General features: G+C 65.2%; 215 protein-coding genes, 3 tRNA genes, 1 other RNA gene, 2 pseudogenes and 1 riboswitch (2 of these 222 cut by a window edge). Of the genes and pseudogenes, 93 read left to right on the top strand and 128 right to left on the bottom strand.

The genetic code is table 11. From position 1 onward, the window contains the following. From CTR55_RS14200 to CTR55_RS14135, 14 genes are all read left to right on the top strand, one after another. Nucleotides 1-1316, top strand: partial view of a polynucleotide adenylyltransferase PcnB gene (locus CTR55_RS14200; protein ID WP_296287087.1) — the 3' portion only. It extends 94 nt beyond the left edge of the window; only the last 1316 of its 1410 coding nucleotides appear in the window; the start codon falls outside the window, past its left edge; the stop codon is at nt 1314-1316. Continuing rightward, entirely contained in the window at nt 1313-1798 is a 486-nt protein-coding gene (gene folK / locus CTR55_RS14195; protein ID WP_296287086.1) for a 2-amino-4-hydroxy-6-hydroxymethyldihydropteridine diphosphokinase, read from the top strand. Before CTR55_RS14200 ends, folK begins: the two co-directional genes overlap by 4 nt. Before the next feature lie 141 nt (nt 1799-1939). After that, nucleotides 1940-2737, top strand: a complete 798-nt coding sequence (gene panB / locus CTR55_RS14190) for a 3-methyl-2-oxobutanoate hydroxymethyltransferase (protein ID WP_296287085.1) — start codon at nt 1940-1942, stop codon at nt 2735-2737. After that, entirely contained in the window at nt 2737-3588 is an 852-nt protein-coding gene (gene panC / locus CTR55_RS14185; RefSeq protein WP_296287084.1) for a pantoate--beta-alanine ligase, read from the top strand. The genes panB and panC overlap by 1 nt, the downstream gene beginning before the upstream one ends. Nucleotides 3589-3711: 123 nt before the next feature. Beyond that, nucleotides 3712-4092, top strand: a complete 381-nt coding sequence (gene panD, locus CTR55_RS14180; RefSeq protein ID WP_017518923.1) for an aspartate 1-decarboxylase — start codon at nt 3712-3714, stop codon at nt 4090-4092. 85 nt (nt 4093-4177) lie between these two features. After that, on the top strand, nt 4178-5842 hold the full coding sequence (pgi, locus tag CTR55_RS14175) for a glucose-6-phosphate isomerase (protein ID WP_296287081.1): 1665 nt from the start codon (nt 4178-4180) through the stop codon (nt 5840-5842). A 244-nt stretch (nt 5843-6086) separates the two neighbouring features. Continuing rightward, entirely contained in the window at nt 6087-8024 is a 1938-nt protein-coding gene (acs, locus tag CTR55_RS14170) for an acetate--CoA ligase (RefSeq protein WP_296287078.1), read from the top strand. Nucleotides 8025-8104: 80 nt separating this feature from the next. Then, nucleotides 8105-8983: an oxygenase MpaB family protein gene (locus CTR55_RS14165; RefSeq protein ID WP_296287077.1), complete on the top strand. Its 879-nt coding sequence runs from the start codon at nt 8105-8107 to the stop codon at nt 8981-8983. Between the two features lie 97 nt (nt 8984-9080). Then, nucleotides 9081-10259, top strand: a complete 1179-nt coding sequence (locus CTR55_RS14160; protein WP_296287075.1) for an acetyl-CoA C-acetyltransferase — start codon at nt 9081-9083, stop codon at nt 10257-10259. A 192-nt stretch (nt 10260-10451) separates the two neighbouring features. Then, on the top strand, nt 10452-11066 hold the full coding sequence (locus CTR55_RS14155) for a response regulator transcription factor (RefSeq protein WP_296287073.1): 615 nt from the start codon (nt 10452-10454) through the stop codon (nt 11064-11066). Between the two features lie 100 nt (nt 11067-11166). Then, nucleotides 11167-14283 carry a DUF748 domain-containing protein gene (locus CTR55_RS14150; RefSeq protein ID WP_296287071.1) on the top strand — a complete coding sequence of 1039 codons (3117 nt, stop codon included), beginning with the start codon at nt 11167-11169 and terminating at the stop codon, nt 14281-14283. An 11-nt stretch (nt 14284-14294) separates the two neighbouring features. Continuing rightward, nucleotides 14295-14585: a DUF2845 domain-containing protein gene (locus tag CTR55_RS14145; protein ID WP_139791700.1), complete on the top strand. Its 291-nt coding sequence runs from the start codon at nt 14295-14297 to the stop codon at nt 14583-14585. Between the two features lie 14 nt (nt 14586-14599). Continuing rightward, complete coding sequence (locus CTR55_RS14140) at nt 14600-14905, top strand: DUF2845 domain-containing protein (protein ID WP_296287137.1); 306 nt, start codon at nt 14600-14602, stop codon at nt 14903-14905. A 73-nt stretch (nt 14906-14978) separates the two neighbouring features. Further along, the gene (locus CTR55_RS14135; protein WP_296287069.1) at nt 14979-16433 is read left to right on the top strand and encodes a rhomboid family intramembrane serine protease; all 1455 of its coding nucleotides are present in this window, start codon (nt 14979-14981) and stop codon (nt 16431-16433) included. Between the two features lie 256 nt (nt 16434-16689). Here the strand turns inward: CTR55_RS14135 and CTR55_RS14130 are convergent, their stop codons facing one another. The 17 genes from CTR55_RS14130 to rlmE all read right to left on the bottom strand — a co-directional run bounded on the left by CTR55_RS14130 (nt 16690) and on the right by rlmE (nt 33907). After that, on the bottom strand, nt 16690-17037 hold the full coding sequence (locus tag CTR55_RS14130) for a BON domain-containing protein (RefSeq protein ID WP_296287067.1): 348 nt from the start codon (nt 17035-17037) through the stop codon (nt 16690-16692). A 192-nt stretch (nt 17038-17229) separates the two neighbouring features. Then, nucleotides 17230-18651, bottom strand: a complete 1422-nt coding sequence (locus tag CTR55_RS14125) for a DUF4013 domain-containing protein (protein ID WP_296287066.1) — start codon at nt 18649-18651, stop codon at nt 17230-17232. A gap of 94 nt (nt 18652-18745) precedes the next feature. Further along, entirely contained in the window at nt 18746-20851 is a 2106-nt protein-coding gene (pnp, locus tag CTR55_RS14120; protein WP_296287065.1) for a polyribonucleotide nucleotidyltransferase, read from the bottom strand. A gap of 167 nt (nt 20852-21018) precedes the next feature. Further along, the gene (rpsO, locus tag CTR55_RS14115; protein ID WP_017518939.1) at nt 21019-21288 is read right to left on the bottom strand and encodes a 30S ribosomal protein S15; all 270 of its coding nucleotides are present in this window, start codon (nt 21286-21288) and stop codon (nt 21019-21021) included. 98 nt (nt 21289-21386) lie between these two features. Beyond that, on the bottom strand, nt 21387-22301 hold the full coding sequence (gene truB / locus CTR55_RS14110) for a tRNA pseudouridine(55) synthase TruB (protein ID WP_296287063.1): 915 nt from the start codon (nt 22299-22301) through the stop codon (nt 21387-21389). 3 nt (nt 22302-22304) lie between these two features. After that, on the bottom strand, nt 22305-22694 hold the full coding sequence (rbfA, locus tag CTR55_RS14105) for a 30S ribosome-binding factor RbfA (protein WP_296287062.1): 390 nt from the start codon (nt 22692-22694) through the stop codon (nt 22305-22307). 106 nt (nt 22695-22800) lie between these two features. Then, on the bottom strand, nt 22801-25326 hold the full coding sequence (gene infB, locus CTR55_RS14100; protein WP_296287061.1) for a translation initiation factor IF-2: 2526 nt from the start codon (nt 25324-25326) through the stop codon (nt 22801-22803). A 27-nt stretch (nt 25327-25353) separates the two neighbouring features. Further along, a complete protein-coding gene (gene nusA / locus CTR55_RS14095; RefSeq protein ID WP_296287060.1) occupies nt 25354-26835 on the bottom strand; it encodes a transcription termination factor NusA in 1482 nt (493 codons plus the stop codon). A 45-nt stretch (nt 26836-26880) separates the two neighbouring features. Continuing rightward, on the bottom strand, nt 26881-27339 hold the full coding sequence (gene rimP / locus CTR55_RS14090; RefSeq protein ID WP_296287058.1) for a ribosome maturation factor RimP: 459 nt from the start codon (nt 27337-27339) through the stop codon (nt 26881-26883). 127 nt (nt 27340-27466) lie between these two features. Further along, a tRNA-Met gene (locus CTR55_RS14085) sits at nt 27467-27543 on the bottom strand. A 91-nt stretch (nt 27544-27634) separates the two neighbouring features. Beyond that, nucleotides 27635-27720, bottom strand: a tRNA-Leu gene (locus tag CTR55_RS14080). 16 nt (nt 27721-27736) lie between these two features. Then, the gene (gene secG / locus CTR55_RS14075) at nt 27737-28129 is read right to left on the bottom strand and encodes a preprotein translocase subunit SecG (protein ID WP_296287056.1); all 393 of its coding nucleotides are present in this window, start codon (nt 28127-28129) and stop codon (nt 27737-27739) included. Nucleotides 28130-28131: 2 nt separating this feature from the next. Further along, nucleotides 28132-28887: a triose-phosphate isomerase gene (gene tpiA / locus CTR55_RS14070; protein ID WP_296287054.1), complete on the bottom strand. Its 756-nt coding sequence runs from the start codon at nt 28885-28887 to the stop codon at nt 28132-28134. Between the two features lie 65 nt (nt 28888-28952). Continuing rightward, nucleotides 28953-30290: a phosphoglucosamine mutase gene (glmM, locus tag CTR55_RS14065; RefSeq protein WP_296287053.1), complete on the bottom strand. Its 1338-nt coding sequence runs from the start codon at nt 30288-30290 to the stop codon at nt 28953-28955. After that, the gene (gene folP / locus CTR55_RS14060) at nt 30287-31156 is read right to left on the bottom strand and encodes a dihydropteroate synthase (RefSeq protein ID WP_296287052.1); all 870 of its coding nucleotides are present in this window, start codon (nt 31154-31156) and stop codon (nt 30287-30289) included. Before folP ends, glmM begins: the two co-directional genes overlap by 4 nt. A gap of 9 nt (nt 31157-31165) precedes the next feature. Continuing rightward, on the bottom strand, nt 31166-33082 hold the full coding sequence (gene ftsH / locus CTR55_RS14055) for an ATP-dependent zinc metalloprotease FtsH (RefSeq protein WP_296287136.1): 1917 nt from the start codon (nt 33080-33082) through the stop codon (nt 31166-31168). Nucleotides 33083-33283: 201 nt separating this feature from the next. Further along, nucleotides 33284-33907, bottom strand: coding sequence for a 23S rRNA (uridine(2552)-2'-O)-methyltransferase RlmE (rlmE, locus tag CTR55_RS14050; protein WP_296287051.1), 624 nt, complete (start codon nt 33905-33907; stop codon nt 33284-33286). 78 nt (nt 33908-33985) lie between these two features. On the opposite strand from rlmE, the gene CTR55_RS14045 reads away from it, so the two are divergent. Further along, the gene (locus tag CTR55_RS14045; RefSeq protein WP_296287048.1) at nt 33986-34300 is read left to right on the top strand and encodes a YhbY family RNA-binding protein; all 315 of its coding nucleotides are present in this window, start codon (nt 33986-33988) and stop codon (nt 34298-34300) included. 42 nt (nt 34301-34342) lie between these two features. Here the strand turns inward: CTR55_RS14045 and CTR55_RS14040 are convergent, their stop codons facing one another. The 9 genes from CTR55_RS14040 to grpE all read right to left on the bottom strand — a co-directional run bounded on the left by CTR55_RS14040 (nt 34343) and on the right by grpE (nt 45190). Continuing rightward, nucleotides 34343-34747: a DUF4149 domain-containing protein gene (locus CTR55_RS14040; protein WP_296287135.1), complete on the bottom strand. Its 405-nt coding sequence runs from the start codon at nt 34745-34747 to the stop codon at nt 34343-34345. 10 nt (nt 34748-34757) lie between these two features. After that, on the bottom strand, nt 34758-35234 hold the full coding sequence (greA, locus tag CTR55_RS14035; RefSeq protein WP_296287047.1) for a transcription elongation factor GreA: 477 nt from the start codon (nt 35232-35234) through the stop codon (nt 34758-34760). Then, nucleotides 35231-38452: a carbamoyl-phosphate synthase large subunit gene (carB, locus tag CTR55_RS14030; RefSeq protein ID WP_296287046.1), complete on the bottom strand. Its 3222-nt coding sequence runs from the start codon at nt 38450-38452 to the stop codon at nt 35231-35233. The genes greA and carB overlap by 4 nt, the downstream gene beginning before the upstream one ends. A gap of 19 nt (nt 38453-38471) precedes the next feature. Next, entirely contained in the window at nt 38472-39125 is a 654-nt protein-coding gene (leuE, locus tag CTR55_RS14025; protein ID WP_296287045.1) for a leucine efflux protein LeuE, read from the bottom strand. 31 nt (nt 39126-39156) lie between these two features. Further along, entirely contained in the window at nt 39157-40293 is a 1137-nt protein-coding gene (gene carA, locus CTR55_RS14020) for a glutamine-hydrolyzing carbamoyl-phosphate synthase small subunit (protein ID WP_296287044.1), read from the bottom strand. Between the two features lie 187 nt (nt 40294-40480). Further along, the gene (gene dapB, locus CTR55_RS14015) at nt 40481-41287 is read right to left on the bottom strand and encodes a 4-hydroxy-tetrahydrodipicolinate reductase (RefSeq protein WP_296287043.1); all 807 of its coding nucleotides are present in this window, start codon (nt 41285-41287) and stop codon (nt 40481-40483) included. Between the two features lie 79 nt (nt 41288-41366). After that, complete coding sequence (gene dnaJ / locus CTR55_RS14010; protein WP_296287041.1) at nt 41367-42497, bottom strand: molecular chaperone DnaJ; 1131 nt, start codon at nt 42495-42497, stop codon at nt 41367-41369. Nucleotides 42498-42619: 122 nt separating this feature from the next. After that, entirely contained in the window at nt 42620-44536 is a 1917-nt protein-coding gene (gene dnaK / locus CTR55_RS14005) for a molecular chaperone DnaK (RefSeq protein ID WP_296287035.1), read from the bottom strand. Between the two features lie 90 nt (nt 44537-44626). Further along, entirely contained in the window at nt 44627-45190 is a 564-nt protein-coding gene (gene grpE / locus CTR55_RS14000; protein ID WP_296287034.1) for a nucleotide exchange factor GrpE, read from the bottom strand. Nucleotides 45191-45387: 197 nt separating this feature from the next. Here grpE and recN point away from each other — a divergent pair, with 197 nt between their 5' ends. Beyond that, nucleotides 45388-47064, top strand: a complete 1677-nt coding sequence (recN, locus tag CTR55_RS13995; RefSeq protein WP_296287033.1) for a DNA repair protein RecN — start codon at nt 45388-45390, stop codon at nt 47062-47064. Nucleotides 47065-47211: 147 nt separating this feature from the next. Here recN and fur read toward each other — a convergent pair whose 3' ends face one another. Then, nucleotides 47212-47616: a ferric iron uptake transcriptional regulator gene (gene fur / locus CTR55_RS13990; RefSeq protein ID WP_296287032.1), complete on the bottom strand. Its 405-nt coding sequence runs from the start codon at nt 47614-47616 to the stop codon at nt 47212-47214. Nucleotides 47617-47712: 96 nt separating this feature from the next. On the opposite strand from fur, the gene CTR55_RS13985 reads away from it, so the two are divergent. Continuing rightward, nucleotides 47713-48249, top strand: a complete 537-nt coding sequence (locus CTR55_RS13985; RefSeq protein ID WP_296287031.1) for an outer membrane protein assembly factor BamE — start codon at nt 47713-47715, stop codon at nt 48247-48249. Nucleotides 48250-48322: 73 nt separating this feature from the next. On the opposite strand, the gene CTR55_RS13980 is transcribed toward CTR55_RS13985, so the two are convergent. Beyond that, complete coding sequence (locus CTR55_RS13980; RefSeq protein WP_296287030.1) at nt 48323-48631, bottom strand: RnfH family protein; 309 nt, start codon at nt 48629-48631, stop codon at nt 48323-48325. Further along, nucleotides 48624-49058 carry a type II toxin-antitoxin system RatA family toxin gene (locus CTR55_RS13975; protein WP_296287029.1) on the bottom strand — a complete coding sequence of 145 codons (435 nt, stop codon included), beginning with the start codon at nt 49056-49058 and terminating at the stop codon, nt 48624-48626. Before CTR55_RS13975 ends, CTR55_RS13980 begins: the two co-directional genes overlap by 8 nt. Nucleotides 49059-49212: 154 nt before the next feature. Here CTR55_RS13975 and smpB point away from each other — a divergent pair, with 154 nt between their 5' ends. After that, nucleotides 49213-49692, top strand: coding sequence for an SsrA-binding protein SmpB (gene smpB / locus CTR55_RS13970; protein WP_017518965.1), 480 nt, complete (start codon nt 49213-49215; stop codon nt 49690-49692). A 39-nt stretch (nt 49693-49731) separates the two neighbouring features. Here smpB and CTR55_RS13965 read toward each other — a convergent pair whose 3' ends face one another. Next, entirely contained in the window at nt 49732-50508 is a 777-nt protein-coding gene (locus tag CTR55_RS13965) for an FCD domain-containing protein (protein ID WP_296287028.1), read from the bottom strand. A 342-nt stretch (nt 50509-50850) separates the two neighbouring features. Here CTR55_RS13965 and CTR55_RS13960 point away from each other — a divergent pair, with 342 nt between their 5' ends. The 10 genes from CTR55_RS13960 to ssrA all read left to right on the top strand — a co-directional run bounded on the left by CTR55_RS13960 (nt 50851) and on the right by ssrA (nt 65358). Next, on the top strand, nt 50851-52527 hold the full coding sequence (locus CTR55_RS13960) for a lactate permease LctP family transporter (protein WP_296287027.1): 1677 nt from the start codon (nt 50851-50853) through the stop codon (nt 52525-52527). A gap of 115 nt (nt 52528-52642) precedes the next feature. Beyond that, a complete protein-coding gene (gene lldD / locus CTR55_RS13955; RefSeq protein WP_296287026.1) occupies nt 52643-53788 on the top strand; it encodes an FMN-dependent L-lactate dehydrogenase LldD in 1146 nt (381 codons plus the stop codon). 168 nt (nt 53789-53956) lie between these two features. Continuing rightward, entirely contained in the window at nt 53957-56767 is a 2811-nt protein-coding gene (locus CTR55_RS13950; protein WP_296287024.1) for an FAD-binding and (Fe-S)-binding domain-containing protein, read from the top strand. Between the two features lie 255 nt (nt 56768-57022). Further along, nucleotides 57023-57700, top strand: a complete 678-nt coding sequence (locus CTR55_RS13945) for a response regulator (RefSeq protein ID WP_296287023.1) — start codon at nt 57023-57025, stop codon at nt 57698-57700. Between the two features lie 47 nt (nt 57701-57747). Beyond that, nucleotides 57748-59100, top strand: coding sequence for an ATP-binding protein (locus CTR55_RS13940; RefSeq protein ID WP_296287133.1), 1353 nt, complete (start codon nt 57748-57750; stop codon nt 59098-59100). Nucleotides 59101-59183: 83 nt separating this feature from the next. Continuing rightward, nucleotides 59184-59450, top strand: coding sequence for a hypothetical protein (locus CTR55_RS13935; protein WP_296287022.1), 267 nt, complete (start codon nt 59184-59186; stop codon nt 59448-59450). A 151-nt stretch (nt 59451-59601) separates the two neighbouring features. Further along, nucleotides 59602-62886, top strand: coding sequence for a carboxyl transferase domain-containing protein (locus CTR55_RS13930; protein WP_296287020.1), 3285 nt, complete (start codon nt 59602-59604; stop codon nt 62884-62886). Between the two features lie 37 nt (nt 62887-62923). Next, nucleotides 62924-63096, top strand: a riboswitch (yybP-ykoY riboswitch). Nucleotides 63097-63148: 52 nt separating this feature from the next. Then, nucleotides 63149-64162, top strand: coding sequence for a sodium:calcium antiporter (locus CTR55_RS13925; RefSeq protein WP_296287019.1), 1014 nt, complete (start codon nt 63149-63151; stop codon nt 64160-64162). Nucleotides 64163-64248: 86 nt separating this feature from the next. Continuing rightward, on the top strand, nt 64249-64926 hold the full coding sequence (locus tag CTR55_RS13920; protein WP_296287018.1) for a type 1 glutamine amidotransferase domain-containing protein: 678 nt from the start codon (nt 64249-64251) through the stop codon (nt 64924-64926). Between the two features lie 74 nt (nt 64927-65000). Next, nucleotides 65001-65358: a transfer-messenger RNA gene (gene ssrA, locus CTR55_RS13915) on the top strand. A gap of 39 nt (nt 65359-65397) precedes the next feature. On the opposite strand, the gene CTR55_RS13910 is transcribed toward ssrA, so the two are convergent. The 11 genes and pseudogenes from CTR55_RS13910 to CTR55_RS13860 form a co-directional block, all read right to left on the bottom strand. Further along, nucleotides 65398-66426, bottom strand: coding sequence for a tyrosine-type recombinase/integrase (locus CTR55_RS13910; protein ID WP_296287017.1), 1029 nt, complete (start codon nt 66424-66426; stop codon nt 65398-65400). Further along, the gene (locus CTR55_RS13905; RefSeq protein WP_296287015.1) at nt 66426-67721 is read right to left on the bottom strand and encodes a hypothetical protein; all 1296 of its coding nucleotides are present in this window, start codon (nt 67719-67721) and stop codon (nt 66426-66428) included. The genes CTR55_RS13910 and CTR55_RS13905 overlap by 1 nt, the downstream gene beginning before the upstream one ends. Before the next feature lie 138 nt (nt 67722-67859). After that, nucleotides 67860-69038, bottom strand: a complete 1179-nt coding sequence (locus CTR55_RS13900) for a zonular occludens toxin domain-containing protein (RefSeq protein ID WP_296287013.1) — start codon at nt 69036-69038, stop codon at nt 67860-67862. A 12-nt stretch (nt 69039-69050) separates the two neighbouring features. Beyond that, entirely contained in the window at nt 69051-69377 is a 327-nt protein-coding gene (locus CTR55_RS13895) for a DUF2523 domain-containing protein (RefSeq protein WP_296287012.1), read from the bottom strand. Next, a complete protein-coding gene (locus CTR55_RS13890) occupies nt 69377-70888 on the bottom strand; it encodes a virulence factor TspB C-terminal domain-related protein (protein ID WP_296287010.1) in 1512 nt (503 codons plus the stop codon). The genes CTR55_RS13895 and CTR55_RS13890 overlap by 1 nt, the downstream gene beginning before the upstream one ends. A gap of 144 nt (nt 70889-71032) precedes the next feature. Next, on the bottom strand, nt 71033-71263 hold the full coding sequence (locus tag CTR55_RS13885) for a major capsid protein (protein WP_296287008.1): 231 nt from the start codon (nt 71261-71263) through the stop codon (nt 71033-71035). Between the two features lie 13 nt (nt 71264-71276). After that, nucleotides 71277-71489, bottom strand: a complete 213-nt coding sequence (locus tag CTR55_RS13880; protein WP_280055010.1) for a hypothetical protein — start codon at nt 71487-71489, stop codon at nt 71277-71279. Between the two features lie 191 nt (nt 71490-71680). Beyond that, nucleotides 71681-71995 (bottom strand): annotated as a pseudogene (locus tag CTR55_RS13875) (DNA-binding protein); the annotation flags it as partial. A gap of 519 nt (nt 71996-72514) precedes the next feature. Further along, on the bottom strand, nt 72515-72730 hold the full coding sequence (locus CTR55_RS13870) for a hypothetical protein (RefSeq protein WP_280055012.1): 216 nt from the start codon (nt 72728-72730) through the stop codon (nt 72515-72517). Between the two features lie 148 nt (nt 72731-72878). After that, on the bottom strand, nt 72879-73214 hold the full coding sequence (locus tag CTR55_RS13865; RefSeq protein ID WP_296287003.1) for a DUF5447 family protein: 336 nt from the start codon (nt 73212-73214) through the stop codon (nt 72879-72881). Nucleotides 73215-73426: 212 nt separating this feature from the next. Then, on the bottom strand, nt 73427-73645 hold the full coding sequence (locus CTR55_RS13860; RefSeq protein WP_296287001.1) for a DNA-binding protein: 219 nt from the start codon (nt 73643-73645) through the stop codon (nt 73427-73429). 468 nt (nt 73646-74113) lie between these two features. On the opposite strand from CTR55_RS13860, the gene CTR55_RS13850 reads away from it, so the two are divergent. After that, complete coding sequence (locus tag CTR55_RS13850) at nt 74114-74380, top strand: hypothetical protein (RefSeq protein ID WP_296286997.1); 267 nt, start codon at nt 74114-74116, stop codon at nt 74378-74380. A gap of 211 nt (nt 74381-74591) precedes the next feature. Here CTR55_RS13850 and CTR55_RS13845 read toward each other — a convergent pair whose 3' ends face one another. From CTR55_RS13845 to CTR55_RS13830, 4 genes are all read right to left on the bottom strand, one after another. Beyond that, on the bottom strand, nt 74592-74894 hold the full coding sequence (locus CTR55_RS13845) for a hypothetical protein (RefSeq protein WP_296286996.1): 303 nt from the start codon (nt 74892-74894) through the stop codon (nt 74592-74594). Nucleotides 74895-75008: 114 nt separating this feature from the next. Next, nucleotides 75009-75680, bottom strand: a complete 672-nt coding sequence (locus CTR55_RS13840) for a DUF480 domain-containing protein (RefSeq protein WP_296286994.1) — start codon at nt 75678-75680, stop codon at nt 75009-75011. Nucleotides 75681-75741: 61 nt separating this feature from the next. Beyond that, the gene (locus CTR55_RS13835) at nt 75742-76497 is read right to left on the bottom strand and encodes a cache domain-containing protein (protein WP_296286991.1); all 756 of its coding nucleotides are present in this window, start codon (nt 76495-76497) and stop codon (nt 75742-75744) included. Between the two features lie 119 nt (nt 76498-76616). Next, nucleotides 76617-77363, bottom strand: a complete 747-nt coding sequence (locus CTR55_RS13830) for an FCD domain-containing protein (RefSeq protein ID WP_275608744.1) — start codon at nt 77361-77363, stop codon at nt 76617-76619. A 303-nt stretch (nt 77364-77666) separates the two neighbouring features. Here CTR55_RS13830 and CTR55_RS13825 point away from each other — a divergent pair, with 303 nt between their 5' ends. Together CTR55_RS13825 and CTR55_RS13820 are read left to right on the top strand one after the other, a co-directional pair. After that, nucleotides 77667-79160 (top strand): aldehyde dehydrogenase, encoded by a 1494-nt coding sequence (locus CTR55_RS13825; protein WP_296286984.1) that lies wholly within the window; start codon nt 77667-77669, stop codon nt 79158-79160. Between the two features lie 138 nt (nt 79161-79298). Continuing rightward, on the top strand, nt 79299-80783 hold the full coding sequence (locus tag CTR55_RS13820; RefSeq protein WP_296286983.1) for an amino acid permease: 1485 nt from the start codon (nt 79299-79301) through the stop codon (nt 80781-80783). A gap of 49 nt (nt 80784-80832) precedes the next feature. On the opposite strand, the gene yjiA is transcribed toward CTR55_RS13820, so the two are convergent. From yjiA to CTR55_RS13800, 4 genes are all read right to left on the bottom strand, one after another. Continuing rightward, entirely contained in the window at nt 80833-81831 is a 999-nt protein-coding gene (gene yjiA / locus CTR55_RS13815) for a GTPase (RefSeq protein WP_296286981.1), read from the bottom strand. Between the two features lie 93 nt (nt 81832-81924). Continuing rightward, entirely contained in the window at nt 81925-82128 is a 204-nt protein-coding gene (locus tag CTR55_RS13810) for a YbdD/YjiX family protein (RefSeq protein ID WP_015478970.1), read from the bottom strand. A gap of 12 nt (nt 82129-82140) precedes the next feature. After that, nucleotides 82141-84207: a carbon starvation CstA family protein gene (locus CTR55_RS13805; RefSeq protein WP_296286979.1), complete on the bottom strand. Its 2067-nt coding sequence runs from the start codon at nt 84205-84207 to the stop codon at nt 82141-82143. Nucleotides 84208-84393: 186 nt separating this feature from the next. Further along, nucleotides 84394-84900, bottom strand: a complete 507-nt coding sequence (locus CTR55_RS13800; RefSeq protein WP_296286977.1) for a DUF3015 domain-containing protein — start codon at nt 84898-84900, stop codon at nt 84394-84396. 179 nt (nt 84901-85079) lie between these two features. On the opposite strand from CTR55_RS13800, the gene CTR55_RS13795 reads away from it, so the two are divergent. Next, entirely contained in the window at nt 85080-85448 is a 369-nt protein-coding gene (locus CTR55_RS13795; RefSeq protein ID WP_296286976.1) for a PilZ domain-containing protein, read from the top strand. Nucleotides 85449-85562: 114 nt separating this feature from the next. Here the strand turns inward: CTR55_RS13795 and radA are convergent, their stop codons facing one another. The 3 genes from radA to CTR55_RS13780 all read right to left on the bottom strand — a co-directional run bounded on the left by radA (nt 85563) and on the right by CTR55_RS13780 (nt 87704). Next, nucleotides 85563-86942 (bottom strand): DNA repair protein RadA, encoded by a 1380-nt coding sequence (gene radA, locus CTR55_RS13790; protein ID WP_296286975.1) that lies wholly within the window; start codon nt 86940-86942, stop codon nt 85563-85565. Nucleotides 86943-87141: 199 nt separating this feature from the next. Then, entirely contained in the window at nt 87142-87384 is a 243-nt protein-coding gene (locus tag CTR55_RS13785; RefSeq protein ID WP_296286974.1) for a hypothetical protein, read from the bottom strand. 77 nt (nt 87385-87461) lie between these two features. Further along, entirely contained in the window at nt 87462-87704 is a 243-nt protein-coding gene (locus CTR55_RS13780) for a DUF465 domain-containing protein (RefSeq protein ID WP_296286973.1), read from the bottom strand. 185 nt (nt 87705-87889) lie between these two features. On the opposite strand from CTR55_RS13780, the gene mscL reads away from it, so the two are divergent. Then, on the top strand, nt 87890-88306 hold the full coding sequence (gene mscL / locus CTR55_RS13775) for a large-conductance mechanosensitive channel protein MscL (protein WP_296286971.1): 417 nt from the start codon (nt 87890-87892) through the stop codon (nt 88304-88306). A gap of 24 nt (nt 88307-88330) precedes the next feature. Here the strand turns inward: mscL and CTR55_RS13770 are convergent, their stop codons facing one another. From CTR55_RS13770 to CTR55_RS13760, 3 genes are all read right to left on the bottom strand, one after another. Then, a complete protein-coding gene (locus tag CTR55_RS13770) occupies nt 88331-89881 on the bottom strand; it encodes a TerC family protein (RefSeq protein ID WP_296286969.1) in 1551 nt (516 codons plus the stop codon). Nucleotides 89882-90110: 229 nt separating this feature from the next. Then, nucleotides 90111-90887 (bottom strand): ferredoxin--NADP reductase, encoded by a 777-nt coding sequence (locus CTR55_RS13765; RefSeq protein ID WP_081520067.1) that lies wholly within the window; start codon nt 90885-90887, stop codon nt 90111-90113. Nucleotides 90888-91016: 129 nt separating this feature from the next. After that, nucleotides 91017-92009 (bottom strand): TRAP transporter substrate-binding protein, encoded by a 993-nt coding sequence (locus CTR55_RS13760; RefSeq protein ID WP_296286968.1) that lies wholly within the window; start codon nt 92007-92009, stop codon nt 91017-91019. 337 nt (nt 92010-92346) lie between these two features. Here CTR55_RS13760 and CTR55_RS13755 point away from each other — a divergent pair, with 337 nt between their 5' ends. Then, the gene (locus tag CTR55_RS13755; protein WP_296286967.1) at nt 92347-93471 is read left to right on the top strand and encodes a class I SAM-dependent methyltransferase; all 1125 of its coding nucleotides are present in this window, start codon (nt 92347-92349) and stop codon (nt 93469-93471) included. A gap of 65 nt (nt 93472-93536) precedes the next feature. Continuing rightward, on the top strand, nt 93537-94400 hold the full coding sequence (locus CTR55_RS13750; RefSeq protein ID WP_296286966.1) for an alpha/beta fold hydrolase: 864 nt from the start codon (nt 93537-93539) through the stop codon (nt 94398-94400). A 190-nt stretch (nt 94401-94590) separates the two neighbouring features. Here CTR55_RS13750 and CTR55_RS13745 read toward each other — a convergent pair whose 3' ends face one another. The 5 genes from CTR55_RS13745 to CTR55_RS13725 are packed head-to-tail and all read right to left on the bottom strand — an operon-like array spanning nt 94591 to nt 100706. Then, nucleotides 94591-95157 (bottom strand): nucleotidyltransferase family protein, encoded by a 567-nt coding sequence (locus CTR55_RS13745; RefSeq protein ID WP_296286965.1) that lies wholly within the window; start codon nt 95155-95157, stop codon nt 94591-94593. Then, entirely contained in the window at nt 95154-96125 is a 972-nt protein-coding gene (locus tag CTR55_RS13740; protein WP_296286964.1) for an XdhC family protein, read from the bottom strand. The genes CTR55_RS13745 and CTR55_RS13740 overlap by 4 nt, the downstream gene beginning before the upstream one ends. A gap of 3 nt (nt 96126-96128) precedes the next feature. After that, a complete protein-coding gene (locus CTR55_RS13735) occupies nt 96129-97340 on the bottom strand; it encodes a cytochrome c (protein ID WP_296286962.1) in 1212 nt (403 codons plus the stop codon). A 2-nt stretch (nt 97341-97342) separates the two neighbouring features. Beyond that, nucleotides 97343-97882, bottom strand: a complete 540-nt coding sequence (locus tag CTR55_RS13730) for a (2Fe-2S)-binding protein (RefSeq protein ID WP_296286960.1) — start codon at nt 97880-97882, stop codon at nt 97343-97345. Next, a complete protein-coding gene (locus CTR55_RS13725; protein WP_296286959.1) occupies nt 97875-100706 on the bottom strand; it encodes a xanthine dehydrogenase family protein molybdopterin-binding subunit in 2832 nt (943 codons plus the stop codon). The genes CTR55_RS13730 and CTR55_RS13725 overlap by 8 nt, the downstream gene beginning before the upstream one ends. Before the next feature lie 321 nt (nt 100707-101027). Here CTR55_RS13725 and CTR55_RS13720 point away from each other — a divergent pair, with 321 nt between their 5' ends. After that, complete coding sequence (locus CTR55_RS13720; RefSeq protein WP_296286957.1) at nt 101028-102239, top strand: MFS transporter; 1212 nt, start codon at nt 101028-101030, stop codon at nt 102237-102239. 266 nt (nt 102240-102505) lie between these two features. On the opposite strand, the gene CTR55_RS13715 is transcribed toward CTR55_RS13720, so the two are convergent. Genes CTR55_RS13715 through CTR55_RS13705 form a run of 3 tightly spaced genes read right to left on the bottom strand, consistent with a single transcriptional unit; the run spans nt 102506 to nt 105114 of the window. Continuing rightward, on the bottom strand, nt 102506-102655 hold the full coding sequence (locus CTR55_RS13715) for a DUF2474 domain-containing protein (RefSeq protein WP_296286956.1): 150 nt from the start codon (nt 102653-102655) through the stop codon (nt 102506-102508). An 11-nt stretch (nt 102656-102666) separates the two neighbouring features. Beyond that, nucleotides 102667-103674, bottom strand: coding sequence for a cytochrome d ubiquinol oxidase subunit II (gene cydB, locus CTR55_RS13710; protein ID WP_296286955.1), 1008 nt, complete (start codon nt 103672-103674; stop codon nt 102667-102669). A 3-nt stretch (nt 103675-103677) separates the two neighbouring features. Continuing rightward, nucleotides 103678-105114: a cytochrome ubiquinol oxidase subunit I gene (locus tag CTR55_RS13705; RefSeq protein WP_296286954.1), complete on the bottom strand. Its 1437-nt coding sequence runs from the start codon at nt 105112-105114 to the stop codon at nt 103678-103680. Nucleotides 105115-105591: 477 nt separating this feature from the next. On the opposite strand from CTR55_RS13705, the gene CTR55_RS13700 reads away from it, so the two are divergent. The 3 genes from CTR55_RS13700 to CTR55_RS13690 all read left to right on the top strand — a co-directional run bounded on the left by CTR55_RS13700 (nt 105592) and on the right by CTR55_RS13690 (nt 108661). After that, a complete protein-coding gene (locus tag CTR55_RS13700; RefSeq protein WP_296286953.1) occupies nt 105592-106371 on the top strand; it encodes a MetQ/NlpA family ABC transporter substrate-binding protein in 780 nt (259 codons plus the stop codon). A 120-nt stretch (nt 106372-106491) separates the two neighbouring features. Further along, nucleotides 106492-107682 (top strand): PLP-dependent aspartate aminotransferase family protein, encoded by a 1191-nt coding sequence (locus tag CTR55_RS13695; protein WP_296286952.1) that lies wholly within the window; start codon nt 106492-106494, stop codon nt 107680-107682. 19 nt (nt 107683-107701) lie between these two features. Further along, nucleotides 107702-108661 (top strand): sigma-54-dependent transcriptional regulator, encoded by a 960-nt coding sequence (locus CTR55_RS13690; protein WP_296286950.1) that lies wholly within the window; start codon nt 107702-107704, stop codon nt 108659-108661. A gap of 70 nt (nt 108662-108731) precedes the next feature. On the opposite strand, the gene CTR55_RS13685 is transcribed toward CTR55_RS13690, so the two are convergent. Continuing rightward, entirely contained in the window at nt 108732-109067 is a 336-nt protein-coding gene (locus CTR55_RS13685; RefSeq protein WP_296286949.1) for a hypothetical protein, read from the bottom strand. Nucleotides 109068-109839: 772 nt separating this feature from the next. Between CTR55_RS13685 and betT the strand changes: the two genes are divergently transcribed. Beyond that, nucleotides 109840-111798, top strand: coding sequence for a choline BCCT transporter BetT (betT, locus tag CTR55_RS13680; protein ID WP_296286948.1), 1959 nt, complete (start codon nt 109840-109842; stop codon nt 111796-111798). Between the two features lie 126 nt (nt 111799-111924). Here betT and CTR55_RS13675 read toward each other — a convergent pair whose 3' ends face one another. The 9 genes from CTR55_RS13675 to yedA all read right to left on the bottom strand — a co-directional run bounded on the left by CTR55_RS13675 (nt 111925) and on the right by yedA (nt 120997). Beyond that, entirely contained in the window at nt 111925-112290 is a 366-nt protein-coding gene (locus CTR55_RS13675; protein WP_296286947.1) for a type II toxin-antitoxin system VapC family toxin, read from the bottom strand. Further along, nucleotides 112284-112499: a ribbon-helix-helix protein, CopG family gene (locus CTR55_RS13670; protein WP_296286946.1), complete on the bottom strand. Its 216-nt coding sequence runs from the start codon at nt 112497-112499 to the stop codon at nt 112284-112286. Before CTR55_RS13670 ends, CTR55_RS13675 begins: the two co-directional genes overlap by 7 nt. Nucleotides 112500-112631: 132 nt before the next feature. Next, nucleotides 112632-114671 (bottom strand): oligopeptide transporter, OPT family, encoded by a 2040-nt coding sequence (locus CTR55_RS13665; RefSeq protein ID WP_296286945.1) that lies wholly within the window; start codon nt 114669-114671, stop codon nt 112632-112634. A gap of 341 nt (nt 114672-115012) precedes the next feature. Next, a complete protein-coding gene (gene tauD / locus CTR55_RS13660; protein ID WP_296286944.1) occupies nt 115013-115849 on the bottom strand; it encodes a taurine dioxygenase in 837 nt (278 codons plus the stop codon). 230 nt (nt 115850-116079) lie between these two features. After that, nucleotides 116080-116898, bottom strand: a complete 819-nt coding sequence (locus tag CTR55_RS13655; RefSeq protein WP_296286942.1) for an ABC transporter permease subunit — start codon at nt 116896-116898, stop codon at nt 116080-116082. Continuing rightward, nucleotides 116888-117679: a taurine ABC transporter ATP-binding protein gene (locus CTR55_RS13650; RefSeq protein ID WP_296286941.1), complete on the bottom strand. Its 792-nt coding sequence runs from the start codon at nt 117677-117679 to the stop codon at nt 116888-116890. The genes CTR55_RS13655 and CTR55_RS13650 overlap by 11 nt, the downstream gene beginning before the upstream one ends. A gap of 128 nt (nt 117680-117807) precedes the next feature. Then, a complete protein-coding gene (gene tauA / locus CTR55_RS13645; protein ID WP_296286939.1) occupies nt 117808-118827 on the bottom strand; it encodes a taurine ABC transporter substrate-binding protein in 1020 nt (339 codons plus the stop codon). Nucleotides 118828-119045: 218 nt separating this feature from the next. Next, a complete protein-coding gene (locus tag CTR55_RS13640; protein WP_296286937.1) occupies nt 119046-119948 on the bottom strand; it encodes an acyl-CoA dehydrogenase family protein in 903 nt (300 codons plus the stop codon). Nucleotides 119949-120109: 161 nt separating this feature from the next. Next, nucleotides 120110-120997, bottom strand: coding sequence for a drug/metabolite exporter YedA (gene yedA, locus CTR55_RS13635; protein ID WP_296287132.1), 888 nt, complete (start codon nt 120995-120997; stop codon nt 120110-120112). A 165-nt stretch (nt 120998-121162) separates the two neighbouring features. On the opposite strand from yedA, the gene CTR55_RS13630 reads away from it, so the two are divergent. Continuing rightward, the gene (locus tag CTR55_RS13630) at nt 121163-121609 is read left to right on the top strand and encodes an Lrp/AsnC family transcriptional regulator (protein WP_296286935.1); all 447 of its coding nucleotides are present in this window, start codon (nt 121163-121165) and stop codon (nt 121607-121609) included. Nucleotides 121610-122093: 484 nt separating this feature from the next. On the opposite strand, the gene CTR55_RS13625 is transcribed toward CTR55_RS13630, so the two are convergent. Next, entirely contained in the window at nt 122094-123371 is a 1278-nt protein-coding gene (locus CTR55_RS13625; protein ID WP_296286934.1) for an acetyl-CoA C-acetyltransferase, read from the bottom strand. Nucleotides 123372-123536: 165 nt separating this feature from the next. Here CTR55_RS13625 and CTR55_RS13620 point away from each other — a divergent pair, with 165 nt between their 5' ends. Then, nucleotides 123537-124892: a 3-oxoacyl-ACP reductase gene (locus tag CTR55_RS13620; RefSeq protein ID WP_296286933.1), complete on the top strand. Its 1356-nt coding sequence runs from the start codon at nt 123537-123539 to the stop codon at nt 124890-124892. A gap of 422 nt (nt 124893-125314) precedes the next feature. On the opposite strand, the gene CTR55_RS13615 is transcribed toward CTR55_RS13620, so the two are convergent. Further along, on the bottom strand, nt 125315-125719 hold the full coding sequence (locus tag CTR55_RS13615; RefSeq protein WP_296286932.1) for an EF-hand domain-containing protein: 405 nt from the start codon (nt 125717-125719) through the stop codon (nt 125315-125317). Between the two features lie 64 nt (nt 125720-125783). Beyond that, nucleotides 125784-126791, bottom strand: a complete 1008-nt coding sequence (locus CTR55_RS13610) for an AraC family transcriptional regulator (RefSeq protein ID WP_296286930.1) — start codon at nt 126789-126791, stop codon at nt 125784-125786. 206 nt (nt 126792-126997) lie between these two features. Between CTR55_RS13610 and CTR55_RS13605 the strand changes: the two genes are divergently transcribed. The 9 genes from CTR55_RS13605 to CTR55_RS13565 all read left to right on the top strand — a co-directional run bounded on the left by CTR55_RS13605 (nt 126998) and on the right by CTR55_RS13565 (nt 132329). Next, complete coding sequence (locus tag CTR55_RS13605; RefSeq protein WP_296286929.1) at nt 126998-127855, top strand: MaoC/PaaZ C-terminal domain-containing protein; 858 nt, start codon at nt 126998-127000, stop codon at nt 127853-127855. Nucleotides 127856-127901: 46 nt separating this feature from the next. Further along, nucleotides 127902-128219 (top strand): nucleotide pyrophosphohydrolase, encoded by a 318-nt coding sequence (locus CTR55_RS13600; protein ID WP_296286927.1) that lies wholly within the window; start codon nt 127902-127904, stop codon nt 128217-128219. Further along, nucleotides 128216-128986 carry a methyltransferase domain-containing protein gene (locus CTR55_RS13595; RefSeq protein ID WP_296286925.1) on the top strand — a complete coding sequence of 257 codons (771 nt, stop codon included), beginning with the start codon at nt 128216-128218 and terminating at the stop codon, nt 128984-128986. Before CTR55_RS13600 ends, CTR55_RS13595 begins: the two co-directional genes overlap by 4 nt. Nucleotides 128987-129039: 53 nt before the next feature. Then, nucleotides 129040-129624 (top strand): DUF4136 domain-containing protein, encoded by a 585-nt coding sequence (locus CTR55_RS13590; RefSeq protein ID WP_296286924.1) that lies wholly within the window; start codon nt 129040-129042, stop codon nt 129622-129624. A gap of 122 nt (nt 129625-129746) precedes the next feature. Continuing rightward, complete coding sequence (locus CTR55_RS13585) at nt 129747-130307, top strand: DUF4136 domain-containing protein (protein WP_296286922.1); 561 nt, start codon at nt 129747-129749, stop codon at nt 130305-130307. 28 nt (nt 130308-130335) lie between these two features. After that, nucleotides 130336-130830, top strand: coding sequence for a GNAT family N-acetyltransferase (locus CTR55_RS13580; RefSeq protein ID WP_296286921.1), 495 nt, complete (start codon nt 130336-130338; stop codon nt 130828-130830). Then, nucleotides 130817-131191, top strand: a complete 375-nt coding sequence (locus CTR55_RS13575; RefSeq protein ID WP_296286919.1) for a DsrE family protein — start codon at nt 130817-130819, stop codon at nt 131189-131191. Before CTR55_RS13580 ends, CTR55_RS13575 begins: the two co-directional genes overlap by 14 nt. Further along, nucleotides 131188-131649, top strand: coding sequence for a glycine cleavage system protein H (locus CTR55_RS13570; protein WP_296286917.1), 462 nt, complete (start codon nt 131188-131190; stop codon nt 131647-131649). Before CTR55_RS13575 ends, CTR55_RS13570 begins: the two co-directional genes overlap by 4 nt. After that, a complete protein-coding gene (locus tag CTR55_RS13565) occupies nt 131646-132329 on the top strand; it encodes a M15 family metallopeptidase (RefSeq protein ID WP_296286915.1) in 684 nt (227 codons plus the stop codon). The genes CTR55_RS13570 and CTR55_RS13565 overlap by 4 nt, the downstream gene beginning before the upstream one ends. Before the next feature lie 32 nt (nt 132330-132361). On the opposite strand, the gene CTR55_RS13560 is transcribed toward CTR55_RS13565, so the two are convergent. After that, the gene (locus CTR55_RS13560) at nt 132362-132856 is read right to left on the bottom strand and encodes a hypothetical protein (RefSeq protein ID WP_296286914.1); all 495 of its coding nucleotides are present in this window, start codon (nt 132854-132856) and stop codon (nt 132362-132364) included. A 178-nt stretch (nt 132857-133034) separates the two neighbouring features. On the opposite strand from CTR55_RS13560, the gene CTR55_RS13555 reads away from it, so the two are divergent. The 5 genes from CTR55_RS13555 (at nt 133035) to CTR55_RS13535 (ending at nt 135371) form a co-directional block, all read left to right on the top strand. Further along, nucleotides 133035-133463 (top strand): anti-virulence regulator CigR family protein, encoded by a 429-nt coding sequence (locus CTR55_RS13555; RefSeq protein ID WP_296286913.1) that lies wholly within the window; start codon nt 133035-133037, stop codon nt 133461-133463. A 312-nt stretch (nt 133464-133775) separates the two neighbouring features. Beyond that, a complete protein-coding gene (locus CTR55_RS13550) occupies nt 133776-134408 on the top strand; it encodes a GrpB family protein (protein ID WP_296286910.1) in 633 nt (210 codons plus the stop codon). A 55-nt stretch (nt 134409-134463) separates the two neighbouring features. After that, a complete protein-coding gene (locus tag CTR55_RS13545; protein WP_296286908.1) occupies nt 134464-134667 on the top strand; it encodes a hypothetical protein in 204 nt (67 codons plus the stop codon). An 83-nt stretch (nt 134668-134750) separates the two neighbouring features. Continuing rightward, complete coding sequence (locus tag CTR55_RS13540) at nt 134751-134969, top strand: DUF6434 domain-containing protein (protein WP_296286907.1); 219 nt, start codon at nt 134751-134753, stop codon at nt 134967-134969. A 78-nt stretch (nt 134970-135047) separates the two neighbouring features. Continuing rightward, nucleotides 135048-135371 (top strand): excalibur calcium-binding domain-containing protein, encoded by a 324-nt coding sequence (locus CTR55_RS13535; RefSeq protein ID WP_296286906.1) that lies wholly within the window; start codon nt 135048-135050, stop codon nt 135369-135371. Nucleotides 135372-135383: 12 nt separating this feature from the next. Here CTR55_RS13535 and CTR55_RS13530 read toward each other — a convergent pair whose 3' ends face one another. The 3 genes from CTR55_RS13530 to CTR55_RS13520 all read right to left on the bottom strand — a co-directional run bounded on the left by CTR55_RS13530 (nt 135384) and on the right by CTR55_RS13520 (nt 136547). Further along, the gene (locus CTR55_RS13530; RefSeq protein ID WP_296286904.1) at nt 135384-135806 is read right to left on the bottom strand and encodes a hypothetical protein; all 423 of its coding nucleotides are present in this window, start codon (nt 135804-135806) and stop codon (nt 135384-135386) included. A gap of 62 nt (nt 135807-135868) precedes the next feature. After that, nucleotides 135869-136111 (bottom strand): DNA-binding protein, encoded by a 243-nt coding sequence (locus CTR55_RS13525; RefSeq protein WP_296286902.1) that lies wholly within the window; start codon nt 136109-136111, stop codon nt 135869-135871. A gap of 13 nt (nt 136112-136124) precedes the next feature. Then, on the bottom strand, nt 136125-136547 hold the full coding sequence (locus CTR55_RS13520) for an Arc family DNA-binding protein (RefSeq protein WP_296286900.1): 423 nt from the start codon (nt 136545-136547) through the stop codon (nt 136125-136127). Between the two features lie 103 nt (nt 136548-136650). On the opposite strand from CTR55_RS13520, the gene CTR55_RS13515 reads away from it, so the two are divergent. Together CTR55_RS13515 and CTR55_RS13510 are read left to right on the top strand one after the other, a co-directional pair. Beyond that, nucleotides 136651-136866 carry a DNA-binding protein gene (locus CTR55_RS13515; protein WP_296286898.1) on the top strand — a complete coding sequence of 72 codons (216 nt, stop codon included), beginning with the start codon at nt 136651-136653 and terminating at the stop codon, nt 136864-136866. Between the two features lie 54 nt (nt 136867-136920). Beyond that, nucleotides 136921-137217: a hypothetical protein gene (locus tag CTR55_RS13510; RefSeq protein WP_296286897.1), complete on the top strand. Its 297-nt coding sequence runs from the start codon at nt 136921-136923 to the stop codon at nt 137215-137217. 282 nt (nt 137218-137499) lie between these two features. Here CTR55_RS13510 and CTR55_RS13505 read toward each other — a convergent pair. After that, nucleotides 137500-137595: transfer RNA gene (locus CTR55_RS13505), tRNA-Sec, on the bottom strand. Between the two features lie 175 nt (nt 137596-137770). Here CTR55_RS13505 and CTR55_RS13500 point away from each other — a divergent pair. Both CTR55_RS13500 and CTR55_RS13495 read left to right on the top strand, forming a co-directional pair. Further along, entirely contained in the window at nt 137771-138097 is a 327-nt protein-coding gene (locus CTR55_RS13500; protein ID WP_296286895.1) for a hypothetical protein, read from the top strand. A gap of 70 nt (nt 138098-138167) precedes the next feature. After that, entirely contained in the window at nt 138168-139622 is a 1455-nt protein-coding gene (locus tag CTR55_RS13495) for an alpha/beta hydrolase (protein WP_296286892.1), read from the top strand. Nucleotides 139623-139748: 126 nt separating this feature from the next. Here the strand turns inward: CTR55_RS13495 and selB are convergent, their stop codons facing one another. The 7 genes from selB to CTR55_RS13460 all read right to left on the bottom strand — a co-directional run bounded on the left by selB (nt 139749) and on the right by CTR55_RS13460 (nt 149432). Further along, a complete protein-coding gene (gene selB, locus CTR55_RS13490) occupies nt 139749-141671 on the bottom strand; it encodes a selenocysteine-specific translation elongation factor (RefSeq protein ID WP_296286890.1) in 1923 nt (640 codons plus the stop codon). Then, nucleotides 141668-143074, bottom strand: a complete 1407-nt coding sequence (gene selA, locus CTR55_RS13485) for an L-seryl-tRNA(Sec) selenium transferase (protein ID WP_296286889.1) — start codon at nt 143072-143074, stop codon at nt 141668-141670. Before selA ends, selB begins: the two co-directional genes overlap by 4 nt. 246 nt (nt 143075-143320) lie before the next feature. Beyond that, nucleotides 143321-144253, bottom strand: coding sequence for a formate dehydrogenase accessory protein FdhE (gene fdhE / locus CTR55_RS13480; protein WP_296286887.1), 933 nt, complete (start codon nt 144251-144253; stop codon nt 143321-143323). Between the two features lie 134 nt (nt 144254-144387). Continuing rightward, complete coding sequence (locus tag CTR55_RS13475) at nt 144388-145014, bottom strand: formate dehydrogenase subunit gamma (RefSeq protein WP_169936308.1); 627 nt, start codon at nt 145012-145014, stop codon at nt 144388-144390. 57 nt (nt 145015-145071) lie between these two features. Continuing rightward, a complete protein-coding gene (gene fdxH, locus CTR55_RS13470) occupies nt 145072-146004 on the bottom strand; it encodes a formate dehydrogenase subunit beta (RefSeq protein WP_296286883.1) in 933 nt (310 codons plus the stop codon). 8 nt (nt 146005-146012) lie between these two features. Beyond that, nucleotides 146013-149090, bottom strand: coding sequence for a formate dehydrogenase-N subunit alpha (fdnG, locus tag CTR55_RS13465; RefSeq protein WP_296286882.1), 3078 nt, complete (start codon nt 149088-149090; stop codon nt 146013-146015). A gap of 153 nt (nt 149091-149243) precedes the next feature. After that, on the bottom strand, nt 149244-149432 hold the full coding sequence (locus CTR55_RS13460; RefSeq protein ID WP_296286881.1) for a hypothetical protein: 189 nt from the start codon (nt 149430-149432) through the stop codon (nt 149244-149246). Nucleotides 149433-149623: 191 nt separating this feature from the next. On the opposite strand from CTR55_RS13460, the gene CTR55_RS13455 reads away from it, so the two are divergent. Further along, nucleotides 149624-151648: an NADPH-dependent 2,4-dienoyl-CoA reductase gene (locus CTR55_RS13455; RefSeq protein WP_296286880.1), complete on the top strand. Its 2025-nt coding sequence runs from the start codon at nt 149624-149626 to the stop codon at nt 151646-151648. Between the two features lie 104 nt (nt 151649-151752). Here the strand turns inward: CTR55_RS13455 and CTR55_RS13450 are convergent, their stop codons facing one another. Continuing rightward, nucleotides 151753-152154 (bottom strand): SRPBCC family protein, encoded by a 402-nt coding sequence (locus tag CTR55_RS13450; protein WP_296286879.1) that lies wholly within the window; start codon nt 152152-152154, stop codon nt 151753-151755. A gap of 126 nt (nt 152155-152280) precedes the next feature. Between CTR55_RS13450 and CTR55_RS13445 the strand changes: the two genes are divergently transcribed. The 6 genes from CTR55_RS13445 (at nt 152281) to CTR55_RS13420 (ending at nt 156744) form a co-directional block, all read left to right on the top strand. After that, entirely contained in the window at nt 152281-152730 is a 450-nt protein-coding gene (locus CTR55_RS13445; RefSeq protein WP_296286876.1) for a DMT family transporter, read from the top strand. 47 nt (nt 152731-152777) lie between these two features. Then, nucleotides 152778-153317, top strand: a complete 540-nt coding sequence (gene idi / locus CTR55_RS13440; RefSeq protein WP_296286874.1) for an isopentenyl-diphosphate Delta-isomerase — start codon at nt 152778-152780, stop codon at nt 153315-153317. A gap of 133 nt (nt 153318-153450) precedes the next feature. Next, the gene (locus CTR55_RS13435) at nt 153451-153852 is read left to right on the top strand and encodes a YkgJ family cysteine cluster protein (RefSeq protein WP_296286872.1); all 402 of its coding nucleotides are present in this window, start codon (nt 153451-153453) and stop codon (nt 153850-153852) included. A 170-nt stretch (nt 153853-154022) separates the two neighbouring features. Then, nucleotides 154023-155372, top strand: a complete 1350-nt coding sequence (locus CTR55_RS13430; RefSeq protein WP_296286870.1) for an MATE family efflux transporter — start codon at nt 154023-154025, stop codon at nt 155370-155372. Between the two features lie 164 nt (nt 155373-155536). Continuing rightward, on the top strand, nt 155537-155992 hold the full coding sequence (locus tag CTR55_RS13425; protein WP_296286869.1) for a DUF2214 family protein: 456 nt from the start codon (nt 155537-155539) through the stop codon (nt 155990-155992). Nucleotides 155993-156114: 122 nt separating this feature from the next. Beyond that, a complete protein-coding gene (locus CTR55_RS13420; RefSeq protein ID WP_296286868.1) occupies nt 156115-156744 on the top strand; it encodes a hypothetical protein in 630 nt (209 codons plus the stop codon). Between the two features lie 2 nt (nt 156745-156746). Here CTR55_RS13420 and CTR55_RS13415 read toward each other — a convergent pair whose 3' ends face one another. The 3 genes from CTR55_RS13415 to CTR55_RS13405 are packed head-to-tail and all read right to left on the bottom strand — an operon-like array spanning nt 156747 to nt 158840. Beyond that, the gene (locus tag CTR55_RS13415; RefSeq protein ID WP_296286867.1) at nt 156747-157586 is read right to left on the bottom strand and encodes an arylamine N-acetyltransferase; all 840 of its coding nucleotides are present in this window, start codon (nt 157584-157586) and stop codon (nt 156747-156749) included. A gap of 22 nt (nt 157587-157608) precedes the next feature. Beyond that, on the bottom strand, nt 157609-158103 hold the full coding sequence (locus CTR55_RS13410) for a cupin domain-containing protein (RefSeq protein ID WP_296286865.1): 495 nt from the start codon (nt 158101-158103) through the stop codon (nt 157609-157611). After that, nucleotides 158100-158840 carry an NAD(P)-dependent oxidoreductase gene (locus tag CTR55_RS13405; RefSeq protein ID WP_296286862.1) on the bottom strand — a complete coding sequence of 247 codons (741 nt, stop codon included), beginning with the start codon at nt 158838-158840 and terminating at the stop codon, nt 158100-158102. Before CTR55_RS13405 ends, CTR55_RS13410 begins: the two co-directional genes overlap by 4 nt. Before the next feature lie 184 nt (nt 158841-159024). Here CTR55_RS13405 and CTR55_RS13400 point away from each other — a divergent pair, with 184 nt between their 5' ends. Further along, nucleotides 159025-159585, top strand: a complete 561-nt coding sequence (locus CTR55_RS13400) for an NAD(P)H-dependent oxidoreductase (RefSeq protein WP_296286861.1) — start codon at nt 159025-159027, stop codon at nt 159583-159585. A 159-nt stretch (nt 159586-159744) separates the two neighbouring features. After that, nucleotides 159745-160500 (top strand): hypothetical protein, encoded by a 756-nt coding sequence (locus CTR55_RS13395; RefSeq protein ID WP_296286860.1) that lies wholly within the window; start codon nt 159745-159747, stop codon nt 160498-160500. A 4-nt stretch (nt 160501-160504) separates the two neighbouring features. Here the strand turns inward: CTR55_RS13395 and CTR55_RS13390 are convergent, their stop codons facing one another. Beyond that, nucleotides 160505-160807: a chaperone modulator CbpM gene (locus tag CTR55_RS13390; RefSeq protein ID WP_296286859.1), complete on the bottom strand. Its 303-nt coding sequence runs from the start codon at nt 160805-160807 to the stop codon at nt 160505-160507. Then, nucleotides 160804-161772 carry a curved DNA-binding protein gene (gene cbpA / locus CTR55_RS13385; protein WP_296286858.1) on the bottom strand — a complete coding sequence of 323 codons (969 nt, stop codon included), beginning with the start codon at nt 161770-161772 and terminating at the stop codon, nt 160804-160806. Before cbpA ends, CTR55_RS13390 begins: the two co-directional genes overlap by 4 nt. A gap of 253 nt (nt 161773-162025) precedes the next feature. Here cbpA and CTR55_RS13380 point away from each other — a divergent pair, with 253 nt between their 5' ends. The 3 genes and pseudogenes from CTR55_RS13380 to CTR55_RS13370 all read left to right on the top strand — a co-directional run bounded on the left by CTR55_RS13380 (nt 162026) and on the right by CTR55_RS13370 (nt 166525). Beyond that, entirely contained in the window at nt 162026-163456 is a 1431-nt protein-coding gene (locus CTR55_RS13380) for a PLP-dependent aminotransferase family protein (RefSeq protein WP_296286856.1), read from the top strand. A 157-nt stretch (nt 163457-163613) separates the two neighbouring features. Beyond that, nucleotides 163614-165830, top strand: a pseudogene (locus CTR55_RS13375) (ribonucleoside triphosphate reductase). Further along, entirely contained in the window at nt 165827-166525 is a 699-nt protein-coding gene (locus tag CTR55_RS13370; RefSeq protein ID WP_296286854.1) for an anaerobic ribonucleoside-triphosphate reductase activating protein, read from the top strand. The pseudogene CTR55_RS13375 and the gene CTR55_RS13370 overlap by 4 nt, the downstream one beginning before the upstream one ends. Before the next feature lie 317 nt (nt 166526-166842). Here CTR55_RS13370 and speA read toward each other — a convergent pair whose 3' ends face one another. The 4 genes from speA to CTR55_RS13350 all read right to left on the bottom strand — a co-directional run bounded on the left by speA (nt 166843) and on the right by CTR55_RS13350 (nt 171345). After that, the gene (speA, locus tag CTR55_RS13365) at nt 166843-168756 is read right to left on the bottom strand and encodes an arginine decarboxylase (RefSeq protein ID WP_296286853.1); all 1914 of its coding nucleotides are present in this window, start codon (nt 168754-168756) and stop codon (nt 166843-166845) included. A gap of 289 nt (nt 168757-169045) precedes the next feature. Beyond that, entirely contained in the window at nt 169046-169417 is a 372-nt protein-coding gene (locus CTR55_RS13360) for a translation initiation factor Sui1 (RefSeq protein WP_024766966.1), read from the bottom strand. A gap of 320 nt (nt 169418-169737) precedes the next feature. Then, nucleotides 169738-170277, bottom strand: coding sequence for an NUDIX hydrolase (locus CTR55_RS13355; RefSeq protein WP_296286850.1), 540 nt, complete (start codon nt 170275-170277; stop codon nt 169738-169740). A 3-nt stretch (nt 170278-170280) separates the two neighbouring features. After that, the gene (locus CTR55_RS13350; protein WP_296286849.1) at nt 170281-171345 is read right to left on the bottom strand and encodes a DUF2333 family protein; all 1065 of its coding nucleotides are present in this window, start codon (nt 171343-171345) and stop codon (nt 170281-170283) included. Between the two features lie 289 nt (nt 171346-171634). Here CTR55_RS13350 and CTR55_RS13345 point away from each other — a divergent pair, with 289 nt between their 5' ends. Together CTR55_RS13345 and CTR55_RS13340 are read left to right on the top strand one after the other, a co-directional pair. Beyond that, nucleotides 171635-173245, top strand: coding sequence for a PleD family two-component system response regulator (locus CTR55_RS13345; protein ID WP_296286847.1), 1611 nt, complete (start codon nt 171635-171637; stop codon nt 173243-173245). A 133-nt stretch (nt 173246-173378) separates the two neighbouring features. Continuing rightward, nucleotides 173379-175346 (top strand): methyl-accepting chemotaxis protein, encoded by a 1968-nt coding sequence (locus tag CTR55_RS13340; protein ID WP_296286845.1) that lies wholly within the window; start codon nt 173379-173381, stop codon nt 175344-175346. A gap of 206 nt (nt 175347-175552) precedes the next feature. On the opposite strand, the gene CTR55_RS13335 is transcribed toward CTR55_RS13340, so the two are convergent. From CTR55_RS13335 to CTR55_RS13320, 4 genes are all read right to left on the bottom strand, one after another. Beyond that, nucleotides 175553-176371: a LuxR C-terminal-related transcriptional regulator gene (locus CTR55_RS13335; protein ID WP_296286843.1), complete on the bottom strand. Its 819-nt coding sequence runs from the start codon at nt 176369-176371 to the stop codon at nt 175553-175555. 169 nt (nt 176372-176540) lie between these two features. Then, entirely contained in the window at nt 176541-177953 is a 1413-nt protein-coding gene (locus tag CTR55_RS13330; RefSeq protein ID WP_296286842.1) for a DEAD/DEAH box helicase, read from the bottom strand. Nucleotides 177954-178003: 50 nt separating this feature from the next. Then, a complete protein-coding gene (locus CTR55_RS13325; protein ID WP_296286840.1) occupies nt 178004-178480 on the bottom strand; it encodes an NYN domain-containing protein in 477 nt (158 codons plus the stop codon). 93 nt (nt 178481-178573) lie between these two features. After that, a complete protein-coding gene (locus CTR55_RS13320; RefSeq protein ID WP_296286838.1) occupies nt 178574-179302 on the bottom strand; it encodes a DUF2076 domain-containing protein in 729 nt (242 codons plus the stop codon). A gap of 157 nt (nt 179303-179459) precedes the next feature. On the opposite strand from CTR55_RS13320, the gene CTR55_RS13315 reads away from it, so the two are divergent. Together CTR55_RS13315 and CTR55_RS13310 are read left to right on the top strand one after the other, a co-directional pair. Beyond that, the gene (locus CTR55_RS13315) at nt 179460-180107 is read left to right on the top strand and encodes a YciC family protein (RefSeq protein ID WP_296286836.1); all 648 of its coding nucleotides are present in this window, start codon (nt 179460-179462) and stop codon (nt 180105-180107) included. Nucleotides 180108-180209: 102 nt separating this feature from the next. Continuing rightward, complete coding sequence (locus CTR55_RS13310; RefSeq protein ID WP_296286835.1) at nt 180210-180641, top strand: VOC family protein; 432 nt, start codon at nt 180210-180212, stop codon at nt 180639-180641. 120 nt (nt 180642-180761) lie between these two features. On the opposite strand, the gene CTR55_RS13305 is transcribed toward CTR55_RS13310, so the two are convergent. Further along, the gene (locus CTR55_RS13305; protein WP_296286834.1) at nt 180762-181598 is read right to left on the bottom strand and encodes an SDR family oxidoreductase; all 837 of its coding nucleotides are present in this window, start codon (nt 181596-181598) and stop codon (nt 180762-180764) included. Between the two features lie 153 nt (nt 181599-181751). Between CTR55_RS13305 and CTR55_RS13300 the strand changes: the two genes are divergently transcribed. Both CTR55_RS13300 and CTR55_RS13295 read left to right on the top strand, forming a co-directional pair. After that, the gene (locus tag CTR55_RS13300; RefSeq protein ID WP_296286832.1) at nt 181752-182831 is read left to right on the top strand and encodes an endonuclease/exonuclease/phosphatase family protein; all 1080 of its coding nucleotides are present in this window, start codon (nt 181752-181754) and stop codon (nt 182829-182831) included. Between the two features lie 87 nt (nt 182832-182918). Then, nucleotides 182919-183683, top strand: a complete 765-nt coding sequence (locus CTR55_RS13295) for a transporter substrate-binding domain-containing protein (RefSeq protein ID WP_296286830.1) — start codon at nt 182919-182921, stop codon at nt 183681-183683. A gap of 120 nt (nt 183684-183803) precedes the next feature. On the opposite strand, the gene hrpB is transcribed toward CTR55_RS13295, so the two are convergent. Next, nucleotides 183804-186335 (bottom strand): ATP-dependent helicase HrpB, encoded by a 2532-nt coding sequence (gene hrpB, locus CTR55_RS13290; RefSeq protein ID WP_296286829.1) that lies wholly within the window; start codon nt 186333-186335, stop codon nt 183804-183806. Between the two features lie 194 nt (nt 186336-186529). On the opposite strand from hrpB, the gene CTR55_RS13285 reads away from it, so the two are divergent. The 3 genes from CTR55_RS13285 to CTR55_RS13275 are packed head-to-tail and all read left to right on the top strand — an operon-like array spanning nt 186530 to nt 188356. Further along, nucleotides 186530-186946 (top strand): polyribonucleotide nucleotidyltransferase, encoded by a 417-nt coding sequence (locus CTR55_RS13285; RefSeq protein ID WP_296286828.1) that lies wholly within the window; start codon nt 186530-186532, stop codon nt 186944-186946. Between the two features lies 1 nt (nt 186947). Then, nucleotides 186948-187460, top strand: a complete 513-nt coding sequence (locus CTR55_RS13280) for a DinB family protein (protein ID WP_296286826.1) — start codon at nt 186948-186950, stop codon at nt 187458-187460. Continuing rightward, a complete protein-coding gene (locus CTR55_RS13275) occupies nt 187460-188356 on the top strand; it encodes a cation diffusion facilitator family transporter (RefSeq protein WP_296286824.1) in 897 nt (298 codons plus the stop codon). Before CTR55_RS13280 ends, CTR55_RS13275 begins: the two co-directional genes overlap by 1 nt. A 6-nt stretch (nt 188357-188362) precedes the next feature. Here CTR55_RS13275 and CTR55_RS13270 read toward each other — a convergent pair whose 3' ends face one another. Next, entirely contained in the window at nt 188363-189475 is a 1113-nt protein-coding gene (locus CTR55_RS13270) for a DUF6515 family protein (protein WP_296286822.1), read from the bottom strand. A gap of 442 nt (nt 189476-189917) precedes the next feature. Between CTR55_RS13270 and CTR55_RS13265 the strand changes: the two genes are divergently transcribed. Next, nucleotides 189918-190397 carry an Lrp/AsnC family transcriptional regulator gene (locus tag CTR55_RS13265; RefSeq protein WP_024763946.1) on the top strand — a complete coding sequence of 160 codons (480 nt, stop codon included), beginning with the start codon at nt 189918-189920 and terminating at the stop codon, nt 190395-190397. A 572-nt stretch (nt 190398-190969) separates the two neighbouring features. Continuing rightward, nucleotides 190970-191173 (top strand): DUF2788 domain-containing protein, encoded by a 204-nt coding sequence (locus tag CTR55_RS13260; protein WP_296286819.1) that lies wholly within the window; start codon nt 190970-190972, stop codon nt 191171-191173. Nucleotides 191174-191197: 24 nt separating this feature from the next. On the opposite strand, the gene CTR55_RS13255 is transcribed toward CTR55_RS13260, so the two are convergent. From CTR55_RS13255 to CTR55_RS13240, 4 genes are all read right to left on the bottom strand, one after another. Further along, on the bottom strand, nt 191198-192439 hold the full coding sequence (locus tag CTR55_RS13255; RefSeq protein WP_296286818.1) for an amidohydrolase family protein: 1242 nt from the start codon (nt 192437-192439) through the stop codon (nt 191198-191200). An 11-nt stretch (nt 192440-192450) separates the two neighbouring features. Beyond that, entirely contained in the window at nt 192451-193764 is a 1314-nt protein-coding gene (locus CTR55_RS13250; protein WP_296286817.1) for an MFS transporter, read from the bottom strand. A 111-nt stretch (nt 193765-193875) separates the two neighbouring features. Then, nucleotides 193876-194784 (bottom strand): LysR substrate-binding domain-containing protein, encoded by a 909-nt coding sequence (locus tag CTR55_RS13245; RefSeq protein WP_296286816.1) that lies wholly within the window; start codon nt 194782-194784, stop codon nt 193876-193878. A gap of 174 nt (nt 194785-194958) precedes the next feature. Beyond that, nucleotides 194959-195525, bottom strand: a complete 567-nt coding sequence (locus CTR55_RS13240) for a pseudouridine synthase (protein WP_296287130.1) — start codon at nt 195523-195525, stop codon at nt 194959-194961. Between the two features lie 147 nt (nt 195526-195672). On the opposite strand from CTR55_RS13240, the gene CTR55_RS13235 reads away from it, so the two are divergent. Further along, complete coding sequence (locus tag CTR55_RS13235) at nt 195673-196719, top strand: MBL fold metallo-hydrolase (RefSeq protein WP_296286815.1); 1047 nt, start codon at nt 195673-195675, stop codon at nt 196717-196719. A 155-nt stretch (nt 196720-196874) separates the two neighbouring features. Here the strand turns inward: CTR55_RS13235 and CTR55_RS13230 are convergent, their stop codons facing one another. The 3 genes from CTR55_RS13230 to amn form a co-directional block, all read right to left on the bottom strand. Then, complete coding sequence (locus CTR55_RS13230) at nt 196875-197438, bottom strand: hypothetical protein (protein ID WP_296286814.1); 564 nt, start codon at nt 197436-197438, stop codon at nt 196875-196877. A 116-nt stretch (nt 197439-197554) separates the two neighbouring features. Next, on the bottom strand, nt 197555-198328 hold the full coding sequence (gene deoC, locus CTR55_RS13225) for a deoxyribose-phosphate aldolase (protein WP_296286813.1): 774 nt from the start codon (nt 198326-198328) through the stop codon (nt 197555-197557). A 136-nt stretch (nt 198329-198464) separates the two neighbouring features. Further along, nucleotides 198465-199940 (bottom strand): AMP nucleosidase, encoded by a 1476-nt coding sequence (gene amn / locus CTR55_RS13220; RefSeq protein ID WP_296286810.1) that lies wholly within the window; start codon nt 199938-199940, stop codon nt 198465-198467. 516 nt (nt 199941-200456) lie between these two features. On the opposite strand from amn, the gene CTR55_RS13215 reads away from it, so the two are divergent. The 3 genes from CTR55_RS13215 (at nt 200457) to CTR55_RS13205 (ending at nt 201750) form a co-directional block, all read left to right on the top strand. After that, nucleotides 200457-200966, top strand: coding sequence for a Bro-N domain-containing protein (locus tag CTR55_RS13215; RefSeq protein ID WP_296286808.1), 510 nt, complete (start codon nt 200457-200459; stop codon nt 200964-200966). Nucleotides 200967-201159: 193 nt separating this feature from the next. After that, nucleotides 201160-201438 (top strand): type II toxin-antitoxin system RelE/ParE family toxin, encoded by a 279-nt coding sequence (locus CTR55_RS13210; RefSeq protein ID WP_296286806.1) that lies wholly within the window; start codon nt 201160-201162, stop codon nt 201436-201438. A gap of 12 nt (nt 201439-201450) precedes the next feature. Then, nucleotides 201451-201750 (top strand): HigA family addiction module antitoxin, encoded by a 300-nt coding sequence (locus CTR55_RS13205; RefSeq protein WP_296286804.1) that lies wholly within the window; start codon nt 201451-201453, stop codon nt 201748-201750. A 25-nt stretch (nt 201751-201775) separates the two neighbouring features. On the opposite strand, the gene CTR55_RS13200 is transcribed toward CTR55_RS13205, so the two are convergent. From CTR55_RS13200 to CTR55_RS13135, 14 genes are all read right to left on the bottom strand, one after another. Then, nucleotides 201776-203425: an acyl-CoA dehydrogenase family protein gene (locus CTR55_RS13200; RefSeq protein WP_296286803.1), complete on the bottom strand. Its 1650-nt coding sequence runs from the start codon at nt 203423-203425 to the stop codon at nt 201776-201778. Further along, the gene (locus CTR55_RS13195) at nt 203422-204105 is read right to left on the bottom strand and encodes a TetR family transcriptional regulator (protein WP_296286802.1); all 684 of its coding nucleotides are present in this window, start codon (nt 204103-204105) and stop codon (nt 203422-203424) included. Before CTR55_RS13195 ends, CTR55_RS13200 begins: the two co-directional genes overlap by 4 nt. A gap of 121 nt (nt 204106-204226) precedes the next feature. After that, nucleotides 204227-205477, bottom strand: coding sequence for an OprD family porin (locus CTR55_RS13190; protein ID WP_296286801.1), 1251 nt, complete (start codon nt 205475-205477; stop codon nt 204227-204229). A gap of 49 nt (nt 205478-205526) precedes the next feature. Then, nucleotides 205527-206504, bottom strand: coding sequence for an NADH:ubiquinone reductase (locus tag CTR55_RS13185; RefSeq protein ID WP_296286800.1), 978 nt, complete (start codon nt 206502-206504; stop codon nt 205527-205529). A 19-nt stretch (nt 206505-206523) separates the two neighbouring features. Beyond that, complete coding sequence (locus tag CTR55_RS13180; RefSeq protein WP_015475457.1) at nt 206524-207441, bottom strand: SDR family NAD(P)-dependent oxidoreductase; 918 nt, start codon at nt 207439-207441, stop codon at nt 206524-206526. A 48-nt stretch (nt 207442-207489) separates the two neighbouring features. Next, nucleotides 207490-208635, bottom strand: a complete 1146-nt coding sequence (locus tag CTR55_RS13175) for an acyl-CoA dehydrogenase family protein (protein ID WP_296286799.1) — start codon at nt 208633-208635, stop codon at nt 207490-207492. A gap of 15 nt (nt 208636-208650) precedes the next feature. After that, nucleotides 208651-209406 (bottom strand): enoyl-CoA hydratase/isomerase family protein, encoded by a 756-nt coding sequence (locus CTR55_RS13170; protein ID WP_296287128.1) that lies wholly within the window; start codon nt 209404-209406, stop codon nt 208651-208653. Between the two features lie 8 nt (nt 209407-209414). Continuing rightward, nucleotides 209415-210473: an acyl-CoA dehydrogenase family protein gene (locus tag CTR55_RS13165; protein ID WP_296286797.1), complete on the bottom strand. Its 1059-nt coding sequence runs from the start codon at nt 210471-210473 to the stop codon at nt 209415-209417. Nucleotides 210474-210477: 4 nt separating this feature from the next. Next, entirely contained in the window at nt 210478-210882 is a 405-nt protein-coding gene (locus CTR55_RS13160; RefSeq protein ID WP_296287127.1) for a PaaI family thioesterase, read from the bottom strand. A 38-nt stretch (nt 210883-210920) separates the two neighbouring features. Next, entirely contained in the window at nt 210921-212282 is a 1362-nt protein-coding gene (locus CTR55_RS13155; protein ID WP_296286795.1) for an MFS transporter, read from the bottom strand. A 39-nt stretch (nt 212283-212321) separates the two neighbouring features. Next, the gene (locus CTR55_RS13150) at nt 212322-213203 is read right to left on the bottom strand and encodes a MaoC/PaaZ C-terminal domain-containing protein (RefSeq protein ID WP_296286793.1); all 882 of its coding nucleotides are present in this window, start codon (nt 213201-213203) and stop codon (nt 212322-212324) included. Next, nucleotides 213187-215322: an acetate--CoA ligase family protein gene (locus tag CTR55_RS13145; RefSeq protein ID WP_296286791.1), complete on the bottom strand. Its 2136-nt coding sequence runs from the start codon at nt 215320-215322 to the stop codon at nt 213187-213189. The genes CTR55_RS13150 and CTR55_RS13145 overlap by 17 nt, the downstream gene beginning before the upstream one ends. Before the next feature lie 142 nt (nt 215323-215464). Then, a complete protein-coding gene (locus CTR55_RS13140) occupies nt 215465-216616 on the bottom strand; it encodes a thiolase (RefSeq protein ID WP_296286789.1) in 1152 nt (383 codons plus the stop codon). Further along, entirely contained in the window at nt 216613-216999 is a 387-nt protein-coding gene (locus CTR55_RS13135; protein WP_296286786.1) for an OB-fold domain-containing protein, read from the bottom strand. The genes CTR55_RS13140 and CTR55_RS13135 overlap by 4 nt, the downstream gene beginning before the upstream one ends. 141 nt (nt 217000-217140) lie before the next feature. Between CTR55_RS13135 and CTR55_RS13130 the strand changes: the two genes are divergently transcribed. After that, nucleotides 217141-217953 (top strand): IclR family transcriptional regulator, encoded by an 813-nt coding sequence (locus tag CTR55_RS13130; RefSeq protein WP_296286784.1) that lies wholly within the window; start codon nt 217141-217143, stop codon nt 217951-217953. A gap of 375 nt (nt 217954-218328) precedes the next feature. After that, the gene (locus CTR55_RS13125) at nt 218329-219348 is read left to right on the top strand and encodes a branched-chain amino acid aminotransferase (protein ID WP_296286782.1); all 1020 of its coding nucleotides are present in this window, start codon (nt 218329-218331) and stop codon (nt 219346-219348) included. A 235-nt stretch (nt 219349-219583) separates the two neighbouring features. On the opposite strand, the gene CTR55_RS13120 is transcribed toward CTR55_RS13125, so the two are convergent. Further along, on the bottom strand, nt 219584-221974 hold the full coding sequence (locus CTR55_RS13120) for a hybrid sensor histidine kinase/response regulator (RefSeq protein ID WP_296286780.1): 2391 nt from the start codon (nt 221972-221974) through the stop codon (nt 219584-219586). A gap of 208 nt (nt 221975-222182) precedes the next feature. Here CTR55_RS13120 and CTR55_RS13115 point away from each other — a divergent pair, with 208 nt between their 5' ends. From CTR55_RS13115 to CTR55_RS13100, 4 genes are all read left to right on the top strand, one after another. Then, a complete protein-coding gene (locus tag CTR55_RS13115) occupies nt 222183-222980 on the top strand; it encodes a hydroxymethylpyrimidine/phosphomethylpyrimidine kinase (protein WP_296286778.1) in 798 nt (265 codons plus the stop codon). 16 nt (nt 222981-222996) lie between these two features. Continuing rightward, nucleotides 222997-223626: a thiamine phosphate synthase gene (thiE, locus tag CTR55_RS13110; RefSeq protein WP_296286776.1), complete on the top strand. Its 630-nt coding sequence runs from the start codon at nt 222997-222999 to the stop codon at nt 223624-223626. A 41-nt stretch (nt 223627-223667) separates the two neighbouring features. After that, nucleotides 223668-224954: a glutamate-1-semialdehyde 2,1-aminomutase gene (hemL, locus tag CTR55_RS13105; protein WP_296286774.1), complete on the top strand. Its 1287-nt coding sequence runs from the start codon at nt 223668-223670 to the stop codon at nt 224952-224954. A 229-nt stretch (nt 224955-225183) separates the two neighbouring features. After that, nucleotides 225184-225726 (top strand): tetratricopeptide repeat protein, encoded by a 543-nt coding sequence (locus CTR55_RS13100; RefSeq protein ID WP_296286771.1) that lies wholly within the window; start codon nt 225184-225186, stop codon nt 225724-225726. A gap of 110 nt (nt 225727-225836) precedes the next feature. Here the strand turns inward: CTR55_RS13100 and CTR55_RS13095 are convergent, their stop codons facing one another. After that, nucleotides 225837-225884, bottom strand: partial view of a DUF1820 family protein gene (locus CTR55_RS13095; RefSeq protein WP_081517167.1) — the end only. 282 nt of this gene lie beyond the right edge of the window; the window shows 48 of its 330 coding nt (coding positions 283-330); the start codon falls outside the window, past its right edge; it ends in the stop codon at nt 225837-225839.

The raw sequence follows: 225884 nt of genomic DNA, 5'->3' as shown, positions 1-225884 counted from the left end.
CGCTGCGGCGGGAACAGTTCAGCAGAAACGCGGTGAACGTCGTGGAGCGCCTGACCAAGGCCGGCTACCAGGCGTACATCGTCGGCGGTGGCGTTCGCGACCCGCTGCTGGGTATTCCGCCCAAGGACTTCGACGTGGCCACCAGCGCCACCCCCGAGCAAGTCCGCGCCGAGTTCCGCAATGCGCGGGTGATCGGCCGCCGCTTCAAGCTGGTCCACGTTCATTTCGGGCGCGAGATCATCGAGGTTGCCACCTTCCGCGCCAACCATCCGGTCACCGAAGACGACGACTCCGATAACGTCCACGCTTCCCGCAACGAAGCTGGCCGCATCCTGCGCGACAACGTCTACGGCACCCTGGAAGACGACGCCCAGCGCCGCGACTTCACCATCAACGCCCTGTATTTCGACGTTACCGGCGAGCGCATCCTCGACTACGCCCATGGCGTGCGCGACATCCGCAATCGCCTGATCCGCCTGATTGGCGACCCGGAGCAACGTTACCTTGAAGACCCGGTGCGCATGCTGCGTGCCGTGCGATTCGCCGCCAAGCTGGACTTCGAGATCGAGAAGCACAGCGCCGCGCCAATCCGCCGCCTGGCCCCGCTGCTCAACGAGATCCCGTCGGCGCGCCTGTTCGACGAAATCCTCAAGCTGTTCCTCAGCGGCAAGGCCGAGCGCACCTTCGAGCTGCTCAACGAGTACGACCTGTTCGCCCCGTTGTTCCCGGCGAGCGCCAAGGCACTGAAGGAAGACCCCGAATACGCCGGCAAGCTGATGCGCCAGGCCCTGGCCAATACCGACGAGCGCATCCGCCTGGGCAAGCCGGTCACCCCGGCCTTCCTGTTCGCCGCGCTGCTCTGGCCTGCCCTGCCCGCCCGTGTGCTGAAACTGCAGGATCGCGGTATGCCGCCGATCCCGGCAATGCAGGAAGCGGCTCACGAACTGATTCTGGAGCAGTGCCGTCGTACCGCCGTGCCCAAGCGCTTCACCATCCCGATCCGCGAAATCTGGGACATGCAGGAACGGCTGCCACGCCGCCAGGGCAAGAAGGCCGACCTGCTGCTGGAAAACCCGCGCTTCCGCGCCGGCTATGACTTCCTCTTGCTGCGCGAGAGCGCCGGCGAGGAAACCGGCGGCCTGGGCGACTGGTGGACCGACTACCAGGAGGCCAGCGACAGTGAGCGCCGCGGCATGATCCGCGACCTGGCCAACCAGCAGGAAGAAGGCGGCGCCGCAGCGCCGCGCAAGCGTCGTCGAGGCGGCAGCAACCGTCGCCGTCGCGGCCCGCGCACCGAAGGCGCCAGCAGCGAATGAGCGAGCGGGTGTACATCGGGCTCGGCAGCAATCTCGCCGAGCCGCGCCAGCAGCTGGAAGCCGCGCTGAAGGCGCTGTCGCAGGTTCCCGCCACCCAGGTGGCGGAGGTCTCCCCGCTCTACGCCAGCGACCCGTTGGGCCCGCCGGACCAGCCGCGCTACGTCAATGCCGTGGCGGCACTGGACACCGACCTGGAGCCCCTTGCTCTGCTGGACGCGCTGCAAACCATCGAGCTGGAGCAAGGCCGCGTACGCAAGGACGAGCGCTGGGGACCGCGCACGCTGGACCTCGACATCCTGTTGTTCGGCGATCGCCTGATCGACGAGCCGCGCCTTACTGTGCCGCACTACCACCTGCACGCCCGCGCTTTCGTGCTCTACCCGCTGGCGGACATCGCCCCGACGCTGCGTTTTCCCGACGGACGCAGCCTGCCCGAATTGCTCGCCGCCTGTCCGTTCAGCGGCCTCGAGCGCCTGTCCTGATGCATGCTGCGCCCCTGGCGTGGGGCGCACTGGCAGTAACGCCGTAACAGCCCGGTAACACCTGCAATTGACTTAGCCTTTTTCGATCCGGACTATAGGGCCCCGTTTGCCCCTGCCCGGCGCAGAACCGAGGACACTTTCATGCCTGATGTCACCCTGACCACCCTGCAAGGTCTCAAGCAAAGCGGCGAAAAGATTGCGATGCTGACCTCCTACGATGCCACTTTCGCCCACACCGCGAGTCTCGCCGGTGCCGAAATGCTGCTGATCGGTGACTCCCTGGGAATGGTCCTGCAAGGTCACGACAGCACCCTGCCGGTGACCGTGGAAGACATGGCCTACCACACCGCCGCCGTGAAACGCGGTAACAAGGGTGCGCTGATCGTCACCGATCTGCCGTTCGAGTCCGGTACTTCACTGGACCAGTTGCTGCGCGACTCGGTGAAGGTCATGCAGGCCGGCGCCCACATGGTCAAGCTCGAAGGCGGCGCCTGGCTCGCCGAACCGATCATCCGCCTGGCCCAGATGGGCATCCCGGTGTGCGCGCACCTGGGCCTCACCCCGCAGGCGGTCAACCTGTTCGGCGGCTTCAAGGTCCAGGGTCGCCAGGAAAACCAGGCGCGCCAGCTGCGCGCCGATGCCATTGCCCTGGAGCAGGCCGGCGCCGCTGTGCTGCTGCTGGAGTGCGTACCGTCCGCCCTGGCCCGCGAGATCACTGAAGCGGTGAAGATCCCGGTGATCGGCATCGGCGCTGGCGCCGGCACCGATGGCCAGGTCCTGGTGATGCACGACATGCTCGGCCTGTCGCTGTCCGGTCGTTCGCCGAAGTTCGTGAAGAACTTCCTCGAGGGCCAGCCCGACATCCAGTCCGCTTTCGCCGCCTACGTGAAGGCAGTGAAGGACGGCACCTTCCCCGGCCCGGAGCACGGTTTCGCCTGATGAACACAGTCAAGACAGTCCGCGAGCTGCGCGCCGCCGTGGCGCGCGCCCGTAGCGAAGGCAAGCGCATCGCGCTGGTGCCGACCATGGGCAACCTGCACGCCGGCCATGCTGCGCTGGTCACCAAGGCCAGCCAGCGCGCCGACTTCGTGGTGGCGAGCATCTTCGTCAACCCACTGCAATTCGGCCCCAGCGAAGACCTCGACAAGTACCCGCGCACCCTCGCCGCCGACCAGGAAAAACTGCTAAGCGCCGGCTGCCACCTGCTGTTCGCGCCCACGGTCGAGGAAATGTACCCCGACGGCATGGAAGGCCAGACCCGCCTGCACGTCACCGGCGTTTCCGAAGGTCTCTGCGGCGGCAGCCGTCCGGGGCATTTCGACGGAGTCGCCACCGTGGTCTGCAAGCTGTTCAACATGGTCCAGCCCGACATGGCCCTGTTCGGCGAGAAGGACTTCCAGCAGTTGGCGGTGATCCGCAAGCTGGTGCGCGACCTGAACCTGCCGATCCAGATCTTCGGCGAGCCTACCGTGCGCGCCGAGGACGGCCTGGCGCTGTCCTCGCGCAACGGGTACCTCACCGACGAACAACGCGCCAGCGCGCCGGTCCTGCAGCGCACCCTCAAGCAACTGGCCGAGCGTATCCGCCAGGGCGAGCGTGACTTCCCCGCACTGCTCGCCGAGGGCCGCCAGCAAGTCGAAGCCGCCGGCCTGCGCATCGACTACCTGGAAGCCCGCGAGTCAGCCGGCCTGCGCCCAGCGACGGCGGAAGATCATCAACTGGTGATTCTGGTAGCCGCTTTCCTGGGCACCACCCGGCTGATCGACAACCTCGCCTTCCACATCGACTGAATTCCCCGCCCGATACCCGAATTTTCGCCTCGAAGCCGCGCCAGTCGCGGCCTTGAGCGACTTCGGGTGCTCGGGCATACTCGCCCCGCTCTCCTCGACCAGAAGAAAAACAGGAGCCACGCCATGCAGAGCATCATGCTCAAAGCCAAACTGCACCGCGCCGAAGTCACCCACGCCGTGCTCGACTATGAGGGCTCCTGCGCCATCGACGGCGAATGGCTCGATCTGGCCGGTATCCGCGAGTACGAACAGATCCAGATCTACAACGTCGACAATGGCGAACGCTTCACCACCTATGCCATCCGTGGCGAGGAAGGTTCGCGGATGATTTCCGTTAACGGCGCCGCCGCCCACAAGGCCAAGGTGGGTGACCGGGTGATCATCTGCGCGTACGCTCAGTTCAGCGACGCCGAGCTGGAAGGCTACCAGCCACGCATGCTGTACATGGCGCCGGGCAACGAACTCAGCCACACCAGCAACGCCATCCCGGTGCAGCTCGCCTGATCCCTCCGGGAACGCCCGGAACCCCCGGGCGTTCCCGAGTTCCAAAGCCTCGTTCAAACACGCACGTCTTACCCGAAGGTACGTCATGGAACACCACCTCACCCCGCTGGATGCCACCAAACTGGCGAGCTGGCAGGCGTTGGCCGCCCACCGCCAGGAACTGCAGAACTTCACCATGCGCGAGGCGTTCGCCCAGGACCCCGAGCGCTTCAAGCGATTTTCCATGAGTGCCTGCGGCTTGTTCCTCGACTTCTCGAAGAACCTGATCCGCCAAGACACCCTGGACCTGCTGGTGAAGCTCGCGGAAGAGGCCAAGCTGGACGAGGCGATCCAGTCGATGTTCCGTGGCGAGCTGATCAACGCCTCCGAACGCCGCCCGGTGCTGCACACCGCGCTGCGCCGCCCCATCGGCGACAAGGTGCTGGTGGACGGTGTTGACGTAATGCCTGAAGTGCATCGCGTGCTGCACCAGATGACCGAACTGGTCGCCGCCGTACACAACGGCCTGTGGCGCGGCTACACCGAAAAGCCGATCACCGACGTCGTGAACATCGGCATCGGCGGTTCCTTCCTCGGCCCGCAGCTGGTCTCCGAAGCGCTGCTGCCCTTCGCCCAGAAAGGCGTACGCTGCCACTATCTGGCGAACATCGACGGCAGCGAATTCCGTGAGATGACCGCCAAGCTCAACGCCGAGACCACGCTGTTCATCGTCTCGTCGAAGTCTTTCGGCACCCTGGAAACCCTGAAGAACGCTCAGGCCGCCCGCGCCTGGTACCTGGCCCAGGGGGGCAGCGAAGCGGAGCTGTACCGCCACTTCATCGCGGTTTCCAGCAACAAGGAAGCCGCGGCGGCCTTCGGCATCCGCACCGAGAACGTCTTCCCCATGTGGGACTGGGTCGGCGGCCGTTATTCGCTGTGGTCTGCCATCGGCCTACCGATCGCCATGTCGGTCGGCATCAACAATTTCAAGGAGTTGCTGTCCGGCGCCTACAGCATGGACCAGCACTTCCTGACCTCGCCATTCGAGAAGAATATCCCGGTGCTGCTGGGTCTGCTGGGCGTCTGGTATGGCGACTTCTGGGGCTCGCGCAGCCACGCAATCCTGCCGTACGACTATTACCTGCGGAACATCACCGATCACCTGCAGCAGCTGGACATGGAGTCCAACGGCAAGAGCGTGCGCCAGGACGGCAGCCCGGTTTCCGCCGGCACCGGTCCGGTGATCTGGGGCGGCGTGGGCTGCAACGGTCAGCACGCCTACCACCAGTTGCTGCACCAGGGCACCCACCTGATCCCGGCGGACTTCATCGTCCCGGTCTCCAGCTACAACCCGGTCGCCGATCACCACCAGTGGCTGTACGCCAACTGCCTGTCGCAGAGCCAGGCCTTGATGGTCGGCAAGAGCCGCGCCGAGGCCGAGGCCGAGCTGCGCGCCAAGGGTGTGGACGAGGCCGAGGTGCAACGCCTGGCGCCGCACAAGGTGATTCCGGGTAACCGCCCGAGCAACACCTTGGTCATGGAGCGCATCAGCGCCCGTCGCCTGGGCGCGCTGATCGCCATGTACGAGCACAAGGTCTATGTGCAGAGCATCCTCTGGGGCATCAATGCCTTCGACCAGTGGGGCGTGGAGCTGGGCAAGGAATTGGGCAAGGCGGTCTATGGCCACCTGGTCGGCAGCGAAGAAGGCGCTGCCGAGGACGGTTCCACCCAGGGCCTGATCGACTTCTTCCGCGGTCGTCACCGCGGCTGATCGAGCCGAGCCGGAGGCGTACCCGCGCCTCCGGCCCTCCCCTGACTTCCACTCTTTCCCCGCCCCACCCGCCTTCCGCCGACACTCCGTCGCTCTACTCGCCTCTACCCGCCCCGCCCGGAACACCGGTCAGCGGAACGTTCCCGCCGTTCGGCGCGTCGAAACAGCATGGACAACCCTTGAACCCGCCAGGCCTTGGATGCACCCTTGGGGCATCTCGGCTCAACAACAACAAGGATTCCCCATGTACGAGATCAGCCTTCACCCCGTGCCGGAGGCCGTACGCCAGCGTGCCTACCTCGACAACGACGCGTACCAGCGCCTCTACCGGCAGTCAGTAGACGACCCGGAGGCCTTCTGGGGCGAGCAGGCCAAAGCCTTCCTCGACTGGTTCAAGCCCTGGCATTCGGTGCACCACGGTGACCTGACGAAGGGCCAGGCCAGCTGGTTCAAGGGCGGCCAGCTCAACGTCACCTACAACTGCATCGACCGCCACCTGGAACAGCGCGGTGAGCAGGTGGCGATCATCTGGGAAGGCGACAACCCGGCCGAATCCGCCAACATCACCTACCGCAAACTGCACAGCCATGTCTGCCGCCTGGCCAATGTGCTCAAGAGCCGCGGCGTGGAGAAGGGCGACCGGGTCTGCATCTACATGCCGATGATCCCCGAGGCGGCCTACGCCATGCTTGCCTGTGCGCGGATCGGCGCGATCCACTCGGTGGTGTTCGGTGGTTTCTCCCCGGACGCCCTGCGCGACCGCATCAACGATGCCGACTGCCGCACCGTGATCACCGCCGATGAAGGCGTGCGCGGCGGCAAGTACATCCCGCTGAAGAAGAACGTGGAAAAGGCCCTGGCGGACTGCCCGAACGTCTCTACCGTGGTGGTCGTCGAGCGCACCCAGGGCGAGATCCCCTGGGTCGAAGGTCGCGACCTCTGGTACCACGAGGCCCTGCGCGAGGCCAGCGAGGACTGCGCGCCAGAGCCGATGGACGCCGAAGACCCGCTGTTCATCCTCTACACCTCTGGCTCCACCGGCAAACCCAAGGGCGTGCTGCATACCACCGGCGGCTACCTGCTGGGCGCGGCAATGACCCACAAGTACGTGTTCGACTACCACGATGGCGACATCTACTGGTGCACCGCAGACGTCGGCTGGGTCACCGGCCATAGCTACATCGTCTATGGTCCGCTGACCAACGGCGCCACCACCCTGATGTTCGAGGGCGTGCCGAACTACCCGGACGCCTCGCGCTTCTGGAAGGTGATCGACAAGCACCAGGTGAACATCTTCTACACCGCCCCCACCGCGATCCGCGCACTGATGCGTGAAGGCGAGGCTCCAGTGCAGAAAACCGACCGCAGCAGCCTGCGCCTGCTCGGCTCGGTAGGCGAGCCGATCAACCCGGAAGCCTGGGAGTGGTACTACAACGTGGTAGGCGAGAAACGCTGCCCCATCGTCGATACCTGGTGGCAGACCGAGACCGGCAGCATCCTGATCACCCCCCTGCCCGGCGCTACCGACCTCAAGCCAGGCTCTGCCACGCTCCCCTTCTTCGGCGTGCAGCCGGTATTGCTGGACGAGCAGGGCAAGGAAATCCACGGCCCCGGCTCCGGCGTGCTGGCGGTCAAGGCCAGCTGGCCCAGCCAGATCCGCAGCATCTACGGCGATCACCAGCGAATGGTCGACACCTACTTCAAACCCTACCCCGGCTACTACTTCACGGGTGACGGCGCGCGCCGCGACGAGGATGGCTACTACTGGATCACCGGCCGCGTGGACGACGTGATCAACGTCTCCGGCCACCGCATCGGCACCGCCGAGGTGGAAAGCGCACTGGTGCTGCACGACTCGGTCGCCGAGGCCGCCGTGGTCGGCTACCCGCACGACCTCAAGGGCCAGGGTATCTATGCCTTCGTCACCCCCATGAATGGCATCGAGCCTGACGATGCGCTCAAGCAGGAGCTGCTGGCCCTGGTGAGCAAGGAAATCGGCAGCTTCGCCAAGCCGGAAATGCTGCAGTGGGCGCCGGGTCTACCCAAGACCCGCTCAGGCAAGATCATGCGACGCATCCTGCGCAAGATCGCCTGCAACGAGCTGGAGAACCTCGGCGACACCTCGACCCTGGCCGACCCCGGCGTGGTCCAGGGGCTGATCGACAACCGCCTCAACCGTTGACGCGCTACAGGCCACGGGCGCAAAGATGCTAGGTTTAGACAACAGACCTGTCGTCCTTGCCCCGAGGCCTGTCCGCCGCAATGGAAACTGTTCGCCGTCATATCGAAAGCCAGGTACTCAGCCTGACCGGCCTCGCCTTGGGCGGGGTCGACTTCGAATCGCCCAAGGGTGACCCCGGCCTGTTCGGGCCGGACTCTGTGTGTTGGAAAGTCCACGGTGACTTCAGCTCGATGCTCATTGGTGGCATCAGCGCCCTGCTCCTGCAGATGCTGCATCCAGCCGCCCTGGGGGGCGTCTGGGATCACTCCAACTTCCGCGCCGACATGCTCGGTCGCCTGCGCCGCACTGGGCAGTTCATCTCCGCCACCACCTATGGCTCGCGCGGCGACGCCGAGAAACTGATCGAGCGCGTACGACGTATTCACGACAACGTTCTGGGCACCCTGCCGGACGGTACGTCCTATGCGGCCAGCGACCCGGACCTGCTGACCTGGGTGCACGTCGCCGAAGTCAGTTGCTTCCTCGCCTCGCACCTGCGCTATCTGAATTCGGAGCTGTCCGGGGAAGAACAGGACCGTTACTACAACGAAATCGCCCTGATCGCCGAGCGTCTCGGCGCGCGCAACGTACCACGCTCCCGCGCAGAGGTAGCCGCCTACCTGCAACGCATGCGCCCCCAACTGCGCTGTGACGAGCGCACCCGCGAAGTGGTCAGCGTGCTGTTCAACGCGCCAGCCCCCAGCTTCCTCGCCAAACCCTTCGGCCTGCTGATGATGCGGGCCGGCATCGACCTGCTGCCGGACTGGGCCATGGACCAGCTCGGCTTGAACTTTGGCAGCCTGCAACGCCAGCTGATCCGCTCCAGCGTGAAACGCAGCGTGCCGTTGCTGCGCTGGGCGGTGCGCAACGGATCGCTGCACCGCGCGCGTCGTCGCATGGGCCTGCCCCCCCTGCGCTGAAGTGTGACTACCCGGTTCGGAGGGTGGTGAGGCAGTGAGGGGCTATGCAACCATGGACTTTCGCTGCGGCCCTGCCGCCCCCCAGAGGATTCGTGTCATGCAAGAAGTCGTCATCGTCGCTGCCACCCGTACCGCCATCGGCAGCTTTCAGGGTTCGCTCTCCGCGCTGCCGGCCCATGAATTGGGCGCTGCGGTAATTCGCGGCCTGCTGCAGCAGACCAACCTCGATCCGGCCCAGGTCGATGAAGTCATTCTTGGTCAAACCCTGACCGCCGGCGCCGGCCAGAACCCGGCCCGCCAGGCATCGGTCGCCGCCGGCCTGCCCAACAGCGTACCCGCGATGACGGTGAACAAGGTCTGCGGCTCTGGCCTCAAGGCACTGCACCTGGCCGCCCAGGCGATCCGCTGCGGCGACGCCGACATCATCATCGCCGGCGGCCAGGAAAGCATGAGTCTCGCCCCTTACGTCATGCCCGGCGCCCGCACCGGCCTGCGCATGGGCCATGCCAAGCTGATCGACAGCATGATCCAGGACGGCCTGTGGGACGCCTTCAACGATTACCACATGGGCATCACTGCCGAGAACCTGGTGGAGCAGTACGGCATCAGCCGCGAGGAGCAGGACGCCTTCGCCGCACAGTCGCAGCGCAAGGCTGTCGAGGCCATCGAGGCGGGCCGCTTCAAGGCCGAGATCACCGCCATTGAAATTCCCCAGCGCAAGGGTGATCCACTGCGCTTCGACACCGACGAACAACCCCGTGCCGGCACCACCGCCGAGTCGCTGGGCAAGCTCAAGCCGGCCTTCAAGAAGGACGGCAGTGTCACCGCTGGCAACGCCTCCACCCTCAATGATGGCGCCGCTGCCGTGCTGCTGATGAGCGCCGCCAAGGCGGCCGAACTGGGCCTGCCGGTACTGGCCCGGATCGCCGCCTACGCCAACGCTGGTGTCGATCCGGCCATCATGGGTATCGGCCCGGTTTCCGCGACTCGTCGCTGCCTGGAAAAGGCTGGCTGGCAGCTCGCTGAACTCGACCTGATCGAAGCGAACGAGGCATTCGCCGCCCAAGCCTTGTCGGTCGGCAGGGAGTTGGGCTGGGACGCTTCGAAGGTCAACGTCAACGGCGGCGCCATCGCCCTTGGCCACCCTATCGGTGCATCGGGCTGCCGCGTGCTGGTCACGCTGTTGCACGAGATGCTCCGCCGCGAGGCGAAAAAAGGGCTTGCGACGCTCTGCATCGGGGGTGGGCAAGGCGTGGCGCTGGCTCTTCAGCGCTGACGAGCACAGGCTTGCTGCGCAGAATTCACTCTGTGCAGCAAGTCTCCGCGCACGCTGGCACCCTCTCTCCCCTCCAGCTTGACTGCCCGCATGCTTTCGGTCCTACGTATAGGAATATTCCGTAGGTACTTGAACAACTGGTCTATCTTCAAGATCAATGCGCGCAAATCATTTGGACTCAGGGAGTTAACTATGAAAAAGCGTGTGGTGCTGATCGAGGATCACCCCGCGATGCGCCTGGCCATCCGCTCGTTGCTCGAGCAGGATCCGCAGTTCGAAGTGGCTCGCGAAGCGGCCGATGGCCATGGCGGCCTGGACTCGGTCCGCAAGGAGCGTCCGGACCTCGTGATACTGGACCTCAACCTGCCGGGCATGGACGGCCTGGATCTGCTGGCGCGTATCCACATCTTCGACGAAAACATCCGCCTGCTGGTCTTGAGCTCGCAGGATGAACGTCTCTACTCGAGCAAGGTCGAAGCCGCGGGTGCCCATGGTTTCGTCAGCAAGAACAAGGACACCAGCGCCATTCTCAATGCCGCGCGCATGCTGGTCTCCGGCTATCGCTGCTTCCCGGAAAAGGCGCTGAGCATCGACAAGAGCAGCGACCCTGTGGCCAGCCTGACACCGCGGGAACTGGTGGTGTTGCGAAGCCTGGTGCGCGGGATGAGCAACAAGGACATAGCCGAGGAACTCTTCCTCAGCCAGAAGACCGTCAGCACCTACAAGACCCGCATTCTTGAGAAACTGAACCTGGAAAGCCTTGTGGACCTGGTGGAATTCGCCCGCACCCATCGCCTGAACGACTGACAGAAATCACTGAAAACCGCGTCCGAAGGCGACTTTCGAATCGAAGAATCCCAGCCGTGCCATACTGGTTTGGCACGTCACGACGGAAACGACTCTCGCCATGCCCAAAGGATTGAAGCGCGCCATCGGCGCGGTTGTGCTACTGGTTCTCCTCTACTGCCTGCTGGGCTTCCTCATCCTCCCCGGCATCGGCCTGCGTATAGCCAACCAGCAACTGGCTCAATACTCGACCGTCCCGGCACGCCTGGAACGTATCGAATTCAACCCGTTCAGCCTGGAGCTCACCCTCTGGGGCTTGCACCTTGGCCAGGACGGACAGGAGCAGGTACGTTTCCGTCGGCTCTACGCCAACCTCGAACTTGACAGCCTGTGGAAACGCAGGCTGCACCTTGCCGATGTCGAACTGGACGCGCCCCATACCGAACTGCTGTTCGCCGAGAACGGCACGCTGAACCTAAGCCGACTGTTCAAGATCCCCCCCAGCGAACCGACACCGGTAGCGGAAGAACCCAGCCAGCCATTCCCGCTGCGCATCGACCGCATCCGCCTGGCCGAAGGCAGCCTGCACTTCCTCGACCGTCGCCCGAGCGAGCCGGTGGAGTTCGTCTTCGACCCGATGGGCTTCGAACTGCGCAACCTCAGCACCCTGCCGGACGACGGCGCCGAGATGACCCTGATCGCCACTGGCCCCCACGGCGGCAAGCTCGACTGGAAGGGCGACCTGAGTATCGTGCCCTTCACCTCCAAGGGCAGCTTCACCCTCGAAGGCGTGCCGCTGAAGGCCTGGTGGCCCTACGTACGGGACAACGCTCCGCTGAACCTGAACAACGGCATCCTCAGCCTGGCATCCGACTATCACCTGGACCTGTCGAAAGATACCCAGCTGATGCTGAACAAGGCCGCCATCACACTGCGCGACCTCGACCTGACCTCTCCGGACGGCAAGCCGCTGGCCAAGCTCGCCACGTTCGACGTCGCCGATACCACCCTGGACCTCGCCAAGCGCGAAGTGGTGGTCGGCCAGATCCGCAGCCAGGGCCTGGAAGCCTGGGCGGCGCGGGAGAAGGACGGCCAGCTGGACTGGCAGAAGCTCTTCGCCACCTTCAAACCCTACAAGCGCCCGGAGGAGCCCACGCCACAGGCGCAGACGGCTCCCGAGCCAACCCCCACCACAGCGACAGCTACGCAGCTCGCCAAGGAACAACAGGCCTCGACCGAGCAGCCGGAAGCCAAACCCAGCGCCCCCACCGGGACCGCCCGGACCGAGCCAGCCAAACCGGCATCCCCGTCCAAGCCCGAAGCCAAGCCCGCCGAGGCTGACAAGACGCCGCAAACGGCCGAGCAGACCAAACCAGCCGAGCCGCAGAAGCCATGGCACGTCGTCCTGCGCGACACCCAACTGCGCGGCTACAAGGCTCACTTGGCTGATCGTGCGCCAGGCAAGCCGGTCAACCTCGAAGTAGGCCCACTGGACCTGGACCTGCAGAACCTCGACAGCGGCCTTACTTCGCCACTGCAGCTCAAGCTCAAGACCGGTCTCGGCCCGCGCGGGCAGATCGAGGCCAGCGGCCAGGTCATTCCGAATCCGGTCAGCGCCCGACTGAAGGTCTCGACTCGCGACATCGACCTGCGCGTCGCCCAGTCCTACATCGACCCGTTCATTCGCCTGGAACTGCGCAGCGGACTGCTGTCCAGCGATCTGAACGTCGACCTAAAGGGCACTGACCCGCTGGCTTTCAGCGTCAACGGCAGCGCCCAGGTGACCCAGTTGCATACCCTGGACACCCTCAAGAACCGCGACTTCGTCAAATGGACCAAGCTGACCCTCGACGGCCTGGCCTATAAACACGGCGACAGCCTGGTCATCCAGACCGTGTCGCTGGAAGAGCCCTACGCGCGTTTCATCATCAACGAGGACCGCACGACCAACGTCAGCGAGCTGATCATTCCGCAGCCAGAGTCCGCATCATCTCCAGCGAACAAAGGCGGTAGTGCGGGCGGCGCGAGCAAACCGCTGGGCATCCGCATCGGCGGCGTGAAGATCAACAACGGCTCGGCCAACTTCGCCGACCTGACCTTGCGCCCGGACTTCGCCACCGCCATCCAACAGTTGGGCGGCGAGATTGGCACCATCGACAACCGCAATCCGGCGCCGGCATCGGTAGACGTGAAGGGCAAGGTCGACAAGTACGCGCCGGTCACCATCAAGGGCAGCCTCAACCCGTTCTCGCCGCTGGAGAAGCTGGACATCGCCACCAGCTTCAAACGCGTCGAACTGACCACTCTGACGCCCTACTCCGGTAAGTTCGCCGGCTACCGCATCCGCAAGGGCCGGCTGAACCTGGACCTGCACTACCAGATCACCCAAGGCAAGCTCAAGGCCGACAACAAGGTGCTGGTGGAACACCTGCAACTGGGCGAGAAGGTCGACAGCCCCGACGCCGTGGACCTGCCGGTGAAGCTGGCTATTGCCCTACTCAAGGACGCCAACGGCAACATCGATATCCAGTTGCCGGTGGAAGGCGACCTGAATAACCCACAGTTCAGCGTCATGCCCATCGTCTGGCAGACCCTGCGCAATCTGGTCGTACGCGCCGTCCAGGCGCCGTTCAACTTCATCGCCGGTCTGGCCGGTGGTTCCGGCGGCCCGGACCTGAGCAACGTGGTGTTCGCCCCCGGCTCCAGCGAACTGGACGCCAGCGCCCAAGGCAATCTCGACAAGCTGGCCGAAGCCCTCAAGCAACGTCCTGCACTGAAGCTGGAGGTCGAAGGCGTCGCCGCGGCCAGTAGCGACGGCCCGCTGCTGGCCGACAAACGCCTGAAGCAGGAATACCAGAAGAACTACTACAGCATGCTGCAGCGCCGGGGCGACAAAGTACCCAGCGATCCCAGCCAACTGGAGGTGCCGGATGACCTGCAACCGGTCCTGCTCGAAGGCGTCTACCGCGCACGCCTGAAGATACAACCGCCCGCGGAATGGCAGGAACTCAGCAAGGACGAGCGCTCGGCGAAGATGCGCCAGGCCGTGCTCGACTCCTGGAGCGACAACCAGTTACTGCTGCGTAAACTCGGTCAGGAGCGCGCCACCCAGATCAAGGACTACCTGGTCGCCAAGGGCGGCCTGGGCGACGACCGTATCTACCTCATCGACGTGAGCTTCGGCGAAGCGGAGAATGGTGGCAGTGTGGCCACCCAGCTTCACCTCGATAGCGAATAAGGAGTCGTTCGATGAAAGCCCTGACCTGGATGTCCTGCGCCCTGCTGCTTTGCGCGGCGGGCGCCCAGGCGGAAAGCATGCGTTGCGGCAGTGCCCTGATCAACGCCGGCGACCGCGCCTGGGAGGTCGAGCAGAAGTGTGGTGCTCCGGATCATCGCGACGAAGTCGGCTATACCCTCGGCGGCTACGACCGCCGCGAATACCGCGTCGAGGAGTGGGTCTACGGACCGCGCAACGGCACCAGCTACATCCTCACCTTCGAAGCCAACAAACTCAAAAGCATCGAGTTCAAACGCAATTGAAGACAACTCCCCTTCTGCGCATCGCTGCGCTGCTGTTGCCCCTCAGCTTTGCCGCCACCGCCACCCAGGCCGCCAGCCTGCGCTGCAGCAGCAAGCTGATCAGTACCGGCGATGTCACCAGTGACGTGCTCAGCCGCTGTGGCGAGCCGGTCAGCCGTTCCTTCCTTGGCTACAAACAGGTACCCGGAGAGCGCTACGGCGAAACCATGGAAGTGGCCGTGGAGGAATGGATCTACGGTCCCTGGAGCGGCATGCTGTACTTCGTCCGCTTCGAAGGTAACCGCCTGAGCGATATCCAGAGCAAGCGCAGCGGCAACTGACAGGCGTGCTGGCGAGATGCTAGTCTCGCCGCCACTCAAGCACTCACGCCATTTGGGCCAAGGATCGGTCGCCATGGTCATCGTCCCCGCCGAGCACCCGCTGGACTGGAAGAAGCCTCCGGTCATCACGCTGCTGCTGATCGTCATCAATGTACTGATCTACTTCGGCTACCAGGGTGGCGACAGCACCCGGCGCGAAGAGGCCGTGCGCGTCTATCTCGACCAGGAACTGCTCAGCCATGAGCGCCCACTGTTCAGCGCCTCGCTGGAGCGCCGCGACCGGCTGGAGGCCGACCAGCAGCGTGCGCTCGAAGCCCTGCCGCGTCAGCAACTGGCCTGGCTGGTGCTTTCGGACCTGGAGTTCGGCCATGAGCTGCGCGCCCTGCCCGCCTTCCAGCAGGACGCTGCATGGCAAGCTTCGCGCCTGAAGGCCGAAGCGGCCCGCGACCAGACCAGCAGCCTGCGTTTCGGCTTCGTCCCCGAGCGCTTCACCGTTCAGGGCCTGTTCGGCTCGATGTTCCTGCACGGCAGCTTCTGGCACCTGGCCGGCAACTTGGTATTCCTGTTCATCTTCGGCTTCGCCCTGGAGGCGGCGTTGGGGCGCGCTATGTACCTGGGCCTGTACCTGTTCAGTGGCTTGTGCTCCGGGCTGCTGTGGTGGGCGCTGGACCCTTCCTGGGTACCCGGCATCGGTGCCTCGGGCGCCATCTCCGGCCTGATGGGTATGTACATAGGCGTGTACGGCCTGCGCCGCATCCGCTTCTTCTACTGGCTCGGACCGCTGATCGGCTACCTCAAGGCGCCGGCGCTGTGGATCCTGCCGCTGTGGCTGGGCAAGGAGCTGTTCGGGCTGATCCGCGCCGCCGACCATGTGAACTACTACGCGCACATCGGCGGCCTGGTCTCCGGCTTCCTCGCCGTCTGGCTGCCACGCAAGCTGGGGCGGATGCCGGTCGACGAGGCTTACCTCGCGAAGGAAGACCCGGATGCGCCCTTCAAGCGCGCCCTGGCGTCCCTGGACGAGCAGATCGGCCGCTTCGCCCTCGACCAGGCCGCCGCACGCGGCTCAGAGCTGCTGCGGCAGTTTCCTGGGCAACCGGTGCTCGTCGAGCGCCTCTACGGAGTGGCCAAGGGGCGACAAGACCGCACGCTGATGAGCGAAACCCTCAAGCAGCTGTTCGCCCTGCCGCCCTCACCCGCAGCCGATGCTCTGCTGCGCCGACTCGCCGAAGAGAGCGTCGCCCGCGACGCGGGGCTGCTCGCCCATCCAACCATTCAACTGCACCTGCTGCGCAAGCTGCTGCAACGCAATGAGGCAGCCCTGGCGCTGCACAGCTGGCGCCGCCTGGCACGCTCTGGGCAGTTACCCGAACCACTGCCCGGCCTGACCCTGCAACTGGCCAAGCTGATCGGCCAGAAGGGCGACCTGCAGGCGGTGCGGGAACTCTCGCGCTTCCTCCGGCAGCACTACCCGGAAGCCGACCCAACCCGCCAGCTGACGATCTATCAACAGCATCTCGCCCCCTGATCTTGTCATGAAGAAGCCCATGAAAAAGCCCCACCGGTTTGCCGGCGGGGCTTTGGATCGATCCTGTTTCCGAACGCTGCAGTAGGCGACTGAAGCCTCGGGCTCCCTCCTCTGCTTTCTCGCGGCTCCAGCCGTAGCGCACTTGCAGTTTGTCTACCAGTTACTCGGCCTGTCCGTCCGCCGCCTGTAGATCATCGTCAGTATTCCCGGACGACCCTCCTGTTCGAGGTTGAATAGCGAGAGGAGCGCACACCCCTTACTCGACCGACTTCAGGCCATCGGCTGACACCGCGGTGACGCCCTTGATGCCCTGGGTGGTCTTCACGGCCAGCTCTCTCTCGGCGTCAGACTTAACGGTACCGGACAGGGAAACCACGCCCTTGTTGGTTTCGACCTTGATGTTGGTACCGCTGATGTCCTTGTTGGCGATCAGGCTGGATTTCACCTTGCTGGTGATCCAGGTATCGGAAACCGCCTCTTCGGTTTTCTGGACTGTCTCGTTGGCGGCCAGCGTCGTCGGCTGGGCGAACACCGAGTTGGCGAACGAGAAGCTCAGGGCGGTTGCGGTGGCGGCGGCAAGAGCCAGTTTGTTGAAACGTTTCATGGCAGTTTCTCCTGAATGATTGGAAAACTGCGACCCATACCTGGCAGCAGTTGCACAAGGAATGTCGCAAGCGCTATGCCAGTTTTGCCAATCAAATAAAAACCATATAAATCAGTATGTTATATTTAAAAACAGAAACGAAACGCTTGCAGCTTGCACAATTCACCGCTGACTTTCGTGCAGGTTGCACGATCAGGCTCCGGAATTTCTGCCCAGCTTGGCGAGCACAGCCTCAAGCTGCACCACCTCCCCCATCTGTTCGAACTCCGGGTAGCGCTGACGAATGAAAGCCAGCAGCTGCTGCGCTGGCTCGACCTGCCCCAGCTCTTCGGAGAATGCCCGTGCAGCCATCAGGTAGGCGCGGGGAATGCCGGGGTAATCCGGGAAACGCTTGTGCAGGTTGCGCAGCAGGCTCAGCCCCTCGCGGGCCTTGTGCCGCTCGATCAGGACTTCGGCGATGCGCTCGCAGACGCTCGGGTCCTCCGGCAGGTAATCCGCCTGCAGTTGCCGAGCATTGAGGAAGGCGCTGGCGGCAAGCTGAGGATTGAGCCGGCTGGCCAGGCCAAGATAGTGCGGCAGGTGGTTCAAGCACTCGGTGCGCTCGTTCAGGGCGAAGAGCAGCTGGTGATAACGTTCGTTCAGTTTCAGGTCCTGGCGACCTTCTCGCAGGGCGGCGACCAGGATCTCCAGGGCTGCGCCGGTCTGCCCCTCCTTGACCCGCACCTCCGCCTCGGCCATCGCCTTGCGACGGTGCCATTCCGGCGCGGCAAAGCCGGCTGGCGCATCGTCCCCGGCAGAAACGTAGCCCAGCTCCCCCTGATACTGGAACACCGCGTAACCCATCATGGCGCACATCACCACGCTGAAATACCCGGTCAGCCCAGCCACCACGGGCACCATCACCACCCTTGGCAAGCCGTGGGAAAGCAGCCAGCCGACGTAGCTGGGCGACTGCCAGAGAATGAACAGGAACACGCAGAGGATCAGGTAACGCCAGCCCATGGCCGCGATCACCTGCCCTACCTCACTGGGGCTGAGGGCCGCCCGCAGGCTCTTGTCCAGCGAGAGACGGATGATGCTCGCCGGCAACACCAGCATGATGGCAATGTTGACCGCCCAGTAGATCGCCTCGCTATGAAAGTCAGTCGCCAGCCAGAGCAGCACCAGGGCAATCAGGAACACTGCCAACTGCTGGAAGAATGTCTGCAGGCTGTCGACCCTGAACGCTTCCAGCAGCCCCGGGGCGTCCTGACCACCAAAGCTGGCCGCTTCGATCACGCTGTGCAGGTATTTGGTCGCCACGCTGAGTAGCGCGATCCACAGCAGCAAGCTCGCGGGCATGAATACGCAGGCCAGTGCCAGCAAGGCACAGAAAGCCAATGGCCCTGCCTGGAAGCCATAGGCGAAGAACTTCGACAGGCGCTCCCAGAAGGGTTGTGCGGTATTGGCCGCGCCCAGGAAGCGCAGGTGGCCACGGCACAGCGGGCAGGATGGCGTGTACTCCGGAGCGTCGGCGTTGAGCGGAATGCAGCAGTCGCCGTAAAGTCGCTCGCACGGCTGGCATTGCCAGGTCGCAGGCTGGGCACTGTGGTAGTGACAGTAACGCTTGTCCATCTCGGGGCATCCTTGGAACGAGATCGGCGAATAGCGCATTTTCAAGGCAAAAAAAGAGGGCCCGCAAGGGGCCCTCTTCTATTTCACCGATTGCTTATACGCCAGAGGCTTCAGCAGCGGCTACGTCCTTGATGGACAGCTTGATGCGGCCACGGTTGTCCACGTCGAGCACCAGGACTTTGACTTCCTGGCCTTCCTGCAGAACGTCGGTGACCTTGTCGATGCGCTTGTCGCTGATTTGCGAGATGTGCACCAGACCATCCTTGCCCGGCAGGATGTTGACGAAGGCGCCGAAGTCCACGATGCGCTCGACCTTGCCGACGTAGATCTTGCCGATCTCGGCTTCCGCGGTGATACCCAGGACGCGCTGTTTGGCGGCCTCGGCAGCTTCCTTGGTTTCACCGTAGATCTTCACGCTGCCATCGTCTTCGATGTCGATCGAGGCCTTGGTCTCTTCGCAGATGCTGCGAATGACTGCGCCGCCCTTGCCGATGACGTCACGGATCTTGTCCGTGTCGATCTTCATCTGGATCATGGTCGGAGCGTTTTCGGACAGCTCGGCACGCGGAGCGGCGATGACCTGGTTCATCTGGCCGAGGATGTTCAGGCGAGCTTCCAGGGCCTGGCCCAGGGCGATCTCCATGATCTCTTCGGTGATGCCGTTGATCTTGATGTCCATCTGCAGGGCGGTGACGCCCTTGTCGGTACCGGCGACCTTGAAGTCCATGTCGCCCAGGTGGTCTTCGTCACCCAGGATGTCGGTCAGGATGGCGAACTTGTCACCTTCCTTCACCAGACCCATGGCGATACCGGCAACCGGCGCCTTGACCGGAACACCGGCGTCCATCAGAGCCAGGGAAGCACCGCAAACGGAAGCCATGGAGCTGGAACCGTTGGATTCGGTGATTTCCGACACTACACGGATGGTGTAGGGGAACTCGTCCTGGGTCGGCAGCATGGCAGCAACGCTGCGGCGTGCCAGACGGCCGTGGCCGATTTCACGACGGCCCGCGCTGCCCATACGGCCACACTCGCCTACCGAGAACGGCGGGAAGTTGTAGTGCAGCATGAAGGGGTCTTTGCGCTCGCCTTCGAGGGTGTCGAGCAGCTGTGCGTCACGGGCGGTGCCGAGGGTGGCAACGACCAGAGCCTGGGTTTCGCCACGGGTGAACAGCGCAGAGCCGTGGGTCTTGCCCAGTACGCCGACTTCAACTCTCAGCGGGCGAACGGTGCGGGTATCGCGGCCGTCGATACGCGGTTTGCCGTTGACGATGTTTTCACGAACGGTGCGGTATTCCAGCAGGCCGAAGACGTCTTTGACTTCACCCGCGGAGAACTGGCCTTCGCCTTCGCCGGCGAACTTGGCGACGATTTCGTCACGCAGCGCGCCCAGGGCGGCATAGCGGTCCTGCTTGACGGTGACGGTGTAGGCTTCGGAGATAGCGGCACCGAATTCGGCCTTGATGGCGCTGACCAGAGCGGTGTTCTCCACCGGAGCGGTCCAGTTCCAGGTCGGCTTGCCGACTTCGGTAGCCAGTTCGGCAACAGCGCGGATGACCGACTGGAATTCTTCGTGTGCGTAGAGCACGCCGCCCAGCATCTGGTCTTCGGTCAGCTCGTCGGCTTCGGACTCAACCATCAGCACGGCGTCGGAGGTACCGGCCACGACCATGTCGAGGCTGGAGCTCTGCTGCTGCTCGTAGGTCGGGTTGAGGATGTAGCCAATTTCCGGGTGGAAGCCAACGCGTGCTGCACCGATCGGACCGGCGAACGGAATGCCGGAGATCGCCAGGGCGGCGGAAGTGCCGATCATGGCAGCGATGTCCGGATCGGACTTCTTGTTGGTCGAAACGACGGTGCAGACAACCTGCACTTCGTTCATGAAACCTTCGGGGAACAGCGGGCGGATCGGACGGTCGATCAGGCGCGAGGTCAGGGTTTCCTTCTCCGAAGGACGACCTTCACGCTTGAAGAAACCACCGGGGATGCGGCCGGCTGCGTAGGTCTTCTCCTGGTAGTGCACGGAGAGCGGGAAGAAGCTCTTGCTCGGGTCGGCCTGCTTGGCACCTACGACGGTGCACAGCACGGTGACGTCGTCCATGGTGACCAGGACGGCACCGGTGGCCTGGCGGGCGATGCGGCCAGTCTCGAGGGTTACGGTCGATTGACCGAACTGGAATTTCTTGGTTACCGGGTTCACGGTTTTTCTACCTTCGCTTAGTTGCCTTGGGGGAAATGGCGGAAATGCCGGGAGTCGGACCCGATGCGATTCCCAAAAAAGCGAGAAGCCGGGAGCCCAAGGCCGACGAGCGGTTCGCACCGCTCATCAGCCCCAGACTCCCAGCTTCCCACTTCAGGCTTGCCGTCTTAGCGACGCAGGCCCAGGCGACCGATCAGGGCGCTGTAACGAGAGGTGTCCTTGCTCTTCAGGTAGTCCAGCAGCTTACGACGCTGGTTAACCATACGGATCAGGCCACGACGCGAGTGGTGGTCTTTGCCGTTGGCCTTGAAGTGGTCCTGCAGCTTGTTGATGTTGGCGGACAGCAGTGCAACCTGCACTTCCGGGGAACCGGTGTCGCCTTCAGCTTGCTTGTACTCGTTAACGATCTGGGCTTTTTCTTGGACGCTCAGTGCCATGATGGGGCTTCCTCTGAGGTAACAGGCCAGGGACTTGTCCCTGTGTTCATATAAGAGGAGTGACCGTGCCTGCTGACAGCCACCCTCGGGTTTCGGCCTTACGACCGAATCAGTCGACGTGGCGCCAAGCGCCCGTCTTCGGTCACTTCACCGATACCGATGAAGCGACCTTCGTGATCCTGCACCCGCAGCATGCCGAACTTCGGCACCTCGGGAGCGCGTACCGGCTGACCATGCAGCCAGTAGTAGGTGCTGTGCTCGGACAACTGCAGCAGCGGCCAGTGCTCCAGGCCGGCATCCACCGGCAACAGGAAGCGATCCAGTGCCTCGTTGCCGCCCTCGGCATGGGCCTTCTCGAGCTCCTCCAGCGTTACCGACTGGTTCAGCTGGAACGGCCCGGCCTGGGTCCGGCGCAAGGCGGCGACGTGTGCGCCACACCCGAGTTCGCGACCGAGGTCTTCGACCAGGGTGCGAATATAGGTGCCCTTGCTACAGGAAACGGCCAGGGTCGCACGGGGTGACTCGAAGGCGAGCAATTCCAGGCGCGCAATAGTAACAGAACGCGCTTCGCGCTCCACTACCTCTCCTGCACGGGCCAACTTGTACAGCGGCTGGCCATCCTTCTTCAGGGCCGAATACATCGGCGGCACCTGCTCTATGTCGCCACGGAAGCGCGGCAGCTGGGCCTCCAGCGCTTCCCGACCGACGGTCACCTCGCGCTGCTCCAGCACCTCACCCTCGGCATCGCCGGTGGTAGTGGTGGTACCCAGCAGGGCCACCGTCTCGTAAGCCTTGTCGGCATCGAGCAGGTACTGGGAGAACTTGGTCGCCTCGCCGAAGCACAGCGGCAACACGCCGGTGGCCAACGGATCGAGGCTACCGGTGTGGCCGGCCTTCTCGGCATTGAGCAGCCAGCGCACCTTCTGCAGGGCCTGGTTGGAACTCATGCCCAGCGGCTTGTCGAGAATCAGCACACCGTTGACCGCACGGCGAATGCGTTTGACCTGCGCCACGGCTTACTCCTTGGAGTCGCCGCCATGGCGGCGATCTTCTGCCACCGCGCGCTCGATCAGCGCCGAAAGTTCTGCGCCGCGGCGAATGCTGGCGTCGTAGCTGAAGTGCAGTTGCGGCACTGTGCGCAGCTTCATCGCCTTGCCCAGGTGCATACGCAGGTAGCCAGCCGCATCGTTGAGGATGCTGGTGTTCTGCTTGACTACTTCGGCATTGTCGTCCTGGCCCATCACGGTGACATACACCTTGGCATGGGATAGATCGCGGGCCACATCGACGCCGGTGATGGTCACTAGGCCGAGACGGGGGTCCTTGATTTCACGCTGGATCAGCAGCGCCAGTTCGCGCTGCATCTGGTCGCCGATACGCTGGGTACGGCTGTACTCTTTGGCCATTTTCCTAACCTACTTACCCGAGCCGTGAGGCTCCGGGCCTGAAAGCGGCAAACGCCCGGGGCAGCTTTTGAGCTGGCCCGGGCGCTGCGTTCACGCTCGAATACCCTTACAGAGTACGAGCGACTTCGACCTTCTCGAATACTTCGATCTTGTCGCCGACGCGAACGTCGTTGTAGCTCTTCACACCGATACCGCATTCCATGCCGGCACGGACTTCGGCGACGTCGTCCTTGAAGCGACGCAGGGATTCCAGCTCGCCTTCGAAGATCACCACGTCGTCGCGCAGTACGCGGATCGGACGGTTGCGGTGCACCAGACCCTCGGTAACCATGCAGCCGGCGACCGCGCCGAACTTCGGCGAACGGAACACGTCACGTACTTCGGCGATACCCAGGATGTTCTCGCGAACATCGCTGCCGAGCATGCCGGTCAGGGCTTTCTTGACGTCTTCGATGATGTCGTAGATCACGTTGTAGTAACGCATGTCGAGGCCTTCGGACTCGACGATCTTGCGCGCACCCGCGTCAGCACGGACGTTGAAGCCGAACAGCACCGCGTTGGAGGCCAGCGCCAGGTTGGCATCGGATTCGGTGATACCACCGACGCCGCCACCGACCACGCGAACCTGCACTTCGTCGTTGCCCAGGCCGCTGAGCGAGCCCTGCAGAGCTTCCAGAGAACCACGCACATCGGACTTGAGGACGATGTTGAGGGTCTTCTTCTCTTCCTGGCCCATGTTCTCGAAGATGTTTTCCAGCTTGCCAGCGTGGGCACGAGCCAGTTTCACTTCGCGGAACTTGCCTTGGCGGAACAGAGCGACTTCGCGGGCCTTCTTCTCGTCGGTGATCACGGAGACTTCGTCACCCGCATCCGGCGTACCGTCCAGGCCGAGGATCTCGACCGGAATGGACGGGCCCGCTTCCTTGATCGGCTTGCCGTTCTCGTCGAGCATCGCACGGACGCGGCCGTAGTTGACGCCAACCAGAACCATGTCGCCCTGACGCAGAGTACCGTCCTGGACCAGCACGGTGGCTACCGGGCCACGGCCCTTGTCCAGACGCGATTCGACCACTACGCCACGGCCAGGGGCCGACGGGGTAGCTTTGAGTTCGAGCAGTTCGGCCTGCAGCAGAACAGCTTCAAGCAGCTCGTCGACGCCAGTACCCAGTTTCGCGGACACATGAACGTAAGGAGCATCGCCGCCCCACTCTTCCGGAATCACATCCAGCGCGGCCAGGCCGTTCTTGATGTTGTCCGGGTTGGCGTCCGGCTTGTCGATCTTGTTCACCGCAACCACGATCGGCACGCCAGCTGCTTTCGCGTGCTGTACGGCTTCCTGGGTCTGCGGCATCACGCCGTCGTCCGCCGCCACCACCAGGATGACGATGTCGGTTGCCTGGGCACCACGGGCGCGCATCGCGGTGAACGCGGCGTGGCCAGGGGTGTCGAGGAAGGTGACCATGCCGCGGTCGGTTTCCACGTGGTAGGCGCCGATGTGCTGGGTGATACCACCGGCTTCGCCAGCAGCCACCTTGGCACGACGGATGTAGTCGAGCAGCGAGGTCTTGCCGTGGTCGACGTGGCCCATCACGGTCACGACCGGTGCGCGGGAGACCGCTTCACCTTCGAACTTCAGCGATTCGGCCAGTTGCTCTTCCAGGGCGTTCTCGCTGACCAGCTTGACCTTGTGGCCGAGCTCTTCGGCGATCAGCTGAGCGGTTTCCTGATCGAGTACCTGGTTGATGGTCACCGGGGTGCCCATCTTGAACATGAACTTGACGACCTCGGCACCCTTCACCGACATCTGCTGGGCGAGTTCGCCCACGGTGATGGTCTCGCCGATATTCACTTCACGCACAATCGGTCCTGTCGGGCTCTGGAACCCGTGCTGGTTACGCTTCTTCAGCTTGCCCTTGCCACGGCCACCGCCGCGACGGCCAAAGCTGTCGTCGTCGTCGCCACCACTGCGCACGACGCGCGGTGCAGTGGTCTTTTCCTTTTCCTTGATCGACGGGCGATGCTGGGCATGCTTGCGATCACGGCGCTCGTCTTCCTCGTCACGCTTGGGAGCACGACGCACTTCTTCCTTCTTGTGGCCATCCGCGGCTGGAGCAGCGGCGCCCGGCGCGGCCGGAGCCGGCGCAGCAGCGCGCGGTGCTTCGACAGCAGCCGGAGCGGCGGCAGCGGCAGGCGCAGCAGGCTGACGAGCAGCATCCGCCTGACGACGGGTCTCCTCTGCAGCAGCACGCTGACGAGCTTCTTCCTCGGCCTTCAGGCGTACCGCTTCTTCCGCGGCCCGCTGTTCATCCAGCTCACGCTGACGATCGGCTTCAAGCTCTTCGGGGCTGCGCTTGACGTAGGTTTTCTTCTTGCGAACCTCGACGCTGACAGTCTTGCTGCCAGCGACCCGGATGGTCGAGGTGGTCTTGCGTTGCAGGGTGATCTTGCGCGGCTCTTCCGCACGCTCACCGTGGCTGCCTTTCAGGTGGGCCAGCAGCGCTTGTTTCTCGCTGTCGGTCACTACCTGCTCGGCGTCGTTATGGGGCAGACCCGCTTCGCGCATCTGCTGCAGCAGGCGCTCCACCGGCGTATCGACCGTCTTGGCCAGTTCTTTCACCGTGACTTGCGTCATGCACTTCTCTCCTCAGGCCGCGAATGCTTACTCGAACCAATGGGCCCGGGCGGCCATGATCAACTTGCCGGCACGCTCTTCGTCCATGCCGTCGATGTCGAGCAAGTCGTCAATAGACTGCTCGGCAAGATCTTCACGGGTGGTTACGCCACGCAGTGCCAGATCCACAGCCAGCTCTTTGGTCATACCATCGAGGCTGAGCAGGTCTTCGGCAGGTTGTGCGTCGGCGAGTTTCTCTTCAGTGGCGATGGCTTTGGTCAGCAGGCGGTCCTTGGCGCGCGAGCGCAGCTCGTTGACGATGTCCTCGTCGAAGCCGCCGATGCTGAGCATTTCTTCCATCGGTACGTAGGCGATTTCTTCCAGGGTGGTGAAACCTTCTTCCACCAGAACCTGGGCGAGTTCTTCATCGACATCCAACTCGTCAACGAAGCGCTGCAGGATGTCGCCAGTTTCAGCCTGCTGCTTGGCCTGGATATCGGCCTCGGTCATTACGTTCAGGGTCCAGCCGGTGAGCTGGCTGGCCAGACGTACGTTCTGGCCACTGCGGCCAATGGCCTGGGCCAGGTTGTCTTCGGCGACGGCGATATCCATGGTGTGGGTATCTTCGTCGACGATGATCGCCGCCACTTCGGCCGGAGCCATGGCATTGATCACGAACTGCGCGGGGTTGTCGTCCCAAAGAACGATGTCCACGCGCTCGCCGCCCAGCTCGCCGGAGACGGCCTGGACGCGGGAGCCACGCATACCGATGCAGGCACCCTGCGGGTCGATACGCTTGTCCTTGGAACGAACGGCGATCTTGGCGCGCGAACCCGGATCACGGGCGGCGGCCATCACGTCGATCAGTTGCTCGGCGATTTCTGGTACTTCGATGCGGAACAGCTCGATCAGCATTTCCGGCGCGGTCCGCGACAGGATCAGCTGCGGGCCGCGGTTCTCGCTGCGAATTTCCTTCAGCAGGGCACGCACGCGGGTGCCGACGCGGAAGGTTTCACGCGGAATGATCTGATCGCGGGCCAGCAACGCTTCGGCGTTGTTGCCCAGATCGACGATCACGTTGTCACGGGTGACCTTCTTGACGGTGCCGGAGATGATCTCGTTGACCTTCTCTCGGTAGGCGTCGACCACCTGAGCACGCTCGGCCTCGCGAACCTTCTGCACGATGACCTGCTTGGCGGTCTGGGCAGCGATGCGACCGAACTCGATGGACTCGATCTTTTCTTCGATGACCTCGCCGGCCTTCATGCCGGGGTGCTCTTCCTGCACGTCTTCGACGGTCAGCTCCGACGCAGGATTGGAGTAATCCTCGTCCTCGACGATGTTCCAGCGGCGGAAGGTTTCGTAGTTGCCGTTGGCGCGGTTGATTTCCACGCGCAGGTCAACCTCGTCCTCGAAACGCTTTTTGGTCGCAGTCGCCAGGGCCAGCTCCAGCGCTTCGAAAATCACGCCAGGCGGTACACCCTTCTCGTTGGATACCGACTCAACAACCAGCAGTACTTCTTTGCTCATCGTACGCCTCGCCTTTCAATCCATTGGAATCCGCGCTCTGGCGGCTCACTCAAATCGGGGAATGATGTTGGCCTTGTCGATCGAGTCGACCGGCAGCAGGTATTCGTGATCGTCCACCAGGACCACCACATCCTGCTCCTCCACACCACGGAGAATGCCCTGGAAATTGCGACGCCGTTCGAAAGGCGTACGCAGCTTGATCTTCACCTGCTCGCCGACATAGCGGGCGAACTGCTCAAGGGTGAAGAGCGGCCGATCCATACCGGGCGACGACACTTCAAGGGTGTACTCGCCACTGATCGGGTCTTCCACGTCCATGATGCCACTGACCTGACGACTGACGATTTCGCAGTCATCGATCAGGATGCCTTCCGGGCGGTCGATATAGACCCGAAGCAGGGAATGACGACCTTGAGAAATGAACTCCAGGCCCCAGCACTCATAGCCGAGCGCCTCTACTACAGGGGCCAACAAGGCCTGCAACTGTTCTAGCTTGCTCGACACCTGATCGCCTCGCGTATGCTGTAGAAACAAAAAATGGGCGAAACGCCCATCCCTTAAGGACCGCCCTGAACCGGCGGCGCGGACTGTCCAGCTAGCAAAAAGCCCCTGAAAAGGGGCTCTGCCAAACTGGTTGCGGGAGCTGGATTTGAACCAACGACCTTCGGGTTATGAGCCCGACGAGCTACCAGACTGCTCCATCCCGCGTCAAAGCTGGTGCAAAATTATACGGTTGAGCCCCTTCAAGGTCAACCGAAACTCCTAAACGAAAAGGCCCGCACAGCGGGCCTTCCGTATATGGTACCGAGGAGGGGACTCGAACCCCTACAGCCTATGGCCACTACCACCTCAAGGTAGCGTGTCTACCAATTCCACCACCTCGGCAAAAACTCTTGCCTGCTTACTTCTGCTCAGGAGCTGCCGGAACGTCACCGTTACCGCCTGCAGGGGCTTGAGGCTGCCCTTGCGCGCCCGGCACATCATTTGCTGCCGGAGCTTGTTCCTGCTTCTGCTCCATCACTGCCGGATCAGGAAGTCCGACGTGACGAATCATATCAGCTTTTTCTTTAGCAAAATACGCTAAACCCAAGCTGGTAATGAAAAAAACTGCAGCGAGGACAGCGGTGAAACGACTCAGGAAGGTAGCAGAGCCCTGGCTACCGAAAACAGTACCCGAAGCACCCGCACCAAACGACGCACCAGCGTCAGCACCTTTGCCTTGCTGAAGCAGGACCAGCACAACCAGACCCAGCGCCATCAGCAGGTGAATCACGATTACAACTGTTTCCAACATCTTCAGTTTCCTGCGGCGCGACAGATCGCACCGAACTCATCTGCATTCAGGGAAGCTCCACCAATGAGCCCCCCATCGATATCCGGCATGCCGAAAAGCTCGACAGCGTTGGCGGCCTTGACACTACCGCCGTACAGGAGACGAAGGCCGCGAGCCACCTCTGCGTTTTCCGCCGAGATCTGCGCGCGAATCGCCGCATGCACTTCCTGGGCTTGCTCGGGAGAAGCCGTCAGCCCCGTCCCAATCGCCCACACCGGCTCGTAAGCCACAACGGCGCGGGAAAAAGCCCCGACACCTAGATCTTCGATCACCGAGCCCAATTGGCGCCCGACAACCTCAAGAGTCTTGCCCGCCTCTCGCTGCTCACGGGTTTCACCCACGCACAGGATCGGCACCAGGCCACACGACTGAACCGCCGCAAACTTGCGACTGATCACACCATCACTCTCACCCAGGATCAGGCGACGCTCGGAATGACCAACCAGTACCAGGGAGCAATTTGCATCCGCCAACTGACTGGCTGCAACCTCGCCCGTCAAGGCACCCTGCATCGGCTCAGTCGCGCAATTCTGCGCGCCAACGGCAACCGACTTCCCATTCAGACCTTGAACGACCTGACTGATGTACAGACAGGGCGGAAACACCGCCACATCGACACCCGTGGGAAGAGCCAGTTGACGTAGACCTTTGATCAGCTCCGTTACGCTGGAGTGGGTACCGTGCATTTTCCAATTACCGGCCACTAAGGGTCGACGCATGCTGTACCTCGCTGAGCAAAGTGGGCGCAGATGTTACTCGACGATTTTGGAACTGACAAGAGAAATCAAGCACATACCTTTGTAACGACCTTCGCCAACTGCTCGGCATAGGCGCGAACGCGAGCCTCATCGCCACCCTCAACCATCACCCGCACTAAAGGCTCAGTACCAGACTTGCGCAGCAGGACGCGGCCGCGACCCGCCATTTCCTCGGTCACCTTGGCGCAGGCCTCCTTCACCGCAGGATGTTCCAGCGGATCAACACCACCTGCAAAGCGCACATTGATCAACACCTGCGGGCACTTGCGAATACCCATGCGCGCCTCGGCGAGGTTCTGGCCGCGAGTTTTCAGCGCCATCAGCACCTGCAGCGCCGCGATGATCGCATCCCCCGTTGTAGTGTGCTGGCAGCAGACCACGTGGCCGGAGTTCTCGCCGCCCAACTGCCAGTTGCGCGACTGCAGCTCTGACATCACGTAGCGATCTCCGACCTTGGCGCGGGCAAAGGGAATATGCAGCTCCTGCAGAGCGAGCTCCAACCCCAGGTTGCTCATCAGCGTCCCGACTACACCGCCATGCAGCTTGCCGCGATCGAGCATATCGCGGGCGATGAGATAAAGAATCTCGTCACCATCAATGATTGCCCCCGTATGGTCGACCATCATCACCCGGTCACCATCACCGTCGAAGGCGATACCGATATCGGCATGCTGTGCCAGCACGACCTCCTGCAGCGCCCCCATATGAGTGGAGCCACAGTTGTCGTTGATGTTCAGACCATTAGGTTCAGCACCGATGACGAACACCTCGGCGCCCAACTCGCGAAATACGTTCGGAGCGATCTTGTAGGTCGCGCCATGGGCGCAGTCGAGAGCAATACGCAAACCTGCGAAGCTGGTGTTCGACGGCACGCTGCTCTTGCAGAACTCGATGTAGCGACCAGCAGCGTCGTTGATCCGAGACACCTTGCCCAGGCGCGCGGACTCGACCACCGTCATCGGCGCATCGAGCAACTCCTCGATGATCAGCTCGACCTCGTCAGGCAACTTGGTGCCCTGGCCTGAGAAGAATTTGATGCCATTGTCGTCATGCGGGTTGTGCGAGGCGCTGATGACGATCCCCGCTTCGGCGTGGAAGGTGCGGGTCAGGTAGGCGATACCCGGAGTCGGCATGGGGCCGAGCAACATCACGTCAGCACCGGCAGCGGAGAGCCCTGCCTCCAGCGCGGACTCGAACATGTAGCCGGAAATCCGCGTGTCCTTGCCTACCAACACGCGGCACTTGCCTTGCTGACGGAAGGCCATCCCCACGGCCCAACCCAACTTGAGCACGAAGTCCGGCGTGATCGGCGGCGTACCAACGCGTCCGCGGATTCCATCGGTACCGAAATACTTCCTGCTCATGCGGGCATCCTCTCTTCCGTTGCACTTTCCACTGCGTGAATCATTCGAACCACATCCACGGTCTCAGCGACATCGTGAACGCGGATGATGCTGGCTCCCCTGGCGACTGCCAAAGCCGCCAGCGCGAGACTACCGAACAGGCGCTCTCGCACCTCCCGCCCGAGCGCTCGGCCGATCATGCTCTTGCGCGAGACACCAACCAGCATCGGGCAGCCCAGCTCCCTCAACCGGTCCATCTGCCGGAACAGGTTCAGGTTGTGATTCTGGGTCTTGGCAAAACCGAAACCAGGATCGAGCACTATCCGATCTCGGGCAATGCCCACGGATTCGCACGCTGCAATACGCTCTGCGAGGAAGCCACGAACCTCCTGAAGAATGTCTGCATACCGCGGGTCATCCTGCATGCTGCCCGGCTCGCCTCGCATATGCATCAGGCATACCGGAAGCCCGGTATCGAGAGCAGCGTCCAGCGCGCCATCTCGCTGCAGGGAGCGCACATCGTTGATCAATCCGGCACCAAGGCGAGCCGTCTCGCGCATGACCGCCGGAGTGGACGTATCCACCGAAATCACCACGTCCAGCTCCCGAGCGATCGCCTCGACAACCGGTGCGACGCGCTCCAGCTCCTCGGTGGGCGAAACCACGCGCGCGCCCGGACGAGTCGACTCGCCGCCGATATCGATCAGCGTCGCTCCGGCCGCGACCATCTCCGCCGCATGACGCAAAGCGGCATCGTGCTGATTGAAGCGCCCACCATCGGAGAAGGAGTCAGGGGTGACATTGAGGATGCCCATGACGTGCGGGCGGCTTAAATCAAGAACCCGGTTGCCGCAAGGCAACCGGGTCGGGTGGTACAACGAACTCATTCAGTACTCTCAGTGTTCGCCGGCGGGCCCGCCAATCGGGTTTTCCTGGCGACCGTCGTCACGCGGTGCGGCAGCATTGCCGGAGGAACCGGAGCCCCCCCCCTGCCAATCACGCGGCTCGCGCGGTGTGCGGCCGGCCATGATGTCGTCGATCTGGTCGGCGTCGATGGTTTCGTACTTCATCAGCGCGTCGGCCATCATATCGAGCCTGTCGCGGTTCTCTTCCAACAGGCGCTTGGCGATGCCGTAGCAGTCATCGATGATGCGACGCACTTCCTGGTCGATCAGCTTGGCCGTCTCGCCAGAGATACTGGAGTGCTGGCCACCCGCGCTACGACCAAGGAAAACTTCGCCCTCCTCTTCCGCGTACATCAGCGGGCCGAGCTTCTCCGACAGCCCCCACTTGGTGACCATGTTTCGCGCCAATTGAGTGGCACGCATGATGTCGTTGGAGGCACCGGTGGTCACCCCTTCGAAGCCCAGGGTCATCTCTTCAGCGATACGACCGCCAAATAGCGAGCAGATCTGGCTTTCCAAGGCGCGCTTGGACAGGCTGTAGCGATCCTCTTCCGGCAGGAACATGGTCACGCCCAGGGCACGGCCACGCGGGATGATGGAAACCTTGTAGACCGGATCGTGCTCCGGAACCAGACGACCAACGATGGCGTGGCCGGCTTCGTGGAACGCGGTGTTCTTCTTCTCCTTCTCGGACATGACCATGGTCTTGCGCTCGGCGCCCATCATGATCTTGTCCTTGGCCAGCTCGAACTCACGCATATCGACGATGCGCTTGTTGGAGCGGGCAGCGAACAGCGAAGCTTCGTTGACCAGGTTGGCCAAGTCGGCGCCGGAGAAGCCCGGAGTGCCGCGCGCGATCACAGCCGGGTCGACATTGTCGCCCAGCGGAACCTTGCGCATGTGCACTTTGAGAATCTGCTCGCGACCGCGAATGTCCGGCAGGCCGACCACTACCTGACGGTCGAAGCGGCCCGGACGCAGCAGTGCGGGGTCGAGTACGTCCGGACGGTTGGTCGCGGCGATGACGATGATGCCGTCATTCATTTCGAAGCCGTCCATCTCCACCAGCAACTGGTTGAGGGTCTGCTCGCGCTCGTCGTGACCGCCACCCAGGCCGGCGCCACGATGGCGGCCGACGGCGTCAATCTCGTCGATGAAGATAATGCAGGGGGCGTGCTTCTTGGCCTGGTCAAACATGTCGCGAACGCGTGAGGCGCCCACGCCGACGAACATTTCCACGAAGTCTGAACCGGAAATGGTGAAGAACGGCACCTTGGCTTCACCGGCAATCGCCTTGGCGAGCAGCGTTTTACCGGTACCGGGCGGGCCGACCATCAATACGCCACGCGGAATTCGGCCGCCCAGGCGCTGGAACTTACCCGGATCGCGGAGGAATTCTACCAACTCACTGACTTCTTCCTTGGCCTCGTCACAACCAGCGACGTCGGCAAAGGTGGTCTTGACCTGGTCTTCCGACAGCAGGCGAGCCTTGCTCTTGCCGAAGCTCATCGGGCCGCCGCGACCGCCGCCGCCGCCCTGCATCTGGCGCATGAAGAACATGAAGACTGCGATGATCACGAGGATCGGGAAGCTCGCTACCAGGAGCTGCGTCCAGATGCTCTGCTGCTCAGGCTGCTTGCCTTCGACAACCACGTTGTTGTTGACCAGGTCGCCGATCAGGCCATTGTCCTGGATCGCCGGGCGGATGGTCTTGAAGGTGTCACCATCCTGGCGCTTGCCGGTGATGACATAGCCGTCGACGGTTACGCGCTCGACCTTCCCGTCCTTCACCTGCTGGATGAAGTCGGAATAGTTGAGCGTCTGCGGCTCGCTCGGGCTGGAGAAGTTGTTCATCACGGTGACGAGTACCGCCGCGATGATCAGCCACAGAATCAGGTTCTTTGCCATGTCGTTCAATTGACTACCCTCTGAAGCCGGCTCCGCCCTGGAAACCGCTTCTCACGACGGCCAGACTCCTTCCGGCCAAAATTACTACACAACCCCTGCAGCGCGGCAGGCGCCGTCTGTAACCCTTTATGAACTCCGGCTTTCACCGGCACAAGCAAAACCAGCAAGGCATAGACCAATAGCCGGCCCAATCATTCCAGTCTAGGCGCCACGAAAGCCTCGTGCGAGCAGATACTGCTCCCGCGATCGGTCGCGGGACGACAGCGGTTTGCGCATCTGCACCTTCTCGAAGTTCTCGCGAACCATCTTGTGGTAAGCGTCGAAACCCTCACCCTGGAAAATCTTGATCAGGAAGTCCCCCCCCGGACGCAGCACACGCGTGCACAGGTCCAGGGCCAGCTCGCAGAGGAACATGGCACGAGGCATGTCCACGGCGGGCAGTCCACTCATATTGGGGGCCATATCGGAAATCACAAGGTCTACCGGATTTTCTCCGATGGCCTCGAGCAATTGAGCAAACACGACGTCCTCAGTGAAGTCACCCTGGATGAAGGTAACGTCCGGGATACTGTCCATCGGCAGAATGTCCGACGCGATCAGAGTTCCCTTGTCGCCGATCACCCGGCTGGTGACCTGCGACCAGCCGCCCGGCGCGGCGCCGAGGTCGACCACGGTCATGCCCGGGCGCAGGATGCGATCCTTCTCCTGGATTTCCAGCAGCTTGTAGCTGGCGCGCGAGCGGTAACCGTCGCGCTGTGCCATCTTCACGTACGGATCGTCGAAATGTTCTTTCAGCCAGCGATGGCTAGTCTTGGAACGGGCCACGTATTACCTCGTCTGAGCGGCATCCCGGTATAACCGAAACTCGGGTAGAATATCCGCCTTTTTCCCAGGGGTCAGATTATGGCGCTCTCTCAGGAGCAGAAAAAGCAGTTCAAATCTATCGGGCATCACCTGAAACCCGTATTGACCGTTGCTGAAAACGGTCTGTCGGAGGGTGTAATGGCCGAGCTTGAACGTGCGCTCAACGATCATGAACTGATCAAGGTGCAATTCCGCATCACCGAACGTGACGATCGTCGCGCACTGATCGATGAGCTCTGCCAGAACGGTAGCTGCGAACTGGTCCAGAGCATCGGCAAGATGGCGCTGATCTATCGCCGCAATCCCAAGCCGAACAAGAACCTGTCGAACATCAGCCGCTACAGCGGCCTCTGACAGTCAAGACCGGCAACGCGGAGCCGGCAAGGCTCCGCCGCGTCAGCTCCGTCCTTCCCGTTCCGGCACCGGCTGCAGCACCAGCAGCAATCCGCACAGTGCCACCACCAGGTAGTTGAACAGCAGCCAGCGCTGAGCGTCCGGCGCTACGTGGCGCACCACGAAATACGCCGCCACCATCACCAGCACGGTGAGCAGCAACTGCCCTCGCGTTTCGCGAACGAAGGCAGCGAATCCGCGCGCCTGCCAGAGCACCAGGGCCTGGAGCATCACGCAGAAGCCGGCGAAGCCCAGCAACAGCGGCTTCAGCCCGTCAGCGACGGTCTCCACCAGCAGTGGCGCCAAGCCGATCTTGTCCAGCGCAGGCAACACCACGAACTGCAACAGCCAGAGGCCGCCAACCCAGAATGTCTGGGCCAGCAGCCAACTGATGGTGCCAGCGCTCAGGGATTGCCGATCAGCTGTGGCGGACTTCAACGATCTCGTACTCGACGTCGCCGCCCGGAGTCTTCACCAGAACGGCATCGCCCTCGGTCTTGCCGATCAGCGCACGGGCGATCGGCGAGTTGACTGAGATTTTGCTGTTCTTGATGTCCGCCTCGTCGTCGCCGACGATCTGGTAAGTCACGGTCTCGTCGGTCTCGACGTTGGCGATATCCACGGTGGTGCCGAAGATCACCTTGCCGCTGTGCGGAATGGTGGTCACGTCGATGATCTGCGCATTGGACAGCTTGGCCTCGATATCGCGGATACGAGCCTCGGACATGCCCTGCTGCTCACGAGCGGCGTGGTATTCGGCGTTTTCCTTGAGGTCACCCAGTTCACGCGCTTCGGCGATCGCCTGGGTGATCTGCGGACGCAGAACGGTTTTCAGGTACTTCAGTTCTTCTTCCAGGGCGCGAGAGCCCTGGACGGTCATTGGAAATTTGCTCATGCGTTGATCCCTGCATGGAGATCCTGCAGACGGCGAACGGTCTTCTCGGGACCGAACTTGAGCGCCTCACAGATCGCCTGCCCCGCCGCGATGGTGGTGGTGCAGTAGATCTTGTGCTGCAGGGCGTTACGACGGATGGAATATGAGTCAGCGATGGACTGGCGACCTTCGGTGGTGTTGATGATCAGGGTGACCTCGTCATTCTTGATCATGTCGACCACGTGAGGACGGCCCTCGGTCACTTTGTTCACGCGACGTACCGGCAGACCGGCAGCCTCGATCACCTTGGCAGTGCCGGCGGTGGCCACTACCTCGAAGCCCAGCGCAACCAGATCGCGGGCGACCTGAACGGCTTGCGGCTTATCGTCCTCGCGGACGCTGATGAAGGCGCAACCGGCGTTCGGCAGGATTTCGCTGGCACCCAGCTGGGCCTTGGCGAATGCCTCACCGAAGCTGTCGCCGACCCCCATCACCTCGCCAGTGGACTTCATCTCTGGGCCGAGGATCGGGTCGACGCCCGGGAACTTGGCGAACGGGAACACCGCTTCCTTGACGCTATAGTACGGCGGGATCACCTCCTGGGTGAAGCCGACTTCGGCCAGGGACTTGCCAGCCATGACGCGGGCCGCAACTTTGGCCAGCGATTCGCCGATGCACTTGGAGACGAACGGTACGGTACGGGACGCGCGCGGGTTCACCTCGATCACGTAGATGTCCTCGCCCTGCACGGCCATCTGCACGTTCATCAAGCCGACCACGCCCAGCTCCAGGGCCATTTTCTTGACCTGTTCGCGGATCTCGTCCTGGATGTGCTTGGGCAGCGAGTACGGCGGCAGCGAGCAGGCGGAGTCACCGGAGTGCACGCCGGCCTGTTCGATGTGCTGCATGATTGCGCCGATCACCACGGTCTCGCCGTCGCAGACCGCATCGATGTCGACTTCGATGGCGCAGTTCAGGAAGCGGTCCAGCAGCACCGGGCTGTCGTTGGACACCTTCACGGCTTCGCGCATGTAGCGCTTGAGCTCTTCTTCCTGGTAGACGATTTCCATGGCGCGGCCGCCCAGCACGTAGGACGGGCGCACCACCATCGGGTAGCCGATGCTCTTCGACAGCTCCAGGGCCTGGTCTTCGCTGCGCGCGGTGGCGTTGGCCGGCTGGCGCAGGTTCAGGCGCTGGACCATCTGCTGGAAGCGCTCGCGGTCTTCGGCGCGGTCAATGGCGTCCGGGCTGGTACCGATGATCGGTACGCCGGCTTCTTCCAGGGCGCGGCAGAGTTTCAGCGGGGTCTGGCCGCCGTACTGCACGATCACACCCTTGGGCTGCTCGACGCGGACGATTTCCAGCACGTCTTCCAGGGTCACCGGCTCGAAGTACAGGCGGTCGGACGTGTCGTAGTCGGTGGAGACGGTCTCCGGGTTGCAGTTGACCATGATGGTCTCGTAACCGTCTTCACGCATGGCCAGCGCGGCGTGTACGCAGCAGTAGTCGAACTCGATGCCCTGGCCGATACGGTTCGGACCGCCGCCCAGGATCATGATCTTGTCGCGAGTCGACGGATTGGCTTCGCACTCTTCCTCGTAGGTCGAGTACATGTAGGCAGTGTCGGTGGCGAACTCTGCGGCGCAGGTGTCCACGCGCTTGTACACCGGCAGCACCTTGAGCTTGTGGCGATGGTTGCGCAGGTTCTTTTCGGTGACACCCAGCAGGGTAGCCAGGCGCGCATCGGAGAAGCCTTTGCGCTTGAGCTTGTACATCAGGTCGCGGTCGATGGCCGACAGACCCAGGGTCTTCACCCGCTCCTCGTCCTTGATCAGGTCTTCGATCTGCACCAGGAACCACTCGTCAACGTGGGTCAGCGCGAAGACTTCAGCGATGCTCTTGCCGGCGCGGAAAGCGTCAGCGATGTACCAGATACGGTCAGCATTGGGCACGCTCAGCTCACGCTTGAGGATACCTTCGGCTTCGGGGTTGCTCAGGTCGACTTTCGGATCGAAACCGGTAGCGCCAACTTCCAGGCCACGCAGGGCTTTCTGCATGGACTCCTGGAAGGTACGGCCGATGGCCATGACTTCACCCACGGATTTCATCTGGGTGGTCAGGCGGGCGTCGGCCTTCGGGAACTTCTCGAAGGCGAAACGCGGGATCTTGGTGACGACGTAGTCGATTGCCGGCTCGAAGGACGCCGGGGTGCGGCCGCCGGTGATGTCGTTCTGCAGCTCGTCGAGGGTGTAACCGACGGCCAGCTTGGCGGCAATCTTGGCGATCGGGAAGCCGGTGGCCTTGGAGGCCAGTGCCGACGAACGCGATACGCGCGGGTTCATCTCGATCACGACCATGCGGCCTGTGTTCGGGCAGATACCGAACTGCACGTTGGAACCGCCGGTTTCCACACCGATCTCACGCAGCACCGCCAGCGAGGCGTTGCGCATGATCTGGTATTCCTTGTCGGTCAGGGTCTGTGCCGGCGCCACGGTGATCGAGTCACCGGTGTGCACACCCATCGCGTCGAAGTTCTCGATGGCGCAGACGATGATGCAGTTGTCCTTCTTGTCACGGACCACCTCCATCTCGTATTCCTTCCAGCCGATCAGCGACTCGTCGATCAGCAGCTCGCTGGTGGGCGACAGGTCCAGACCGCGGGCACAGATCTCTTCGAACTCTTCACGGTTGTAGGCGATGCCACCGCCGGTGCCGCCCATGGTGAAGGACGGACGGATGATGCACGGGAAGTTGACCTTCTCCAGCACGCCGTAGGCTTCTTCCATGGTGTGGGCGATGCCCGAGCGCGGGCAGGCCAGGCCGATGTCGCGCATGGCCTTGTCGAAGCGCGAACGGTCTTCGGCCTTGTCGATGGTGTCGGCGTTGGCGCCGATCATTTCCACGCCGAACTGCTCGAGCACGCCGTGGCGCTCTAGGTCCAGGGCGCAGTTCAGAGCGGTCTGGCCGCCCATGGTCGGCAGCAGCGCGTCAGGGCGCTCCTTCTCGATGATCTTGGCAACGGTCTGCCACTTGATCGGCTCGATGTAGGTGGCGTCGGCCATGGCCGGGTCGGTCATGATGGTGGCCGGGTTGGAGTTCACCAGGATGACACGGAAGCCTTCTTCCTTCAGGGCCTTGCAGGCCTGTGCGCCGGAGTAGTCGAACTCGCAGGCCTGGCCGATGACGATCGGGCCGGCGCCGAGGATCAGGATGCTCTTGATGTCTGTACGCTTGGGCATGGGACTCTCGTTGCAATATTCAGGAAAGGGTTGCGCTGGCCAGCTTCACGCCAAAGCCGACGAACAGGGCGCCGACGCCACTCGAGGCGCCGGCAGCCAGCCGTTGCCGCCGACGGAACCAGGCCGCCAGACGCACACCGGAGAAAATCAGGAAACTCAGGTACAGGGCGCTGATGATCTCGAGGATCGTGCCCAGCACCAGGAACGACAGGCCGGGGTAGGCGTAACCCGGGTCGACGAACTGGATGAAGAAGGAAATGAAGAAGAGGATCGCCTTGGGGTTGGACAGGCTCAGCAGCAGCGCCTTGCGGAACGGCTGGTTGACGTCGACTTCCTTGGCCGGCGTGGCGGCCGCGTCCAGCGGCTGGCGCAGTTTCTGCCAGCCGCCGCGGAGCATGCCGATACCCAGGTAAAACAGGTAGGCAGCGCCGACGTACTTCAGGCCCAGGAACAGCATCGGCTCGGCCTTGAGCACCGAGGCGATTCCCAGCGCCGACAGGAACATCAGGATCGCATCACCGAGGAACACCGCGCTCGCCGCCCGATAGCCCGAAGCCACGCCGCGCTGGGCGGCGGTGGCGAGGACGAACAGCGAGTTCGGCCCCGGCAGCAGGACGATGAACAACGTACCCAGGACGTAGGTCCAGAGGTCGGTGATTCCCAGGGTCGGCATCATCTTCTTTCCCTCTCTTTCGAGCTCGGACTCAGCGGCGCTCGGCCATCGCCGCGATGAAGCGGTCGAACAGCGGAGCCACGTCGTGCGGACCAGGGCTGGCTTCCGGGTGACCCTGGAAGCTGAAGGCCACCTTGTCGGTGCGCTCGATACCCTGCAGGGTGCCGTCGAACAGCGACTTGTGGGTGGCGCGCAGGTTGGCAGGCATGCTGCCTTCATCCACCGCGAAACCGTGGTTCTGGCTGGTGATCATCACCACGCCCGAGTCCAGGTCTTGTACCGGGTGGTTGGCACCGTGGTGGCCGTGACCCATCTTCAGGGTCTTGGCGCCGGAGGCCAGGGCCAGCAACTGGTGGCCGAGGCAGATGCCGAAGACCGGAATCTCGGTGTCGAGGAACTCGCGGATGGCCTGGATGGCGTAGTCGCACGGCTCGGGGTCGCCAGGGCCGTTGGAGAGGAAGATGCCGTCCGGGTTCAGGGCGAGCACTTCACTGGCCGGGGTCTGCGCCGGCACGACAGTCAGGCGGCAGCCGCGGGCAACCAGCATGCGCAGGATGTTCAGCTTCACGCCGAAATCGTAGGCGACCACGTGGTACGGCAGGTCAGCGGCGGCGATATCCGGGTGGCTGTCAGTTTCCAGGTTCCACACGCTGGAACGCCATTCGTAGCGTTCGGTGGAGGAAACGACTTTCGCCAGGTCCATACCTTTCAGGCCCGGGAAGCCGCGCGCCAGTTCAAGGGCTTTTTCCTCGGTGGCGTCGTCGCCGACTAGGATGCAGCCGTTCTGCGACCCCTTCTCGCGCAGGATGCGGGTCAGGCGGCGGGTGTCGATGCCAGCGATGGCGACGGTGCCGTTCTCTTTCAGGTAGTCCGGCAGGGACTGCTTGTCGCGCCAGCTGCTGGAAAGCAGCGGCAGGTCACGAATGATCAGGCCGGCGGCCCAGACCTTGTTCGACTCGGCGTCTTCGGGCGTCGTGCCGGTATTGCCGATGTGCGGGTAGGTCAGGGTGACGATCTGTTGGGCGTAGGAAGGATCGGTGAGGATTTCCTGGTAGCCGGTCATGGCGGTGTTGAACACCACCTCTCCGACGGTCTGGCCGTCGGCGCCGATGGCTTCACCGCGAAAAACGCTGCCGTCGGCAAGTGCAAGTATGGCTGGCTTAGTCAAGAAGACCTCCCGTAGTTCAAGCCTGGCTGGGCGTGCGCAGATTGTAAAAAAGCGGGATGACATCTGAAGAAGTCATCCCGCTTTTTATGTGATCATGCTGCGCTACTTTTAGTGGACACACTAAAGCTGTAGTTTACAGAAATGCGACATCATGGTCCACCTTTTGCACGACGTATGGCCATGCCACTCAGCGCAGGCCGAGTACATCCTGCATGTCGTACAGGCCATTGCCCTGCCCTTCCAGCCACTGCGCAGCGCGCACGGCACCACGCGCGAAGGTCATGCGGCTCGATGCCTTGTGGGTGATCTCCACCCGCTCACCATCGGCGGCAAACAGCACGGTGTGGTCGCCCACCACGTCGCCAGCGCGCACGGTAGCGAAGCCGATGGTCTCGCGCGGACGCGCACCGGTCTGACCCTCGCGGCCGTATACAGCCACCTTTTCCAGATCACGCCCCAATGCATTGGCAACCACTTCGCCCATGCGCAGCGCCGTGCCGGAGGGCGCATCAACCTTATGACGGTGATGCGCTTCGAGGATCTCGATATCCACGTCGTCGCCCAGAACGCGAGCGGCGGTGTCGAGCAGCTTCAGGCAGAGATTGACGCCAACGCTGTAGTTGGCCGCGAAGACAATCGGGATGTCCTTCGCCGCCTCACTCAACAGCTCTTTCTCCGCTGCGCTGAAGCCGGTGGTACCGATGACCATGGCCTTACCAGCTTTGCGGCAGACTTCCAGGTTCTTCAGGGTCACGGTCGGATGAGTGAAGTCGATCAGCACGTCGAACTCCTCGACCACCTTAGCCAGGTCGCCCGACAGCGGCACGCCGATACGCCCCAGACCGGCCAGTTCGCCAGCGTCCGCGCCCACCAGAGTGCTGTCCGGGCGATCGACCGCCGCGGTCAGGCCCGCGCTGCCATTGGTCTGCTGGACCGCCTCGATCAGCGTCTTGCCCATGCGCCCGGCGGCGCCCATTACGGCTATACGTCGCATAAAAACAGCTCCTGGCTGTAAGCCGCAGGCGGCAGGCGGCAAGCTCCTGAAGCCTGCCGCCAGCAGCCTGCCGCTGAAGTTAAAGATCGTCGAAGAAGCGCTTCATGCCTTCGAACCAGCCACTGGCCTTGGGCGAGTGGGAAGAGTTGCCCTGCAGGGTATTGCGGAACTCTTCGAGCAGCTCGCGCTGACGCTTGTCCAGGTTGACCGGAGTCTCGATCACCACACGGCACATCAGGTCACCAGCACCACCGCCACGCACCGGAGCAACGCCCTTGCCGCGCAGGCGGAACAGTTTGCCAGTCTGAGTACCCTCGGGAATCTTCAGCTTCACGCGGCCATCCAGGGTCGGCACTTCCAACTCGCCACCCAGGGCCGCGTCGGAGAAGCTGATCGGCACTTCGCAGTACAGATGCTTGCCATCGCGCTGGAAGATGTCGTGCTCGCGCACGTTGACCACCACATACAGGTCGCCGGCCGGGCCACCATGGGCACCCGCCTCGCCTTCACCCGTCAGGCGGATGCGATCACCGGTATCGACGCCGGCCGGCACTTTCACCGACAGGGTCTTGTGCTCTTCCACGCGCCCCTGACCGTGGCATGAGCCACAGGGGTCGGTGATCATCTTGCCGCTGCCATGGCAACGCGGGCAGGTTTGCTGCACCGAGAAGAAGCCCTGCTGCATGCGCACCTGACCGATACCACCGCAAGTGGTACAGGTGACCGGCGTGGTGCCGGGCTTGGCGCCGCTGCCGCTGCAGGTCTTGCAGCCGACCAAGGTGGGGACACGGATGGTCACGGTGGTACCGCGCACCGCATCTTCCAGATCCAGGTCGAGGGTGTAGCGCAGGTCCGCGCCCCGCGCCGGGCCACCACGGGAGCCGCCGCGTCCGCCAGCGCCACCGAAGAAGTCGCTGAAGACATCACCGAAGATGTCCGAGAAGCTCGCGCCGCCGAAGCCCGCGCCACCGCCACCCATCTGCGGGTCGACGCCGGCATGGCCGTACTGATCGTAGGCCGCACGCTTGCTCGCGTCGGACAGGACCTCGTACGCCTCGTTGGCCTCCTTGAATTTATCCTCGGACTCCTTGTCGCCGGGATTGCGGTCCGGGTGGAACTTCATGGCGAGCCGGCGATAGGCCTTCTTCAGGTCCGCTTCGCTGGCGCCACGCTCGACACCCAGTACCTCATAAAAATCACGTTTGGCCATAACTTTCCTGCACCTTAAAAACCTCTCCCCCAGACACGCCGACGCGGGAGCAAGCTCCCGCGTGGCGTTTCATGCGCGCTGACACAATCGCCAGCGCGCCGGAGCGGAAGCAAGCACGCGGCTTACTTGTTCTCCTTGACCTCTTCGAACTCGGCATCGACGACATCGTCGCCAGCCTTGTCGTCAGCGGCCTCGCCCTGAGCGGCAGCACCCGGCTGCGGCTGTTCGGCGTACATTTTCTGCGCCAGCGGAGTGGTCGCCTGGGACAGCGCGTTCATCTTCGCGTCGATCTCGGCCTTATCGTCGCCTTTCACGGCAACTTCCAGCTCACCGAGCGCTTTCTCGATGGCGGCTTTCTCCTCGGCAGTGGCTTTGTCGCCAGCCTCGGTGACCATCTTGCGAGTCGCGTGGACCAGCGCATCACCCTGGTTGCGGGCAGCGGCCAGCTCCTCGAACTTGCGGTCTTCCTCGGCATTTGCCTCGGCGTCGCGGACCATCTGCTGGATCTCGTCCTCGGACAGACCGGAGGAAGCCTTGATCACGATGGACTGCTGCTTGCCGGTGGCCTTGTCCTTGGCACCTACGTGCAGGATACCGTTGGCGTCGATGTCGAAGGTCACTTCGATCTGCGGCACACCGCGCGGAGCCGGCGGGATGTCGGCCAGGTCGAACTTGCCCAGCGACTTGTTCTGCCCGGCTTGCTTGCGCTCGCCCTGCAGAACGTGGATGGTCACGGCGCCCTGGTTGTCATCGGCAGTGGAGAACACCTGCGACTTCTTGGTCGGGATGGTGGTGTTCTTGTCGATCAGCGCGGTCATCACGCCGCCGAGGGTTTCGATACCCAAGGTCAGCGGGGTGACGTCGAGCAGCAGCACGTCCTTCACGTCGCCGGCCAGAACGGCACCCTGGATAGCAGCACCCATGGCGACGGCTTCGTCCGGGTTGACGTCCTTGCGCGCTTCCTTGCCGAAGAACTCGGCAACGGTCTTCTGCACCAGCGGCATGCGGGTCTGGCCGCCGACCAGGATCACTTCGTCGATCTTCGACACGTCCAGGCCGGCGTCTTTCAGCGCAACGCGGCACGGCTCGATGGTGCGGGTGACCAGGTCTTCCACCAGGGATTCCAGCTTGGCGCGGGAAACCTTGACGTTCAGGTGTTTCGGGCCGGAAGCGTCAGCGGTGACGTACGGCAGGTTGACGTCGGTCTGCTGGGTCGAGGACAGCTCGATCTTGGCCTTCTCGGCAGCTTCCTTCAGGCGCTGCATGGCCAGCGGGTCGCCCTTCAGGTCCATGCCGGACTCTTTCTTGAACTCTTCAACGAGGTAGTCGATCAGGCGCAGGTCGAAGTCTTCACCGCCGAGGAAGGTGTCACCGTTGGTGGCCAACACTTCGAACTGGTGCTCGCCATCGACTTCGGCGATCTCGATCACGGAAACGTCGAAGGTACCGCCGCCCAGGTCATAGACGATGATGGTGTGGTCGCCCTTGGCCTTGTCCAGGCCGTAGGCCAGCGCCGCCGCGGTCGGTTCGTTGATGATGCGCTTGACGTCGAGCCCTGCGATGCGGCCGGCGTCCTTGGTGGCCTGACGCTGGCTGTCGTTGAAGTAGGCCGGAACGGTGATGACCGCTTCGGTGACCGGCTCGCCCAGGTAATCCTCGGCGGTCTTCTTCATCTTCTTCAGGACTTCGGCGGAGACCTGCGGCGGAGCCATCTTCTGGCCCTTGGCCTCGACCCATGCGTCGCCGTTGTCAGCCTTGACGATCTTGTAAGGCACCATCTTGATGTCTTTCTGTACGACGTCTTCTTCGAAACGACGGCCGATCAGGCGCTTGACGGCGTACAGGGTGTTGGTCGGGTTGGTCACGGCCTGGCGCTTCGCCGGCTGACCCACCAGGATTTCGCCGTCGTTGGCGTAGCCGATGATCGACGGGGTGGTACGAGCGCCTTCGGCGTTCTCGATGACCTTGACGTTACCGTTCTCCAGGATGGACACACAGGAGTTGGTGGTCCCCAGGTCGATACCAATGATTTTGCCCATATTTCACTCTCCAGAAATTAGATTCCGCGCTGACCCTGTTGCGGGTCTTTGGCTCGGTTGATTACCCAGATGGGGACCGGGTGGTGGATTTCAAGCCTTCTCGTCGATCGAAGGCGGGGTTTGTTCCGGCGCCTTGCTGACCACGACCATGGCCGGACGCAGCAGGCGGCCATTGAGCAGGTACCCCTTCTGGAACACCTTGACCACACTGCCCGGCTCGAGGCGAATGCTCTCTTCCATGGCCATGGCCTGGTGGTGTTCAGGGTTGAACGGCTCGCCGTGCGGGTCGACCGGTTCGAGGTTGTAGCGCTTCAAGGTGTCGTGGAACATTTTCAGCGTCAGCTCGATGCCTTCGCGCATCGGCTTGATCACTTCGTCTTCCGGGTTCGACATCTCCAGCGCGCGCTCGAGGGTATCGACGATCGGCAGCAGGTCGCCGGCGAACTTCTCCAGCGCGAACTTGTGCGCTTTTTCCACGTCCTGCTCGGCACGGCGGCGGACGTTCTGCAGTTCGGCGACGGCGCGCAGGCTCTGATCCTTCGCCGCGGCGACCTGCTCTTCCAGTTCCAGCACGCGGGCGTTCAGATCCCCGTTAGCGCCGGCTTCGGGCTGCTCGTTGAACTGGGAATCCTGAGTCTGTTGTTCGTCAGACATGCCACTCTCCTAAAAAGAAAATAAGCCTTTGAAAACAAGGCGAACCCAATGGTCCGCGGCTCTGCCGTGTATATGGGGCGCAATTTTTTGACTTCAAGGGCACCCGCCCCATGAGCAGCACCCAGGCAACGAGAGGGAATTGCCAGCGCATGAAAATACTGTATAAATAACCAGACATTTCTGCGGAGCCGCCGCCCATGCTGGTTCATCTGTCCGTGCACAACTACGCCATCGTCGAGCATCTGGATCTCGAGCTCGCCGCCGGCATGACCGTGATCACCGGCGAAACCGGCGCCGGCAAGTCGATCATGCTCGACGCCCTCGGCCTAGCCCTGGGCGACCGAGCCGATAGCGGCGTGGTGCGTCCCGGTTCCGACAAGGCGGACATTCTTGCCAGCTTCGATGTCAGCGCCATTGCCGAAGCCCGCGACTGGCTCGCCGAGCGCGATCTGGAGCAGGACGGCCCGTGCATCCTGCGCCGAGTGATCACCGCCGAGGGACGCTCGCGCGCCTATATCAATGGCACGCCCTGTCCGCTGGGCGACCTCAAGCACCTGGGCGAGCTGCTGATCGACATCCACAGCCAACACGAGCACCAGTCGCTGCTCAAGGCCGACACCCACCGCCGCCTGCTCGACGAATTCGCCGGCAGCCAGGATCTGGCCCGCCAGGTGCATCTCGCCGCACAGCGCTGGAAGCAGACCCGCCAGGAGCTGGAGCGAATTTCCCGCAACGGTGACGAACAGCGAGCCCGCCACCAGTTGCTCAGCTACCAGTTGGAAGAACTGGAAAACCTCGGCCTCGGCGACAACGAACTGGAGCTGCTGGAGGCCGAACACAAGACCCAGAGCAACGCCGGCAGCCTGATTGCCGCCTGCCGCCAGGTCGTCGAGCTGTGCAGTGAAAGCGATGCCGGCAACGTGCTGTCAGCTCTGACTTCCAGCCTCAACCGCCTGACCGCCTTCCAGAGCCAGCCGACCGCCCTGGGCGAAGCGGTGAACCTGCTGTCCAGCGCACAGATCCAGGTGGAGGAAGCCATCGGCGAGTTGAACCGTTTCGTCGATCATTTCGACGCCGATCCGCTACGCCTGCAGCAACTCGAAGAGCGCATGGACGCCATCTATAGCCTGGCGCGCAAACACCGCGTGCAGCCCCATGAATTACAGGACCTGCAGCAACGCCTGCTGGACGAACTGGATGCGCTGAACGCCGACGATGAAGCCGTCGAACGCCTGGGCGACGAATTGGCCGCCTATGCCCGCCACTACCAGGAAAAGGCCGAGGAACTCAGCCAGATCCGCCAGGAGGCCGCACCAAAACTGGCGAAAGCCGTGGAAGTGGAGATGCAGCGCCTGGGCATGCCCGGCGGACGCTTCGCCATTGATTTGCGCGAGGCCAGCTCTGACGAACCACAGGCAAACGGCCGGGAGCACCTGGAGTTCCTCGTCAGCGCCAACCCCGGACAACCGATGAAGGGACTGGCGAAGGTCGCCTCGGGCGGCGAATTGTCGCGCATCAGCTTGGCGATCCAGGTGATCACCGCACAGACTTCGCGTATTCCCACCCTGGTCTTCGACGAAGTGGACGTCGGCATCGGCGGCCCCACCGCTGAAGTGGTCGGCCAGCTGCTGCGTCGTCTCGGCGGTCGCGGCCAGGTACTGACCGTCACCCATCTGCCGCAGGTCGCAGCCCAGGGCCACCAGCACCTGTTCGTGCACAAGGACCGCGACACCAGCGAAACCCGCACCGCCGTGGCCAATCTGAAAAAGGCCGAACGCATCGAGGAAGTCGCCCGCATGCTCGGCGGCGTCGACCTGACCAAGGAATCCCTGGCCCACGCGCGCAAGATGGTCGACTCCGCCGTACAAGGCTGACACTCACCTGTAGGAGCGAGCCTGCTCACGAACCACGTAGCGCCAGCGTGGCCAGATAACACGTTCGCGAGCAAGCTCGCTCCTACAGACAAGCTGCATAAACGAAAACGGCGACCCAAGGGTCGCCGTTTCTGCATCCGCGCGCGCTTACTTCTTCTTGCGCACGTAGAGCACCAGATTGTGATCGACGAGCTCGAAGCCGCGCTCGCGAACGATCTCCCTCTGGCGTTTCTCGATTTCCGAGTCCATGAACTCGATGACTTCGCCGGTATCGACGCAGACCATGTGATCATGGTGACCGCTGTCGGCCAACTCGAAGACGGCATGGCCGCCATCGAAGTTGTGGCGCACCACCAGGCCGGCGGCTTCGAACTGGGTCAGGACGCGGTAGACGGTGGCCAGGCCAACGTCCTCACCCGCCTCCATCAGCGCTTTGTAAACGTCCTCTGCGCTCATGTGGCGCTGCTCGGCGGAATCGAGCATCTGGAGGATCTTGACGCGCGGCAGTGTGACCTTCAGTCCGGCTTTGCGCAGTTCGCTATTTTCAACCATGTGTGCTTTCTCGGCGCGGAATGCTTCGCAGCATCTCTCAATACAGGTATGATCGGGATTTCGTCGCTCAGCCAAGATAGTGGAAGTCACCCCTTGATGCAAAACGCCAAGCTCATGCTGACCAGTCTCGCTTTCGGGCTGGGACTCGCCGCACTCGCCGGTTGCTCGTTCCCGGGGGTCTACAAGATCGACATTCAGCAGGGCAACGTTGTAACGCAGGACATGATAGACCAGTTGAAGCCCGGAATGACCCGGCGCCAAGTGCGGTTTATCATGGGCAACCCCCTGATCGTGGATACTTTCCACCCCAACCGCTGGGACTACCTGTACAGCATCCAGCCCGGCGGCGGTCAGCGCCAACAGGAGCGGATGAGCCTGTACTTCGGCCAGAACGACCAACTGGTTGGCCTCAACGGCGACTTCATGCCAGGCGTCAGCCGCGACGAGTCGATCCTCGGCAAGGAAGGCACTCCAGCCACCACGCCGTCGCAGCCGACCCAGCAGCAACCTGAACAGCCCAAGGAAGAACCGGCCAAGCCCGGCTCCGTGGAAGAGCAGATCCAGAAGGAAGTCGACCAGGTGGAAACCGTACCGATCCCGACTCCGGAACCGCTGGACAAGAATCCGCAGTAACGGATTCGCTCCAACGAAAAAGCCCGGCCAATGCCGGGCTTTTTGTTGCCTGTGATTTCTTCTGCCGCCGAAGCTAACCCCGCGCAGCCTTGGCCCTTGCAGCCCGCTGCTTGCGTACTTCCTTGGGATCGGCGATCAGCGGACGGTAGATTTCCACCCGCTCGCCCTCATCCAGCATACGCTCCTCGGGCCTGGCCACCGCCTTGCCGAAGATACCCAGCGCGCAACTCTGCACATCCAGGCCGGGAAACTGCCCAGCGATACCAGACAGCAGCACCGCCTCACGCATCCGCGTACCACGCGGAACGCTCAGACGCAGCAGCGCCTGCTTCTCCGGCAACGCGTAGACGACCTCGATGGCGATGCTCGCGGACTCAGCCATGGAGCTGCTTGGCGCGCTGGCAGAAGGCGTCGACCATGGTATTCGCCGCCTGGGTGAACAGGGGGCCGAGGGTTGCTTTCACCAAGGCGCCGGCGTAGTCGAAGGTCAAATCGAGGGAAATCTTGCAGGCCTTGTCGCCCAGGGCCTTGAAGGTCCAGACGCCATGCAGCTGGGAAAACGGCCCTTCCTCGAGATTCATCTCGATACTTTGGCCTGGCACCAGCGCATTGTGGGTGGTGAAGCGCTGGGTAATGCTGCCTTTGGCCACGGTCAGCTCGGCGCGCATGGCGGTCTCGCTGTCCTCCAGCACGCTGGAGGCGGAACACCAGGGCAGGAACTCCGGGTAGCGCGCCACATCGTTGACCAGGTCGTACAGCGCCTTCGCCGGATAGGGCAGCAGCGCCGAACGCTGGATATGCGTGCTCATAGACGTCTCGCTTGGTTGTGGGGCGTTTCATACGCCCGCTGCTCAAAAAAACAGCGCACATTGTCCGAGATTAGCCACACACCCTCAAGCTTGCATGCCGTCGCACGTTGTCCCGATAGCGGCGCGGCGAGCGACTCCCTATAATGCGCGGCCTATGGCTAAACAGAAGAAACACCCTTCGGGGACCATCGCGCAGAACAAGAAGGCTCTGCACGACTACTTCATCGAGCAGCGCTTCGAGGCGGGCGTCGCCCTGGCCGGCTGGGAAGTGAAAAGCCTGCGCGCCGGCAAGGCGCAGCTGGTGGACAGCTACGTGCTGCTCAAGGATGGCGAAGCGTGGCTGCTGGGCAGCCACATCACGCCGCTGACCACTGCCAGCACCCACGTCATCGCCGACCCGGTGCGCACGCGCAAGCTGCTGCTGCACAAGCGCGAGCTGGGCAAGCTGTTCGGCGCCGTGCAGCAGAAAGGCTACGCCTGCGTCGCGCTGTCGATGTACTGGAAGAAGCACCTGATCAAGTGCGAGATCGCACTGGCCAAGGGCAAGAAAGAGTACGACAAGCGCGGCACCGAGAAGGAGCGCGACTCCGACCGGGAAATCCAGCGCGCCATTCGTCACGGCAAGGACGACTGAGTCCTTTCGCGCCCTCCTCCACCGAGGGCGCGCTGTCGCTCAGACGTCTACCGTACCCTGGCGGCGCTGTGCCCGCTGCAGGCGCAATTCCTTCGCCTGCACCTCGGCCAGCACTTCCTGCACGTAGTCGATATGCCGCTGGGAAATTTCCCGCGCCGCTTCCGCGTGCCCGCCGATAATTGCCTCGTATAACTCGCGGTGCTGACGCATCAGTTGCTCGCGAGTCTCGCCACGTTGCGCGTACATCCCACCAATGTTGGTCACCACATTGCGCTTGAGCAGGTCGAACAACCCGCGAATGGTGTGCAGCAACACGGCATTGTGGCTGGCCTCGGCGATGGCCAGATGGAAAGCCGCATCCGCAGCCCCCTCTTCCGCCCGACTCACCTTGCCCTGACGCTGGTAGCAATCCTGCAACGCATCGAAAGCCTGCCTGAGGCGCTGGTGATCCACCTCAGTCGCACGCTGCGCCGCGTAGTAGGCGCAGGAGCCTTCCAGGGTATGGCGAAACTCCAGCAAGTCGCGCTGCGCTTCCGGATTACTTTCCAGGAGTTGCAGCAGCGGGTCACTGAACATCGATCCCAACCCTTCGCTGACGTAGTTGCCGCCGCCCTGACGACTGATCAGCAGGCCTTTGGCGCCGAGCTTCTGGATCGCCTCGCGCAATGATGGCCGCGACACGCCGAACTGCTCGGCCAGCACGCGCTCGGCGGGCAGCCGCTCGCCGGCCTTGAGGGTGCCCTCAAGGATCATCGCCTCCAGCCGCTCGACGATGTCGTCCGACAGACGGCGTTGCTTGACCTGACCGAAACTCATGCGGGTGAACTCCCTCGCTCTCTCACTCTGGGCCGTGCTCTGGGCCACGATTTGCGCAGCGCGCGGCAGCCTACCCAGTGCCGCCGCCGGCAACAAGACCAGCGCCCCTTCCGACCACCCTCGACAAAAGTCACAGGGGCAGCAAATTGACAGGCCGCCAGCAGGGCTTTTACCCTGAGCGCTCAGCTTTGTAAATTGGTCATACCAATTTACCGGAAGCTGGATTGCACGACAACAGAAAGCCGCGATCAGTCGACCGTCTGCCCAAGCGCCACAAGCGCATCGGAATCGCCCGACCGGCAACCAGGCCCTCCACCCAAAAACAATTAGGGAGCCAACCAGATGCAAACCTGGCAGCAGATCTACACCCCGCTCGGCAGCCTCGGCCTGTCCGCGCTGGTCGCCGTCATCCCGATCGTGTTCTTCTTCCTCGCCCTCGCCGTGTTCCGCCTCAAGGGCCACGTCGCCGGCAGCATCACCCTCGCCCTCTCGATCATCATCGCCATCGCCGCCTTCGGCATGCCCGCCGACATGGCCATCGCCGCCGCCGGCTATGGCTTCGCCTACGGCTTGTGGCCGATCGCCTGGATCATCGTCGCAGCGGTGTTCCTCTACAAACTCACGGTCAAGAGCGGCCAGTTCGAAGTAATCCGCAGCTCGGTGCTGTCGATCACCGGCGACCAGCGTCTGCAGGTGCTGCTGATCGGCTTCTCCTTCGGTGCCTTCCTCGAAGGTGCGGCGGGCTTCGGCGCGCCGGTGGCGATCACCGCCGCCCTGCTCGTCGGCCTGGGCTTCAATCCGCTGTATGCCGCGGGCCTGTGCCTGATCGCCAACACCGCGCCGGTAGCCTTCGGCGCCCTGGGTATCCCGATCATCGTGGCGGGCCAGGTCACCGGCATCGACGCGTTCAAGATCGGCGCCATGACCGGCCGTCAACTGCCATTCCTGTCGATCCTCGTACCGTTCTGGCTGGTGTTCATGATGGACGGCTTCAAGGGTGTGAAGGAAACCTGGCCGGCCGCGCTGGTCGCGGGCGGCAGCTTCGCCATCACCCAGTACTTCACCTCCAACTTCATCGGCCCGGAACTGCCGGACATCACCTCCGCCCTGGTCAGCCTGATTTCCCTGACCCTGTTCCTCAAGGTCTGGCAGCCGGCCAGCGAGCGTGAAGCGGTCGCCACTGCTGGCGATGCTGCCGTCATGGGCGGCAAAGGTGCAAGCAGCGCCGAGCCCACACCCTACAGCTTCGGCGAGATCCTCAAGGCCTGGTCGCCCTTCCTGGTGCTGACCGTGCTGGTCACCATCTGGACCCTGAAGCCGTTCAAGGCGCTCTTCGCTCCGGGCGGCGCGCTGTACAACCTGGTGTTCAACTTCGCCATCCCGCACCTGGATCAGCTGGTGGTGAAGACCGCACCGATCGTCGCCAACCCGACGCCGATCGCCGCCGTGTTCAAACTGGACCCGGTCTCGGCCACCGGCACCGCGATCTTCTTCTCCGCGGTGATCTCGATGTTCATCCTGCGCATCAGCGCGAAAACTGGTCTGACCACCTTCAAGGAGACCCTGGTCGAGCTGAAGTGGCCGATCCTGTCCATCGGCATGGTGCTGGCCTTCGCCTTCGTCACCAACTACTCGGGCATGTCCACCACCCTGGCGCTGGTCCTGGCCGGCACCGGTGCGGCCTTCCCGTTCTTCTCGCCATTCCTCGGCTGGCTGGGCGTATTCCTCACCGGTTCGGATACTTCCTCCAACGCGCTGTTCAGCTCGCTGCAAGCCACCACCGCACACCAGATCGGGGTCAACGACACCCTGCTGGTAGCGGCCAACACCAGCGGCGGCGTGACCGGCAAGATGATCTCGCCGCAATCCATCGCCGTGGCCTGCGCCGCCACCGGCATGGTCGGCAAGGAATCCGACCTGTTCCGCTTCACCCTCAAGCACAGCCTGATGTTCGCCGCCATGGTGGGTCTGATCACCCTGGCCCAGGCGTACATCTTCACCGGCATGCTGGTTCACTAAGGCAAGAACCGACTCCGCGCTTCGGCGCGGAGATCCGCACAAAGCAGCTAAGGTCTTTCGAGGTCGGCAGCGCCAGCGCGGCGACCTCGACAAGCCCCACAACGATGAGACGCCCATGATCATCTCTGCCTCTACCGACTACCGCGCCGCAGCCCAACGCAAACTGCCGCCGTTCCTCTTCCACTACGCCGACGGCGGCGCCTACGCCGAGCGCACCCTGCGCAACAACGTCGACGACCTGGCAGGCATCGCCCTGCGCCAGCGCGTGCTGAAGAACATGTCCGAGCTGAGCCTGGAGACGAAGCTGTTCGACGAAACGTTGAGCATGCCCATCGCCCTGGCCCCGGTCGGCCTGACCGGCATGTACGCCCGGCGCGGCGAAGTCCAGGCAGCCCGCGCGGCGGCCGCGAAAGGCATCCCGTTCACCCTGTCGACAGTGTCGGTCTGCCCCATCGAGGAAGTCGCCCCGGCCATCGACCGGCCCATGTGGTTCCAGCTCTACGTGCTGAAGGACCGCGGCTTCATGCGCAACGCCCTGGAGCGCGCCAAGGCCGCTGGCGTGAAAACCCTGGTGTTCACCGTCGACATGCCGGTGCCCGGCGCCCGCTACCGCGACGCCCACTCCGGCATGAGTGGCCCGAACGCGCCGCTGCGTCGCGTCTGGCAAGCCATGACCCACCCGGCCTGGGCGCTGGACGTCGGCCTGCTGGGCAAGCCCCACGACCTGGGCAACATCTCCAAGTACCGCGGCAACCCTACCGGCCTGGCCGACTACATCGGCTGGCTGGGCAACAATTTCGACCCGTCGATTTCCTGGAAGGACCTGGAGTGGATCCGTGAGTTCTGGGACGGCCCGATGATCATCAAGGGCATCCTCGATCCAGAAGATGCCAAGGACGCCGTGAGATTCGGCGCCGACGGCATCATCGTCTCCAACCACGGCGGCCGCCAACTCGACGGCGTGCTCTCCAGCGCCCGCGCCTTGCCGGCGATTGCCGACGCGGTGAAGGGTGACCTGAAGATCCTCGCCGATTCCGGCATCCGCAACGGCCTGGACGTGGTGCGCATGATCGCCCTGGGCGCGGACACCGTGCTCATCGGCCGCGCCTTCCTCTACGCCCTGGCGACCCACGGCGAAGCCGGCGTGAAGAACCTGCTGGACCTGTTCGAGAAGGAAATGCGCGTGGCCATGGTGCTCACCGGCACCAAGTCCATCAGCGAGATCAGCCGCGACTCGCTGGTGCGCGAACTGGGCGCCTGACATCGCCCTCTGTAGGAGCGAGCTTGCTCGCGAACCTGCTCAGTTCCGTGCCTACCCGGTTCGCGAGCAAGCTCGCTCCTACAGAAAAGCGCACTCGGGTGCGCTCTACAAAAGAACACCGATGGACCGTCCAGCGGTCCACGCTCACCGATGATGACTGGAGCCGCCATGAGCCTCCCTGCCGCCTTCCTCGACACGGTAGAACACCTGATCCCCCGCGAGCGCCGCTTCGACGACCCGCTCTCGACCCTGGCCTTCGGCACCGACGCCAGCTTCTACCGGCTGATTCCCAAGCTGGTGATTCGCGTCGAAAGCGAAGACGAAGTCGCCATCTTGCTCAAGGCCGCCCACGCCCAGCAGGTCGCAGTGACCTTCCGCGCCGCCGGCACCAGCCTCTCCGGCCAGGCCGTGAGCGACTCGGTACTGCTGGTGCTGGGTGACAACTGGAACGGTCGCGACATTCGCGAGGGCGGCACGCAGATCCGCCTGCAGCCCGGCGTCATCGGCGCCCAGGCCAACGCCTGGCTGGCGCCCTTCGGCCGCAAGATCGGCCCGGACCCGGCCTCGATCAACGCCTGCAAGATCGGCGGCATCGTCGCCAACAACGCCAGCGGCATGTGCTGCGGCACCGCGCAGAACAGCTACCACACCCTGGCCGGCCTGCGCCTGCTGCTGGCTGACGGCACGCTGCTGGACAGCGAGCTTCCCGAGAGCGTCGCGGCCTTCCGCGACAGCCACGGCGCTCTGCTCGACCAGCTCGCCGAACTGGGCCGGCAAACCCGCGCCAACACCGAGCTGGCCGCGAAGATCCGCCACAAGTACCGGCTGAAGAACACCACTGGGCTGTCGCTGAACGCACTGGTCGATTACGACGAGCCGCTGGATATCCTCACCCACCTGATGGTCGGTTCCGAGGGAACCCTGGGCTTCATCAGCGCAGTCACCTACGACACCGTGCCGGACCACCCGCACAAGGCCAGCGCGCTGATCGTCTTCCCCGACGTGGAAACTTGCTGCAAGGCCGTGACCGTGCTCAAGCAGCAGCCGGTATCCGCCGTGGAGCTGTTGGACCGCCGCAGCCTGCGCTCGGTGGAAAACATGCAAGGCATGCCGGTGTGGGTGAAGAGCCTCTCCGAAGGCGCCTGCGCGCTGCTCATCGAGTCGCGCGCGGCGACCCAGTCGCTGCTGCACGAACAACTCGCGCAGATCAGCGCGTCCATCGCCAGTTACCCGGTGGAGAAGCAGGTCGACTTCAGCGAAGACCCGGTGGTCTACAACCAGCTCTGGCGCATCCGCAAGGACACCTTCCCAGCCGTCGGCGCGGTGCGCGAGACCGGCACCACGGTGATCATCGAGGACGTTACCTTCCCCGTCGAGCAGCTGGCCGAGGGTGTGAATCGCCTGATCGAGCTGTTCGACAAGCACGGCTACGACGAGGCCATCCTGTTCGGCCATGCGCTGGAAGGGAACCTGCACTTCGTCTTCACCCAGGGCTTCGAATCGCCTGAGCAGATTGCGCGCTACTCGGCCTTCATGGACGACGTTGCGCACCTGGTCGCCGTGGAGTACGGCGGCTCGCTCAAGGCCGAGCACGGCACTGGGCGCAACATGGCGCCCTTCGTCGAGCTGGAATGGGGCCATGACGCCTACCAGCTGATGTGGCAGTTGAAGCGACTGCTCGACCCGACCGGCATCCTCAACCCCGGCGTGGTACTGACCGACGACCCGCAGTTGCACCTGAAGAACCTCAAGCCGCTGCCGGCCGCCGACGAGATCGTCGACAAGTGCATCGAGTGCGGTTTCTGCGAACCGGTGTGCCCGTCCAAAGGGCTGACCCTCAGCCCGCGCCAGCGCATCGTTTTGTGGCGCGACATCCAGGCCAAGCGCCGCGCCGGCATCGACACCACGGAGCTGGAGCGCGACTACCACTACCAGGGCATCGACACCTGCGCCGCCACCGGCCTGTGCGCCCAGCGCTGCCCGGTGAACATCAACACCGGAGACTTGATCCGCAAGCTGCGCGGCAAGGAAGCGCATCACGCCGGCACCGCCACCTGGCTCGCGCGCAATTTCGCCACGGCCATGAAAGGCGCGAAGTTCATGCTGCATGCCGCCAATGGCGCGCGCAGGGTGCTCGGCGCGCCGCGCCTGGCTCGTCTCAGCGCCTCCATCAGCCACGCCAGCAAGGGCCGCGTGCCGCAGTGGACGCCGGCCATGCCGCAGCCCGTGCGCCTCGCAGCCACGTCGCAGCCTGTGGATAACGGCAAGCCGCGCGTCGTTTATCTCACCGCCTGCGTGTCCCGTGCCATGGGCCCGGCGGCTGCGGACGAAGAGCAGATGCCGCTGATCGACAAGACCCGCCAGTTGCTGGAGAAAGCCGGCTACCAGGTGGTCTTCCCGGACAACGCCGACAACCTCTGCTGCGGCCAGCCGTTCGCCTCCAAGGGCTACAAGGAGCAGGCCGACGCCAAGCGCGACGAACTGCTCGCCGAGCTGCTGCGCGCCAGCCGCGGCGGCCTCGACCCGATCTACTGCGATACCAGCCCGTGCACCCTGCGCCTGGTGCAGGAACTGGCGGACGACCGGCTGAAGATCTACGACCCGGTGAAGTTCATCCGCACGCACCTGGTCGAGCGCCTGGACTTCCAGCCGCAGGACAAACCGGTGGCCGTGCACGTCACCTGCAGCACCCAGCACCTGGGCGAAAGCCAGGCGCTGATCGACCTGGTCAAGCGCTGCACCCGCGAAGTGGTGATCCCCGAGGGTATCCATTGCTGCGGCTTCGCCGGCGACAAAGGCTTCACCACCCCCGAGCTGAACGCGCACTCGCTGCGCACACTCAAGGACGCGGTGCAGTACTGCGAGGAAGGCGTCTCCACCAGCCGCACCTGCGAGATCGGCCTGTCCGCCCACGGTGGCATCGACTATCGCGGTGTGGTCTATCTGGTCGACCGCGTCACCCGCGCCCGCCCGGTGTAACGCTCTTCGTAGGAGCGAGCTTGCTCGCGAACATCACGGCTTCGCTTCACCTCGTGACTTAGGTGAATCTCGGTTCGCGAGCAAGCTCGCTCCTACAGGTCCCGGTCCGCGTAGGTGCGGATTCCGTCCGCGATTGACCGCAGGCGGCACCAATTCGCCACTGCTCTTAAGACCTCGTTAAGCGAGCACTGTCACCCTCTGCCCTAACCGGATCACGCCAGCTATCCTGCTGCACAGGCCGTAGAGGGAACCCCCATGAGAATCCTGTTAGCAGAAGACGACCAGTTGCTGGGCGACGGCATCCGCGCGGGGCTGGGCCTGGAAGGCGACACCGTGGACTGGGTGAATGACGGCGTAGCCGCCGAACACGCCCTGGCCACCGACGAATTCGACCTACTGGTCCTCGACCTTGGCCTGCCACGCAAGGACGGCCTGGAAGTGCTGCGCAGCCTGCGCCGGCGCGGCGACCTGACGCCCGTGCTGATCCTCACCGCCCGCGACAAGGTGGCCGACCGCGTGGCCGGTCTCGACGCCGGCGCCGACGACTACCTGACCAAACCCTTCGACCTCGACGAACTGCTCGCCCGCGTCCGCGCCCTCACCCGCCGTCACACCGGCCGCGCCGCGCCCCTGCTGCAACACGGCGAGTTGGCGCTGGACCCGGCGACCCACCTGGTCAGCCTGGCTGGCTTACCGGTCGACCTGGCCCCGCGCGAGTACGCGTTGCTGCGCCTGCTACTGGAGCAGCGCGGCAAGGTACTGTCGCGCACCCGTCTGGTGGAAGCGCTCTACGGCTGGGATGGCGACCTGGAGAGCAACGCCATCGAAGTCCACATCCATCACCTGCGACGCAAACTGGGCAACGGCCTGATCCGCACCGTGCGCGGCATCGGCTACGGCATCGACCGCCCCGAAGGCGCCAGACAGTCTTGAGCGGTACCGTGCGCCGCGCCGGCTCCATCAGCCGCCGCCTGCTGCTGATGCTGATCGGTGGCGTCTCCTTGCTGTGGCTGATAGCCGGCCTGTTCACCTACCACCTGACGCGTGAGCAGGTGAACCGCCTCTATGACCAGGACATGATCGACTTCGGCCAGGCCGCCCTGAGCCTGGTCGACATCGCCGACGCCATCGACCCGCAGTCCAGCGACGCCATGGAAATCCTCGCGCGCAGCCGCAAGGCCATCGAAGGGCTGCCGCTGATCCGCCGCGAAGCCACGCTCGGCTATGCCATCTGGTATCGCGGCCAGCCGCTGCTCGCTACTCGCAAGCCGCCAGAAGGCATCGAGGCGCAGCCGCCAGGTTTCTCCGACCTCCTCAGCCGCGGGGTCAACTGGCGCGTGCTGCAGATGGCCACGCCGGGCGCCGATGAGGTGCGCATCTGGGTCTTCGAGGACTTGCACTACCGCCACAAGACCCTGCACCTGCTGCTGTTCAGCGCCCTCTTCCCGCTGCTGCTGGCCCTGCCGCTGTTCGGTGTGCTGGTGTGGTTCGGCGTGCGCCAGGGCCTGGCGCCGCTGCGCAGCCTGATCGAACAGGTGCACCAGCGCAGCGCCCACAGCCTGCACCCCCTGGCCCTGAGCCGGGCGCCGGTGGAAGTGCACAGCCTGGTCAACGAACTGAACCTGCTGCTGGAGCGCCTGAACTCGGCGATCGAAGCCGAGCGCCGGCTGACCAGCGATGCCGCTCATGAAATACGCACGCCGCTGGCCAGCCTGCGCACCCACGCCCAGGTGGCGCTGCGTTCGTCCGACCCTGCCGCCCATGCCCACGGCCTGCAACAGGTCAGCCGCAGCGTCGAGCGCATCAGTGCACTGATGGAGCAGATCCTCCTGCTGGCACGCCTGGACGCCGAAGAGCTGCACGAAATCTTCGCCCCGGTGAACCTGCGCCTGCTGGCCGAAGACACCATCGCCGACCTCGCGCCGCAAGCCATCGACAAGCAGATCGAGCTGACCCTCGACAGCCAGGAGGCCACGCTGCAGGGCGTTGCCGCGTGGCTTGGACTGCTGCTCACCAACCTGGTCGGCAATGCCCTGCGCTACACCCCCGAAGGCGGCCGCGTGGCCGTCAGTCTGGACAGCGGCGAGACAGGCGTGACCCTCTGGGTGCGCGACAACGGTCCCGGCGTGGCCCCGGCCGAGCAAGCGGCGATCTTCACCCGCTTCTACCGCAGCCCCAGTGTCGCCAGCAGCCACGGCAGCGGCCTGGGGCTGCCCATTGCCAAGCGCATCGTGGAGATTCACCGCGGGCGCATTTCCCTGCACGAAGGGCTGGAAGGCACCGGCCTAGGCGTCTGCGTCGAACTCCCGACAACCGCCGGGAACAATCTCTGAACCCCGTCTAAAAATCCGCAGTCCACCCTGTACGGCCCGCTCGCTCGGTCCGCGACAACCGTCAAGTTGACAGGAGTACTGCCATGAAACGTGCCGCCCTGATCATTATCGCCGCGCTGCTGGCATCGCCGGTTTTTGCTGCCGACCTGTGCAGCGACAACCTGCAAAAGATCGATGACGCGGTGAAAACCGTCACCAACAACACCCAAGCCCAGGAACAGGCCATGCGCCTGCAGGAAAAAGCCGCCCAGGCCCAGGCCGCAGGTGACACCAAGGCCTGCATCGCGCAGACCGAAAAAGCCCTGCAATTGCTGAAGAAAAACAGCGGCGACGGCGGAGCCAACGGGTGATCCCGCACGCGGCGGCCGGCCGACGCGCCGGTCGCCGCTCATAAGGCCCACTAAGCCTGCGCCATTCGCGACGCCGTACTTGATTCCCCGCCCTCCCCACCCGCCTAAGATGGTGCGATTCCCGACCACAAGAATCCCAACCGGAATCGCCATGCCCGTCACCCGCCTGCTCATCGCCAACCGTGGCGAGATCGCCATCCGTATTGCCCGCGCCGCCGCGGAGCTGGGTATCCAGACGCTGGCGATCTTCGCCGAGGACGACGCCACCTCGCTGCACACGCGCCAGGCCGACCAGGCTGCAGCCCTGCAGGGGCGCGGCGCCAGCGCCTACCTCGACCAGCAGCAGATCATCGACATCGCCCTGGCCCAGGGCTGTGACGCGGTGCATCCGGGCTATGGCTTCCTGTCCGAGAACGCCGGTTTCGCCCGCCGCTGCGAAGCCGCCGGGCTCACCTTCGTCGGCCCCTCGGCGGAAGTGCTCGACGTCTTCGGCGACAAGGCCCGCGCCCGCGACCTCGCCCGCGCACATGGCGTGGCATTGGCCGCCGGCAGCACCAGCGCCACAACATTGGCAGATGCCGAGCGCTTCTTCCGCGAACTGCCCGCCAGCGCCGGCATGATGATCAAGGCCCTCGCCGGCGGCGGCGGGCGCGGCATGCGCGCGGTGCGCAGCGTCGAGGAAATCGCCGATGCCTACGCCCGCTGCCAGGCCGAAGCCCGCGCGGCCTTCGGCGATGATCGGCTCTATGTCGAACGCCTGATCCAGCACGCCCGCCACATCGAAGTGCAGGTCATCGGCGACGGCCGCGTCGTCAGCCACCTGGGGGAGCGCGACTGCACCCTGCAACGGCGCCACCAGAAACTATTGGAGATCGCCCCCAGCCCCAACCTGCACCCACGCCTGCGCGGCGCCATCCTCGCCGCCGCCGTGCGCCTCGCCGAAGCGGTGAACTACCGCGGCCTGGGCACCTTCGAGTTCCTGCTGGACGAGGAGAGCGGCGACTTCGTGTTCATGGAAGCCAACCCGCGCCTGCAGGTCGAGCACACCGTCACCGAGGCGGTAACCGGCATCGACCTGGTGCAGGCACAGCTGCGTATCGCTGCCGGCGCCAGCCTCGCCGAATTGAACCTGACCCAATCCGAGATTCCCGAGCCGCGCGGCCATGCCCTGCAACTGCGGATCAACCTGGAAAGCCTCGCCAGCGACGGCACACCGCACCTCGCCTGCGGCACCCTCAGCGCCTACGAGCCACCCAGCGGCCCCGGCCTGCGCGTGGATGGCTACGGCTACGCCGGCTACCGCAACAGCGCCGGCTACGACTCGCTGCTGGCCAAGCTGATCGTCCACGGCACTGGCGGTTATCCACAACTGGTGCAGCGCGCCTACCGCGCACTCTGCGAGTTCCGTCTCGAAGGCGTGGCGAGCAACATCCCGCTGCTGCTCAATCTGCTGCGCCAACAGGCGGTGGCAGACAACCAGGTCACCACGTGCTACATCGAAGAACATCTCCCCACGCTACTCGGCGCGCAGGAGCACGCGCACCCGCACCGCTTCTTCAGTCATGCCGGCACCGCGCCGGAAGCTCAACGATCCAGCGAAGCGCCGGCCGGCTGCATCCCGCTAGCCACACCCAGCGCGGGCGTGCTGGTCAGCCTGAACGTGGCTGCTGGCGACGCCGTCGCCCAGGGCCAGACCATCGCCGTGGTCGAGGCGATGAAGATGGAGTTCGAGGTGAAGGCCAGCGCCAGTGGCATCGTCCACAGTCTCGCCGCCACCCCCGGCGACAGCCTCGGCGCAGGCGATGCGCTGCTGTTCGTCGAACCGGCGGACATCGAAGTACAGGGCAGCCAGAACGAAGCGGTCATCGACCTCGACGCCATCCGCGCCGACCTCGCCGAAGTCCTCGAACGTCACGCCATCGGTCTCGACGAGCGCCGCCCGGAGGCTGTCGCCAAGCGCCACAGGATCGGCAAGCGCACCACCCGCGAGAACCTCGCCGACCTGCTCGATGACGGCAGCTTCATTGAGTACGGCGCCCTGGCCATCGCCGCCCAACGCCGCCGGCGCAGCGTCGAAGAGCTGATCACCAGCAGCCCCGCCGACGGCCTGGTCAGCGGCCTGGGCAGCATCAACGCCGGGCAGTTCGGCGACGAGAAGGCGCGCTGCCTGGTGCTGGCGTACGACTACACGGTGTTCGCCGGTACCCAGGGCGTGATGAACCACAAGAAGACCGACCGCATGCTGCACCTCGCCGAACAGTGGCGCATCCCGTTGGTGCTCTACGCCGAAGGTGGCGGCGGGCGTCCGGGCGACACCGACTTCGTCGGCGTGGCCGGGCTGGACAACATGAGCTTCGTCGGACTGGCGCGGCTGTCCGGGCTGGTGCCGCTGGTGGGCGTGGTCTCCGGCCGCTGCTTCGCCGGCAATGCCGCGCTGCTGGGCTGCTGCGACGTGATCATTGCCACCCGCGATACCAGCCTGGGGATGGCGGGCCCGGCGATGATCGAGGGCGGCGGCCTGGGCAAGTTTGTCCCCGAGGAAGTCGGCCCCAGTGACGTGCAGAGCGCTAACGGTGTGATCGACGTGCTGGTGCAGGACGAGGCCGAAGCCACCCGTGTCGCTCGCCAGTACCTCGCGTACTTCCAGGGCGACACCAGCGATTGGCAATGCGCCGACCAGCGCCTGCTGCGCCACGCAATCCCGGAAAATCGCCTGCGCGTCTACGACATCCGCCAGGTCATTGAGCAACTGGCCGACAGCGACTCCGTGCTGGAACTGCGCCGCCAGTTCGCCGCCGGGATGATCACCGCGCTGGTGCGCATCGAAGGCAAGCCCTTCGGCCTGATCGCCAACAACCCCATGCACCTGGGCGGCGCCATCGACGCCGAGGCCGGCGACAAGGCCGCGCGCTTCATGCAGCTGTGCGACGCCTTCGACCTGCCGATCATCTCGCTGTGCGACACCCCCGGCTTCATGGTCGGCCCGGAGGCGGAGAAGACCGGCACAGTACGCCACGTCTCGCGCATGTTCGTCACTGCCGCCAGCCTCAGCGTGCCCTTCTTCACCGTTGTGCTGCGCAAGGGTTACGGCCTGGGCGCGCAGGCGATGGCGGCCGGCAGCTTCCACGCAGCGCTGTTCACCGTGGCCTGGCCCAGCGGCGAGTTCGGCGCCATGGGCCTGGAAGGGGCGATCCGCCTCGGCTACGCCAAGGAACTGGCCGCCATCGAAGACGCGCAGGAGCGGCAGAAGCTGTTCGACAAGCTGGTCGCTGCCGCCTACCGCAACGGCAAGGGGCTGAACATGGCGAGCTACCTGGAGATCGACGACGTCATCGACCCCGCCGACACCCGCCGCTGGTTGCTGCGCGGCCTGGCATCGACGCCGAAACCAGCCCCACGTCAGGGGAAAAAGCGCCCACTGATCGATACCTGGTAAGGCATGGGTTGAGCTGCTCACCCGATCCGCTAAAATGCGCGGCGTCATTGGGGAGTAGCCGACCGTTCCGTGAACGGGGGCGACGTCAACACACTTGGCCCACAGGCCATGGCGTCGTCAGCAGCTTTGCCTGGCAAGACCTTTGACCACGTGTTCTCCGCAACGGCCGGGGAGATACGTGGTCATGGGTACTTACACCGGCCGGGAGCTTCACCGTGATGCACCACCCCACCCTTCGCTCCACCTGCCTGGAGCTGCACACATGCTGACCTTCATCCTCGAACTGCTCGGCATGCTGCTGGTGATCCTGATCGCCGCCGAACTCTTCACCAATGCGCTGGAACACTTCGGCGAGCGCCTGGGGATTTCCGAAGGCGTCACCGGCTCGCTGTTCGCCGCCATCGGCACCGCCCTGCCGGAAACCCTGATTCCGCTGCTGGCGCTGTTCGCCGGCACCAGCAACGTCACCCTCAATGAGGAAGTCGGCGTCGGCGCCATCCTCGGCGCACCGCTGATGCTCTCCACCTTGTCCACCTGCCTGATGGCCTGTTTCGCCTGGCGCGCTCGCGGCCTGTTCGGGCGCGTCCGCCCCGAACGTACGGGAATGAAGCGCGATCTGAACTTCTTCCTGATCGCCTTCAGCTTCGCCACTCTCGCCATGTTCGTGCCCGCTGAACTGCACTCCGTGCGCGTCGCACTCAGCGTGCTGCTGGTGCTGACTTACGTCGCCTACATCACCCTGACCCTGCGCGCATCGCAAAGCCTGGTGGAAGACGGCCACGGCACCGAGGCCGACCATCACATGTACCTGTCGCGCATCGGCCTGCCGACCAACCTCGCCACCATCCTGCTGCAATTGCTGCTGGGCCTGGCGCTGCTGGTGCTGGGCGCCAAGGGCTTCATCCACGGCGTGGAAGGCCTGTCGCACCTGCTGGGCATTTCCGCGCTGCTGCTGTCGTTGCTGATCATCCCCATTGCTACGGAGCTGCCGGAAAAGATCAACAGCATCCTCTGGGTGCGTCGCGGCAAGGACACCCTGGCCTTCGGCAACATCAGCGGCGCCATGGTCTTCCAGGGCACTCTGCTGCCCGCCATTGGCATCCTGCTCACGCCCTGGCAGCCGCGTATCGAAGTGCTCACCGGCGTGCTGGTCACCCTCGGCGCTGCGCTCTGGCTGCGGATCAACGCCCAGCGCGGCGGCGGCCTGCCGATCTGGGGGCTGATGCTCAACGGCGTGCTGTACGCCGCCTATCTGGGGATCACCCTGTCGCGCTGACGCAGGCGGCGTATTGCCTACACTGACAGTCCGGGCTGCCGTTTCGGCGGCAGCCGCACGACTAGCGATACGCCGAAGGAGTGAGCATGAAAATCCTGGTAGTCCTGACCTCCCACGACCAGCTCGGCAGCACCGGCAAGAAAACCGGCTTCTGGCTCGAGGAGTTCGCCGCGCCCTACTACGTGTTCAAGGATGCCGGCGCCAGCCTGACCCTGGCCTCGCCCAAGGGCGGCCAGCCGCCGCTCGACCCCAAGAGCGACGAGGAAGACGCCCAGACCCCGGCCACCCACCGCTTCCGCCAGGACAGCGAAGCCCAGGCCGCACTGGCCAACACCGTGAAGCTCAACGAGGTCAAGGCTGACGATTTCGACGCCGTGTTCTACCCCGGCGGCCACGGCCCGCTCTGGGACCTGGCCGAGGACCGCACCTCGGTGGCGCTGATCGAAGCCTTCCACTCCAGTGGCAAGACCGTCTCCGCTGTCTGCCACGCCCCGGCCGTGTTCCGTCATCCCCGTGGGCTCGACGGCCAGCCGCTGGTGCAGGGCCGGCACGTCACCGGCTTTTCCAACAGCGAGGAGGACGCCGTCGGCCTCACCGACGTGGTGCCCTTCCTCGTCCAGGACATGCTCAAGGCCAACGGCGCCCGCTACAGCAAGGGCCCGGACTGGCAGAGCCACGTGGAGGTCGATCGCGGCCTGATCACCGGGCAGAACCCCGCGTCCTCCGAGGCCGTGGCCGAAGCTGTGCTGAAATTCCTGAGCTGACAACAGCTTGCGCCGCCCCGGGTGGCTATCGGGGCGGCTTTACCGTAGAATGGATTCCGACCTTGACAGGTTTTGGGGCCGATTAGGATTCGACGCCGGTAACAAAACTCTAGGGGCATGCCGAGTAGGTGACAGTTCTCGTAAATCAGCTGCCACAACTTTATAGTTGCCAACGACGACAACTACGCCCTAGCAGCCTAAGTGCCGCTAGCAGACCCTAGGGGATGCCTGTAAACCCGAAGATTAGGTCTGTCATATAGAACAGGATCGCCGCCAAGTTCGCTGTAGACGTAACGGCTAAAACTCATACAGCTCGCTCCAAGCGCCCTGCCACTCGGGCCGCGCGGAGTTAACTCAGTAGAGATGGCTAAGCATGTAGAACCGACAGCGGAGAACTGGCGGACGGGGGTTCAAATCCCCCCGGCTCCACCAAATCCAAACAGCCTAAACCCCTGATTTTCCTAGAGAATTTCAGGGGTTTTTGCTTTCTAGGGTAGGCGTTTGACCAAAGATTGCCCTACCAGCTAATGGGTTCAGCCGGACCGCTTCCACCAGATGCTCAGGTGCGAGGTGCGCATACCGCATGGTCATGGCAAGGCTTGAGTGGCCGAGAATCTTCTGTAGCGTGAGGATGTTGCCACCCTTCTGCATGAAGCGGCTGGCAAACGTGTGGCGCAAAGCATGGCTGGCCTGCCCTTTTGGTAACTCGATACCAGAACGATCCAGCGCACGTCGGAAAGAAGTGATCGCCGGAGTGAACTGGCCGTGCTGCTTCCAATGCTCACGAATAAACGCATCCAGATCGGCAGAAATCGGGATAGACCGAACGCGGGATGATTTCGTCTGCGCATAGGTCACGGTGCATTCACGAAGCCTTGATGGCCTCAGCCCTTCCGCCTCAGACCATCGGGCACCAGTCGCAAGGCAGATCAGAACGATGGGCAACACATGTGGGTTATCGCAGCCACTGCGAATAGCATCGAGCAGTTGGTCTACCTCACCGTCATCGAGCCACGACAGTTCCCGTTCCTCGATACGGAAAGGCTTCACCAGCTCCAAAGGGTTCGCGTAGGCGACTTCTCCGAGCCCGCGCAATTCGTTGTAGACCGCCCGCAGATACCCCAGCTCATTATTGAGCGTCTTAGGCGACGTCCCAGCCTCATTACGCACCCGACGATCATGCGCATAAACCTGAGGCCGCAAAGTGGCCGCCACGGGATCGCCCAGGCGGACAGCCAAAGCATCGAGCTTAGCGCGACGACGCTCACCGTCCTTGAGCATATGACCGTGCAGGTCATACCAAAGCCCAACCAGCTCAGAGAGCCTACGACGATCAGGCCCCTTTACCGCCCATTCCTTCGACTGCTCGGCCTTGCCCTGTACATGCAGCTCGAACCGCTGTGCCTCACCCTTGGTCTTGAAGGTTTTCCGGAATCGCTTCACAGGCGATACGCGAACGTCCACCTTCCAACGTCCATCTTCCAGCTTGGTAATAGCCATTAGATCGCGTACCCCCGCCTGATGTACCGATCAGCAATGAGCTTCGAAACGTGTCGCTCGAACTCTTGCAAGGTCCAACCCTTGGCAATGTAGTGATCTTCAACCACATGCCAGAATTCGAGCTTACGGGCGGACTGGAGGGCCTTTTTTGGAGGGATTCGCTCACGCGCAATCAGGCTCACGAACTGGCCGAGGAACATCTCGCAGTTGCGTCCCGAAAAGCCCTTTGCGGTCTTGTAGTAGCGGCGATACTCAGCGCGTTCGATCAGCGGGTCGGCCTCGACCTGCACACGGGCATCTTGGCTAATGAGTGTCCAGAAGGGATCAAAGACACCCTCCCGCGACATAACGCGGAAATTCTCACAGGCGTACTGCCACAGCCCTTGCAGGTGCGGGCAAAGGCCCGAGTAGGTAACACAGCCGATCACCTCACCGGAGGAGAGCGTAGAGCCTTCCGAGAACTGCTGAACGATGGAATGATGGAAACGGAACTCAATGCGCCAAACGGTTTCCAGGGGGTTATACGCCGGCTCGCTATCACCAAAAGGATCACCGTTGAGGGAAGCCCACACGGATTCCCAATAGTCGAGCTTGTCAGTAGCACGGGCTTGCAGCGTCTTGTTGTAGATCGACAGTTGCAGCCCGGACGCACTGCCGAACATGTACGTCTGACCACGCCCATAAACCGACGCATTGCTATCGAACTCGATACGGTCGATACCGCTGATTTGGCGAACGCGACGGGACCGGCAATGCATGCGATCCACCAGATCGGCGGGAGGCGTCCAGCCCTGCACGTCGAGCGCGATATGCACCGCGCACTGATTGGGCTCGCTTGCTTGCAACACAGCGGCTGCTAGGTCATCGAGAACGCCTTGCAGCACACTTGGATCAGCACCATCGAGCGCATGCGGCGATACCTCAATCTTGAGGTGAGCGCCGATATTCTCGAGCCGCACATTGTGATTCTTGATCAGCAGAATAATGCCCATTTCGGCGTTCTGGAGCCGAAACTGATAGCCAGAGTCACGACCGATACGGCCCTTGGCCCACTGATAGCCGGCAAACTCCACAATGTCTTCCGCCTGATCGAAAACAGCCATTACCTCAGGGCGAATCAGGCCGTTGTACAACTGGCGCACCGTATCCACACCACAGCGCAGAAGACGAACGCCGGAAAGGTCAGTGAACTCAACCGTCTTAGGATCAACAAACAAACGCCCTTCGGGCGACTCAAAGAACTGTCCGTCAGGCTGGAGTACTGCACGAAGCTGGTGAATTGCCTTGGTCTTCATAATTCGTCCAAATCTATCCAATGCTATCCAAATGACCGGGGTGTTATCCGACGTGTTACAGGGGCGTCGACCGTGCTGGCCGGGGCGGCTTGCGGCGGGGCTCATCCCTCGCCTCCGTCCGCAAATCCGCCCGCCGAGCTACCAAAGAAACTTCCCCTTCTCATACGGAACCACGGTCACCGTTGGCCCGTTGGGCTCACTACTAGCCGTGGACTGAGCACTAGGGAATGACTGCACCGGAGGCGATTGCTGCGCCATGCGCGCATCAGGGCCGGTGCCACGGTCAGGCAAAGTGGGATCGAAGTAGCCGTTGCGCGCCACGCTGATGCAAAAGTCGAAGCTGGTGGAGAACTTGGTCGCCTGCTGCGTATAGCACTGACAGGATTGACCGTCCTTCACCGTCTCCGGCGGTCGACGCTCCACCAACCTCGGGTCACTGGTGGACAGGCAGTAAAGGCGCGGCTTGCTAACCGGGGTATTGAGTTGGTCATACACCGGGGCGGATGCTGGCAGGTCGGCGATGCGGGGCTTTCGCTGCTCAATGTACTGCTCAGGCGTAACCGCCTTGGGAGCATCGCCACCTGTTGGGCTGATCAGCGAACCCACCATCGACTTAGCCTGATCGACCATGCCGGGCTGCTCTTGTATTGCGCTGGCCGTAGCTGCATCGGCCGGCTTACTACCTTGTTGGTAGCGCTCATAGGCGCGGTACACCATGAACCCCGCGCCAGCGATCACCGCAAGAGCCAGGATCATTTTCTTCGGCGGATTGAACTTGAAATGGTGCTTGGCCTTGGTGCTGGTGTAGAGGCCGAAGTACTTCTTATCGAGCTTAACTACCGTCTTGTCCGCGTCCTTGAAGCTGGTCTTTTTCTCGACAGCATCTATCACCGTCTCATGTTCGAAGCGGAGCACTTGCTGACTCTTGAAAACCCGCCAGAAGTGAATATGCCCATTGGCGAGCCTGCGAGCGTGCACGTCGATGAAACGCGGATCCTGAGTAATCAGGTGGACCTCATGCCCCTGATGACGCATGGTCTCGAAAGCACTGATATGCTCCGGCGGCTTCTGGCGAGGATCACGAACGCCGAACCAACCCTGCGCCTCATCCACGACAACGATGGCGTCATGCGGCAGCTCATGCCACTTAAGCGGGTCTTCAAACTCAAACCAAGGCGCTTGGAGCTTGTCCGTCTTGAGTTCACGGATATTGTGGTAGTAGACGTTACGGCCTTCCGCAAACGCCTTGGCGTCCACTTCCTTGATGGCGTTAAGAGTCTTGCCGTGGCCCGGCTTACCTGTACGGATAATGAGCATGTCGAGCCCTCCTTAAGCGTCGATGTAGTCGCGGCCCGGAGGGTTCCAAACCTGCCGACGTAGGCGATCCTGCGCTTTGAGCCAACCCGCCATGAGGGCGCGAGTGGTGACGGCAGCGAGGTACATATTGATGGCCACATCGATCTTGGCGAGGCCGAGAATCTGTTGAATGGGCACAGCGACGCTGCCCATCTGCGACATTAGGTAACTACGCGCCATGTCGATCAGCAGGTTGAAACCGACGTAGCTGACGACCGCGAATCCAATCGCTCGAAGAACCATCTTCACGATGGGCACGGCGATCACGATCAGCATCTGGACGATAAAGGCGTATTGCATCATTCACCTCCGAGAGAGCGCCCGACATAGAGGACGCAGAAAGCCCCGACCGCGATGACGATCAGGTAGCCAAGGTCAGTGGCAGCCGCGCAGAGCGGCTCATAGGTCACGGCGAAGGTGCGACCGCCGTTGGTTCTTAGGGAGAAGGTCTTGTCAGCCGGGCAGGACGCCGGGAGAAAGCGCGTGCCCTGATTGATGAAGGACGGGATTTGAATCTCGGTGCTGTCGTCAATTTCGAACTTGGAGCCGGTAACAGCAGTTTTGATGTCGGCCTTGTGCTTCTCGTAGTCGCTCTGCTTCTCGTAGGCACAGCGAAGGGCTTTTTCCTGAGTCAGGACAGCGCAATCGATGGCGTCGCCGGAGCAAGACAGCGGCACGTCGCAAGGCTCGCCCGAAGCGAGGCGTTCGGGCTTTTCGTCCTCTTCCTTGTCCTTTTCCTCGCCGGGCTTTTCCTGCGGATCACCTTGATCGCTGGTGGTCTCCTCGCCAGTCTTTACGCCGTCTTCGGTCGTGGTCTTGGTGGTAACGGTGTCGTAGTCGAAGTAGGTGTCGCCGTAGCGAATGTTGTATGTGGTGTTGGTTGTCGTGGAGGTATTGCCGATGGAGCCATCCGGGCGGTTGTAAGTGCCGGTGGTGGTTTGCTTCGGCCCCTGCACAGTCGCCGGGCCGGTAATGATGGAGGCGCTCTGTTTCTGAAGGCCGTCATAGCACGCCTGCGGGCTCACCCCGCCATACGTGCCACCACACACCTCACTGAGCAGCATTTTCAACCAGGACGCCGACTGAGAAGCCACCCAGGGGTCAAGATTGCTGTAGTCGGAATCAGTCAAATCCCGCTTGAGTGAAACGACGTCCTGTATCGAAATAACGCGCCTCGCAGAAACAGGCCAGTAACCCTGCGAGTTATAAGTGAAACCACGGGCCGTACTAGTGCAGTTATTCACGAACAAATAGCCAGAAGGCCAACCAGTACCAGCAGTGGCACCAGATGGCCACGCACCAATGGCATAGGTAACCCCATTGGACTGAACAACCTTGATCTTGTTGAGAACCTCCGAAGCTTGATACGAGCAGGCATCAACAGAGGCACCGGTGCCATTAACCGGAATGCCATCCACGCTCTCCTCTTTGCGCTGAAGCTTGGTGTTGTCATCCGACATCACCCAACCGACAGCCGCTACAGCACCGGAGACAGCAGCGCCCAAGGCAAGCTGCCCGGCATTGGTCTTAAGCCCGGCTTTAAGCTTGGAAGTAAGCCCACCAACCGGAACCGTGACCTTCGGCTTAACGGTGACAGGGGTCTTTGCAGCAGAGCCACCCATCCAGCCTTTGCGCTCGGCTTCGAGCAAAAGATCGGCATTGGACTTGGAGGGCACGTAGCCGGTGATCGAGCCATTGGCGGCGCTGTAGCCGGGACCGGCTTTGATGAAGGGATCGACCTTCACCCGCTCGGTGGCAATCGTCGGCGTGGCGACCAGGGCGGCGAGCAGCAGAATCAGGAAACGGCCCATGCTCACACCCGACCGAACAGGACCACGGCGAAGGCCACGGTGGTGACGATGAGGACGAACCATTGAACGGACATTGTTCGGACTCCAGAAGAAAGAACCCCGCCGGAGCGGGGTTCGGTGCTTCGGCTTGTTAGCCGGGTGGGATTACAGGGCGCGGCGCATGTACTTGAACGCCGCGGCGGCGACCAGCACGGCGAAGACGGCCCAACCGATGGTGTTGGTGTCGTCACCGGCGGTGGTCAGCGCGGCGGTGGCGTCAGCCGGTACAGCGGCCATGGCGGCACCAGCGGCGCCGAGGGTCAGAGCGCCGACAGCAGCGGCCTTGCGACCGAACGCCGAGGCGCTGATTTGCAGGTGGGTCTTGAGTTGGTTCATAGGTGTTACCTCGCTATTTGAGCAGTCGTTTCAGGACCAAGAAGCCGAAGGCAATGCAGAACAGCGCGAGGACTTCGCCACGCAGTTCCGCAACCTGATCCCAAGTGAGTGCAGAGCCGAACTCGCTCTGCATTTCCTCGCTGGTGACGACATGCAAGGTGCCGGTACAGATGGCAGAGCCATCAGCGCTGACAGCCCAACTGCCGTCGCAAGCGATGAAATTCATAGGAAGCGCGCCGCACCATCGATCCAGCCCCAGACGTAGCCAGCAGCAAGACCCACGGCGAACAGGGAGAGGTATCGAGTCATGGCGCTACTCCCGAATTAGCTCTTGGCCGAGTCGCCGTGTTTCTCGGCGGCAGGCTGGGCGGGGCGCTGGGTTTGCTGGGGAGCAGCCGAACGCGGTGCCGGCTGGCCGAGGGATTTGCCATCCAGCTCCAGCAGTTCCACAAGAACTTGGGTGTTAGTCGTGCGACCGAAGCGGTCTTGAGTCGGGCGGACCACCGAGGCGAACTTGCAGCGCACCGGAGCGCCGTTGAAGACGATTTCATCGAGCAGGCTCGGCTCAATCGGATACTCGGTAATTTCGAAGCCCTTGGCGTTACCACGGGCACCTTCGGGAATCGCCGAGATCGCCTGCACGTTGGCGTAGATTTCGCCGGTCTTGGTGGAGGTGTAGGTATCGGTCTTGGTGACCCAAATCTCGGTGACACTCTTGGCGGTATCGAACATGGTGTTTCTCCTGATTTGCCTTTTTTGGGCGTGAGTTAGCCCGCTGCTGTAACTTCGGCTCTTGGCCTTATTCAGCGGTGCTTGTTGAAACCGTGTGTTGAAGTTGCCCGGCTACGCCGGTGGCTCTTTAGGGAGGCCCTTCGGGGACCAAAGGCTGCGCCCTTGGAACGCAGCAGCAAGAGCAAAGTCGTAAGGGCTCTGCCCTTACCATCCCGCCCTTCGCCAGGGAGTCAGAGGGCCGGGGGGATAGAGCTTCCCCCGCCCCTATGACTCGGAGGCTGTTTTGATGGGGAGCCATCAAGGGTTCGCTTCGCCCGTGCTTCCGTTCGCCGGAACGGTGGTGCTGTTCCGACGAGCCGGGAGCGCGGCCCTTGACGGGGATATTCCGTGCCGGCCGGACGGCACAAGCCAGAGCGGTGCACGGGCTCCGGCGCTCGGCTCCGATGAAGCCCTTGGAGCCGAGCGAGAGCCCACACTCTAGGCGCATACCGTCCCCGGGCCGTCCGATCACTGCGCGGATCATTGGTGCTCACCTTTCGCATCAGCTTGCGCAGCGACAATGCTGTCCGGGCACCCGGCAGCTACCCACATACCGATCACCGCACCGCCCAGCTTCCACGCATCGGTATCACGAGCGACCGCCTCCGTCTGGAGAGCGAGCACCACGGACGCTGGAGCGAAGACATAGAACCTGCGTTCCTTGTCCTCAGAGAGCTTTTGACGGGGCGGAATCATGCAGTTAGTCCTCAGCCTTGGAATCAGAGCGGTGCCGGCTTACCCACTGTGAGAAGGTGTAGCGAGCATGAAAGCGGAGTACCGCGAAGCCGAACAACAGCAGAACGCCCCAAAAGATCAGGTGCGGGATCGGGTCAGAGACCATGGCTCAGCTCACCAACTCGAATGGCTCGTGCACGGGGACGAAGGGCGTCGGTTTGCCGCTGTCGTACACAACGTGCCAGTACTTCGGGGGACGCCGGGCGGGCATGTGTTTCTCGCAGGTAGAACCCCGTTCCACCCGGTACGTTGAGTGGATCGAGCGCCAGACGCCCCACACCCGAGCCATCGTGGTAACGACCGGATATACGCGCGTAGGGCGGCATACGGTGCATTGTGTGAACCGGGAGGAAACAGGACTTTCCGCCACGAGTCTGGACGCACAGACAGAGCAATCGCAGCCCGAAGGGTGCGGCTGGTGCAGGTAGCGAGACAGGACGCTCATGGCTCATAGCCCCTCCCCCTTGAGAAATGGGAAGGTCGCCAGATCAACAGCAGTGACGTACATCCAGCACGCGCCAAGAGCGATATCAGGACGCCCTACGCTGGAGCGCATGCGGGAATCACACTGGGTATACGCCTGCTGGAAAAGAGCAGCGACCAAGGCCAGAAACGCCACAGCGGAAACAGTGACGACAACGCGAGCAATAGAAGCCTTCACAGACACGCCTCCCCATCAAGAAGACGCTGATTCAGCAGAGTGACGTTGACCATGACGCGGTTGCCGATCTTGATGCGCGGGATGTACCCAACACGCATCCACCCTTCAACAACCCCCTCAGACATGCCAATAAAAGCCGCGAATTTCCGCCACGGCATCAGCATTGGGGCTCCCTTGAGCACATCCGAAGAAACTGTCATTCCTTTCGTTTCCATGGCCTTTCCTGCACTATCTATTGTCAACCTAGATCGGCTGACGTCAGTTAAATTATTTCACTGACATAGTAAGCAAGCTGCCATGGCAGTTCAATTATTTAACTTAAAATACTTAGACCAATATGGAATCGATACAGGCGAGAGCTAGAACTCTAATATCTAAGGCGGGAATGGATCGCCTCGTGAAAGAGAGCAACATCGCCTTCCAGCGCTGGCACAGCGTGCGCTATCGGGATATTCGAATGAGCACAGAAGAGCTAGACGCTCTACAAGCCATGTTCCCGGCGTACCGCCTATGGTTGATCAGCGGAGAAATAGCCCCGGAAATTGGGCAGACAAGCCCCGAGTACGACGAGGCCAATACAAACTTGTCCAATCCAAGCGCGGGATAGCAATCACAAAGGAAGTCGGTAGGCGCTGGTTTGCCCGAACGCACGGACGCGCGACGAAGGAAGTAGAGGTGGAATCATGGGACTGATTGATAGGGACTGGTTCAAGGAAGAGAGCAGAAAGCGTGAAGGACTGCCGCCACTGCCACCCCAAAAGCCAACCAGAAAGAAGCCGCCAGCATCCGCCGAAGACCTGGCCAAAGCCCGGAACGTACCTCCTGCTGACGTGATTGCGGCCGCTCGAAACCAACTGGCCAAAAGAGCCAATCGCCAAAAGAGCATTGCATTTGGTGTGCTTTTCGCACTCGCTGTGATCGCCACAGCAGCAGCCTTCGTCTACTGGTAAGTGTCCAAAAGTTGCCCACAGCGCTATCGAACGCAATGCAATGCTATCGGAACGCATCCGGCGAAAGACCGCGAAAACACTAGCGCTATCGAAATCTATCGGTTGCTATCGGATTGACTGGCGGGGTTCAAATCCCCCCGGCTCCACCAAATCCAAAGAAAAAAGGCGCTGAGCCTCAAGCCCAGCGCCTTTTTTATTCCCCGCGATTTGCCTAGAGCGTCAGGAGCCCAAGCCGTGGCATCAGCGGTTCGGCCTGCGCCTCTATCACCACCTCGACACAAGGCTTACGCAGGCGCAAACGCTCGGCGTTGCACAGCAGCGGGCCAGCCTCATCCTTGGCCCCAAGGGGGTCATCAACCAGCACGCCCTTGATCAGCCCTTGGCGGAACAGTTCGCGGATGGCATAGAGGTTGGCTTCGCGCGGGCCACTGAGATCGGTGATGGATTTGAAGTCGGTTTCCGTCAGCTGGCTGAGCACGGCGGTCAGCTGAGCCTGGGAGGGTTTACGACTCATGGGGGGTACTCCGGGTACAGCGGGGGCGAGCTTGACTATCGAGGGTAAATCTTAACGTTGGATTAGCAGTCTGACAGACCGACCTTGGTCGATCTGTCAGAGGAATCTTCCGATTCAGTCTCGGGAGATGCCCAGTTCCAGCAAGGCGAGGCGTTCTTCAAGGTCAGCAATGCGACCTTCCAGTTCGACCAGGCGGCCTTCGTCGTGGCTGCCGCCGTCACTGCGCTCGCTCGAAGCACGGCTGCCGCTGGCGGCGATGGCCGCCTCGCGGTCTTCCTCGGTGCCCAGCAGGTGCATGTAGCGGTCTTCGCGCTGGCCGGCCTGGCGCTCCAGCTGAATCGCCATACCGCGGCCGGCGAGGCGTTCGAGTTGGTGGCGGACTTCCTCGGTGTCGTCGAAGTCGTGCATGCGCTGGCTGCGGGTGAGCAGTTCGTTGAGGGTCTGCGGGCCGCGCAGGAACAGCAGGCCGAGCAGGATGACCTGCGGCTTGACCAGTTCCAGCGCCTTGTCCAGCCGCTGCTCCCAGCGGTCGGCGCGGCTGCCCATGACCAGGCGAGTCATTTCGCGCCCTTCCAGGTGGCGCAGGGATTGGCCGACCTGGCCGGGGGTGAGGTTCAGCACCGGGTCACGGCTGGTCTTCTGGTTGCACGCGGTAACCAGGGCATTGAGGGTCAGTGGGTAGGCTTCGGGGGTGGTCAGCTGCTTTTCAATCAGGCACCCGAGAACGCGGGCATCCACTGCACTCAGGGGTTCGAAATCAGAGAGGGTGTCGAGCGACTGGCTCATGGCGGTATCCGTCGATGAGGGAACCGCCCTAGCCTAGCCGTTTACGCGGCGTTTGGCAGCTTCAGGCCGCGCCGGCCAGTCGGCGGTTCAGCGGCCGTTCAATGACTGCCCAGTGCGAGAAGGATGCCGCCAGCTCCTGCTCACGCCCCTGCGCATCACGGCCCAGCGTGCGCCGGGCGAGGTCGCCGGTGAACCAGTTGGCGGTATTCGCTGCGACCACACGCCCTTCGCCATTCACCACCAGCGCTTCGTGGCCCATCTGCATCAGGCTGCCCAGCAGCACGCCTTCGAACTCGTGCAGGGCGATGTCGGCGGCGGCTACGCCGATGAAGCGGCCGTCCACCTGGATCGGCACGGAGAAGGCGAGGATGTACAGGTCGGTGCCGTAGAGGTCGACGAAGGGCCCGACCACCGAAGGCTGGCCGCTGGCGCGCGGGCGGGAGAACCACGGCATGTTGAGGTAGTTGTAGAAGCTCTCGCTGCGCCGGTTGAAGTTCAGGCTCATGGGCACGACCTTGTCGCCGCGGCCGTGGTACCACCACTCCAGGTACATTTCCTGATCGGCCAGCTCGCCCGGCTCGATCACCACGCCGGTGCCGTGCAGGCGCGTGCCGTCATCGGTAAGGTCATGCTGGATGCGCGGGCGCAGTGCCCCGAGGTCCTTCGAGGACGGGCGCTTGCCCTCCTCCGCCAGCGTGCGCCAGATCGCTACGACCTCGCCGGCCAGTTCGTCGAGACGCTGGAAAACGTTACGGATGGAAGCGTCGATGCGCTGGGCACAGCACTGGAGTTCATCCGTGGTTTGCTCGCTGGACATGACCGGGGGCCTCGCTGTTCTTGTTATCCATCGGACCAGAGCGGCCCGCTGTATCTGCTCGGTGAATCACTGCGCACGCTCGAATGCGCCCGCCGGGAAGGCAGCAAGCGCTGTGCCAGTCAGCCGTCGTCGGCCAGCAGGCTGAGGCGCAGGTTGATCAGCCGCTTGATGCCGCGAGTGACATGGGCCTCGGCCAGCGCGCCGGCCAGGTTCGAGTCGCCGGCGCTGATCGCTTCGAGGATGGCGCGGTGCTCCTGCTCGATGGCCGCAGCGCCGGGGAAGCCTTCCACCGGCAGCCACAGCCATTCGCCGATTTCCGCCTGCAGGCGCGTCTCCGCGTGGGTCAGGCGCACGGATTGGGCGGCGACAGCGATTTCGATATGGAAACGCGCGTCGGCGCGGCGCTGTTCCTGCCGGGTGGTGGCGCTCGCCAGCGCATCCAGGTATTGGGCGATGCGCGCCTGCTCATCGGAGGTGGAGCGCTGCGCGGCGAGGCGCGCGGCCGCTCCGGCGATGGCGACGTGTTCGTCCCCAAGGTCGCGCAGCTCCAGTGCACTCATCTGGCGCAGTTGCCCCAGCAGGGCGTCCTCGGAGGTGTGCTGCGGCGAGCAGACGAAACTGCCGCCGTTGCGTCCGCGCCGGGTCTCGATCACGCCGCGCTCGCGCAGCTCCGCCAGGGCGTCGCGCAGGGTCACGGTGGCGACGCCGAACTGCATCGCCAACTCGCTTTCGCTGGGCAGTTGCTCGCCCTCGGCGTAGAGGCCGAGGTCGACCATCTCCACCAGCCGGCGCGCCACTTCCTCGGTGCGCCCTTCCTGGCGCAGACGCATGAAAGTGGCGGGGCGGACTTTCCTGAATTCGTTCATAGGCAGCAGTGCGCGGGGCGTTCCGTTTGGACGCTTCCTGCGCGAGAAATTCCTGTTCTGGCGTTGATGGCGGAGTCTACCGGCAAGCCCGACTGCGGCTCCGCGCAAAACTATGTCTCCATATTTTTAAATCGCTTTCCGGACTTTCAGCAAGGGTTTTCGGCGAGAAAACCCCTTTCAAACGCTCATTTTTCACCCCGTATTGGCAACTGGCAAATCATAAGATATGGTTTCAAATGTATTTGCCAGCGACGGTCCGCAGGCCGTCTCCGCCAACAACAGCAACAACGAGGAGCGATACGCATGAGCCAGCCAACCCGTGCCGAATGGGAAGCCCGCGCCAAGTCCCTGAAGATCGAAGGCCGCGCCTTCATCCAGGGCGAGTACCTTGCCGCCGCCTCCGGCGAGACCTTCGACTGCATCAGCCCGGTGGACGGCCGCCTGCTGGCCAAGGTCGCCAGTTGTGACGCCGCCGACGCCGACCGTGCGGTACAGAGCGCCCGCGCCACCTTCGATTCCGGTGTCTGGTCGCGGGAAGCGCCGGCCACCCGCAAGGCCGTGATGATCCGCTTCGCCGCCCTGCTGGAAGAACACGCCGAGGAGCTGGCGTTGCTGGAAACCCTGGACATGGGCAAGCCCATCGGCGATTCGCTGAACGTCGACCTGCCGGGCGCCGCCGACTCCCTGCGCTGGAGCGGCGAGGCCATCGATAAGGTCTACGACGAAGTGGCCGCCACCTCCCACGATCAGCTCGGCCTGGTTACCCGCGAGCCGGTGGGCGTGGTCGCCGCCATCGTGCCGTGGAACTTCCCGCTGATGATGGCGAGCTGGAAACTCGGCCCGGCGCTGGCCACCGGCAACTCGGTGATCCTCAAGCCGTCCGAGCGCTCGCCGCTGACCGCTATCCGCATCGCTCAACTGGCCATCGAAGCGGGTATTCCCGCCGGCGTGCTGAACGTGCTGCCGGGCTACGGCCACACCGTCGGCAAGGCGCTGGCGCTGCACATGGACATCGACACCGCGGTGTTCACCGGTTCGACCAAGATCGCCAAGCAGCTGATGGTCTACGCCGGCGAATCGAACATGAAGCGCATCTGGCTGGAAGCCGGCGGCAAGAGCCCGAACATCGTCTTCGAGGATGCGCCTGACTTGCAGGCCGCCGCCGAATCCGCCGCCGCGGCCATCGCCTTCAACCAGGGCGAAGTGTGCACCGCCGGTTCGCGCCTGCTGGTGCAGAAGTCGATCAAGGCGAAGTTCCTGCCGCTGGTGGTCGAGGCGCTGAAAGGCTGGAAAGCCGGCCACCCGCTGGACCCGGAAACCAACGTCGGCGCACTGGTCGACGGCCGCCAGCTGGAGCAGGTGCTGGGCTACATCCAGGCCGGCCAGGACGAAGGCGCGAAGATCCTCACCGGCGGCAAGCGCGTGCTGGAGGACACCGGTGGCACCTACGTCGAACCGACCCTGTTCGACGGCGTGAGCAACGCAATGAAGATCGCCCGCGAGGAAATCTTCGGCCCGGTGCTCTCGGTCATCGAGTTCGAAGACGCCGAGGAAGCCATCCGCATCGCCAACGACACCCCGTACGGCCTGGCCGCGGCGGTCTGGACCCGCGACATCTCCAAGGCCCACCTCACCGCCCGCGCCCTGCGCGCCGGCAGCGTGTGGGTGAACATGTATGACGGCGGCGACATGACCGCGCCCTTCGGCGGCTTCAAGCAGTCGGGCAACGGTCGTGACAAGTCGCTGCACGCCTTCGACAAGTACACCGAGCTGAAGGCGACCTGGATCAAGCTGTAATCCGGCGCGAACCAGAGAAACAAGAGGTTGGGAGAAAGACGGCGCGCGGGCCAGAACCCGCGCGCCGAACAATAACAACAACGCTTTCCGTTGCCCCCATTGGCTGCCAACGCGAAAACCTCAGACAGGACACCCACGATGAACAGCTCGATCCAGCCAGGCGCCGCCCTGGACCGCGACGCGGAGCAACTCCGCGCGCTGGGCTACACCTCCAATTTCGAACGCAGCATGACCCTCTGGCAGAACTTCGCCCTGGGCTTCACCTACCTCTCGCCGGTGGTCGGCGTGTACACCCTGTTCGGCCTGTGCCTGGCCGCCGGCGGCCCACCGATGTTCTGGTCCTACCTGCTGGTAGGTATCGGGCAGATGCTGGTGTGCCTGATCTTCTGCGAGGTCGTCTCGCAGTTCCCCATCTCCGGCGGCGTCTACCCCTGGGCGCGGCGCCTGGTGGGCAAGCGCTGGGCCTGGATGGTCGGCTGGATCTACTCGGTGTCGCTGTGCGTGACCATCGCCGCCGTGGCCCTGGGCGCCGGGCCGTATATCGCCACCCTGCTCGGCTTCGAGTCGACACCGGTGACCAACACCTTCGTTGCCCTCGCGCTGACGGTGGTCGCCACCCTGCTCAACCTCTCCGGCACCAAGCTGCTGGCCCGCGTGGCGATGTTCGGCTTCATCTGCGAGTTGCTCGGCGCGCTGGTGATCGGCAGCTACCTGCTGATCTTCGAGCGTCACCAGCCGTTCTCGGTGCTGTTCAACACCTTCGACATCCGCATCGACGGCAGCTACTGGCCGGCCTTCCTCACCGCCTCGCTGGCCGGCATGTTCCTCTACTACGGCTTCGAGGCCTGTGGTGACGTCGCCGAGGAAACCCCGAACCCCAGCCGTCGCATTCCCAAGGCCATGCGCATGACCATCTGGATCGGCGGTGGCGCAGCCATCTTCGCCGCCCTGGCGCTGATCCTCGCGGTACCGGACATGGCTGCAGTGATCTCCGGCGCCGACAAGGATCCGATGACCACCATCCTCGACAACGCCTTCGGCGGAACCGGCGCGCGCCTGGTGATGGCGGTGATCATCGTCTCGTTCGTCTCCTGCGTGCTCAGCCTGCAGGCCGCCGCCAGCCGCCTGCTGTACTCCTATGCCCGCGACGAGATGGTGATGGGCAGCGACCTGCTCAAGCGTCTGTCACCCAACACCCACGTGCCGGTAGCCGCGCTGATTGCCTGCGGTGTGATCCCCAGTGTGATCGTCTGCGCCGGCTTCTACCTGCAGAACGCCATCGCCATGGTGGTGAGCTTCGCCGCCATCGGCATCTACCTGTCGTTCCAGATGATCGTCGGCGGTGCCCTGTTCGCCCGCCTGCGCGGCTGGAAGCCGAGCGGCGCCTTCAGCCTGGGCAACTGGGGCTGGATCGTGAACATCCTGGCGCTGGCCTACGGCGTGCTGGCGATCATCAACATGTCCTGGCCGCGCACGCCGGATGCGCCCTGGTACCTGAACTACGGGATCATCCTGGTGGGCGGTATCGTGATCCTGCTGGGCCTGGCCTACATGACCCTGTTCCGCCCCTACGACAAGGGCACCGCCCCCCACGGGGATGCGTGGAAGCTGCATCAGCAGTAAGCGTTCGAGCGAAACGAAAACGCCCGGCAGGATGCCGGGCGTTTTTCATTCAGGCGGCAGGTCCGCCCGTGATGCGTTCGAAGCCCTGCCTGATCTGCTCTTCGGGCAGGTTGTCGCCGATGAAGACGATCACGCTCTCGCGCTGCTCGTTGCCCTTCCACTCGGTGTCCCAGTCGAAACCGTAGAGTCGCAGTACGCCCTGGAATACCAGGCGGCGCTCCTCGCCGGCGATGTTCAGCACGCCCTTGTAGCGCAGCAACGAGTTGCCGTGCCACTGCAGCAGGTCGTCCATGAATTCGCTGAGGCGCTCGATATCCAGTGGGTTGTCGCTGCGCAGCACCAGGGTGGTGATGCGGTCGGCGGTGTCCGCTGCCGGGCGCGCGGGGCGCAGTAGCGGGCGCAGGCCAAGGTCGGCGTTGAGGTTGAAGCCGCGCACATCGAGCAGGCGCTCCAGCTCGATGGCGCCGTGTTTCACCGGATGAATTTCCGCGCGGCGGTTGATGCGCTGCAGGCGCTCCACCAGGGCATCGTACTGCTCCGGCGAAACCAGGTCGGCCTTGCTGACCAGGATGCGGTCGCCAAAGCCGACCTGGGCCTGGGCAATGGCTTCCTGCAAATGCCGGTCGGCATTGGCGGCGTCCACCAGGGTGATGATGCCGTCGAGCAAATAGCGCTCGCGCAGGGTCTCATCGACGAAGAACGTCTGAGCCACCGGTGCCGGGTCGGCAAGGCCGGTGCACTCGATCACCACCCGGTCGAAGTCCAGCTCGCCGTTGTCGCGGCGCTCCAGCAAGGCGTAGAGCGTGCGCTCAAGGTCGGTGTTGATGGTGCAGCAGACGCAGCCGTTGGACAGCGTCACTACCTGCACCGCGTCATCGCCCAGCAACTGGCCGTCGATCGGCGCGTCGCTGAATTCGTTCTCGATCACGGCGATCTTCAGGCCGTGCTCGGCCTTGAGGATGTGCTTGAGCAGGGTGGTCTTGCCGGCCCCGAGGAAGCCAGTGAGGACGGTCACCGGAATCTGCGGCGCGCTTGCGGAATCGGTCATGGGTACATCCAGGCAATCAGAAATGAAAACGGGCAGAAATGAAAACGGGCCGCGATCGCTCGCGGCCCGTCCGTTATACACCTGTCCGCGTGATCAGCAGCAGCGGATCGGCCTCCCCTTGCCGCCACCGTAGCGCGCTTCCTGGCGCTCGCGGAAGAACTCCTCGTAAGTCATCGGAGTCTTGTCCGGGTGCTTGTTCTGCATGTGCTGAACATAGGTGTCGTAATCGGGCATGCCGACCAGCATGCGGGCGGCCTGCCCGAGGTACTTACCCATGCGGCTGAGGTCGTTGAACATGGTGAACCTCCGTCAGGCGTCCGGGATGGGCTGGAACGGCGCCTCGCTGTCGGTGCGCTCCTTCTTGGTCCAGGCACTGGCACCGACCTTGATCGCGTACACCAGGATGCAGAACACCACCAGCAGGAACAGCACGGTGAGGCCGGCGTTGATGTAAGCGTTCATCATCACGTGCTGCATCTGGGTGATGTCCTTGGCCGGGGCGATGATCTGCCCGGCGTCCAGGCCTGCAGAGTACTTCTTGCCCAGGGCGATGAAGCCCACGGCCGGGTTGCTGTCGAAGATCTTGATCAGGCCGGCGGTGGTGGTGCAGATCAGCAGCCAGACGGCTGGCAGGGCAGTGACCCAGACGTACTGCTGGCGCTTCATCTTGATCAGCACGACGGTGGCGAGCATCAGCGCGATACCGGCGAGCATCTGGTTGGAGATACCGAACAGCGGCCACAAGGTGTTGATGCCACCCAGCGGGTCGACCACGCCCTGGTACAGCAGCCAGCCCCACAACGCCACGCAACCACCGGTGCCGACGATGTTGGCCGTCCAGGAATCGGTCTTCTTCAGTGCCGGGACGAAGTTGCCCAGCAGGTCCTGCAGCATGAATCGCCCGGCACGGGTGCCGGCGTCGACTGCAGTGAGGATGAACAGCGCCTCGAAGAGAATCGCGAAGTGGTACCAGAAGGCCATGGTGTTCTCACCCGGCAGCACCTGGTGAAGGATGTGCGCGATACCCACGGCGAGGGTCGGCGCACCACCGGCACGGGCCAGGATGGTGGTCTCGCCGATATCCTTGGCGGTCTGGGTCAGCACCTCCGGCGTGATGGCGAAGCCCCAGCTGCTGACGGTCGCGGCGACTGCGGTGACGTCGGTGCCAACCACGGCCGGCGGGCTGTTCATGGCGAAGTAGATACCCGGCTCGATGACCGAGGCGGCGACCATCGCCATGATGGCCACGAAGGACTCCATCAGCATGCCGCCGTAGCCGATGTAGCGGGCGTCGGGCTCGCGGTTGAGCAGCTTGGGCGTGGTGCCCGAGGAGATCAGCGCGTGGAAGCCGGAGACGGCGCCACAGGCGATGGTGATGAACAGGAACGGGAACAGGCCGCCCTTCCACACCGGACCGGTGCCGTCGGTGAACTGGGTCAGGGCCGGCATCTTCAGTTCCGGCATGACGATCAGGATGCCGATGGCCAGCGCGATGATGGTGCCGATCTTGAGGAAGGTCGACAGGTAGTCACGCGGTGCCAGCAGCAGCCACACCGGCAGTACCGAGGCAACGGCGCCATAGCCGATCAGCATCCAGACGATCTGCACGCCATGGAAGGTGAATACCGGCGCCCACTCGGGGCTCGCGGCAACCTGGCCACCGAGCCAGATGGAGCCCAGTAGCAGCGCCACGCCCACCACCGAGATCTCGCCGATGCGGCCCGGGCGGATGTAACGCATGTAGACGCCCATGAGGATCGCGATCGGAATCGTCGCCAGCACGGTGAACATGCCCCAGGGGCTTTCGGCCAGGGCCTTCACCACGATGAGTGCGAGCACCGCTAGGATGATGATCATGATCAGGAACGCGCCGAACAGGGCGACGGTCCCCGCCACCTGCCCCATTTCCTCGCGTACCAGTTCACCCAGCGAGCGCCCGTTGCGGCGGCTGGAAATGAACAGGACCATGAAATCCTGCACGGCACCGGCCAGCACCACGCCGGCGATCAGCCAGAGCGTGCCGGGCAGGTAGCCCATCTGCGCCGCAAGCACGGGACCGACCAGCGGGCCGGCACCGGCGATGGCAGCGAAGTGGTGACCGAAGAGGATGTGCTTGTTGGTCGGGACGTAGTCCAGGCCGTCGTTGTTGAGGACCGCGGGGGTCGCTCGGTTGGGGTCCAGTTGCATCACCCTGGTGGCGATGAACAGGCTGTAGTAGCGGTAGGCGACCAGATAGATGGCAACCGCCGCGACGACGATCCACAGTGCGTTGATGGCTTCGCCGCGACGCAATGCCACGACTCCCAAGGCAAAGGCACCGACTATCGCCACCACCAGCCAGGCGAGGTGACGTAGCAGGTTGTTGTTATTCTTCATAGCGAGGCTTCCGACAGTTTGAAGGCGAGAATTCGCAGAAAAATTCTAGTCTTTTCCCACGACCCATTCATACGACCTTAGTCTAGAGCGGTTACGCGCTTATTGCCGGAGGTCAACCGCTTCCGACCGCGCGGTCAGGAAATGAAAAGGCCCGCCTGGGGCGGGCCTTTTGTACGAGCTGGTCGATCAGGCCGGTTGCTTGGCGTACTGCGCCAGGGTCTGGTCGCGGCTCATGACTGCCAGGGTGTTGTTCAGCACCTGCTCGCCGGTGGCGTCCTTGGAGGTGAAGATTTCGCCGAAGTGCTGCTGGGTGACCTGGGCGAAGTGCGCGCGGTCCTGGGTCGGAATGCCAAGCAGGACAGCGTAGGCGTCCAGTGCCTCGCCATGCCCCTGGGCCATGTTCTCGGCGATGTTGTCGAGCATGCCGTTCATGGCGAAGATCGAGCGGCCGCCGTAGCCCAGACGCACACTGGAATCACACCCGTTGGTACCGGAAGTGAGGCCGAAGGTGGCGTTGCCCGAGGTCCCGTTGGTGGTGGTCGCCAGCAGGTGCGGGAACAGCCCGCGCTGCCCCTCGAACACCATGTTGCCCCAACCGCAGCCACCGCCACCCGCCTGGTCGGCCTGCGCCAGCAGACTGAAGGCGCTCAATACCCCAATGATCAAACCCTTGCTCACAAGCTTCTTGTCCATGCTCTGCACTCCGCAGTTGTAGTGGTTTAACGCACATGGAGCTTTGGCGAGGGGCCGCAGCCTGTCAAACCCGTGCGGGCTGCATCTGTCGGACGAAACGTCAGGAACTGGCGTACGACGCGTCAGTAATGGCTTACGTCTATAGTGAGGCGAAGCAAAAACGGCCGGAGAGCCACGACATGACTGACGATCACGACGAGCGCCGGCGCTTCCAGCGCATTGCCTTCGACGCCGGCACCGAGATCAGCCAGGGCGACCAGCGCTGGAAGGTGACGCTGCTGGACCTGTCCCTGCAGGGCCTGCTGGTGCAGCGGCCGGAACACTGGAACGTCGTCGCTGGCGAGCCGGTGCAGGTGCGCATCTACCTGGGCTTCGACGTCAACGTCTATATGGAGGCCGACCTTGCCTGGGAACGCGAGGGCCTGCTGGGCTTCAACTGCCGGCACATCGACCTGGACTCCATCAGTCATCTGCGGCGCCTGGTGGAACTGAACCTGGGTGACGAGTCGATGCTGGAGCGCGAACTGACGCTGCTCAGCGAACATTGAAATACCGTGCCGGCATTGGCCGATCGCGGACAGAGTCCGCTCCTGCGCCCAAGCTAGCATTTTCGTAGGAGCGGACTCTGTCCGCGATGGCTCACCCCCAACGCTGAAGCGGGGCTATTCGAACAACGCATCCAGCGCCTGCTCCAGGCGCGTTACCGCGATCACCTGCAAACCGGGCGGCGACTCCTTCGGTGCGTTGCCCTTGGGTACGATGGCGCGCTTGAAACCGTGCTTGGCCGCTTCCTTCAAGCGCTCCTGGCCGCTGGGCACCGGGCGCACCTCACCGGACAGACCGACCTCGCCGAACACCAGCAACTGGTGATCCAGCGGGCGGTTGCGCAGGCTGGACATCACCGCCGCCATCAGCGCCAGGTCCGACGCGGTCTCCAGAACCTTCACACCGCCGACAACGTTGAGGAAAACGTCCTGGTCGTAGGTCGGAATGCCGCCGTGGCGATGCAGCACCGCCAGCAGCATCGCCAGGCGGTTCTGGTCCAGGCCCAAAGTCACACGGCGCGGGTTGGCCAGGTGGCTGGTGTCCACCAGCGCCTGCACTTCCACCAGCATCGGCCGCGAACCTTCCCAGGTAGCCATGACCACGCTACCCGGTACCGATTCCTGGGCACGCGTCAGGAAAATCGCCGAGGGGTTGGAGACTTCCTTCAGGCCACGGTCGGTCATGGCAAACACGCCCAGTTCGTTCACCGCGCCGAAGCGGTTCTTCACCGCCCGCAGCAGGCGCAGGCGGCCGTCGGATTCACCCTCGAAATACAGCACGGTGTCGACCATGTGCTCCAGCACGCGCGGGCCGGCCAGCGAGCCTTCCTTGGTGACGTGGCCGACCAGGAAGATCGCCGTGCCGCTCTGCTTGGCGAAGCGCACCAGCAGCGCCGCGCTCTCGCGCACCTGGGAAACACCGCCGGGGGCGGATTGCAGTTGCTCGGTGAAGATGGTCTGGATCGAGTCGATCACCATCACCTTGGGCTGCTCCTGGCGCGCCGTGGCGATGATGGTTTCGATGCAGGTCTCGGTCATCACCTTGAGCTTGTCTTCGGGCAGGCCCAGGCGACGGGCACGCATGGCGACCTGCTGCTGGGATTCCTCACCAGTGACATACAACGCCGGCAAACGCGTGGCGATGTTGCAGAGGGTCTGCAGGAGGATGGTGGACTTGCCGATACCAGGGTCGCCGCCGATCAGCACGACAGAGCCGTCGACCAGGCCGCCACCGAGGGCGCGGTCCAGTTCGGCGGATGCGGTGGAGAAACGCGGCATCTCCTCGACGCTGACTTCGGCGAGGGTCTTGATGTTGGCCTGTTGGCCTGCCCAGCCGCCGCGCCCGGAGCTGGAGGCCCCGGAGCCGCCGGTAGGCGTGGTGTCGATGACGGCTTCGACCAGAGTGTTCCAGGCGCCGCAATCAGGGCATTGGCCGGCCCATTTGGGGTAGGTGGCGCCGCACTCGGTGCAGCCGTACATGCGCTTGGCCTTGGCCATGGGGGACTTCCGTCGAATACAAAGCCCGCATCATAAGCCAATCGGGCGAGGCGCTTCAGAACCTATTTACGGTCTCGCGAGCTAAAGCAGAAGTGCGCTGAAATCGGTTGAGGGAGCGGAGTTTACACACAGTAAATGAGCACCCCGAGGCCGATTTCAGCGCGGTTCTGCCGACGCGCAGCAGACCGTAAACAGGTTCTTAGCCCGCCAGGCGGCGGTACTGGCACTCCATGTCGTACTTGAGGCTCTCACGGCGCATCAGCAGCGAGGCCAGGGTGCAGTCGGGGCGTTCGATGCCCTCCTCCACGCGGCCAATCCGCTGGTCCAGCAGTTCGTATTGCAGCTTCATGCGCACCAGGCGTTCCTGAGCGCGCAGGGCTTCGACGTTGCTTTTGGAGGGTTTGGTGACGGACTTGCCAGAGGACGAAATGGCTTTGCGCATGGCGGTGGCACCAGTTGGGAAAATGATGACAGGAGCCTACGCCTCGCTCCGCCCCACACCCTTGACTCTGATCAAGCTCAACCGGATCGTTTGAGCAGGTCGGAAATCTCGTCCTTCAGTGCCACGCGTTGCAGTTTGAGGGAGTTGAGAGCGAGGTCGTCCATGGCGGCGCGGCCGTCCTCGATGTCGTAGATCTTCTTGTCCAGTTCCTCGTAGCTGGAAGCCATACGGGTGAAATTCGCGTCCTTTCCGTGCAACCGGGTCATCAGGGCCTTCTGGTCGGGGAATTCGCGGGACAGGGGATGATGCTCGAGTGGCATGACGGGCCTCCTTCTGTGGATGCGTGGACATGGATAGGTTGCCCGGTAAGCCTAGCCCACGGTACGGACTCGCCCAGCGCCGCCGGTCATACCGGTGGAATTGACCACCTGCGGGGTGTTCAGACGGCGACGGGCCGCTAAACTGCGGCTGTCCCCCTCTATCTTGCGTAACAAGGAGTCTATGCATGAGTCTGCTTAGCGAATTCAAGGCCTTCGCCGTCAAGGGCAACGTGGTCGACATGGCCGTCGGCATCATCATCGGCGCCGCGTTCGGCAAGATCGTCTCGTCCTTCGTCGGCGACGTGATCATGCCGCCCATCGGCCTGCTGATCGGTGGCGTCGATTTCTCCCAGTTGGCGATCACGCTCAAGGCCGCCGAGGGCGATGTGCCGGCGGTGGTCCTGGCCTACGGCAAGTTCATTCAGACCTGCCTGGACTTCATCATCGTCGCCTTCGCCATCTTCATGGGCGTCAAGGCGATCAACCGCCTCAAGCGTGAAGAGGCCGCCGAGCCCAGCGCCCCACCAGTGCCTACGCCTGAAGAAACCCTGCTGACCGAGATTCGTGACCTGCTCAAGCAGCAGAACAACCGAGCTCCTTGAGCAGACCGCTAATCAGGCGCCGAGTCAGGCCGGCGGAGTCAGCAGAACGCGGCCGATACGTCGTTCGCTGACGTCCGTCACCTCCAGGCGCCAGCCACCCAGCTCCAGTGTGTCCCCCTTGGCCGGCAAGCGGCCAAGGTGCTTGAGCGCCAACCCGCCGAGGGTCTGGTACTCCGCCGTCGGGCGGGCGTAAAAGCCGACCCGGTCGGCCAGCGCCGACAACGTCACAGCACCATCCACCCGGTAGGCACCCGCCTCCACCTCGATGTCCGTACCGGACACCTCGCTGGCATCCGGCAGCTCACCGGCGATGGCTTCCAGGACGTCGGTCATGCTCAGCATGCCCTCGAAGCCGCCGAACTCGTTGACCACGAAGGCCAGGTGGGTCGAGGCCTCGCGCATCAGTTCCAGGGCGCCCAGCACCGTACTGCTATCCGGCAGGCTCAGCGGCTCGCGCAGCAGCGGCAGGATGTCCAGCTCGCGCCCCTGCAGCAGGGCGGAGAACAACTCCTTCTTGTGCACGTAGCCCAGCGGCTCGTCGATATTGCCTTCGCGGATCACCAGCAGGCGCGAGTACGGCGACTCCAGCAGCGCGCGACGGATGTTCTCCGGGCTGTCGGCCACGTCCACGCGGTGTACGCGCTGGCGGTCGATCATCACGGCTTTCACCGGACGCTCGGCCAGGCCCAGCACACCACTGATCATCACCCGCTCGCGGCGGTGGAACGGCGCGTCGACGCCATCGTCCTCACCCACCAGGTCAGCGATGTCCTCGCCCACCTCGTCGGCGTCGACCTTGCCGCCCATCAGGCGCAGCACCGCGTGGGCAGTGCGCTGGCGCAGGCCGCGCTGTCCGCGCTGGCTTTTCTGGCGCTTCCAGCGCACCAGCTGGTTGGCCATCTCGATCAGCAGGCTGAAGCCGATGGCGGCGTACAGGTAGCCTTTCGGGATGTGGAAGCCCAAGCCTTCGGCGGTCAGGCTGAAGCCGATCATCAGCAGGAAGCCCAGGCACAGCATGATTACCGTCGGGTGCTCGTTGACGAAGCGGGTCAGCGGCTTGCTGGCGATCATCATCAGGCCGATGGAGAAGATGACCGCGATCATCATCACTTCCAGTTGCTCGACCATGCCCACGGCAGTGATTACCGCGTCGAGGGAGAACACCGCATCCAGCACCACGATCTGCGCGACCACCGGCCAGAAGGCGGCATAGACGCGCTTGCCGTTGCTCTGCTGCACGCGGCCTTCCAGGCGCTCATGCAACTCCAGCGTGGCCTTGAACAACAGGAACAGACCACCGAACAACATGATCAGGTCGCGGCCGGAGAAGCTCTTGCCGAACACTTCGATCAGCGGCTCGGTGAGCGTGACCAGCCAGGAAATGCTCGCCAGCAGGCCCAGGCGCATCAGCAGCGCCAGCGACAGGCCGATCAGCCGCGCGCGGTCGCGCAGATGCGGCGGCAGCTTGTCCGCGAGGATCGCGATGAAGACCAGGTTGTCGATGCCGAGCACCAGCTCGAGCAGGATCAGGGTGAGCAGGCCGAGCCAGGCCGTGGGGTCCATCAACCATTCCATGTCGAACGACCTCGCTGGGCGCGCGCCATGGCAGGCTGGGAAGGCTTATCCGCGAATGCGGATGCCGGGGGAGGTTCGCCGAACGCCGGCTCTACTGAGGTAGGCACCGGGGCCGGCGTTGTACTTTGACTGTCCATAGGGTCCGAAAAAAGGGAAACGGACGCCTATCCTAAGGGCAAAGCCTCGCGGCCCTAAGGGGACAATCTTTTCAAAATCTATCGGGCCGGCCTTACCAATAGTTTTCCACGGCGATCTGCCCAGGCTTGCGCGTCAGCGCCAGGCTCATGCCACGGGCCTTCAGCACGGCGCGGGTATCCTCGATCATCTGCGGGTTGCCGCAGAGCATCACCCGCGAATGTTCCGGGGTCAGTTCCAGACCGGCGGCGCGTTCCAGCTCACCGTTCTCGATCAGCGTGGTGATCCGTGCGTTCAGGCAGCCGGGCACCTGCTCGCGGGTGACCACCGGGATGAACTGCAGCTTGTGGATATGTTCGGCCAGGTGCTCCATCGCGCCGAAGCTGGCGATCAGCTCACGGTAGGCCAGTTCCTTTTCCTCGCGGGCGCTGTAGACCAGCTTGATGGTCTCGAAGCGCTCCCACACCTCGAAGTCCTGCAGGATCGACAGGAAGGGCGCCAGGCCGGTGCCGGTGGATAGCAGCCAGAGGTCGCGGCCGTCGGGGAAGCGGTCGAGGGTGAGGAAGCCGAAAGCCTGGCGGTCCACCAGCAGTTGGTCGCCGACGCGCAGGCGGCTCAGCTCGCTGGTGAATTCGCCGCCGGGTACGACGATGGAGAAGAACTCGAGGAAGTCGTCGTGGGGCGCCGAGACCATCGAGTAGGCACGCCAGACGATGCTGCCGCTGGGCTTGTACACGCCCAGGCGGGCGAACTGCCCGGCGCGGAAGCGATAGCCACTGTCGCGGGTGGTGCGCAGGGTGAACAGGCTCGGGGTGAGCGTCTGCACTTCCACCAGGGTCTGGCGGGTGAACTTCTCTTCGCTGGCGGTCATCGTCCGCTCCTTTCCAGGCAACGGCCCATTTTCCCGTATTCGTGGCGCGAGAAACACCCGCAAGGCTTGTGGCTATCCGGGGAGATCGCCACAAACCTGCGCTGGATCAGTGCCGAGGGGATCAGCCGATCAGTGCTTGCGGTTCACCACCTGGGCGGCGCGCAGCACGTCGGTGCCGATCTCGCCTTCGAACTGCTTCCACAGCGGCTGCATGGCGGTGCGCCAGGCGTCACGCTCGGCCGGAGTCAGGGCGATGATGCGTGCCTTGCCGTTGGCCACCACATGGTCGCGCTCCTTCTGGTTCAGCGCTTCGGCGTCCTTGTTCACCTCGACGGTGACCTCTTCGACGATGTTTTCCAGCTGGGTGCGCACCGGGTACGGCATGCTGTTCCAGAACTTCTGGTTGCTGATCACCATGTAGCTGAGCACGCCGTGGTTGGTCTCGGTGATGAACGGCTGGGCGCTGTCGAGCTTCTGGCTGCCGATGTTCGACCAGGTGTTCTCGGTGCCCTGCACCTTGCCGTCCTGCAACGCCTTGAGGGTCTCGGCGAAGGGCAGCTTCACCCCGGTGGCGTCGAGCAGACCAAACTGCGCGTTGATCACCGAGGAGGGCTGGATGCGGAAGGCCAGGCCCTTGGCATCGGCCGGAGCGCGCAGCTCGCGGTTGGCGGAAAGCTGCTTCATGCCGTTGTTCCAATAGGCCAGGCCGTAGATGCCCGAGCGCGCCATGGAGTGCAGCAGTTCGCGGCTCTTGTCGCGCTTCTGGAAGCGCTTCACCGCCTCCAGGTCGTCGAACAGGAACGGCAGGTCGAAGACTTCGAGCTGCTTGGTGTAGCCCTCGAATTTGGACAGCGACGGCGCCAGCATCTGCACCTTGCCGTCCTGCAGGGCCTGCAGCTCGTCAGCGTCGCCGAACAGCGTCGAGTTGGCGAACACCTCGACCTTCACCTGGCCGGCCAGGCGCTCTTCCACCAGCTTCTTGAACAGCAGCGCGCCTCGGCCCTTGGGCGTGTCATCGGCAACGACGTGGGAGAACTTGATCACGATAGGCTCGTCGGCGAAAGCCGGTTGAGCCACGAGGAAAAGGGCGGACAGGGCCACCCCGAGCAACGACTTGTACATCGACATCCTTATGCAATGGCAATAGCCCGGCGCGCGAACGAGTGTCGCGTGTCGAGGATTCGTGAAGACTTGGAGTGGTGGCCGTCGGTCGGCGGAGCGCAGCTCCGGGATCGGGCCCTACCGGGTCGCATGAAGCGCCCGGTTATTATTGGGAGACCGCCGCGCAGACGCAGGCGGGCGGATAGGTCATAATTTTTCGGTATAACGCTGCCCCGCACAAGCGGAATGGCGTCAACCACGTCTCAATTTGATGACAAACTCATTGCAATAGGCTGCTTCTGATTGCCAGCGCAGCAAAGCCTCTATCTCAGCCATTTCCCGTCGTTTCGAGAGTCCCATGCCCGTCCTCGCCAGCCCCTTCGCCCAGCTCGACCTGGTCCGCCACCCCGAACAGCGCGAAGACCCGCTGCAAGCCTTCGATGCAGCCGACGAGTACCTGCTCAGCCATCTTCATGAGCAAGGCGTCGGCGCGCAAAGCCGTGTGCTGGTGCTCAACGACAGCTTCGGCGCCCTCGCCGCCAGCCTCGCGCCCCATGTGTGCCTGACCAGCAGCGGCGATTCGCACCTGGGCTTCATCGCCCTGCAGCGCAACCTCGAACGCAACGGCCTGATCGAAGCGCCGCTGACGTTCGTGCCCGCCAGCGAAACCCCGCAGGGCCCGTTCGATCATGTGCTGATCCGCGTGCCCAAGACCCTCGCGCTGCTGGAGGAACAACTGATCCGCCTGCACGGCCACCTCGCGCCGGGCGCGAAGGTGGTCGCCACCGGCATGATCAAGCACCTGCCGCGCGCGGCCGGCGACCTGCTGGAAAAGTACATCGGCCCGATGCAGGCCTCGCTGGCGGTAAAGAAGGCCAGGCTGCTGGTTGCCAGCGCTGAGCAGCGACCCGCGCCCTCCTCGCCCTACCCCAGCCGCTACCGCCTGGACAAACCCGCACTGACGCTGGTGAACCACGCCAACGTGTTCTGCCGCGAGGGCCTGGACATCGGCACCCGCGCCTTCCTCCCACACCTGCCGCAGGTGCACCACGGCGTACGCGCGGCGGACCTGGGCTGCGGCAACGGCGTGCTGGGCATCGCCTTCGCCCTGCTGAATCCGCAGGCCGAGCTGACCCTGGTGGACGAGTCGTACATGGCGGTGCAGTCCGCGCGGGAGAACTGGCAAGCCGCCCTCGGCGACCGGCCTGTAGATGTCCACGCCGACGACGGCCTCGCCAGCCAGGCCGCCGATTCGCTGGACCTGATCCTGTGCAACCCTCCCTTCCACCAGCAGCAGGTGGTCGGCGACTTCCTCGCCTGGCGCATGTTCCAGCAGGCCCGCGCCGCGCTGGTCACCGGCGGCGAACTGTGGATCGTCGGCAATCGCCACCTGGGCTACCACGCCAAGCTCAAGCGCCTGTTCCGCGGCGTGGAGCAAGTGGCGGCAAATCCGAAATTCGTGGTGCTGAAAGCGACCAAATAAGCGCTCGGGATTGCTCCGGCCTTCGTGCCGGGGCAGCATGGATCGCCCCTACCCGGATGCGCGCCATGACCGCACAAGAAGCCGCCCTCCTCCCACCGGAACTGATCCGCAGCGCCGACGGCGTCGATCTCGCTCTACGCCGAGTAGGCCCGGCGGACGGCGTCCCGGTGGTGCTGACCCACGGCACCTTCTCCAACCACCGCAGTTGCCTGGGGCTGGCCAACTACCTGGGCAGCCAGGGCTTTGGCTGCTGGCTGTTCGACTGGCGCGGGCATGGCGACAGCGGGCGCAATGACTTCCGCCACAGCTTCGATGACGTGGCCGAGCAGGACGTGCCGGCGATTCTCGACGCGGTAAGCCAGCACACCGGGCAGACGGCGCTGCACTGGGTCGGCCACTCCGGTGGCGGCTTGATCGTCTCGATGTGGGCTGCGCGCAACCCTGAACTGGCGCAGCGGCGGCTGCGCTCGCTGGTGCTGATTGGCTCCCAGGCCACGGCGGCCGGCGCCAGCCTGCGGCACTGGCTGGCGCTCCAGGCTTTCGACTGGATGCTGCGCTGGAGGCGCATCGCCCCCAGCCGCGCGAAGAGCGTCGGGCCCGAGGCGGAAAGCGCCCGGCTGATGCGCCAGTGGTGTCAGTGGAATTTCCGCCGGCGGTTCGATGCGCTGGACGGTTTCGACTATCTGGCTGGGCTGGGTGGAGTTGAGCTACCAGTGCTGGGCGTGGCCGGCAGTGGCGATACCTTCATTGCGCCCATCGTGGGTTGCGAGGCGCTGGTGAAGGCGTTTGGCGGAGCGCAGGCGAAGCTGGAGCTGTTCGGGCTGGCGACGGGCGCGCGGGAGGATTACAGCCATAACCGCCTGCTGCTCTCGCGCAATGCCAGCCTGGAAGTCTGGCCGCACATGGCGCAGTGGCTGGCACAGCATTGATCACCGTAGGGCGGATAACCTGGAACAGGTTATCCGCCGTTGGCTTTTGCGGCGGATAACGCTGGGGCGTTATTCGCCCTACGCGGGTGAAACCTTGTGGTTCGGTGCCACCGAGGTTCGCGAGCAAGCTCGCTCCTACAGGTTGGCACCGGCGTTCCCCTTGTAGGAGCGAGCTTGCTCGCGAACCCGGTCAGGAACTCAGAGCGTCGGGGGTATCGACGTCGCGGAGCACGCCAGCGTCAGTAACTTCCAGGGTGATGCAACGATCTCGACTGGCCTGAACCACCGTTCGCGCACCTTCGTCACCGGTGAGTTGCGTCAGCGCCGGCCAGAACTCGCGGCCGAACAGCACGGGGTGCCCGCGCTGACCATCGTGAAGCGGGAAGAGAATGGTCGAAGCGCTGGCCGCCTCGGTTAATGCACGCAGGGTTTGCGGGGCAATCCATGGCATGTCGCCCAGCAGGATGGCCACGGCCTGTGCCGGAGAGTCGATCAACGAAGCCGCACCCGCCGCCAGGCTGTGGCCCATGCCGAGCGCCGCCTCCGGGCTGTGGATAACCCGGCAGCCGGCGGGCAGCCCGAAATCCTCCGCCCGCTCGCCGTCACGCAGCACCACCCGGACTTCATCGAACACCGCCAGCGCGCGTTCGACACTGTGGGCGAGCAGGCTACGCCCGTCCGGCAAGGCTGCACGGCGCTTGTCCGCACCGAAGCGCGAGCCCTGACCGGCGGCCAGGACCAGCGCGACGACCGTCAAAGCGCCTCGCGGGCGATGCCGCTGCGGGTACGCAGGATGTCGGCGAGCACGGCCAGGGCGATTTCCGCCGGGGTCTTGCTGCCCAGGTTGAGGCCGATGGGCGCGTGGATGCGCGCCAGTTCGGCTTCATTCAGCCCGCCGATGCGGTGGAGACGTTCGCGGCGCTTGTCTGAGGTGGTTCGCGAGCCCATCACGCCGATATAGAAGGCTTCGGTGCGCACGGCTTCGAGCATCGCCAGGTCGTCGATCTTCGGGTCGTGGGTCAGGGCGACCACGGCGGTGTCCGCGTGACAGCCACCGTTGGCGATGAAGATCGACGGCAGCTCGCGGCGGATTTCGATGCCGTCCAGCACTACGCCGTCCAGCGCCTCTTCGCGGGGATCACAGAGAATGACTTCGAAGCCCAGGCCCTTGCCGAACTCCGCGCAGAAATGCGCGACGCTGGAGTAGCCCGCCAGCAGCAGTCGCTGGGCGGCGCCGACGCGCAGGCGCACGCTGGCTTCATCGCGCTCCACCCGCGGGCCGTGCTCGTGGTCGTCGCTCAGGCGGCGGCTGCCGTCCTGCAGGTTCACCTCGCGCAGCAAGCGGCGCTGGCCGAGCAGCGCCGATTCCAGTTCGCGCAGGTGGGCCTGCACGTCGCAATCGGCCGCGAGGTTTTCCACCAGCACATCGAGGATGCCGCCGCAGGGCAGGCGGATGTTGCTGCGGGTGTCGGTGCCGTCGCCGTAGCGCACGACGACTACCGGCTCGCTGAACTCGCCTTCGGCGACGCGTTCGAGGAAGTCATCCTCGACGCAGCCGCCTGACAGCGAGCCCACCCACTGGCCGCTGGCGTTGACCGCCAGCAGCGAGCCCGGCGCGCGGGGCGCCGAGCCGTAGGTGAAGAGCACGCTGCACAGCCACACGCGCTGCCCGGCGTTCGACCACTTGAGCGCCTGCCGGACCACTTGCAGATCGAGATGCTGCACGACTCACTCCGCCTTGAGTTGGGCGACCTGTTGTACGCCCATGTCACCCGGCAAGCCACCCCAGGCCTGACGCAGGTAGTTGATCAGGTCGGTGAGCTGCTCGTCATTGAGCTTGTCAGCGAAGCCCGGCATCGGTTGCATGCGCTCGAAACCGGTGAACTGCTGCTCGCGGATGCCCTCGACAATGACCTTGGCCAGGTTGCGCGAATCGGCCAGGCGCAGGGTGGTGTTGCCCTGCATGGCCACGGCGATGTGCGGCTTGCCCTCGCCGTCGTTGCCGTGACAGCCGGCGCAGACGTTGAGGTACTGCTGACGGCCACGCTTGGCGCTGTCGCTGAGCTGGTCCTGAGCCACGGTCTGGACCACCTTGGCCTGCGGCGGCTGGTCGCCGAGCAGGTAGGTGGACATGGCGGCCAGGTCCTCGTCACCCAGGTGCTGGGTGCTCAGGTGCATCACCGGGAACATCTCGTTGAACATGCTGCCCTGCGGGCTCATGCCGTGCTTGAGGAAGCCGGTGAGGTCCGCCGTGGTCCAGCCGCGCTCGGCCAGGTCCTGGGCCAGCAGGCTCGGGGCGCTGTAGCCGTTGAGCAGGCCGCCGGTGAGGCGCTTGTCCTGCTGCAGGGCACCGATCTGGTTACGCGGGGTGTGGCACTCGCCGCAGTGGCCGAGCACTTCCACCAGGTACTGGCCGCGCTGGTACGGCGCGCTCTTGCCCTCGGCGCTTTCCAGCTGGACGCTCTTGCCGTAGAGCATGTTCCAGCCCGACAGCCCCATGCGCACGTTGAACGGGAAGCTCAGGCTGGTTTCGGGCGCGGCGCGGTGCACCGGCGTCTGGCTCATCAGGTAGGCGTAGAGGGCATCGCTGTCCTCGCGCTTGATCAGGTGGTAGGAGGTGTAGGGCATGGCCGGATAGAGGTTGGCCCCGTCCTTGCGCTTGCCCTGGGTGACGGCGGCGAAGAACTCGTCGGCGCTGTAGCTGCCGATGCCGAAGTCCTTGTCCGGGGTGATGTTGCTGCCGTAGATGGTGCCGAACGGCGAGTGGATCGGCAGGCCGCCGGCGAACGGCGCGCCGCCCTCGGCGGTGTGGCAGGCCATGCAGTCGGCAGCGCGGGAGAGGTACTCGCCGCGCTTGATCAGGTCCTGGTCGGCGGCTTGCGCGCCTACCGCCAGACCGAGGCCGACAGCCAGCGTGAGGCCGGAAAGAATGCGTTGCATGCTTAGCCCTCCTTGACCAGGCCGAGATCGGTCAGCACTTCGCGGGTGGCGTCGTAGTAACGCACGTACCCGGTGCAGCGACAGATGTGGTGGCCGAGGCTGGCCTCGATGGTCGACTCCAGTTCGCTCTTCTTCAGCGGCTGGCGCTGGGCCTTCTCCACCAGCACCGTGGCGGCGTTGACGAAGCCCGGTGCGCAGTAGCTGCACTGGAAAGCGAAGCGGTCGACGAACTTCTGCTGGATCGGGTTCAACTCCTTCACCGAACCGTCTTCCTCGCGCTTGGCGTGGCCTTCGATGGTGCGCACTTTCTTGCCTTCGAAGTAATGCGCGCCGGTGATGCAGGTGCGCACCTCCTCACTGGTGCCGTCGGGGTTGTCGACGATCACCACGCAGGCGTGGCAGATGCCCTGGCCGCAGCCCAGGCGCGAACCGGTGAGGTTCTGGTATTCGTGCAGGTAGTCGATCATCGGCAGGTCCTCGGGAACCTCGACCGGGCCGACGGTTTGACCATTGATGGTCAGGTTGAGCGGACGGTTAGCCATTGAGGGCCTCCTTGATGCGAGCGGGGGTGATGGGCAGATCGCGGACGCGCTTGCCGATGGCGTGGGCCACGGCGTTGCTGATGGCGCCGACCACCGGGATCATCACCACTTCGGCAATGCCCTTGGACGGGTCGCTGGGCGACAGCGGCGGAAGGATTTCCGAGCTCTGCTGCCAGACGGCCACGTCTTTCGCCTTGGGGAGACGGTAACGGTTGAAGTTCCACTCGCCCTCGCCCGGGCCACCCTCGTACAGCGGCATGTCCTCCAGCAGCGCATGGCCGATGCCCATGGCGGTGCCGCCCTCGATCTGGCCTTTCACCAGTTCCGGCACCAGCACCCGGCCGCACTCGATCCAGCTGTGGTGGTTGAGCACGCTGACTTCGCCATTGCCCTTGTTCACCTTCAGCTCGACGATGGTCGCCACCGGGCTGTAGTAGGTCACTGCGGCGTTGTTCAACTGCACCGGCGGATAGGCCACGTTCTGCCGATCCAGCAGGTGGAAGCCGGCGCTGTTCATCTGCGCCTTCTTCACGCCCGGAGCGCCATCGCCGTATTTCACGGCCAGGGCGTCCAGCGGCAGGCGGTCACGCACACCGTCGATGAGGTAGTCGCACTCCGCCCAGCTCCAGCGGTTGAAGCCGTGGACGGTGGCGCCGGTGACCAGGCCTTTCTCGTGGGCAACCTGGGCCAGCTCGGCGAACGACAGCGGCTGCAGGCCGTTGGCGGTGAGTTTGCCGTCGACCCAGTGGGCGTCCTCGCGGCGCACTACCAGCGGGTTGGCCGCGCCGTTGAACGGGCCGCGACGCCAGATTTCCAGGGCTGCCGGCCACAGGCCGTGGTTGAACAGCACGCGCGCCGCTTCACGGGTGGCGTGGCTGAAGTAGTAGGCCGAGTTGGTCGCCGACGACGCCGAAGCGTACTTGCCGACCCAGCGCGGGTTGCGCAGCTTCTCGTCCTGGGTGGGCTGGCTCATGGTGTAGGGGTCTTCGCCGCTGAGCAGCTGCAGCTCCGGCCACTCGGTTTCGGCGGTCTTTATCTCGTCCGCCGGCTTGCCGAGGAAGTCGGCCACCACCAGCGCCTGGGACGTGGACATGCCGGTGCCGATCTCGATGCCGATGTGGCGCATGTGCACCTTGCCCTGCGCATCGAACTCGATGCTCGCCATGGGCGCTTCGGAGCCGGTGCCGAAGTCCTTCTGGCAGATGGCGAAGCCGACGCCGTACCAGTGGTCCGGGTCCTTGGCGTCCATCTCCTTCTTGCGCGCGTCGCGAGTCTTCCACCACTCATGGGCGGCGGCCTTGTCGAGGATCTCGTGCAGGCGCAGGGCGCCGGCGGGGATCGCGCCCTGGGTGTTCTTCATGCCCGACTTCAGCGCGTTGACGCGACGCAACTCGATGGCGTCGACGCCCAGGCGGCCGGCGATCTCGTCGACCATCATCTCGGTGGCGGCCATGCTCTGCAGGGTGCCGTAGCCACGCATGGAACCGGCCTCGACGGCGCGGGAATGGTAGGCGGTCACCTGCAGGTCGTTCTGCGGCATGTAGTAGATCGACTGCGCGGCCGTGGCGCCCACGGCCGCCACGGACGGGCTGTAGTTGATGCGGCCGCCGCCATCCACACTCATCTCGGTGCGGAAGATCTTGAAGGTCATGTCCTTCTTGTCCACCGCCAACTGGTAGCGAATGTCGAACGGGTGGCGCTTGATGCCGCTCTGGAACTGCTCGTAGCGGTCATTGGCCAGGCGCACCGGTACACCGTTGCCGTACAGCGCCGCCAGGGCCGCGTAGTAGACGAAGATGTTGTGGTCCTTGGAGCCGTAACCCACGGTGTAGCCGGGGTGCACGTTCAGCTTGGCCAGGCCGAAGCGCGACGGGGCGATCATGTGCGCCGTCTCGTAGGCGGCCTCGAACGGGCACTGGGTGGCGACCACGAAGTGCAGGGTCTTGCTCGCCGGGTCGTACCAGCCGTTACCGTTGTCCGGCTCCAGGGCGGCCGGTTCGATGGACGGGGTCTTGTAGCGTTCGTCGAAGACCAGCCAGTTCTCCGGCGGGTTTTCGATCTGGTCCTTGATCTTCTGCGCGTAGAACAGGCCCTGCTCGGTGAGGTCACCGTGCTGGTTGGGCTGCTGGTTCCAAACCGGCTTACGCTCGCGGATCATCGGGAACAGGATCGAGTCCTTGAGGCTGGAGAACTCGTCCGGATCGGCCGAGGTCGCGCCACCGACACGTACGTAGCGGAAGCTGCCGTAGGGGTCGCCCTGATACAGCGGAGCCTCTGCGCCGTAGCGGATCGCCTTGTCGTTGAACTTCATCTTCAGCTTGGCCTGACGGAAGCGCTCGAAGTCGTTCCAGATCAGGATCGCCACCGGGTGGCCGATGAACATCGGTACCTTGCCGCGCGGCAGCAGCGGGTCCGGGGCGTGGGCTTCGGGGAAGACGATGCCGTCCTTGTCCAGGTCCTCGGCGGTGACGATGCGGTCGGGCTGAAGGTCAGCACCCAGCCAGGCGAGGTCGATGCTATCGAAGATGCGGTCGGCCTTGATGGTCTTGAGCAGCATGGCGTGGCCCTGCTGCTGCGGCCAGCCGGGCATGTCCTTGGAGCGGATGTCGCGGGCGAACACCTTGTTGCCGCAGACCTTGGACAGCGCGTCGTTACGGAAACGCACCTTGCCATCGTGGCCCATCCACTGCTGGGGCGAGACGGTGACGGAGTTTTCCATCAGGGCAGCGAAGGCCCGGCTGCCGAGCGGCGCCATGGTCACGCTGACACCGGCAATCAGCCCGCCTTGCAGGAAGGCGCGCCGGGAAATATCACGGTTGGACATGGTTCATCCTCTGAGCGTTGAAGGTCCGCCCATGTGGGTTTTTCTGTGCTGGAGAGAGTTCGGAGGCCACGTAATCGCGGGCGTCTCGGGGAGGGCGCCGAAGGAAAGATCCTGCAGTAAAACCTGACTCTTCTGTCAACTTTAACGCACCTCAATAGTGCGAAGCAAAGTCAATCGGGCAGCTTGTCGCGTCGACGAAAATTTTAGTCGACAGGTCGAGACTATTCGCCAATTGCGCGTTTCGCCGACGACAGGTGGAAAAGTGTTACAGCGTGCTACGCTGCGCAGCCCTTGCTTAGCCTCCTAACAAAAGCACCTTCCATGACCGCCGAAGCCACGTCCCTGCTGCGTCACCGCCCCTTCCTCGCCTTCTGGCTCGCGCGCGTCTGCACCGCCAGCGCCTTCCAGATGATCACCGTGGCCATCGGCTGGCACATCTACGAGCTGACCCACAACGTGCTCGACCTGGGCCTGGTCGGGCTGGTGGAATTCACCCCGCGCGTGCTGTTCATGCTGCACACCGGCCATGTCGCCGACCGCTACGACCGCCGGCGCATCGCCTCGCTGTGCCAGGTCGCCCAGGGCCTGATCGCCGTGGCGCTGGTGGTGGGCGCCAGCACCGACAACGTGACCCGCGAGCTGATCTTCGTGATGGCCTTCCTGCTCGGTACCGCACGCGCCTTCGAGATGCCGACCACCCAGGCGCTGCTGCCGAACATCGTGCCCACCGCGCTGTTCCCCCGCGCGGTGGCGGCCTCCGCCTCGGCAATGCAGGCGGCGACCATCGCGGCGCCGGCCTTCGGCGGATTCCTCTATGCCTTCGGCGCCTTCTGGGTCTACACGCCCACCGCGGTGCTGTACTTCATCGCCTGCACCCTGGTGCTCACCCTGCCCAAACGCCAGGCGCCGGCGGCGCAAGGCAAGGCCACGCTGGAGTCGCTGCTGGCCGGCATCCGCTTCATCCGCAGCCGCCCGGACATCTTCGGCGCCATTTCCCTGGACCTGTTCGCCGTGCTGCTGGGCGGCGCCACCGCGCTGCTGCCGGTGTTCGCCAAGGACATCCTGCTCACCGGCCCCTGGGGCCTGGGCCTGCTGCGCTCGGCGCCAGCGGTGGGCGCGTTGCTGATGTCGTTCTGGCTGGCGCGCTTCCCCATCGAGCGCAACGTCGGGCGGATCATGTTCCTCGCCGTGGGCATCTTCGGCGTGACCACCATCGCCTTCGGCCTGTCGACCTCGTTCTGGTTCTCCCTGGCGGTGCTGGTGGTGCTGGGCGCGGCGGACATGATCAGCATGGTCATCCGCGGCGCCTTCGTGCAGCTGGAAACCCCGGACGAGATGCGTGGCCGGGTCAGCGCGGTAAACGGTCTGTTCATCGGCGCCTCGAACCAGCTGGGCGAGTTCGAGTCCGGCCTGACCGCCCACTGGCTTGGCACGGTGCCGGCGGTGGTGCTAGGCGGCGTTGGCACGCTGGTGGTCACCGGGGTGTGGGTGAAGCTGTTCCCGAGCCTGGCCAAGCGCGACAAGTTGCACTGATCACCACGCCGCGCGCTCCGCTCTTGTAGGAGCGAGCTTGCTCGCGAACATCGTCGCAAGGGGCGCCCTCTCCCTAGCCCTCTCCCTGAAGGGAGAGGGAACCGTTCGGTGCGGGGTTGCATGATGGCGTTGGCCGGGAGCTTCTGTTCGCGAGCAAGCTCGCTCCTACGAAGAGCCCAAAAAAAACCCCCGCTGGAAGCACCGGCGAGGGATTTGGAAACGGGCACCGCGAGCGGTACCCGGATGGGATCGATTGATCGTCAGGACTAGTGCGGCGGGCCCAGCCCTGCGGCGCTCATGAACAGCCGCATCAGCCAGGCCGCCACGCCGAGGCCGGCGACGCTCAGTGCCCAGATCAGCACCAGCCAGCCCAGCCGCTTGCGCAGCGGTGCCTTCTCCTGTTCCTCGTGAGTCATGCTCCGCACCTCTAGTGGTAGCCGTCGCCGTGCTTCACCTTGCCGCGGAACACGTAGTAGCTCCACGCGGTGTAGACGAGGATGAAGGGGATGATGAACAGCGCACCCACCAGCATGAAGCCCAGGCTCTGCGGCGGCGCGGCGGCATCCCAGATCGACATCGACGGCGGAATGATGTTCGGCCACAGGCTGATGCCCAGGCCGCTGTAGCCGAGGAAGATCAGCGCCAGGGTGAGCAGGAACGGCTTCACGTGGTCGTTGCGCGCCACCGAGCGCAGCAGGCCGTAGAAGGTCAGCAGCACCAGCAGCGGCACCGGCAGGAACCAGAACAGGTTGGGCAGGCTGAACCAGCGCTGGGCGATTTCCTCGTGGGCCAGCGGCGTCCACAGGCTGACGATGCCAATGATGGCGAGCAATACCAGCGCCAGCGGTTTGGCCAGGTCATGCATGCGTTCCTGCAGCTTGCCTTCGGTCTTCATGATCAGCCAGGTGCAGCCCAGCAGGCTGTAGGCGACCACCAGACCGAGGCCGCAGAACAGCGGGAACGGCGCCAGCCAGTCGAGCGAGCCGCCGACGAACTGACGGTTCGCCACCGGGATGCCTTCGATGAAGGCGCCCAGCGCCACACCCTGGAAGAAGGTCGCCACCAAGGAGCCTACGATGAACGACTTGTCCCACAGGTGCCGTTTGTTGGCCCGTGCCTTGAAGCGGAACTCGAAGGCCACACCGCGGAAGATCAGCCCGACGAGCATCAGCATCAGTGGCAGGTACAGCGCCGAGAGCACGGCCGAATAGGCCACCGGGAAGGCGCCGAACAGCGCGGCGCCGCCCAGTACCAGCCAGGTCTCGTTGCCGTCCCAGACCGGCGCCACGGTATTCATCATCACATCGCGGTCGCCCTCGTCCTTGAAGAACGGGTAGAGCATGCCGATGCCCAGATCGAAGCCGTCCATCACCACGTACATCATCACGCCGAAGATGATGATGATCGCCCAGATCAGCGGAAGATCGATTCCCATGGCTCAGTTCCTCCCCGCTTCAGTGCTGTCATCGTCGTCAAAACCCTCTTCGGTGGCCGACAGCGGCCGCGCCGCCGTGCGTTTCTGGCCGGCACCGCCGTGGCTGGTTTCGCGGCCCTCGTGGGTGACCGGGCCCTTGCGCACCAGGCGCATCATGTAGCCGATGCCGACGCCGAACAGGCTGAAGTACACCAGCACGAACATCACCAGGGTCAGGCTCATCTGCGTGACGCTGTGATTGGATACCGCATCCGCGGTGCGCATCAGCCCGTAGACGACCCAGGGCTGGCGACCGATCTCGGTAGTGAACCAGCCGGCGAGAATCGCGATCAGGCCGGACGGCCCCATCCACAGCACCAGCTTGAGGAACAGGCGGTTCTCGAACAGCCGCTTGCGCCAGCGCAGCCAGGCGCTCCACAGGCCGACGAAGATCATCAGCATGCCCAGGCCGGCCATGATGCGGAACGACCAGAAGACCACCGTGGAGTTGGGCCGGTCGGCCTTGGGGAAGTCCTTCAGCGCCGGGATCGGTTCGCTCAGGCTGTGGTTCAGGATCAGGCTGCCGAGCACCGGAATCTCAACCTTGAAGCGGGTTTCCTCGCGCTCCATGTCCGGCCAGCCGAACAGGATCAGCGGGGTCGGTTCACCGCTGCTGTTGTCCCAGTGGCCTTCCATCGCGGCGATCTTCGCCGGCTGGTGCTTGAGCGTGTTCAGACCGTGGGCGTCGCCGACCATGGCCTGGATCGGCGCCACGATCAGCGCCATCCACATCGCCATCGAGAGCATCTTGCGGATCGCCGGGTTGTCGCGGCCGCGCAGCAGGTGCCAGGCCGCCGAGGCGCCGACGAAGAAGGCGGTGGCGACGAACGAGGCGATCGCCATGTGCAGCAGGCGATAGGGGAACGACGGGTTGAAGATGATTGCCAGCCAGTCCACCGGCACCACGACGCCGTTGACGATCTCGTGGCCCTGCGGGGTCTGCATCCAGCTGTTGGAGGCGAGGATCCAGAAGGTGGAGATCAACGTACCGATCGCCACCATCACCGTGGCGAAGAAGTGCAGGCCCGGGCCGACACGGTGCCAACCGAACAGCATGACGCCGAGGAAGCCGGCTTCAAGGAAGAACGCCGTGAGCACTTCATAGGTCAGCAACGGGCCGGTGACGCTCCCGGCGAAGGCCGAGAAGGCGCTCCAGTTGGTGCCGAACTGGTAGGCCATGACGAGGCCGGAGACCACGCCCATGCCGAAGTTGACGGCGAATATCTTCGACCAGAAGTGATAGAGGTCGCGGTAGACCTCCTCATTGGTCTTCAGCCACAAGCCTTCGAGCACTGCCAGGTAACTGGCCAGGCCGATGGTGATGGCAGGGAAGATGATGTGGAAGGACACGGTAAAGGCGAACTGGATTCGAGCCAGGTCGAGCGCCTCTAATCCGAACATGACGATTCCTCTTCAGGCTGACGCCAACCCCACGGAAGGGTCGAGCACCGTACCTTGCGCGTGCGCAGGGCGTTCTTGCGTGATGTTTCTCTTCTGCAATGACTCAGTTTCGAGCCACCGATCTGCTGTCGGTTTGGATCCTTTTCGCCGCTCAATCAGAATGGACCACCATCTGCATTGACGCCGCTCAAGAAAACGCCTTGATCTTACGCGCCCTGTGGAGGCGGACCGCAGTGGTGGGTTGCCGCGCGACGGGGTGTCGCGCGACAGCTTGTCTCAGGCCACGCACCCACCGCTCATATGAACAAAATCGAATATGAAAATGAAAAATTAGTATTTTATTGGAATAAAAAATCCCGCTAACTTTCGCCTCAACCGCTGCCGAGTGAGCCGCGGAAAAGAATCCACCGCCCGTACGAAGGCCCCATCCCGGCCGGCCCGGACGCCAGCGGTCATCTGCCCCACAAGGACATCGCAATGAAAAAGCTGCTGCTTCTGACCGCCCTCGCCACTGCCTTCAGCACCTCGGCCTTCGCCAACGAGAAGCTCATCGTCGCCGCCACCCCGGTTCCCCACGCCGAGATCCTCGAACTGATCAAGCCGACCCTGGCCAAGGAAGGCGTGGACCTGGAGATCAAGGTCTTCACCGACTACGTGCAGCCCAACGTGCAGGTCGCCGAGAAGCGCCTGGACGCCAACTACTTCCAGACCAAGCCGTACCTGGACAACTTCAACGCCGGCAAGGGCACCAACCTGGTCACCGTGACCGGCGTGCACGTCGAGCCCTTCGGCGGCTACTCGAAGAAGTACAAGTCCCTGGCCGAGCTGCCGGACGGCGCGACCGTGGCCATCCCCAACGAAGGCAGCAACAGCGGCCGCGCCCTGCTCCTGCTGCAGAAAGCCGGCGTGATCAAGCTGAAAGACCCGAGCAACGCCCTGGCCACCCCGAAAGACATCGCCGAGAACCCCAAGCACCTGAAGTTCAAGGAACTGGAATCGGCCCTGCTGCCGCGCGTGCTGGACCAGGTCGACCTGGACCTGATCAACACCAACTATGCGCTGGAAGCCAAGCTCAACCCGGTGAAGGACGCACTGATCCTCGAAGACCGCAACTCGCCCTACGTGAACTACCTGGTGGCACGCCCGGACAACAAGGACAGCGACGCCCTGAAGAAACTCTCCGCCGCCCTGACCAGCCCGGAAGTCAAAGCCTTCATCGAGAAGAAGTACAACGGCGCCGTGGTGCCCGCCTTCTGATCCGTCGCCCGGCCGCTGGCCGGGCGCAACGACTCCCACGCTGGGCGCGCCCGATGGCGCACCCGCTTCGACGCCGGTGGGCAGGTTCCACCGGCGTTTTTCTTATCTGAGGTACCTGCCATGAGCGATCACGCCAAAGGCCTCTCCACTCGCGCCGTGCACGCCGGCCACGATGTCGACCGGCGCATGGTCACCCGCGCCAAGAGCCAGCCGATCTACCAGAGCTCGGTGTTCGTCTACGACTCGCTGGAGCAGGTCGACGACTTCCTCGCCGGCAACCCCGACAACTACATGTACACGCGCATCGGCAACCCGAACCACAGCGCGGTGGAAGAGCTGCTGCGCGAGCTGGAAGGGGGCGAGGACGCGCTGTTCTCCGCCTCGGGCATGGCGGCGATTTCCGCCGCGCTGCTCGGCGTGCTCGGCGCCGGCGATCACCTGATCGCCAGCCGCGAGCTGTACGGCACCACCCAGAGCCTGATCGAGAAAGAACTGACGCGCTTCGGCATCACCGCCACCCTGCTCGATCTCAATGATCTGGCGGCGGTGGAAGCGGCGATCACGCCGGGCACCAAGCTGATCTACACCGAGACCGCCTCCAACCCACTGGTGCGCGTGAGCAACGTGCCGGCGCTGGCCGACCTCGCCCGCCGCCACAACCTCAAGCTGCTGGTGGACAACACCTTCCTCTCGCCGGTGCTCTACCAACCGCTGCGCGACGGCGCCGACCTGGTGATCCACAGCACCACCAAATACCTCAACGGCCACAGCGACGCCATGGGCGGCGCGCTGGTCGGCGATGCGCAATGGATCGCCGCCGCGCGGCGCTTCCAGATCAACGCTGGCGGTAGCGCCAGCCCCTTCGAGAGCTGGCTGAACTTCCGCGGCGCCAAGACCCTGGCCCTGCGCATGAAGGCTCACTCACAGAATGCCCAGGCATTGGCCGAAGCCCTCGAAGCGCACCCGCAGGTCGCTCGTGTGTTCTACCCCGGCCTGCCCTCGCACCCGGACTTCGAGCTGGCGCAGCGACTGTTCCGCAAGGGCCACTCGGGCATGTTGAGTTTCACCCTTAAGGGCGGCCTGGATCAGGTCGACACGCTGATCGGCGAGCTGCAACTGGCCGCCTTCGCCCCGTCGCTGGCCGGCGTCGCCAGCAGCATCACCCACCCCGGCAAGACCTCGCATCGCGCGCTGTCCGCCGAGGCCCTGACCGCGCTGGACATCCACGACGGCACTATCCGTGTGTCGGTGGGTATCGAGGACAGCGAGGACATCGTCCGTGATTTCCTGCAGGCGCTGGACGCGCTGTAAGAGCAGAAGGAGAACCCCCATGAACGCCCCCCACGCGCCGCTACCGCTGCTGACTTTCCCCGATGCCGACAAGAGCCCGTTGAGCATCCGCGCCAAGGCGCTGGTGTTCTTCGACCCGCGCTCCCATGCCGTGCGCGACGAGGTGGAACGCCTGGCGCCGTTGCCGCAGCCGGTGCTGATCCACGGCGAGACCGGCACCGGCAAAGAGCTGCTGGCCCGCCATATCCACCGCGCCAGCGAGCGTCCCGGCTTGTTCGTCGCGGTGAGCTGCAGCGCATTGAGCCGCAACTATGCCGACGCCGAGCTGTTCGGCTATGCGCCGGGGGCGCACAACGGCCCGGTGGGCAGCCGCGCCGGCTGGTTCGGCTCGGCCAACGGCGGCACCTTGTACCTGGACGAGATCGCCGACCTGCCGCTGTCGCTGCAACAGAAACTGCTGCGCGTACTGCAGGAGCGCGAAGTGCTGCGCGTCGGTGCGCGCGAGCCGGTGCCGGTGGACGTGCGCCTGGTCGCCGCCACCAGCATCGACCTGGGGCAGGCGGTAAAGGCGGGGAAATTCCTCGAGGGGCTGCAGCAGTACCTGCACGACGGCAACCTCACGCTGCCGCCGCTGCGCGAACGCATCGGCGATATCCAGCCGCTGGCCGAGTACTTCCTCGGCGTGCATGCGCAGAGACTGGAACTGCCGGTGCCGCAGATCGCCAGCGACACCCAGCGCGCGCTGGAAGGTTATTCGTGGCCGGGGAATATTCGCGAGCTGGAGAACGTCATCCACTTCGCCCTGCTGGTCAGCCCGGACGAGGAGATTCGCCCGGAGCACCTGAATTTTTCAGGCGGCGTGGCGGGGTCAGGCGGCGTAGCGGGATCAGGCGGTGTAACGCAAGTGAGCGATGCGGCGCTGGAGCGTCTGCTGCGCCAACCCGGCGTCGAGGCGCAGCTGCGTGCGCTGCTGCAACGCCTGGAGCACGAGCGCGGCTGACGCCGCGCTGTAGTCGCCAGCGCGACCCGAAGGGCCGCGCACGGGCGACAGCATGCTGCTGGCCGGAGCGTTACTTGGTGGCGGTGTTGGAGTGAGCAACCACCGGGGTGCACGACGGGTTGGTCAGCTTGGCCGGATCGGTCAGCAGGCCCGGCATCATGCGCGAGGTGCAGTTGAAGATGCGGCCTTTGGTGGTGGTGGCGACGTAGGAGAGTTCCTGGCCACCCAGGGCGTCCGGCTGACCGGCTTTGACGTCGCTGACAACCAGTTCGTCGGAAGACGCCAGGCCGATCATCTGAGCGGTGGCGGCCTGCAGCGGAACGATGGCCTGGTTGGTGGTCATGGTCTGGCAACCGGCCAGCGAAGCGAAGAGTGCAGTGGCAACGGCGATACGTTTGAAGTCCATCTCTAGATATTCCCTGTTGGTGGTTTTTTGTCCTGCGGGGGCAGACTAACGGAATCGGCAAGTCAATCGCCATAGCCGTTTCACATGTTTTTCACGAAAGGCTGCACACCAGTTCAAGTTTTCCAACTCAAACCCGCTCTACCTCGGTGATTGTGCTATGCGATGACCCGTTTCGCAGTGTTGACGGCCGTTTATCGCGTCAAAGCCAGAGCCGGCGCTGAACCGTTTCACCTTTGGCGACGAATGGTCGCAGTGAAAGGCTTTGCCGACTTACTGGTCGGCAGGAGGGAATCCTGAGCAAGAAGTCAAAATCAGGACTATTCACCATAAATAGACCTGATAGAAGTCTCATCGACCAGACCAATACCTCTCATCAAGACCATTCACTTCTTTTTGTCACAATCTTCAGGGAAAATGGCTATCAGGCAGTCGGGACCCATTTTCCCCGGCGCCATTGGAGATCATCGTGACCAGCTTTGCCGCTCTTGCTAACTTTTTCGCCGCCACCGCCTTCCTGACCGCACCTGCCAAGGTCGACCCGGAACGCCGTGAGATCCGTGAGGCGAAAAAAGCCCGCCGCAAGTAAAGCAGTACCCGCTCCGCTCGGCCCTCGACCAGGGCCGGCGGCGGGACCATCGGTCCCGCCCATTGGCCTTCCAGGGCTCATTCGTGTTTTCATTGAATGCTTGTTCAAGGAAAATCTCGAGGGACCCCGCCCGTTTTGTCCGCTGCACAATCCTTCCCGTCCGTAACGCCCTCCCCCGCCATGCGCATGAACCCACCGGTCTTCTACGGTGCGGCAGCGCTGATCCTGCTCTTCGCTCTGATCGTCATCAGCCAGCCGCAACAGGCCGGTGAATGGCTGCTCACCGCGCAATCCTGGGCCGCCGATACGGTCGGCTGGTACTACCTGCTGGCGATGACGCTGTACCTGATCTTCGTGGTGGTCACCGCGCTTTCCGGCTATGGAAAGATCAAGCTCGGTGCCGACCACGACGAGCCGGAATTCAGCTACCTGTCCTGGGCCGGCATGCTGTTCGCCGCCGGCATCAGCATCACCCTGTTCTTCTTCTGCGTATCCGAGCCGCTGACCCACTTCGCCCAACCGCCGCAAGGTGAGGCCGGCACTCCGGAAACGGCGCGCCAGGCCATGCAGTTGCTGTTCCTGCACTGGGGCCTGCACGGCTGGGGCGTGTTCGCCCTGGTGGCGATGGCCCTGGCCTACTTCGCCTACCGGCACAACCTGCCGCTGGCGCTGCGCTCGGCGCTCTACCCGCTGATCGGCAAGCGCATCAACGGGCCCATCGGCTATGCGGTGGACTGCTTCGGCATCATCGCCACGGTGTTTGGCCTGGGTGCGGACATGGGCTTCGGCGTGTTGCAACTCAACGCCGGCCTCGACTACCTGTTCGGCATCGCCCACAGCCACCCGGTGCAAATGACGCTGATCGCGCTGATGATGGGTGCAGCGATCCTGGTCGCCGTGTCGGGTGTCGACAAGGGCATCCGCCTGCTGTCGGACATCAACATGCTGCTGGCCTGCGCGCTGCTGCTCTTCGTGCTGTTCGCCGGGCCCACCCAGCACCTGCTCAACACCCTGGTACAGAACATCGGCGACTATCTCGGCAGCCTGCCGACCAAGAGCTTCGACCTCTACGCCTATGGTAAGGACGGCAACGACTGGCTCGGCGGCTGGACGGTGTTCTACTGGGCCTGGTGGATCGCCTGGGCGCCCTTCGTCGGCCTGTTCATCGCGCGCATCTCGCGCGGGCGGACGATTCGCGAATTCGTCTTCGGCGTGCTGTTCATCCCACTGGGCTTCACCCTGGCGTGGATGTCGATCTTCGGCAACAGCGCCCTGGACCTGGTGCTCAACCACGGTTTCAGCGAACTGGGCCGGGTGGCCATCGCCGATCCCTCCATGGCGCTCTACCAGATGCTGCAGAACTACCCCGGCAGCCGCGCGCTGATCGCGGTGACGGTGCTGGTCAGTTTCGTCTTCTTCGTCACCTCGGCGGACTCCGGCACCGTGGTGCTCTCCACCCTCTCCGCCCATGGCGGCAGCGCCGACGACGACGGCCCGAAGTGGCTGCGGGTGTTCTGGGGCGTGGCCACGGCGCTGGTCACCGGCGGCCTGTTGTTCGCCGGCAGCATCGATGCGCTGAAGTCCGCCGTGGTGCTGACCTCGCTGCCCTTCTCGCTGATCCTGTTGCTGATGATGTGGGGCCTGCACAAGGCGTTCTACCTGGAATCCCAGCGCCAGCGCTCACGCACGCATTCGCTGGCACCGCCGCCCTCGGCCAAGCCCGGCGGCTGGAAGCGGCGCATTTCCCAGGCGGTGCACTTCCCCACCCGCGACGAGGTGTACCGCTACATGGTCGATGTGGTCAGCCCTGCGATTGCCGAAGTCTCCGAGGTGTTCCGCGAGAAGGGCCTGCAGGTGGATTCCGACCTGGACCTGAGCAACCTGGAAATCGGCCTGGAAATCGGCCACGGCGCACAGCATGCGTTCCTCTACCAGGTCTCGATGCGCGGCTACTTCACCCCATCCTTCGCCCGCGCCGGCATGGGCGGCCTGCACCTGAAGAACCGCCGCTACTTCCGCGCCGAGGTACACCTCTCCGAAGGCAGCCAGGACTACGACCTGATGGGCTACAGCAAGGAGCAGATCATCAACGACATGCTCGACCAGTACGAACGGCACCTGCAGTTCCTGCATCTGGTGCGCTGAGTTCAGCGCCTGTGTATGCCCTTGCAGGAGCGTGGGGGACGCCATCGTTATTGCTCGCGAACGGATTCACCGGCAGCTCCGATGCTGGGTGGTTCGCGAACAAGCTCGCTCCTACAGGCAGAGTCCTCAGAGCTGGTAAGGCAACCGCACTCCCGGCTCGCGCTCGTCGAAATCCTTCACATTGCGCGTCACCAGCAGCCGGCCTTCGACTTCCGCCGAGGCCTTGATGATCGCATCCGGCAGTTTCACCCGCAGGCGCTGGCGCACCTCCACCGCACGCTCGGCGATTCGCTCGTCCAGCGCCAGCAGCGTGAAGCTGGAGAGAAAGGCGCGGGTGGCAGCTTCGGTCTGCGGCGTGGCGCCGATCAGCACTTCCATCCAGGTGATGACGCTGATGGCGCGGTCGCTGTAGAGCGCCAATTCGTCCCGCGCCTGCACATGGCCATTGAGGTAGTCGACGAGGATATTGGTGTCGAACAGGACCTTCACCATTCCTCGCGCACCTTCTTCTGATAGGCAAGACCGTCGACCTCATGGTCTTTCCACAGTCCGAAGGCATCAGCGGCGTCCGCCTGCGCGTGGTTGACCAGATATTCGGCGATGGCCTCGCGGATGACCGAGGCTCGGGACTGCTGCTGACGTTCGCTGATGTCGTTCAGGCGTTCCAGATACTCAACGGGGATATCCACCAGGGTGCGCATAAGAGCCTCCGATATTTGATATCGACATCATATATCACTCTTTGACATCGGAGCGCCGCCAGCAACGAACAACCGAAACTTCCGACAAAGAAAAGGGCGCCCGCAGGCGCCCTTTTCACTTATGGCGAAGAATCAGCCGCGAGTGCCGCTCAACACCTTGCGGTAGAACAGCACGCAGATCGCCACGAAGACCACCAGGCCCAACCACTGCGCGGTGTCCTCGAAACCGCCACCGACCAGCGCCAGCGGCGTGGCAGAACCCGTGGTGCCGATGATGCCTGCGAGCAGAATGCCCATCAGGCTCTCACCGACGATCAGGCCGGAGGCGAGCAGCACGCCACGGCGCTTGGGTTCTTCGGAATAGTTATCCACCGTCTTGCCAGCCGCCACCGCGCGCTTGGCCAGGGCGTTCTCCAGCAGCCAGGCGATCACAGCGCCGACCACCAGGGTCATGCCGATGGTTGGCGGCAGGTAGATGCCCAGGCCGACGGCCAGCACCGGCAGGCTGGCCTTGCCGGTGCGGCGCAGCAGCACGTCCACCAGGATCAGCGCGATGCCCAGCGCCACGCCGATCAGGATCATGTTCCAGTTCAGCGCGTTGTGGAAAATCCCGCTGGCGATGGCGGTCATCAGCGTTGCCTGCGGCGCAGCCAGTGCAGCGTTGGGGTCCATCGCCTCACGCGGCAACGCGCCGGTGAAGCCGTAGGCGTTGTACAGCAGCTCCAGCACCGGCGGGATCACCAGCGCGCCCACCAGGCAGCCGACTATCAGCGCCACCTGTTGGCGCCACGGAGTCGCGCCGACCAGGTAACCGGTCTTCAGGTCCTGCAGGTTGTCGTTGGAAATCGCCGCAATGGCGATCACCACCGAGGTGGTGAACAGCGCCAGGGCGATGGCCAGCTTGCCGCCCTGCTGGTCGAGGAAGCCGGTTTCCAGGGAGCCGACGCCGAGGATCAGCAACGACACCAGGATCACCGCAATGATGCCGATGCCGGAGATCGGGCTGCTCGACGAGCCCACCAGGCCGGCCATGTAGCCGCAGGCGGCGGCGATCAGGAAGCCGAAGAAGAAGGCGAAGATCACGCAGACCGCCACCAGGCCCCAGAAGCCGACACCGTGCAGGTCCGGCGCGGCCTCACCGAGGAAGTAGGAGAACACCACGAACAGCGCCAGCAACAGGATGCCGGCGATGGTGACGATCCACTTCGCCGACAGGTCCCGCTCGGTGCGCAGGTCGCTCACTTCGCCACGGCCACGCACGGCGCTCAGCGACGACCAGACGCCCTGCACCATGGGTTTGAACAGGGTGGCCAAAGTCCACAGCGCGGCAATACCGATGGTGCCGGCGCCAAGGAAACGCACCTGGCTGCTCCACAGTTTGGTCGCCAGCTCCGGCAGGCTCTGCCCGGCAGCCAGCACGCTGTTCACCGAGAGCAGCGGCACGGCCACACCCCAGGCGATGACCACGCCGATCAGGATGGCGATGCCGGCGGTGATGCCCATCAGGTAACCGGCGCCGACCAGCGCCAGGGAGAAACCGGTGGACAGGCGGAACGCCGCCTGCCCGGCGGTGAGCCAGAAGCTGAAGCCTTCGGCGAGCACCTTGAAGCCGCTGCTGAGCAGGCTGAAAGCGGCGGCGACCACGCCACCGGCGAGGATGTCGCGCAGGCCGGGGCCACCGGCTTTCGCGGGCTTGCCGGCCTTTTCCTCTTCCTCGTCCTGGCTGCCGACGCGGAGGATTTCTGCCGCCGCCACGCCTTCGGGGTATGGCAGGTTGCTCTGCACCACCATCACCCGGCGCAGGGGGATGGTGTAGAGCACGCCGAGAATGCCGCCGATGGAGCAGATGGCCGCGGTCTGCCAGAACGGGAAGCCGCTCCAGTAGCCGATCATCAAGAGGCCGGGAAGGATGAAGATGATCGAGGACAGGGTGCCGGCCGCCGAGGCCTGGGTCTGCACCATGTTGTTCTCGAGGATGTTGGAGCCGGAGAAGTAGCGCAGCACGGCCATGGAAATGACCGCTGCCGGGATCGACGAGGCGAAGGTCAAGCCGACCTTGAGACCGAGGTAGACGTTGGAGGCGGTAAACACCACGGTAATCAGCGCGCCGAGGATCAGGCCGCGAACCGTCAGCTCGGCGAGGTTGGACTCGTCGGGAATCCTTTCTTGCATGTAGGCAATCTCTTTATGAAGCGAAACTGCCAAAGCGTAGGACAGTGCGCCAGCCGCCGCGACCCAGAATGGCGACGAATGCGGTCTGCCGTGCGGCTTTGTTGCCGCAAGTCACGGGGATGGCGGGAAACTGCGGGCCGAACCCGGCGCCCGGCATCCCTGTAGGAGCGAGCTTGCTCGCGAACGCGCTCACCCATGAAATCGGCGTTATGCGGTTCGCGAGCAAGCTCGCTCCTACACACCAATCCTCAGGCCCCCAGGGCGCATAACGCCTGGGGCGTTATCCGCCAATGCGGCGGATAACCCGTTCCGGGTTATGCACCCTACAGGTTGCGGAGTCCTCAGAACGGCTTGTCCCCGAGAATCGTCGCCCGGTGCATCACCCGGCGCTGCGGGCGGTAGTCGTCCACGGCGTAGTGCTGGGTCACGCGGTTGTCCCAGAAGGCCACGTCGTTTTCCTTCCAGCGCCAGCGCACGGTGAACTCCGGGCGGGCGAAGTGGGCGAACAGCAAGTCGAGGATGGCGCGGCTTTCCGCCGGCTCCAGCTCGTTGATGCGGGTGGTGAATCCGTCGCTGACGAACAGCGCCTTGCGCCCGGTGACCGGGTGCGTGCGGATCACCGGATGGCTGCGCGGCGGGTTCTTCTGGCGAGCCTCTTCCAGCCGGGCGAGGTCCGCGTCGGAGGCACCGAAGCGCTCGGCAGGGAAGGACTTGCTGATGTCATGGGTCGCCGTGAGGCCGTCGAGCAGTTGCTGCAGCGGTTTCGACAGCGCCTCGAACGCCGCGATGCCGCTGGCCCAGAGGGTGTCGCCACCATGGGGCGGCAGTTGCTTGGCAGCCAGCACGGCCCCCAGTGCCGGGGTTTCCAGGAAGGTCACGTCGGTGTGCCAGATGGCGTTGTCGCGCACGTCGGTGACGGCGGTGTCGAGGACGATGACTTCGCGCTGTTCAGGCGAACTGGGGTAGATCGGGTGGATGTGCAGGTCACCGAAACGCGCGGCGAAGTTCGCCTGCTGGGTCGGCGTCAGCGGCTGGTCGCGGAAGAACAGCACGTGATGGTCGAGCAGGGCCTGCTCGATCTGGCGCTGCGCCGCGTCGTCCAGCGGGTCGGCCAGGCGCACGCCGGAAACGATGGCGCCCAGGGCCGGGCTGATGGGTTCGATGCTCAGGGTGGTCATGGTCGTGTTCTCTTGTGAGGTTCACGGGGAGAGCCCCTCTCCCCAACCCTCTCCCGCAAGCGGGAGAGGGGGGTTGTTCGGTGTGTTCGGAAAGGCCGCAACTGTCCTTCAACAACGGAAGAATGGCCGTGAGGCAAAAGACCTAGAACCGCTCAGGACAGTCCCCTCTCCCTCTGAGCGAGGCGCGCAGCCAGGGCTAGGGTGAGGGGCCCTGGCTTCAACTCCAGCACCTACTCCCAGGAAGCAAACCGCTTCTGCACCCAACGCAGCCCCAGCTCGAAGCTCAGCGCGATGGCGGCGATCAGCAGGATCCCCAGCACCACCACATCGGTGGCGAGGAACTGCGCAGCGGACTGCACCATGAAGCCCAGGCCACGGTTGGCGGCAATCAGCTCGGCGGCGACCAGGGTCGACCAGCCCACGCCCAGGGCGATGCGCAAGCCGGTCAGGACATCCGGCAGCGCACTGGGCAGGATCACGTGGCGCACCACCTGCAGGCGGCTGGCGCCCAGGCAGCGCACGGCCTGGATGCGCGACTTGTCCACTCGGCGCACGCCGGCAGCGGTGGCGATCAGCAACGGCGCGAACAGCGCGAGGTAGATCAGCAGCACCTTGGACAGCTCACCGATGCCGAACCAGATGACGATCAGCGGCAGGTAGGCCAGCGGCGGCACCGGGCGGTAGAACTCCACCAGCGGATCGAAGGCCGCGCCCACCAGCGGGTTGAGGCCCATCAGGATGCCCAGCGGAATGGCCGTCAGGATTGCCGCGCCCAGCGCCAGCAGCACGCGCAGTAGGCTGGTGCCGATGTGTTGCCACAGCGAGGCATCGACGTAGCCCTCGGCGAGCAGGCGCTGGAAGGCTTCCACCAGTTGCTCCGGCGCGGGCAGGAACAGGGTGTCGACCCAGCCCAGGTGCGTGGCCAACCACCAGAGCACGAAGAGAGAACCAACGCTGCCGGCGGCGGCCCAGCGACGGTAGTCGCCCGACACGCTGCGGGCTTTCGGCGCGGCGGCCGGGAGTTTGGCGGCGAGGGTATCAGTGGGCATGCTCGGCCTCCGGTTCTTCCAAAAACTCATCCAGAAGGAGTTGGCGCAGGCGCGCGAACTCCGGGTCGGACTTGATCGAGCGCACCGGCTCGCCAGCGGCGTAGCGGCGGGCGAAATCCAACGGCAGGCGCTTGACGATGCGCGCCGGCGGGCCGTCCATCACCACCAGGTCGGTGGCAAGGAACAGCGCTTCATCGACGCTGTGGGTAATCAGGAACAGGCCCTTGCCGGTCTTGCGCCACAGGTCGAGGGTCAGCACCTGCATGCGCTCGCGGGTGAGCGCATCGAGGGCGCCGAAGGGCTCGTCGAGCAGCAGGAAATCCGGCTCCACCGCCAGCGCGCGGGCCAGGCCCAGGCGCTGCCGCTGGCCACCGGAAAGCTGCGAGATGCGGTAGTCCGCGTGCTCGCCCAGGCCCACCAGCTTGAGGACTTCATGGGCGCGGGCGTTGCGCTCGGCGGCGCCGACGCCACGGATGCGCAGGCCCAGGGCAACGTTGTCCTGCGCGCTCAGCCAGGGCATCAGCGCGTCGTCCTGGAACACCACGCCGCGTTCGCCACCGGGGCCACTCAGGGTGCGCCCGTCGATCTGCACGCGGCCGCTGTCCGGCGCCTGGAAGCCCGCCAGCACGTTGAGCAGGCTGGACTTGCCGCAGCCGGACGGGCCGAGCACCACCAGCGATTCGCCCTTGGCCAGGCTGAGCGTGAGGTCCTGCAGCACGACGCGCTCGCGTCCGCGCTGCAGGAAAGTGAGGCTGACTGCCTCGGCCGTCAGACGGCTCATGTTCTGCCCTCCGTAGGGTGAGAAGAAATGCGTGATGCCCCGTAGGAGCGAGCTTGCTCGCGAACCGGCCCGAGCTTCAGTGCCAGCCGGTGTTCGCGAGCAAGCTCGCTCCTACGAAGAGCAACTGATCAGCGCTGCCCGACCTGCACGCTCTCCGCCTGGCGCACGTAGTCCGCGCTGACGTAGGGCGAGTAGTCCTTGAGCACCGAAGGCACGCGTTTCTGTTCTTTCAGGAAGGCGGCGGTACCGGCGATGTCCTTGGCGGTGCCGCCACCCAGCAAAGCGGACGACAGCTGCGCCTGGGATTCGGGGAAGGCGGAGCCGGCCAGCAGCTCGGGCACGTCCTTCGGATCGGCGCCGGTCAGGCGGGCGATCTTCTTCACCTGCTCGGAGTCGGCGGTCCACTCGGCCTTGTGGGCGTTGTAGTCGGCGAAGGAATCCAGGCTCACGCGGGCAAACTTGGCGATGATCTCCGGGTGCTTCTCGGCGAAGTCCTTGCGGGCCACCCAGACCTCGAAGGTCGGTGCGCCCCACTGGCCGACTTCGGCGGCGTCGGTCAGCACCTTGCCGGACTTCTTGACCTCGCCCAGGGCGGGCGACCAGACGAAGGCGCCGTCGATGTCGCCACGGCGCCAGGCGGCGGCAATCTCGGCGGGGTTGAGGTTGACGATCTTCACCTTGGCCGGATCGATCTGCCAGTGCTTGAGCGCGCCCAGCAGGCTGTAGTGCGAGGTGGAGACGAAAGGCGTGGCGATGGTCTTGCCGATCAGGTCTTCGGGCTTCTCGATCTTGCTGCCATTGCGAACCACCAGGGCCTCGGCGGCGTTGATCTGTGCGGAGACGATGAAAGCAACGATCGGCAGGCCACGCGAGGTGGCGGCGGCCAGCGGGCTGGAGCCGAGGTTGCCCAGCTGCACGTCGCCCGAGGCAATCGCGGCGACCACTTCCGGGCCGCTGTTGAAGCGGCGCCAGTCGAGCTTCTCGCCGATGACCTTTTCATAGGTGCCATCGGCTTGCGGAACCTTGGTCGGGTCGATGCCGGTCTGGTAGCCCAGGACAATGTCGGCGAACGCGGCGCTCTGGGAGAACAGGGCAGCCGCAACAACGACGCCGGCCACGGCACGGCGTACGAAACGAGGTTTGTTCATGGTGTTTCCTCTGAAGGTGACGGCGGTGCCGGCCTCACAGAGGGGACGGACCACGGGACGGGGTTCGATGGGGAGAATGCTTGTGTTGAAACCTTGTCCGGCGGTCCGGTAAAGCTAGATTACAGATATAAAAAACTCAGAATAAATAATTTTTAGTTCTTAACTTATGAGCGCCAGCGCTTGTCTCGACTCCGCTACAGGCCCCGTGATACGGAGCCTCAGGTGGCGCCAGCGACCACGCGGGCGCGGAGGCCTTCCTGACGCAGGCCGACCTGCACCGCCTGTTGCGCCACCGCCGCCGTTTCCGCCACCAGGGTCGCCAGTGCCGCGCTGCGGCTGAAGCTCAACGCATAGCCCGCCGCCTGGGCGGACTCGTAGGCCACCACCGATTGCTCGGACAGCCGCAACCCCAACCCCAGCAAACGCTGCAACTCCCCCGCCGCCGCCCGCGCGGGCAGGTTCTCGAAAGCCTGCACGGCCAAGCCCAGGGCAATGTTCGCCTGCAACAACCCGGCGAGGCTGCCGCGCAGTTGCGCACGCGGCGTCCACGGCAGGCCGGGCGGCAGCAGGATGTCTTCCGGGTGCAGGCGCACCTCGTGGCAATGCAGCAGGCCGCCACCGTTGGGTTCGAAGCGGTCCAGCCCGTTGCGATCCGCCGGCAGCGCGGCGATCAGCAAACCCTCGCTGGGCGCATGGCGCGCCGAGATCAGCAGCCAGTCCACCGCCTCGGCGCCGAAGCAGTCGTGACGCCCGCCCTGCAGCAGGAAACCGCCGCGCCGATGCTCGCGCGCCAGCAGGCGGCTTTCCTGGTGATCCACCGCCTCGCCCCACAGCCATTCGCGCTCCACGCTGAGCGGCAGCAGGCGCTCACGCTGCTCGGCGCTGCCCAGCAGCAACACGCTGGCCAGTTGCAGGTGATGCAGGGCGAACAGCCGCGCCAGGGTGCCGTCACGCTCGCAGAGATCGCGCAGGGTCTGCAGCACCTCGTCCCAGCCGGCGCCGCGTCCGCCGTACTCGCGGGGCACCGACAGGGCCAGCAGGCTGGACGCGCGCAGGGCGTCGCTCCAGCGCTGGGCGGGTGGCAGTTCGGAAAGACGGGAAAGCGGTACTGCCAGGCTCATGCACACCTCGGATCGAAGGGTGGATCAGTGGCCTGGGCGTATGGCGCGCGGGTGTACTGAAAGGAGGAAGGGAAACGGCCTCCGGATGAAGACCGTTTCATACCCTAGCGAATCAGCCGAAGCAGGCGAAATAACCTTTCGGGCTTAGCTCATGCCGTGAGTCAGACGGCTTCCTTGCGCCGCCACTGCGGCAGGCCGATCAGCACCACCGCGCTGATGATCACTGCCATTGCCAGGGATTCCGCCAGGCCGATGTGCTCACCGGCAAACACCACACCGAGCATCACCGCCACCGCCGGGTTGACGTAGGCGTAGCTGGTGGCCGCCGCCGGGCGCACGTTGGCCAGCAGGTACATGTAGGCGCTGAAGGCGATGATCGAACCGAACACCACCAGGTAGGCCAAGGCGCCCCAGCCCGCGGCGGTGGGCATCTGCTCCATGCGCTCACCGCTGAGGAAGCTGCCGAGCAGCAGCACGCCGCCACCTATCAGCATCTCCATCGCGCTGGCCATGGCGCCGGCGGGCAGGTCCAGGCGCCGGCTCCACACCGAGCCGAAGGCCCAGGTGGCGGCCGCGAAGATGATCAGCGCCGCGCCCGCCGGGCTGCCCTGCAGGTTGGAGCCCAGGTTGAGCAGCACGATGCCGAACAGGCCCAGGGCAATGCCGGCCCACTCCAGCGCGTTGGTCTTGTTGCCGAAGAAGCGCCCGAACACCAGGGTGAACAGCGGCACGGTCGCCACCGCCAGCGCCGCCACGCCCGAGGCCACGCCCCAATGCTCGGCCACGGTCACCCCACCGTTGCCGCAACTGAGCAGCAGAATGCCGATGGCGCCCGCCGACAGGCACTGCCTGAGCGTCGGCAACGGCGCTCCGCGCCAGAGCATCCAGGCGAACAGCAGGGTGCCGGCGATGATGAAGCGGCAGCCGGCCATCAGCATCGGCGGCCAGGATTCGACGCCGATGCGGATCACCAGGTAGGTCGAGCCCCAGATGAAATAGAGGGCGAAAAAGGCGGCGATCAGGGTTAGTGAGACGCGGGCTCTGGGCATGGGCATCGTGGTCATGGGAAGGGCTCGACAAGGCAGGCAGAGCGCTTCATTTTATGCAGGTCATCCGCCTCGGATAAGGCACAGACAACGCCTTTGCGGGCATAACACTTTTCATTCGATGGATTTTTGCAGCACAGCCCGTCGAATCAAAACCGGAGTTATTGCATGGACAAGTACGACCGCGCCCTGCTCGCCGCCCTGCTGGAAGACGGCCGCATGTCCTTCGCCGAACTGGCCCGGCGCATCAACCTGTCCCCTCCCGCCGTGGCCGATCGCGTGGCGCGCCTGGAAGCCGAAGGGGTGATCACCGGCTACCACGCCAGCGTAGACCTGTCGAAGATGGGTCGCTCGATCCAGTGCCTGATCGAGCTGCGCCTGAACGACCACCGCAGCAAGACCATGCTCGACCCGCTGCTGGAAATCCCGCAGATCATCGACTGCTACCGCATCACCGGCGAGGCCTGCGTGATGCTCAAGGTGGCGGTCAGTTGCACCCAGGAGCTGGAAGAACTGATCGACCGCCTCGCCCAGTTCGGCACCAGCAAGACTTCGCTGGTGCTTTCCACACCCTTCTCGCGGCGAATCCATCCGGGAATGTTGCAGGGCGGCTGAGCTGCGCATCTAGAAGGAAATTGCGCATAGAAATGCCGGTGCTACGCACTCCTGTGCGTCAGCTTTTCGTAGGAGATTCTATGTCTACCCCAGCGCCGGTCTCGCCGACGGGCCTCCAACGTAGGATGTGGTGGAGCGAAGCGATACCCATGCTGTCGGTGCCCGGAATCGATGGGTATCGCTGCGCTCCACGCCATCCTACGACGTGTTCCTCCTGACGCTTGTGTGAAAGGCGATACCCTTCAATCAAACGCCACAATCGCCTCCAGCTCGTGTAGTACGTAGGGCGGATAACGCTGGCGTGTTATGCGCCCTACAGTCTGTGCCAAGCGATTCGCGAGCAACAACGATGGCGTCCCCCTCGCTCCTACAGGTAACGCCCGAATAGCGGATAAAAAAAGGCGGCGCCGCTCGCGCGGTGCCGCCTGAAGTCACGGAGTTGCTACATCGTGGGACCGAAAAGCATCGGTCCCGCTGTATTGGATTACCGTTCGATGATCGCGGTCACACCTTGGCCGCCTGCCGCACAGATCGAGATCAGTCCGCGCCCCTTGCCGGCACCCTCCAGCAGCTTCGCCAGGTTGGCAACGATGCGCCCGCCAGTGGCGGCGAACGGGTGGCCGGCGGCCAGCGAACTGCCCTTCACGTTGAGCTTGCTGCGGTCGATGGAGCCCAGCGGTGCGTCGAGGCCGAGGCGGGTCTTGCAGTAGTCCACGTCTTCCCAGGCCTTGAGGGTGCACAGCACCTGGGCGGCGAAGGCTTCGTGGATTTCGTAGAAGTCGAAGTCCTGCAGGGTCCGGCCATTGCGCGCCAGCAGGCGCGGCACCGCGTAGACCGGCGCCATCAGCAGGCCCTCGTGGCCGCCAACGAAATCCACCGCCGCCGCTTCGCCATCCTTGAAGTACGCCAGGATCGGCAAGCCGCGCGCCTTGGCCCACTCTTCGCTGGCCAGCAGCACCACCGAGGCGCCATCGGTCAGCGGCGTGGAGTTGGCCGCCGTCAGGGTGCCGCGCGAGCCGCGCTCGAACACCGGCTTGAGGGTGCCGATCTTCTCCAGGTTGATGTCCGGGCGCAGGTTCTGGTCGCGCACCAGGCCGCGGAACGGCGTCATCAGGTCGTTCTGCCAGCCTTCGTCATAGGCGGCGGCCAGCTTGTGATGGCTCTCGTAGGCCAGCTTGTCCTGCTCGTCGCGCGGGATGGCCCAGGTCTGCGCCATCAGTTCGCAGTGCTCGCCCATCGACAGCCCGGTACGCGGCTCACCGTTCTTCGGAATGTGCGGCATCAGGTGGCGCGGGCGGATTTTCAGCAGGCTTTTGATCTTCTCGCCGTTGGACTTGCCGCGGTTGGCTTCCAGCAGGATCTTGCGCAGCCCTTCGTTGACGCCGATGGGCGCGTCGGAGGTGGTGTCCACACCACCGGCGATGCCGCAGTCGATCTGCCCGAGGGCGATCTTGTTGGCCACCAGAATGGCCGCCTCCAGACCGGTACCGCAGGCCTGCTGGATGTCATAGGCCGGGGTTTCCGGCGCCAGACGGGTGCCCAGCACGCACTCGCGGGTCAGGTTGAAGTCGCGCGAATGCTTGAGCACGGCGCCGGCGACCACTTCGCCCAGGCGTTCGCCGTGCAGCTTGTAGCGCTCGATCAGCCCGTCCAGCGCGGAGGTCAGCATCTCCTGGTTGCTCGCCGTGGCATACACGGTGTTGGAGCGGGCGAAGGGAATACGGTTGCCGCCGACGATGGCGACCCGGCGCAATTGGGTCATGCAGGGCTCCTGAGAATGAGCGTTGAAGTGCACTCAAGGCTAACCTTAGCCGCTTGTGTCGCATTGGCCGCCCCGCCGTTGCGCAGGTCAGCGCGGTCAATTGCGCCGAACCCGCCGCTGCGTAGAGTGGTCAGCACTTTGATAACCTGTGCAGGAGCCCGTTCCATGACCGATCGCTACATCGCCTTCGCCAACTCCAACGTCGGCCGCCGCCTGGTTGGAGCCCTCGGCCTGCCCGCGCCGGTCCGCCTGGAGCGCTGGAACGCCGGGCGCACGCGGCCGGTGGACGGGGCGCTGCTGCTCGGCGGCGAGGGCAACCTGAACGAGGCTGTGCTGCCGTTCGCCGAGCGCCTGACCGATGCGGTGTTCGCCTTCAGCGACGGCCAGTACGGCCTGCCACGCTGGACCGCCGAGCATGGGCCGAAGCTCAAGGCCATCGTCTTCGACGCCAGCGGCCTGACCCGTTTCGAGCAGACGATCGAGCTGCGCACCTTCTTCCAGGGCGCGCTCAAGGGTCTGGATAAATGCCCGCACGTGGTGATCCTCGGCCGCGCGCCGGAGTCGGTCAAAGACCCCATCGCCGCCAGCGTGCAGCGCAGCCTGGAAGGCTTCAGCCGCTCCCTGGGCAAGGAAATCCGCCGTGGCGGCAACGTGCAGTTGGTGTACGTCGGCAAGGGCGCCGAGGACCAGCTCGAAGGCGCGCTGCGCTTCTTCCTCTCGCCCAAGAGCGCCTATGTGTCCGGGCAGGTTGTGCGCCTGTCCGCGTACGACAAGCAGGTGCAGGACTGGAGCCGCCCGCTGGTGGGCAAGCGCGCGCTGGTGACCGGCGCCGCCCGTGGCATCGGCGCGGCCATCGCCGAGACCCTCGCCCGTGATGGCGCCGAAGTGGTGCTGCTGGACGTGCCGCCGGCCAAGGAGGCCCTCGACGCGCTGGCCGCGCGCCTGGGCGGCCGTGGCGTGGCGCTGGACATCTGCGCCGCCGACGCCGGTGCGCAGCTGGTCGAGGCACTGCCCGATGGCGTCGACATCGTCGTGCACAACGCCGGCATCACCCGCGACAAGACCGTCGCCAAGATGAGCGAGGCGTTCTGGAACTCGGTGATCGACGTCAACCTCAAGGCCCCGCAGGTGCTGACCCAGGCCCTGCTGGACGCCGGCAAGCTGCACGACGACGGCCGCGTGGTGCTGCTCGCTTCCATCAGCGGCATCGCCGGCAACATGGGCCAGACCAACTATGCGGTGAGCAAGGCCGGCCTGATCGGCCTGGCGCAGGCCTGGGCGCCGGCACTGGGCAAGAAGGGCATCAGCATCAACGCGGTGGCGCCGGGCTTCATCGAAACCCAGATGACCGCCGCCATTCCGTTGACTATCCGCGAGGCCGGCCGGCGCATGAATTCCATGGGCCAGGGCGGCCTGCCGCAGGACGTCGCCGAAACCGTGGCCTGGTTCGCCCAGCCGGGTTCGGGCGCGGTGAGCGGGCAGGTGCTGCGGGTTTGCGGGCAGAGTTTGCTGGGGGCTTGATCCCACAGACTGCTCTAAAGCTGCCCGCCAAGATCAAGAGCCCCTCACCCCAACCCTGGCTGCGCGCCCCGCTCCTCAAGCGGGAGAGGGGACTGATCGGTGCAGGACGAAACCGTGGCATCAGCCGGCACAATCGGCCCCTTCTCCCTCTGGGAGAGGGTTGGGGTGAGGGAACCACCGGTGCAGCATCGTAGGGCGCATAACCCGGAACGGGTTATCCGCCGATAGCCTCGCGGCGGATAACGCTGGCGCGTTATGCGCCCTACGATCCTGAAAGGTCTGCGCCACCTGTAGGAACGCCCCATGGGCGCGGTCGCGCCCACTTGCTTCTCTAAAAAGTGGCCCGCTCCTCCATGAAAACGTTCGAGCTGGGGGAGAGGGCAAATCCCAGTCACGGACTGTCAGATGAGGGCTCCTACAAATCACCCCCGCGCCGCCACCAATTCCCGAAACTCCTCCGCGCTCACCCGGTGATCGCCATTGCGGTCCGCCCGCACGATCAGCGCGGGCTCCTGGGTCAGGAACTCCGTCTGGCTGACCTTGCCGTCGCCATCCTGGTCCGGCCAGGCAATGGCGTTGGGGGAGACATTCACGCTGGGGTTGGGCGGGGTCATTTCTTCGCAGGTGAGCAATCCGTCGTGATCACGGTCCAGGCGGTGGAACATGCGCACGCGCATGGCGTCCATGTCGGCGGCCTCGATATAGCCGTCGCCGTCGCGGTCCAGACGAGAGAACGCGGTTTCGCCCATCTCCCCCGCAACCGCTTGCTGAAGGCTCAGCAGCAGGAGGGTGGACAACAGCAGCGGCTGGCGGATTCGGCTTTGCATCGGGCGTACCTTGGCGGGAATTGACCGGCAAAGCCTATCCAGACGCAGGCTCGAAGCGGTTCGATCACTCCGCCGGAGGCTGCGGGCGGCCGCGGCGGCGGAACTCCACCGGGGTCTCGCCGACCCAGCGCTTGAACGCCCGGTAGAAGGTGCTCGGCTCGGAGAAGCCGGTGCGCTCGACGATCACCTCGATGCGCTCGTCGGTCTTGAGCAACAGTTCCTTGGCCAGGCGGCAGCGGTAGTCGGTGACCAGATCGTTGAAACGCACCCCGGCCATGGCCAGGCGCTCGCGCAGGCGGCGGGCCGGCATGTCGAGACGAGCGGCGACCTGCTCCAGCGTCGCGCCGCCATCCACCAGCAGCACGCCGATCAGTTCGCGCACCTTGCGCACCAGGTCCAGTCGCTCCACTTCCGCCAGTTGCCGGCGCGCCAGGGACTCGTGCATGCGCAGCAGTTCCGGCGCGGCGTGGCGCGAGGGTTTCTCCAGCACTTCGGCAGCGAAGACCAGGGCATAGCGATCGGCGCCCAGCACTACCGGGCAGCCGTAGACCTGCTGGTATCGCTCAGCAGGAGCGCCCGCCTCGTGCATCAACTGCACTTCCTGGGGCTTGAAGTCGCCTTCGGTGAGCGCGTGGAACAGGCGGACTACGGCGCCGGCGAGCATTTCGGGGAAGTGCCGGTTGGTTCCGGCGCTATGGCCGAGCAGCAGCACGGCCTTCTCACCCTCCACTTCCAGGCGGGCGTTGAGGGTATCGGAGAGCAGGCGCACATAGCGCAAGGCGTGGCGCAGGCCTTCGCCAAAAGTGGCGCTGGAGAGGAACAGGTATTCCAGCAGCAAGCCATGGAACGCGGGCAGGTGGCCGGCCAGGTAGAGGCCGACATGTTCCTCGCCGCACTCTTCGGCGGCCGCTTTCCAGAACAGGTTCTGTGCGCTGTGGGGGAATCGTCCGGCCGGCAGGCTGCCGGCTGGCAGGCCAACGCGAGCCAGCACGCGGTCAGGGTCGGTACCGCTGGCGCGCAGGGCGTCGATCACCGGGCGCATCAGCGCCACATCGTCGGTCAGATCACGCATGGTGTTTTTTTCTAGTTATCCATGAGGCGGGCCCATCTTAGGCAGCTTTCCTATCGCCCCTCAAGAGAATCAGGAAGCTGCTTGAGGGAAATGTCCGAGCAATTCGACGGTCATATTGACTTGCCTGCCGCGCACCGCGTTGCCACGGCCAATGCCCGCGCCCCAGCGCTGGCTAAGCTGATTGAATACCCGCCAGGAGATACCCGATGCCCCGCGATTGGCTTGACCTGTCCGCCCCACCCGCCCTCACCGGTCTGTTCGCCCGCGCCGCCGTGCGCCGCGGCGTGCGTGGCCGCAGCCTGCCGACACGCGGCCTGCGCTGCCCGGTCACGGTCGATGCGAAGCACCTGGAGCGCTACCGCAAGGTCTGCGGCTTTGCCGACAACCACCTGCTGCCGCCGACCTACCCGCACGTCCTCGCCTTCGGCCTGCAGATGGGCCTGCTGACGGATGCGCGCTTCCCCTTCCCGCTGCTGGGCCTGGTGCACCTGGAAAACCGTATCAGCGTGTTGCGCCCCCTCGGCGGCCTGGGGCCGTTCACCGTCAGCGTGCGGGTGGAGAACCTCCAGCCCCACGAGAAGGGCGTGACCTTCAGCATCATCACCCAGCTGCACGACCAGCTCGGCCTGCTGTGGGAGGGTGACAGCCGCATCCTGTTCCGCGGCATGCGCCTGGACGGCACGCCGCCGGCCCGCGAAGAAGTGGCCGAGCTGCCGCTGGAGCAGATCGATGCCTGGAACTGCCCGGCGGACATCGGCCGGCGCTACGCCCGCGTAGCCGGCGACTACAACCCGATCCACCTGTTCGCCGCCAGCGCCAAGCTGTTCGGCTTCCCCCGCGCCATCGCCCACGGCCTGTGGAACAAGGCCCGCAGCCTGGCCGCCCTGGGCGAGCGTCTGCCGATGGCCGGCTATCGGGTCGACGTGCGCTTCCAGAAACCGGTACTGCTGCCCTCCCAGGTCAACCTGCTGGCCAGCGAGCCGGCGCCTTCCGGGCAGTTCAGCCTGCGTGGCAAGGACGGCCTGCCGCACATGGCCGGCAGCTGGAGCCCGCTGGACGTTTGATGCGCAAGGCTTGAAGCTATGGGGCTCACGTTGGAGCCCCATCTGCATGAACCTCGAAGCCATCACCGCGCGCCTGCACGCCATCCGCGACCACAACGACTGGAGTCGCTTCCACAGCCCGAAGAACCTGGCCATGGCAGCCAGTGTGGAAATGGCCGAGCTGGTGGAAATCTTCCAGTGGCTGCGCGAGGACGAGTCGCGCCAGCTGCCCCCGGAGAAACTCGCCCACGTCGGCCAGGAAGTCGGTGACATCGTCCTTTACCTGCTGCTGATGTGTGCGGAACTGGGCATCGACATGGACCAGGCGGTGCTCGCCAAACTGGCCGACAGCGAACGGCGCTTCATCGAGGGGGGCGCCAAGTGAGCGATTCCCCGAAGACCGGCGACCGCCATTTCGACGAACTGGCCACGCGCTTCGCCGAGAAGATCTACGGCGGCGCCAAAGGCGCCATCCGCCTCGCCGTGCTGCAGGCCGACCTCGCCGAAGCGCTGCCCGACCGCCCGCTGCGCGTGCTGGATATCGGCGCGGGCCTGGGCCACATGTCGCTGTGGCTGGCCGGGCGCGGTCACGATGTCACCCTCGCCGAGCCCGCCGCGCCGATGCTCGACGGTGCGCGCCAGCGCTTCGAGGAGGCCGGCCTGCAAGCCACCTTCATCGCAGCCCCCTGGCAGGACCTGCTCGGCCAGTTGAACGAACCCTACGACCTGGTGATCTGCCACGCCGTGCTGGAGTGGCTGGCCGAGCCGCTGGCGATCCTGCCCGTGCTGCATCAGCTGACCCGCGCCGATGGCTGGCTGTCCCTGGCCTTCTACAACCGCGATGCGCTGATCTACCGCAACCTGCTCAAGGGCCACTTCCGCAAGCTGCGCAAGAACCGCTTCTCCGGCGAGGGCCAGAGCCTCACCCCGCAGGAACCGCTCGACCCGCGCGTACTCGAAGCCGCCATGGCCAACCATTGGAGCATCGAAGCACGCAGCGGCGTGCGGGTGTTCCACGACTACATGCCGGTGGAATTCCAGCACAAGGCCGAGCCGCTGGACCTGGTGGAGATGGAACTGCAATACCGTCGACACCCCGCCTTCGCCGGCCTCGGCCGCTACCTGCACTGGCTGTGCCGGCCGCAGGATTAGGTGCATAGTTGCCACTGCGCACGCCCTTCCATACCGGCGTGCGGGAGTCTGTCATGCCGCGTTACCTGTTGATCCTGCCGCTGCTCACCGCCCTGGCCGCCTGCCAGGGCCAGAACCCCTACAGCAACACCTCGCTGCCGATCCCGCCAGCCCCCGCGCAGGCCGCCAACCCCGGCCTCGACCCCGGCAGCTATCCGGCCCCACCGCTGGACTACGGGCGCTACCGCTCGTGGAGCTGGGTGGACGGCGCCGGCTTCGGCGGCCCGTTGCAGGATGCGGTCAGCGAAGCCCTCGACCAGCGCGGCCTGCGCCCGGCGCGCTCGAATGCGCCAGCGGACGTCACCGTCAGCGCGCACCTTTCCAGCGAGCAACGCACCCGCCAGACCACCGATTACTACGGCGGCGGCTACTACGGCGGCGGCTGGAACGACCCCTGGTACGGCGGCGCCTCCTACCCCGTCACCCGCACTTACGTGGTCACCGTCAGCGTGGTGCGTATCGCCCTGTTCGACGCCCATAACCACCAGGAAATCTGGAGCGGCAGCGCCGAATACGACAACGGCGACAGCCAGAGCGACCAGGCCCGCGCGCTGCGCGAAGCCGCGCGCAAGGCCATGGACGGTTACCCGCCGGGCTGACCGGCGGCTGGCCGGGAATCCTGCCAGGTTTTCATCCACGGCAACCCTGCGCAACCCCTCTGCCGCTTGCCTTTGCGCGGACTCTGCGCTTGGATGAAAGCTCTGTCAGGAGTATTCCAACCATGATCCGCCGTTTACTGCTTCTGGGCCTGATGCTCGGCCTCGCTGCCTGCGAAACCACCAGCGTCAGCCGCGACTACGACACCACCCGCGACTTCTCCCGCTACCTGACCTGGAGCTGGGCGCAGCCGGCCTTCGAGTACCGCCCGGACGACCCGCGCATCAAGAGCGACCTCACCGAGCAGCGCATCAGCGATGCGGTGGCCGGCGAGTTCGACCAGCGCGGCCTGCGCCAGGCACAAGGCGGCAACCCCGGCGACGTGAAGCTGCGCGCCTACCTGATCGTCGACCAGCGCCAGGACCAGGTCACCACCTACAGCGGCGGCTACTGGGGCGGTTATTGGGGTGGCTACTGGGGCCCGCCGCCCATGGCCGAGAGCCGTACCATCACCTACAAGGTCGCCACCATCCAGGTCGACATGTTCGACGGCAAGGACGGCAAGCTGGTCTGGCGCGGCAGCGGTGAGCAGATCATGCGCAGCAGCCCGCCGACGCCCGCCGAACGCGAAGCGGCGATCCGCGAGACGGTGCAAAAAATCATCGCCCAGTACCCGCCGCACTGACCGGCCCGACCATGACACGGGAGAACGCGTGAACCCACCTGCCTTGCAACATCGCCCCGCCCTCGCCGACGATCTCGGCGAGGTGGTCGGCTTTCCCCAGGACGCCGACGAACTCTTCTACTGCTACCCCAAGGCGAGCTGGCCTTTGACCATCGGCCAACTCGCCGCCGCCATGGCCGAACGGCGCGGCAGCACCGTAGCGCTACTCGATGGCCGCGTCGCCGGCTTCGCCAACTTCTACCAATGGCAGCCCAACGAACTCTGCGCGCTGGGCAACATGATGGTCGCGCCCTGGGCGCGGCGGCACGGCGTGGCGCAGTACCTGATCGAGGTCATGGAGAATCTCGCCCGCGACCAGTACAAGGCGCAGGTCATGAAAGTGTCCTGCTTCAACGCCAACGCCGCCGGCCTGCTGCTTTACGCACGCCTGGGCTACAAGCCGCAGGGCATCGTCGAGCGCGCCGACCCGCAAGGCCGGCGCATCGCCCTGGTCCAACTGGAGAAAGCCCTTGTCCACGCCTGAGCCCCAGCGTGTGCTGATCATCGTCAGCAGCGGCCCGAGCACCCCGGCGCGCTGCGCCGCGCCCTTCTACACCGCCACGCTGCTGGCGTGCATGGATGCCAAGGTGACCCTGTTCCTCAGCGGCGAAGGCACCCGCCTGGCCTTCCAGGATATCGCCGACAACCTCTACGCCGCCGAGGATGGCGAGCCCATCAGCCACTTCATCCAGCAGGCCAAGGAAGCCGGCGCACGCCTGCTGATGTGCCGCGCACCGGGCGTGGCCATCGACGAAAGCCGGCTGATCGAGGAAATCGACGAGATCGCCAGCGGCGGCGAGCTGGCGCGCATGATCCTCGAATACGACCGGGTGCTGACGCTGTGAAGCTGCACGGCCTGGAGTTCCCCGACGAACTGCTCTACGCGCCCGACTACAACCTCTGGCTGCGCGAGGAGGAAGGCGGCGCTGTCACCCTCGGGCTCACCGCCTACGGCTGCGCGGTCTACGGGCAGATCTTCGCCTTCACCCCCAAGCGCGACGGTTGGCACATCGACTGCGACCGCAGCTTCGGCGTGGTGGAATTCGCCAAGGCGGCCTCCTCGGCGCGCAGCCCGCTGGACGGCACCGTCCTCGCCAGCAACCAAGCCGTGGTGCGCAGGCCAGGGCTGATCAACCTGGACTGTTACGGCGAAGGCTGGATGGTGCGCCTGCGGCCCGACGACTGGGCCGTCGCCCGTGGCCGCTTCCTGCAGGGCGAAGCCGCGCTGGAGGCCTTTGCCCAGCGCATGCACCTGGACAACTTCGACCCCGACGACGACGGGGTCCAGGCGCTGCGCCCATGAGCCGGGCGGGCGCGCAGTTCACGGTGCTGCTCTGCCTGCTCATCAGCCCGGCACTACGCGCCGATCAGCCGACGCAAGGCGGCTTCGTCTATCTCGACCAGGTGCTGAAATCCGCGCGCTATGACGTGCGCTACGCCAGCGCCGATAATTTCGTCGGCGAGCCCATCGACGGCTACCAGAAGGCACGGATCATCCTCACCGGCAAAGCCGCCGCCGCATTGGCCTCAGTGGAGAAGGACGTCGCGCTGAGCGGCCTGGCACTGAAGATCTTCGATGGCTATCGCCCGCAGCGCGCAGTGGATGAGTTCCGCCGCTGGGCCGCCGACCCGCAGGACGTCCGCCAGAAGACCCGCTACTACCCCGACCTGGACAAGCCCGCGCTGTACCGCGACGGCTACATCGCCAAGCACTCCGGGCACTCGCGCGGCAGCACCGTCGACCTCACGCTGGTGGATTCGAAAACCGGGGAAGAGTTGGACATGGGCAGCCCGTTCGATTTCTTCGGGCCCATCTCCCATCACGGCACTGCGCTGATCAGCGTGCAGCAGACGCGCAACCGCGAAACCCTGCGCCAGGCCATGCTGCGCCACGGTTTCGAGCCCTACGGTGCCGAGTGGTGGCACTACACCCTGAAAGCCGAGCCTTATCCGCAGACCTACTTCGACTTCCCGGTGCAGTGAAGGACAGCGGCCGTCCCTGGCCGCCAGGTGCATCAATCGTCGTCGTGCTTGCTGGAGTTATCGTCGGCGTTGTCCAGGCCCTTGGTGTTGTGGGTGCCCGGCGTCGTAGACGAGATCGCCGTCGCCTTCGACAGGCCACGGGTGTCCTTGGAGTGCGCCACGGAAGACGTCGTCTGGCCGTGGCCTTTGCTGTCGTTCTTGTCGCTGCCGTAGTGGTTGCCGCTCAGGCCATGGTCGCGAGTGGCCTTGCCAGCGTGCTCGCCGCCATCATTCGCGCCATTGCTGTTGCTGCCATGGTTGCCACCGGGGCCACCCTTGCCACCACCGTGGCCGCCGCCGTTTCCGCCGGAATTGCCACCGCCATGGCCACCACCGTTACCGCCGCCATTGCCACCGCCGTTACCACCACCACCGCCGCCGTTGCCTTTGGCATAGACCGAACCGATCGGCGAGAGGTCGGCGGGCAGCAAGGCTGTCGTGCCGAGTGCGAAGGCACAGGCTACTGCAACAACCAGGGACTTTTTCATCTTGTTATCGCCTCCAGAGGCGGGGGTTGAGATACCTCTATGACTCACTGCAGCCTGCGTGGTTCGCGGCCCGCCGACGAAATGCCAGCACGCCGGTACCAACTCCATCGCTGCCGCACCAGCACCATAGCGGCTACGCTGAGCGACACAGGATTCTCAACATGGAGGCAACACGGATATGTCCAGACTCAATACCCTGCTGGCGGCCATCATCGGCGTCACCCTGCTGGGCAGCAGTCCCTTGCTGCTGGCTGATCCGGGCAAGAACAAAGGGCACGGCAACCAGGGCCATCAGGGCAACAATGGCCAGGGTGGCGGCAACAACTGGCAAGGCGGCCCGAGCATCGACATCGGCGGCGTGCAGGTCATCCTCAACGACAACCGCAACTACTGGAATCCGGGCGCCGCACTGCCGCCGGGCATCCAGAAGAACCTCGCCCGTGGCAAACCGCTGCCGCCCGGCATTGCCAAGAAGCTCGACAGCCGCCTGGTTGGCCGCCTGCCCCACTACGACGGCTACGAATGGCAGCAAGCCGGCACCGACCTGCTGCTGGTGACCATCGCCACCGGCGTCATCTACGAAGTGCTGCAGAACGTGCTGGATTGATCAACCTGACCTGTAGGAGCGCCCCATGGGCGCGATCGCGGGCATGACCCTACCCTGAGCTTCTGCGCTTGGGTCTGCCCTCACCCTAACCCTCTCCCAGAGGGAGAGGGGACCGTTCGGCGCAGAATGAAACTACAGCGTCAGCCGGCACAATCTGCTCCCTCTCCCTCCGGGAGAGGGTTGGGGTGAGGGGAAACGTCGGCACAGACTTGCCAGAAAGAAGACAGTTGCTCCTACAGGATTTCTCCGGAACTCCCCGCCCTGCAGAATCTCCAATCCTCGCCCCCACCGCCGCACCGCTGGAGTTTTCACATGCCCCCGCAAGCCCCCGAATTCGACGGCCAGCGCTGGAGCAACGCCGAAGAAGACCGCATCGAAGTCATTGCCGCCGATCCCCGCTGGCCCCAGCGCTTCGCCGAAGAAGCCGCCGCCATCGCCCGCGCCGCCGACCTCCCCGGCCTGGGCATCGAGCACATCGGCAGCACCGCCGTGCCGGGGCTGGACGCCAAGCCGATCATCGACATCCTCCTGCTGCCGCCACTGGGCAGCGACCCGCACCGTCTGATCGAACCGCTGCAAAAACTGGGCTACCAGTACTGGGCCGAGAACCCTGACACCTCGCGGATGTTCTTCGTCAAAGGCATGCCGCCGCTGGGCAGCGGGCGCACCCACCACGTCCACGTCATGGACCTGAGCGACGCCTCGCGCCGCCTGCTGTTCCGCGACTGGCTACGCACCCACCCCGACGATGCTCGGCTCTACGCCCAGGTGAAGCACGAACTGGCGAAGCGCTTCCCCACCGACCGCGACGCCTACACCGAAGGCAAGGACGAAGTCGTCGCACAGATACTCGGCCGCGCACTCAACCCGTCGGAGCACCAGCGCGACCGCACAGGCGACGCGCCCCACGCAGGCGAAATCCAGGGCCCGGGCAGCCCGCGTTAATCCGTCGTTAATACTCCCGGCCGAAGCTCGGAACTCCCCCTCAGGAGGAAGTCCCATGCTCAAGCTCGCCGTGGTTACCTTCGCCTGCTTCACCCTGGTCGGCTGCGCCGACGCCCCGCACTACAACCGCTTCGGCGCCATCGAATCGCCCGTGCGCGAATCCTTCGGCGAAGACAACCTCGAACGCCAGCCCACCCGCGTGCGCCTGCAAAGCGACGATTACTCGGCGCAGCAACAGCGGATGATGGGGGGCCAGTGACGCCGCAACACCTCGGCAGACCGCGCCAGCGGCTGCCGAGTGCGCTATAACGGGCGCTCCCCCAAGGCACAGGAATGGACACCATGGCCTTCGACTGGCACAGCGACCCGATCACCCGGCAGACCCCGCTCGACGCCCACTACCGCAACACCCAGAACGTCCGCCGCTTCATGACCCAGCACTGCGGCGACGCGTTCCACTTCGACCGCCCCTTCATGGCCTGGATACGCAGCGGCGCGCCAACGGACATGGGCGCGGTGGTGGATGAGTGGCGGCGCCGGAAAGGCCTCGCCATTGGCTGAACACGCCGAGTACCAACATTGGCGTAGCGATGTGGTGGCCCGCTAGAATCCGCAAAGCACTCACCCCCGGACACCACCATGAAGAAATGGATTTTCCTCGCCGCTCTCGCGCTGCTCGCCTGGCAGTACATGGACAACCCGACCTGGCAGTCGCGCTTCTTCCGCGCAGCGCCATCGTCTGTCAGCGCGCCCGTTGCGCCCAGCGAGCCCGCCATCGAACCCGTCGCGACGCTCGAAACCAAGCCCGAACCCACGCTCAGCGTGCGCTGCGATGGCCGCCAACACTGCTCGCAGATGACCTCCTGCGCGGAAGCCAAGGCGTTCCTGCGCAGCTGTCCGGGCATGAAGATGGATGGCGACGGGGATGGCATCCCCTGCGAGGATCAGTGGTGCTCCATGTAGGCGAAAGCCGCCCTACAGGCCTCCACCCAGCCACAGCGTAAACTGGCCGTCACGCACGGCCAGCGCCTGCCGCACCACGCTATAGCGCAGCGGCAGCACACCGCCGGTGCTGACCTTCAAGCGATCGGCCAATGCCAACACCTCCTCGAAGGAAGCTTCCGGCAGGTACTTGTTGAAGGAGTAACTGTCGCGGCCAATCAGCACCTGCACCGCGTACACGTCCTGCCCGATCGGGTCGTAGGCCAGCAGCCCCTGTAGCGCAATGCCCGCCGGCAGTCGGAATAGCGCCCGCACCAGCAGCAACGAAACACCGGGCGCCACCTCCGCCGCCGTTGCCAGCGGCACCAGGAACGCATCCTCGCGAATGCCGTCCTGCCAGCGCCACAGGTCGCTCAGTTCCAGATGGTCTTCGGTGAACTGGTCCAGTCTGACCATGGCTCGCTTCATCCTTGCGGGAGTGCTTGTCGCGACCTCAGGGCAGCGTATTGGCTGGGGCCCTAGCCATCTACCTCCGGGGCTACTTGCCCGCGCGCAGCGTCCGTTTCGCCCTTCCACAGCCAAAGCTCGTATTCCGGAAAGGCGGCGATCACTTGCTCGAGGTCTTCCACTCGCGTCTTGGTCTTCAGGTCCGTGGCGACCGTCTGCCAGCGGCGACGATTTTTGATAGTGGTCATTTTGGCCAGATGCGACGGACCAAGATGACGGACAAGAATTCGGAGACGCTCTTCGACTTTCCCCATTGCCACAACTACCTCAGAAGCGAATCAGAATCGCCGAAGCCCCATCCCACGCCACTGCATATCCCTCAGCTTCAAGCTCCTGAGTTAACGGCAGGGTCAGCTTTGAACGCTCATCATCCGACAAGCCTTCCGCTAGCGAGAGATCGTGCAGAGAAACGCTGGCCACGCTATGTCCCAGCGATACCGCTCGATTGATCGCGCTGATGGCGCGATTCCTGATGATCGTTGGAAGCGCTTCACGAGCGAGCGCCATCAGCTCTCGCGCCCTCGCGGCGGGAACCAACGTGTCGCCTGGCGTTGCGGTGAGGAAGCTTGCTTCCAACCGGGCAACCAGTTCGGCGTTTAAAGATCGCCCAGAAGCGGACGCAGCCTGATCGACCTGCAAGCGCAGCTCAATCGGCATACGAAGTTTGAATTGAGGGTCATCTCTGCTCATTGCCGGATGATGGACCACGGTGGTCTTGACAACAATGGAACCACCGTGATCCCATCAAAATCAAATAGATCACGGTGGTCCACAATAACTTCCGGAGAGCATCATGGAACCGGATCACACGCACTCCAACGCGCCTCCGAACAATCGCCAGGACCTGGAAACCATCGAGCACTGGTCGGAACGAAACGGTATCGAGTTTCAGCTCGCCCTGGCGTGGGCGGTGAATGGGCAGCTCCCCACTGTGCGCATCGGTGATCGACGCATGATCAACAGCGCTCTTTTGAGGCGCTGGCTAGTGACACAGAAATGGACCAGTTGAAATTCGGCAATTTCACACACTGAAAGCTAGTGACTCGCCCTCAGGAGAATCCACATGTACCAATACGGCTCGGCAAATCCCACATCTCTGCTCGGCCATTACGCATTGGTATCCACCACCTGCGACGCCGACCCCACTCCGGAGCTGCACTGCATCCAGATCGTCGGCGTAGTGCCACCGCTGGATCAGATCATCAGCCGCCCCTACTTCCTGGTGATGGACCAAACGCTCCGCCGTCCTTATCCACAAGAGATGTTCTGGCACAACATCCAGTCGCTGAAGGTACTCGAACCGGGAGAGGTGGAAGCCTGCAAAGACCTGATCCCTCAGGACGGGATCATGATGTGCTGAAGGGACTCAACGCCTGACACCCTTGCCCAGAGTGAGCAGCGATCATTGATCCGTAAGGAGATTGGCCAGATGAGCCTGATGAATGCTTCGCAGCCAGACGCGCCAAGGAAAGAGGACCGTCAACGTTTGCAGGGACTGCTGATCGCTGGCTCCGAATCGATGCCAGCCGCACCCGCCGACAGAGAACACTTCCAGTCGCTCCGCACTCGCGCACGGAAGGCCCGTAGATGAAAGTTCTTCGACACTTTTTCGACACTGAGCGTTTCGAGGGGCCAGGAGAATTGGCGGAAGGCAGTGAGAGTCGAACTCACCCAGGAACGGCTGCCGTCCCCCACCGGGTTTGAAGCCCGGCCACGCCACCGGGCGTGATTGCCTTCCCTGATCAGAAGCCGGCTGCACGAACGCAGCGGCGAAAGCGGGAGCCGGGATGTTGCCATCTTTCCCCTGATGGATGCCAGCGCAGTGATGCCGCAGTGGCCGCGAGGCGACGCCGCTAGCAGAAGCCCGCGGGAACTTCGCTTTATGCTGGGCGCCCTTCAAGGATGAAAGCTGCATGAAGAACCGACTCTATCTTGATGCCCGAAGCCCGATGGGCTTAGTGCTGACTTTCGTGCTCAGCACTGCGGATGGGCTGTTCGCCCTGGCTGTCGTACTGTTCTACACGCTCTGGGGTCTGACAGGCCTGCTCCACTCCCTGCCCACCGACGCCATCGCAGAGTCCGGGCGCTTTCTCGCCGCCGCCGTGATCATTCCGGTCTTCTACGTGCGTGCGCGCCTGGATACCTACAGCGATGACCGCACGCAGATGTTCTACAGCGCCCTCACAACAACGGCGTTCGCCTGTACGCCGTTCTACCGCTGGTTCGCCGATCTTTTCTGAGCGACAGCGCTGCATGCCGCAGTGCTATCAACGGCTCTATGCTTGTCTAGCAAGCTGACAAGGGAATTCCATGCTGAATGCAAAACTTACCAAAGCGCTGCTCTGGCTGGTCATCGTTATCCTCGCCATTGCCGTGCTGGCACTGGGGCTTCGGGTCGCCGCGCTGCGCAGCATCCCGCCGCTGGAGCCCTGGCACACCTGGGTGCCGGAGGATCTGCACAGCGAGCAGATCGACCGCATGGACTGGGCCGGTTACCTGGCCGCCGAAGACAAGCTGATGCAAGCCATGCGCAAGGAAATGGCGGCCAGCCTGCAACCCTTCGAGCGCGTCGCCTACAACCGCTACTTCGACCAGAGCCAGGTCTACCCCGGCCACTTCGCCACTGACTGGAACCGCTCCTACGAGATGCGCCCCAACGGTGAAGTACGCGGCGCGGCGGTGCTGCTGCATGGGCTGACCGATTCGCCCTACAGCCTGCGCCACCTGGGCGAGCACTTGCGGCAGCAGGGTTTCGTGGTGATTGCGATCCGCATGCCGGGCCATGGCACGGTGCCCGCCGGGCTCACGGATGCGGACTGGGAAGACTGGATGGCGGCCACCCGGCTGGCGGTGCGCGAGGCCACTACGCAACTGCCCAAGGGCGCGCCGTTGCTGATGGTGGGCTTCTCCAATGGCGGCGCGCTGGCGATGAAATACAGCCTGGATGCGCTGGACGACCCGAGCCTGGTGATGCCCAAGCAACTGGTGCTGATCTCGCCGATGATTGGCGTTACCCGCTACGCGCAATTTGCCGGGCTGGCCGGTTTGCCGGCGCTGCTGCCGGCCTTCGCCAAGGCAGCGTGGATGAACGTGCTGCCGGAGTTCAACCCGTTCAAGTACAACTCCTTCCCGATTGCGGCGGCGCGGCAGACGGTGGAGTTGACCGAGGCCGTGCAGCGCAGCATCGAGAGTGCCAATCGCAGCGGCAAGCTTGCGGGCCTGCCGCCGATCCTCACTTTCCAGTCGCTGGCCGACAGTACCGTGAGCACTCCGGCGGTCATCAGCAACCTGTATGAGCGCCTGCCGGACAACGGCAGCGAACTGGTGTTGTTCGACCTCAACCGTTCGCTGAATTATGGCCCGCTGCTACGCCCGGAAATGGCCACGCTCGGCGACCGGCTGCTACCGGAACGCGAGCGCAATTACGACCTGACAGTGATCTCCAACAGCCCCGAGAACAGTCAGACAGCGGCCCTGCACACGCCGGCCCACAGCCAGCAGCAGGTAAGCCAGCCGCTGGCGATGAACTACCCGGCGGACCTGTTTTCGCTGTCCCATGTGGCGCTGCCCTTCCCGCCCAACGACGCGCTCTACGGCCAGTACCCGGACACTAGCGAAAACTTCGGCATCCGCCTGGGCACCCTCACGCCACGCGGCGAGCGCGGCGTGCTGATCGTCGGGCTGGACCTGTTCCAGCGGGTGACCTCCAACCCGTTCTACGACTACCTCGTGCAACGGGTCGATCAGGTGTTGCCGTCGCGCTAACGCTTGCCCCGGTCCAGCACGACGGCGATCCGGGTGACGGCGATGAACAGCAGAATCCGCCAGGAGCTCATTGGACCCACTCCCCAGTGGTGAACAGGGCTATCGAGGGGCGTGGGGAACGGGAGTTCAGACAGTTTCTACAGCGGTCGACTGCGCCAGCGCCGAATCCTCTCTGATCCGCCGCTCATTGCCAAAGCGGCGGGTGAAGCCGATGCGGTCGAAGTACTCCAGCAACTGGATGCAGCGCTTACGGCCGATGCCGATGCGGTCGCGGAAGGCGGCGGCGCGGATGATGCCGGCTTCGTCGCGCAGGTGCATCGCGTGGCCGGCGAGTTGGCGCAGGGTCTGTTCGGGGTAGAACAGGTCTTTCACCACCTGGTGCAGTTGGCCCAGGCGGGCGAGCTTGCGCAGTAGCAGGCGCACGTCGCCCTCCTCCGCCTTCAGTTCGCGGGCAAGGTCGCGTACCCAGGGCGGGTCGAAGGCGCCGGCCAGGAGTAACGGCCAGAGGCGTTCGCGCAGTTGTTCGTCGGCTTCGCCCAGCTGCACGCGGTGATCAGGCAGGTGCAGCCAGGGGCCGCTGTTGTCGACCTGTTCTGTCGCCAGCAGGCTTTCCAGCAGGGCGATGAAGACCGGCCGTTCCAGTTGCGAAAAAGCGTAGCGGCGCAGGCGGTCGCGGTCGGGGCCGAGCTCGTCGGGAGCTCCGGCGTGGAAGCGTTGCAGGGCAGCGAGCAGTTGCTGTTGCAGCGTGGACCAGCGTTCGGCGGCGAACAGTCGCGCGCCGAGCCGGGTGTGGATTTCGACCAGTGCGCCAGGCAACTGCCAGCCCTCGCGCGGGCGGTTGAACTGACGCGCCAGCAGCGCGGGATCGAGGCCATTGCTGGCGTGGGCCAGCAGGGTGGGCAAGGCGCTTTCGAGACTGTCACCTTGCAGGGCGCGCAGTTGCTCCAGGCGCTCCGGGCTGCGCCGGTTGCGCGCCGGGGCACTTGGATCAAGCACGCGCCCGCCACCGAGGGTGCGCTGCGCGGACTGGTCGCGTAGCACCAGGTGGTCGCCCTGCACGGCATGGCTGGGCACATTCAGTACCAGCTGCGCAAAGGCGCGCTCGCCGGGTTGCAGGCGTTCGCCTTCGAGCAGCGCGACGCGGCCGGTGACGTCCTGCGCGCCGAGGTGGACATGTACTGGCGTCCAGTGGGCGAAATTGCGAGTTTCGCTGGGCAACAGGTGCAGGTCGATATCGATACGCGTGGTGGGTGCGTGAAGCTCGGCAGCGATCAGCCAGTCGCCCCGATGAATCTGTTCGAGACTCAGGCGCTCACCTGCGATGTTTACCGCCACGCGCTGGCCGGCATGCGCCTGCTGCGCTTCGCGGTTCTGCGCGTGCAGGCCACGCACGCGAACGCGACGACCGGCATTACCCAGCAGCAGTTCATCACCGACCTTCACGGTGCCAGCAAAGGCCGTTCCGGTGACGACGACGCCAGCACCGCTGACACTGAAGGCGCGGTCCACCGCCAAACGGAATCCACCATTTGCCGCACGCTCGCGGGTGTCTCGGGCTGCTTCGGCAAGCGCTTCACGCAACGCCTCGATACCGTCTCCGCTGACGCTGGAAACCGGGAAGATAGGCGCACCCGCCAGCGGCCCGGCCGCCAGCAGCTCCCGCACTTCACCAACCGCCTGCTCGACTCGCTCGGCGGGTACGCGATCCGCCTTGGTCAACGCAACGATGGCGCGGCGGATGCCGAGCAGTTCGACGATGGCCAGGTGTTCGCGAGTCTGCGGCATTACGCCGTCGTCGGCCGCCACCACCAGCAACACCAGGTCGATGCCACTGGCTCCGGCGAGCATGTTGTGAACGAAGCGCTCGTGCCCCGGCACGTCGATGAAGCCGGTGAGCGCGCCCTCCCCTAGGTCGGCGTAGACGTAACCGAGGTCGATGGTGATGCCGCGCTCGCGCTCGGCCGGGCGGCGGTCGCCGGCGACGCCGGTGAGGGCACGCAGCAGCGAGGTCTTGCCGTGGTCGATGTGCCCGGCGGTTCCGACTATCACGCGTCGCCCTCGGCCAGCAGCGGCAGTTGCGCGACGAAGCCGGGCTCGTCGTCGAGCTGGCGCAGGTCGAGCCAGAGGGCGTCGTCGTCGATGCGACCGAGCACCGGGATCGGCAGGCAGCGCAGGCGTTCTTCCAGGTCCAGCAGCGCGCGACCGCGCTGGCGTTTGGGCTGGTTCGGGCGCAGGCAGAGCGCAGCGCTGGGCAGCCGCGCGACCGGCTGGGCGCCGCTGCCGATCATGCCTAAGGCGTCCACGGCACTGACGCTCCAGCGTTCGCCCAGCAGCGCTGCCAAAGCAGGCGCCAGGCGCTGGGCCTGGACGCGGATGTCGGCTTGCGGGCGGCTGAGCAGGCGCAGGCTGGTGAGGCGTTCGGCGAGGCGGTCGGGGTCGCGGTAGAGGTTGAGCACGGCCTCCAGTGCGGCGAGGGTCAGCTTGTCCACCCGCAGCGCGCGCTTGAGCGGGTTCTTCTTGATCCGCCCGATCAGTTCCTTGCTGCCGAGAATCAGCCCGGCCTGCGGGCCGCCGAGTAGCTTGTCGCCGCTGAAGGTGACGATGTCGGCGCCGTCGCGCAGGGCTTCCTGCACCGTCGGTTCCTTGGGCAGGCCCCAGCGGGTGAGGTCGACCAGGGTACCGCTGCCCAGGTCCTCCAGCAGCGGCAGGCCGTGGGTGTAGGCGATCTGCGCGAGCTGCGGGGTGGCGACGCTGGCGGTGAAGCCCTGCACGCTGTAGTTGCTGGTGTGTACGCGCATCAGCAGGCCGGAGCGCGGGCCGATCACGGCTTCGTAGTCCTTGGCGTGGGTGCGGTTGGTGGTGCCCACCTCGACCAGCTTCACGCCGGCGCGGGACATGATGTCGGGGATGCGGAAGGCGCCACCGATCTCGATCAGCTCGCCGCGGGAGATGATGCCTTCCTTGCGCGCGCCCAGGCTGTTGAGTGCCAGCAGCACGGCGGCGGCGTTGTTGTTGACCACGGTGACGGCTTCGGCGCCGGTGAGTTCACGGATCAGCCCGGTGATGAGGTCGTCACGGTCGCCACGCTTGCCGGTGGCCAGGTCGAATTCGAGGTTGAGCGGGTAGCGCGCGGCCAGCGTGATCGCTTCGATGGCTTCTTCGGGCAGCAAGGCGCGACCGAGGTTGGTGTGCAACACGGTGCCGGTGAGGTTGAACACGCGGCGCACCCGGCTGGCGTGGTGCGCGGCAAGGCGTTCGCCAGCGCGGCCGGCGAGCACGGCTTCTTCCAGTTCGACGGCGGCCAGTTGGCCGTGGCGCGCGGGCTCGCGCAGTTCGTCGAGCAGGTCACGCAGGGTCTTGAGCAGGGCCTCGCGGCCATAGCGTTGCTGCAGCGGCTGGCAGGCCGGGCTGCGCAGCAGGCGGTCGATGGAGGGCAAGCGTACCGAGGTCATGGACGAACCTTGTGCTGGGAGCAATGTGCTGGGAGCAATGTGCTGGGGACGATGGCTTGGGTCAGTGTAGGGCGAATAACCGCTTGCGGTTATCCACCGGCTACCTCGACTTGAGGCCGGCGGCGCATAACGCGTTCCGCGTTATCCGCCCTGCGTGGCTATGCCTTTGTAGGATGGGTGGAGCGAAGCGATACCCATGCTGTCGCGGTACTGGGCTTGATGGGTATCGCTGCGCTCCACCACATCCTACGAAGAGCCGCCTGGTGCCAGCAGGAGGTTCGGCGCGGTGCGCAGGTAGCCGTCCTCGGCCAGGCGGATGTCCAGCGCGAGGCTGGCCAGGTCGTCCGCCTGGGCCTCGGCGAGCTTGTCGTGCTGCAGGTAGAACTGCTTGAGGTAGGACTGGCAGCCGGGGCAGGTCTCGGCCTTGAGCGGCGCCTGGTCGCTGGCAACGCCTTCACGCTGCAGCGAGTAGTAGCTCAGGCCCTTGCTCTCGGCGCAGTGGCTGCACTTCACGCGCACGTAGTGCCATTCGCAGGAACACAACGAGCACGACAGGTAGCGCAGGCCGGCGAACTTGCCTTCCTGGCGGATCATTCCCGCCACCGGCGGCGCGCCGCAGGCCGGGCAAAGGGTCGTGCTGTCGGTTTCCGCCAGGCTGTCGTCGGGCAGCGCCAGCAACATCTGGCTGAAGGCGACTTGCAGCACGGCACCGAGGAACGGCACCAGCGCCGGTGGCAGCAGGTCGAACTGGCCATTGAGCAGGCCCAGCGCCCAGGCCTTGCGCTGGCCGGAGTCGGCGTTGCGCAGGGCCTTCAGGGCCTCGACCACGGCCGGGTTGGCGGTGACTTCATAGGCGTCGAGGAAGGCGTCGAGCAGCGGCAGCCACGCACCTTCGCGTACCAGCACCTCGTAGGCCAGCGGCGGCATGCGGTGCTCGCGGCTGCGGGCCAGCGCGGCGGCGTCCGGCGTGGGCAGGAACAGTTTGCGCTCCAGCAGCGTCTGTTGAGCGTCGCAGACGCCGGCAATCAGTTCGAGGTAACCCTGCAGGGGGTTGCCCGGTGCCAGTTCACGCAAGCGCGCGGCGCGGCGGGAGAACAGATCGGGGGATGGCAGGTTGAATAGCGGAGGGATGTTGGCGGCAGCTTCGATCTGCCCGGGTTCGAGAATTCGGCCTGACACGCAGGACTCCTTGTTGATGGGGGTTCGGGGCCGAAAAAGCCCCTCACCCTAGCCCTCTCCCGGTGGGAGAGGGGACTGTCCGTGCCGGCTGGCACTCCCGTGTCAGCCGGCATTCATTTCAGCAGCGTTGCAGGTCAGTGACCCTTGCCCTTGTCCACGTCCTTGAGCCACGCCGCATGGTGCTTGCGCGCCCAGCCGCGGCTGACCCAGCCGTAGAGCATGGCGCCCATCGAGCCCTTCACCCAGATGCCGGCGTAGATGTGCACCAGGATGCTGCAGATGAGCACGAAGGCGGCAAAGGCATGCAGCAGCGAGGCGATACGGATCAGGTCGATACCGAAGAAGTGGCTGAAGTAGGCACGCCACATCACGAAACCGGTCACCAACAGCACCAGCATGCACAGCAGCAGGGTCCAGAACAGCAGCTTCTGCCCGGCGTTGTAGCGGCCGACTTCCGGGAGGTTTTCCTCGCGGTTGGTCACCACGTCGCGCCATTGCTTGAGCCACTGCACGTCGCGCTTTTCCACCAGGTTGTGGTGGGCGAAGCGGATCACCAGGCCGAGGAAGAACAGAAACATCGCCACCCCGAGGAAGGGATGGAGAATGCGCGTCCACGGACCACCGCCAAACAGGTTGGTCAGCCAGAACATGGCCGGGTGGAACAGCGCCAGCCCCGAGAGGCCGGCGAGGAAGAACAGAATGGCCACCATCCAGTGGTTGCTCCGTTCGTTGGCGTTGTAGCGCTGGATATCTTTTTTCATGTCGTCGGGCTCCTTGCTGCCCTAATCCACCCTCCCCGCGAGGAGGGCGGAAGTCAGTCAGCGGGGATCACGCGGATCATAGTCATGCACCGAAGGGTCGACCTTGTGCACCGGCGCCTCGGGGTCTGGCCCGCCTTCCTCATCCTCCTCGACCCGGTTGGGGCCGATGCGGGTGTAGTGGAAGAACCCGGCCAGCACCACGCCCGCCATGGCCAGCAGGCCGAGCGGTTTGCTGAGGCCTTTCCACAGGCTGACCATCGGGCTGATCGCCGGCTTGTCGGGCAGGCCGGCGTACAGCGAGGGCTGGTCGTTGTGGTGCAGCACGTACATCACATGAGTGCCGCCCACGCCTTTCGGGTCATACAGGCCAGCGTTCTCGAAGCCGCGCGACTTGAGGTCCTCGATGCGCTCGGCGGCGTGCTCCTTCATGTCCTCCTTGGTGCCGAAGACGATGGCGCCGGTCGGACAGGTCTTCACGCAGGCCGGCTCCATGCCCACCGCCACGCGGTCGGAACACAGGGTGCACTTGTACGCCTTGTGGTCCTTCTGCGAGATGCGCGGGATGTTGAACGGGCAGCCGGTGATGCAGTAGCCGCAGCCGATGCAGTGGTCCTGGTTGAAGTCGACGATGCCGTTGGCGTACTTCACGATCGCGCCGGGGCTCGGGCAGGCCTTCAGGCAGCCGGGTTCGTCGCAGTGCATGCAGCCGTCCTTGCGGATCAGCCACTCCAGGTGGCCGGCGGGGTTCTCATACTCGGTGAAGCGCATGACCGTCCAGGACTGGTCCGTGAGGTCGATCGGGTTGTCGTAGGTGCCGTGGTTGTGGCCCACCTCGTCGCGCAGCTCGTTCCATTCCGAGCAGGCGACCTGGCAGGCCTTGCAACCGATGCACTTGGACACGTCGATCAGCTTGGCCACTTCCTCCTCGTGCCGCACCGAAGGCGACGGCGTGGTGGTGGCGGAGCGGGCGTAGATGTCTTGACTACTCATGCTTCACCTCACGCCTTTTCCACGTTGACGAGGAAGGATTTGAACTCCGGCGTCTGCGTATTCCCGTCGCCCACGAAGGGGGTCAGGGTGTTGGTCAGGTAGCCGTTGCGCGCAATCCCGGAGAAGCCCCAGTGAATGGGGATGCCGACGTGGTGCACGGTCTGGCCGTTGACCTGCAGCGGACGAATACGCTTGGTCACCACCGCCACCGCCTTGATGAAGCCACGGTTGGACGAGACCTTCACGCGGTCGCCGGCCTTGATGCCGAGTTCCTTCGCCAGCGCCTCGCCGATCTCGACGAACTGTTCCGGCTGGAGGATGGCATTCAGACGGCAATGCTTGCTCCAGTAGTGGAAGTGCTCGGTGAGCCGGTAGGTGGTCGCGGCGTAAGGGAACTCGTCGGCCTTGCCGAACAGCTCCATGTCGTTCTTGAACACCCGCGCCGCCGGGCTGCTGATCGCCTGCGGGTTCTTGTGCAGCGGGTTGACGCCGATGGGCGTCTCGAATGGCTCGTAGTGCTCGGGGAACGGGCCCTCGGCCATCTTGTCGACGGCGAAGAAACGCGCCACGCCTTCGGGGTTCATGATGAACGGGTTCATCCCCGCTTCCGGCGGTACGTCGGCCTTGTAGTCGGGCACGTCGGTGCCGCCCCAGGCCTTGCCGTTCCACCACACCAGGCGCTTCTTCACCGGGTCCCACGGCTTGCCGCTGACGTCCGCCGAGGCGCGGTTGTAGAGGATGCGCCGGTTCGCCGGCCACGCCCACGCCCAGCCCAGGGTCTGGCCCATGGCGTAGGGGTCGCTGTTGTCGCGGCGGGCCATCTGGTTTCCCAGTTGCGTCCAGGAGCCGGCGAAGATCCAGCAGCCGCTGGCGGTGCTGCCGTCGTCGCGCAGCAGCGCGAAGCCGGGGAGCTGCTCGCCGGCTTTCGCCAGGACCATGCCGTTGTTCGGATCGACGATATCCGCCAGCGCCTTGCCGTTGTACTCCTTGGCGATTTCCTCCGGCGTGGGTTCGTGGGGGGTCAGGTACGGCCAGTCGAGCCCGAGGATCGGGTCGGGGAACGCGCCACCATCCTTGCGATAGGCCGCCTGCAGGCGATGCAGCAGGCCGCTCATGATGGCGATGTCGGTACGCGCTTCACCCGGCGGCTCGGCGCCCTTCCAGTGCCACTGCAACCAGCGCCCGGAGTTGACGATGGAGCCGTCCTCCTCGGCGAAACAACTGGTGGGCAGGCGGAACACGGTGGTCTGGATCGCCTTGCTGTCCACCTCGTTGAACTCGCCGGCATTGCGCCAGAACTCGGAGGTCTCGGTGGCCAGCGGGTCCATCACCACCATCCACTTCAGCTTGGCCAGCGCGGCGCTGACCTTGGCCTTGTTGGGGAAGGAGGCGATGGGGTTGAAGCCCTGGCAGAAGTAACCGTTGACCTGCCCCTGGTACATCATGTCGAAGTAGCGCAGCACGTCGTAGCCGGCACCCGGCATGTCCAGCTTGGGCAGCCAGTCGTAGCACCAGTTGTTGTCCTTGGTGGCGGCCTTGCCGAACCAGGACTTCATCAGGCTGACGTGGAACTTGGGATAGTTCTGCCAATAGGACAACTGCCCCGGACGCAGCGGTTTGCTGGTGCGCTTGGTGATGAAGGCGTTGTAGTCCTGCTCCGCGTCCATGCCCAGGGTCAGGTAGCCGGGCAGCGAGTTGGACAGCAGCCCCAGGTCGGTCAGGCCCTGGATGTTGGAGTGGCCGCGCAAGGCGTTCATGCCGCCGCCGGGCATGCCGATGTTGCCCAGCAGCAGCTGGACCATCGCGCCGGTGCGGATCATCTGCGCGCCCACCGAGTGCTGGGTCCAGCCCAGGGCGTACATGATGGTCATGACCTTGGTCGGCGCCGCGGTGGTGGAAATCTCTTCCCACACCTTGAGCATCATGTCCTTGGGCGTGCCGCAGATGTTGCTCACCACGTCCGGCGTATAGCGGCTGTAGTGCTGCTTCATCAGGTTGAATACGCAGCGCGGGTGCGTCAGGGTCGGGTCGACCTTGGCGAAACCGTCCTCGCCCAGCTCGTACTGCCAGGACGACTTGTCCGGGTAGGTGCGCTTCTCCGCGTCGTAGCCGTTGAACAGCCCGTCGTCGAAGCCGAAGCCTTCCTTCACGATGAAGGAGACGTCGGTGTAGTTGTGCACGTATTCCTTCTGGTACTTGTCGTTTTCCAGCAGGTAGTTGATCAGACCGCCGAGGAAGGCGATGTCCGTGCCGGTACGGATGGGCGCGTAGTAATCGGCCACCGAAGCGGAACGGGTGAATCTCGGGTCGACCACCAGCAGGCGCGCCTTGTTGTGCGCCTTGGCTTCGGTCACCCACTTGAAGCCGCACGGGTGCGCTTCAGCGGCGTTTCCGCCCATGATCAGAATCAGATCGGCATTCTTGATGTCGGTCCAATGGTTGGTCATGGCTCCACGGCCAAACGTCGGGGCAAGACTTGCCACCGTCGGGCCGTGTCAGACACGCGCTTGGTTGTCGAACGCCAGTACGCCGAGAGAACGAACCACCTTGTGGGTGATGTAGCCCGCTTCGTTGGAAGACGCCGACGCGGCCAGGAAGCCGGTGGTCAGCCAGCGGTTCACCGTCTGGCCCTGGGCGTTCTTCTCGATGAAGTTGGCGTCGCGGTCTTCCTTAACCAGCTTGGCGATGCGGTCCAGCGCCTCGTCCCAGCCGATGCGCTTCCACTCCGAGGTACCGGCTTCGCGAATCTCCGGGTACTTCAGGCGGTTGGGGCTGTGGACGAAGTCGAGCAGGCCGGCGCCTTTGGGGCAAAGCGTGCCGCGGTTGACCGGGTGATCGGAATCACCCTCGATGTGGATGATGTTCTGCGCGACGTTCTTCGCCGCGTCACCCTGGCTGTACAGCAGGATGCCGCAACCGACCGAGCAGTACGGGCAGGTGTTGCGGGTCTCGACGGTGCGCGCAAGCTTGAAATGGCGGATCTGGTCGGCGAAGGCATCCGGGGGCGCAACCCCGAGTGCCGCCAGGCTGGATCCTCCAAGGCCCACGGCGCAGACCTTGAAAAATTGCCGACGGTTCATATCCATCGTGCGTCTCCTGATCAGGCAGCGTACGTCCGGTGCATAGCCGGACCCTTGCCGCTTAAAAGATAGCCAAGCAGACGCAATGCGCCAGCTTTGAGCGGGGCAGACCATGCACGCGGAGGTTTTGCGGCGCATTGACGCGCGTCAGTGCGCCACTCAGAACGAACTGCCGAATACCCCAAAATGGGCAACGGGCGGGTAGGCGCAGGAGATACTGGCACCGTCGGGACGACAGGCGGATTGCGCGCGATCCGGCTGGAGGGATTCGTGCAGCCCGAGCAGGGCCACGCCGATGAGGGCAGCGAGCAGGTAATGGCGCGCATGTCTTGTTTTTATCGCTTTCATGACGACCTCCGTCACTTCAGCCAGCGATCGGGGCTTTGCAGCCCTGCCATAGGATTGAGTCTGGAGCCTGTGGGCCAGCTGTCAACCGAAAGGCTTGACCGAAATGCCCGAACGGCACGGCAACCGGGCCGTTAACCGACGTGCACCTTGGCCAGTAGGGTGGCAGGACCTGATTGCCCAAGAGCGCTTCCATGTCGTCCGCCGCCTCGCCCTACCCTCACCTGCTCGCCCCACTCGACCTGGGCCCCCTCCAGCTGCGCAACCGCGTGGTGATGGGCTCGATGCACACCGGGTTGGAAGACCGTCTGTGGGACTTCGGCAAGCTTGCCGCCTATTACCGTGAGCGGGCGCGCGGCGGCGTCGGGCTGATCATCACCGGCGGCTTCGCGCCCAACCGCGAAGGCTGGCTGCTGCCACTGGGCAGCAGCCTCACCAGCGGCCTGCAGGTGCCAGCGCATCGACGCCTGACCCAGGCAGTGCACCGCGAGGGCGGGCGCATCCTGCTACAGATCCTCCACGCCGGGCGCTACGGCTATCACCCGCTGGTGGTCTCGGCCTCGCCGATCAAATCGCCGATCAGCTGGTTCGCCCCGCGCGAGCTTTCCGAGCGCGGCATCCTGCGCACCCTCGCCGCCTTCGTGCGCTGCGCGAAACTCGCCCATGCCGCCGGCTACGACGGCGTGGAGTTCATGGGCAGCGAAGGCTACCTGTTGAACCAGTTCCTCTGCCCGCGCACCAACCAGCGCGAGGACCGCTGGGGCGGCGACCTGGGCAACCGCATGCGCCTGCCGCTGGAAATCGTCCGCCGTACTCGCCGCGCGCTGGGCGAACGCTTCGTCATCAGCTACCGCCTGTCGCTGCTCGACCTGGTGGAAGGCGGCAACAGCTGGGACGAGGTGCGCACCGTTGCGCGAGCCCTCGAAGGCGCCGGCATCGACCTGCTCAACACCGGCGTCGGCTGGCACGAGTCACGGGTGCCGACCATCGTCACCTCGGTGCCGCGCGCGGCCTTTGCCGAAGTCAGCGCGCGCCTGCGCCGCGAACTGCGGGTGCCGGTGATCGCCAGCAACCGCATCAACACGCCGGAAGTCGCCGAACGACTGCTCGCCGAGGGCCACGCCGACCTGGTGTCCATGGCCCGGCCACTGCTGGCCGACCCGCAGTTCGTGGAAAAGGCCGCCGCCGGCCGCGCCGATTCGATCAACACCTGCATCGCCTGCAACCAGGCCTGCCTGGACCACGCCTTCGCCAACCGCCGCGCCAGTTGCCTGGTGAACCCGCGCGCCGCCTTTGAAACCGAACTGCGCTACCGCAAGGCGCGGGTCCACAAGCGCATCGCGGTGATCGGCGCGGGGCCGGCCGGTTTGTCCGCCGCCTGTGTCGCCGCCGAGCGCGGCCATCGGGTGACGCTGTTCGAGGCCGCCGGGGAAATCGGCGGACAGTTCAACCTCGCCAAGCGCGTGCCGGGCAAGGAGGAATTCCACGAGACGCTGCGTTACTTCGCCGTGCGCCTGGGCGAACTGGGCGTCGAGTTGCAGTTGGGCCGGCGTATCCAGCGCGGTGAACTGAGCGGCGAGTACGACGAGGTGATAGTCGCCACGGGGATCCAGCCCCGCACGCCTTCGATTCCGGGCATCGGCCACGCCAAGGTGCTCAGCTACCTCGATGTACTGCGCGGCGCAGCGGTCGGCCAGAAGGTCGCGCTGATCGGCGCCGGCGGCATCGGCTTCGACGTCGCCAACTTCCTGCTGTCCGAGCGCGACGGCCCGCAACCGCTGGGCGAATGGCTCGACCAGTGGGGCATCGACCTGGACAACACCACGGGAGGCGGGCTGATCCCACCAGTCGCCGCCGCACCCCGCCGGCAGCTCTGGCTGCTGCAACGCAAAGCCGGCCACCCTGGCGCCGGGCTAGGCAAGACCAGCGGCTGGGTACACCGCGCACACCTCAAGCATCACGGCGTGCGCATGCTCGGTGGCGTGGAATATCGACGAATCGACGATGACGGGCTGCACGTCCGTATCGACGGCCAGGAACAATGCCTGGCGGTGGACAACGTGGTGATCTGCGCCGGCCAGGAGCCGCTGCTGGACCTGCAACCGACGCTCGCGGCGCAGAACCTGCGCTACCACATCATCGGCGGCGCCAGCGTGGCACGGGAGCTGGATGCCAAGCGGGCGATCCGCGATGGCGCGGAGCTGGCGGCGCGGCTCTAGCTACTTGTTTGTAGGAGCGAGCTTGCTCGCGAACCGCCCGGCGCCAATGCAGCCGGCAACCCCGTTCGCGAGCAAGCTCGCTCCTACAGGTAAGCATCTGTTCCTCAGGACTCCAGCAACACCTTGATCGCCTGCAGGTCGCGCTCCACCCACTGCGCATCGCGCTCGAAGGTGGCGTCGTCCATCTGTGGCTGGCGCAGCAGGGTCAGTTGCAGCTCGCTGCCATCGCCATTGGCGATCAGTCGCAACGGGATATGGACGGCCGGCGCCTGCTCGGGCAGCACGTCATGGTCGAGCACGCCGAACGCATTGCGTGGCGAGAAGCGCACGCGCATGGGGCCCTGGGGCGTTTGCGCCAGCCAAAGCTCACCTTCCAGCGGTTCGATGGAGCTGCACAACCCCGATGCCCAGTAGGGGAAGTTCGTCGGATCGGCGAGGAACTCGTAGGCAGTGTCGCGCGGCCGTTCGATGCGGACGCTCAGCACGCGTGAAGCGCGGGTGGCCATGGTCGGGACCTCCATCGGGGCGGGAGCGATGCTCCGGTCTGGTGCATACTACGCGGCTGACTATTCTCGATCGACCGCAGGCCAGCCCTTCGCCGCCCTGCTTTGCGACCCTTTCCGGAGTTTCCCATGCCTACGCCACCCTGGTGGTTGTTCGTCCTGCCGCTGATCGCCGGCGCCTGCCTGCCGCTTCAGGCCGGCATCAACGGCCAACTCGCCAAGCAAGTCTCCAGCGTGCTGGCCGCCGCGCTGATTTCCTTCTTCGTCGGCATGCTCGGTCTGCTGGCGCTGACCCTGGCCAACCGCGAGTTCCCGACACTCGCCGCGATGCGCGGGATGCCCTGGTGGCAGTGGTGCGGCGGCTTCCTGGGGATGTTCTTCATCTTCATCGCCGCCTTCACCGCGCCGCGCGTCGGCGCGCTGATGTTCATGGTGCTGGTGCTCGCCGGCCAGCTGGGCATGGCGCTGGCACTGGACCACTTCGGCTGGGCGGGCTTCAAGGAAGCCCCGGTGAGTACGCTGAAGGTCGCCGGCATGGCCGCCATCGCCGTCGGCATCTGGATGATCCGCAAGGGCTGATCCGGTCCGGTTAGACTCACAGAACGGCTCGTCCACGGGAGGCACCCATGACCGATATCCAGGTGATCCTGGTCGACGAACACGACAACCCGACCGGCACGATGGAGAAACACCAGGCCCATCATCTCGGGCTGCGTCACCGCGCCATCTCGGTCTACGTGTTCAACCGCGCCGGCAAACTACTGCTGCAGCGCCGGGCGGCGGGCAAGTACCACTGCGGCGGACTGTGGAGCAACACCTGCTGCGGCCACCCCTACCCCGACGAATCCGCGAAGCACGCCGCCGAGCGCCGGCTGCGCGAGGAGATGGGCGTACAGGTCGAGCTGCACAAGCTGTTCGAGTTCAGCTACCGCCTGGAGCTGGCCAACGGCATGACCGAACACGAGTACGGCCATCTGTTCGGCGCCATCGACGAGCAGGTGCCGCGTCCCGATCCGGAAGAGGCCGACGACTTCCGATACGTCACCCTGCCCGAACTGGAAGCCGAGATGGCCGGGCACCCGGAACGCTTCACGCCCTGGTTCCTCATCTGCTACCCGACCGTCAGGGACTATCTGCGCGACAACGGCGGAATCTCCGCCCTGTAAGTCGCCTGCTGTTCATCGCCGCTCTGATCGTCGCCCCTCTGTTAGACGCCCCTGCTCTTCGTCGAAAGCCCGCGCAATTCTTCGCGCCGGCCACTATGATGCGCGCCTTCGCGCTACCGCACCGACTGCCGCCATGAGAAAACCACCGCTGATCGCCAACGCCGAACTGGACCGCCTGGAAACCTGGGCCAAGTACACTTCGGGCCTGTGCAAGGATTGCAACGCCACCTGCTGCACCATGCCGGCGGAAGTGAACGTCAACGACCTGATCCGTATCGGCGTCGTCGACGAATTCGAGCGCGACGAACCGGCGAAGCACATCGCCAAGCGCCTGCTGAAGGAAGGTATCGTCGAGCGCTTCAACCAGAAGAGCGGCATCTTCACCCTGACCCGCACCAGCAACGGCGACTGCTACTTCCTCGACCGCAAGACCCGCCTCTGCAGCGTCTACGCCAAGCGCCCGGACACCTGCCGCAACCACCCGCAGGTCGGCCCGCGCCCCGGCTACTGCGCGTATCGCAAGAAGACCGCCTGAGTACCAATCCGTCAGGGAGAAACGGCGTCTTTTGTGCTTTTCGTAGGAGCGAGCTTGCTCGCGAACCGAATAGCACCGTGCCTTGCAGGTTCGCGAGCAAGCTCGCTCCTACAGGTGACGCCCGCGTCTGAGCCGGCTCGCTATACTGCGCGCCAGCTCAGGAGCCCCGAATGAATCCCCTGCTCGAAGCCTGGCGGCACTCGCCGACCCACCGTCGCGTCTGGGCGCTTGCCGCGCCGATGATCCTCTCCAACGTTTCCGTGCCGCTGGTGACCCTGGTGGACAGCGCGGTCGTCGGCCATTTGCCGCATGCCCATCAGTTGGCCGCCGTCGCTGTGGGCGGCGGGCTCTATACGCTGCTGGTCGGCGTGCTGGGTTTCCTGCGCATGGGCACCACCGGCTTTGCCGCCCAGGCGGCCGGGCGCGACGACGGTGGCGCGCTGCGACGGATTCTCGGCCAGGGACTGCTGCTGGCGCTGGGCCTGGCGCTGCTGCTCGGCCTGTTGGCACTACCGCTGACCGATCCTGCGCTGGCGCTGATGCAGCCCTCCGCCGAACTGGGTTCGCTGGCCCGCGAGTTTTTCCACATTCGCCTGTTCGGCCTGCCGGCGGCATTGTCCACCTACGCGCTGGTTGGCTGGTTCCTCGGTACGCAGAACGCCCGCGCGCCGCTGGCGATCCTGCTGACCACCAACCTCATCAACATCGTGCTCAGCCTGTGGTTCGTGCTGGGCCTGGACTGGGGCGTGGCCGGCGCGGCAAAGGCCGCGGTGACCGCCGAATGGGGCGGCGCGTTGCTGGGCTTGGCGCTCACCCGTGGCGCGCTCAGGCGCTTCCCCGGCCAGCCGGACTGGGCGCGCCTGCGCGCCTGGGCGAGCTGGCGGCCGCTGCTGATGGTCAACCGCGACATCTTCATCCGTAGCCTGGCGCTGCAAGGTGTGTTCTTTCTGCTCACGGTGCAGGGCACGCGCCTCGGCGCGGCGACGGTGGCGGCCAACGCACTGCTGCTCAATGGCCTGATGGTCACCGCCTACGCTCTCGACGGCCTGGCCCACGCCGTGGAGGCCCTGTGCGGCCACGCCATCGGCGGTCGTGACCGCACCGCGCTGCGCCGATCCCTGGTAGTCGCGTGCGGCTGGTCGCTGATCGCCAGCCTGCTGTTCGTCGTCCTGTTCAGCTTCGGCGGGCACCTGTTCATCGCCCTGCAAAGCGACATACCGGAAGTGCGCGCCACCGCCGACCAATACCTGCCGTACCTCGCCTGCCTGCCGCTGATCGGCATGTGGAGCTACCTGCTCGACGGCCTGTTCATCGGCGCCACCCGCGCCCGCGAGATGCGCAACGCCATGCTGCTGGCCTGCGCCGCCAGCCTGCCGCTGGGGCTGTTGCTGCAACCCCTGGGCAATCACGGTTTATGGCTGACCTTCCTCTGCTTCATGCTGCTGCGCGGGCTGATCCTCGGGCTGTACGCCTGGCGGCTGACCCGCCGGGACGCCTGGCAGGTGCCGGCTGGCGCCTGAAAAAGTGGCTGGCACGCTGGAACGCGCAAAGGGCGCCTTCTACAGTGCCAGACACGGCGAGCGCGCGCCGGTGGCTCTCAAGGTTCCGCCCGCCACCGCCTGAACCGGCTGTGCCATCCACTCCCGCTATCCACACAGAAGGCCCCACCAGAAGGACCCACCCCATGGCCCAAGCCATTGCCGCGTACCTGCACTACCTGTCGATCTTCATCCTGTTCGCCCTGCTGGTGCTGGAGCACCAGTTGTTCCGCCTGCCGCTGGACCTGTCGCGGGCGCGCAGCCTGGTGATAGTCGACCTGGCCTACGGCGTCTGCGCCAGCGTCGTGCTGCTGACCGGCGCGGCGCGTGTCGTCTGGTTCGCCAAGGGCCCCGACTACTACCTGCACAACAGTCTCTTCCACGCCAAGATCGGCCTGTTCGTGCTGGTGGCGCTGCTGTCGATCCTGCCGACCATGACCTTCCTCAACTGGCGCAATGAGCTGAAGGCCGGACGCGTTCCGGAGCCCAGCGAGCGCCGGGCCAAGCTGGTGATCATGACCATCCGCGTCGAGCTGCTGGCGCTGATGATCCTGCCGCTGCTGGCGACCTTGATGGCGCGAGGTTTCGGGATGATTGGCTGAGCTGGCTCCGAACGCCTGGAAGTACAGAATTCCTACCGAGCAATCCGAATACGCCGATTCAGTCGCAACGCTGACCCATGGATGCTCCCGCGCAGCCCGCACCGCTGCCGCCGGATATGTCCATGTCACCCGTTGCTTCGCTCCACTCCCTGCTCTGCTCCTGCCTGCTGTTCGCTCTAGTCGGCTGTGCGAGCAATGAATTCACCCTGGAAGCTGACCTGCCCGGCAACTTCAAGCTCACCGGCGATGCGCAGTACAGCGGCGCCAACTGCGCGGGCGCGGCAGGCCGGACGGTGACCCAGCGCATCTTCGAGACGCCGGGCCACAACGAGCGGCCGCGCCGGGTCAGTTTCCAGGTGCCGCTGAGCACGCGCGAAGGCGGTTGCACGCGGGACCTCAGTCGTATCCAGATCCAGCTCGACGGCAGTTCCGCCGATCACACCAGCAGCCCGACAGCACCGGACCTGGCCTTCGCCACCCTCGACTTCCGCGAGCGCCTTGCCGACAGCACCCAGCGCATGCCGGACAAGGGCGTGCGCATCTTCGACGGCCAGTGTCGCTGGCGGCAGCCTGCGCCGGGCGATCTGCTGATGAAGGAGCGCACCCTGCAATGCCATGCTTCTGACCTCATGGGCAACTGGTTCGACAGCGCTCCGGGTGGCTCGCTGCAACGCGATGAATTGCCGGGGCGCATCATCCGCCTGGCCATCGGCATGGCACCGGATGTACCGGCCACCGCCGCAGGCAAATAAGCCTACGCCTCCAGCAGTCGCCCCAACCGGCGATGCAGTGCATCGCTGTCCGCCGCCTCCGGCCGCAGATGGAAGCGTTCGCGCAGCACGCTCAGCAGTTCGTCGGCAGTGACGATGCTGCGCTGCTCAACCTCACCCTCCGCGCTGCGCCGACTGAACTGCCCATTTAACAGCGACAGCCGCGCGCCCTCCTCGCTGAGCGCCACCCGCAGGGAGTTGCGGAACACACTCTGCGGGTAGGTCGAGGTGTACCAGTTGCGCATGCCATAGTCGGCCCAGTGCTGCGGTGCCAGCGTGAAGCGGTACAGCGTCTGCCAGCCGGACGCCGAGCGTATCGCTATCTCCAGCTCACCCTGGGCTTCACCGGCGATGCGCCAGCCGCCCGGCAGCTCCTCGTTCAGTCGCAACGGCAGGGCTTTCGACGAGGCCGGACCGCCGAAGCCGATATCCACCAGGTGCGGGCCTTCGGGCAGGTCGACTTGCAGCAGCAAGTGGGTTTGCGGGGTCAGCGGCGCATCCGCCGGCAGGCCCCAGCGCACCCGCGCCACCAGCAACGTCACCCGGTACTCCAGGCTGCTCAACAGGCGGGCGAACAGGCTGTTCAGCTCGAAGCAGTAGCCGCCGCGCCGACGCTCGACGACCTTGGCGAACACCGCATCCGGCTCGATCAGAATGGGTTTCTCCAGCAGCACGTCGAGGTTCTCGAATGGCAGGTGATGCAGCGCCGCGACAATCAACCGGTCGAGGTTCTCCAGCGTCGGAGCCGGGCGCTGCAACGGCAGGCCAAGACGTGCCAGGGTCGCGTCCAGCTGGGTCGCGCTGAAGGGGGGGAACGGGGTCATGCGAATCTCCTTTCGCGAAGCATCAGTGGCTGTGGTCGGCAGTCGGCTCGGGGATCACCAGCGGGCCGCAATTCTCGTCGCTGACGATCACCGCCAGCAGGCGTGCAGGCTTGCTGGCGCTGGGGTTCTCGGCGAACAGGTGCAGCTCGCGGCTGGGCTCGAACCAGGTCTGGCCGGCACGGTAAGTCTGCGCCGGCATCCCTTGCATCTGCGAGCGCACCTGACCGCTGAGCACGATAGCGGTCAGCGCGCCGGGGTGGCGGTGCGCAGGAGTAAAACCGTTGGGCGGAAAATCCACCTGCAGCGTGGTGATGACCTTGCCGGGCAGGTCGACCAGCGGCTCGCAGGACAGGCGTGTCACCTGTGTGGCCGGTCGCGCATTGGTCGAATGCCCCGCCTGGCTTTCGGCAAGGCTCACCAGCGGCCGCGACCCGGGCTGCCAGAGCAACGCGCCAACGGCGACAGCCGCGGCCAACGCCAGCCCGGTACGCGCCTCGCGCCCGGTAACGAGGCTCACGCCGGTACTCCCGCCAGGCGGAAACCCGGCTGCCAGCCCAGGCGATGGCGCGCCTTGGCCGAGCTGATTTCGATGTCCTGTTCGGCGATGTTGTAGGCGCCATGTGCGCCCCACTCCAGCGCCAGAAGCGCGGCGCGGGCGGCATCGTCGACATGCACGGCCAGCCTCGGGTCCGCCGCATCGGCTCCCGTACCGGGCCCGTAGAGCCGGCCGTAACGCAACACAATGCCCTCCATCGGCCGGGCGCCAAGCACCGCCTCTTCCAGCGCAACGACGCCACCGACACTGACGGCGCGCGGGCCTTCGGCGCCCAGGTCCAGCGGTTGTTCCTCATGCAGCGGCAGCTCACCCGGCGCATAGGCCCAGGCAATGCTCTGCGCCACCATGCGCTCGACACCGGCGGCAACGGCCGCCGCCACCAGGTTGGCGGTGCCTTCGCGGCGCACACGGGCGTTACGCGGTTGGGCGGCAGGCATCAAGGCAGGGTCAAGTCCGACCGGCAAATCGGTGAGTTGGTGGATCACCCAGCGCGGCTGGAACTCCACCACGGCAGCCTGCAGGGCCTCGGCGTCATAGACGTCCAGCACCATCGCCCGCGCCCCGGCGGCCTCCAGCGCAGCGGCGCGCTGCGCGGACCGGCTGATTGCCAGCACCTGGTAGCCGCGTTCCAGCAGCATCGGCAGCAGGCGCTGGCCGATGGCACCGCTGGCGCCAGCGAAGAACACTTTCATGCACATGGGGAACCTCGAGTCGGGTGGCTGGGACGTGTTGTCACTCTAGCGACGCCATGCCCTACCCCACAGAGCCAAGATCACATCAAACGACTGGGACATGATCGAAGAACCTTGATCCATGTCCACGCATTGTCACGCTCATCGTCTATAACAAACGGCTCAATACCCCCGTTCCTGAGGAGTCGTCATGAGCCAAGTCTTCGATGTTGCCGTTGTCGTCGGCAGCCTGCGCAAGGAATCCCTGAACCGCAAAATCGCCAAGGCATTCGCCGAACTGGCGCCGGCCAACCTGAAGCTGACGATCGTGGAGATCGGCGACCTGCCGCTGTACAACGAAGAGCTCGACGTGGGCACCCCGCCCGCCAGCTACAGCGCCTTCCGCGAGCGCATCGGCCGCGCCGACGCGGTGCTCTTCGTCACCCCGGAATACAACCGCTCCGTGCCCGGCGTACTGAAGAACGCCATCGACGTCGGCTCGCGCCCCTACGGCAAGAGCGCCTGGAACGGCAAGCCCTGCGCCGTGGTCAGCGCCTCGCCGAGCGCCATCGGCGGCTTCGGCGCCAACCACCATCTGCGCCAGTCGCTGGTATTCCTCAACATGCCCGTCCTGCAGCAGCCTGAAGCCTACCTGGGCGGCGCTGGCGGCTTCTTCGACGAAGCCGGCAAGTTGTCCGAAAAGACCCAACCCTTCCTGCAAAGCATCATCGATGCGTTCTCGCACTGGATCGAGCAGAACCAGCCGCGCTGATCCATCCAGGCGCCGGCAATCGCCGGCGCTTTTCACTCCTGCCAATCTGAGCAACCGGTCGCACGCCGCTCCGGGGACGGCGGTTCACCGTCATTCCGGCTGGCCGCCCGGTCTTACCCACGCCATGGTTCAGGCCCGTTTCCCGCGCCCGGCCCATCGATGTTGCTGCGTCCCCTCCCGTCCTGTTTCCTTGCCCTGTCCCTGCTCGCCGGCTGCACCTCACCGCCGGTGAAGAAGGACGTCGACGGCATGGGCTTCAGCGCTGGCCAGATGCTGCAGAACGACGCCAACCGCGCCGCCAACCTGGCGATGCGCGACAATCTCGCCAGCCTGTCGCTGCTGCTGGACAAGCTCTACAAGCGCAACCCGCGGGAATGGAAGAAAACCGCCGTCACCTCGCGCGAAGCCGCTCACCAGCAGGTGATGGCAGCCATCACTGAACAAAAGCCGCTACCGGGGTTGGACGGCCGGAAGTCCGTGGCCGCGCTGCCCCTGGCCTTCGACCCGAGCTTCCAGGGCGACCGTGCCGGCGCGCTGATCTATGGCATCGGCAGCATGCTCTTCGAGCTGTATGGCGGCACCGACACGCAGCACCTGCTCAGCGGGCTGAACTCGCAGATGGCCGCCAACGCCGCCTGGAACATCGAGGTGGCGGCCTGGTTGCTGGCCAGCCGCACCGATGAACAGGGCCAGCCGCTGCTGCTGTCCAACGAGATCAGCGCCGCCGGGCGCAACCTGTCCTTCGAGCGCGAATTCGGGCGCATGATCGGCCGCCTGGAACTGCTGGCGCAGATGACCAACGAAAGCCTGCGCCGCACTGGCATCAACTACGTGCAGGGCATCCTGGCCGCACCGATCCTCGGCCTGGTGCAGTTCATCCCACTGAACGCCGTCAGCGCGGCCGCCACCCAGTAGCGCCCTATTCGTCCAGCAGACGCGCCAGGCGCTGGCGCAGGTAGCGGTTCTCCGCGCGCAGCTCGTCCACCTCGTCCAGCAGGCGCAGCGCCAGGGCGATGCCCGGCCAGTCAAGCTCGAACTCGCGGCGCAGGCGCACGGCGCGGCGCACCACGCTGACCGCCTGGTAATCGAACACCCAGTGCCCGGCGCGTTGTTCGCGGGGCTCCACGATGCCCACCTCGACGATCTCGACGAGCACGTCGCGGGGCAGGTTCACCGACTGGCAGAGCTCGTCGAGGTCCACCACCATCACTGTCGTCGTCATGCGCGTTTACCCCATTCGGCACGGGGGTCGAAGGCCGCCTTGGCAGCCAGTTCTTCCCAGAGTTTGCGGGTCGCTTCGTCCGCCGTTTTCGGCATCACCACCTTGAGCACGGCATAGAGGTCGCCGGCAGCGGCCTCGCCTTTGTTCGGCAGGCCTTTGCCCTTGATCCGCAGGCGCTGGCCGGCCTGGCTGTTGGCCGGGATGCCGAGGTTGATTCGCCCGCTCAGCGTGGGGACTTCCACCTTGGCGCCGAGCGCCGCTTCCCACGGTGCCACCGGCACGGTGACGATCAGGTCGCGGCCATCGACGTCGAAGACCGGGTGCGGCACCAGGCGGATCGCCAGGTACAGGTCACCCGCCGGTCCGCCATTGACGCCCGGCGCGCCCTGCCCTTTGAGGCGGATGCGCTCGCCATCGGCGGTGCCCACGGGAATCTTCACGTTCAACGTCTTGTTCTGCGGCGGCAGCTTGCGGCCGTACTCGTCGTAACTGGGCAGGCTGAAGCTGATGGGCCGGCTGTCGCCGGACAGGGTTTCCTCGAGGAACAGCGGGACCTCCATCTCGATGTCCTGGCCACGGTGGGGCTGCGGCTGGCGCGCGCCGCCGAAACCACCGTGAGGGCCGCCAGCACGAGCGCCGAATATCTGCTCGAAGAAGTCGCTGAAGTCCTGCTCATGCCCCGGCGACGGGCCGTCGAAGCCACCACGTGGCTGCCAGCCGGGCGGCGCCTCGAACTGCGGCCCCCGCGGGCCGTAGCGGCGCAGTTCATCGTACTCGGCGCGCTTTTCCGGGTTTTTCAGCACTTCGTAGGCTTCGGAGACTTCCTTGAAGTGCGTCTCCGCATCCGCCTCCTTGCTGACGTCCGGGTGGTACTTGCGCGCGAGCTTGCGGTAGGCGGTCTTGATCGCCTTCTCGTCAGCGTCGGGTTCGACACCCAGCGCGGCGTAGTAATCCTTGAATTCCATCGATCTCCTCACATGGGTTGGACCTGTCGGCGCCTGGTACATGGGGGAATCACGCGGGCAGCCGGAGCCGCTGCGCGCACTGCGAGGCGAACAGGTGGAAAAGCGGGTTGTGAGACACAGATGGAGTCTCGGCGCCCGCTTTTCAACACTGCCAGCAAGCCTAGACGCTGATGCTGCCCTTGCGCCCGACAGACGCCTTGATACCGGTCATGGCATAGTCGATTTCTCCCCTTTACCGCGAAACACCCAGGCCATGACCGCGCCCTTCGATTCGCTCCGCCAGCCGCTGGACTCGAGCCACGAGCTGCCGATCTACCGCCAGCTCTACGAACGCATCCGCGATGCCATCACCCGTGGCGCGCTGCGCCCCGGCGAGCGCGTGCCACCGGTACGCGGGCTGGCCGGCGAACTGGGCGTGGCGCGCGGCACCGTGGAGCTGGCCTATCAGTTGCTGACCAGCGAGGGTTACCTGCAGGCGCGCGGGCCGGCGGGCACCGTGGTGTCGCCGCAACTGGCCGGACGCACCACCCCCGCACCGTCAGTGCAGGTTGCAGCGGATACCGTCGAGCGCAGCCTGCCCGGCCTGATATCCCACGGCCCGAGCCTGCGCCCCTTCCAGCTTGGCGTACCGGCGCTGGACGCCTTTCCCCGTGCGCTCTGGGCGCGGCTGTGCGCACGGCGTCTGCGCCAGCAAAGCGCCGCGATGCTGGCTTACCCGGAGCCCTGCGGTTACGGGCCGCTGCGCGAGGCCGTCGCCGGCTACCTGGGCGTCTCCCGCGGCATCGTCTGCGACCCGGCGCAAGTATTCATCTGCGCCGGCTATCAGGGCGCGCTGGACCTGATCAGCCGCACCCTGCTCGAACCCGGCCAGCGCTTCTGGCATGAGGACCCTGGCTACCCGCGCGGCCGCGAGCTGCTGCGCCGGGCCGGCGGCGTGCCGGTGCCAGTCGCGGTGGATACCGATGGTTTGCGCGTGGAAGACGGCATCGCCCGTGCGCCGGATGCACGCTTCGCCCTGGTCACGCCCTCGCAGCAGAGCCCCACCGGCGTCGCCCTCAGCCTGCCGCGCCGCCTGGCCCTGCTGGACTGGGCGGCCAGCAGCGGCGCATGGATAGTCGAAGACGACTACGACAGCGAATACCGCTACGCCGGCTTCCCATTGCCCGCGCTGAAGAGTCTCGACCGCTCCGGCCGCGTGCTCTACACCGGCACCTTCAGCAAGGTGCTCTATCCGGCCCTGCGCCTGGGTTACCTGGTGGTGCCGGCGGAGCTGGTGGAAGACTTCGTACGCGCCCAGCAGGTGTTCGCCTCCGGCTGCGCCGAGCTGCTGCAGGCGACCCTGTGCGATTTCATGCAGGAGGGCCATTTCGCCCGCCACCTCAAGCGCACCCGCACGCTCTACGCCCAGCGCCGCCAGTGGTTGCGCAGCGCCCTGGAGGATCGTCTCGGCGAGCACCTGCGCTTCGCCGACACGCCCGGTGGCCTGCACCTGATCGGCGCGCTGGCCCAGGACGACCTCGCCGTCGCCCGCCGCGCCCACGCCGAGGGCCTCGGCCTGCAGGCACTGAACGCCTGGTGCGTGGAAGCCAGGCGCGAGCCGGCGCTGCTCATGAGCTTCACCAACATCACCGACGAAAACCTCGCCGGGCGCCTGGCAGAGCGGCTGGCGCCATTGATCGGCTGATTCCGGGGCATGCGGCGGTCAATACCTCCGATGGCAAAAATTGACTGGCACCGAACGTTGACCGAGGTCAATTTTCCTTCAGACGATGCCGTTAGATTCCCACAACATATTGTTGTCTTGAATAAGTCGAGACACATCATGTTGTGGAATCAAGCCAATGCCCCTGACACGGACCGCCCCTCTTCCCGCCAGCCTGCGCAAGCGCAACGGCGCTTCGGCTGCCTTCGATGCGAGCAAGATCGAACGCGCCATCGCTGCCGCCGGCGAAGCCAGCGGTGAGTTCACCGCGCCCCACGCCGAGGAACTGACCCGCCGCGTACTGGCGCGCCTGCCAGCGCAGAATGATCTGGACGTGGAGCAGGTGCAGGACGTGGTCGAGCGCGCGCTGATGGAAGCCGGCCACTACCCCACCGCGCGGGCCTACATCGTCTATCGCGAGCGCCACGGCCGCCTGCGCCGCGAGCGCAAGACGCTGGTGGACGTCGCCGCCTCGATGAACGAGTACCTCTCGCGGGAAGACTGGCGGGTGCGCGCCAACGCCAACCAGGGCTATTCCCTGGGCGGGCTGATCCTCAACGTGTCCGGCAAGGTCACCGCCAACTACTGGCTGGACGAGGTGTACAGCGAGGGCCTCGCCGTCGCCCACCGCGAGGCCGACCTGCACATCCATGACCTCGACATGCTCGCCGGCTACTGCGCCGGGTGGTCACTGCGCACCCTGCTTAGCGAAGGCCTGAACGGCGTGCCGGGGCGGGTCGAGGCCGGGCCGCCCAAGCACCTGTCCAGCGCACTGGGGCAGATGGTGAATTTCCTCGGCACGCTGCAGAACGAATGGGCCGGCGCGCAAGCGTTCAGCTCCTTCGACACCTACCTGGCCGCCTACGTACGCAAGGACGGGCTGAGTTATCAACAGGTGCGCCAGGCGCTGCAGGAGTTCATCTACAACCTCAACGTACCGTCGCGCTGGGGCACCCAGACGCCTTTCACCAACCTGACCTTCGACTGGGTCTGCCCGGAAGACCTGCGCGAGCAGATCCCCTACATCGGCGGCGTGGAAATGCCCTTCGCCTACGGCGAGCTGCAGGCCGAGATGGACCTCATCAACCGTGCCTACATCGAGGTGATGCAGGCCGGCGATGCCCACGGCCGGGTGTTCACCTTCCCGATCCCGACCTACAACATCACCCACGACTTTCCCTGGGACAGCGACAACGCCACGCGCCTGTTCGAGATGACCGCGCGCTACGGCCTGCCCTACTTCCAGAACTTCCTCAATTCGGACATGCAGCCCAACCAGGTGCGCTCCATGTGCTGCCGCCTGCAACTGGACGTGCGCGAGCTGCTCAAGCGCGGCAATGGGCTGTTCGGCTCGGCGGAGCAGACCGGCTCCCTCGGCGTGGTGACGATCAACTGCGCGCGTCTGGGCTACCGCCATCGCGGCGACTCGGCCGGCCTCTACCGCCAGCTCGACTACCTGCTGGAGCTGGCCTTCGACAGCCTGGAGGTCAAGCGCAAGGTCATCCAGCAACACATGGACGCCGGCCTCTACCCCTACACCAAGCGCTACCTGGGCACCCTGCGCAACCACTTCTCCACCATCGGCGTGAACGGCCTGCACGAGATGCTGCGCAACTTCACCGACGACCGCGAGGGCCTGCACACCGAGGCCGGACGGCAGATGGCGCTGGAGCTGCTGGACCATGTTCGCGCGCGGCTGGTGAGCTTCCAGGAAGACAGCGGGCACCTCTACAACCTCGAAGCCACGCCCGCCGAAGGCACCACCTACCGCTTCGCCCGCGAGGACCAGAAGCGCCACCCGGACATCCTCCAGGCTGGCACGCCGGAAGCGCCCTACTACACCAACTCCTCGCAGCTGCCGGTGGGCCTCACCGACGACCCGTTCGAGGCGCTGGAACTGCAGGACGCCCTGCAGTGCAAGTACACCGGCGGCACCGTGCTGCACCTGTACATGGCCGAGCGCATCTCCAGCGCCGAGGCTTGCAAGACCCTGGTGCGCACCGCCCTCGGGCGCTTCCGCCTGCCCTACCTGACGGTGACGCCGACCTTCTCCATCTGCCCGGTGCACGGCTACCTCGCCGGCGAACACGAGTTCTGCCCCCGCTGCGACGAAGCCGCGCTGCAGAAGGCCGCCACCCAGAGCTGCTGCGGCGGCTGTGGCGGCTGATTCACCCTTTCACTTTCATCCCCGCAAAAAGGAGCACTACCGATGACCGCGAACCAACTGCCCGAAAGCCAGCGCCAACGCTGCGAAGTCTGGACCCGCGTGATGGGCTATCACCGCCCGGTGACGGCCTTCAACGCCGGCAAGCAGTCCGAGCACCGCGAACGCCGCCACTTCCGCGAGACGCGATGAGCGCAGCCCTCAGGGTCGGGGGCCTCGTGCCCCTGACCACCCTCGATTACCCCGGCCTGCTGGCCTGCGTGCTGTTCTGCCAGGGCTGCGCGTGGCGCTGCCGTTACTGCCACAACCCGGAGCTGATTCCGGCACGGGGCGAGGCCCAGATTCGCTGGGACGATGTCCTCGCCTTCCTCAGCCGACGTCAGGGCCTGCTACAGGCGGTGGTGTTCAGCGGCGGCGAGGCAACGCTGCAGAAGGCGCTGCCCGATGCCATGGCCTGCGTACGCGAGATGGGGTTCCGCGCTGGCCTGCACAGCGCCGGCATCCGCCCGGAGGCCTTCGCCCGCGCACTCCCCCATGCCGACTGGGTCGGGTTCGACGTCAAGGGGCTGGCCGAAGACATGGGCGCCATCACCGGCGTGCAGCGCAGCGGCCTGGCCAATTGGCGCAGCCTGGACCTGCTGCTGGACAGCGGCGTGCAGCATGAATGCAGGACGACGGTGCACTGGCAGCTGTTCGACCTGGAGCGCCTGCGCCGATTGGCCTCGCGGTTGCGCGAGAGGGGTGTGGATAACTTCGTCGTGCAGCTGGCCCGTAGTGGGCGACAGCTCGATCCCGAGCTGATCGCCACACCGCCCCCCCAGGGCGCGGCCGATCTCTGGCGCGAATTGCACTCGCTATTCCCGAGCTTTGAATTGCGCGATGTCTGAACAACGCCGGGAGCACCCCCGTTGGATACTCCGGCGCTTTCCTGTAAGACCGTAGGGCGCATAACCCGGAACGGGTTATCCGCCGATTACCTCGCGGCGGATAACGCTGACGCGTTATGCGCCCTACGATCTTGCTCGCGATCGCGCGCACGGCGCGCTCCTACCATTCAACTCCGCCTCAAGCGCTTTTGTAGGAGCGAGCTTGCTCGCGAACAACCTCCGCTGCGGGGCCTGGTTCGCGAGCAAACTCGCTCCTGCGAAGAGCAAGAAAAAGCCCCGCCGAAGCGGGGCTTTTCATCACACGGACAACCGATCCATCAGGACGACAGGTAAGCCGAACGGGTCAGCCCCAGGCGCAGAGCGTCGAGGAACTGCGTACGCTCGCGCGCGGTGAGCTTGGCCCCGGCAACCTTGTCGCGGTAGTGGGTCATCAGTTCCTCGGGCGACAGGTGCACGTAGCGCAGCATGTCCTCGATGGTGTCGTGGGTCTCGATGCCGGCGTGGTAGAAGCTGCCGTCGGCGTTCTGGTAGACGTTCACCGAGTCGGTGTCGCCGAACAGGTTGTGCATGTCGCCGAGGATTTCCTGGTAGGCGCCGACCAGGAAGGTGCCGATCAGGTAGTCCTCGCCTTCCTTCACATCGTGCACCGGCATGCTGGTCTCGATGCTCTGCTCGTCGACGTACTGGGTGATCTTGCCGTCGGAGTCGCAGGTCAGGTCCTGCAGCACCGCGCGACGGGTCGGCTCCTCGCCCAGGCGATGGATCGGCAGGATCGGCAGCACCTGGCCGATGGCCCAGGTGTCGGGCAGGCTCTGGAACACCGAGAAGTTGCAGATGTACTTGTCGGCGAGCTTGTCGTTGAGTTCGTCGAGCACTTGGCGGTGCGAGCGCTGGTGAGCCTTGAGCTGGTTGTGCAGGCGGCGGCAGATGGCGAAGTAGCACTGCTCGGCCAGGGCTTTCTGCGCCAGGCTGATCTTGCCCTCGGCGTACTGCGCGGCGGCATCGCTCATGTAGTGGGTGGCGCGCCAGTAGGTCTCGGTGACCATCTCGGCGTCGGTCGGGCCGAGCAGGTCGGCCAGCCACTGGACGATCTCCGGCTGTTCGGCCAGGTCGGTGATCTTCGGCACTTCGTCGTTGTGCCGCTCGACGTCGGTGACCTGGGTGATCAGCACCGCGTGGTGCGCGGTCAGCGCGCGGCCGCTCTCGGAGAAGATGTGCGGATGCGGCAGGCCCTGCGCGTCGCAGAACTCCTTGAGCATGCCGACCACCACGCCGGCGTAGTCGTCGATGTCGTAGTTGATCGAGCTGGCGTTGCGCGAGTGGGTGCCGTCGTAATCCACACCCAGGCCGCCGCCGACGTCCACGTGGTCTACCGGCAGGCCGAGGGCACGCAGTTCGCCGTAGTAGCGGATGGCTTCCTTGAAGCCGTGCTGGTAGTCGGCCAGGTTGGCGATCTGCGACCCCATGTGGAAGTGCAGCAGGCGCACGCCCTGGTCCAGGCCCGCAGCGCGGAAGCGATCGACCACCGACAGCAGCTGCGCGGCGGACAGGCCGAACTTGGCCTTCTCGCCACCGGTGTCAGCCCACTTCGACGACGCCAGCGAGGACAGGCGCACGCGCAGGCCGACCTGGGGCAGCACGCCGATGGTGGCCGCCTCCTCGATCACCAGCTGCACCTCGGATTCCTTCTCGATCACGATGAACACGTTGTGGCCGAGCTTCTGCCCCATCAGCGCCAGCTTGATGAACTCGCGGTCCTTGTAGCCGTTGCAGACGATGGTGCCACCCTTGGGCGCCAGCGCCAGCACGGCCATCAGCTCGGGCTTGGAACCGGCTTCCAGGCCGATGGAAACGTTCTGCGTGGCGATGATGCTTTCCACCACCGCTTCCTGCTGGTTCACCTTGATCGGGTACAGCGCGGTGTAGCGGCTGGTGTACTCCAGGCGTGCGATGTTGGCATCGAAGGCACCGGTGAGCTTGCGCACGCGGTCCTGGAGGATGTCCGGGAAACGTACCAGCAACGGCAGCGACAGGCCCGCCTCGCGCAGCTGCTCGACCAGCGCATGCAGATCGATCGGCTGGGCATCGGCGCCCTGCGGGCGAACTTCCACGTTACCGGCGTCGTTGATGGCGTAGTAGCCAGCACCCCAGTGGCGAATTCCGTAGATGCTGCGGCTGTCAGCCACGGTCCAGTTGCTGCCGTCGTCTTTGCGGGTCCGTCTAGCGGCCATGCGGGGTGGTCTCCTCAAATTGCGCGAATGTGTGCAGGCGCCCGCCCGGCGTGCGGGTGAGTCGTCAAAGCCTGGTGGTGTAAACCTAGCCGGGCCTCGTGACGTTGCCGTGTTGACCGCCGGGGTTGGCGGTAAGTTTAGGAAAATCCGACGACACGCCCAGGGCGCGCCGATAAATCTCCCATCTAGGGAAAGGGCTTGCCGGCCATGCGCTCGACGCGCATCGCCTGGAACCCGTTCTCGACAGGGGAGAGTCGCTTGTCCCTTCAGACAGGCAATGGGAGACGGCTCAGCCGCCGGATTTCTTCGCCTTGAGGCCGCGCTTGGTCAGCTCTTCGAGCAGCAGGTCGACGTGGTCGCCCTGGATCTCGATGATGCCGTCCTTCAACGCGCCACCCGTGCCACAACGCTTCTTCAGCGCGGTCGCCAGGTCTTTCAGCGCATCGGCTGCCAGCGGCACGCCGGTCACCGTGGTCACGGTCTTGCCACCGCGGCCCTTGGTTTCACGACGCACACGAGCGATGCCATCGCCGGCCGGAATCTCGGCCTGCTTGCAGATGCACGCGCCAACGGGCTGATTGCAGTCCGGGCAGTGCCGGCCGGAATCAGTGGAGTAGACGAGCCCGCCGAGGGCGGACAGGGAGGATGCTTTCTTGACCACCGGGCGTTTCCCCAGGATTGGCCTCTGTGGGCCAGGTCAACGAATGGCCGGCGGGTGCCGACCGCGACGCCCCACTCAGGCAGGGGCTGCGCAATTCCCGGTGGAGGACCCTGCCGGAAAGGTCGCGCAATTTAGCAGCATTGAAGGCAAATGCTAAGAGCGAAAATGCGTCATTGATCGGCGGTTTGGCGACATGCGCTCTCTGAATGGCATCTGGAAGTCGGATCGAGCGATCGCGGACAAGTCCGCTCCTACGCCAGGGTCAGCATTTGGGTAGGAGCGGACTCCGTCCGCGATGTCTCAAAGCCAGCTCCGAGCCCCTAGAAACTCACCAGATACTTGCGCAACGCCAACAACGAATCCGGGCAGTACGGCGTGCCCGCCTTCGCCTCGGCCAGCACCTGGTGCGGGTCGATGAAGCGTGCCTCCAGCACTTCCTCGGGCTGCAAGCGCAAAGGTGCATCGGAGACGGCGGAGAACACCGCGCACCAGAGGCGGTTGTCCGGCTGGTCGAAGAAGAAGCAGCCGTGCTCGCGCAGTTCCACGCCAGCGATGCCCAGCTCCTCTTCCAGCTCGCGGGCAGCGGACTCGGCGTAGCTCTCGTCGGCCTGCACCATGCCGCCGGCGGCCGGGTCCCAGTAGCCGGGGTAGATCGCCTTGCTCAGCGCACGGCGGTGCACGCACAGCTCACCGGCAGAGTTGAACAACAGGATGAACGTGCCCCGGCCGATCAGCCCGCGCTCGCGCAGTTCGGCGCGCGGCAGGCTGCCCTTGAGCTGGTCGTCACGGTTCACCCAGGCAACCAGCTCGGCGTCCGAAGCCGCCCGATGGGCGGCTTCCTTGTCGCTGATGTCGACCATGGATCAGCCCTGGGCCAGCAACTGACGCAGATCGATGATCGCGGCGTTGGCACGGGAGATGTAGTTGGCCATCACCAGCGAGTGGTTGGCCAGCACGCCGAAGCCGCTACCGTTGAGGACCATCGGGCTCCACAGCGGCGCCTCGGCGGCCTCCAGCTCGCGGATGATCTGGCGCACGCTGACAGTGGCGTTCTTCTTCGCCAGCACGTCGGCGAAGTCCACCTCGATGGCACGCAGGATGTGCGACAGCGCCCAGGCCTGGCCACGGGCTTCGTAGAACACGTTGTCGATCTGCATCCAGGGGGTTTCCTGGATCACTTCCTCGACGTCCGGCGCCTGGCCCGGAGTGACCGGCTGCATCGGCGTGATGTTGGTGTTCAGCTTGACCCGGCCGACGCTGGCCGAGAGGCGCTGGGACAGCGAGCCCAGGCGGGTGGAAACGTCACCCAGCCAGTTGTTCAGGCTGTCGGCGCGGGCATAGAACTGCGCGCCGGCAGGGTCGGCGGAGAGACGGCCGAGGTAGCGATCCAGCGACTTGATGCCTTCGGCGTACTCCGACTCGGAGGACGGCAGCGCCCAGCTCTTGTTGTCGAAGTTGAAGCGCGGCTCGGCGCGCGCCAGGTCGGCGTCCTCGGTGGACTGCGACTGGGAGCGGGCGAAGTCCTTGCGCAGCGCGCGGGACAGATCGCGCACCTGGACCAGGGCGCCGTACTCCCAGCTGGGCATGTTGTCCAGCCAGACGCCCGGCGGGAAGATGTCGTTGGACAGGTAGCCGCCCGGCTTGTCGAGCAGCGTGGCAACCACTTCCTTCAGCGTTTCCACCGTGGTGTAGCCCACCACCATCTGCCGACCGGCACGCTCGGCGGCGGCCTGGGCATTCTGCTGCACCGGGAACAGGTCCGGCTCCTGGCTCCAGTACCAGCCAACCGCGCCGCAGACCAGCAGGTAGGCGCCCAGCAGGCCGCCCAGCGCACGCCCCAGCCAGGGGCCGCCGAAGTAGGCGCGTGCGTCGTCCACCGAGTCATTCATGCGATCACGCACGGAGCCGCGTTTCTTCCAGTTCCACATGGCAAGTTCCTTAACGTCCCGAATTCGAAGATAGCTTGGACCCGCAACCGGCCCCAGGGTGCCGGGATTTTAGGCCTCGCTGCGCAAGCATGCCGCACAGCAGCGGATCAGCGCAGCCTACCCTGCGCATGGTGCTAGGTAATGGTGCGAAATACAAAGCTTGCGATGTTTGACCGAAGGCACTGTTATTGCCACCAAGGATTGGTAGCATAGGGCCATCACTGTGTATCACGGCGGAAACAACTTCGCCCCGCAGGCCGCCGGTACGGCCCTCTTAAAGAAGCGTGCGATGACCGAGCTCGACGACCCATCCCTCGACCGCCTCAAGCATCATTTCGCCCAGCGGGTGATCCACCAGGCCCGCCACCTGCTGGAAGTCTGGCAGCGCCTGTCGCGCTCGGAATGGACCAGTGCGGGAATGGCCGAGTTGGCTGAAGCCGGCCTGCGCCTGCAACGCTATGCCGAACGCTTCGAGCAGGCCGAGCACGCCGACCTGGCCAAGGCCATCGCGCAGTGCCTGAACGCCGTGCAGGACAATCGCGGGCGTCTCTCCAGTGAGCTGATCACCGAGCTCAACCGCCTGATGCAGCGCCTGTCGCGCACCGGCCTGCGGCATGGCGACCAGTTCGAGCAGACCCACCTGCCGCCGCTGCGCAAGCCCGTGTACCTGGCCCTGCAGGACCAGGAGCGCGCCGAGCGCCTGGCCCAGCAGCTGGAATTCTTCGGCATGGCCGCACAGCCCTGCGAGCACGCCAACGCCTTCCGCGCCGCCATGGCCGACCGCCACCCGGCGGCCATCGTCATGGAAATCGACTTCGCCAATGGCCAGGGCCTGGCACTGGCCGACGAAGCCCAGGCGGGCCTCAAGCAGAAGCTGCCGGTACTGTTCTTCAGCCATGAGGAAACCGACACCCCCACCCGCCTGGCCGCCGCCCGCGCCGGGGGCCAGGACTTCTTCAGCGGCGCGCTGGATGCCTCCGGGCTGCTGGAAAAGATCGAGACCCTGACCCGCGTGGCGCATTACGAGCCGTTCCGCGTGCTGATCGTCGACGACTCCCGCGCCCAGGCCGCGCACACCGAGATGGTCCTCAACAGCGCCGGCATCGTCACCCGTGCGCTCACCGCGCCGCTCTCGGTGATGGCGGAGCTGGCCGAATTCCAGCCGGACCTGATCATCCTCGACATGTACATGCCCGAATGCCTGGGGACCGAACTGGCCAAGGTGATCCGCCAGCACGAGCGCTATGTCAGCGTGCCAATCATCTACCTGTCCGCCGAGGACGACCTGGACAAGCAGCTCGACGCCATGAGCGAAGGGGGCGACGACTTCCTCACCAAGCCGATCAAGCCGCGCCACCTGATCGCCACCGTGCGCAACCGCGCCGCCCGCGCGCGCAGCCTGAAGGCGCGGATGGTGCGCGACAGCCTCACCGGCCTGTACAACCACACCCATACCCTGCAACTGCTCGACGACGCCCGCTTCCGCGCGCGCCGCGAAGAGCGCCCGCTGACCTTCGCGATGCTCGACATCGACCACTTCAAGCGGGTCAACGACACCTACGGCCATCCCATGGGCGACCGGGTGATCAAGAGCCTGGCGCTGTTCCTCAAGCAACGCCTGCGCAAGACCGACCACATCGGTCGCTACGGCGGCGAGGAATTCGCCGTGGTGCTGCCGGACACCGATGCCGCCTCGGCACACAAGGTGCTGGAGGAAATTCGCCAGCGCTTCGCCGAGATCCACTACCCCGCGCAGCCCCACGACCTGAGTTGCACCTTCAGCTGCGGCATCGCCGAGCTGGGCGAGGAGATGGATATCAAGACCCTCGCCAAGCAGGCCGACGAGGCGCTGTACACCGCCAAGCACGGCGGTCGCAACCGCGTCGAGGTCTACAAGTAACATCCGCGTCGTCCTGGCGCGGCGCTCTGCCGCGTCATTTTTCGACCGAGCGATGGCACCTTGTCATCAGCCAGTAACGAAACTGCAATAGGGTCAGGGCTCGCCGTTTTATCGCTGTCGGTCGAGACCTGCCATGCGCCTCAAGCTGCTCACCAATCTCAATACCTTCCTGCTCCTGCTCGTGTGCCTCGCGCTGGGCGCCACCCTGTGGTGGTCGCAACGCGCGCTGGAGCGCCCGTTCACCTTGATGGACCGCTACCTGGAACTCTCCCAGGGCTTCGAACGCAAGGTCGCGCAGAACATCCAGGCCTACCTCGCCAGCGGCGACGCGCTCAAGCAGAAAGCCGCCCAGCAGGGGTTGGACGAACTGGCCGCAGAGCTGCCGCAACTGCCCGACAGCCTCAGCCAACTGCTCGGCCAGAGCCTCGACGAGCTGCGCCAGTTCAGCGCCAACCAGCTGCTCGCCGCCGGCAAGCTGGCCGGCGACCCGCAGGGCCTGCTGCTGCAAGCCGAGCGTGATCTGCTGGCGGCATTGGATCAGCTCGGCGCCTATGCGGACGCCAGCCAAAACCCCGCCGCCAGCGAGTACCGCACCCCGCTGCTGCAAGCTGGCCTGCACCTGACGCGCCTGGCCCACGCCCGCGCCAAACTGGTGGACAGTGGCAACCCGGCGCTGGCCGAGGACATCCAGCGCGAGCTGGAAACCCTGCGCCAACTGGCCGAACGCATCGACGCCCTGCCCCTGCTCGGCGTACTGGAACAACAGGCCTCCGCCTCCGACGACTTCGCTGCGATGATGGGCCTGGAATCCCAGCCGGCCGCGCAAGCGCGGAGCGAGGACCGTGGCGTCACCTTGAAGCGCGACCTCGCCGGTGTGCTGCGCCGCTATCCGGACGAACTTGAGCGCACCCGCCAACTGATCGCCCAGCGCCAGCAACTGGCCAACGCCACCGCCCAACGCCTGGGCGCCGTGCAGCAGGCGCTGGCGACCCTGGAACCGCAGGTGCGCGAAGAGCGCTCGAAGATCCAGGCGCAGGTGCGCGTCATCCAGGGCGCGCTGATCGCCCTGATCCTCGCCACCGCGCTGCTCATCGACACCCTGCAACGCCGCCTGGCGCGCGTGCTCGGCCAGCTTGTCCCGGCGCTCTCGACCTGGGCGCGCGGAGACTTCAACCAGCCTATCGCCCTGGCCACCCGCACCCGCGACCTGGTGGAGTTGCAGGAATCGCTGAACCGTCTGCGCGACTTCCTCGGCACTCTGGTCGGCACCATCCACCAGCGCGCCGAAGAAGTCGCCGGCAGCAGCCGCGCCCTGGCCGAACTCAGCGGTGGCCTGCATGCCGGCGCCGAGCGCCAGGCCAGTGACACCGGGGAAATCCGCGATGCGCTGGGCAACATGGAAGCAGCGATCCAGCAGGTGGCCGGCGACGCCAGCCAGGCCGCCTCGGCCAGCCACGCTGCGGGCACGGCTGTCGAGCAAGGGCAGCAGGTGATCGGCAACAGTTTGAGCGGCATGCGCGCCCTGGTCGACGAAGTGCAGAACAACGCCCAGGCCATCGAGAATCTCGCCGAAGAGTCAGCCACCATCGGCAATGTGCTGGGGGTGATTCGCTCCATCGCCGACCAGACCAACCTGCTGGCGCTGAACGCCGCCATCGAGGCCGCACGCGCCGGCGAGCAGGGCCGTGGTTTTGCCGTGGTGGCCGAGGAGGTCCGTTCGCTGGCCCTGCGCACCGCAGGTGCCACCGAGGAGATCCAGCAGCTCACCGCACGCCTGCAACAGGCCGCGCGGCAGTCGGTGGAGGCGATGCGCAGCCAGGTCGAGCACGCGGAAGTCACCGCCAATCAGGCCGGCGCCGCCGAGGGCGCGCTGGACGAGGTGGTCGGTGCCATCCGCACCATCGCCAGCATGGCCGAGCGTATCGCCGAGAGCTCCGCCCAGCAGAGCGGCGCGGTCAGCGAGATTCGCTCCCACAGCGAACGTATCCACGAACTGGGCAACCAGAACCTGCGCCTGATCGGCCAGGGCCGCAGCCAGGGCGAGCAACTGCAGGAGCTTGGCGGGGCATTGCACACCGCGGTGCGGGCTTTCCGGGTATGACGCTGGCCGCCGGGCCAGTCGCGGCCAGGCTTTACTCCAGCGGGATCAAAGGCCCCTCACCCTAACCCTCTCCCGCGAGCGGGAGAGGGGACCGTTCGGCACAAGCTGAGGCCATGGTGTCAGCCCGCACGGGCGGCCCCCTCTCCCTCTCGGAGAGGGTTGGGGTGAGGGGAAAGGCGTGGCACGAAATAGCGTCAGGCGACCGCTCAACTCACCGCGCGCATCCCGCCCGCTACGTCCCGCCCCGACAGCTCGCGGATGAACAGCCCGAGCAGCTCCGATTGGCTGCCGATGCCGAGCTTGGCGTAGATGTTCTTGCGGTGGATCTTCACCGTGCCGGGGCTGATATCCAGCTGCTCGGCCACCGAGGCGCTGGAGTGGCCGCGCAGCAGCAACTGGACGATCTCCTGCTCGCGGGCGGTCAGCAGTTGGGCACCGAACTGGTCGAAGGCCTCGCGGATCTGGTAGTCCAGGTCCTGCACCGGGCGCGGTTGCGCGCGACGCAACTCCCAGGCCTCGCGCACTACCTGCTCGACCACCGGCCGCGCGCACTCCAGCAGTTGCATCTCGTCGCGGCTGTAGGCGGGGCTGGAGGTCTTGCGCATCAGCGAGAGCACGGCGGTGGCACCGTCGGCGAGGTCGATGAAGAAGGCGATCTCCTCGGTCAGGCCGGTCTGCTGGTAGTAGGTCTGGTAGTACTCGCCCAGGTAGAAGTGGTCCGGCGCGAACTGCCGCAGGCGCCACAGTCCCGCTGCCTGCTGGCGGGTACAGGCGAGGTAGAAGGGATCGAGCAGGTAGGGGCCGACCTGGTAGTCCTCCACATACACGTGGCGGACATCGGCCGGGAAGGTGTCGAACAGGTCCAGCGGCCGGTGGTTGCCTTCGTAGACGAAGAGCACGAAGTTATCCACCGCGCAGACCTGCTGCAGCCACTGGCTGAGGCCGAGCAGGCGCGGACGACCGGCGGCCAGCGGGAGCAGATGGGCGACTCCGCCGGTCCAGGCTTTGAGTTCCTTGTGGCGCATGGGCTGTCGTTCTTGTTGTGTGCGCGATGGGCACACTATAGGCGTTCGGGATTCCACACGGAAATGCAGCTTTTGCGCCACACCCCGCAAAGCCCCGCCACGCCTGAAGACAGCGGCTGATCCAGCCTCCGGCGCGCACCGCAATGAAGCAGGCGCGCGCCTTGTCGGCTCAGGGGCGACGAGCGCCCTTGCCGCCCGGCTTTCCAGCAGACGATTTGCCGGAAGAAGATTTTTCGGAAGAAGGTTTGCCAGCAGCGGGCTTGCCGCCGGCGGGTTTACCGCCGAGACCGAAACCCGGCGCCTTGCGCACTGCCTTGACCTGCGGTTTGTCGTCCAGCAGCGAGCCGAGGTGCACCTTGCCCGGCTTGCCTTCCGGCACTTTGGGTTGCTTGGGCTTCTTCGGCTTCTTCAGCACCTGGCCGCCCGCCGAGGTCACCGGCACGCGGTGTTCCGCCTCGAAGCCGTCTTCCTCGTGGCGCGGCAGGGTCTGGCCGATCAGCGTCTCGATGGCCGCCAGTTGCTGCACTTCGTCGGCGCAGACCAGCGAGATCGCCTGGCCGCTGGCGCCCGCGCGGCCGGTACGGCCGATGCGGTGCACGTAATCCTCGGGAACGATGGGCAGGTCGAAGTTGATCACCAGCGGCATCTCTTCGATGTCCAGGCCGCGGGCGGCAACGTCGGTGGCGATGAGGAAGTTCACCTCGCCAGCCTTGAACCGCGCCAGGGCACGCAGGCGCGTGGGTTGCGGCTTGTCGCCGTGGATCGAGTCGGCGGCGATGCCTTCCTTGTGCAGCACGCCGACCAGTTCGTCGACGCCCTTGCGGGTCTTGGCGAATACCAGCGCCTGACGCCAGCCCTGCTCGCGCATCAGGTGCAGGAACAGCTCGGCCTTGCGCTTCTTGTCCACGGTGACCAGGTGCTGCTTGACGGTCTTGGCCGCCGTGTTGCGCGGCGCCACGTCGATGGTCAGCGGATCGCGCAGCAGGGTGCGGGCCATCTGGCGGATGGCGTCGGAGAAGGTCGCGGAGAACAGCAGGGTCTGTCGGCGCCTGGGCAGCGCGGCGAAGACTTCGTCCAGCTCGCGGGAAAAGCCCAGGTCGAGCATGCGGTCGGCCTCATCCAGCACCAGCACCTGCAACTGGTTGAACTTCAGCGCGTTCTGTCGATAGAGGTCGAGCAGGCGGCCGGGTGTGGCCACCAGCACGTCGACACCCTTGCGCAGCTTCATCATCTGCGGGTTGATGCTGACCCCGCCGTAAGCCACGGCTGTACGCAGCGGCACATGCTGGCCGTAGACGCGGAAGCTTTCGTGCACCTGCTCGGCCAGCTCGCGGGTCGGCACCAGCACCAGCGCGCGGATCGAGTTGGCGGCCACCTGCGGGCCTTCGTGCAGCAGTTTCTGCAGCAGCGGCAGGGCGAAGCCGGCGGTCTTGCCGGTGCCGGTCTGGGCAGCGGCCAGCAGGTCGCGGCCCTTGAGCACAGCCGGGATGGCCTGGGCCTGCACCGCCGTCGGGTGCTGGTAGCCGAGCCCGTCGAGGGCGCGCAGGAGAGGGTCGATCAGGCCAAGGGAGGCGAAGGTCATGAAGCGCTCGCAGAAACAAATCGGAATGAGCGGCATTGTAGCCGCCGGGGTCAGGATCGCAGCAGCAGTGCGCCTTCGATGGGCACGTAGTGGCTGGCCGCACGGATCAGCGCCTGGGCGGTGAGGCCTGGTACGCCGTAGGCGGTGGCATCGCTACCGCCGGCACGCACGCGCTCGAGCAGCAGGTCGAAATCGCCGTCGCCGGAGGCCAGCACGATCTCGTCCACTTGCGGCGCGGCGTCGAGGATGTCGATGGTGATGCCTACGTCCCAGTCACCCTTGGCCGAGCCGTCGGCGCGCTGGATGTAGGGCTTGAGCTTCACGGTGAAGCCGAGCTTGCGCAGGATCTGCTGGAATTGCTGTTGCTTCGCATCGCCGCGGTCGATGGCGTAGGCGTAGGCCTGGACGATGTTGCCCCGGGCACTCAGCTCGGCCCACAGGGCGGCGTAGTTGAAGTGGCAGCCGTAGGCCTGACGCACGGTGTAGTAGAGGTTCTGCACGTCGGCGAACAGGGCGATGGTCTTCAACGATGACTCCGGAACAAAAGCAGCGGGGGCGCATTATCGGCACAGTGCGCGGCCCCCGCCAGTCCCGGTGGGCGGGACGGGTTCCGGAGCCGGTCAGCTGAACAGGTCGCCGTCGTCATCGCCGAAGAAGCTGGAGTCGTCGCCAAAGCTGCCGCTGTCGTCATAGCTGCCGCCGTTGTCGGCGTAGCGGTCGCCGTCCTGCAGGGTGTCACTTGCCGGGGAATCATCGAAATTCGAGGGCTCCGGCTGCACCGGTTGTTCCTGGATCACTTCGACGATTTCCTGCGGCTGGCTGCCGTGGAACAGGCTGGTCAGCGCGTTCGCCACCATCATGCCGCCGGCTACGCCCGCAGCGGTCTGCAGGGCACCACGCATGAAGCCGCCGCCCTGGGGCGCAGCCTGTGCCGCCGCCGGCGCTGGGCGCCAATCATTCGGGTTGCTGGCGGAAGCCGAACTGCTCACGCCTGGTTGCGAGAAGCGCGTCTGTCCCCAGCCGTCCGGTCGCTGCTGCGCTTGGGCGGGGCGTTGCTCCTGGCTCTGGCCGCCGCCAAACAGCCCGGCGAGGAAGCCGCCGCTGCTCGGACGCTGTTCCTGGGCCCTGGCCTGTTGGGCCTCCAGTTCCTTGACGCGCTGGTCCAGGCGCTTGATCGCCGCTTCCTGGATCAGCATCGCCTGGGCCATGTAGTACGGCGCGGCCGGCTGCTGCACCAGATGCTTGTTGATCTGTGCCTCGGCGTCAGCGTCACGCGGCGCGGTCTGCGCCTCGGCGTCACGCAGACGGGTGAACAGACCATCGATCAGGGATTGCTCTTCGGAATTCATGACAGGCCTCGAGTGAGCGGGTGGTTCGGCAGAACAATGCCTTTCCAACATTGGATTGGCTCGCAAAAAAACAAGTTCCGCTCACAGAATTCTGGCGTCTTCAGCTGAGGGTTTGCTTAAGTTAGAGTCGAAGCCCTCGCACAGTATCGGGTTACTGATGAATCCCCTTTCCATCCTCCGCGACACCTGGTTCTTCTTCTCCCGTCATCTGGGCACCCTGGTGCCGCTGTGCCTGCCCTGGATCGTCATCGAGACGCTGGTCCAGCAGCAGATCAACGTCGCCGCCGGCTCGCAGAACTTCGCCCCCTGGGGCATGGCCGCCGGCCTGGTGTTCTACCCGATCTACACCGCCAGCCTGATTCTCTACATGATCGATGTCGGGGAAGGGGTGGAGCGCGGCGTGCGTGAACTGTGGAGCGCGGCGCTACGCCTGTGGCCGGCCTTCGCACTGCTCTCGGCGATCAGCTCGCTGCTGATCGTGATCGGCCTGTACCTGATGGTGCTGCCGGGCATTTTCGTAATGATCAAGCTGGCCTTCGCCGAGTTCCTTCTGGTGCAGCGCGGCCGCGCGCCGATCGACGCGATGCGTGAAAGCTTCAGCCTCACCACCGGGCATTTCTTCCTGCTGCTGATGACCTCGCTGGCGATCCTCGCGCCGGTGTGGATCGCCGAGGGCTGGATCACCGAGGCCGGCCAGGAGGCGCCGGTCCTCAGCATCGCCCTGCACTCCCTGAGCGGGTTCTTCCAGCTGCTGCTGACGGTGGCCGCCTACCGCATCTTCATCCTGCTCGGCCGCGAAGGCTGAGCGGCAGCAAGTCGCAACAAATCCCCCGGCACATCGCGCGCCGGGGTTCTACGCTGGAGTCTCCTTCCCACCCCCCGAAAATCCGGAGTAAGGAGACTCGCCGTGAGCGACTTCCCGCCCAGCTGCCTTTCGCACATTTCCATCGGCACCAACGACTACCCGCGCGCCAAGGCCTTCTATGACGCCGTGCTGCCGACGCTGGGCTGCCAGCCGATCATGGAACACCCCGGCGCCGTGGCCTACGGTCGCGTGTTCCCCGAGTTCTGGCTGCAGACGCCCATTGATGGCAGCCCGGCCAGCGTCGGCAACGGCACGCACTTCGGCTTCATGGCCAATTCCCGCGAGGAAGTGGACGCCTTCTACCGCGCCGCGATCGCGGCGGGCGCCCGCGACGACGGCGCACCCGGCCCGCGCCCGCTGTATGGCGACCCTTACTACGGCTGCTTCGTCCGCGACCTGGACGGGCACAAGATCGAGGCATCGTTCTGGGACATGGCGATGGCGGATGGCGGTTTCGACAGCCACTCACACTGAACCGCCCTACTCTTCTGAAGGACCGCGACGGTGCTTTCCCTGTAGGAGCGAGCTTGCTCGCGAACCGCCCAAGGCTCGGAGCCTGCCGGTGTTCGCGAGCAAGCTCGCTCCTACAAAGAGCTAATGCTCCGGCTTGAGCCCCGACATCTTCGGCACCAGCAGCTTCTCGAACAGCCGTGGGAAGAAGCGCGCCAGTAGCCGCGCCCGCCAGTTGACGTTGGACAGAACCAGCAAGCGCCGGCGGCGCAGCGCGCCCTGGTAGATCGCCTCGGCCACATCGCGCGGCGAAGCGACTTCCGCGCCGAGCACCAGCGCCGGCTGGCGGATCATCGAGCCGTCGCCCACCAGGGCGTTCTTGCGCAGGTCGGTGGCGGTGAAGCCCGGGCAGGCCAGGGTGATCGCCACGCCGGTGCCGTCCAGCTCCATGCGCAGCGTGTCGAACAGCCCGTGCAGCGCATGCTTGCTGGCGTTGTAGGCGCTGCGATAGAGCAGCGGAGCGAAGCCGGTCAGCGAGCTGAGCACGACGATCTGCCCATGCCGCGCCAGCAGGCTGGGCAGCGCCGCCTGGGTACAGTGCAGCGCGCCATAGAAATTCACCGCCATCACCCGCCGGAACACCGCCAGCTCCGTCTCGATGAACAGGCTGCGGTGGGTGATGCCGGCGTTGTTCACCAGCACATCGATGCCGCCGAAGCGTTCGATCGCCAGCGCCACCGCGCGCTGTACGGCGTCGGTATCGGCGATGTCGCAGCGCAGGCCAAGGGCTTCGACGTTGAGATGTTCGCGCAGGTGCTGCACCAGACTGTCCAGCGCCGCCTGGTCGAGGTCGAGGATCACCGGATGCGCCCCCGCCTGGGCGAAGCGCAGCACCAGGGCGCGACCGATGCCGGAGCAGCCGCCGCTGACCAGCACCACCTTATGCCGGTAGACCGAGTGCGAGAAGAATTTGCGCGACATGGCAGTCTCCCGAAGCACGCAAAGTGCGAGGGCGGCGTCTTGCGAACGACATCTCACAAGATTTCAGGATAATTCCCATCAGGAACACAGAGGTGAAATACAAAGTCACAGCCACTATCCTCTGGCCCAAACAAGCATAGCCCCTGGTTACCCATGAGCCTCTCGCTTCGCCGTCGCGCCCTGTTCCTGCTGTTCATCGCCCTGCTGCTCGCCATCACCGCCGCCTGGCTGCTGGCCTGGCACCCCGCCGGGCGCGAAAGCGTCGCTGCGCAGTGCCGCGCACCCGCGCCGCAACTGCAGCCGGGCCAGGCGCTGAAGGTGATGACCTGGAACGTCCAGTACCTGGCCGGCAAGCGCTATATCTTCTGGGACGACCTGCCCGACACCACCGGCCCCGACGACAGCCCCAGCCCCGAAGACATCGCCTACAGCCTCGACGAAGTGGTGCGGGTGATCCGCGACGAGGCCCCGGACATCGTCCTGTTGCAGGAAGTGGACGACGGCGCCGCCGCCACCGGCAAGCAGGACCAGCAGGCCTTGATCGGCGACCGCCTGACCGACCTCTACCCCTGCTCCACCGCCGCCTTCGACTGGAAGGCCCGCTTCGACCCCAACCCCCATGTGTTCGGCAGCGCCGGGCGCAAACTGGTGACCTTCAGCCGCTTCCAGATTTCCCGCGGCGAGCGTATCGCCCTGCCGCAGCGCTCGTTTATCCCGCTGCTGCACCTGTTCGCCCCGCAGCCGGCGCTGCTGCAAAGCGACCTGCCGATCCGCGGCGGCGGCCAGCTCAGCGTGATCAACACGCGCCTGGACCGCCCCAATGGCGACGACACACCGCAGCGTCAGGTCGAAGCCGTCGAGGCCCACCTGAACAGCCTGCAGGCCGCCGGCCGGTCCTGGTTGCTGGGCGGCGACCTCGGCCTGCTGCCGCTGGGCCAGTACCCTTATCTGCCGGAGGTCCTACGCGCGCCCTACCGCGCCAACAGCGAACTGAACCTGCTGGCGGCGCGCTTCCCGGTGGTCCCGGCGGTGGAGGAATCCAGCGGTACCGAGCAGGCGAACTGGTACACCCACTTCCCCAACGACCCGCGCGTGCACAAGCCCGACCGTACCCTCGACTACCTGTTCCACAGCCCTAGCCTGAACCGCCTCGAAGCCGGCGTGCGCAGCCACGACACCCTGCGTATTTCCAACCACCTGCCGCTTTCCGCGCGTTTCCTGCTGCCCCACTGAGCGCTGCGGCGCAGGCTGGACAAGCGCGGCGCGGCGGCCCCATGCTCGACCGGCACTAACAACAATAACCAAGCACCTGGGGTATCCATGTATTTTCCCCGCCTCGCCGGGCTGCTCATCGCCCTGCTCTGCCTCAATGCCTTCGCCGTCGACCGGCCCACACTGGCCGACCGCTTGCCGCACCCGCTGCCGGCGCTGAGCGTGGGCTACTACGAATTCCCGCCCTACACCTACACCGCCCCCGACGGCACCACGCGCGGCAGCGGCGCCGAGATGGTCCGGCGCATCCTGCTCAAGGCCGGCTACCGTGCCGATTTTCGCCCCTTGCCCAGTGCACGCCTGTACCTCGGCCTGCAGGACGGCAGCGTGCAACTCTGGGCCGGCGCGCCCGGCAAGGCGGAACTGGTCGACAGCACACTGGAGTGCGAGCGCATCCTCGGCCACGTCGAGTTGAACCTGTACCGCCCGGCTTCGCAGCCGTCGCCGCAGATACCCAACGGGCTGACCGGCAGCCGGGTGATCCTGATCAGCGGCTACAGCTACTGGCGGCCGATCAGCGAGATGCTGGCCGACCCGGCGCTGAAGCTGGAGGTACACCGCACCAGCACCCACACCGCCGCCTTGCAGATGCTCGAACGGGGCCGTGGCGACTACCTCATCGACTACCAGACCCCAGTGGAGCAGGCACGCCGGGAGCTGAACATGGCGCCGCTGGCCTTCGACAAGCTGTACAGCGTGCCGACCAAACTCATCGTCTCCCGCCAAACGCCCGACGCCGAAGGCCTGCGCGCGCAGCTGGACCACGCCTACGACGCGCTGCAGGCGGCGGGTTACGAGATGAAGCTGCCCTGATCGAGACGACCGGAGCCGCAAAGCCCCTGTAGGAGCGAGCTTGCTCGCGAACCCCGACACGCTCCGACGCTCGGAGGATTCGCGAGCAAGCTCGCTCCTACGAAAAGCGGTGCACCGCGATCAGGTTTTACGCGGCTTGGCCCGCGCCGTCGGCTCGGCGATCAAGGGATCATCCGGCCAGTAATGCTTGGGGTAGCGCCCCTTCAGGTCCTTCTTCACTTCCGCATAGGTGCTGCGCCAGAAATTGGCCAGGTCCTGCGTCACCTGCACCGGGCGCTGTGCCGGCGACAGCAGGTGCAGCTTCACCGCCACCCGCCCACCGGCAATGCACGGCGTATCGGCCAGGCCGAACAGCTCCTGCAGGCGAACGGCGAGTACTGGCGGAAACTCGCTGTAGTCCAGACGGATGCTCGACCCGGACGGCACCTGCAGCGCGCGCGGCGCCAGCTCGTCCAGCCTTTGCGGCAACGGCCAGGGCAGCAGCGCGTGGAGAATCCCGCTCAGCTCCAGGTTGGCGAAGTGCGACAGCCGCGAGACCTTGCCCAGGTACGGCAGCAACCAGTTCTCCAGCGAAGCCAGCAGTGCGGCGTCACTGACGTCCGGCCACTCGCTGTCGCCCTTGCCCTCCAGATCGAGCCGGCGCAGCAAGGCGATACGCGCCTGCCACTGGCGCAGCTCCGGCGTCCACGGCAGCAGCTCCAGGCCCTTGCGCCGCACCAGCCCGAGCAGCGCGCGGCTGCGGGCCTCGGCATCGAGGTTGGGCAGCGCCTCGGTGGACAGCACCAGCTCGCCGACCTTGCGCTGGCGCTCGGCGCGCAGCACGCCTTCGCGCTCGTCCCACTCCAGTTCGTCGTGGACGCTGACCTGCTCGGCGAGGATCGTCTCGAACAACGCCGGCTCCAGCGCCGCCGCCAGGTAGATGCGTTCTTCGCGCTGGCCCTGGCGACTGCCGAGGTCGGCGATCACCAGCCAGGCTTCCTTCATCAGCGCATCCGGCTCACCGAACAGCGCAGCGCGGCCGTTGGCCAGGCGGTACTCGCCACCGCCCGCACGGCGCTGACGGGCAATGCGGTCCGGGTAGGCAAAGGCCAGCAGGCCGCCCAGCCAACGCGGATGATCGGGGTCGGCCACCGGCTCGCGGGCCGGGCCGCGCAGGTAGCCCTTGAACTGCCGCGCCAGTTGGCGAACGCGCTGCACCGCGCCACGGCTGGCACGCGCGCCGCTCTGCTCGCCGCCCAGCAAGGCAATGCGGTGATGCAGATCGGCATCGTTGCCGCGCAGGATGTCGCGCTCACCGAGCAAGGCGGCCAGATCACAGGCCAGTTGCCCCAGCCCCAGCGCGTGGCCGCGCAGCAGCAGATGGGCGATGCGCGGGTGCGCCGGCACTTCGGCCATGGCCTGGCCGTGGGCCGTCAGGCTGCCGCCGCCAGCGCGGGAAGCGAGCGCGCCGAGGCGCTCCAGCAGGTCCTGGGCCTGGGCATAAGCGGCGGCGGGCGGCAGGTCGAGCCAGGCCAGCTCCTGCGGGGCGACGCCCCAGCGCGCCAGTTGCAGGGCGAGACCGGCGAGGTCGGCCTGGAGGATTTCCGCCGCGCCATAGGCCGGCAGTTGCTCGTGCTGCGCTTCGGACCACAGCCGATAGCAGGCGCCCGGCTCCAGTCGCCCGGCACGGCCGGCGCGCTGGGTGGCGGAGGCGCGGGAGATGCGCTGGGTGTCCAGGCGGGTCATGCCGCTGCCCGGATCGAAGCGCGGCACCCGCGCCAGCCCGGCGTCCACCACGACGCGCACGCCGTCGATGGTCAGGCTGGTCTCGGCGATGTTGGTCGCCAGCACCACCTTGCGCTTGCCCGACGGCGCGGGCTCGATGGCGGCGCGCTGGGCGTCGAGGTCGAGTTCGCCGTGCAGCGGGCAGATGAGAATCTCGGGACGACCGGCCAATGCCTCGCCCAACTGTTCGGCGACCCGGCGAATCTCCGCCTGACCGGGCAGGAACACCAGCAGGCTACCGGGCTCGTCGGCCAACGCCTGCTGCACCGTCTGCACCACACGCGGTTCGATGAACTCGCCGGCCTGCCACGGGCGGCCCCAGCGGATATCCACCGGGAACATACGGCCCTCGCTGCGCACTACCGGCGCGTCGCCCAGCAGCGCGGACAGGCGCTCGCCTTCCAGCGTTGCGGACATCACCAGCACTTTGAGCGGCGGCTCGTCGCGCAGCAGAGCGCGGCCATTGAGGGTCAGCGCCAGGGCGAGGTCGGCGTCCAACGATCTTTCGTGGAACTCGTCGAAGATCACCAGCCCTACGCCTTCCAGCGCCGGGTCATCCTGCAGGCGGCGAGCGAGAATGCCTTCGGTGACCACTTCGATGCGCGTCTTCGGGCCGACCTTGCTGTCCAGGCGAATGCGGTAGCCGACGGTCTCACCGACCTTTTCACCCAACTCGCTGGCCAGCCTCTCGGCGGCAGCACGGGCGGCAAGGCGGCGCGGCTCCAGCATCAGGATCGACTGCCCGGCCAGCCACGCCTCAGCCAGCAGCGCCAGCGGCACGCGGGTGGTCTTGCCGGCGCCGGGCGGCGCTTCCAGCACCATCTCGTGGCGCTCGGCCAGGGCCTGGCGCAGGGCGGGAAGGACGCTATCGATGGGAAGGGCGTGCATGCCGGCTCCTGGAACTCGAATGTCATAAGGCAGTCACCCGGCCATAGCGCGGGGCGCGCGATTATAGCGGGCGAACCGCGATGCCAAGTCAGCAGTCATAGCAGCAACGAAAACGCTGGCTAGTGCGAAACTGCCAGCAGCCGTTCAGAACTCGTTGTTATAGTTGTCCGCATCATCCTCCCGGAGGTTTTTCCATGCGTCTTGCCACCCGAGTCTCCTGTGCCGTTCTGAGTGCCGCCCTGTTCAGCCAGCTGACCGCTTGCGGCACCCTGTTCTACCCCGATCGACGCGGCCAGATCGACGGCCGCATCGACCCGGCAGTCGCTGCCCTGGACGCCGTCGGTCTGTTGTTCTACGTCATCCCGGGCCTGATTGCCTTCGGCGTAGACTTCGCCACCGGCGCGATCTACCTGCCCGACGAGAAGTACTCGGTCGCACCGGAAAAGCTCAAGGATGCCGTGAGCGAAGACGGCACCGTGGACAAGGCTAAACTCAAGGCGATCCTCGAGCGTGAAACCGGTCGCAGCCTGCCCCTGGACGATCCGCGTCTGCTCCAGCGCAGCGGCAACCTCCAACAACTCGCCAGCCTGGGCCTGCGCCCGGAGGCCTGATATGCACGGCGCCCTCGCTTCACACCTGCAGCAACTCCTGGCGTACCACCAGTGGGCCTACGAACGCATCCTGGAGGCCGTCGCGCCGCTGGATGAAGAGGCCTACCGCGCACCGCGCGGGCTGTTCTTCGGCAGCCTGCATGGCACCCTCAACCACCTCGCGGTGGTCGATCGCATCTGGTTCGCCCGCGTGCAGCGGGAGCCCTGGCAGTTCGAACGGCTCGACGCCGAGGCCGCGCCCGACCGCGCCGGCCTCGCCGACTTCCTCAATGACGGTGTCAGCGCCTGGCGTCTGTGGCTGAGCAAGCAGACCGACGCCACCCTCGGCACCCAACTGGACTACCGCAACATGGCCGGGCAGGAACACCGCCAGAGCCTGGCGAACATCGTCCAGCACCTGGTCAACCACGGCACCCACCACCGCGGGCAGATGAGCGCCGCGCTCACCGCGCTGGGCCACAAGGCGCCGCTGCTGGACTACATCTACTTCCTGCCCAACCGCCTGGACACCTGATGCTCAAGCACGCCAGCCACGCCCACCTGATGCGGCTGGCGACCTTCGCGTCGCTCGGCGTGGCCATCACCCTGGTGGTGGCCAAGTCCATCGCCTGGTGGCTCAGTGGTTCGGTCAGCCTGCTGGCCGGCCTCACCGACTCGCTGCTCGACGGGGCCGCCTCCTTCCTCAACCTGCTGGCGGTGCATTACGCCATCCGCCCGGCGGACGACGACCACCGCTACGGCCACGGCAAGGCGGAATCGCTGTCTGGCCTGGCCCAGGCGCTGTTCATTGCGGTCAGCGCCGTGCTGGTCGGCGCCCAGGCCATCGACCGACTGCAACACCCGGAGCCGGTGGAAGCCGTCGGCTGGGGTATCGCGGTGATGATCCTGTCACTGGTGCTCACTGCCGGCCTGCTGACGGTGCAGGGCTACGTGGTGAAGATCACCGGCTCCAACGCCATCCGCGCCGACTCCCTGCACTACCGCTCCGACCTGCTGCTCAACAGCAGCATCCTGGTGGCGCTGCTGCTGGCACAGTTCGGCTGGCAGCAGATGGACGCCATCTTCGGCCTGGGCATCGCGCTGTATATCCTCTGGAGTTCGTTCCAGATCGCCCGCGAATCGGTCGCCGTACTGATGGACGAGGAACTGCCGCCGGATGTCAGCACGCGCATGCTCGAGCTGGTGCGTGAAGTGCCCGGCGTGCTTGGCGCTCATGATCTGCGCACACGGATTTCCGGCACCCACTGGTTCGTCCAGCTGCACCTGGAGTTGCCCGGCGAGTTGTCACTGTCGAAGGCGCATTACCTGTGCGACGAGGCGGTGCTGGCGATCCACAAGGAGTTCCCGCGGGCCGAGGTGCTGGTGCACGCCGATCCGCAGGAAGTGGTGGGCAAAGAGACCATCAGTTAGTGAGCCTCAGTTGACGCTGTAGCCGCGTCCGCTCAGGCAGGCGCCCAGGGCGCGGCGGTAGTTGTCGGCGACGTAGGCCGGCGGCGCATAGCTCGCCAGGGCCGGGTCGAAACCGCTCTGGTCAGCGGCCCAGCGGTGGCATTCGTAGCGGTCGCGGGACTGCTGGTCCGGGCCCTGGTTGTACATCGGGTAAGCCATCACGTCGTAAGCCGACTGCGCCACGCTGGCGACCTGCTGCTGTGGCGGGGCCACCACTTCGTAATCCTGCGAACCGGCCTGCCACAGGTAATAGGTGCCGGCCGCGAGGAAGTAGCCGATGCTGCCGATCCACACCTGCTCGGCGTAGGACGGCAGGTAGCGCACACGCACGCCGTAAGGCGGCGTCACCACCACATAGCGCGAGCCGTAAGGGCGATACCAGTAGCCATCGTTGAAATAGTAATCACCGCCGCGATAGGGCACGCGGTAGTGCCCGCTTGGCATGGCGTTGACCACGTAACCCGGCCGCCAGTAGGACGGATGTGGGCCCCAGTTGCCGCGGGAAGGCGGCGGGCGGCCCTGCCAGCCTGCCGATGGCGGACGATTGCCGCCCTGCCAACCGGCGCTGCCGTGGTCGTTGCCTTGCGGACGACCTTGCCACTGACTGCCATTGTTGCCCTGCGGACGACCCTGCCATTGCCCGCCATTGTTGCCCTGCGGACGACCCTGCCATTGACCGCCATTGTTGCCCTGCGGACGACCCTGCCACTGGCCACCATTGTTACCCTGCGGACGACCCTGCCACTGGCCACCATTGTTGCCCTGCGGATGCCCCTGCCATTGGCCGCCGGGGTTGCCCTGCGGACGACTGTGCTCCTGACCTCCATTATTGCCCTGTGGACGCCCCTGCCACTGACCACCGTTGTTTCCTTGCGGATGCCCCTGCCATTGGCCGCCTGGGTTGCCTTGCGGGCGCCCATGCTCCTGGCCGTTGTTGCCCTGAGGCCGCCCCTGCCATTGGCCGCCGTTATTGCCCTGCGGGCGTCCCTGCGTATCGGGCCCCTCGGCCGCCACCGCCTGGACCGCGACGGCCAGAGAAAGCACAGCGAACGAGGCGAACCGCCCGATGCCCGACTTCATGGATTCCTCACTTCGGCGACGGCCGAAAACAGTGATGCGACATTGCCATAGACCACGGCGCAAAGCCGCCATTGCAGGGCGCTGGGTAAAGTCAGGGTAAAGATGGAGGGGCAAATCGCGGGCAAGAAAAAAGGGAGGCTCGTCAGCCTCCCTTTGTGGAATCTCGTCCTGCTCGTCGCTGTTGGCGCCGGCTCACCTCGCTCCGCCTTCTGGGCAGTGCGTAGCCCGGTGGCCGGCGCGATCCTGTTGGGTCGGCGGGCCGCGAAGCGCCTGATTGGGCGGATCGCAGGGGGACGTGATGTCCGGGCTGTGAATCTGGGAGAAATAGTACGGCGACAGAGCGAGGAAATGATTGCTAAGATTGCTCATACAGGTATCACCTGAGCAACAAATACCTAAAAATTACGCCACAAGCGCAATTCAATAGAAAAATGAGGCATCCATGGACAAGCTGGACCGCTACGACCTGCGAATTCTTGCCGAACTGCAACGCGATGCGCGCATCTCCAACCAGGAACTGGCCGAACGTATCGGCCTGTCGCCCTCGCCCTGCTCGCGGCGGGTCAAGCAGCTCGAAGACGACGGCTACATCGTCCGCCAGGTCGCCCTGCTGGACAGCAAGAAGCTCGGCCTGAGCCTCACCGCCTTCGTGCTGATCGGCATGGACCGCCATACGCCGGAGCGCTTCGAGCATTTCCAGCAGATCATCGGCAAGTGCCCCGAGGTGCTGGAGTGCAGCCTGGTCACCGGGATGGACGCGGACTACCAGCTCAAGGTGATGGTGCCAGACATGGAACACTACCAGCACTTCCTGCTTGGCACCGTGACCCGCATCGAGGGCGTGACCAGCGTGCGGTCGAGCTTCGTGCTGCGCAACGTGCTGGCGAGTACCGAGTTGCCGCTGGACCACCTGCGGGTATAACCCTGACCCTGGTAGAAGCAACTGTCTTCCTCTGGATAGTCCGTGCCTGTGCTTCCCCCTCACCCCAGCCCTCTCCCTCAGGGAGAGGAGGCCGAATGTGCCGGCTGACGCCGTGGTTTCATTCTGCACCGATCCAGTCCCCTCTCCCCCTGGGAGAGGGTTAGGGTGAGGGCAGACGCCCGCGCAGGATTTTCCAGGTGGGAGCAGAGCGTCTTCCAGGCGCACCTCGCGTGTGCGGAAGTTTCTCTGGAAGCCATCAAAAGCAGGAGAAATTCCGTGATCTACACCTGTAGCAGCGGACCACGCCCACGATCCGTCGGCAAAGCCGGCGCCACCCTGCGACACATCAGCGCACCCCGCCTCCCGCCGATCAAAAGCAATACCGGAAATTTCCCCGCCAGCCACGCCGCGGCGGGGAATTGCGTGGCATTGCGCCCGCCCCGCAGCACGAACTGATCATTTTATGAACGGTTCTGAACGGCCCAGCGCCGCATGCGTATAATGCTCGCCTTCTTCACTACCACCGCGTCCCGGCGTCCCTCGGACCACGTCCGCCCCGGGCAGGAGCTGCAATGAACGAGAGTTTCGAAGACTGGATGATGTACGGCCTGGTCACCGGCCTGATCGTGTTCATGGCCTTCATCGTCTGGGACCTCGCCAAGAAGTCCAAGGCCGGCCGCATGGGCACCATGGTGCTGTTCTTCGCCCTGGGCCTGGGCGTACTCGGCTTCCTGATCAAGTCGGTCGTCGTCGCCGGGCTCGAAGGCGGCTTCTGACGCCGCCTTGCCCACAGGTGGGCGTCAGCTGACAGCCACCTTGACCAACTGCCCGCGCTGGATCACGTACTCCACATACTCCCCGTCACCGGCCAGCACGCCGATGTCGTCCAGCGGATTGCCATCGACGACCAGCACATCGGCAATGGCGCCCGCGGCGATCACGCCCAGCTCACCGTGCTGCTGCAGGATGTCCGCGGCCACGCTGGTGGCTGAACGCAACGCCTGCAGATTGCCCAGCACCTTGGCGCGGATGCGGAATTCCTCCCCCTGGAAACGGTGCATATCCCCCAGCAGGTCTGAACCGAAGCCCATCGGCACGCCTGCCTGGGCATAGATTTCCAACGAGCGCCTACCGGCCTCGCGCACTGCCGCGACCTTCGCCACCGATTCCGGCGGCAGGCCGAACTGAGCGCCGTGGGTCGCCAGGGCGTCATAGGTGATCAGCGTCGGTACCACGAAGGCACCCTGCTCCCGCATGAAATTGGCCGCCTCGACATCCACCAGGTTGCCGTGCTCGATCGTGCGGACACCGCAGCTGACGGCGCGCTTGATCGCCCGTGGCGTATAGGCGTGCGCCATCACATAGGTATTGGCGGCCTCGGCTTCGTCGACGATGGCGCAGATTTCTTCTCGGGAATACTGGGTATTGCCGATCGGATCGGTCGGCGATGCCACCCCGCCCGACGCCATGATCTTGATCTGCGTGGCGCCCATCTGCAGTTCCTCGCGCACCGCCAGCCGCACAGCCCCCACACCGTCCACCACCCGCGCGATAGCACCCGTGCGGAAGCAGCATGAGCAGGGTTCCAGCAGATCGCCGCGCGAGCGGAAATCACCATGCCCGCCGGTCTGCGACAGCGCCTTGCCCGAGGGGAAAATCCGCGGCCCGGCTACCAGCCCCATCTCTATGGCCTGCATCAGGCCCCAGTCGGCGCCGCCGGCATCCCGCACGCTGGTGAAGCCGCGCGCCAGCATGGCCTTGAGAATCGGCAGCGCGCGGATGGTCGCCAGCGCACTCGGCTGGCCGGCATTGGCCCCGAGGTTGGCGGACGACGCCAGCACATGCACGTGGCAATCGATCAGACCGGGCATCACCGTCTTCCCGGCCACGTTCAGCACCCGCGCCCCCGGCCGTTCCTCCGGCTGCGCGCTCACCTCGACGATGCGCTCGCCTTCGATGACGACCTGGTGGTTCTTCAGCAGCACGCCCCGATCCAGATCGAGCACATTGCCGCCCTTGAGCACAGTTACAGACAGGGTCATTGATACAAACCTCATGGGTTCAGGGGAACGGATGACACGTCCTTGATGAAGAACGTGCCGGCCAGGCTGACGGCGGCGGCGGCCATCACGTAGAACGCGGGCGCCATGTCGCTGCCCGTGCGGGCAATCAGCCAGGTAATGAAGAAGGGCGCGAAACCACCAAACAGGGTGACCGAAGCGTTGTAGGCCACCGACAGGCCGGTGGAGAGCACGCGGGTCGGGAATAGTTCGGCAAAGACGGCGAGGATCGGGCCGGTATAGGCGGCGATCAGCACACCAAACAGCGCCTGGAAGACCAGCAACGAGAGCCACCCTGGCGAGTGATTGATCCAGGCGAACAGCGGCCAGCTCAGCAGCAGGATCGCCAGCGCCGCGCCAGCAAGAATCACCCGCCGGCCCCAGCGATCAGCCAGGCAGCCGACCAGCGGCGAGCAGCACAGGATCACCGCGCCGCCGAGCATGCCGGCGACCAGCCCGGTGGACTGCGGCAGCCCCAGGGTATGCACCGAGTAGGTCGGCATGTAGAACAGCAGCACATAGGTGCAGACCGTCCAGAGAATCACCAGGGAGAAGCTGGCGAAGGTTTCCCGCGGGAACTGCGACAGCACCTCGCGCAACGGCGAGTGGTCCGCCGACTGCTTCTGCAACTCGGCGAACGCTGGCGACTCGTCCACATGGCGGCGAATGAAATAGCCCACCGGGCCGATCAGCAGCCCCAGCAGGAACGGCACGCGCCAGCCCCAGCTGTACAGCGCCTGCTCATCCAGCAACGAGGTGACCAGAGTTCCGGTGGCCGCGCCGAGCAGCACGGCAAAGCCGATGCTCGACTGAATCCAGCTGGAGTAGTAGGCGCGTCGATGTGGCGGTGCATGCTCGGTGAGGAAGGCCGTCGCCCCGCCCATCTCGCCGCCGGCGGAAAAGCCCTGCAGCAAACGCGCGAAGACGATCAGCGACGGCGCGAAAATGCCTGCCTGCTCATAGGTCGGCGCCAGGCCGATGATCGCGGTGCCCACCGCCATCAGCAGAATGGTCAGCGACAACGCCGCCTTCCGCCCAGCCTTGTCCGCATACACACCCAGCACCAACCCGCCCACCGGGCGCATGACGAAGCCGACGCCGAAGGTCGCCACCGCCAGCAGCAGTGAACCGAGTTCATCGTCTGCCGGGAAGAACAACCGCGCGATGATCACCGCGAAGAAGCTGTAGACCGTGAAGTCGAACCACTCCAGCCCATTGCCCAGGACCGTGGCGATGATCGCGCGGCGACGCTGGGCGTCACTGGCCGGAGTCGCCCTGGTGGGCTGCGCAGACAAGGTGGCGTGCATGGTTATTGTTATTCCTGAGCAATCGACGAGACCTCGATGCTAAGGAGCCGCCGGGGCGCGGCTGAAACGAAAGATTCACATGCCGCCATGCGTCAGGCGCATGGCAGCGGCTCAGGGCCCGGTCTGCTGCCGCGCCTGCTCCAGCAGCCAGCGGGTGAACAACCGGCAGGCCTGGTTCTGCAGCCGATCATTCGGCGAGAGGATGAAGTAACCGCCGCCGTGGCTGGCAGAAGCCACGGTCAGCCGGCGCAGACGACCGTCCGCCAGGTAGTCATCGATCATGTAGCGCCACCCCAGCACGACCCCCTGGCCCAGCACCGCCAGCTCGACCAGCTGCGGGTAATGGTTGGCGCTCAGCAGGGGACGTGAGCGCGGGAAAGGCAGGCCATTGCAGCCCAGCCATTCGCTCCAGGACATCCATTGGCGCTGCCCATCATCCAGATGCAGCAAGGTCTCGCCGGCCAGCTCCTCGGGGCGCAGCGACCGGTTGCCCAGGTAATCCGGCGAACAGACGGGAAATACCTCCTCGTCGAACAGCCGACGCACGCTGTACTCGGGGCAGTCCGGACGGCGCAGGTAGTACAGGCCGACATCGAACTCCGCTGGCGACATGCCACTGAGCCCATCACGCACCAGCAGCCGCAAGTGCGCGCCGGGGTGTTCGGCGCGAAAGCGCGGCAGCCGGGGCAACAGCCACAACGACGCGACGCCTGAGGAGCAGGCCACGGTGAGGTCCAGATCGCCCTGGTGCTTCATCACATCGAAGGTCGCCTCGGCGCACTGCGCGAGCAGCCGGCGCACCTCGCTGGCGTAGCGTTCCCCGACCGGCGTGAGGCGCAGCGAACGGTGCTCACGGATGAACAGCGGCCGCCCGAGATAGCCTTCCAGTTGCTGCACCTGCCGGCTGATCGCGCTCTGCGACAGGTGCAGCTCCTCGGCGGCACGGGTGAAGCTGGCGTGCCGCAACGAAGCCTCGAAGGCCACCAGGCATTGCAAGGGTGGCAAGGGGGTGATGCGCATGACGGGCCGTCTCTTCCTGAAGCGCCGGGCCGAGCGCCGGTCCCGGCTGAGGGTTCAGGGCGAGGATGCGCCGCGTTCCGAAGGAGCAACAATTGCGCCGGGGAGATTCAGGAGTCGTCCTACGTGGCTCGACCAAATTTCAGTCAGACATCTCACACGTCGCCGGTAAACCGCTCACAGCTCGGGGCTGACTTCCCGCCACTGCCCCGGCTGCAACCCCTCCAGTTGCCATGGCCCGATGCGCACGCGCACCAGACGCAGCGTGGGCAGGCCGACCGCTGCCGTCATCCGCCGCACCTGGCGATTGCGCCCTTCGCGGATCACCAGTTCCAGCCAGGCCGTGGGCACCGACTTGCGGAAGCGCACCGGCGGGTCGCGTTCCCATAGCTGCGGCTCTGCCAGCCGGCGCGCCTCGGCGGGCAGGGTTGGGCCATCGTTGAGCTGCACGCCCTTGCGCAGCTGATCGAGCTGCTCATCGCTCGGCTCGCCCTCCACCTGTACCCAATAGGTCTTCGGCAGCTTGTGCTTGGGATCGGCAATGCGCGCCTGCAAACGGCCGTCATTGGTCAGCAGCAGCAGGCCTTCGCTGTCACGATCCAGCCGACCGGCCGGGTACACGCCGGGCACATCGACGAAATCCTTCAGCGTCGCGCGGCCATCGCTGTCGTTGAACTGCGTCAGCACGTCGAACGGCTTGTTCAGCAGGATCAGTTTGGGCTGTGCCGGCGGTGCCTTGGCCACGCGGCGGGGCGCGGGACGGGCAGCGGGACGACGATTGGCGGGGCGCGGAGGACGGGGCATGGCGAAAAGACTGGTAACCGAGGATAGGGGTGAAGCGAATCCCCGGCATGCTAGGTTGTGCAAAGCCCTCACTGCAAGAGCACGCCCATGAGCCACCCCACCTGGCTGATTACCTTGCGCAACCTCAGCGGCCGCCTCGGCGCCCGCTATCGCGGCCCGCAGAGCGCCCATTTCGACGGGCAGCGCTTCCACAACCTCGACCGCCAACCGCACAACGGCCTGCGCGCCTTCCTCCGATGGCAACGCGAGCGTGGCCGCCAGCAGCAGTGGATCAGCCAGCCCGGCCCCGACGCCCGCCCGCAGACGCCAGCGCGCGTCGAAGGCGACGAACTGCGCGTCACCTACATCAACCATGCCACCCTGCTGATCCAGCACCGCGGCCTGAACATCCTCACCGATCCGCTCTGGTGCGAGCGCACCAGCCCGTTCAGTTTCGTCGGCCCCAAGCGCGTACACCCGCCAGGCCTGGCGCTGGACGAGCTGCCGCCGATCAACCTGATCCTGGTCAGCCACAACCACTACGACCACCTGGATATCCACAGCCTGCGCGAGCTGGCGCGGCGTTTCCCGTCAGCGAAGGTGGTAACTGGGCTGGGCAATGGCGAGCTGATCCGCGCCTGCGGCTTCTCTGACATCGCTGAGCTGGACTGGTGGCAAAGCCTGCCGATGCCCGAAGGCATGCTGCTCACCGGCGTGCCGGCGCAGCACTGGTCGGCGCGCTCGCGGCGCGATACCAATCGCACACTGTGGATGGGCTTCGTGCTGGAATCCCCGGATGGCCCGCTACTGTTCCCCGGCGATACCGGGCTGGGCGAGGAGTTCGGCCTGATGCATCAGCGCTTCGGCCCGATGCGTTTCGCCGCCCTGCCCATTGGTGCCTACGAACCGCGCTGGTTCATGCGCCACCACCACATGAACCCGGACGACGCGGTGCAGGCGCACCAGCATCTGGACTCGCAGTGCAGCATGGCGATCCACTTCGGCACCTTCCGCCTGAGCGACGAAGGCCAGTTCACGCCAGTAAGCGACCTGTCGGCGGCGCTGCAGCAGCGCGGCGTGGCGCCGGAGCGTTTCCGCGCGCCGAAGCCGGGCGAGCAGTGGCTCGTACCGCCGATGCAGGACAGTTCCCTGTAGGAGCGCGCCATGCGCGTGATCGCGGGCATGGCCCGCCCCTACAAGGGAAAGCCGGTGCTGCCCCTCTGGCGTAGGAGCGGACTCTGTCCGCGATCGGTCGGCGCCAGCACCGACGCTTCAAAAGATCGCGAGCAAGCTCGCTCCTACAAGGAGGGTCAGTTCTCCCGAACCCGCTTGCTGCAGCAGTTGCGATAACGCTTGCCGCTGTTGCACGGGCACGGCTTGTCGCCGCGGCCGCCCAGCTCGAGCCAGCTTTCCAGGCGCTGGCGCATGGAGTCGCGGACTTCCCGGCGCTCGTCGTCCAGCTGCAGTTTGCTCAGCTCGCGGCTGAGCCAGAGGTAGTCTTCCAGCAGCTCATCACGCGCCAGCGCCTGCAGCTGTTCGGCCAGCGGCACGCCCTCGTAGCGGCGCTTCGGGTCGGGCAGGAAGGCGATGGCTTCGCCGCCCGGCAGCACGTTCCACAGGCGGCCCTGGGCGTCGCGCCAGCAGGCGCTGAAACGGGCGCGTAGTGCCAGGCCCGGCCACTCTTCCAGGCACCAGCCATCCACCCGCTCGCCGCCCAGGCCTTCCACTGCCTTGCCCACGGAGAACCAGGGTTCGCCGGCGATGCTGTCGGGCAGCGGCAGCGGCGCGGCCACTTCCGGAGCGGCGTTTTCCACCAGTCGGCGAGCGAAGCGGCGCAGCGGGTTGGTCAGGTGCGAAGGAGCGCGGAACGGCATGGAGTCACCAGCGGAAGAGGTCGGCGAAGCTCCGACCGGAGGGGCGCGCCACGGTTCCCCGTGGCGCGGAAGGCGAGCATTCTAGGCCCACCCGAAGCAGCGTCAACGCGGGGCGATCAATAGTCCCGAGTAGAGACCGGCTCCGCCTCGCCACGCAGCTCGCGCAGCAAGTCGTCGAGCAACGTGGAAGCGCCGAAGCGCAGGTGTTCCGGCTTGATCCAGGCGGCGCCGAAACGGCCCTCCGCCAGCTTCACATAGACCTGCGCATCGGCCAGCGTGCGCAGGCCGCCGGAGACTTTCAGCCCCACGTTGCCGCCCTCCTCCGCGATGGCTTCGAGCATCACCCGCACCGCTTCCGGCGTGGCGTTCGCCGCCTTGCCGGTGCTGGTCTTGAGGAAGTCGGCTCCGCCAGCGATGGCTTCGCGACAGGCCGTGCGAATCAGTTCCGGGTCGGCCAGCTCGCCGGTTTCCAGGATCACCTTGAGGCGGTGGTACGGCCCGCACAGCGTCTTGCAGGTGCGGATCAGCTCCACGGCCCCCGTCTCCTGGCCAGCCTTGAGCTTGCGCCAGGGGTAGACCAGGTCGATCTCGTCGGCTCCCTCGGCGAGGGTCTTGCGCACCTCCTCCACCACATCCGCCAGCGGCGCGTCGCCGCCGGGGAAGTTGCACACGCTGGCCACCCGCACACCGCGCCCACCCAGCGTATTGAGCGTGCGGCGGGCGACGTGCGCCAGCTTCGGCCACACGCACACTGCCGCCACTTCGCCATAAGGCGTCAGCGCGCGGCGGCAGAGATCGACGGTGCTTTGCAGGTCATCGCCGGCATTCAGCGAGGTCAGGTCCAGCAGGGCGAGCACGCGGCCCGCCGGGGTCTTGCGAGGATCGGTCATCGGCAACGCTCTCCATCGGATTTCTTTGGCGCCGTGGGGCGGATAACGCTGGCGCGCTGTGCGCCCTACGCTGCTCTCGTGATGCAGCTGAGGCGACCACCATCACCCTGGTGGCCGCCCCGTGCCCTGTCGCAGATCAGCGGAACGGCGGCTCGTCAAAGCTGCGCAGCTTGCGTGAGTGCAGCGAGTTGAGCTGGGTGCGCAGCAGGTCGACGGCGGCCACGCCAATCGACAAGTGCTGGCTCACCGCCCGCTGGTAGAAGGCCGTGGCCGCGCCGGGCAGCTTGATCTCACTGTGCAGCGGTTTGTCCGACACGCATAGCAGCGTGCCGTAGGGCACCCGCAGGCGATAACCCTGGGCGGCGATGGTGCCGCTTTCCATGTCCACCGCAATCGCCCGCGCGAGGTTGATCAGCGGGCGCTCCTGGGCCCAGTGCAGCTCCCAGTTGCGGTCGTCGTAGGTGAGCACGGTGCCGGTGCGCAAGCGGCGCTTGAGCTGGTCGCCGCGCTCGCCGGTGACCAGCGCGGCAGCGTCCTGCAGCGCCAGCTGCACCTCGGCCAACGCCGGGATCGGGATGTGCGGCGGCAGTACGCGGTCGAGGATGCCGTCGCGGCGCATGTAGGCGTGGGCGAGCACGTAGTCGCCGATGGTCTGCGACTGACGCAGGCCGCCGCAATGGCCAACCATCAACCAGCAGTGCGGGCGTAGCACGGCCAGGTGGTCGGTGATGTTCTTCGCGTTGGATGGGCCGACGCCGATGTTCACCAGGGTCACGCCGTCACCGTCTTCGGCGATCAGGTGGTAGGCCGGCATCTGGAAGCGGTGCCACTCGACGCTGGCGACGATGGCGTTGGCCTCGCCTTCATCGGTGCCGCGCTCGATGATCACGTTGCCCGGCAGGACCATGCGCACGAAGCGCGGGTCATCACGCAGGCGTTCCAGACCCAGGTGGATGAACTGGTCGACGTAGCGGTGGTAGTTGGTCAGCAGGATCCAAGGTTGCACATGGCGCCAGTCGCTGCCGGTGTAATGCACCATGCGACGCAGGGAAAAGTCGGTGCGCGCCGCGTCAAACAGCGCCAGCGGCATCGGATCGGCGTTTTCCCATTCGTACAGACCATCGGCTACGCCGTCAGAGGTGGCCGACAGATCGGTGCTGGGGAACACCCGTGCCAGCTCAGCAGCCGTCACGCCGGAACCGCCCAGCTCGTCGCCGCCCTCCACCACGTAGGGGTAGGGAATGTTCTGTGCACTCACACCGACTTCCACGCGCACGGTGAAGTCTTCCATCAGCGGGCGCAGCTGCTCCAGCAGGTATTTGCGGAAGGCCTTGGGCTGGGTGATGGTCACCGCGTAGGTGCCGGGCACCTGGACCTTGGCATAGGCGCGCGTGGTGGAAGGCACTTCGCCCTGGCACAGGTAGATCACCCGCAACAGTGGATAGCGGAATTGTTCGCGCTGCTGCGCATCGGGAACTTCGCGGTCCTTCAGGTACCGCTTGAGCGCCTGGTTCAGGGCGACGGTGGCGCGCTCGTGGAGCACGGCCAGTCGATCGACGGCCTCTTCGGCGGTCTGCGCGACGAAGAATTCGTCGCCAGTCGTAAGACTCATGGTGGGCATCCTGTCTGAACGATCAGCTCCATCTTGCCTGCTTCCGTCACAGAAAGGGATGACAGATTCGGTACTGGCAGGACGAGCGGAAAGGTTGAAGAAAGCCTATGACAGAATCCGCGACCGTGAGTGCGGATGACAGCCCGAATGAAGTGGCTGCATTCCGTTTTCGTATATCGCGTGTCGGGCCGTCCCAAGCTGCCGGAAGCGTCTTGTTTGTCGAGGCGACGACGCTAGATTGGCCGCGCTGCGGTCAATCCCGCAGCCGGGTTTGACGGCCTGACTCTGCGGCGCGAATGCGTCTTCCGACGTACGTGTAGATGGCGAACATCTCCACATGCCTTGCTGTGTCCGCGATTACTGATCGCAACGCTCAATGGCAGATCGCGCTGGGAGATCTTCTTTGAAAGATCTGCCGGTTCCGCAGGGCCGGTCCGTCAACCCCGCGCGGTCTGCCGCCCTTCGATTGACGGCGACGGGAGGCAGTTCCTCAATTTATTGATGGGAACTATCTCAATGGAAACTGATACCCATGTTCCTGCGGTATTCATGCGCCACCAACGTCCGCTCCGTGCCCTGATGCTGGAAAACCAACCCTGGTTCGCCGCCAGCGACCTCGGCGGCCTGATGGGCTGCCCGGTGGAGCACTTCACCGAGCACCGCCTGGACGCCGACCTCAAGCGCCGGGAACGGCTGCAAACCCAGAGCGGTGAACAGGACACCTGGCTGGTCTGCGAAGCCGGACTATTCAATCTCCTCTCCCGCTACCGCCACCCGGAAAACCGCAGCCTGCGACAGTGGATCACCAACGAAGTCATCCCCGCCCTGCGCGACCCCACCCTCCCCATCCAGCATCCGCGCCGCTCCCTGCTGCGCTGGGAAAGCCGCGACATCGCGCTGCTGGAATGGAACGACCAGCTCTGGGTCCGCTACAGCGACGTGCCGCAGCTGCTGCAACCCAAAACCGCTACAGCCCCACGCGCCGGCTGGTGGCGCTCACTGCGCTGGCGCCTGACGCTCCCGTAGGGCGCATAACCTGGAACAGGTTATCCGCCGGAACCTCCCCGGCGGATAACGCTGGCGCGTTATGCGCCCTACAAAACCAAGTACCCGCCGCCGGCAAGGAGCCCGACACCATGTCACAACGGCTTTTCCTCGACACCTTAACGCAAAGCGTATTACTCATTGCGTTATACGCCAGCCGTGATACCGTTCAACCATGATCACGTCGTTTGCCTGCAAACACACGCAAGCGCTGTTCAACGGCCTTTGCCCGAAACCTTTCAGGGCCTTTCAGGCTCAGGCAGAGCGCAAGCTGCAAATGCTGGATGCGGCCGCGACGCTGGACTTCCTCCGGTCACCACCGGGCAATCGACTGGAGGCCCTACAGGGCAACCGAACAGGCCAGTACAGCATCCGGATCAACGGACAATGGCGAATCTGCTTTCGCTGGACCGATGGCAACGTGCACGACGTGGAGATAGTGGATTACCACTGAAGGTATACAGACATGACGCAAAACCGTATGCGCCCAATTCACCCGGGCGAAATACTCCGCGAGGAGTATCTGCTGCCACTGGAAATGTCAGCCAATGCCTTGGCAACCGCGCTACGCGTTCCGGCCACGCGAATCCACGAGATCGTCAACGAGCGCCGCAGCATCACGGCAGACACTGCGCTGCGCCTGGCACGCTACTTCGGCGGCGACGCCCAGTCCTGGGTCAACCTGCAAACTGCTTTCGATCTACGCGTCGCGGAGTTGGAATCGGGACAGCAGATCATCGACGAGATCAAGCCAAGGGCGGCATAGCACCGCCCTGAGCTATCGCTCAACCTCACGCCAGATGCGGCGTCGCCCGCGCCACCAGGGCTTCCACGTCCACCCCGCGCGGCAGGGTGCCGTAGACGCGGCCGCCATCGCCCAGGCGGCTGGCGATGAAGGCGTCGGAAACTACCGAGTTGCCCGCCTCCAGCAGCAGCTTGGCCTGCAGGGCGATGGCGACGTTTTCGGTGAGCTGGCGGGCGCGGTACTGGATGTCCTGGGTGTCGGCGAAGGACGCCTTGAGGTTGCCGATGAACGAGGCCAGGCGCGCGTCACCGTGGCCATCGCCCAGCTCAGTGAACAGTGCGTCGAGCACGCCGGGCTCCTTCGACAGGGCGCGCAGCACGTCCAGGCACTGCACGTTGCCCGAGCCTTCCCAGGTGGAGTTGACCGGCGCTTCGCGGTACAGGCGCGGGAGGATGGTGTCCTCGACGTAGCCTGCGCCGCCCAGGCATTCGGCGGCCTCGTTGATCATCGCGGGGGCGCGTTTGCAGATCCAGTACTTGCCCACGGCGGTGACCAGGCGGGCGAACTTGTCCTCCTGTTCGTCGTGCAGGTTATCCAGGGCGCGGCCCATGCGCATGGTCAGGGCCAGCGCGGCTTCGCTTTCCAGGGCGAGGTCGGCCAGCACGTTCTGCATCAGCGGCTGTTCGGCCAGCACGCGGCCGCCGACCTGACGGTAGGCGCAGTGGTGCGCGGCCTGGGTCAGCGCCTGGCGCATCAGCGAGCTGGAGCCGACCATGCAGTCGAAGCGGGTCATGGCGACCATCTCGATGATGGTCGGCACGCCGCGACCTTCCTCGCCGACCATCCAGGCCAGCGCGCCACGGTATTCCACTTCGCTGGAGGCGTTGGACCAGTTGCCCAGTTTGTTCTTCAGGCGCTGGATGTAGAACTCGTTGCGGCTACCGTCCGGGCGGTGGCGCGGCAGCAGGAAGCAGGTCAGGCCCTTGTCGGTGTAGGCCAGGGTGAGGAAGGCGTCGCACATGGGCGCCGAGCAGAACCACTTGTGCCCGACCAGTTCGTAGGCCTGCCCCGGACCGGGGATGCCCACCGGGTAGGCGCGGGTGGTGTTGGCGCGCACGTCGGTGCCGCCCTGCTTCTCGGTCATGGCCATGCCGATGGTGGCGCCGGTCTTCTGCTCGATGGGCAGGTTGCGCGGGTCGTATTCGGTGGAGAGGATTTTCGGCAGCCACTTCTCGGCGAGGTCCGGCTGCAGACGCAGCGCCGGTACGCTGGCGAAGGTCATGGTCAGCGGGCAGCCGGTTCCGGCCTCGGCCTGGCTGTGGAGATAGCTCAGGCCGGCGCGGGCGACGTGGGCACCGGCGCGCGGGTCGGTCCAGGGCATCGACGGCAAGCCGGCCTCGATGGCCGCACGCATCAGCTCGTGGTAGGCCGGGTGGAATTCCACGAGGTCGGCGCGGTGACCGTAACGGTCGTGGGACTTGAACACCGGCTTGTTCTCGTTGGCCAGGAAGCCCGCCGCCATCAGCGGCCCGCCGGCCAGCGCGCCATAGGCGTCGAGTTTCTGCTCGGCCCAGCCGCCGCCGTAACGGCGTACCCACTCCTGCAGCGGCACGTCGACGCGATAGAGGTTGGCGCCGTCCAGCGGCGGCACCTGGTTGGTCACTTCGTGGGTTTCGGCGTACGGGTGCGGGATCATGGCTGGTCCTCCATAACAGGCGTGGGCTTGGCTGGCTTGGGCAACGCAGACGTGGACGCGCCGACGGCGCGCAGGCAGAAACTGGCGAGGGCGTCGCTGACGTCCTCCAGGGATACGTTGGAATGGCCGGCATCCCGCGCGGCGCGGGCGGGCGGCGAGAGTGGGCCGATCAGGGCTTCGGCGATGGCGCCGACCAGGCAGGCGGCGGTGAGCTGCACCGGCTGGGGCTGGAATTCGCCGGCGGCGATGCCCTGCTCCAGCAGGGTGACGAACAGCGCGGCGTAAGCTTCGCGGTAGACCAGGCGCTGCTCGTCCACTTCCGGGTCGACCGGTTCGGCGATGAGGGCAAAGGCCAACTGGCGGCTGCCCCAGGCGCGGGCGGCGAACTGGTGCAGGCCACGGCTCAGGCGCTCGGAAGCGCTGCCGGGAGCTTTCAGCAGCACGCCGAGGGCGTCGACCTCGCGCTGGCTGGCACGGGCGAAGACCTCGGCGGCCAACTCGCCCTTGCCGCTGAAGTGCCGGTAGAGGCTGCCGGTGGCGATGCCGGCATCGTCCGCCAGGCTCTGCATGGTCAAGGTGGCGAAACCGCCGTCGGCAACCCGCGCCAGCGCCAGCTCGAGGATGCGTTCGCGCTGTTCGCCGTCCTTTTGCAGCCGCGCTGGGGAGTGTCGGTAGGCCATGATCTGAATCCGGATTCACTGCATGAAAATCAGTGAATCACGGTTCAGACCTTTGCCGAAAGGGACATACCCGCCACGGACGGAGCGATTATGGCCAAACCGCCACCGCCCGTGGGGAGCGCTACCAGAGCGGCATCTGGTAGCTGACGATCACCCGCGTCTCGTCGATGTCGTTGCCGAAGTCACTGCGGAAGGCGCCGTTACGCACCTTGAAGCCAAGGTTCTTCAGCGGGCCGGTCTGCACCACGTAGCCGATGTCGGTGTCGCGTTCCCACTCCTTGCCGCGCCCCTGGCCGTTCAGCAGGTCGATGTGGTCGCCCTGCAGGTAACGGGTCATGAAGGTCAGGCCGGGCAGGCCGAGGCCGGCGAAGTCGTAGTCGTAGCGCGCCTGCCAGGAGCGTTCGTCCTTGTTGGCGAAGTCGCCGATCTGCACGAAGTTGGTCAGGTACGGGTCGGTGCCGCTGAGGTAGGCGAAGCCGGTGTCGCCGGACATGCGCTGGTAGCCCACGCCAAAACCGCTGCCACCGATGCGGTAGGTGAACAGCGCGTTGAGTGCGCGGTTGTCGACGTTGCTGCCGCCGTCGTCGGTGGAGCTCGCCCAGCGGATATCGGATTTGAGCGACTGTCCCTCGGCGATCGGCAGGGTGTGCACCACGCTCAGGTAATGCTGGCGGTAGAAGTTTTCCAGGCCGCCGTAGTGGTAGCTGGTGCTGAGGTTGTCGGTCCAGCGGTAGGTGCCGCCGGCGAGGTTGAAGCGGTCGCTGCTGGTGTGGCGGCCCAGCACGATGTTGCGCTTGTTGCCGCGAGTCATCGACAGGTCTTCGTCGTTGGTCGAGTCGCGCTGCTTCACCTGGCGCAGCTGGCCGAGCTGAGCGGTGAGACCGTCGATCTCGTTGACCTCGGCGAGGCCGCCCTGGAAGGTCTGCGGCGCCAGACGGGTGTCGTTGTACTGCACCACCGGCAGCTTGGGCAGCAGGGTGCCGACCTTCAGGGTGCTCTTCGAGGCGCGCAGTTTGGCGGTCACGCCGAGGGAGCTGTAGTCATCGGCGGCGCGCTTGTCGCTGGCCGAATACGGCAGCAGGCCGGAGCCGGTGCGGTCGGGGCTGGAGTCCAGTTTGATCCCCAGCAGGCCGAGCGCATCGACGCCCACGCCCACCGTACCTTCGGTGTAACCCGACTCGAAGCGCAGCAGGAAACCCTGCGCCCATTCCTCGGATTTCGACTGTGCGGCGCCGCTCTGGCGGTAGTCGCGGTTGAAGTAGAAATTGCGCAGTTCCAGGCTCGCCTTGCTGTCCGCGATGAAGTCCGCATGGGCGAACAGGGGCAGGCAGGCGAGGCTCGAAACGAGCGCCCGTACGGGAAGATTTTTCATTGTTGTTGTCTCTTCGTCTGATGTGGTGAAGGCGGCGCCGCATTGGAAATCAATCGGTGAGCAGCCCCTCCAGTCGCTGGCGGATCAGCTCCCGCGCCTGCTCGACGATGCCGCGCAGCAACTCCTCGCAGCTCGGTTCGTCATCGATCAGCCCCTGGACCATGCCCGCCGACCAGATACCCAGGTCGGTGTCGCCCTGCTCGTAGACGGTGCGCCCGCGCAGGCCGCTGACCAGCGTGGCGATGTCGGCGTAGGTGGCATTGCCGCGCGCCTCGATGGCCAGCACTTCCCGGCTGATCGCATTGCGTGCGACCCGCGCGCTGTTGCGCAGCGAACGCATGATTACGTCGGTGGAGCGCTCGTCCGCCGCGCGGATGGCCGCCTTGACCTGCGGATGGATCGGGCACTCGCGGGTGCTGAGGAAGCGCGTGCCCATGTTGATCGCATCGGCCCCCAGCGCCAGCGCCGCCACCAGCCCGCGCGCGTCGGCGAAACCACCGGAAGCGATGATCGGCACACTCAGACGGTTGGCCGCTGCGGGCAGCAACACCAGGCCGGGAATGTCGTCTTCCCCCGGATGGCCAGCGCACTCGAAGCCGTCGATGGACACCGCATCCACCCCCAGTTGCTCGGCCTTGAGCGCATGGCGCACGGCGGTGCATTTGTGGATCACCTTGATCCCGTGCTGGCGAAACTCGGCGATGTGCTCGCCGGGGTTATTGCCGGCGGTTTCGACGATGCGGATGCCGCCCTCGATGATCGCCGCGCGGTACTCGGCGTAAGGGATCGGCTTCTGCGTCGGCAGCAGCGTGAGGTTCACGCCGAAGGGCTTGTCGGTGAGCTCGCGGCAACGCGCGATCTCGTCGGCCAGCGCCTGCGGGGTCGGCTGGGTCAGCGCCGAGAGCGTCGCCAGCCCGCCAGCGTTGGCCACTGCCGCAGCCATCTCGGCGCGGCCCACCCACTGCATGCCGCCCTGCATGATCGGGTGTTCGACGCCGAAGGTTTCGGTGAATCGGGTCTTGAACATGCGCCTGCCCTCCGCTGGGTCAGATCGGGTCCCAGGAGAACACGTCCGGGCTGCGCGCCAGGTCCATGAAGCTGCCGCGCAGTGCCGGCATACCGTGCTCGGCGATGCTCTGCGGGGTCCAGCCGTTGTCGCTGTGCACGCTGCGCAGCGGGCGGCTCTGGCTCATCAGGAAGATCTCGTGGTTGCGCGCGGCGAACACCTGGCCGTTGACCGCACTGGCGGCGTCGGAAGCGAGGTAGACGGCCAGCGGCGCGTTCTTGTCCGGGGTCATGCGCTGCAGGTTTTCCACCCGCGCCTTCTGCTCCGGTGTCTCGGCCGGAATGGAGTCGGTCATGCGGCTCCAGGCGAAGGGCGCGATGCAGTTGGAGCGTACGTTGTAGCGCTGCATGTCGAGGGCGATGGATTTGCTCAGCGCGACGATGCCCAGCTTGGCCGCCGAGTAGTTGGCCTGGCCGAAGTTGCCGATCAGCCCCGAGGTGCTGGTCATGTGCACGAACGCGCCACTGTTCTGCGCGCGGAAGTGTTCGGCGGCGGCGCGGCTGACGAAGAAACTGCCGTTCAAGTGCACGTTGATCACCGACAGCCAGTCCTCGGCGCTCATCTTGTGGAAGATGGTGTCGCGCAGGATGCCGGCGTTGTTGACCACGATGTCGACGCGGCCGAAGGCGTCAATGGCGCTGGAGACGATGCGCCGGGCGCTGTCCCAGTCCGACACGCTGTCGGTGTTGATGGCGCCGTCGCCGCCGCGCTGGCGGATCAGCCCGAGGGTTTCCTCGGCCGGGGAAGCCGAGCCGCCCTCGCCCTGCAGGGACACGCCGATATCGTTGATCAGCACCCGCGCACCACTGTCGGCCAGGGCCAGGGCGATCTCGCGGCCGATGCCGCCACCGGCGCCAGTGACGATCGCTACCTTGCCTTCGTTGAGTCGTTGGGTCATCGCTAATTCCTTACTGTTCGTTCAATCAGAGAATGGGTTGCGCGCAGATCAACTCGGCAGGCCGAGCACGGCCTTGGCCAGGATGTTGCGCTGGATCTCGTTGGTGCCGCCGTAGATGGTGGTGGGTCGCGACTGGATGAAGATGCCCGCCGGATGCAGCTCGGCATCGTCGGCAAAGGGGTTGAGCAGCGCCGAATCCGCCCCGGCGATTTCCAGCCCCAGTTCGCTGATGCGCTGGTACAACTCGGACTGGTGGATCTTCAGCAGGGAAACGTCCGGGCCCAGCTCCTCGCCGCGCCGCAGGCGTTCGGCGAAGCGCTCGTAGAGCGCCTTGTGGCAGTCCAGGTCCATGCTCAGCGCGGCGAAGCGCTGGGCGAACACCGGGTCGTCCCACAGGCCCTGGTGCCGCGCCAGGCGCACCAGGCGTTCGAGGGCGAAGGTGGCCTGCTTGGGCGAGCCGAGGAAGATGCGTTCGAAGCCGAGCAGCGCCTTGGCCATGCCCCAGCCGTGGTTGACCGCGCCGACGAGGTTCTCTTCCGGCACGCGCACGTCGTTGAAGAACACCTCGCAGAACTCGCCCTGCAACTCCAGGTTGAGGATCGGCCGCACCTCGACGCCGGGGCTGTCCATCGGCACCAGCAGGAAGCTGATGCCCTGCTGGGCCTTGGCGCTGCGCTCGGTGCGCGCCAGCACGAAGATCCAGTTGGCCTCGGTGCCCATGGTGGTCCAGGTCTTCTGGCCGTTGATCACCCACTGGCCGTCACGCAGCACTGCCTCGGTGCGCAGGCTGGCAAGGTCGGAGCCGGCGTTGGGTTCGCTGTAGCCCTGGCACCAGATGTCCTCGCCGCTGAGGATGCGTGGCAGGAAGCGCTCGCGCTGGGCGTCGGTGCCGTAGCGGATGAGCAGCGGGCCGAGCATGGTGATACCGCTGTCGGGCAGGCGCGCGCAGCCGTAGTTTTCCATCTCCTCGATCATGATCAGTTGCTTGCCGGCGGCAAGGCCCATGCCGCCGAATTGCACCGGCCAGCCGGGGCACAACCAGCCTTGCTTCGACAATGCCTGGTACCACTCCCAGGTGTCGTCGCGGCCCAGGCGGTGGGCCGGATTGCGGATGCGCTGCGGGTAGTTGGCGGCGACCCAGTCGCGCACCAGCCGGCGGAACTCGCCATCTTCGAGGGCGTTGTAATCGGTCATGTCATTGTCCTTTGCTTACTGTCCGCGGAAGACCGGGGAACGCTTGTCGAGGAACGCGGCCTTGCCTTCGGCATGGTCGGCGCTGAGGAACAGCTGGCTCTGGAAATCGCCTTCGCGTTCGAGCAGCAGCTCCAGGCCGTCGGCCAGCAGGGCCTTGGTCAGGGCCAGCGGCAGCGGTGCCTGTTGTTCCACCTTCGCGGCCAGCGCAAGGGCGGCGTCCAGCGCGGCACCCGGCGCGCAGAGCTGGTCCACCAGGCCGATGCGCAGCGCTTCCTCGGCGTCGATGACCTGGCCGAACATCAGCACCTGCCGCGCGCGGCCCACGCCGATGCGCGCCGGCAAGGTATGCAGCTGGCCGAGGTCGGCGAGCAGCCCGACCTTGCCGAAGCCGGCAGCGAAGCGCGCCGTGCCGCCGCACACCAGGCTGTCGCAGGCCAGCGCCACCGACAGCCCGGCACCCACGGCCCAGCCTTCGATGGCGGCGATGATCGGCTTGCCCATGCGCAGCATCTGGCGGATCAGGTCGGCGTTCTTCTGCATGCGCACGCGGCCGGCGTTGAGGTCGGTGACGTGCATGTCGCTGAGGTCGCCGCCAGCGCTGAAGACCTCCGCCGAACCGGTGAGGACCACGCTGCGCACGACCGGATCGGCGTCCGCTTCGCGCAGCGCTTCGAGCAGCTCGGCGCGCAGTGCGGGGGACAACGCATTGCGCCGCGCCGGGTTGTTGAAGCGCAGCAGGCGCACCGTGCCGTGGGTTTCCTGCAGCAGCATCTCGCTCATCACGCCACCTCCGCGTGCAGCAGGGCGATGTAGCGCGCCCGGTGGAAGGCCAGCGAGCCCTGGCTGTTGAGCAAAACCATGGCGCGGCGCAGGAACAGGCCGATGTCGGCCTCGTCGGTGTAGCCGATGCCGCCGTGCAGCTGGATCGCCTGACGAGTGACCAACATGGCCGCTTCGGCAGCGCGCACCTTGGCGGTGGACACCAGACGCTGCACCTGCGCGGCCGGCGCGCCTTCGTCCAGCGCGGTGGCCGCTTCGCCGACGATGGCGCGGGCCAGTTCGATCTGCAGTTTCAGGTCGACCATGCGGTGCTGCAGCGACTGGAAGCTGCCGATCTCGCGGCCGAACTGACGGCGCACGCCGAGGTAGTCGCGGGTCTGCTCGAAGGCCGCATCCATCAGGCCGACCAGGTAGGCAGCGCAGGCGAGTGCCGATTCATCGAGAGCAGCCGGCGCGGCTTCGACGAGTTGCGCCGGCGTGCCGTCGAAGCGCAGGCGCGCCAGGTGCCCGCCGTCCTGGGTCGGCTCCTGGTGAACGCTCAGCCCCTCGGCATTGCGCTGCACCAGCGCGAGGCCGGCGTTGCAGGCGACCAGCCACGCATCGGCGGCAGCCCCCAGGGCAACGTGGGCGATTTCGCCGCGCAGTTGGCCGTCGCGCAGCACCGGCAAGGCGGCCCCCGCTTCGTAGCCGATGCCGGCGGGCAGGATCAGCCGCTCGCCGGCCAGCAACGCATCGCGCTCATCAGCCGGCAGCAAGGGAGCGACCAGGCTCGCCTCGATCAGCGGTTCGGGCAGCAGGCCGCGCCCGAGTTCTTCCAGCAGCGCGGTGTACTCGCTCATGCCCAGGCCGCTGCCGCCCAGCTCTTCAGGGAGGCGCAGGCCCGGCCAGCCCATGGCGCAGACTTCGGCCCAGGCGTCGCGGTCGAGGCCCTGCGGCTGGAAGCGCAGGCGACGCACCCGGCCCAGGTCGCCGCCACGCGGCACCAGGGAGGCGGCGCTGTCACGGATCATCCGCAGGCGCTCTTCGCGCTCCTCGGCCATCGCGGTGTTGTCGGTCATTTCGTCATTCCCGTGTCGGTTGAACAGTGCCGGCCGCGGCGGGCCGGTACTTGAAGCTGCCGGTGGCGCTGGCGATCAGCTCGCCGGCCTCGTCGAAGATTTCCGCGGTGCAGAAGCACAGCGTGCGGGTCCGGCGCAGCACCCGGCCGACGGCATTGATCTCGCCGCTGGTGCTGCCCATGAAGTGGGTGGCCATGTCGATGGTGACCATCGAGCAACCCGGCATCTGCGCGCGAATCGCCCCGGCCATGGCGGCATCGAGCACGCTCATCAGCACGCCGCCGTGGAAGCTGCCGATGTAGTTCATCAGCTCCGGCCGGTGGCGCAGGCGCACCCGCACCACGTCGCCGTCGATCCAGCGCTCCAGGCCGAGAAACTCCTGGAAGGTGAAGCGGCCGCTGGGGAACATCTCCTGCCCAGTCGCAGTGCTTGCCGAGGCGAGGTCGGTCATTGCACGCCCTCCTTGGTGACTGCTCGGCTGACCGGTCGGGCCGCGCCATGCACCGTTTGCGCGGCAGGTGCCGCAGCGGCCGGCACGGTGCGCGCTTCACGGTTCGGGTCATACAGGCGGTTGGGGATCATCAGCGCGGGGATCAGCCCGGTGATCACGTAGGTGATGCCCATGACCAGGAAGCCCGCGCCAATGGACACGTGGGAGGCCAGCAGGCCGATGGCCGCCGGGGCCACCGCCGCGCCGATGCGGCCGAGGTTGTAGGAGGTGCCCACGGCGGCGCCGCGCACCTGGGTGGAGAAACTCTCGGTCATGTAGGTGGCCAGCACACCCACCGGCACGCCGTAGATGAAGCCGAACAGCGCGAGGATCCAGACGATGTTGTCCGGCGTGTGCCAGAACACGATCACTGGCATGAAGATGGCGGTGCCGATAGCCCCGGCGGCGAAGGTGACGCGGCGGCCGAAGCGGTCCGAGGCGATCCCGGCGAGCACCTTGCCGAGGATCATCGCGGTGTAGGTGCCAACCATGTAGCCGGTCATGGACTTGAAGTTCATGCCCAGCTCGCTTTCCAGGTACGAGGGCATCCAGTTGTTGGTGCCGTAGTAGCCGAACAGCAGGAAGCACGAGGTGATGCTCCAGAGCACGAACATGCGCCGGGTGGACGGGTCGACCAGCAACTGGCGCATGCCACCGCTGGGGGCGCCCTGCTGGCGGCCGCTGACGGCCTGCTGCGCACGTTGTGCACGGGCTGCCAGCCACGACGGCGACTCCGGCACCCAGGGGCGCAGCGCCAGGCAGATCAGCGCCGCGCCGATGGCGGTGAAGAACAGCGCGCGCCAGCCGTAGTCCGGGATGATCTGCCCGGCGAGGACGGTCGCCACCAGGTAGCCCACGGTCCAGCCGGCCTGCATGGTCGCCAGGATGGTGGTGCGGTACTTGGCGGTGACGAACTCGGACATCAGGATGTTGCACGCCACGAACAGCGAGCCCAGGCCCAGCGAGGAGACGAAGCGGATCAGCGCGAAGGCCCAGTAGTTGTGCGCCAACCCGAGCAGCGCGGTGCCCACGGAGAACAGCAGGATGGTCCAGGTCACTACCCGCACCCGGCCGAAACGGTCGCACGCCCAGCCGCCGTAGATGCCGCCGATGGCCATGCCGGCCAGGGTGACGCTGCCCAGCGAGCCGGCCTCGAAGTTGGAGAGGCCGAACTCGGTCTTGAGGCTGTTCAGGCTGTAGGCGAGGAACATCAGGTCCGCGCCGTCGGCGAGCAGGCCGAGGAAGCAGAAGAGGAAGACGATCACCAGGGTCCGCTGCGGTATCGCGGCGTTCTGGGCCAAGCTGTCGGATGCGTTCATTGTTGTTGTTCTCGCAGGTTGGTTGAGGTCGTCGTCGCGCTAGGCCCGCCCGGCTGGTTCTCCGCTGTCCGGGGTCAGGCGTACGCGGCCGTTGTCCAGCACCACCACGTCGCGCTCGACGACGCGGGTGCGGAAGGAGCCGTCATTCCAGATTTCGGTGCGCAGGGTTTCGCCGGGGAACACCGGGGCAGAGAAGCGCACCTGCAGGTGGGCGAAGCGTTCCGCGCGGTAATCGGCATAGCCGCGCAGCAGCGCGTGGAAAGCCACGCCGAGGGTGCACAGGCCATGCAGGATCGGCCGCGGGAAACCGCCGCGAGCGGCCGCCGCCGGGCTGGCGTGGATCGGGTTGTCGTCGCCGTTCAGGCGGTAGTGCAGCGCCTGTTCCGGGCGTGTCGGCAGGTCGATGACCAGGTCCGGCGCCTGCTCGGGCAGGCGGTGCGGTTGGCTGAGCGACTGGCTGTCGCCACCGAAGCCGCCGTCACCGCGCAGGAAGGTGGTGCCCCGGGCAATCGCCAGCACCTCGCCGCTCTGCGCATCGCTGACGACCTTCTCGCTGTAGAGCAGCGCGCCCTTGCCGGCGCCCTTGTCGACCAGGCCGGTGACGCGGGTGCGGCCGATCACTTCGCCTTCCACCGGCAACGGCCGTTTCCACTCGATGCTCTGTTCGCCGTGGACCAGGCGCAGGGCATCGACGCCGGTGTCCGGGTTGCCCAGCCAGAAGCCGGGGTGGCCGAGCACCACGGCCATGCAGGGCAGCGCCTGGAGGTCGCGGTTGGCGTCGACGAAGGTCAGTTGATGCTCATCCATCGGGTCCGCGCCCAGGCCCACCGACAGCGCGTAGAACGCACTGTCGTGGCGGCTGAAACGCTGACGGACTTCGGGGATCGGGTAGTTCAGCAAGTGCTCAGGATTCAGCGCCATGGGTCGCCTCCTGCACTTCCAGCACCGCGTCGGCGGCCCAGGCACCCTGGCCTTCCGGCATGGCGAAGACCGGGTTGAGGTCGACCGAGCGCAGGCGCGGGCCGGCCTCGGCGGCGAATCGCGAGAGCTGCGCGAGCACCCGCGCCAGCGCCCTGATGTCGGTCACCGGCCGACCGCGTGCGCCCAGCAGCAGCGGTGCGCCCTTGATGCTGCGGATCATCTGCTCGGCCTCGTCGACGCCGAATGGGCAGCGGCGGAACACCACGTCCTTGAGCACTTCGACGAAGATGCCACCGAGGCCGAACACCGCCACCGGACCGAACTGCGGGTCGCGCTGGATGCCCATGAAGCACTCGACGCCGCCCTTGAGCTGACGGGCCACCAACACGCCGTCGAGGCGCGCATTGGGCGCGTGCTCGGCAGCGCGTTGCAGCAGCAGGTCGAAGCCTTCACGCACGGCCTCGGGGCTTTCGACGTTGAGCAGCACGCCGCCGATTTCCGATTTGTGCAGGATGTCCGCCGAGGCGATCTTCAGCACCACCGGGAAGCCGATCTGCTCGGCGAATGCGGCAGCTTCCCGAGCGCTTTTCAGCACGCGCTCGGGCGCCGACTCGATGCCGGCACGCGCCAGCAGTTGCTTGGCTTCGGCCTCGCCGGGCGTGCTGGCCGGCAGCTCGACGCCGCCGGGCGCAGGAATCTGGCGCAGCGGCCGGGCGAAGGCTTCGCCCAGCTGGCCCATGGCCTGGATCGCGCGCACCGCACGGGTCGGGTCCTCGAACAGGGCGAAGCCGGCCTTCTGGTACGGCGCCAGTTCCTCGCCCTCGCCCATCACCGAGACGACGAACAGGCGGTCCGGATGGTCGACCTTGATCCGCGCGAACTGCTCGGCCAGGCGCGGGCCGATGGAGGCGGCGGTGCCGGCCTGGGTGAAGAAGGCGATAAGCGAACGGTAGCCACCGTCCACCACCATGGATTCGGTGAAGTCGTGGACCAGGCTCAGGTCGTTGAGCGCCTGGGCGGTGCAGTCCACCGGGTTGAGCGGCGAGGCGTAGTGCAGGCGCTGCTTCAGCCGCGCCTGGGCCGCTTCGGGCATCGGCGGCATGGGCAGGCCGAAGTCCTCGGCGGCGTCACTGACGATGATGCCGGCGCCACCGCTGACAGTGATCATCCCCAGGCTGTTGTTCACCGGGTAGATGCGCTGGGTGGCGAGGTAGGCGATGTCCACCAGCTCTTCGGTGGTGCGTGCGCGGACCACCGCGTAGTCGGCCAGCACCGCGTCGAGCACCTTGTCGTCGCCGGCCAGGGAGGCGGTGTGCGACATGGCCGCGCGGCCACCCAGCTCACTGCGCCCGACCTTGTGCAGGATCACCGGCTTGCCGGCGCGATGGGCTGCTGCGAGGGCGGCGAGGAAGCTGTCGACGTTGCGGATGGATTCGGCGTAGGCCATCACCACGTCGATCTCCGGCGATTCCACCAGCCAGCCGATGGCATCGCCCAGCGTCACGTCAGCCTCATTGCCGGTGGCGACGCAGATCGGCGTGCCCAGCCCGCGCTGCCTCGACAGGCCCAGCAGGTGTGCGCCGTAGGCGCCGGACTGGGTGGCGATGCCGACCCGCCCGGCCAGCGGAATACCGCGTTCCAGGCTGGTGGAGAAGAAGGCGTAGTAGCCCAGGTTGGCGTTGAACACGCCCAGGGCGTTCGGCCCCAGCAGGCGCATGTTCGCGGCGCGGGCGGCCTCGACGATGGCGTCCTGCATGACCACGCCTTCCTCGCCGACTTCGCTGAAGCCGGAGGAGAACACGATGGCGCTGCGCGCGCCTTTGCGGCCCAGCGCCTGGACGGTCTCCAGCACCTGCGGCGCGGGCACCGCGATGATCGCCACGTCCGGCGCCTCGGGCAGCGCGTCGACGCTGGCGTAGGCCGGCAGGCCCTGGATCTCTGTACGGTTGGGGTTCACCGGCAGGATGCGCCCGGTAAAGCCGTTGCGCAGCATATAGGCAATGGGGCGGCCACCGATGCGGTGGGGGTCGCTGGAGGCGCCGACCACGGCGACCGAGCGCGGCTGCACCAGGGGGGTGAGACTGGCGAAGCCGGTGTGTTGCAAGTGACTCACGGACATGACGTTCCACCTGAACAAGTAGCGGGTGCCGGGCGCTTGCGTGCCGGCGCGAGGGCGAGCGCGTCCACGGCAGGCTGCGGGCAGCAGCCACCGGGAGCGTCGGCCCTGGGTTTCAGAGCTCTACATTTCAGAGCACGGGATTTCAGAGCACCGCTTGGGTGCCGAGCAGTGCCGTAACCTGGCTGGACAAGGTGCCGCCGTTGCCGTGCAGCAGCGCCACGTCGGCCTTCTTCAGCTGGCGTTCGCCGGCCTGCCGGCGCAGTTGGGTGACCGCCTCGATGATCAGGAACATGCCGTACATGCCCGGATGCACGCAGGACAGCCCGCCGCCGTTGGTGTTCACCGCCAGCTCGCCGCCGGGGGCGATGCGCCCGCCCTGGACGAAGCGACCGCCCTCGCCCTTCGGGCAGAAGCCGAGGTCTTCTAGGAACAGGAGGGTGTTGATGGTGAAGGCGTCGTAGACCATCACCAGGTCGATGTCCGAGTGCTTCACGCCGGCCATCTGCATGGCACGCGGGCCACTCTCGGAAGCGGCGGTGACGGTGAGATCGGGCATGGCGACGATGGAGCGGTGCCACTGCGCAGCAGCCGCGCCGAGGAAGTAGATCGGCGCCTTGGGCAGGTCGCGTGCGCGGTCGGCGCGCACCATCACACAGGCGCCGCCGCCATCGGTGACCAGGCAGCAGTCGGCCTTGCTCAGCGGGTCACTGACCATCCGTGCGGCGAGCACGTCATCGATGCTCAGCGGGCCTCGGGCAAAGGCCTCGGGGTTCAGGTTGGCCCAGCCACGCGCAGCCACGGCCACTTCGGCCAAGTGCTCGCGGGTGGTGCCGTATTGATGCATGTGGCGGCTGGCGGCCAGCGCATAGGCGGTGATCGGGTGGCGCGGCTGGTAGGGCGTTTCGTGCCACTGTGGCTCGCTCATCGACACCAGCTTGCCGCCGGCGGTGCGCTGGTTGGAGCCGTAGCAGATCAGCGCCGCGTCACACAGGCCGGCCTCCAGGGCCAGCGTCGCCTGCAACAGGTGCAGCTCGAAGCTGGAGCCGCCGACGTTGGTGCCGTCGACGAATTTCGGCTTGATGCCGAGGTATTCGCAGACCGAGAGGGTCGGGAACGCGTGGGAGCTGGTGGCCGAGAACACCGCGTCGATGTCCGAGAGCTTCAGCCCGGCATCGGCGATGGCCTTCATCGAGGCCTGGCCAAGCAGTTCCATGGCGCTGTAGCCGTGGGCTTCACCGATACCGGCGCTGCCGATGCCGACGATGGCGGTCTTGCCGCGCAGGACCTGGCTCATGGCTGTGCCTCCGTCAGGGGCTCGAAGACGACGACGGCGCCGCTGTCCTGCTGGGCGATGCGCGCCTTGACGCGGGTGCCGATGGGCAGGCTGAGGTGGCCTTCGATGCGCGACATCATGCGTACACCTTCGTCGAGGTCGATCAGGGCGACGTTGTAGTCACCGCTGCGGGCGCGGTTGACGGTCAGGGCATAAAGGGTGCCCAGGCCACTGGCGGGAACCCATTCCAGGTCCGTTTCGCCGCTGCCGGGCACCTGGGTGCGCGGGTAGAACACATGCCGGCCGGTGGAGGCGCTGCGCTGCAACATGAAGCGACCCTGGGCGAGGAAGGCGAGGTACTGCGCCTCAGGCCCTGGCATGTTGCGATCGGGGAAATCCACCATTGAGGTTTCTCCTTTGTTCTTGTTCTGCCTTTGTTGCAAAGTGCGTTACCGCCCGTGCCAAGCCAGCTTCACGGAAGCCGTTGCAGGCGTCGCAGGGTCAGAATACATTCACGATACCGAATGTCAATCCGAATACAGAATATGAAAACAGACAAAGCCGCCGAAGAAGCCAGCAGCAAGCGACCCAGCGCCAAGGATGTCGGCGCCGTCGTGAATGCCATCCAGATCCTCCGCCACCTGGCCAACGCCGAGGGCCCCGAGGGCGCCACCGCCATCGCCCGCGCCACCGGCATCAGCCCGAGCACCACCTTCAATATCCTGCGCACCCTGAGCAACGAGCAGCTGACCTCGTTCGACAACGAGACCAAGACCTATCGCCTGGGCCTGGGCCTGTCGGAGCTGGCAGTGAGCTTCATCGGTCGTAGCTACGCCGACCTGATCCAGCCGGAACTGGAGCGCCTGAGCACCAGCCACAACATCCTGATCACCCTATGGCAGGTCACCGACGATGCGCACATCCGCGTGATCGCGGTGTCCGCGCCGACCGTGGCGCACGTCAACGTCGCCATCGGCTCGCGCTTGCCGGAACTGGTGGGTGCCGCCGGGCGCTGCATCGCCGGCCTGCGCAACCTTCCCGAAGACGAACTGCGCCGCCGTCTGACCCGCGTGCGCTGGGAGAACCCGCCGAATTTCGAGGAGTACCGCAGCGACGCCGCCGCCACCCTGGAGCGCGGCTGGGCCATCGACCAGGACCACCTCTACCGCGGCGTCAGCATGGTCGCCAGCGCGATCATCGACCACGACCGCCAGCCGCGTTTCATCATTTCCGGCATCGGCATCAGCGCCCAGCACGAGCGCGAGAAGCTGGAGCAGATCGGCGCCAGCCTGCATGAAACGGCTCGCTTCATCAGCCGTTCACTGTTCCCGCAGAGCGCCACCGGCCCAGCAAAGTGACCCAAAAATCATTCACCATATGAAATGACATTCATACGGATGGATGATTACACCAAAAATAGCGGCACCGGCGCGAAACCGTACGGCGGAACCCCGCGCGCCGGCGCCCGTGTCGCTGTATTCCCGATGCGACTGATGGCAGCGATATTCACCGGCCGGGCCCCACAGCCGCGGCTATCGCCGGTATCATGGCAAGTCTTGATGGAGTCCTGGCGATGACCATCCCGCGGAGAACGCCGTTCCCGCCGCGCAGCCCAATCCCTGTTCGACTCAGGCAGCGCCCACCGCCAGAGCCCGCCAAACCCTCTGCCCGGATGTTCGCCGGCCTCGCATGGCTCGCGGCAGCCGCAGGTAATCCCATTGAATGAGGCAACCATGGAACAGAAAGACATCGATTGGGGCACGCTCGGATTCGATTACATCAAGACCGACTTCCGCTACATCTCCCACTGGCGCGATGGTCTGTGGGACGACGGCAAGCTGACCGAAGACAACACCCTGCACATCAGTGAGGGCTCCTCCGCCCTGCACTACGGCCAGCAGTGCTTCGAAGGCCTGAAGGCCTACCGCTGCAAGGATGGCTCGATCAACCTGTTCCGCCCGGACCAGAACGCCGCGCGCATGGCTCGCAGCTGCGCCCGCGTGCTGATGCCGCAGGTGTCTGAAGAGCAGTTCATCGCGGCCTGCAAGCAGGTCGTGCGTGCCAACGAGCGCTTCATTCCCCCGTACGGCTCCGGCGGTGCGCTGTACCTGCGCCCGTTCGTGATCGGCGTGGGCGACAACATCGGCGTGCGCCCGGCTCCGGAATTCATCTTCTCGGTGTTCTGCATCCCGGTCGGCGCCTACTTCAAGGGCGGCATGAAGCCCCATGACTTCGTGATCTCCACCTACGACCGCGCCGCGCCCAACGGCACCGGCGCTGCCAAGGTCGGCGGCAACTACGCCGCCAGCCTGATGCCGGGCGCCCAGGCCAAGAAAGAAGGCTTCGCCGACTGCATCTACCTCGACCCGGCGACCCACAGCCGCATCGAGGAAGTGGGCTCGGCCAACTTCTTCGCCATCACCCACGACAATGAATTCGTCACCCCGCGCTCCAGCTCGGTGCTGCCGGGCATCACCCGCCTGTCGCTGATGCAACTGGCCGAACAGCGCCTGGGCCTGAAAGTGGTCGAAGGCGACGTGCAGATCGACGACCTGGCGCGCTTCAAGGAAGCCGGCGCCTGCGGTACCGCAGCGGTGATCACCCCGATCGGCGGCATCCAGTACAAGGACAACCTGCACGTGTTCTTCAGCCGCGAAGACGTCGGCCCGGTAACCCGTCGCCTCTATGAAGAACTGACCGGCATCCAGAAGGGTGACGTGGAAGGCCCGGAAGGTTGGGTCGTCAAGGTCTGAACCTGACTGCTCGCTGATGGAAAAACGCCGCGATACCGGAAGGTAGCGCGGCGTTTTTGTTTGAGTGGAGCACGAGAAACTTGGCTCCGGCGCCAGGACTGTTCGCGAGCAGGCCCGCTCCGGCGTGCTCTTCGTAGGAGCGAGCTTGCTCGCGAACAGAACGGCACGGCACCGCACCGCACCGCACGGAGCTATTGCGGACGCAGCCCGCTCCCAAGCAGAACCCGACCTCAACTCAGGCGGGGCTAGGCAGCGCCGGCCGGCACAGCAGCCAGTCGTGCAGCAGCGCCTGCAGCTCCTCGAACTTCACCGGCTTGGCCATGTAGTCGCTCATCCCCGCCGCCAGGCAGCGCTCGCGGTCGCCGCTGTGACTGTGGGCGGTGATCGCCAGCACCGGCAGGTCTGCACAGCGCGGCAGAGTACGGATCGCCCGGCAGGTGGCGAAGCCATCCATCACCGGCATCTGGCAGTCCAGCAGCACGCAGTCGACGCCCTCCCGACGCAGCAACTCGATGGCCTCGGCGCCGTTGTCGGCCGTGCGCACGCGGTAACCAAGCTTGAGCAGCATGCCGCGAATCACCAACTGGTTGATGGCGTTGTCTTCCACCACCAGCACGGTGCACTGGTCCGGACTGCGCAGCACCTGGCCACCCGCACGACGCGGCGGCGGCGCGATGCTCTGCACCGGCCGGCCGACCTGTAGCTCGAGGGCGAAGCGGCTGCCCTGCCCCGGCACGGACTCATGGCTCAGCGTGCCACCGAGCAGCGCCACCAGCTTGCGGCACAGCGCCAGGCCGATGCCCAGGCCGCCGTATTCGCGGGTCAGCGAACCATCGAGCTGGAAGAAGCGCTGGTACAGCGCACCATCCGACGGGGTGGCGAAGCCAATGCCGCTGTCCTGCACTTCGATGCGCAGCGCCAGCCCCTCATTGTTCGGCACACCGCCAACGCGCAGGTGCACGCCACCCTGGTGGGTGAACTTGATGGCATTGTCGATCAGGTAGCCCAGCGCCTGGGCCAGCTTGCCGGCATCGCCTTCGAGGGTATCGGGCAGGCTCTCGTCGAGCTGCAAGACGAAGCGCAATCCGCGCTCTTCGGCACGCGGCGCGTACTGCGCGCGCAGGCCATCGCACAGGCCGCGCAGGCTGAACGGCTCGCGACGCGGGTAGAGCTTGCCGGCCTGCAGCTCGATCAGCGCAAGGATGTCGTTGACCATGCGCATCATGTCGCGTGCCGAGCCGGTCGCGGTCTTGTGGTACTGGGCCAGCTCGATGTCCATGGGCACCGTCTGCATCAGTTCCAGCGAGCCGATCACCCCACTCATGGGCGTGCGCAGCTCGTGGGTGACGGTGGCGAGGAATTCGTCCTTCAGGCGGTTGCTGCTGGCCAACTCCAGGTTCAGTTGCTCCAGCTTTCGGCTGGTTTCCTGGAGGATGCGCGTGCGCTCTTCCTTCATGGCGTTGATGCGGTCCGCCAGCGCCAGGGACAGCAGGCCGACCTCCAGCGCCGAACCGATCTGGCTGGCGTACATGGTCAGGAAGATGTTGGGCAGCAAGCCCAGCACCATCAGCGTATTGATGATCCCGCCGAGCAGGAAGGCGCTCCAGGCAAAGATGAAGTAGCGCGCCACGCGCATGCCGCGAAGCCAGGCGACGATGCCGGCGGTAAAGATCACCACGGTGAAGGCCAGCGCCAGGTAGGTCGCCAGGCGCAGGGCGATGGCGTAGCTGACGGTCAGCGCCAGCACCATCACCAGCGCGCCGACGCCCATCAGCACGCGCAGGATGCGGTCGATCCACAGGCTGTGCTCGCGGGTGTGCAGGAAGCTGCGGGCGAACTGGCAACCGAACAGGCCGGCCGAGCCGATCAGGAAGGGCGTGGCGGCGTTGGCCCACCAGGGGCTGTCGGGCCAGAAGTACTCGATGCCCGCACCGTTGACCGAGATCTGGTAGAAGCCGAACGAGGCTATATAGAGGATGTAATACAGGTAGCTGGTGTCGCGGACGCTGAGGAAGATGAACAGGTTGTAGATCAACATCACCAACAGCACGCCGTAGATGATGCCCAGCACATAGATGCGCCCTGGCTGCTCTTCCAGGTAGGCCTTGGACGACCAGAGCGTCAGCGGCGCCTGGATCGAGCCCTGGCTTTCCAGGCGCAGGTAGACGCGCAGCGGCTTGCCCGGCTCCAGCTTGAGGTCGAACAGGTAGTTGTTCTGACGGATCGGCCGACTGCCGAATGGCAGGGTATCGCCGGTGCGCTGGGCCAGCTTGAAGCCGCCCTGACCGTCGGGCAGATAGAGGTCGAGCTTGTCCAGCGGCGGGTAGGCCAGCTCCAGCAGCCAGTTGGCCGGGTCGTGCGAGGCCTTGGGCTGGTAGTCCAGGTCCAGGCGCAGCCAGAACACCGAACGCGAGTAGCCGGCATTGAGCACGTCGCGCTCGTGGTGGCGGAAGCTGGCGGCCAGCGCAGGCGAGCTGATCTCGGCAATATCCGCCGTGCCGCGCACGTCCTCGAAGACATCCATCGCCCGCCCCAGCGGCAGTTGCCCGACGTGTTCGTCGAAGCTGATGGCGCTCGCCACTGGCGAGAGGAGGAGCAGGATCAGGAAGATCAGCCAGTGCCGCATGGTGCCCCGCAGTACCGCCGACAGCTGCGCCGGAGATCCCCATCCCCTGCTTTGGCGCGCCGTGGAGGCGTTGTGTTGGAATCGGCGAACTCTAGCACAGGCCTTGTGCCACGTGGCATTCGACCATGCGGGCAGGGCGCGGCCGGGCGATGCGCATTGGACCGTTCGGTCAGCTCAGCGGCGTGTTTTGGTGATAAGCTCCCGCGCCATGAAAACACCTGCCTCCCGTCCCGTAGTGCTCTGCCTGTCCGGCCACGACCCCAGTGGCGGTGCCGGCCTGCAGGCCGATATCGAAGCCCTGATCGCCCAAGGCTGCCACGCGGCGCCCACCGTCACCGCGCTGACCGTTCAGGATACCGTCAACGTTTCCGACTTCCGCGTGCTCGACCGCGAGTGGGTGCTGGCCCAGGCCAACGCCGTGATCGCCGACCTGCCGGTGGCCGCGGTCAAGCTGGGCATGCTCGGTTCGGTGCAGATGGTCGACACCGTGGTCGAGATCATGCAGTCCCTGCCGGGTATCCCGCTGGTCTGCGACCCGGTGCTGCGCGCCGGTGGCGGCGGTTCGCTGGGCAAGGACGACGTCGGCTACGCCATGCGCGAACGCCTGCTGCCGATTGCTGCAGCCGCCACGCCGAACCTGCCCGAAGCGCGCATCCTCGCCGAACTGCCCGAAGGCACGGCGGACGAGTGCGCCGAGAAGCTGCTGCCGTATATCCAGACGCTGCTGATCACCGGCGGCCACGGCGACGAATCCGAAGTGCACAATCGCCTGTACACCCGCGATGGCCAGCGCCACACCTTCACCTGCCAGCGCCTGCCCGGCAGCTACCACGGTTCGGGCTGCACCCTGGCGAGCACCCTCGCCGGCCGCCTGGCCCTGGGCGAGGAACTGGTGAGCGCGGTGCGCAGCGCCCTGGACTACACCTGGCGCACCCTGCGCGACGCGGAAGCGCCCGGCCACGGCCAGTACGTGCCGCGCCGCCTGCCACTGGACTTCTGCAACTGATCTGATCGAGGCCTTGATGAAACTGCGCGGACTCTACGCCATCACCGACAGCCAGCTGCTCGACGGCGGCCGCCTGCTGCCCTACGTCGAAGCCGCCCTGAAAGGCGGCGCCAAACTGCTGCAGTACCGCGACAAGTCCGGCGACGACTCGCGCCGCCTGCGTGAAGCCGAGGCTCTGCGCGAGCTCTGCGCGCGCCACGGCGCCACGCTGCTGATCAACGATGACGCCGAACTGGCCGCGCGCCTGGGCGTCAGCGTGCACCTGGGCCAGACCGACGGCTCGCTGGCCGCCGCGCGCGCACTGCTCGGCCGCGAAGCCGTCATCGGCGGCACCTGCCACGCCAGCCTCGACCTGGCCGAGAAAGCCATCGCCGAGGGCGCCAGTTACGTCGCCTTCGGCCGCTTCTTCGCTTCCCAGACCAAACCCGGCGCCTCCGCCGCCAGCCTCGACCTGCTGGAACAGGCCAAGGCGCGCTACAACGTGCCGCTGGTGGCCATCGGCGGTGTGACCCTGGATAACGCGCCCGAGCTGATCGCCCGTGGTGCCGACATGATCGCCGTGATTCACGCCCTGTTCGCCGCCGACTCCCCGGCCGAAGTCGAGCAGCGCGCACGCGCCTTCAGCCAACTCTTCGAAACCCGCTGAGCGCCCCGCGCCCAGCCCTTCACAGCTTCGCGAGGTACACCATGTCCCGTTCCGAAACGCTTTTCGCCAATGCCCAGAAACACATCCCCGGCGGCGTGAACTCGCCGGTGCGCGCGTTCAAGAGCGTCGGCGGCACCCCGCTGTTCTTCAAGCACGCGGAAGGCGCCTACGTGGTGGACGAGGATGACAAGCGCTACGTTGACTACGTCGGCTCCTGGGGTCCGATGATCCTAGGCCACAGCCACCCGGACGTGCTGGATGCAGTGCGTAAACAGCTCGACCACGGTCTGTCCTACGGCGCGCCGACCGCGCTGGAAGTGGAAATGGCCGACCTGGTCTGCTCCCTGGTGCCGTCCATGGACCTGGTGCGCATGGTCAGCTCCGGCACCGAAGCCACCATGAGCGCCATCCGCCTGGCCCGCGGCTACACCGGCCGCGACAGCATCATCAAGTTCGAGGGCTGCTACCACGGCCACTCTGACAGCCTGCTGGTGAAAGCCGGCTCCGGCGCCCTGACCTTCGGCGTACCGAACTCCCCGGGCGTGCCGGCAGCCTTCGCCAAACACACCCTGACCCTGCCCTACAACGACATCGCCGCCGTCGAGAAGACCCTGGCCGAAGTCGGCAAGGACGTGGCCTGCATCATCGTCGAGCCGGTCGCCGGCAACATGAACTGCGTGCCGCCGGCCCCCGGCTTCCTCGAAGGCTTGCGCAGCCTGTGCGACAAACATGGCGTGGTACTGATCTTCGACGAAGTGATGACGGGCTTCCGCGTCGCCCTGGGCGGCGCCCAGGCGCACTATGGCATCACCCCGGACCTGTCGACCTTCGGCAAGATCATCGGCGGCGGCATGCCGGTGGGCGCCTTCGGCGGCAAGCGTCAGATCATGGAGCAGATTTCCCCGCTCGGCCCGGTCTACCAGGCCGGCACCCTGTCGGGTAACCCGCTGGCCATGGCCGCCGGCCTGACCACCCTGCGCCTGATCAGCCGCCCCGGCTTCCACGACGAGCTGACCACCTACACCACCCGCATGCTGCAAGGCCTGCAGGAGCGCGCCGACGCCGCCGGCATCCCCTTCGTGACCACCCAGGCGGGCGCCGCGATGTTCGGCCTGTACTTCAGCGGCGCCGACGACATCGTCACCTTCGACGACGTGATGACCAGCGATGCGGAACGCTTCAAGCGCTTCTTCCACCTGATGCTGGACGCCGGCGTCTACCTCGCCCCGAGCGCCTTCGAGGCCGGCTTCACCTCCATCGCCCACGGCGAAACCGAGCTGAAACTGACCCTGGACGCCGCCGAGCGCGCTTTCGCCGCACTCAAGTAAGCCGCCACCCGCGAAGGCGCCTGGGCGGGCGCCTTCCGCTCTGCCCCAATGCTTTCAGCACTTTATTCGCGCTTTACACCACCTGTCCGCTGTCACTGCTTTCTGACGAAAGAACAGAAAAGAAGGTAAAGACTTTGTAAGGAGGCGCCGGCTTATTTCATAATGTGAAGGCCGGCGCATTTCGCTGGCCGGGTTTTACCCGCCCCGATTCTGGAGGCCGTTTCTCCCCATGTACCGTTCCGGTCGCGCCCTGCTGGGTTGCCTGTTGCTCGCACTGCCCCTGTTCACTCAGGCGGGCGGCAACTCGCTGCTGATTCCAGCCACCGGACGCTGCACCCTGAACACCGTGCCCGAACAGCTGCAACAGGCTCTAGCCAGTTGCCAGCAGGCCGCCAACGCTGGCGACGCCCAGGCACAGTTCGAACTGGGGGAATTCTTCTACACCGGCGAACGCGCTCCGCGCGACTTCCAGGCCGCCCTGCACTGGTACGAGAAGGCTTCGCTGCAAGGCCACGCCGACGCGCAATTGCGCCTGGGCACCATGTTCTTCCGTGGCGAAGGCGTGAAGGCCAACAACGTGCAGGCCTATATCGTGCTGAAGATGGCCGCCGTTAATGGCGCCGAAGACGCCATGGACAGCGCCGACCTGGTCGCCGAGCAGATGAGCAAGGACGAACTGGACATCGCCACCAAGGTCCTTGGCCAGATTTTCCGCAACTACCTGATCGAACTGCAGACCGCCGGCAACTCGCCGTTCTCGCCGCTGCCCTGAGCTACGCCTGACTCCCAGACGCTGTAGGAGCGAGCTTGCTCGCGAACAGGGCTATAGGGCTGACGACGGTGCTGGGCGGTTCGCGAGCAAGCTCGCTCCTGCGAAAAGCCTCAGTCCTTGCCCGGCATCGGCATGGGGAACGGCATCACGTTGCCGCT

This window comes from Pseudomonas sp., from assembly GCF_002796985.1.
Lineage (GTDB): Bacteria > Pseudomonadota > Gammaproteobacteria > Pseudomonadales > Pseudomonadaceae > Pseudomonas.
The sequence above is the reverse complement of the archived record's forward strand: the minus strand, read 5'-3'. Positions and strand labels throughout refer to the sequence as shown.

Excerpts from the sequence above, each read along its gene's own strand:
- folK (WP_296287086.1), top strand. The coding sequence starts at position 1,313 with ATGAGCGAGCGGGTGTACATCGGGCTCGGCAGCAATCTCGCCGAGCCG.
- panB (WP_296287085.1), top strand. The coding sequence starts at position 1,940 with ATGCCTGATGTCACCCTGACCACCCTGCAAGGTCTCAAGCAAAGCGGC.
- panC (WP_296287084.1), top strand. The coding sequence starts at position 2,737 with ATGAACACAGTCAAGACAGTCCGCGAGCTGCGCGCCGCCGTGGCGCGC.
- panD (WP_017518923.1), top strand. The coding sequence starts at position 3,712 with ATGCAGAGCATCATGCTCAAAGCCAAACTGCACCGCGCCGAAGTCACC.
- pgi (WP_296287081.1), top strand. The coding sequence starts at position 4,178 with ATGGAACACCACCTCACCCCGCTGGATGCCACCAAACTGGCGAGCTGG.
- acs (WP_296287078.1), top strand. The coding sequence starts at position 6,087 with ATGTACGAGATCAGCCTTCACCCCGTGCCGGAGGCCGTACGCCAGCGT.
- CTR55_RS14165 (WP_296287077.1), top strand. The coding sequence starts at position 8,105 with ATGGAAACTGTTCGCCGTCATATCGAAAGCCAGGTACTCAGCCTGACC.
- CTR55_RS14160 (WP_296287075.1), top strand. The coding sequence starts at position 9,081 with ATGCAAGAAGTCGTCATCGTCGCTGCCACCCGTACCGCCATCGGCAGC.
- CTR55_RS14155 (WP_296287073.1), top strand. The coding sequence starts at position 10,452 with ATGAAAAAGCGTGTGGTGCTGATCGAGGATCACCCCGCGATGCGCCTG.
- CTR55_RS14150 (WP_296287071.1), top strand. The coding sequence starts at position 11,167 with ATGCCCAAAGGATTGAAGCGCGCCATCGGCGCGGTTGTGCTACTGGTT.
- CTR55_RS14145 (WP_139791700.1), top strand. The coding sequence starts at position 14,295 with ATGAAAGCCCTGACCTGGATGTCCTGCGCCCTGCTGCTTTGCGCGGCG.
- CTR55_RS14135 (WP_296287069.1), top strand. The coding sequence starts at position 14,979 with ATGGTCATCGTCCCCGCCGAGCACCCGCTGGACTGGAAGAAGCCTCCG.
- CTR55_RS14130 (WP_296287067.1), bottom strand. The coding sequence starts at position 17,037 with ATGAAACGTTTCAACAAACTGGCTCTTGCCGCCGCCACCGCAACCGCC.
- CTR55_RS14125 (WP_296287066.1), bottom strand. The coding sequence starts at position 18,651 with ATGGACAAGCGTTACTGTCACTACCACAGTGCCCAGCCTGCGACCTGG.
- rpsO (WP_017518939.1), bottom strand. The coding sequence starts at position 21,288 with ATGGCACTGAGCGTCCAAGAAAAAGCCCAGATCGTTAACGAGTACAAG.
- rbfA (WP_296287062.1), bottom strand. The coding sequence starts at position 22,694 with ATGGCCAAAGAGTACAGCCGTACCCAGCGTATCGGCGACCAGATGCAG.
- infB (WP_296287061.1), bottom strand. The coding sequence starts at position 25,326 with ATGACGCAAGTCACGGTGAAAGAACTGGCCAAGACGGTCGATACGCCG.
- nusA (WP_296287060.1), bottom strand. The coding sequence starts at position 26,835 with ATGAGCAAAGAAGTACTGCTGGTTGTTGAGTCGGTATCCAACGAGAAG.
- secG (WP_296287056.1), bottom strand. The coding sequence starts at position 28,129 with ATGTTGGAAACAGTTGTAATCGTGATTCACCTGCTGATGGCGCTGGGT.
- tpiA (WP_296287054.1), bottom strand. The coding sequence starts at position 28,887 with ATGCGTCGACCCTTAGTGGCCGGTAATTGGAAAATGCACGGTACCCAC.
- glmM (WP_296287053.1), bottom strand. The coding sequence starts at position 30,290 with ATGAGCAGGAAGTATTTCGGTACCGATGGAATCCGCGGACGCGTTGGT.
- folP (WP_296287052.1), bottom strand. The coding sequence starts at position 31,156 with ATGAGTTCGTTGTACCACCCGACCCGGTTGCCTTGCGGCAACCGGGTT.
- ftsH (WP_296287136.1), bottom strand. The coding sequence starts at position 33,082 with ATGGCAAAGAACCTGATTCTGTGGCTGATCATCGCGGCGGTACTCGTC.
- CTR55_RS14045 (WP_296287048.1), top strand. The coding sequence starts at position 33,986 with ATGGCGCTCTCTCAGGAGCAGAAAAAGCAGTTCAAATCTATCGGGCAT.
- greA (WP_296287047.1), bottom strand. The coding sequence starts at position 35,234 with ATGAGCAAATTTCCAATGACCGTCCAGGGCTCTCGCGCCCTGGAAGAA.
- carB (WP_296287046.1), bottom strand. The coding sequence starts at position 38,452 with ATGCCCAAGCGTACAGACATCAAGAGCATCCTGATCCTCGGCGCCGGC.
- leuE (WP_296287045.1), bottom strand. The coding sequence starts at position 39,125 with ATGCCGACCCTGGGAATCACCGACCTCTGGACCTACGTCCTGGGTACG.
- dapB (WP_296287043.1), bottom strand. The coding sequence starts at position 41,287 with ATGCGACGTATAGCCGTAATGGGCGCCGCCGGGCGCATGGGCAAGACG.
- dnaJ (WP_296287041.1), bottom strand. The coding sequence starts at position 42,497 with ATGGCCAAACGTGATTTTTATGAGGTACTGGGTGTCGAGCGTGGCGCC.
- dnaK (WP_296287035.1), bottom strand. The coding sequence starts at position 44,536 with ATGGGCAAAATCATTGGTATCGACCTGGGGACCACCAACTCCTGTGTG.
- grpE (WP_296287034.1), bottom strand. The coding sequence starts at position 45,190 with ATGTCTGACGAACAACAGACTCAGGATTCCCAGTTCAACGAGCAGCCC.
- recN (WP_296287033.1), top strand. The coding sequence starts at position 45,388 with ATGCTGGTTCATCTGTCCGTGCACAACTACGCCATCGTCGAGCATCTG.
- fur (WP_296287032.1), bottom strand. The coding sequence starts at position 47,616 with ATGGTTGAAAATAGCGAACTGCGCAAAGCCGGACTGAAGGTCACACTG.
- CTR55_RS13985 (WP_296287031.1), top strand. The coding sequence starts at position 47,713 with ATGCAAAACGCCAAGCTCATGCTGACCAGTCTCGCTTTCGGGCTGGGA.
- CTR55_RS13980 (WP_296287030.1), bottom strand. The coding sequence starts at position 48,631 with ATGGCTGAGTCCGCGAGCATCGCCATCGAGGTCGTCTACGCGTTGCCG.
- CTR55_RS13975 (WP_296287029.1), bottom strand. The coding sequence starts at position 49,058 with ATGAGCACGCATATCCAGCGTTCGGCGCTGCTGCCCTATCCGGCGAAG.
- smpB (WP_017518965.1), top strand. The coding sequence starts at position 49,213 with ATGGCTAAACAGAAGAAACACCCTTCGGGGACCATCGCGCAGAACAAG.
- CTR55_RS13965 (WP_296287028.1), bottom strand. The coding sequence starts at position 50,508 with ATGAGTTTCGGTCAGGTCAAGCAACGCCGTCTGTCGGACGACATCGTC.
- CTR55_RS13960 (WP_296287027.1), top strand. The coding sequence starts at position 50,851 with ATGCAAACCTGGCAGCAGATCTACACCCCGCTCGGCAGCCTCGGCCTG.
- lldD (WP_296287026.1), top strand. The coding sequence starts at position 52,643 with ATGATCATCTCTGCCTCTACCGACTACCGCGCCGCAGCCCAACGCAAA.
- CTR55_RS13950 (WP_296287024.1), top strand. The coding sequence starts at position 53,957 with ATGAGCCTCCCTGCCGCCTTCCTCGACACGGTAGAACACCTGATCCCC.
- CTR55_RS13945 (WP_296287023.1), top strand. The coding sequence starts at position 57,023 with ATGAGAATCCTGTTAGCAGAAGACGACCAGTTGCTGGGCGACGGCATC.
- CTR55_RS13940 (WP_296287133.1), top strand. The coding sequence starts at position 57,748 with ATGCTGATCGGTGGCGTCTCCTTGCTGTGGCTGATAGCCGGCCTGTTC.
- CTR55_RS13935 (WP_296287022.1), top strand. The coding sequence starts at position 59,184 with ATGAAACGTGCCGCCCTGATCATTATCGCCGCGCTGCTGGCATCGCCG.
- CTR55_RS13930 (WP_296287020.1), top strand. The coding sequence starts at position 59,602 with ATGCCCGTCACCCGCCTGCTCATCGCCAACCGTGGCGAGATCGCCATC.
- CTR55_RS13925 (WP_296287019.1), top strand. The coding sequence starts at position 63,149 with ATGCTGACCTTCATCCTCGAACTGCTCGGCATGCTGCTGGTGATCCTG.
- CTR55_RS13920 (WP_296287018.1), top strand. The coding sequence starts at position 64,249 with ATGAAAATCCTGGTAGTCCTGACCTCCCACGACCAGCTCGGCAGCACC.
- CTR55_RS13910 (WP_296287017.1), bottom strand. The coding sequence starts at position 66,426 with ATGGCTATTACCAAGCTGGAAGATGGACGTTGGAAGGTGGACGTTCGC.
- CTR55_RS13905 (WP_296287015.1), bottom strand. The coding sequence starts at position 67,721 with ATGAAGACCAAGGCAATTCACCAGCTTCGTGCAGTACTCCAGCCTGAC.
- CTR55_RS13900 (WP_296287013.1), bottom strand. The coding sequence starts at position 69,038 with ATGCTCATTATCCGTACAGGTAAGCCGGGCCACGGCAAGACTCTTAAC.
- CTR55_RS13895 (WP_296287012.1), bottom strand. The coding sequence starts at position 69,377 with ATGCAATACGCCTTTATCGTCCAGATGCTGATCGTGATCGCCGTGCCC.
- CTR55_RS13890 (WP_296287010.1), bottom strand. The coding sequence starts at position 70,888 with ATGGGCCGTTTCCTGATTCTGCTGCTCGCCGCCCTGGTCGCCACGCCG.
- CTR55_RS13885 (WP_296287008.1), bottom strand. The coding sequence starts at position 71,263 with ATGAACCAACTCAAGACCCACCTGCAAATCAGCGCCTCGGCGTTCGGT.
- CTR55_RS13880 (WP_280055010.1), bottom strand. The coding sequence starts at position 71,489 with ATGAATTTCATCGCTTGCGACGGCAGTTGGGCTGTCAGCGCTGATGGC.
- CTR55_RS13870 (WP_280055012.1), bottom strand. The coding sequence starts at position 72,730 with ATGATTCCGCCCCGTCAAAAGCTCTCTGAGGACAAGGAACGCAGGTTC.
- CTR55_RS13865 (WP_296287003.1), bottom strand. The coding sequence starts at position 73,214 with ATGAGCGTCCTGTCTCGCTACCTGCACCAGCCGCACCCTTCGGGCTGC.
- CTR55_RS13860 (WP_296287001.1), bottom strand. The coding sequence starts at position 73,645 with ATGGAAACGAAAGGAATGACAGTTTCTTCGGATGTGCTCAAGGGAGCC.
- CTR55_RS13850 (WP_296286997.1), top strand. The coding sequence starts at position 74,114 with ATGGGACTGATTGATAGGGACTGGTTCAAGGAAGAGAGCAGAAAGCGT.
- CTR55_RS13845 (WP_296286996.1), bottom strand. The coding sequence starts at position 74,894 with ATGAGTCGTAAACCCTCCCAGGCTCAGCTGACCGCCGTGCTCAGCCAG.
- CTR55_RS13840 (WP_296286994.1), bottom strand. The coding sequence starts at position 75,680 with ATGAGCCAGTCGCTCGACACCCTCTCTGATTTCGAACCCCTGAGTGCA.
- CTR55_RS13835 (WP_296286991.1), bottom strand. The coding sequence starts at position 76,497 with ATGTCCAGCGAGCAAACCACGGATGAACTCCAGTGCTGTGCCCAGCGC.
- CTR55_RS13830 (WP_275608744.1), bottom strand. The coding sequence starts at position 77,363 with ATGAACGAATTCAGGAAAGTCCGCCCCGCCACTTTCATGCGTCTGCGC.
- CTR55_RS13825 (WP_296286984.1), top strand. The coding sequence starts at position 77,667 with ATGAGCCAGCCAACCCGTGCCGAATGGGAAGCCCGCGCCAAGTCCCTG.
- CTR55_RS13820 (WP_296286983.1), top strand. The coding sequence starts at position 79,299 with ATGAACAGCTCGATCCAGCCAGGCGCCGCCCTGGACCGCGACGCGGAG.
- yjiA (WP_296286981.1), bottom strand. The coding sequence starts at position 81,831 with ATGACCGATTCCGCAAGCGCGCCGCAGATTCCGGTGACCGTCCTCACT.
- CTR55_RS13810 (WP_015478970.1), bottom strand. The coding sequence starts at position 82,128 with ATGTTCAACGACCTCAGCCGCATGGGTAAGTACCTCGGGCAGGCCGCC.
- CTR55_RS13805 (WP_296286979.1), bottom strand. The coding sequence starts at position 84,207 with ATGAAGAATAACAACAACCTGCTACGTCACCTCGCCTGGCTGGTGGTG.
- CTR55_RS13800 (WP_296286977.1), bottom strand. The coding sequence starts at position 84,900 with ATGGACAAGAAGCTTGTGAGCAAGGGTTTGATCATTGGGGTATTGAGC.
- CTR55_RS13795 (WP_296286976.1), top strand. The coding sequence starts at position 85,080 with ATGACTGACGATCACGACGAGCGCCGGCGCTTCCAGCGCATTGCCTTC.
- radA (WP_296286975.1), bottom strand. The coding sequence starts at position 86,942 with ATGGCCAAGGCCAAGCGCATGTACGGCTGCACCGAGTGCGGCGCCACC.
- CTR55_RS13785 (WP_296286974.1), bottom strand. The coding sequence starts at position 87,384 with ATGCGCAAAGCCATTTCGTCCTCTGGCAAGTCCGTCACCAAACCCTCC.
- CTR55_RS13780 (WP_296286973.1), bottom strand. The coding sequence starts at position 87,704 with ATGCCACTCGAGCATCATCCCCTGTCCCGCGAATTCCCCGACCAGAAG.
- mscL (WP_296286971.1), top strand. The coding sequence starts at position 87,890 with ATGAGTCTGCTTAGCGAATTCAAGGCCTTCGCCGTCAAGGGCAACGTG.
- CTR55_RS13770 (WP_296286969.1), bottom strand. The coding sequence starts at position 89,881 with ATGGAATGGTTGATGGACCCCACGGCCTGGCTCGGCCTGCTCACCCTG.
- CTR55_RS13765 (WP_081520067.1), bottom strand. The coding sequence starts at position 90,887 with ATGACCGCCAGCGAAGAGAAGTTCACCCGCCAGACCCTGGTGGAAGTG.
- CTR55_RS13760 (WP_296286968.1), bottom strand. The coding sequence starts at position 92,009 with ATGTACAAGTCGTTGCTCGGGGTGGCCCTGTCCGCCCTTTTCCTCGTG.
- CTR55_RS13755 (WP_296286967.1), top strand. The coding sequence starts at position 92,347 with ATGCCCGTCCTCGCCAGCCCCTTCGCCCAGCTCGACCTGGTCCGCCAC.
- CTR55_RS13750 (WP_296286966.1), top strand. The coding sequence starts at position 93,537 with ATGACCGCACAAGAAGCCGCCCTCCTCCCACCGGAACTGATCCGCAGC.
- CTR55_RS13735 (WP_296286962.1), bottom strand. The coding sequence starts at position 97,340 with ATGCAACGCATTCTTTCCGGCCTCACGCTGGCTGTCGGCCTCGGTCTG.
- CTR55_RS13730 (WP_296286960.1), bottom strand. The coding sequence starts at position 97,882 with ATGGCTAACCGTCCGCTCAACCTGACCATCAATGGTCAAACCGTCGGC.
- CTR55_RS13725 (WP_296286959.1), bottom strand. The coding sequence starts at position 100,706 with ATGTCCAACCGTGATATTTCCCGGCGCGCCTTCCTGCAAGGCGGGCTG.
- CTR55_RS13720 (WP_296286957.1), top strand. The coding sequence starts at position 101,028 with ATGACCGCCGAAGCCACGTCCCTGCTGCGTCACCGCCCCTTCCTCGCC.
- CTR55_RS13715 (WP_296286956.1), bottom strand. The coding sequence starts at position 102,655 with ATGACTCACGAGGAACAGGAGAAGGCACCGCTGCGCAAGCGGCTGGGC.
- cydB (WP_296286955.1), bottom strand. The coding sequence starts at position 103,674 with ATGGGAATCGATCTTCCGCTGATCTGGGCGATCATCATCATCTTCGGC.
- CTR55_RS13705 (WP_296286954.1), bottom strand. The coding sequence starts at position 105,114 with ATGTTCGGATTAGAGGCGCTCGACCTGGCTCGAATCCAGTTCGCCTTT.
- CTR55_RS13700 (WP_296286953.1), top strand. The coding sequence starts at position 105,592 with ATGAAAAAGCTGCTGCTTCTGACCGCCCTCGCCACTGCCTTCAGCACC.
- CTR55_RS13695 (WP_296286952.1), top strand. The coding sequence starts at position 106,492 with ATGAGCGATCACGCCAAAGGCCTCTCCACTCGCGCCGTGCACGCCGGC.
- CTR55_RS13690 (WP_296286950.1), top strand. The coding sequence starts at position 107,702 with ATGAACGCCCCCCACGCGCCGCTACCGCTGCTGACTTTCCCCGATGCC.
- CTR55_RS13685 (WP_296286949.1), bottom strand. The coding sequence starts at position 109,067 with ATGGACTTCAAACGTATCGCCGTTGCCACTGCACTCTTCGCTTCGCTG.
- betT (WP_296286948.1), top strand. The coding sequence starts at position 109,840 with ATGAACCCACCGGTCTTCTACGGTGCGGCAGCGCTGATCCTGCTCTTC.
- CTR55_RS13675 (WP_296286947.1), bottom strand. The coding sequence starts at position 112,290 with ATGGTGAAGGTCCTGTTCGACACCAATATCCTCGTCGACTACCTCAAT.
- CTR55_RS13670 (WP_296286946.1), bottom strand. The coding sequence starts at position 112,499 with ATGCGCACCCTGGTGGATATCCCCGTTGAGTATCTGGAACGCCTGAAC.
- CTR55_RS13665 (WP_296286945.1), bottom strand. The coding sequence starts at position 114,671 with ATGCAAGAAAGGATTCCCGACGAGTCCAACCTCGCCGAGCTGACGGTT.
- tauD (WP_296286944.1), bottom strand. The coding sequence starts at position 115,849 with ATGACCACCCTGAGCATCGAACCCATCAGCCCGGCCCTGGGCGCCATC.
- CTR55_RS13655 (WP_296286942.1), bottom strand. The coding sequence starts at position 116,898 with ATGCCCACTGATACCCTCGCCGCCAAACTCCCGGCCGCCGCGCCGAAA.
- CTR55_RS13650 (WP_296286941.1), bottom strand. The coding sequence starts at position 117,679 with ATGAGCCGTCTGACGGCCGAGGCAGTCAGCCTCACTTTCCTGCAGCGC.
- tauA (WP_296286939.1), bottom strand. The coding sequence starts at position 118,827 with ATGAACAAACCTCGTTTCGTACGCCGTGCCGTGGCCGGCGTCGTTGTT.
- CTR55_RS13640 (WP_296286937.1), bottom strand. The coding sequence starts at position 119,948 with ATGAGCCTGGCAGTACCGCTTTCCCGTCTTTCCGAACTGCCACCCGCC.
- yedA (WP_296287132.1), bottom strand. The coding sequence starts at position 120,997 with ATGCCCAGAGCCCGCGTCTCACTAACCCTGATCGCCGCCTTTTTCGCC.
- CTR55_RS13630 (WP_296286935.1), top strand. The coding sequence starts at position 121,163 with ATGGACAAGTACGACCGCGCCCTGCTCGCCGCCCTGCTGGAAGACGGC.
- CTR55_RS13625 (WP_296286934.1), bottom strand. The coding sequence starts at position 123,371 with ATGACCCAATTGCGCCGGGTCGCCATCGTCGGCGGCAACCGTATTCCC.
- CTR55_RS13620 (WP_296286933.1), top strand. The coding sequence starts at position 123,537 with ATGACCGATCGCTACATCGCCTTCGCCAACTCCAACGTCGGCCGCCGC.
- CTR55_RS13615 (WP_296286932.1), bottom strand. The coding sequence starts at position 125,719 with ATGCAAAGCCGAATCCGCCAGCCGCTGCTGTTGTCCACCCTCCTGCTG.
- CTR55_RS13610 (WP_296286930.1), bottom strand. The coding sequence starts at position 126,791 with ATGCGTGATCTGACCGACGATGTGGCGCTGATGCGCCCGGTGATCGAC.
- CTR55_RS13605 (WP_296286929.1), top strand. The coding sequence starts at position 126,998 with ATGCCCCGCGATTGGCTTGACCTGTCCGCCCCACCCGCCCTCACCGGT.
- CTR55_RS13600 (WP_296286927.1), top strand. The coding sequence starts at position 127,902 with ATGAACCTCGAAGCCATCACCGCGCGCCTGCACGCCATCCGCGACCAC.
- CTR55_RS13590 (WP_296286924.1), top strand. The coding sequence starts at position 129,040 with ATGCCGCGTTACCTGTTGATCCTGCCGCTGCTCACCGCCCTGGCCGCC.
- CTR55_RS13585 (WP_296286922.1), top strand. The coding sequence starts at position 129,747 with ATGATCCGCCGTTTACTGCTTCTGGGCCTGATGCTCGGCCTCGCTGCC.
- CTR55_RS13565 (WP_296286915.1), top strand. The coding sequence starts at position 131,646 with ATGAGCCGGGCGGGCGCGCAGTTCACGGTGCTGCTCTGCCTGCTCATC.
- CTR55_RS13560 (WP_296286914.1), bottom strand. The coding sequence starts at position 132,856 with ATGAAAAAGTCCCTGGTTGTTGCAGTAGCCTGTGCCTTCGCACTCGGC.
- CTR55_RS13555 (WP_296286913.1), top strand. The coding sequence starts at position 133,035 with ATGTCCAGACTCAATACCCTGCTGGCGGCCATCATCGGCGTCACCCTG.
- CTR55_RS13550 (WP_296286910.1), top strand. The coding sequence starts at position 133,776 with ATGCCCCCGCAAGCCCCCGAATTCGACGGCCAGCGCTGGAGCAACGCC.
- CTR55_RS13545 (WP_296286908.1), top strand. The coding sequence starts at position 134,464 with ATGCTCAAGCTCGCCGTGGTTACCTTCGCCTGCTTCACCCTGGTCGGC.
- CTR55_RS13540 (WP_296286907.1), top strand. The coding sequence starts at position 134,751 with ATGGCCTTCGACTGGCACAGCGACCCGATCACCCGGCAGACCCCGCTC.
- CTR55_RS13535 (WP_296286906.1), top strand. The coding sequence starts at position 135,048 with ATGAAGAAATGGATTTTCCTCGCCGCTCTCGCGCTGCTCGCCTGGCAG.
- CTR55_RS13530 (WP_296286904.1), bottom strand. The coding sequence starts at position 135,806 with ATGGTCAGACTGGACCAGTTCACCGAAGACCATCTGGAACTGAGCGAC.
- CTR55_RS13525 (WP_296286902.1), bottom strand. The coding sequence starts at position 136,111 with ATGGGGAAAGTCGAAGAGCGTCTCCGAATTCTTGTCCGTCATCTTGGT.
- CTR55_RS13520 (WP_296286900.1), bottom strand. The coding sequence starts at position 136,547 with ATGAGCAGAGATGACCCTCAATTCAAACTTCGTATGCCGATTGAGCTG.
- CTR55_RS13515 (WP_296286898.1), top strand. The coding sequence starts at position 136,651 with ATGGAACCGGATCACACGCACTCCAACGCGCCTCCGAACAATCGCCAG.
- CTR55_RS13510 (WP_296286897.1), top strand. The coding sequence starts at position 136,921 with ATGTACCAATACGGCTCGGCAAATCCCACATCTCTGCTCGGCCATTAC.
- CTR55_RS13500 (WP_296286895.1), top strand. The coding sequence starts at position 137,771 with ATGAAGAACCGACTCTATCTTGATGCCCGAAGCCCGATGGGCTTAGTG.
- CTR55_RS13495 (WP_296286892.1), top strand. The coding sequence starts at position 138,168 with ATGCTGAATGCAAAACTTACCAAAGCGCTGCTCTGGCTGGTCATCGTT.
- selA (WP_296286889.1), bottom strand. The coding sequence starts at position 143,074 with ATGACCTCGGTACGCTTGCCCTCCATCGACCGCCTGCTGCGCAGCCCG.
- CTR55_RS13475 (WP_169936308.1), bottom strand. The coding sequence starts at position 145,014 with ATGAAAAAAGATATCCAGCGCTACAACGCCAACGAACGGAGCAACCAC.
- fdxH (WP_296286883.1), bottom strand. The coding sequence starts at position 146,004 with ATGAGTAGTCAAGACATCTACGCCCGCTCCGCCACCACCACGCCGTCG.
- CTR55_RS13460 (WP_296286881.1), bottom strand. The coding sequence starts at position 149,432 with ATGAAAGCGATAAAAACAAGACATGCGCGCCATTACCTGCTCGCTGCC.
- CTR55_RS13455 (WP_296286880.1), top strand. The coding sequence starts at position 149,624 with ATGTCGTCCGCCGCCTCGCCCTACCCTCACCTGCTCGCCCCACTCGAC.
- CTR55_RS13450 (WP_296286879.1), bottom strand. The coding sequence starts at position 152,154 with ATGGCCACCCGCGCTTCACGCGTGCTGAGCGTCCGCATCGAACGGCCG.
- CTR55_RS13445 (WP_296286876.1), top strand. The coding sequence starts at position 152,281 with ATGCCTACGCCACCCTGGTGGTTGTTCGTCCTGCCGCTGATCGCCGGC.
- idi (WP_296286874.1), top strand. The coding sequence starts at position 152,778 with ATGACCGATATCCAGGTGATCCTGGTCGACGAACACGACAACCCGACC.
- CTR55_RS13435 (WP_296286872.1), top strand. The coding sequence starts at position 153,451 with ATGAGAAAACCACCGCTGATCGCCAACGCCGAACTGGACCGCCTGGAA.
- CTR55_RS13430 (WP_296286870.1), top strand. The coding sequence starts at position 154,023 with ATGAATCCCCTGCTCGAAGCCTGGCGGCACTCGCCGACCCACCGTCGC.
- CTR55_RS13425 (WP_296286869.1), top strand. The coding sequence starts at position 155,537 with ATGGCCCAAGCCATTGCCGCGTACCTGCACTACCTGTCGATCTTCATC.
- CTR55_RS13420 (WP_296286868.1), top strand. The coding sequence starts at position 156,115 with ATGTCACCCGTTGCTTCGCTCCACTCCCTGCTCTGCTCCTGCCTGCTG.
- CTR55_RS13415 (WP_296286867.1), bottom strand. The coding sequence starts at position 157,586 with ATGACCCCGTTCCCCCCCTTCAGCGCGACCCAGCTGGACGCGACCCTG.
- CTR55_RS13405 (WP_296286862.1), bottom strand. The coding sequence starts at position 158,840 with ATGTGCATGAAAGTGTTCTTCGCTGGCGCCAGCGGTGCCATCGGCCAG.
- CTR55_RS13400 (WP_296286861.1), top strand. The coding sequence starts at position 159,025 with ATGAGCCAAGTCTTCGATGTTGCCGTTGTCGTCGGCAGCCTGCGCAAG.
- CTR55_RS13395 (WP_296286860.1), top strand. The coding sequence starts at position 159,745 with ATGTTGCTGCGTCCCCTCCCGTCCTGTTTCCTTGCCCTGTCCCTGCTC.
- CTR55_RS13390 (WP_296286859.1), bottom strand. The coding sequence starts at position 160,807 with ATGACGACGACAGTGATGGTGGTGGACCTCGACGAGCTCTGCCAGTCG.
- cbpA (WP_296286858.1), bottom strand. The coding sequence starts at position 161,772 with ATGGAATTCAAGGATTACTACGCCGCGCTGGGTGTCGAACCCGACGCT.
- CTR55_RS13380 (WP_296286856.1), top strand. The coding sequence starts at position 162,026 with ATGACCGCGCCCTTCGATTCGCTCCGCCAGCCGCTGGACTCGAGCCAC.
- CTR55_RS13370 (WP_296286854.1), top strand. The coding sequence starts at position 165,827 with ATGAGCGCAGCCCTCAGGGTCGGGGGCCTCGTGCCCCTGACCACCCTC.
- speA (WP_296286853.1), bottom strand. The coding sequence starts at position 168,756 with ATGGCCGCTAGACGGACCCGCAAAGACGACGGCAGCAACTGGACCGTG.
- CTR55_RS13355 (WP_296286850.1), bottom strand. The coding sequence starts at position 170,277 with ATGGTCGACATCAGCGACAAGGAAGCCGCCCATCGGGCGGCTTCGGAC.
- CTR55_RS13350 (WP_296286849.1), bottom strand. The coding sequence starts at position 171,345 with ATGTGGAACTGGAAGAAACGCGGCTCCGTGCGTGATCGCATGAATGAC.
- CTR55_RS13345 (WP_296286847.1), top strand. The coding sequence starts at position 171,635 with ATGACCGAGCTCGACGACCCATCCCTCGACCGCCTCAAGCATCATTTC.
- CTR55_RS13340 (WP_296286845.1), top strand. The coding sequence starts at position 173,379 with ATGCGCCTCAAGCTGCTCACCAATCTCAATACCTTCCTGCTCCTGCTC.
- CTR55_RS13335 (WP_296286843.1), bottom strand. The coding sequence starts at position 176,371 with ATGCGCCACAAGGAACTCAAAGCCTGGACCGGCGGAGTCGCCCATCTG.
- CTR55_RS13330 (WP_296286842.1), bottom strand. The coding sequence starts at position 177,953 with ATGACCTTCGCCTCCCTTGGCCTGATCGACCCTCTCCTGCGCGCCCTC.
- CTR55_RS13320 (WP_296286838.1), bottom strand. The coding sequence starts at position 179,302 with ATGAATTCCGAAGAGCAATCCCTGATCGATGGTCTGTTCACCCGTCTG.
- CTR55_RS13315 (WP_296286836.1), top strand. The coding sequence starts at position 179,460 with ATGAATCCCCTTTCCATCCTCCGCGACACCTGGTTCTTCTTCTCCCGT.
- CTR55_RS13305 (WP_296286834.1), bottom strand. The coding sequence starts at position 181,598 with ATGTCGCGCAAATTCTTCTCGCACTCGGTCTACCGGCATAAGGTGGTG.
- CTR55_RS13300 (WP_296286832.1), top strand. The coding sequence starts at position 181,752 with ATGAGCCTCTCGCTTCGCCGTCGCGCCCTGTTCCTGCTGTTCATCGCC.
- CTR55_RS13295 (WP_296286830.1), top strand. The coding sequence starts at position 182,919 with ATGTATTTTCCCCGCCTCGCCGGGCTGCTCATCGCCCTGCTCTGCCTC.
- hrpB (WP_296286829.1), bottom strand. The coding sequence starts at position 186,335 with ATGCACGCCCTTCCCATCGATAGCGTCCTTCCCGCCCTGCGCCAGGCC.
- CTR55_RS13285 (WP_296286828.1), top strand. The coding sequence starts at position 186,530 with ATGCGTCTTGCCACCCGAGTCTCCTGTGCCGTTCTGAGTGCCGCCCTG.
- CTR55_RS13280 (WP_296286826.1), top strand. The coding sequence starts at position 186,948 with ATGCACGGCGCCCTCGCTTCACACCTGCAGCAACTCCTGGCGTACCAC.
- CTR55_RS13275 (WP_296286824.1), top strand. The coding sequence starts at position 187,460 with ATGCTCAAGCACGCCAGCCACGCCCACCTGATGCGGCTGGCGACCTTC.
- CTR55_RS13270 (WP_296286822.1), bottom strand. The coding sequence starts at position 189,475 with ATGAAGTCGGGCATCGGGCGGTTCGCCTCGTTCGCTGTGCTTTCTCTG.
- CTR55_RS13265 (WP_024763946.1), top strand. The coding sequence starts at position 189,918 with ATGGACAAGCTGGACCGCTACGACCTGCGAATTCTTGCCGAACTGCAA.
- CTR55_RS13260 (WP_296286819.1), top strand. The coding sequence starts at position 190,970 with ATGAACGAGAGTTTCGAAGACTGGATGATGTACGGCCTGGTCACCGGC.
- CTR55_RS13255 (WP_296286818.1), bottom strand. The coding sequence starts at position 192,439 with ATGACCCTGTCTGTAACTGTGCTCAAGGGCGGCAATGTGCTCGATCTG.
- CTR55_RS13250 (WP_296286817.1), bottom strand. The coding sequence starts at position 193,764 with ATGCACGCCACCTTGTCTGCGCAGCCCACCAGGGCGACTCCGGCCAGT.
- CTR55_RS13245 (WP_296286816.1), bottom strand. The coding sequence starts at position 194,784 with ATGCGCATCACCCCCTTGCCACCCTTGCAATGCCTGGTGGCCTTCGAG.
- CTR55_RS13235 (WP_296286815.1), top strand. The coding sequence starts at position 195,673 with ATGAGCCACCCCACCTGGCTGATTACCTTGCGCAACCTCAGCGGCCGC.
- CTR55_RS13230 (WP_296286814.1), bottom strand. The coding sequence starts at position 197,438 with ATGCCGTTCCGCGCTCCTTCGCACCTGACCAACCCGCTGCGCCGCTTC.
- deoC (WP_296286813.1), bottom strand. The coding sequence starts at position 198,328 with ATGACCGATCCTCGCAAGACCCCGGCGGGCCGCGTGCTCGCCCTGCTG.
- amn (WP_296286810.1), bottom strand. The coding sequence starts at position 199,940 with ATGAGTCTTACGACTGGCGACGAATTCTTCGTCGCGCAGACCGCCGAA.
- CTR55_RS13215 (WP_296286808.1), top strand. The coding sequence starts at position 200,457 with ATGGAAACTGATACCCATGTTCCTGCGGTATTCATGCGCCACCAACGT.
- CTR55_RS13210 (WP_296286806.1), top strand. The coding sequence starts at position 201,160 with ATGATCACGTCGTTTGCCTGCAAACACACGCAAGCGCTGTTCAACGGC.
- CTR55_RS13205 (WP_296286804.1), top strand. The coding sequence starts at position 201,451 with ATGACGCAAAACCGTATGCGCCCAATTCACCCGGGCGAAATACTCCGC.
- CTR55_RS13200 (WP_296286803.1), bottom strand. The coding sequence starts at position 203,425 with ATGATCCCGCACCCGTACGCCGAAACCCACGAAGTGACCAACCAGGTG.
- CTR55_RS13195 (WP_296286802.1), bottom strand. The coding sequence starts at position 204,105 with ATGGCCTACCGACACTCCCCAGCGCGGCTGCAAAAGGACGGCGAACAG.
- CTR55_RS13190 (WP_296286801.1), bottom strand. The coding sequence starts at position 205,477 with ATGAAAAATCTTCCCGTACGGGCGCTCGTTTCGAGCCTCGCCTGCCTG.
- CTR55_RS13185 (WP_296286800.1), bottom strand. The coding sequence starts at position 206,504 with ATGTTCAAGACCCGATTCACCGAAACCTTCGGCGTCGAACACCCGATC.
- CTR55_RS13180 (WP_015475457.1), bottom strand. The coding sequence starts at position 207,441 with ATGACCCAACGACTCAACGAAGGCAAGGTAGCGATCGTCACTGGCGCC.
- CTR55_RS13175 (WP_296286799.1), bottom strand. The coding sequence starts at position 208,635 with ATGACCGATTACAACGCCCTCGAAGATGGCGAGTTCCGCCGGCTGGTG.
- CTR55_RS13170 (WP_296287128.1), bottom strand. The coding sequence starts at position 209,406 with ATGCTGCTGCAGGAAACCCACGGCACGGTGCGCCTGCTGCGCTTCAAC.
- CTR55_RS13165 (WP_296286797.1), bottom strand. The coding sequence starts at position 210,473 with ATGACCGACAACACCGCGATGGCCGAGGAGCGCGAAGAGCGCCTGCGG.
- CTR55_RS13160 (WP_296287127.1), bottom strand. The coding sequence starts at position 210,882 with ATGTTCCCCAGCGGCCGCTTCACCTTCCAGGAGTTTCTCGGCCTGGAG.
- CTR55_RS13155 (WP_296286795.1), bottom strand. The coding sequence starts at position 212,282 with ATGAACGCATCCGACAGCTTGGCCCAGAACGCCGCGATACCGCAGCGG.
- CTR55_RS13150 (WP_296286793.1), bottom strand. The coding sequence starts at position 213,203 with ATGGCGCTGAATCCTGAGCACTTGCTGAACTACCCGATCCCCGAAGTC.
- CTR55_RS13145 (WP_296286791.1), bottom strand. The coding sequence starts at position 215,322 with ATGTCCGTGAGTCACTTGCAACACACCGGCTTCGCCAGTCTCACCCCC.
- CTR55_RS13140 (WP_296286789.1), bottom strand. The coding sequence starts at position 216,616 with ATGAGCCAGGTCCTGCGCGGCAAGACCGCCATCGTCGGCATCGGCAGC.
- CTR55_RS13135 (WP_296286786.1), bottom strand. The coding sequence starts at position 216,999 with ATGGTGGATTTCCCCGATCGCAACATGCCAGGGCCTGAGGCGCAGTAC.
- CTR55_RS13130 (WP_296286784.1), top strand. The coding sequence starts at position 217,141 with ATGAAAACAGACAAAGCCGCCGAAGAAGCCAGCAGCAAGCGACCCAGC.
- CTR55_RS13125 (WP_296286782.1), top strand. The coding sequence starts at position 218,329 with ATGGAACAGAAAGACATCGATTGGGGCACGCTCGGATTCGATTACATC.
- CTR55_RS13120 (WP_296286780.1), bottom strand. The coding sequence starts at position 221,974 with ATGCGGCACTGGCTGATCTTCCTGATCCTGCTCCTCCTCTCGCCAGTG.
- CTR55_RS13115 (WP_296286778.1), top strand. The coding sequence starts at position 222,183 with ATGAAAACACCTGCCTCCCGTCCCGTAGTGCTCTGCCTGTCCGGCCAC.
- thiE (WP_296286776.1), top strand. The coding sequence starts at position 222,997 with ATGAAACTGCGCGGACTCTACGCCATCACCGACAGCCAGCTGCTCGAC.
- hemL (WP_296286774.1), top strand. The coding sequence starts at position 223,668 with ATGTCCCGTTCCGAAACGCTTTTCGCCAATGCCCAGAAACACATCCCC.
- CTR55_RS13100 (WP_296286771.1), top strand. The coding sequence starts at position 225,184 with ATGTACCGTTCCGGTCGCGCCCTGCTGGGTTGCCTGTTGCTCGCACTG.